The 230,686-nt window shown below is 51.0% G+C and carries 188 protein-coding genes, 3 tRNA genes, 5 pseudogenes and 3 riboswitches (2 of these 199 only partly in view); of the genes and pseudogenes, 105 read left to right on the forward strand and 91 right to left on the reverse strand.

What is annotated here, in order from left to right; translation table 11 throughout:
• Positions 1–74 carry the 3' end of a class II aldolase/adducin family protein gene (locus G3I67_RS08540; RefSeq protein WP_163654303.1) on the forward strand. It extends 718 nt beyond the left edge of the window, so only the last 74 of its 792 coding nucleotides appear in the window; its start codon lies off the left edge, out of view; its stop codon occupies positions 72–74.
• Positions 75–81: 7 nt separating this feature from the next.
• On the opposite strand, the gene G3I67_RS08545 is transcribed toward G3I67_RS08540, so the two are convergent.
• Positions 82–1,053 (reverse strand): Bug family tripartite tricarboxylate transporter substrate binding protein, encoded by a 972-nt coding sequence (locus tag G3I67_RS08545; RefSeq protein ID WP_163654306.1) that lies wholly within the window; start codon positions 1,051–1,053, stop codon positions 82–84.
• A 2-nt stretch (positions 1,054–1,055) separates the two neighbouring features.
• Entirely contained in the window at positions 1,056–1,493 is a 438-nt protein-coding gene (locus G3I67_RS08550) for a nuclear transport factor 2 family protein (RefSeq protein ID WP_163654309.1), read from the reverse strand.
• 210 nt (positions 1,494–1,703) lie between these two features.
• Here G3I67_RS08550 and G3I67_RS08555 point away from each other — a divergent pair, with 210 nt between their 5' ends.
• Positions 1,704–4,670, forward strand: coding sequence for a S8 family serine peptidase (locus G3I67_RS08555; RefSeq protein WP_163654312.1), 2,967 nt, complete (start codon positions 1,704–1,706; stop codon positions 4,668–4,670).
• A gap of 136 nt (positions 4,671–4,806) precedes the next feature.
• Positions 4,807–5,610 carry an alpha/beta fold hydrolase gene (locus G3I67_RS08560; protein WP_163654762.1) on the forward strand — a complete coding sequence of 268 codons (804 nt, stop codon included), beginning with the start codon at positions 4,807–4,809 and terminating at the stop codon, positions 5,608–5,610.
• A gap of 12 nt (positions 5,611–5,622) precedes the next feature.
• Here G3I67_RS08560 and ychF read toward each other — a convergent pair whose 3' ends face one another.
• The 9 genes from ychF to G3I67_RS08605 form a co-directional block, all read right to left on the reverse strand.
• Positions 5,623–6,714: a redox-regulated ATPase YchF gene (gene ychF / locus G3I67_RS08565; protein WP_163654315.1), complete on the reverse strand. Its 1,092-nt coding sequence runs from the start codon at positions 6,712–6,714 to the stop codon at positions 5,623–5,625.
• 100 nt (positions 6,715–6,814) lie between these two features.
• The gene (locus G3I67_RS08570) at positions 6,815–7,558 is read right to left on the reverse strand and encodes a CPBP family glutamic-type intramembrane protease (RefSeq protein ID WP_163654318.1); all 744 of its coding nucleotides are present in this window, start codon (positions 7,556–7,558) and stop codon (positions 6,815–6,817) included.
• Positions 7,555–8,157, reverse strand: coding sequence for an aminoacyl-tRNA hydrolase (gene pth, locus G3I67_RS08575; RefSeq protein WP_163654321.1), 603 nt, complete (start codon positions 8,155–8,157; stop codon positions 7,555–7,557). Before pth ends, G3I67_RS08570 begins: the two co-directional genes overlap by 4 nt.
• 100 nt (positions 8,158–8,257) lie before the next feature.
• Complete coding sequence (locus G3I67_RS08580; RefSeq protein WP_163654323.1) at positions 8,258–8,863, reverse strand: 50S ribosomal protein L25/general stress protein Ctc; 606 nt, start codon at positions 8,861–8,863, stop codon at positions 8,258–8,260.
• A 143-nt stretch (positions 8,864–9,006) separates the two neighbouring features.
• Positions 9,007–9,957 carry a ribose-phosphate pyrophosphokinase gene (locus tag G3I67_RS08585; RefSeq protein ID WP_163654325.1) on the reverse strand — a complete coding sequence of 317 codons (951 nt, stop codon included), beginning with the start codon at positions 9,955–9,957 and terminating at the stop codon, positions 9,007–9,009.
• 86 nt (positions 9,958–10,043) lie between these two features.
• Positions 10,044–10,117: transfer RNA gene (locus G3I67_RS08590), tRNA-Gln, on the reverse strand.
• A 7-nt stretch (positions 10,118–10,124) separates the two neighbouring features.
• Positions 10,125–11,048 carry a 4-(cytidine 5'-diphospho)-2-C-methyl-D-erythritol kinase gene (gene ispE, locus G3I67_RS08595; protein WP_163654764.1) on the reverse strand — a complete coding sequence of 308 codons (924 nt, stop codon included), beginning with the start codon at positions 11,046–11,048 and terminating at the stop codon, positions 10,125–10,127.
• Positions 11,048–11,605, reverse strand: a complete 558-nt coding sequence (locus G3I67_RS08600; protein ID WP_163654327.1) for an outer membrane lipoprotein LolB — start codon at positions 11,603–11,605, stop codon at positions 11,048–11,050. Before G3I67_RS08600 ends, ispE begins: the two co-directional genes overlap by 1 nt.
• A 20-nt stretch (positions 11,606–11,625) precedes the next feature.
• Complete coding sequence (locus G3I67_RS08605; protein WP_163654329.1) at positions 11,626–13,473, reverse strand: tetratricopeptide repeat protein; 1,848 nt, start codon at positions 13,471–13,473, stop codon at positions 11,626–11,628.
• 61 nt (positions 13,474–13,534) lie between these two features.
• Between G3I67_RS08605 and mutM the strand changes: the two genes are divergently transcribed.
• Positions 13,535–14,362: a bifunctional DNA-formamidopyrimidine glycosylase/DNA-(apurinic or apyrimidinic site) lyase gene (gene mutM, locus G3I67_RS08610; protein ID WP_163654331.1), complete on the forward strand. Its 828-nt coding sequence runs from the start codon at positions 13,535–13,537 to the stop codon at positions 14,360–14,362.
• A 28-nt stretch (positions 14,363–14,390) separates the two neighbouring features.
• Here the strand turns inward: mutM and G3I67_RS08615 are convergent, their stop codons facing one another.
• Positions 14,391–16,292 carry an LTA synthase family protein gene (locus G3I67_RS08615; RefSeq protein ID WP_163654333.1) on the reverse strand — a complete coding sequence of 634 codons (1,902 nt, stop codon included), beginning with the start codon at positions 16,290–16,292 and terminating at the stop codon, positions 14,391–14,393.
• 16 nt (positions 16,293–16,308) lie between these two features.
• A complete protein-coding gene (locus G3I67_RS08620) occupies positions 16,309–17,724 on the reverse strand; it encodes an FAD-binding oxidoreductase (protein WP_163654335.1) in 1,416 nt (471 codons plus the stop codon).
• A 213-nt stretch (positions 17,725–17,937) separates the two neighbouring features.
• Here G3I67_RS08620 and G3I67_RS08625 point away from each other — a divergent pair, with 213 nt between their 5' ends.
• Both G3I67_RS08625 and pgi read left to right on the forward strand, forming a co-directional pair.
• On the forward strand, positions 17,938–19,326 hold the full coding sequence (locus G3I67_RS08625) for a phosphomannomutase/phosphoglucomutase (RefSeq protein ID WP_163654337.1): 1,389 nt from the start codon (positions 17,938–17,940) through the stop codon (positions 19,324–19,326).
• A gap of 22 nt (positions 19,327–19,348) precedes the next feature.
• Positions 19,349–20,914 carry a glucose-6-phosphate isomerase gene (gene pgi / locus G3I67_RS08630; RefSeq protein ID WP_163654339.1) on the forward strand — a complete coding sequence of 522 codons (1,566 nt, stop codon included), beginning with the start codon at positions 19,349–19,351 and terminating at the stop codon, positions 20,912–20,914.
• Positions 20,915–20,924: 10 nt separating this feature from the next.
• Here the strand turns inward: pgi and G3I67_RS08635 are convergent, their stop codons facing one another.
• The 3 genes from G3I67_RS08635 to coq7 form a co-directional block, all read right to left on the reverse strand.
• A complete protein-coding gene (locus G3I67_RS08635; protein ID WP_163654342.1) occupies positions 20,925–21,950 on the reverse strand; it encodes an NAD-dependent epimerase/dehydratase family protein in 1,026 nt (341 codons plus the stop codon).
• A gap of 14 nt (positions 21,951–21,964) precedes the next feature.
• Entirely contained in the window at positions 21,965–23,239 is a 1,275-nt protein-coding gene (gene tviB / locus G3I67_RS08640; protein WP_163654344.1) for a Vi polysaccharide biosynthesis UDP-N-acetylglucosamine C-6 dehydrogenase TviB, read from the reverse strand.
• A 366-nt stretch (positions 23,240–23,605) separates the two neighbouring features.
• Positions 23,606–24,277 carry a 2-polyprenyl-3-methyl-6-methoxy-1,4-benzoquinone monooxygenase gene (coq7, locus tag G3I67_RS08645; RefSeq protein WP_203583602.1) on the reverse strand — a complete coding sequence of 224 codons (672 nt, stop codon included), beginning with the start codon at positions 24,275–24,277 and terminating at the stop codon, positions 23,606–23,608.
• A gap of 159 nt (positions 24,278–24,436) precedes the next feature.
• Here coq7 and G3I67_RS08650 point away from each other — a divergent pair, with 159 nt between their 5' ends.
• Genes G3I67_RS08650 through G3I67_RS08665 form a run of 4 tightly spaced genes read left to right on the forward strand, consistent with a single transcriptional unit; the run spans position 24,437 to position 28,134 of the window.
• The gene (locus G3I67_RS08650) at positions 24,437–24,883 is read left to right on the forward strand and encodes an OsmC family protein (RefSeq protein ID WP_163654347.1); all 447 of its coding nucleotides are present in this window, start codon (positions 24,437–24,439) and stop codon (positions 24,881–24,883) included.
• A gap of 13 nt (positions 24,884–24,896) precedes the next feature.
• Positions 24,897–25,691 (forward strand): thymidylate synthase, encoded by a 795-nt coding sequence (locus G3I67_RS08655; RefSeq protein WP_163654349.1) that lies wholly within the window; start codon positions 24,897–24,899, stop codon positions 25,689–25,691.
• 22 nt (positions 25,692–25,713) lie between these two features.
• Positions 25,714–26,223, forward strand: a complete 510-nt coding sequence (locus G3I67_RS08660) for a dihydrofolate reductase (protein ID WP_163654351.1) — start codon at positions 25,714–25,716, stop codon at positions 26,221–26,223.
• 21 nt (positions 26,224–26,244) lie between these two features.
• Positions 26,245–28,134 (forward strand): DUF945 family protein, encoded by a 1,890-nt coding sequence (locus G3I67_RS08665; protein WP_163654353.1) that lies wholly within the window; start codon positions 26,245–26,247, stop codon positions 28,132–28,134.
• 97 nt (positions 28,135–28,231) lie between these two features.
• Here G3I67_RS08665 and gcvP read toward each other — a convergent pair whose 3' ends face one another.
• The 7 genes from gcvP to apbC all read right to left on the reverse strand — a co-directional run bounded on the left by gcvP (position 28,232) and on the right by apbC (position 38,366).
• Entirely contained in the window at positions 28,232–31,135 is a 2,904-nt protein-coding gene (gcvP, locus tag G3I67_RS08670; RefSeq protein ID WP_163654766.1) for an aminomethyl-transferring glycine dehydrogenase, read from the reverse strand.
• A 10-nt stretch (positions 31,136–31,145) separates the two neighbouring features.
• Positions 31,146–31,526 (reverse strand): glycine cleavage system protein GcvH, encoded by a 381-nt coding sequence (gcvH, locus tag G3I67_RS08675; RefSeq protein WP_163654355.1) that lies wholly within the window; start codon positions 31,524–31,526, stop codon positions 31,146–31,148.
• 42 nt (positions 31,527–31,568) lie between these two features.
• Positions 31,569–32,666 (reverse strand): glycine cleavage system aminomethyltransferase GcvT, encoded by a 1,098-nt coding sequence (gene gcvT / locus G3I67_RS08680; protein ID WP_163654357.1) that lies wholly within the window; start codon positions 32,664–32,666, stop codon positions 31,569–31,571.
• 73 nt (positions 32,667–32,739) lie between these two features.
• A riboswitch (glycine riboswitch) is annotated at positions 32,740–32,849 on the reverse strand.
• 23 nt (positions 32,850–32,872) lie between these two features.
• Positions 32,873–32,967: riboswitch (glycine riboswitch) on the reverse strand.
• A gap of 112 nt (positions 32,968–33,079) precedes the next feature.
• Positions 33,080–34,276, reverse strand: a complete 1,197-nt coding sequence (locus G3I67_RS08685) for a BaiN/RdsA family NAD(P)/FAD-dependent oxidoreductase (RefSeq protein WP_163654359.1) — start codon at positions 34,274–34,276, stop codon at positions 33,080–33,082.
• 34 nt (positions 34,277–34,310) lie between these two features.
• Positions 34,311–36,572, reverse strand: coding sequence for an arginine/lysine/ornithine decarboxylase (locus tag G3I67_RS08690; protein ID WP_163654361.1), 2,262 nt, complete (start codon positions 36,570–36,572; stop codon positions 34,311–34,313).
• Between the two features lie 83 nt (positions 36,573–36,655).
• Complete coding sequence (gene dcd / locus G3I67_RS08695; protein ID WP_163654363.1) at positions 36,656–37,222, reverse strand: dCTP deaminase; 567 nt, start codon at positions 37,220–37,222, stop codon at positions 36,656–36,658.
• A gap of 58 nt (positions 37,223–37,280) precedes the next feature.
• On the reverse strand, positions 37,281–38,366 hold the full coding sequence (gene apbC / locus G3I67_RS08700) for an iron-sulfur cluster carrier protein ApbC (protein WP_163654365.1): 1,086 nt from the start codon (positions 38,364–38,366) through the stop codon (positions 37,281–37,283).
• A 53-nt stretch (positions 38,367–38,419) separates the two neighbouring features.
• Here apbC and G3I67_RS08705 point away from each other — a divergent pair, with 53 nt between their 5' ends.
• Genes G3I67_RS08705 through metG form a run of 4 tightly spaced genes read left to right on the forward strand, consistent with a single transcriptional unit; the run spans position 38,420 to position 41,980 of the window.
• A complete protein-coding gene (locus G3I67_RS08705; RefSeq protein ID WP_163654367.1) occupies positions 38,420–38,710 on the forward strand; it encodes a hypothetical protein in 291 nt (96 codons plus the stop codon).
• 35 nt (positions 38,711–38,745) lie between these two features.
• A complete protein-coding gene (locus tag G3I67_RS08710; protein WP_163654369.1) occupies positions 38,746–39,312 on the forward strand; it encodes a chromate transporter in 567 nt (188 codons plus the stop codon).
• A complete protein-coding gene (locus tag G3I67_RS08715) occupies positions 39,309–39,863 on the forward strand; it encodes a chromate transporter (protein WP_163654371.1) in 555 nt (184 codons plus the stop codon). The genes G3I67_RS08710 and G3I67_RS08715 overlap by 4 nt, the downstream gene beginning before the upstream one ends.
• A gap of 35 nt (positions 39,864–39,898) precedes the next feature.
• Complete coding sequence (gene metG / locus G3I67_RS08720; RefSeq protein WP_163654373.1) at positions 39,899–41,980, forward strand: methionine--tRNA ligase; 2,082 nt, start codon at positions 39,899–39,901, stop codon at positions 41,978–41,980.
• Here the strand turns inward: metG and G3I67_RS08725 are convergent.
• Positions 41,977–42,732 (reverse strand): sulfurtransferase, encoded by a 756-nt coding sequence (locus G3I67_RS08725; protein WP_163654376.1) that lies wholly within the window; start codon positions 42,730–42,732, stop codon positions 41,977–41,979. The genes metG and G3I67_RS08725 overlap by 4 nt on opposite strands.
• Positions 42,733–42,772: 40 nt before the next feature.
• Positions 42,773–42,846, reverse strand: a tRNA-Gly gene (locus tag G3I67_RS08730).
• Between the two features lie 78 nt (positions 42,847–42,924).
• Here G3I67_RS08730 and thiS point away from each other — a divergent pair.
• Both thiS and trmB read left to right on the forward strand, forming a co-directional pair.
• Positions 42,925–43,125, forward strand: coding sequence for a sulfur carrier protein ThiS (gene thiS, locus G3I67_RS08735; RefSeq protein WP_163654378.1), 201 nt, complete (start codon positions 42,925–42,927; stop codon positions 43,123–43,125).
• A complete protein-coding gene (gene trmB / locus G3I67_RS08740) occupies positions 43,125–43,838 on the forward strand; it encodes a tRNA (guanosine(46)-N7)-methyltransferase TrmB (RefSeq protein WP_163654380.1) in 714 nt (237 codons plus the stop codon). The genes thiS and trmB overlap by 1 nt, the downstream gene beginning before the upstream one ends.
• A gap of 33 nt (positions 43,839–43,871) precedes the next feature.
• Here the strand turns inward: trmB and ffh are convergent, their stop codons facing one another.
• Positions 43,872–45,284, reverse strand: coding sequence for a signal recognition particle protein (gene ffh, locus G3I67_RS08745; RefSeq protein ID WP_163654381.1), 1,413 nt, complete (start codon positions 45,282–45,284; stop codon positions 43,872–43,874).
• Between the two features lie 26 nt (positions 45,285–45,310).
• Here ffh and G3I67_RS08750 point away from each other — a divergent pair, with 26 nt between their 5' ends.
• From G3I67_RS08750 to ampD, 3 genes are read left to right on the forward strand one after another with little or no spacing between them, the layout of a single operon-like run.
• Positions 45,311–46,165, forward strand: a complete 855-nt coding sequence (locus G3I67_RS08750; protein ID WP_163654383.1) for a cytochrome C assembly family protein — start codon at positions 45,311–45,313, stop codon at positions 46,163–46,165.
• Position 46,166: 1 nt separating this feature from the next.
• Positions 46,167–46,424: a PP0621 family protein gene (locus tag G3I67_RS08755; protein ID WP_163654385.1), complete on the forward strand. Its 258-nt coding sequence runs from the start codon at positions 46,167–46,169 to the stop codon at positions 46,422–46,424.
• The gene (gene ampD / locus G3I67_RS08760; protein WP_163654387.1) at positions 46,424–47,005 is read left to right on the forward strand and encodes a 1,6-anhydro-N-acetylmuramyl-L-alanine amidase AmpD; all 582 of its coding nucleotides are present in this window, start codon (positions 46,424–46,426) and stop codon (positions 47,003–47,005) included. Before G3I67_RS08755 ends, ampD begins: the two co-directional genes overlap by 1 nt.
• Here the strand turns inward: ampD and htpG are convergent.
• The gene (htpG, locus tag G3I67_RS08765; RefSeq protein WP_163654768.1) at positions 46,987–48,891 is read right to left on the reverse strand and encodes a molecular chaperone HtpG; all 1,905 of its coding nucleotides are present in this window, start codon (positions 48,889–48,891) and stop codon (positions 46,987–46,989) included. The two genes, ampD and htpG, sit on opposite strands and share 19 nt — an antisense overlap.
• Positions 48,892–49,062: 171 nt before the next feature.
• Here htpG and G3I67_RS08770 point away from each other — a divergent pair, with 171 nt between their 5' ends.
• The 7 genes from G3I67_RS08770 to G3I67_RS08800 all read left to right on the forward strand — a co-directional run bounded on the left by G3I67_RS08770 (position 49,063) and on the right by G3I67_RS08800 (position 52,048).
• Positions 49,063–49,425 (forward strand): DUF1622 domain-containing protein, encoded by a 363-nt coding sequence (locus G3I67_RS08770; protein WP_163654388.1) that lies wholly within the window; start codon positions 49,063–49,065, stop codon positions 49,423–49,425.
• Positions 49,426–49,514: 89 nt separating this feature from the next.
• Positions 49,515–49,599 (forward strand) — tRNA-Leu (locus G3I67_RS08775).
• Positions 49,600–49,627: 28 nt separating this feature from the next.
• Positions 49,628–50,158, forward strand: coding sequence for an ATPase (locus G3I67_RS08780; RefSeq protein WP_163654390.1), 531 nt, complete (start codon positions 49,628–49,630; stop codon positions 50,156–50,158).
• Complete coding sequence (locus tag G3I67_RS08785; protein WP_163654392.1) at positions 50,151–50,312, forward strand: hypothetical protein; 162 nt, start codon at positions 50,151–50,153, stop codon at positions 50,310–50,312. The genes G3I67_RS08780 and G3I67_RS08785 overlap by 8 nt, the downstream gene beginning before the upstream one ends.
• A 125-nt stretch (positions 50,313–50,437) precedes the next feature.
• Positions 50,438–51,010: a chromate transporter gene (locus G3I67_RS08790; RefSeq protein WP_163654394.1), complete on the forward strand. Its 573-nt coding sequence runs from the start codon at positions 50,438–50,440 to the stop codon at positions 51,008–51,010.
• Positions 51,007–51,597: a chromate transporter gene (locus G3I67_RS08795; RefSeq protein WP_235931817.1), complete on the forward strand. Its 591-nt coding sequence runs from the start codon at positions 51,007–51,009 to the stop codon at positions 51,595–51,597. The genes G3I67_RS08790 and G3I67_RS08795 overlap by 4 nt, the downstream gene beginning before the upstream one ends.
• 31 nt (positions 51,598–51,628) lie before the next feature.
• Positions 51,629–52,048 (forward strand): GNAT family acetyltransferase, encoded by a 420-nt coding sequence (locus G3I67_RS08800; protein WP_163654772.1) that lies wholly within the window; start codon positions 51,629–51,631, stop codon positions 52,046–52,048.
• Between the two features lie 7 nt (positions 52,049–52,055).
• Here the strand turns inward: G3I67_RS08800 and G3I67_RS14995 are convergent.
• A pseudogene (locus G3I67_RS14995) lies at positions 52,056–52,161 on the reverse strand (tripartite tricarboxylate transporter substrate binding protein); the annotation flags it as partial.
• A gap of 130 nt (positions 52,162–52,291) precedes the next feature.
• Positions 52,292–52,906 carry a glutathione S-transferase gene (locus G3I67_RS08810; RefSeq protein WP_235931819.1) on the reverse strand — a complete coding sequence of 205 codons (615 nt, stop codon included), beginning with the start codon at positions 52,904–52,906 and terminating at the stop codon, positions 52,292–52,294.
• 255 nt (positions 52,907–53,161) lie between these two features.
• Here G3I67_RS08810 and G3I67_RS08815 point away from each other — a divergent pair, with 255 nt between their 5' ends.
• Entirely contained in the window at positions 53,162–54,454 is a 1,293-nt protein-coding gene (locus tag G3I67_RS08815) for a hypothetical protein (RefSeq protein ID WP_163654396.1), read from the forward strand.
• A 134-nt stretch (positions 54,455–54,588) separates the two neighbouring features.
• Here G3I67_RS08815 and G3I67_RS08820 read toward each other — a convergent pair whose 3' ends face one another.
• From G3I67_RS08820 to G3I67_RS08865, 10 genes are all read right to left on the reverse strand, one after another.
• Positions 54,589–54,813, reverse strand: a complete 225-nt coding sequence (locus tag G3I67_RS08820) for a hypothetical protein (protein WP_163654398.1) — start codon at positions 54,811–54,813, stop codon at positions 54,589–54,591.
• Between the two features lie 61 nt (positions 54,814–54,874).
• Positions 54,875–55,870, reverse strand: coding sequence for a prohibitin family protein (locus tag G3I67_RS08825; protein ID WP_163654400.1), 996 nt, complete (start codon positions 55,868–55,870; stop codon positions 54,875–54,877).
• On the reverse strand, positions 55,867–57,510 hold the full coding sequence (locus G3I67_RS08830; RefSeq protein ID WP_163654402.1) for a cyclic peptide export ABC transporter: 1,644 nt from the start codon (positions 57,508–57,510) through the stop codon (positions 55,867–55,869). The genes G3I67_RS08825 and G3I67_RS08830 overlap by 4 nt, the downstream gene beginning before the upstream one ends.
• Before the next feature lie 43 nt (positions 57,511–57,553).
• Positions 57,554–58,405, reverse strand: a complete 852-nt coding sequence (locus G3I67_RS08835) for a YcjF family protein (protein ID WP_163654405.1) — start codon at positions 58,403–58,405, stop codon at positions 57,554–57,556.
• A 13-nt stretch (positions 58,406–58,418) separates the two neighbouring features.
• Entirely contained in the window at positions 58,419–59,180 is a 762-nt protein-coding gene (locus tag G3I67_RS08840) for a ParA family protein (RefSeq protein WP_163654406.1), read from the reverse strand.
• 105 nt (positions 59,181–59,285) lie between these two features.
• Positions 59,286–59,783 (reverse strand): YcjF family protein, encoded by a 498-nt coding sequence (locus G3I67_RS08845; protein WP_163654408.1) that lies wholly within the window; start codon positions 59,781–59,783, stop codon positions 59,286–59,288.
• 288 nt (positions 59,784–60,071) lie between these two features.
• Positions 60,072–60,698 carry a hypothetical protein gene (locus tag G3I67_RS08850; protein WP_163654410.1) on the reverse strand — a complete coding sequence of 209 codons (627 nt, stop codon included), beginning with the start codon at positions 60,696–60,698 and terminating at the stop codon, positions 60,072–60,074.
• Positions 60,685–62,334, reverse strand: a complete 1,650-nt coding sequence (locus G3I67_RS08855; protein WP_163654411.1) for a transporter substrate-binding domain-containing protein — start codon at positions 62,332–62,334, stop codon at positions 60,685–60,687. The genes G3I67_RS08850 and G3I67_RS08855 overlap by 14 nt, the downstream gene beginning before the upstream one ends.
• Positions 62,335–62,362: 28 nt before the next feature.
• Positions 62,363–63,055 (reverse strand): 50S ribosomal protein L11 methyltransferase, encoded by a 693-nt coding sequence (locus G3I67_RS08860; protein ID WP_163654413.1) that lies wholly within the window; start codon positions 63,053–63,055, stop codon positions 62,363–62,365.
• A 51-nt stretch (positions 63,056–63,106) separates the two neighbouring features.
• The gene (locus G3I67_RS08865; protein WP_163654415.1) at positions 63,107–63,916 is read right to left on the reverse strand and encodes a substrate-binding periplasmic protein; all 810 of its coding nucleotides are present in this window, start codon (positions 63,914–63,916) and stop codon (positions 63,107–63,109) included.
• A 263-nt stretch (positions 63,917–64,179) separates the two neighbouring features.
• Between G3I67_RS08865 and G3I67_RS08870 the strand changes: the two genes are divergently transcribed.
• The 10 genes from G3I67_RS08870 to G3I67_RS08915 all read left to right on the forward strand — a co-directional run bounded on the left by G3I67_RS08870 (position 64,180) and on the right by G3I67_RS08915 (position 108,745).
• Positions 64,180–64,998, forward strand: a complete 819-nt coding sequence (locus G3I67_RS08870; protein WP_163654417.1) for a hypothetical protein — start codon at positions 64,180–64,182, stop codon at positions 64,996–64,998.
• 215 nt (positions 64,999–65,213) lie between these two features.
• Complete coding sequence (locus G3I67_RS08875) at positions 65,214–72,776, forward strand: type I polyketide synthase (RefSeq protein WP_163654419.1); 7,563 nt, start codon at positions 65,214–65,216, stop codon at positions 72,774–72,776.
• 5 nt (positions 72,777–72,781) lie between these two features.
• Positions 72,782–73,558 carry a thioesterase II family protein gene (locus tag G3I67_RS08880; protein WP_163654421.1) on the forward strand — a complete coding sequence of 259 codons (777 nt, stop codon included), beginning with the start codon at positions 72,782–72,784 and terminating at the stop codon, positions 73,556–73,558.
• The gene (locus G3I67_RS08885; RefSeq protein WP_163654423.1) at positions 73,551–76,064 is read left to right on the forward strand and encodes a type I polyketide synthase; all 2,514 of its coding nucleotides are present in this window, start codon (positions 73,551–73,553) and stop codon (positions 76,062–76,064) included. The genes G3I67_RS08880 and G3I67_RS08885 overlap by 8 nt, the downstream gene beginning before the upstream one ends.
• A gap of 16 nt (positions 76,065–76,080) precedes the next feature.
• The gene (locus G3I67_RS08890) at positions 76,081–82,566 is read left to right on the forward strand and encodes a non-ribosomal peptide synthetase (protein WP_163654425.1); all 6,486 of its coding nucleotides are present in this window, start codon (positions 76,081–76,083) and stop codon (positions 82,564–82,566) included.
• A 22-nt stretch (positions 82,567–82,588) separates the two neighbouring features.
• Positions 82,589–87,085 carry a type I polyketide synthase gene (locus G3I67_RS08895; RefSeq protein WP_163654427.1) on the forward strand — a complete coding sequence of 1,499 codons (4,497 nt, stop codon included), beginning with the start codon at positions 82,589–82,591 and terminating at the stop codon, positions 87,083–87,085.
• Positions 87,086–87,126: 41 nt separating this feature from the next.
• The gene (locus G3I67_RS08900) at positions 87,127–87,330 is read left to right on the forward strand and encodes an MbtH family protein (protein WP_163654429.1); all 204 of its coding nucleotides are present in this window, start codon (positions 87,127–87,129) and stop codon (positions 87,328–87,330) included.
• Positions 87,331–87,368: 38 nt separating this feature from the next.
• Positions 87,369–87,656, forward strand: a complete 288-nt coding sequence (locus G3I67_RS08905; protein WP_163654431.1) for an NHLP leader peptide family RiPP precursor — start codon at positions 87,369–87,371, stop codon at positions 87,654–87,656.
• A 60-nt stretch (positions 87,657–87,716) separates the two neighbouring features.
• Positions 87,717–100,076 (forward strand): non-ribosomal peptide synthetase, encoded by a 12,360-nt coding sequence (locus G3I67_RS08910; RefSeq protein WP_163654434.1) that lies wholly within the window; start codon positions 87,717–87,719, stop codon positions 100,074–100,076.
• Complete coding sequence (locus G3I67_RS08915) at positions 100,073–108,745, forward strand: non-ribosomal peptide synthetase/type I polyketide synthase (RefSeq protein ID WP_163654435.1); 8,673 nt, start codon at positions 100,073–100,075, stop codon at positions 108,743–108,745. The genes G3I67_RS08910 and G3I67_RS08915 overlap by 4 nt, the downstream gene beginning before the upstream one ends.
• Before the next feature lie 9 nt (positions 108,746–108,754).
• Here G3I67_RS08915 and G3I67_RS08920 read toward each other — a convergent pair whose 3' ends face one another.
• The 3 genes and pseudogenes from G3I67_RS08920 to G3I67_RS08930 form a co-directional block, all read right to left on the reverse strand.
• Entirely contained in the window at positions 108,755–109,732 is a 978-nt protein-coding gene (locus G3I67_RS08920) for a Bug family tripartite tricarboxylate transporter substrate binding protein (RefSeq protein ID WP_163654438.1), read from the reverse strand.
• On the reverse strand, positions 109,732–109,944 hold the full coding sequence (locus G3I67_RS08925; protein WP_163654439.1) for an acyl-CoA carboxylase biotin carboxyl carrier protein subunit: 213 nt from the start codon (positions 109,942–109,944) through the stop codon (positions 109,732–109,734). The genes G3I67_RS08920 and G3I67_RS08925 overlap by 1 nt, the downstream gene beginning before the upstream one ends.
• 26 nt (positions 109,945–109,970) lie before the next feature.
• Positions 109,971–110,216 (reverse strand): annotated as a pseudogene (locus G3I67_RS08930) (methylmalonyl-CoA carboxyltransferase); the annotation flags it as partial.
• On the opposite strand from G3I67_RS08930, the pseudogene G3I67_RS08935 reads away from it, so the two are divergent.
• Positions 110,217–110,726: pseudogene (locus G3I67_RS08935) on the forward strand (SPASM domain-containing protein); the annotation flags it as partial.
• Here G3I67_RS08935 and G3I67_RS08940 read toward each other — a convergent pair.
• The 3 genes from G3I67_RS08940 to G3I67_RS08950 are packed head-to-tail and all read right to left on the reverse strand — an operon-like array spanning position 110,717 to position 114,233.
• A complete protein-coding gene (locus G3I67_RS08940; protein WP_163654441.1) occupies positions 110,717–112,243 on the reverse strand; it encodes an AMP-binding protein in 1,527 nt (508 codons plus the stop codon). The pseudogene G3I67_RS08935 and the gene G3I67_RS08940 sit on opposite strands and share 10 nt — an antisense overlap.
• Positions 112,240–113,238 carry an NAD(P)H-dependent flavin oxidoreductase gene (locus G3I67_RS08945; RefSeq protein ID WP_163654443.1) on the reverse strand — a complete coding sequence of 333 codons (999 nt, stop codon included), beginning with the start codon at positions 113,236–113,238 and terminating at the stop codon, positions 112,240–112,242. Before G3I67_RS08945 ends, G3I67_RS08940 begins: the two co-directional genes overlap by 4 nt.
• Positions 113,235–114,233, reverse strand: a complete 999-nt coding sequence (locus tag G3I67_RS08950; protein WP_163654445.1) for a Bug family tripartite tricarboxylate transporter substrate binding protein — start codon at positions 114,231–114,233, stop codon at positions 113,235–113,237. The genes G3I67_RS08945 and G3I67_RS08950 overlap by 4 nt, the downstream gene beginning before the upstream one ends.
• Before the next feature lie 206 nt (positions 114,234–114,439).
• Here G3I67_RS08950 and G3I67_RS08955 point away from each other — a divergent pair, with 206 nt between their 5' ends.
• The 6 genes from G3I67_RS08955 (at position 114,440) to can (ending at position 120,622) form a co-directional block, all read left to right on the forward strand.
• Positions 114,440–115,435: a helix-turn-helix domain-containing protein gene (locus tag G3I67_RS08955; RefSeq protein WP_163654447.1), complete on the forward strand. Its 996-nt coding sequence runs from the start codon at positions 114,440–114,442 to the stop codon at positions 115,433–115,435.
• On the forward strand, positions 115,432–117,570 hold the full coding sequence (locus G3I67_RS08960; RefSeq protein ID WP_163654449.1) for an ATP-binding protein: 2,139 nt from the start codon (positions 115,432–115,434) through the stop codon (positions 117,568–117,570). Before G3I67_RS08955 ends, G3I67_RS08960 begins: the two co-directional genes overlap by 4 nt.
• Positions 117,571–117,686: 116 nt before the next feature.
• Positions 117,687–118,262 (forward strand): Spy/CpxP family protein refolding chaperone, encoded by a 576-nt coding sequence (locus tag G3I67_RS08965; protein WP_163654451.1) that lies wholly within the window; start codon positions 117,687–117,689, stop codon positions 118,260–118,262.
• A 97-nt stretch (positions 118,263–118,359) separates the two neighbouring features.
• On the forward strand, positions 118,360–119,466 hold the full coding sequence (locus G3I67_RS08970) for an alkene reductase (RefSeq protein WP_163654453.1): 1,107 nt from the start codon (positions 118,360–118,362) through the stop codon (positions 119,464–119,466).
• Between the two features lie 2 nt (positions 119,467–119,468).
• Positions 119,469–119,951 carry a hypothetical protein gene (locus G3I67_RS08975; RefSeq protein ID WP_163654455.1) on the forward strand — a complete coding sequence of 161 codons (483 nt, stop codon included), beginning with the start codon at positions 119,469–119,471 and terminating at the stop codon, positions 119,949–119,951.
• Between the two features lie 2 nt (positions 119,952–119,953).
• Positions 119,954–120,622, forward strand: coding sequence for a carbonate dehydratase (gene can / locus G3I67_RS08980; RefSeq protein WP_163654457.1), 669 nt, complete (start codon positions 119,954–119,956; stop codon positions 120,620–120,622).
• Positions 120,623–120,639: 17 nt separating this feature from the next.
• On the opposite strand, the pseudogene G3I67_RS08985 reads toward can, so the two are convergent.
• Together G3I67_RS08985 and G3I67_RS08990 are read right to left on the reverse strand one after the other, a co-directional pair.
• Positions 120,640–122,052 (reverse strand): annotated as a pseudogene (locus G3I67_RS08985) (high affinity choline transporter 1).
• A gap of 43 nt (positions 122,053–122,095) precedes the next feature.
• Complete coding sequence (locus tag G3I67_RS08990) at positions 122,096–123,328, reverse strand: MFS transporter (RefSeq protein ID WP_163654459.1); 1,233 nt, start codon at positions 123,326–123,328, stop codon at positions 122,096–122,098.
• Between the two features lie 82 nt (positions 123,329–123,410).
• Between G3I67_RS08990 and G3I67_RS08995 the strand changes: the two genes are divergently transcribed.
• Both G3I67_RS08995 and G3I67_RS09000 read left to right on the forward strand, forming a co-directional pair.
• On the forward strand, positions 123,411–124,307 hold the full coding sequence (locus G3I67_RS08995) for a DMT family transporter (RefSeq protein WP_163654461.1): 897 nt from the start codon (positions 123,411–123,413) through the stop codon (positions 124,305–124,307).
• Positions 124,294–125,019: a queuosine precursor transporter gene (locus tag G3I67_RS09000; RefSeq protein WP_163654463.1), complete on the forward strand. Its 726-nt coding sequence runs from the start codon at positions 124,294–124,296 to the stop codon at positions 125,017–125,019. Before G3I67_RS08995 ends, G3I67_RS09000 begins: the two co-directional genes overlap by 14 nt.
• On the opposite strand, the gene G3I67_RS09005 is transcribed toward G3I67_RS09000, so the two are convergent.
• Positions 125,009–126,244, reverse strand: coding sequence for a glutamate carboxypeptidase (locus tag G3I67_RS09005; protein ID WP_163654465.1), 1,236 nt, complete (start codon positions 126,242–126,244; stop codon positions 125,009–125,011). The genes G3I67_RS09000 and G3I67_RS09005 overlap by 11 nt on opposite strands.
• A 185-nt stretch (positions 126,245–126,429) precedes the next feature.
• Here G3I67_RS09005 and G3I67_RS09010 point away from each other — a divergent pair, with 185 nt between their 5' ends.
• The 6 genes from G3I67_RS09010 to G3I67_RS09035 all read left to right on the forward strand — a co-directional run bounded on the left by G3I67_RS09010 (position 126,430) and on the right by G3I67_RS09035 (position 132,395).
• A complete protein-coding gene (locus tag G3I67_RS09010; protein WP_203583595.1) occupies positions 126,430–127,704 on the forward strand; it encodes a serine hydrolase domain-containing protein in 1,275 nt (424 codons plus the stop codon).
• A gap of 74 nt (positions 127,705–127,778) precedes the next feature.
• Positions 127,779–128,933, forward strand: coding sequence for an alpha-hydroxy acid oxidase (locus G3I67_RS09015; RefSeq protein WP_163654467.1), 1,155 nt, complete (start codon positions 127,779–127,781; stop codon positions 128,931–128,933).
• 48 nt (positions 128,934–128,981) lie between these two features.
• Positions 128,982–129,521, forward strand: a complete 540-nt coding sequence (locus tag G3I67_RS09020) for a TIGR00645 family protein (RefSeq protein WP_163654469.1) — start codon at positions 128,982–128,984, stop codon at positions 129,519–129,521.
• 23 nt (positions 129,522–129,544) lie between these two features.
• Positions 129,545–130,090 (forward strand): DUF4337 domain-containing protein, encoded by a 546-nt coding sequence (locus tag G3I67_RS09025; protein WP_163654471.1) that lies wholly within the window; start codon positions 129,545–129,547, stop codon positions 130,088–130,090.
• A gap of 2 nt (positions 130,091–130,092) precedes the next feature.
• Positions 130,093–131,661, forward strand: coding sequence for an alkaline phosphatase D family protein (locus tag G3I67_RS09030; protein ID WP_235931820.1), 1,569 nt, complete (start codon positions 130,093–130,095; stop codon positions 131,659–131,661).
• 101 nt (positions 131,662–131,762) lie between these two features.
• A complete protein-coding gene (locus G3I67_RS09035) occupies positions 131,763–132,395 on the forward strand; it encodes a response regulator transcription factor (protein ID WP_163654475.1) in 633 nt (210 codons plus the stop codon).
• A gap of 3 nt (positions 132,396–132,398) precedes the next feature.
• On the opposite strand, the gene G3I67_RS09040 is transcribed toward G3I67_RS09035, so the two are convergent.
• The 6 genes from G3I67_RS09040 to apaG are packed head-to-tail and all read right to left on the reverse strand — an operon-like array spanning position 132,399 to position 138,128.
• On the reverse strand, positions 132,399–133,481 hold the full coding sequence (locus tag G3I67_RS09040; RefSeq protein WP_163654477.1) for an AI-2E family transporter: 1,083 nt from the start codon (positions 133,479–133,481) through the stop codon (positions 132,399–132,401).
• Positions 133,481–134,428 carry a D-2-hydroxyacid dehydrogenase family protein gene (locus G3I67_RS09045; protein ID WP_163654479.1) on the reverse strand — a complete coding sequence of 316 codons (948 nt, stop codon included), beginning with the start codon at positions 134,426–134,428 and terminating at the stop codon, positions 133,481–133,483. The genes G3I67_RS09040 and G3I67_RS09045 overlap by 1 nt, the downstream gene beginning before the upstream one ends.
• Positions 134,429–134,458: 30 nt before the next feature.
• Positions 134,459–135,202 (reverse strand): DsbC family protein, encoded by a 744-nt coding sequence (locus G3I67_RS09050; RefSeq protein ID WP_163654480.1) that lies wholly within the window; start codon positions 135,200–135,202, stop codon positions 134,459–134,461.
• An 8-nt stretch (positions 135,203–135,210) separates the two neighbouring features.
• A complete protein-coding gene (locus G3I67_RS09055; RefSeq protein WP_163654781.1) occupies positions 135,211–136,377 on the reverse strand; it encodes a UbiH/UbiF family hydroxylase in 1,167 nt (388 codons plus the stop codon).
• A gap of 24 nt (positions 136,378–136,401) precedes the next feature.
• A complete protein-coding gene (mltA, locus tag G3I67_RS09060) occupies positions 136,402–137,736 on the reverse strand; it encodes a murein transglycosylase A (RefSeq protein ID WP_235931822.1) in 1,335 nt (444 codons plus the stop codon).
• A 17-nt stretch (positions 137,737–137,753) separates the two neighbouring features.
• A complete protein-coding gene (gene apaG, locus G3I67_RS09065) occupies positions 137,754–138,128 on the reverse strand; it encodes a Co2+/Mg2+ efflux facilitator ApaG/CorD (protein WP_163654482.1) in 375 nt (124 codons plus the stop codon).
• Between the two features lie 108 nt (positions 138,129–138,236).
• Here apaG and rpe point away from each other — a divergent pair, with 108 nt between their 5' ends.
• The 13 genes from rpe to G3I67_RS09130 all read left to right on the forward strand — a co-directional run bounded on the left by rpe (position 138,237) and on the right by G3I67_RS09130 (position 151,856).
• Entirely contained in the window at positions 138,237–138,938 is a 702-nt protein-coding gene (gene rpe, locus G3I67_RS09070) for a ribulose-phosphate 3-epimerase (protein ID WP_163654484.1), read from the forward strand.
• A gap of 27 nt (positions 138,939–138,965) precedes the next feature.
• A complete protein-coding gene (locus tag G3I67_RS09075; protein ID WP_163654486.1) occupies positions 138,966–139,658 on the forward strand; it encodes a phosphoglycolate phosphatase in 693 nt (230 codons plus the stop codon).
• 219 nt (positions 139,659–139,877) lie between these two features.
• Positions 139,878–141,407, forward strand: a complete 1,530-nt coding sequence (gene trpE, locus G3I67_RS09080; RefSeq protein ID WP_163654488.1) for an anthranilate synthase component I — start codon at positions 139,878–139,880, stop codon at positions 141,405–141,407.
• 20 nt (positions 141,408–141,427) lie between these two features.
• Positions 141,428–142,015 carry an anthranilate synthase component II gene (locus tag G3I67_RS09085; RefSeq protein WP_163654490.1) on the forward strand — a complete coding sequence of 196 codons (588 nt, stop codon included), beginning with the start codon at positions 141,428–141,430 and terminating at the stop codon, positions 142,013–142,015.
• Positions 142,012–143,040: an anthranilate phosphoribosyltransferase gene (gene trpD, locus G3I67_RS09090; protein ID WP_163654492.1), complete on the forward strand. Its 1,029-nt coding sequence runs from the start codon at positions 142,012–142,014 to the stop codon at positions 143,038–143,040. The genes G3I67_RS09085 and trpD overlap by 4 nt, the downstream gene beginning before the upstream one ends.
• Positions 143,037–143,825, forward strand: coding sequence for an indole-3-glycerol phosphate synthase TrpC (trpC, locus tag G3I67_RS09095; RefSeq protein ID WP_163654494.1), 789 nt, complete (start codon positions 143,037–143,039; stop codon positions 143,823–143,825). Before trpD ends, trpC begins: the two co-directional genes overlap by 4 nt.
• A gap of 56 nt (positions 143,826–143,881) precedes the next feature.
• Positions 143,882–145,354 carry a polyphosphate:AMP phosphotransferase gene (pap, locus tag G3I67_RS09100; protein WP_163654496.1) on the forward strand — a complete coding sequence of 491 codons (1,473 nt, stop codon included), beginning with the start codon at positions 143,882–143,884 and terminating at the stop codon, positions 145,352–145,354.
• Positions 145,347–145,793 (forward strand): HIT family protein, encoded by a 447-nt coding sequence (locus G3I67_RS09105; RefSeq protein ID WP_163654498.1) that lies wholly within the window; start codon positions 145,347–145,349, stop codon positions 145,791–145,793. Before pap ends, G3I67_RS09105 begins: the two co-directional genes overlap by 8 nt.
• A gap of 72 nt (positions 145,794–145,865) precedes the next feature.
• Positions 145,866–146,873: a Bug family tripartite tricarboxylate transporter substrate binding protein gene (locus G3I67_RS09110; protein WP_163654500.1), complete on the forward strand. Its 1,008-nt coding sequence runs from the start codon at positions 145,866–145,868 to the stop codon at positions 146,871–146,873.
• A 37-nt stretch (positions 146,874–146,910) separates the two neighbouring features.
• Positions 146,911–147,822: an HpcH/HpaI aldolase/citrate lyase family protein gene (locus G3I67_RS09115; RefSeq protein ID WP_163654502.1), complete on the forward strand. Its 912-nt coding sequence runs from the start codon at positions 146,911–146,913 to the stop codon at positions 147,820–147,822.
• A gap of 16 nt (positions 147,823–147,838) precedes the next feature.
• The gene (locus G3I67_RS09120) at positions 147,839–148,564 is read left to right on the forward strand and encodes a uracil-DNA glycosylase (RefSeq protein ID WP_163654504.1); all 726 of its coding nucleotides are present in this window, start codon (positions 147,839–147,841) and stop codon (positions 148,562–148,564) included.
• Positions 148,565–148,892: 328 nt separating this feature from the next.
• Positions 148,893–150,647: a DEAD/DEAH box helicase gene (locus G3I67_RS09125; RefSeq protein WP_163654506.1), complete on the forward strand. Its 1,755-nt coding sequence runs from the start codon at positions 148,893–148,895 to the stop codon at positions 150,645–150,647.
• Positions 150,648–150,662: 15 nt separating this feature from the next.
• Positions 150,663–151,856: a class I SAM-dependent methyltransferase gene (locus tag G3I67_RS09130; RefSeq protein WP_163654508.1), complete on the forward strand. Its 1,194-nt coding sequence runs from the start codon at positions 150,663–150,665 to the stop codon at positions 151,854–151,856.
• Here the strand turns inward: G3I67_RS09130 and G3I67_RS09135 are convergent.
• Positions 151,827–152,453, reverse strand: a complete 627-nt coding sequence (locus G3I67_RS09135; protein WP_163654510.1) for a 5-formyltetrahydrofolate cyclo-ligase — start codon at positions 152,451–152,453, stop codon at positions 151,827–151,829. The two genes, G3I67_RS09130 and G3I67_RS09135, sit on opposite strands and share 30 nt — an antisense overlap.
• Positions 152,454–152,490: 37 nt before the next feature.
• Here G3I67_RS09135 and G3I67_RS09140 point away from each other — a divergent pair, with 37 nt between their 5' ends.
• From G3I67_RS09140 to G3I67_RS09150, 3 genes are all read left to right on the forward strand, one after another.
• A complete protein-coding gene (locus tag G3I67_RS09140; protein ID WP_375539308.1) occupies positions 152,491–154,695 on the forward strand; it encodes a lytic transglycosylase domain-containing protein in 2,205 nt (734 codons plus the stop codon).
• A gap of 10 nt (positions 154,696–154,705) precedes the next feature.
• Positions 154,706–155,845, forward strand: a complete 1,140-nt coding sequence (locus G3I67_RS09145; RefSeq protein ID WP_163654512.1) for a tRNA nucleotidyltransferase/poly(A) polymerase-related protein — start codon at positions 154,706–154,708, stop codon at positions 155,843–155,845.
• A gap of 71 nt (positions 155,846–155,916) precedes the next feature.
• Complete coding sequence (locus G3I67_RS09150; RefSeq protein ID WP_163654514.1) at positions 155,917–156,906, forward strand: tripartite tricarboxylate transporter substrate-binding protein; 990 nt, start codon at positions 155,917–155,919, stop codon at positions 156,904–156,906.
• Between the two features lie 71 nt (positions 156,907–156,977).
• Here the strand turns inward: G3I67_RS09150 and metF are convergent, their stop codons facing one another.
• The 4 genes from metF to G3I67_RS09170 all read right to left on the reverse strand — a co-directional run bounded on the left by metF (position 156,978) and on the right by G3I67_RS09170 (position 160,663).
• Complete coding sequence (gene metF / locus G3I67_RS09155; protein ID WP_163654516.1) at positions 156,978–157,823, reverse strand: methylenetetrahydrofolate reductase [NAD(P)H]; 846 nt, start codon at positions 157,821–157,823, stop codon at positions 156,978–156,980.
• A gap of 14 nt (positions 157,824–157,837) precedes the next feature.
• Positions 157,838–158,176: a phage holin family protein gene (locus G3I67_RS09160; protein ID WP_375539309.1), complete on the reverse strand. Its 339-nt coding sequence runs from the start codon at positions 158,174–158,176 to the stop codon at positions 157,838–157,840.
• 68 nt (positions 158,177–158,244) lie between these two features.
• Entirely contained in the window at positions 158,245–159,660 is a 1,416-nt protein-coding gene (gene ahcY, locus G3I67_RS09165; protein ID WP_163654520.1) for an adenosylhomocysteinase, read from the reverse strand.
• Positions 159,661–159,752: 92 nt separating this feature from the next.
• A riboswitch (S-adenosyl-L-homocysteine riboswitch) is annotated at positions 159,753–159,851 on the reverse strand.
• 14 nt (positions 159,852–159,865) lie between these two features.
• The gene (locus G3I67_RS09170; RefSeq protein WP_163654522.1) at positions 159,866–160,663 is read right to left on the reverse strand and encodes an N-acyl homoserine lactonase family protein; all 798 of its coding nucleotides are present in this window, start codon (positions 160,661–160,663) and stop codon (positions 159,866–159,868) included.
• 151 nt (positions 160,664–160,814) lie between these two features.
• On the opposite strand from G3I67_RS09170, the pseudogene G3I67_RS09175 reads away from it, so the two are divergent.
• The 3 genes and pseudogenes from G3I67_RS09175 to G3I67_RS09185 form a co-directional block, all read left to right on the forward strand.
• Positions 160,815–161,213, forward strand: a pseudogene (locus tag G3I67_RS09175) (carboxymuconolactone decarboxylase family protein); the annotation flags it as partial.
• A gap of 92 nt (positions 161,214–161,305) precedes the next feature.
• Positions 161,306–162,211, forward strand: a complete 906-nt coding sequence (locus G3I67_RS09180) for an NAD(P)-dependent oxidoreductase (protein ID WP_163654527.1) — start codon at positions 161,306–161,308, stop codon at positions 162,209–162,211.
• A gap of 80 nt (positions 162,212–162,291) precedes the next feature.
• Positions 162,292–163,254, forward strand: a complete 963-nt coding sequence (locus G3I67_RS09185; protein WP_235931823.1) for a Bug family tripartite tricarboxylate transporter substrate binding protein — start codon at positions 162,292–162,294, stop codon at positions 163,252–163,254.
• A 36-nt stretch (positions 163,255–163,290) separates the two neighbouring features.
• Here the strand turns inward: G3I67_RS09185 and G3I67_RS09190 are convergent, their stop codons facing one another.
• Together G3I67_RS09190 and metK are read right to left on the reverse strand one after the other, a co-directional pair.
• Positions 163,291–163,497 carry a DUF1289 domain-containing protein gene (locus tag G3I67_RS09190; RefSeq protein ID WP_163654529.1) on the reverse strand — a complete coding sequence of 69 codons (207 nt, stop codon included), beginning with the start codon at positions 163,495–163,497 and terminating at the stop codon, positions 163,291–163,293.
• A complete protein-coding gene (gene metK, locus G3I67_RS09195; protein WP_163654531.1) occupies positions 163,497–164,663 on the reverse strand; it encodes a methionine adenosyltransferase in 1,167 nt (388 codons plus the stop codon). The genes G3I67_RS09190 and metK overlap by 1 nt, the downstream gene beginning before the upstream one ends.
• Positions 164,664–165,025: 362 nt before the next feature.
• Between metK and G3I67_RS09200 the strand changes: the two genes are divergently transcribed.
• The 15 genes from G3I67_RS09200 to G3I67_RS09270 all read left to right on the forward strand — a co-directional run bounded on the left by G3I67_RS09200 (position 165,026) and on the right by G3I67_RS09270 (position 178,804).
• Positions 165,026–165,940 (forward strand): lysophospholipid acyltransferase family protein, encoded by a 915-nt coding sequence (locus tag G3I67_RS09200; protein ID WP_163654789.1) that lies wholly within the window; start codon positions 165,026–165,028, stop codon positions 165,938–165,940.
• 55 nt (positions 165,941–165,995) lie between these two features.
• Complete coding sequence (gene dapF / locus G3I67_RS09205; protein ID WP_163654533.1) at positions 165,996–166,868, forward strand: diaminopimelate epimerase; 873 nt, start codon at positions 165,996–165,998, stop codon at positions 166,866–166,868.
• A 13-nt stretch (positions 166,869–166,881) separates the two neighbouring features.
• Positions 166,882–167,541: a DUF484 family protein gene (locus tag G3I67_RS09210; protein ID WP_163654535.1), complete on the forward strand. Its 660-nt coding sequence runs from the start codon at positions 166,882–166,884 to the stop codon at positions 167,539–167,541.
• 51 nt (positions 167,542–167,592) lie between these two features.
• A complete protein-coding gene (xerC, locus tag G3I67_RS09215; protein WP_163654537.1) occupies positions 167,593–168,555 on the forward strand; it encodes a tyrosine recombinase XerC in 963 nt (320 codons plus the stop codon).
• A 300-nt stretch (positions 168,556–168,855) separates the two neighbouring features.
• Entirely contained in the window at positions 168,856–170,019 is a 1,164-nt protein-coding gene (locus G3I67_RS09220; protein ID WP_163654539.1) for a CobW family GTP-binding protein, read from the forward strand.
• Between the two features lie 43 nt (positions 170,020–170,062).
• Entirely contained in the window at positions 170,063–170,527 is a 465-nt protein-coding gene (gene dksA / locus G3I67_RS09225; protein WP_163654541.1) for an RNA polymerase-binding protein DksA, read from the forward strand.
• A gap of 168 nt (positions 170,528–170,695) precedes the next feature.
• Positions 170,696–171,232 (forward strand): ATP-dependent protease subunit HslV, encoded by a 537-nt coding sequence (gene hslV, locus G3I67_RS09230; RefSeq protein ID WP_163654543.1) that lies wholly within the window; start codon positions 170,696–170,698, stop codon positions 171,230–171,232.
• A gap of 4 nt (positions 171,233–171,236) precedes the next feature.
• Positions 171,237–172,568, forward strand: coding sequence for an ATP-dependent protease ATPase subunit HslU (hslU, locus tag G3I67_RS09235; RefSeq protein WP_163654545.1), 1,332 nt, complete (start codon positions 171,237–171,239; stop codon positions 172,566–172,568).
• A 29-nt stretch (positions 172,569–172,597) separates the two neighbouring features.
• On the forward strand, positions 172,598–173,140 hold the full coding sequence (locus G3I67_RS09240) for a cob(I)yrinic acid a,c-diamide adenosyltransferase (RefSeq protein ID WP_163654546.1): 543 nt from the start codon (positions 172,598–172,600) through the stop codon (positions 173,138–173,140).
• Positions 173,141–173,355: 215 nt separating this feature from the next.
• On the forward strand, positions 173,356–174,450 hold the full coding sequence (locus G3I67_RS09245; RefSeq protein WP_375539310.1) for a branched-chain amino acid ABC transporter substrate-binding protein: 1,095 nt from the start codon (positions 173,356–173,358) through the stop codon (positions 174,448–174,450).
• A gap of 70 nt (positions 174,451–174,520) precedes the next feature.
• On the forward strand, positions 174,521–175,456 hold the full coding sequence (locus G3I67_RS09250; RefSeq protein ID WP_163654548.1) for a branched-chain amino acid ABC transporter permease: 936 nt from the start codon (positions 174,521–174,523) through the stop codon (positions 175,454–175,456).
• 69 nt (positions 175,457–175,525) lie between these two features.
• The gene (locus tag G3I67_RS09255) at positions 175,526–176,617 is read left to right on the forward strand and encodes an ABC transporter permease subunit (protein ID WP_375539311.1); all 1,092 of its coding nucleotides are present in this window, start codon (positions 175,526–175,528) and stop codon (positions 176,615–176,617) included.
• Between the two features lie 13 nt (positions 176,618–176,630).
• Complete coding sequence (locus tag G3I67_RS09260) at positions 176,631–177,407, forward strand: ABC transporter ATP-binding protein (protein ID WP_163654552.1); 777 nt, start codon at positions 176,631–176,633, stop codon at positions 177,405–177,407.
• A gap of 16 nt (positions 177,408–177,423) precedes the next feature.
• Positions 177,424–178,140, forward strand: a complete 717-nt coding sequence (locus G3I67_RS09265) for an ABC transporter ATP-binding protein (RefSeq protein ID WP_163654554.1) — start codon at positions 177,424–177,426, stop codon at positions 178,138–178,140.
• Complete coding sequence (locus G3I67_RS09270; protein ID WP_163654556.1) at positions 178,133–178,804, forward strand: outer membrane protein; 672 nt, start codon at positions 178,133–178,135, stop codon at positions 178,802–178,804. Before G3I67_RS09265 ends, G3I67_RS09270 begins: the two co-directional genes overlap by 8 nt.
• A 93-nt stretch (positions 178,805–178,897) precedes the next feature.
• Here the strand turns inward: G3I67_RS09270 and lipA are convergent, their stop codons facing one another.
• From lipA to G3I67_RS09320, 10 genes are all read right to left on the reverse strand, one after another.
• The gene (gene lipA / locus G3I67_RS09275; protein ID WP_163654558.1) at positions 178,898–179,884 is read right to left on the reverse strand and encodes a lipoyl synthase; all 987 of its coding nucleotides are present in this window, start codon (positions 179,882–179,884) and stop codon (positions 178,898–178,900) included.
• A 120-nt stretch (positions 179,885–180,004) separates the two neighbouring features.
• Entirely contained in the window at positions 180,005–180,631 is a 627-nt protein-coding gene (gene lipB, locus G3I67_RS09280) for a lipoyl(octanoyl) transferase LipB (RefSeq protein WP_163654560.1), read from the reverse strand.
• The gene (locus G3I67_RS09285) at positions 180,631–180,906 is read right to left on the reverse strand and encodes a DUF493 family protein (RefSeq protein ID WP_163654562.1); all 276 of its coding nucleotides are present in this window, start codon (positions 180,904–180,906) and stop codon (positions 180,631–180,633) included. Before G3I67_RS09285 ends, lipB begins: the two co-directional genes overlap by 1 nt.
• A 21-nt stretch (positions 180,907–180,927) precedes the next feature.
• Positions 180,928–181,812 carry a D-amino acid aminotransferase gene (locus tag G3I67_RS09290; protein ID WP_235931828.1) on the reverse strand — a complete coding sequence of 295 codons (885 nt, stop codon included), beginning with the start codon at positions 181,810–181,812 and terminating at the stop codon, positions 180,928–180,930.
• Between the two features lie 70 nt (positions 181,813–181,882).
• A complete protein-coding gene (locus G3I67_RS09295; RefSeq protein WP_235931829.1) occupies positions 181,883–183,223 on the reverse strand; it encodes a D-alanyl-D-alanine carboxypeptidase family protein in 1,341 nt (446 codons plus the stop codon).
• Positions 183,224–183,295: 72 nt separating this feature from the next.
• On the reverse strand, positions 183,296–183,949 hold the full coding sequence (locus tag G3I67_RS09300; RefSeq protein ID WP_163654564.1) for an alpha/beta hydrolase: 654 nt from the start codon (positions 183,947–183,949) through the stop codon (positions 183,296–183,298).
• Positions 183,950–183,995: 46 nt separating this feature from the next.
• The gene (locus tag G3I67_RS09305) at positions 183,996–184,667 is read right to left on the reverse strand and encodes an ABC-type transport auxiliary lipoprotein family protein (protein ID WP_163654566.1); all 672 of its coding nucleotides are present in this window, start codon (positions 184,665–184,667) and stop codon (positions 183,996–183,998) included.
• A gap of 81 nt (positions 184,668–184,748) precedes the next feature.
• Positions 184,749–185,714, reverse strand: a complete 966-nt coding sequence (locus G3I67_RS09310) for an MlaD family protein (protein WP_163654568.1) — start codon at positions 185,712–185,714, stop codon at positions 184,749–184,751.
• Positions 185,701–186,498, reverse strand: coding sequence for an ABC transporter ATP-binding protein (locus G3I67_RS09315; RefSeq protein ID WP_163654570.1), 798 nt, complete (start codon positions 186,496–186,498; stop codon positions 185,701–185,703). Before G3I67_RS09315 ends, G3I67_RS09310 begins: the two co-directional genes overlap by 14 nt.
• Positions 186,498–187,643 carry an MlaE family ABC transporter permease gene (locus G3I67_RS09320; protein WP_375539312.1) on the reverse strand — a complete coding sequence of 382 codons (1,146 nt, stop codon included), beginning with the start codon at positions 187,641–187,643 and terminating at the stop codon, positions 186,498–186,500. Before G3I67_RS09320 ends, G3I67_RS09315 begins: the two co-directional genes overlap by 1 nt.
• A 108-nt stretch (positions 187,644–187,751) precedes the next feature.
• Here G3I67_RS09320 and G3I67_RS09325 point away from each other — a divergent pair, with 108 nt between their 5' ends.
• The 3 genes from G3I67_RS09325 to G3I67_RS09335 are packed head-to-tail and all read left to right on the forward strand — an operon-like array spanning position 187,752 to position 189,661.
• Positions 187,752–188,654 carry a biotin--[acetyl-CoA-carboxylase] ligase gene (locus tag G3I67_RS09325; RefSeq protein ID WP_163654575.1) on the forward strand — a complete coding sequence of 301 codons (903 nt, stop codon included), beginning with the start codon at positions 187,752–187,754 and terminating at the stop codon, positions 188,652–188,654.
• 26 nt (positions 188,655–188,680) lie between these two features.
• Positions 188,681–189,463 carry a type III pantothenate kinase gene (locus G3I67_RS09330; protein ID WP_163654577.1) on the forward strand — a complete coding sequence of 261 codons (783 nt, stop codon included), beginning with the start codon at positions 188,681–188,683 and terminating at the stop codon, positions 189,461–189,463.
• A gap of 24 nt (positions 189,464–189,487) precedes the next feature.
• Positions 189,488–189,661 carry a hypothetical protein gene (locus G3I67_RS09335; protein ID WP_163654579.1) on the forward strand — a complete coding sequence of 58 codons (174 nt, stop codon included), beginning with the start codon at positions 189,488–189,490 and terminating at the stop codon, positions 189,659–189,661.
• Here G3I67_RS09335 and G3I67_RS09340 read toward each other — a convergent pair.
• From G3I67_RS09340 to G3I67_RS09380, 9 genes are all read right to left on the reverse strand, one after another.
• Entirely contained in the window at positions 189,627–190,961 is a 1,335-nt protein-coding gene (locus tag G3I67_RS09340; RefSeq protein ID WP_163654581.1) for a 3-deoxy-D-manno-octulosonic acid transferase, read from the reverse strand. The two genes, G3I67_RS09335 and G3I67_RS09340, sit on opposite strands and share 35 nt — an antisense overlap.
• A 12-nt stretch (positions 190,962–190,973) precedes the next feature.
• The gene (gene waaC / locus G3I67_RS09345; protein ID WP_163654583.1) at positions 190,974–191,945 is read right to left on the reverse strand and encodes a lipopolysaccharide heptosyltransferase I; all 972 of its coding nucleotides are present in this window, start codon (positions 191,943–191,945) and stop codon (positions 190,974–190,976) included.
• A gap of 6 nt (positions 191,946–191,951) precedes the next feature.
• Complete coding sequence (rfbD, locus tag G3I67_RS09350; protein ID WP_163654585.1) at positions 191,952–192,878, reverse strand: dTDP-4-dehydrorhamnose reductase; 927 nt, start codon at positions 192,876–192,878, stop codon at positions 191,952–191,954.
• A gap of 24 nt (positions 192,879–192,902) precedes the next feature.
• The gene (locus G3I67_RS09355; protein WP_163654587.1) at positions 192,903–193,679 is read right to left on the reverse strand and encodes a sulfite exporter TauE/SafE family protein; all 777 of its coding nucleotides are present in this window, start codon (positions 193,677–193,679) and stop codon (positions 192,903–192,905) included.
• Positions 193,679–194,659 carry a Bug family tripartite tricarboxylate transporter substrate binding protein gene (locus G3I67_RS09360; RefSeq protein WP_163654589.1) on the reverse strand — a complete coding sequence of 327 codons (981 nt, stop codon included), beginning with the start codon at positions 194,657–194,659 and terminating at the stop codon, positions 193,679–193,681. The genes G3I67_RS09355 and G3I67_RS09360 overlap by 1 nt, the downstream gene beginning before the upstream one ends.
• Positions 194,660–194,707: 48 nt before the next feature.
• Positions 194,708–195,523 (reverse strand): enoyl-CoA hydratase, encoded by an 816-nt coding sequence (locus G3I67_RS09365; RefSeq protein ID WP_163654591.1) that lies wholly within the window; start codon positions 195,521–195,523, stop codon positions 194,708–194,710.
• A 2-nt stretch (positions 195,524–195,525) separates the two neighbouring features.
• On the reverse strand, positions 195,526–196,353 hold the full coding sequence (locus tag G3I67_RS09370; protein ID WP_235931830.1) for a FadR/GntR family transcriptional regulator: 828 nt from the start codon (positions 196,351–196,353) through the stop codon (positions 195,526–195,528).
• Positions 196,354–196,562: 209 nt separating this feature from the next.
• Positions 196,563–197,591, reverse strand: a complete 1,029-nt coding sequence (locus G3I67_RS09375; protein ID WP_163654593.1) for a Bug family tripartite tricarboxylate transporter substrate binding protein — start codon at positions 197,589–197,591, stop codon at positions 196,563–196,565.
• 6 nt (positions 197,592–197,597) lie between these two features.
• Entirely contained in the window at positions 197,598–198,635 is a 1,038-nt protein-coding gene (locus G3I67_RS09380) for a Bug family tripartite tricarboxylate transporter substrate binding protein (RefSeq protein ID WP_163654595.1), read from the reverse strand.
• Between the two features lie 183 nt (positions 198,636–198,818).
• On the opposite strand from G3I67_RS09380, the gene G3I67_RS09385 reads away from it, so the two are divergent.
• Both G3I67_RS09385 and G3I67_RS09390 read left to right on the forward strand, forming a co-directional pair.
• Positions 198,819–199,595 carry an enoyl-CoA hydratase/isomerase family protein gene (locus tag G3I67_RS09385; protein ID WP_163654598.1) on the forward strand — a complete coding sequence of 259 codons (777 nt, stop codon included), beginning with the start codon at positions 198,819–198,821 and terminating at the stop codon, positions 199,593–199,595.
• Between the two features lie 27 nt (positions 199,596–199,622).
• Positions 199,623–200,201, forward strand: a complete 579-nt coding sequence (locus G3I67_RS09390) for a carboxymuconolactone decarboxylase family protein (protein ID WP_163654600.1) — start codon at positions 199,623–199,625, stop codon at positions 200,199–200,201.
• Here the strand turns inward: G3I67_RS09390 and G3I67_RS09395 are convergent.
• Positions 200,198–200,977: an IclR family transcriptional regulator gene (locus G3I67_RS09395; protein WP_163654602.1), complete on the reverse strand. Its 780-nt coding sequence runs from the start codon at positions 200,975–200,977 to the stop codon at positions 200,198–200,200. The genes G3I67_RS09390 and G3I67_RS09395 overlap by 4 nt on opposite strands.
• A 301-nt stretch (positions 200,978–201,278) precedes the next feature.
• On the opposite strand from G3I67_RS09395, the gene G3I67_RS09400 reads away from it, so the two are divergent.
• Positions 201,279–202,208, forward strand: coding sequence for a tripartite tricarboxylate transporter substrate binding protein (locus G3I67_RS09400; protein ID WP_163654604.1), 930 nt, complete (start codon positions 201,279–201,281; stop codon positions 202,206–202,208).
• Here G3I67_RS09400 and G3I67_RS09405 read toward each other — a convergent pair.
• The gene (locus G3I67_RS09405; protein ID WP_163654606.1) at positions 202,164–203,543 is read right to left on the reverse strand and encodes a leucine-rich repeat-containing protein kinase family protein; all 1,380 of its coding nucleotides are present in this window, start codon (positions 203,541–203,543) and stop codon (positions 202,164–202,166) included. The two genes, G3I67_RS09400 and G3I67_RS09405, sit on opposite strands and share 45 nt — an antisense overlap.
• A gap of 158 nt (positions 203,544–203,701) precedes the next feature.
• Between G3I67_RS09405 and rfbB the strand changes: the two genes are divergently transcribed.
• Positions 203,702–204,769, forward strand: coding sequence for a dTDP-glucose 4,6-dehydratase (gene rfbB / locus G3I67_RS09410; RefSeq protein WP_163654608.1), 1,068 nt, complete (start codon positions 203,702–203,704; stop codon positions 204,767–204,769).
• A 2-nt stretch (positions 204,770–204,771) separates the two neighbouring features.
• Here rfbB and G3I67_RS09415 read toward each other — a convergent pair whose 3' ends face one another.
• The gene (locus G3I67_RS09415; protein ID WP_163654610.1) at positions 204,772–206,097 is read right to left on the reverse strand and encodes a lipopolysaccharide biosynthesis protein; all 1,326 of its coding nucleotides are present in this window, start codon (positions 206,095–206,097) and stop codon (positions 204,772–204,774) included.
• 116 nt (positions 206,098–206,213) lie between these two features.
• Here G3I67_RS09415 and G3I67_RS09420 point away from each other — a divergent pair, with 116 nt between their 5' ends.
• Complete coding sequence (locus G3I67_RS09420) at positions 206,214–207,431, forward strand: glycosyltransferase family 1 protein (protein ID WP_163654612.1); 1,218 nt, start codon at positions 206,214–206,216, stop codon at positions 207,429–207,431.
• A 41-nt stretch (positions 207,432–207,472) separates the two neighbouring features.
• Complete coding sequence (locus G3I67_RS09425) at positions 207,473–208,756, forward strand: NRAMP family divalent metal transporter (RefSeq protein WP_163654614.1); 1,284 nt, start codon at positions 207,473–207,475, stop codon at positions 208,754–208,756.
• A 7-nt stretch (positions 208,757–208,763) separates the two neighbouring features.
• Here G3I67_RS09425 and G3I67_RS09430 read toward each other — a convergent pair whose 3' ends face one another.
• The 3 genes from G3I67_RS09430 to G3I67_RS09440 are packed head-to-tail and all read right to left on the reverse strand — an operon-like array spanning position 208,764 to position 211,066.
• Positions 208,764–209,204: a nucleoside deaminase gene (locus G3I67_RS09430; RefSeq protein WP_163654616.1), complete on the reverse strand. Its 441-nt coding sequence runs from the start codon at positions 209,202–209,204 to the stop codon at positions 208,764–208,766.
• 15 nt (positions 209,205–209,219) lie between these two features.
• On the reverse strand, positions 209,220–210,224 hold the full coding sequence (locus tag G3I67_RS09435; RefSeq protein WP_163654618.1) for a Bug family tripartite tricarboxylate transporter substrate binding protein: 1,005 nt from the start codon (positions 210,222–210,224) through the stop codon (positions 209,220–209,222).
• A 59-nt stretch (positions 210,225–210,283) separates the two neighbouring features.
• Positions 210,284–211,066 (reverse strand): glutaredoxin domain-containing protein, encoded by a 783-nt coding sequence (locus tag G3I67_RS09440; RefSeq protein ID WP_163654620.1) that lies wholly within the window; start codon positions 211,064–211,066, stop codon positions 210,284–210,286.
• A gap of 166 nt (positions 211,067–211,232) precedes the next feature.
• On the opposite strand from G3I67_RS09440, the gene G3I67_RS09445 reads away from it, so the two are divergent.
• Together G3I67_RS09445 and wecB are read left to right on the forward strand one after the other, a co-directional pair.
• On the forward strand, positions 211,233–212,129 hold the full coding sequence (locus G3I67_RS09445; RefSeq protein WP_163654622.1) for a LysR family transcriptional regulator: 897 nt from the start codon (positions 211,233–211,235) through the stop codon (positions 212,127–212,129).
• A gap of 32 nt (positions 212,130–212,161) precedes the next feature.
• Positions 212,162–213,289: a non-hydrolyzing UDP-N-acetylglucosamine 2-epimerase gene (gene wecB, locus G3I67_RS09450; protein ID WP_163654625.1), complete on the forward strand. Its 1,128-nt coding sequence runs from the start codon at positions 212,162–212,164 to the stop codon at positions 213,287–213,289.
• A 308-nt stretch (positions 213,290–213,597) separates the two neighbouring features.
• Here wecB and G3I67_RS09455 read toward each other — a convergent pair whose 3' ends face one another.
• Positions 213,598–214,551: an IS30 family transposase gene (locus G3I67_RS09455; RefSeq protein WP_163654627.1), complete on the reverse strand. Its 954-nt coding sequence runs from the start codon at positions 214,549–214,551 to the stop codon at positions 213,598–213,600.
• Between the two features lie 151 nt (positions 214,552–214,702).
• On the opposite strand from G3I67_RS09455, the gene G3I67_RS09460 reads away from it, so the two are divergent.
• A complete protein-coding gene (locus G3I67_RS09460; protein WP_163654629.1) occupies positions 214,703–216,769 on the forward strand; it encodes an acyltransferase family protein in 2,067 nt (688 codons plus the stop codon).
• A gap of 22 nt (positions 216,770–216,791) precedes the next feature.
• Positions 216,792–217,961, forward strand: a complete 1,170-nt coding sequence (locus tag G3I67_RS09465) for an acyltransferase family protein (RefSeq protein WP_163654631.1) — start codon at positions 216,792–216,794, stop codon at positions 217,959–217,961.
• A 19-nt stretch (positions 217,962–217,980) separates the two neighbouring features.
• Here G3I67_RS09465 and G3I67_RS09470 read toward each other — a convergent pair whose 3' ends face one another.
• Genes G3I67_RS09470 through G3I67_RS09480 form a run of 4 tightly spaced genes read right to left on the reverse strand, consistent with a single transcriptional unit; the run spans position 217,981 to position 221,856 of the window.
• The gene (locus G3I67_RS09470; protein WP_163654633.1) at positions 217,981–219,417 is read right to left on the reverse strand and encodes a glycosyltransferase family 39 protein; all 1,437 of its coding nucleotides are present in this window, start codon (positions 219,415–219,417) and stop codon (positions 217,981–217,983) included.
• A 32-nt stretch (positions 219,418–219,449) separates the two neighbouring features.
• Positions 219,450–221,285, reverse strand: coding sequence for a carbamoyltransferase family protein (locus G3I67_RS09475; protein ID WP_163654635.1), 1,836 nt, complete (start codon positions 221,283–221,285; stop codon positions 219,450–219,452).
• Positions 221,286–221,288: 3 nt separating this feature from the next.
• On the reverse strand, positions 221,289–221,438 hold the full coding sequence (locus G3I67_RS15090; protein WP_311197078.1) for a DUF5989 family protein: 150 nt from the start codon (positions 221,436–221,438) through the stop codon (positions 221,289–221,291).
• A 10-nt stretch (positions 221,439–221,448) separates the two neighbouring features.
• Complete coding sequence (locus G3I67_RS09480; protein WP_163654637.1) at positions 221,449–221,856, reverse strand: SxtJ family membrane protein; 408 nt, start codon at positions 221,854–221,856, stop codon at positions 221,449–221,451.
• A gap of 92 nt (positions 221,857–221,948) precedes the next feature.
• Here G3I67_RS09480 and G3I67_RS09485 point away from each other — a divergent pair, with 92 nt between their 5' ends.
• The 6 genes from G3I67_RS09485 to G3I67_RS09510 all read left to right on the forward strand — a co-directional run.
• Positions 221,949–223,343: a glycosyltransferase family protein gene (locus tag G3I67_RS09485; protein ID WP_163654639.1), complete on the forward strand. Its 1,395-nt coding sequence runs from the start codon at positions 221,949–221,951 to the stop codon at positions 223,341–223,343.
• 117 nt (positions 223,344–223,460) lie between these two features.
• Positions 223,461–224,519 carry an NAD-dependent epimerase/dehydratase family protein gene (locus tag G3I67_RS09490; RefSeq protein ID WP_163654641.1) on the forward strand — a complete coding sequence of 353 codons (1,059 nt, stop codon included), beginning with the start codon at positions 223,461–223,463 and terminating at the stop codon, positions 224,517–224,519.
• Positions 224,516–226,690 carry a bi-domain-containing oxidoreductase gene (locus G3I67_RS09495; RefSeq protein ID WP_163654643.1) on the forward strand — a complete coding sequence of 725 codons (2,175 nt, stop codon included), beginning with the start codon at positions 224,516–224,518 and terminating at the stop codon, positions 226,688–226,690. The genes G3I67_RS09490 and G3I67_RS09495 overlap by 4 nt, the downstream gene beginning before the upstream one ends.
• Entirely contained in the window at positions 226,687–227,910 is a 1,224-nt protein-coding gene (locus G3I67_RS09500; protein WP_163654645.1) for a glycosyltransferase family 4 protein, read from the forward strand. The genes G3I67_RS09495 and G3I67_RS09500 overlap by 4 nt, the downstream gene beginning before the upstream one ends.
• A 9-nt stretch (positions 227,911–227,919) precedes the next feature.
• Positions 227,920–229,029: an SGNH/GDSL hydrolase family protein gene (locus tag G3I67_RS09505; protein WP_163654648.1), complete on the forward strand. Its 1,110-nt coding sequence runs from the start codon at positions 227,920–227,922 to the stop codon at positions 229,027–229,029.
• An 18-nt stretch (positions 229,030–229,047) separates the two neighbouring features.
• Positions 229,048–230,686 carry the 5' portion of an acyltransferase family protein gene (locus G3I67_RS09510; RefSeq protein ID WP_163654650.1) on the forward strand. The gene runs 374 nt beyond the window's last position, so 1,639 of the gene's 2,013 nt are visible here — the first part of the coding sequence; the start codon lies at positions 229,048–229,050; its stop codon lies off the right edge, out of view.

Raw genomic sequence — 230,686 nt, forward strand, 5'->3', positions numbered from 1 at the left:
GGCCTTTTGGCGTCATGGAATGGCCGGCCCTGCTTCGCAAGCTGGATCGCACCGACCCTTCATACAAGAATTAGCCCGGCGTTAATTCAGGTCGATCTTCATTGTCTTGCTCAAGGCTGTCACGCGTCGGATCTCGCTTTCGATGTGGGCAGCAAATTCAGCAGGCGTACTGCCAACGATGATAGCGGCCTGATCATCGAATGTTTTACGTACATCCGGATCCTTCAGGATTTTTGCCACTTCACGATAAAGTTTTTCTATAACAGGCTTGGGTGTGCCTGCCGGAGCGAACAACCCATTCCAGGTCGCCAACTCGAGATTGTTTAGGCCGGCTTCATCCATGGTGGGGATCGCTGGCAGTTGTGGCAAACGCTGCACAGACGTCACCGCCAAGGGGCGCACTTTACCGGATTGAATATGCGGAATCGCAGTCAATGCCGTCATAAAGAATATGTCTACCTGGCCACCCAGCAAATCATTTAACGCTAAACCACCGCCCTTATACGGAACATGCAGCAATTGAACTTGCGCACGAGTCTGAAACAACTCTGCCGAAATATGAGGCACACTCGCACTTCCGGTCGAGGCGAAACTTAACTGTCCTGGCTTGCTTTTAGCCAGACGGATCAACTCATCGACAGTCTTGACCTGCAAGCTTGGCCCGACCACCAGAACCGCGGGGGATGTCATGATTTCGGTAATCGGTTCGAAACTTTTTTGAGCATCAAATTTGATATCTTTAAAAAACACGCTGCTTGATATCAATTGCGATGCCGCAACCATTAAGGTGTAACCATCCGGAGGGCTTGCGGCGACAATTTCCGAGGCCCGATTCGAGCTAGCACCGGGTTTATTATCGACAATGAAAGCTTGACCCATCGCAGATTGGAGTTTGGATGCAATCAAGCGTGCAGTCAGATCCGTCGGGCCACCAGCCTGATAACCCACCACGATTCGAACTGTCTTGTTAGGATAATTATTTGCCGAGTCTTGCGCCGAAGCACTATTGGCAACACAGACCAGGACGGCGGTCAGCCATGCGATTAATTTCATTTTCAGAGTTTATATGCCTGGCGGGCTATCAACTTCCATTCGCCGGCAAGATATCGCCAGACATAAACCACATCGATCTCTACATGAACGATCGTGCCCTTTGCTCCCGGATCTGTATCGGCCGACACATGATTCCTGACAACTGCAGTATCGCCCTGCATATGGATGGTCTGTTTGGAAATATCCAGCGTTTTGAATACCGACTTCTTTTGCACTAACGCATCGATAAATTGAGTCTTTGTCTCGAGTCGCCCATTCGAATGGCCGTAGGTCAATTCAGGAATGGTTAGCTTATCCAGCTGCTGGGCATTTGCCGCTTTGATCGCAGCATTCAGTGCTTCTTGCGCTTTGACTACGCCGGCTTCATTCTGCTGGGCATAAGCATTTGCACCCAATCCCAGCAAAAATACCAAACAACACAATCTGATCATGCGAATCATTGAAGTCTCCAGGCGATTATTGTTATTTAAGATGCTTTTCACAAGACTAATGCGAACTGGTCTTAGCGACTAATGGTAGTTCAAAACAACCCTTTGCACTACAACACATTGAGAGGTGTACGCATTCATTTCAGCTGTTGACTCATATCAAATTATTCTTTACCTCTTTACTGGATAATTATCGAAGTGAAGACTTAAATTCAGGCAAAGATGACCATCGGCAAAATCTTACAGTCCGAAAAAAACATTCAGGCTAGTCGTTCCATTCGGGTACCGTCGCTCCTGATCGGTGCATTCTTAGCTTTCGCCATACACAATCTTTCTCAAGCGCAATTCATCTACAGCACCGATTACTCGAATCAGCCCGCTCTTGCCACGATCAACGCCTTGCCAGCCTATCAGCAAGGCATAACCGGCTCAAAGATACTGATCGGCATCATCGACTCGGGCATCACCCCAAATCATGCTTCATTTAATGGGTCAATCATGTCGGGCATAGGTTGGCGAAGAACGGATAGCCAACTTGATGTCGATAATTGGACGCCCTACTACGTGTCGCGTTCCGCAAACAACCTGAACTTGTTGACCGACCTGAAAACGGACTACTCTGCAACCGAAGGTCACGGGACATTTGTTTCCAGCATCGCCGCCGGTCGACCCACTGGCACACGCGACATGATCGGCGTGGCGTACAACGCTAACATCGCCTTGGGAACCGTCTATTTTCACAAAGAAGTCAATGGCGTGATCACGCAGCAAGGACTGTCGGACGAACAGTTTGCCCAAGCAATCCGTTTCGTTGCCGATCAGCGCCCCAAAGTCATTAACAATAGCTGGGGAGAAAGTGCCTCATGGAACATATCGATGGAGGCAAGAGCTCAAAAAAATATCGCTGATGGACCAAACACGATCAATGCACTGAAGTATGCTCAAGATAAAGGTGCGGTGATTGTTTTTGCGGCCGGCAACGATAGTGTCGGCTGGCCCGGGCCACCTGCAACATTGCCCAGCGTTGATGAAAGTGTCCGTCAAAAAGGGGGTTGGATTGTGGTTGCGGCTACAACAGTCAGAGGCGTCAACCCAAGCACAAATCAAATCGAAATGGCGCAGACACGTCCTGACTTGACGGCTCCGGCCGATGATGGCGATTACTACACCAACTACTGCGGTGCGGCTAAGCTGTACTGCATTAGCGCCCCGGGTGGGCTAAATGGCGTTCCTGACGATATCGCCATCAAAGATAAAGGAATCAAGGGCGCAACTGCACCAACAACCGATGGATATAGTTTCGGCAATGGAACGTCATATGCCTCTCCGCTTGTGGCGGGCGCGGTAGCTTTGGTTTCCGAAGTGTTCCCGTGGATGACAAACAAGAATCTGGCCACAACAATTTTGACAACCGGCACCACTGCGGAAAATCCCAGCGAGATCTGGGGACGCGGACTACTCGATGTCGGTCGCGCGATCAAAGGTCCCGGAATTTTCGAAGAAACCTTCGATGCGAATGTCACGGCAGAATTCAGCTCGACGTTCGGCAACAACATTTCCGGCACAGCCGGACTGGATAAACGCGGCGCCGGCCGACTGATCATGAGCGGTGCAAGCACCTACACTGGCGCAACAGGCATTTACGCCGGAACGCTCCAGGTAACCGGATCCATCTCTTCATCAACCGTAACGGTTTTTCGCGAAGGAACATTAACCGGATCGGGCACGGTGGGGCCGACAACAGTAGCCGGAACAATCGCACCGGGCAATTCCCCCGGAACACTCACGATCGCGGGTAATTATCTGCAACAGGCCGGTGGGATTTATGAGTACGAAATCGATGGACAGGGCAAGACTGATTTGATCAGCGTGCAAGGCAACGCGACGATCGAATCAGGTTCCATACTGCGCATGATGAATCCACTTAGAATGCGACTCAACACCGGCTATTCGTTATTGACCGCAACAGACGGAATTGTTGGTCAAAATAATTTTTCGACTCCGAACTACATACTATTGAATCAAAACTTTTCGATTACAACAAACGGCTCAACTTCCGATCTGCAATATCTGCTGACCCGCAACGACAAGCCCATGAGGTCATTCGGCACGCTCAGCAATCAACACAATATGGCCGATGCACTGGATCAACTTCAATCAAGTCATCCGCTTTTTACGCAAGTGATGCTGACTACCGATCGCTACGATCTGCGTAATACGCTGAATCGATTAAATGGAGAAATTTATGCAAGTACACTTTCGACATTAATCAATCAAAGCAACCTGGTTCTGCAGCCGGTCACAAACAGATTGCAAAATGCGTTTCATCGCACGGGATTATCCGATGGGGCGCAAACCCTCCGGGAATACGGTCCGGACAAAGCGGTTTGGGGTCAGGCGCTTGGCGGCTGGGGCAAACTATCGGGCGGCACAGTCGCTCAGGGTGTGAATAGCGGCATGGGTGGTCTGCTCATCGGTTCGGATGTAGCCTTGACACCCAATAGTCGACTCGGATTATCCGGTGGCGTCACATCCACCCGCGTCAGCAATGACGATGCCTCCTCATATACAACCGGTTATCACCTGCTAGCCTACGGTGGAATCCAGGGAAATCGTTTCGGTCTGCGTGGTGGAGTTGGTCAGTCATGGTATACAACTAGCGCCAACAGAAATTTGCCATTTGAATATGACCGTGTGTCAGGCAACACCAATTCGAATTCCACTCAACTGTTTGTGGAAACAGATATCAGCTACAGCATCGGTGCGACAAACTTCAGACCCTTCATCGGTCTGACTCAACTCTGGATGCGATCGAATGCCTTTTCAGAAGCGCAGACTAATTTTGTCCGGCTCAATGCCAATGCATCGCAAAACAATGTGACATTCTCGACAGTTGGCCTACGCGCCGATCGGACTTTCGAAACCAAAACCAATCAGATCAGTATTAACGGCATGCTCGGGTGGCGCAATGCCTCGGGAGCCGTGTCTCCATCGACAACCATGCAGCTTGATTTTTCGAATCCATACAGCGTGGCAGGTGCCCCCATCGCCAAAAATGCGCTGGTACTCGAATTAAGCATCGGCGCCGAAGTCGCACAGAATACAACGGTGAATCTAAGCTACGGCGGTCAATTCGGATCAGGGGCACAAAGCAACACCCTACAAGCGGGCTTGGTTTATCGATTTTAGAAAAATCATCACACAATGAATGTGTAACAGGCAGGTCCATACGTATTGCACATGCCCTCATCCCTGCATATCATGCCGATATATCCCTAGATTGAAAAATGGTACGCATACTGCATGGAAACACGTGTCACAACCTATGAACTCAAGCACTGAAACTTCCGACATCCATGACAGTTGGATAACAGGCCAACACGGCCGTTTATTTGTACGCACCTGGACGCCATCAGGCTCTCTCAGTCTTGCGCCCATAGTGTTGATGCATGACTCGCTTGGCAGCGTGGAGCTTTGGCGGAATTTTCCCGCAATCCTATCGCAAGCCACCGGCAGAAAAGTCGTCGCCTATGATCGCCTCGGATTCGGTAAATCCGACCCACACCCCTCAAATGTAGGACGGGATTTTGTAGAAAGCGAAGCCAAAAACGATTTTGCCTCTGTTATCGGACACTTGGGCATCGAACGTTTTATTGTCTTTGGTCACAGCGTGGGTGGAGGAATGGCAGTTCATTGTGCTGCGCATTTTTCTCATGCTTGCGTTGCGCTCATCACTGAATCTGCTCAAGCGTTTGTCGAGGACAGAACGATTGCAGGTATTGAGCAAGCCAAGGAGCAATTCGAAGACGAGGCCCAGGTTAATCGCCTGGCTAAATACCATGACGATAAAGCTCGCTGGGTGCTGGATGCGTGGATAGGTTCATGGCTACATCCGGATTTTTCGGATTGGTCACTCAAAGCCGTATTGCCGCAAGTCAAATCGCCAGCACTAGTGATTCATGGCAGTAACGATGAATACGGCTCGACAAAGCACCCCGCAATGATTGCCGAACTGTCCGGAGCTGCAGCACAACTGGCCATTATGGAGGACACAAAACATGTCCCTCACAAAGAGAAAGAGGCTGAGGTCGTTGGACTGGTCAGAAACCTCCTGACCTCATTGCCTTGATTGATTTCCTAGTTAGACGTTAAACAGGAAATTCATGACATCCCCATCGTGCACGACATATTCCTTACCTTCGGCACGCATCTTGCCTGCCTCTTTGGCACCGGCTTCGCCTTTGTAGGTAATGAAATCCTGATAAGCGATGGTCTGAGCTCGAATAAATCCGCGTTCGAAATCGGTATGAATCACACCGGCAGCCTGTGGGCCGGTCGCACCGATCGGGATAGTCCATGCACGGACTTCCTTAACGCCGGCTGTGAAATAAGTCTGCAATCCGAGAAGCTTGAATGCGGCACGAATCAAGCGATTCAGGCCAGGCTCTTCCATGCCCATATCGGCAAGAAATTCTTTTTTATCTTCGTCCGGCAATTCGGCGATTTCGGATTCGATCGACGCGCAGATCGCTACAACAGGGGCATTGCGTGCGCTGGCATACTCGGTCAAACGATCAAGCAAGGGATTATCTTTAAATCCGTGGTCGCTGACGTTGCCGACATACATCGCGGGCTTGGCTGTAATAAAGCACAAAGGCTGAACCAGTGCCATATCCTCGGACGATAAATCCAGGGCGCGAATCGGCTTAGCTTCATTCAGTTGGGCGATGCACTTTTCAAGAACGGCTACAACCTTTTGCGCATCCTTGTCACCGGATCTTGCCGTCTTCTGATAGCGCAGCAAAGCCTTTTCGGCTGTCTGCAAATCTGCCAGAGCCAATTCGGTTTCGATCACTTCAATATCTGCAATCGGATCCACACGACCGGAGACATGCACGACATTGTCATCCTCAAAACAGCGCACCACATTCACGATCGCATTCGTCTCGCGAATATGCGATAAAAATTGGTTGCCCAGACCTTCACCTTTACTTGCGCCTGCAACCAATCCGGCGATATCGACGAATTCGACGGTGGCGTGAAGGATGCGTTCGGGCTTGACGATTTCTGCTAACGCATCGAGACGAGGGTCGGGCACTTCCACCACACCGACATTGGGTTCGATCGTGCAAAACGGATAATTTTCGGCAGCGATGCCGGCCTTGGTGAGCGCGTTGAAGAGGGTCGATTTGCCGACGTTGGGCAAACCAACGATGCCGCATTGCAGAGCCATGAGAATCCCGAAATACAAGTAAAGTGGAGTGCCGAACCCAGAATAAAATAAAATTCGGCGTGTTAATTGTCCATTTTAACGGACTATGCGATCAGATCGCTCACCCTTTGCCCGTCAAGGTTAATGCAAGCCAGGCTACCGTCAACGGCCCTGCGTTGAACATGCCATGCAACAACATGGCAGATCCGATATTACGCGTCACCCGCATCCAGCCCAATACCAAACCGGTCACCCATTGAGGCAAAACCAGCACTACCATCATCCATCCTTCAATTTCGGTAAAAATGAAGTTTTTAAGATGAATCGCGGCAAACGCGATCGCAACAAGATGAAAAAAATGGCTAAACACTGAGCGGTAATGTCGCAATACGACCCAGGCTCTCAACCCGACTCCCTTAGATTGCACATTTACCCAAAAACTGAGCAATACCGTCAGAACAAGCAAAGAGCTCGCCCACCAGCTTGTACCACTTAGCAAAACGATCACTAACATGGGCACCATCCAGATCGCCTGAATCGGATGCCTGAGTCCATACCTGAACAATAATTCTTCAACGATCGGCGCCCAAACGATAGCCTGTATCCAGGGCAAATTATGCACATCGATCCGATGTTTGGCGCCACTGAGCTCAAACACTGCCAACACCAAAGGCCCCAGAGCTGCGATATTGATCAGCCAAAGCATGGCGGCCCAGGCGAATAACCTCTTCAGGTCGATTGCCGGAACCCAGTCCGCCGCCCATCCGGAAATCGGTGACGGATGCGGTAGCGTTCGCTTCAGAACAGGTTGACGAATGAATCTCAGGCAATCCTTAAGCTCATCCCCAAAACGCATAGGTTTCATGCAGGATTATCGCGATGTAATTGAGCTGTTGCCTTGGCAATATCGCCTGCGATAAACAATGGCATCACCGCCCTGCATCTTGTGATCGCTGCGTCAATTTGCGTCTGCTCTTCGCGGCGAGGTTGATGCAACACAAAATCCGCAACCTCTTGCTGCAAACCCAGAGTACGTGGATGGCCGATGCCAATCCTTAGACGCCAGAAGTTCGGGCTTCCCAAGGCGGATTGAATATCACGCAAGCCATTATGACCCGCGTGGCCACCGCCTTGCTTGACCTTGACAAGTCCCGGCATCAAATCGAGCTCATCATGCAACACCAGAATCGACTCCGGCGCCAACTTATAAAACCGAGCCAAAGCGCCTACGCACTGACCCGATCTATTCATGTAAGTTTGCGGCTTAGCCATTACGATCTGCTCAGACCCGACTCGCGCTTTAGCGACACTACCGAAAAATGCTTTCTCTTGGGCGAAGGTCGCTCGAAAATCGTTCGCAACCTCATCCACCAACCAAAAGCCGGCGTTATGACGCGTACGCTCATAGTCGTTGCCCGGATTCCCCAGACCCACGATCATTTTGATTGGAGTGTTGGATGACATGGTGTGATTAGAAAGCAAAAGCCCCACCAGCGCAAAGCAAGGTGGGGCTATAGTGCGAATCGAACGCTAATCGGCGAACAAGTCACCGATCGCAATCAACTTAAGCTGCAGGAGTTTCTGCTGCGGCCTCATCGTCCTTGGCACCGCCCTTAACAATGGCTGTAACCAATGCAGGGTTAGCATCGCCACCGTGCGAAACATATGTCACGCCCTTGGGCAAAGTGATGTCGGCCAGGTGAATCGAAGCACCGCCAACCAGTTTGGACAAATCGACTTCGATGAACTGGGGCAAGTTCGCAGGCAAGCAAGCGATTTCGAGTTCGTTATGAACATGCGAAATGATGGCTGCGCTCAGTTTCACAGCAGGTGAAATCTCGGCATTCACGAAGTGCAGCGGCACCTTGGTGTGCAATGCTTTGTTTGCATCAACGCGCTGGAAATCAACGTGCATGACGATTTGCTTGTATGGGTGCCACTGCACCGAACGAAGCAGAACTTGATGGCTTTTACCGTCGAGTTGCATATCGAGAATGGATGAGTGGAACTCTTCCTTGCGCAGGGCATGGTAGATTTCGTTGTGATCGAGCTCGATATTGACGGGCTTGTCTTGACCACCGTAAACGATGGCAGGAATCAGGCTCGCACGGCGCAGGCGGCGGCTCGCACTCGATCCCTGAACGCTACGTGAAGTTGCATTGAATTTCATGGAACTACTCCAAAATGGGTTGTTAAACCCGAGTTAAACACCAGTCGAAAACCGACTAGTGGTTTTGCAGGCCACCGCGACCAGTACCCCGCAAATTAGTAACACCGAACCGGCATATGCCGATCCGTCAAAGCATTCATTATTTAATCGACGAACAGAGAGCTGACTGATTCTGCGTTTGAAATACGCAAAATGGTTTCACCCAATAACGCCGCGCACGACAACTGACGAATCTTGCTGCTTGCACGACCGGATTCGGACAGCGGGATCGTATCGGTCACAACAAGCTCATCAAGCTCGGAGCCTTCGATACGCTCTACTGCGCCGCCCGACAAAACGGGATGTGTACAGTAGGCATAGACGGCTCCGGCGCCACGCTCTTTCAACGCTTGCGCCGCCTTGCAAAGTGTTCCGGCTGTATCGACCATGTCATCCATAATCAGACAAGTGCGACCATCCACATCACCAATGATGTTCATGACTTCGGAAACATTGGCGCGAGGACGACGCTTGTCGATAATGGCCAGATCGGCCTCGAGCTGCTTTGCAAGAGCACGGGCTCGTACCACTCCACCGATATCGGGGGACACCACTACCAGGTTGCTCAGATTACGGCGCCAAATATCGCCCAGCAAAATGGGACCTGCATAGATGTTATCAACGGGAATATCGAAAAAGCCCTGAATCTGGTCTGCATGCAAATCCATGGTCAGAACACGGTTAACTCCCGCGACCTGCAACATGTTTGCAACCACCTTGGCTGTGATCGCCACACGCGCCGAGCGTGGACGACGGTCCTGACGGGCATAACCAAAGTAAGGAATAGCAGCGGTGATGCGACCGGCAGACGCTCGGCGCAGCGCATCAACCATCACCATGATTTCCATCAAGTTATCGTTGGTGGGTGCACAGGTCGGCTGCAGAACGAAGACGTCTTTACCGCGAACGTTTTCGTTGATTTCAACCGAAACCTCACCATCCGAAAAACGTCCTACGGACATCTTGCCCAGGGACATATCGAGATGGTTCACCACATCGACGGCCAGCCGGGTATTGGCTGTACCGGTAAAGATCATGAAACTATCGTTGGCCATGGTAGGGGCTTTCGCAGACAGTAGAACCAGATGTGGAACAAAAAAGCTGCTGAACCTCAGTTGTTCAACAGCTTCTACATATTGGGCTGGGGAGGAAGGATTCGAACCTTCGCATGCCGGAATCAAAATCCGGTGCCTTAACCAGCTTGGCGACTCCCCAACTAGCTTTACAACCAATTACGCAACGGGTGTTCCGACAATCCATCGCAGATAAACAACTGCTTGATGGGTGACTGCGCACCTGCCGCTAAATCCTCAGAAAACTCTGAACGCATTTTAGCGAGCGTTTTCTCGTAAGCCAAGGCGGCCTGGTCTTGTTGCAAAAAAACGGCAAACAAACAAGAGCCCGATCCCGTCATACGAACATTCAATCCCGACCGTTGACACCAGTCGAAAGCCTGCCGAACGACAGGGTAGTGTTTGAGAACAACAGGTTGCAGATCGTTATGACCAAACAAACCTTTGCTTCCATCAGCACTACCGATCCCTGAACCTCTGGAAAAGTCCATAATTCTGACGGATTTCGTATCCCTTGTCAAATCAGGATCCTGGAAAATGCCTTGCGTCGGAACCTGCTGCGCAGGCTGAACGACCACAAAATACTGGGATTCAAGATCAATTGCCTGCAAGGCTTCGCCAACCCCTTCAGCAAACGCATTTTGTCCGAAAATGAAAAAAGGGACATCGGCACCAAGTTTCAAACCAATCTGCATCAGCTCGGTTCTGTTCAATTGCGTCTTCCAGAGTTTATTTAACGCAATCAATACGGTCGCAGCATCGCTTGATCCCCCGCCGAGTCCACCGCCGGCGGGTATGCGTTTGCGCACATGAATCTGCGCCCCGAAATGACTTCCCGTTGACTGCTGCAAAAGACGGGCTGCACGCACGACCAGATCATCATCATGTGCCACCCCGGGCATATCGGTCTCTCGTCCGATCACGCCATCGTGCCGCAAATCGATATCTAGGCTATCCGCAAGACTGATCAAGCGGAATGCGGATTGCAGCAGATGATAGCCATCTCCACGTCGACCAATGACATGCAAAAAGAGGTTCAATTTAGCCGGGGCGGGAAGATCGTAAAGCATGATTAGGGATTGTCGATGACCAGACGGATACTGATCGTCTTACTTTGATCCTGGCGATTCATCACCAGCAACAGCGGGCCAAGAGCATCGAAGCGCGATCGCTGCACGCGCCAGCCATGATGTTCAAAGCTTTGCACACGACCTTCGGAATCGCGCGATATCTGTGACATTGCGGCAAGTGACTGCTCATTCATACTCAAGCGAAGCCAATCCCGCAACCCTTGCACGGGGACAGACTGCCCCAACACCAATTCAACCAACGCATCCGGCGTGGCGGCTTGAAGCACCTCTCCATTCGAGCGCGTCAATGTCGCCCCATTCCGATCGACCACTACTCTTGCCAAAACCGACCCGAAGGGGTTGGTTAAATCAAGACTTAACCGCATACCGTTGTCATTCCAGGTAAAACCACCCTGAATCGCCTCGGGATCCTTGCCGAACTGTTCTGCCTTAAGCGCAAAACGTCCCGCCCTGGACAAGTCGGGTCCGGCTATCGTCGTTGAAACCGGCGGCTGCGTGGCGCAACCGGCCACAATGATCGACAGGGCAATCCATAGCAAAAAACGCCAAGCCGGAAACCTCAAATCTTGACTCCCAGCCTTTTGAGCGTTTCAATCAGGGTCGGGTTTTTAGGATCCTTGGAGCTGGCTTCCTTGAAATATTTCAACGCCTGTTCACGATCACCCTGAACCCAATAGACTTCACCGAGATGCGCGCCGATATCGGCTTCAGGTCGAATAGCATACGCCTTGGTCAGATACTCTATGGCGGCTTTCCTGTCGCCCATTCGAAACTTCACCCATCCCAGGCTATCCATGATGAAGGGATCTTTCGGCAAAATCTCATGCGCACGCTGGATCAACTTCAATGCTTCGGGCAAACGCTGATTACGATCGGCTAGTGAATAACCCAACGCATTGTGGGCGTGCGCATGACCGGGATCTAGCGCAATAATTTCGCGCAACAATCGTTCGGCATCCTTAATTTTATTTTGCCGCTCATAGAGCATTGCCAACTCGTACTTGATCTCCACCGAGTCCGGCTGCTTGTTGTCCGCGACACGCAACCGTCTGATCGCCTCGTCAATCCGATTGGCATCGCGCAACACTTGCGCGGCACTCAACACATTAGCCTGGTATTCCTCATCGGTTTCCGGACCGGCGCTATCAATAATAGCTAGCGCATCATCGAATCGATTCTGTTTGAGACGTATAAATGCCTGTCTGATCCTGGCGGGATGTCTTGCCGCGGGATCCTCGATCTGGGATAAATATTTGAATGCATCGTCCAGACGCCCTTGATCCTGAGCGATACGCGCCAACAACGAATAGGCCTCGGCCAACGCAGCGGCAGCATCCGTCGCCCCAGCCGGATTGGCGTTCATTCTCTGCGTCTGAACGCTCACGAATTGCTCAAGCATAGCCTGGGCCTGATCCAATCGCTTGGCTCGATACAGCACCTGGGCTTGCATGTACATCAAATCAAAATCTTCAGGAAACCGTTTGAGCATCGATGCCAGCTCGGCAAGAGCTGCATCGAACTGCTGCTTGTCAGCCAAATAACCTGTCAGCAAAAGGCGTACGCGACGTGCGCCCGGATGTGCGGAAATGAAGTTTCTGGCATCACGTACTGCCTGATCCGCATCCACGCCCAATCCGTATTCAAAAACACGCATGGCGGCATCCTCGGAACGAGGAGAAACTGCAAGGCCAGCCTTGGCTTCAGCCACCGCTCGCTTTTCATCCCCTGCCCCTTGTGCCACATCGGCCAGTGCCAAATGCGCGGCGAGCATGTTTTTAGCCGTGCTTTCATTGATTGCTTGATCAAGAATCACGAGCGCTTCGCGTCGATCGGGCATCCGGCTCAGCACACTCAGCGCATTGGCAATTGCGCCCTTTTTGTCCTGCGCCGCATCGATCTGCTTGCGCAGGGCAGTAGCTAGACCGCTGGTCTGGCCGGCAGCCGCAGCCAAGGCCATTTCGGTCGATGCCGCCTCGGCGTTATCAGGTGCCAGGCGCACCCAAACTCGCGACGCATCTAGCGCGCCGGCCAGATTACCGCCTGCCAGATAAAACTCGAGCGATCGCTTGGCCAGTCGGACATCGCCCACTTCACGCGCCAAATCCAGCATGGTTTTACCGGCCGGCAGAAAAACGCCACGCTGGGCAGAGAATTCTGATGCCAATATCCTGAACATCACACTCGAGGTCATCGTCACTTCAGGAAGCTCGCCCGCCCGAAGATAAATCTCCTCGGACTCCGGAGTTCGAGGCTTGACCTGCAAAGGCGCGTTCTGACTCACGCCCCCGGAAGGACGAATCGAAGGTGCCGTCTGCGCAATACTGGCAGAGGCCCAGAGGCTCGAAATTGCAATCGAACAACTCGCTGCAAATGTTAAAAACAAACCGGATTTTGACAAAGACTTCACGCGACCCGCCTAGTTGGTGGCACAATCAGCTCACTTAGTGTCAGGATGTTAGCACTCACCCATGCCGGAACTACCCGAAGTTGAAACAACTCGCCGTGGAATTGACGCGATTACCACAGGTCACACCCTAAAAAGAATGGTAATCCATGAATTCCGTATGCGCTGGCCTATTCCGACCGACCTTCCCGACCGGGTCAACGGACAAGTGATACGAGCTTGCCGTAGACGGGGTAAGTATCTGTTGATCGACTTCGATCAGGGTACCCAACTGATACACCTGGGAATGTCAGGCTCGCTGCGCAGCGTTGCGCCAGGTTCGTTGTTGCGCAATCATGACCACGTGGAATGGCAATTCGACCACGTCACCCTCAGGCTGCACGACCCCAGACGGTTCGGATCGGTACTGTGGCACGACAATCGAGATGGACCGGTCGAAAAGCATCCCCTGCTCCAAAAGCTTGGCATCGAACCATTCGACCCCAAATTCGATGCCCAATGGCTTCATCGTGGCCTGGCTGGCCGAACAATGTCGATTAAACAGGCATTACTGGCTGGCGATATTGTTGTAGGCGCGGGCAATATCTACGCTTCAGAGAGCTTGTTTCGAGCCAGAATCCACCCAAAAACAAAGGCGGGGCGCATCTCAATCGCACGCTGCGAACGACTGGTTCAAGCTATTCGCAGCACGTTGAACGACGCACTGACATCCGGTGGCAGTACGCTGAGAGACTATGTCGACGCAACCGGTCAACCGGGAGCCTATTTCACGCTGCATGCAGCGGTTTATGAGCGAGACGGCCAGCCCTGCCGCGTCTGCCAGACCTCGATCAAGCGCATTGTGCAGGGACAACGAGCCACATATTTTTGCCCGCACTGCCAAAAAGTCTAATCTTCGATCGATTCCGCCTCGGTCGACGCTACTTTTTTAGTGCCGGCAGCCCATAACGTTGTTCTCTGTAGGCCCAGCTTGGCCACAACACATGCGCGAGTGCCTCTTTCTCTTGTTCGCGATCCGGTTCGATTTGGGTATAAGTATCCGGAGCACGATAGCGACTCGTTCTGCCGGGCTTGCCTGGTTCCAGGACGACTAGCGTTTCTTCATTGCCGTCGCCGCTTTTGAGATAGCCGTAGTTATCGCCAAACTGCATCATGGCGCGTCCGCTAGCATGTCGGGTCAGATCGCGACCGATCATCGGGTGCACAGCATCTACCCCAATCAACGACAACAAAGTCGGCGCCAGATCGATCTGGCTGATAATCTGAGCATCCTTTTTGACCGGAACACCCGGCCCCAAAATCAGGGCGGGAATATGGAAGTGCTTAACCGGAACCAGATTGCCGGATACGCGTGCATCATGATCGGCAACCACCATGAAAATCGTATTGTTCCAGTACGGAGCCTGGCGCGCCTTTTTGAAAAAATCTCCAATTGCCCAATCCGCATAGCGGACCGTGTTGGTAACGGAGGCCGGATCCCCAACCGGCTCAATTCGGCCTTTCGGGTACTCCCACGGCGAATGGTTCGATACTGAAAAGGCCAATGTCAATGTCGGACGATCCCCATCAGAACGCAATAAGCGATCGATCTCGTTAAACATATCTTCATCCGATGCCCCCCAGGATCCGACAAATTTAGGCGACACGAATTTGGGTAAATCGATCACCTCATTAAACCCGTTACCCAGAAAAAAACCTCGCATATTGTCGAAATGCGCTTCACCGCCATAGATAAATCGCGAGACATAGCCCTGGCGCCCAAGTAATTCGGCAAGCGTAAAAAAGCCGGTCTCAGCACGCGGCAACGCCAAGACTGCTTGGGCGGGCGTTGGCAGAAAGCCCGTACTGATGGCTTCAAGTCCGCGTATGGATCGCGTTCCGGTCGCATAGGCGCGTTCGAACCACCAGCCATGCTGACCCAGCGCATCAAGCTCGGGAGTCAACCCTGCCCCACCCAATGCCTTCGAATATTGCGCACCAAGACTTTCCTGCAAGATGATCACAAGATTCAAAGGCTTGTCCCGCCTGATCGTAGCGGTTTGTTCGTGTAGCGTCGGAAAATATGGATCCATCATCTTGTCGGACAATCCGGCTGCCTGACGCACAACATGATTCATCTCTTCGACCGACATCTTGCCGTACATATCGAAGGAAGATTTTTCATTTGTCATCAGATAGGCCGCATTGGTGACGTTCCAAAAACTGTTGACCGCAAGCGTATTGACCATGGCATCGTTGCCAAATGCGACTGTCGAGGCATTGATGGGACGGTGATCTAGTGTGCCGCGTATCGACATCACGCAAAAAGCAATCAACGCCAGGCTAAGTAAAGGGCGCAACCACCAACGCATGGGGCGATCCGCAGGGCCCGCGGCAAACAGCTTGAAACCTACCCACATGCCGATGGCGATCAAAATGATCGCCCCTAAAATGACAAACTTATATCCTTCCCACAACATGCCGAACACTTCTTTCGGATGCCCAAGATACTCGAAATAAAGGCGATTCGGCCTCGAGTCGTATTCAGTGATGAACTGAGGTGTCGAAGCCTCCAGAAGCAAGAGGAGAAACCAGCAGGCTCTGAACCACCAGGCAGTGATCCTTTGCGCAATACCGAAATGTCCAAACCATGGTGAAAGCGCCGCGGGTAAAGCGATCATCATGCCAAGCATGACCAAATCCATGCGCAAACCACCGAACATCACCGGCCATATGCCATCGACAGCTGCTACACGCGGCCACTGCCATGCGACCAAAGCGATGCGCGACAAAGTCAGCAACAACAGCGCAGACCACCAGAACCTCCAGGTTAATCGCCGCACTCGCCCTCCCTGATTTTTAAGCCTGCAAAACCTTGCCTGGATTCATCAATCCCTTTGGATCCAACGCATCTTTGATTCGTTTCATCAACTTAAGTTCAAGCTCGGTCTTGTATCGAGGCAGTTGATCGCGCTTAAGTTGACCGACACCATGCTCGGCGCTAATCGATCCGCCAAAAGCATGCACGCTATCATGAACGAGCTCATAGACTTCATATTGCTTATCCATCAGCCCTTGCTCGGTCATATTGTCCGCCCGGACAACGTTGTAATGCAGATTGCCGTCACCGAGATGTCCGAAAACGACATGATGCACGCCCGGAAACTTGACTTGCAGTGCCGCATTAGTGGTTTCGACAAATTTGGCGATCAATGAAATCGGTATCGACACATCGTGTTTCACGCTCTTACCGATCTCGGCCTCGGCCAGCGGAATGCTTTCTCGCAGATGCCACATTGCCTTGCTTTGGGCAATATTTTCTGCAATTGCGGCATCCATGACCAAACCATCCTCGATCGCTTTACCCAACACTTCTTCAAAGCGTTGCTGTGCATGATCCGCACTTTCACTATCGGACAATTCGAGCAAAGCAAACCAGGCCGAATTTGCCGACTCGCCTTCAAAAGGAAGACGTTGCTGTGGAAACAATCGCACCACGGCCTGAAGCACACTGCCACCCATCACTTCGAACCCTGTCAATGACGCACCGAACCCCGCACGCGCGCGCGAAAGAACCTCGATCGCGTCCTCAAGGGAATTCAGAGCCAGCATGGCGGTACGTTGCGCAACGGGCAAAGGATATAACTTCATCGTTGCGGCGGTAATAATGCCCAGCGTGCCTTCGCTGCCGATATACAGGTCACGCAAGTCGTACCCGGTATTGTCCTTGCGCAGCCCGCGCAATCCATGCCAGATTTCGCCCTCTGCCGTCACCACCTCCAGACCCAAAGTCAGATCGCGCGTGTTGCCGTACCGTAACACTTGAGTGCCACCGGCATTGGTCGACAAATTACCACCGATCGTGCAACTGCCTTCCGCTGCCAAACTAAGCGGAAACAAGCGCCCGGCTTCTCGTGCAGCTTCCTGCAGCGACTGGAGTACGCAGCCGGCCTCGACTGTCATCGTATCGTTGTCGGTATCGATCGAGCGCACTTTATTCATGCGCTGCAAACTCATCACAATCGACTTTCCCGACTCATCGGGCGTGGCTGCGCCACACAAGCTTGTATTTCCACCCTGGGGAACCAAAGGGACATTATGTTGAACACAGAGTCGGACGACTCCGGCAACTTCCTCGGTTGAGCCGGGGCGCACCACGGCCAGCGCACTGCCCTGATAGCGATTTCGCCAATCCACCAGAAATGGGGCTGCCGCCTCCCCGGTCAGCACCTGACCGGCTCCGAGAAAACCCTCTAACTCTTTGATAATACTCATATTTATCCCCGAATATTGAATTGGCTCCGCATCATCGCATCAAAACGCCATCAATCGTATTGACTCTAACGCACAAAAATTGCGGAATTTAATGGGTCAAATTGTAGGATAGAACGTCGGCGCAGGCTTTCCGCAATTCGATTTGGCGAGGATAAGGGTCGGTTTCTGGGATAATGAGGGGAGATTAAAAACATTCTGCCGGAGCCATTCATCTTGACCACGACGCACCCGTTTCCCCATTCTTCGTTCAAGGCCTACGATATCCGGGGCATTGTGCCGACAGCGCTCAATCCGGAATTCGCGCGCGAGCTCGGACGAGGTCTTGCCGCGCGTGCCCGCGCAGCTGGCGTGAGCGCTCTGGTAGTGGGTCGAGACGGACGACTCAGCAGTCCCTCGCTATCTGCATCTCTTCAACAAGGCATTCGAGATGGCGGAGTCGATACGATCGATATTGGTCAAGTGCCCACTCCCCTTGTTTATTTTGCCGCTTACACTCTTAAGACCGGATCCGGAGTCGCCGTCACCGGTAGCCACAATCCTCCCGATTACAACGGGTTCAAAATGATGATGGGCGGTAGCGCTCTATATGGTGATGACATTCTGAAGCTGCGCGATGAAGTCGCAGCCGGAGTCGCTGTCGCAAAAGCACCCGGCCAGGGCAAAGAAGTCGACATCATGACGCCCTATCTGGCAAAAGTTCTGGGTGACATCAAATTAGCTCGTCCAATGAAAATTGCAATCGACTGCGGCAATGGAGTTGCCGGCGCGGTTGCCCCAAAACTTTTCCGTGGCCTGGGCTGCGAGGTGACAGAGTTGTTCTGTGAAGTGGATGGCACATTCCCGAACCACCACCCGGATCCCGCCGAGCCGCACAATCTGGAAGATTTGATTCACTGCGTTCAAACCACCGATTGTGAAATAGGCCTGGCCTTTGATGGTGATGGCGACCGTCTCGGTGTAGTGACCAAATCCGGTCAGATCATATGGCCGGATCGCCAACTGATTCTGTATGCGCGTGACGTGCTTGAGCGCTGCCCGGGCGAAACCATTATCTATGACGTCAAATGCAGTCGGCATGTCGCGGTCGAAATCCGCAAAGCCGGCGGTCAGGCATTGATGTGCCAGACCGGTCATTCCCTGGTCAAAGCCAAGCTTGCCGAAACAGGTGCCCCTCTTGCCGGAGAAATGAGTGGACACATTTTCTTTAAAGAGCGCTGGTTCGGCTTCGATGATGGCTTGTACACGGGCGCACGATTGCTTGAGATTCTCTCCAAGCAACGTGACCCTTCCGCTATTTTGGAGGCCTTGCCTCAGGGTGTCTCGACACCAGAACTCAAACTCGAAATGAAAGAAGGCGAACCGCATGCGCTGATCAAGCGCCTGCAATCGGAAGGCAAATTCGAAGGCGCAACCGAAATCATCAAAATCGATGGCTTGCGTGCCGACTATCCGGATGGGTTTGGCCTGGCTCGCGCATCGAACACGACTCCTGTCGTCGTGCTGCGTTTTGAGGGCGACTCGGATGCAGCTCTTGAACGTATCAAGCAATCGTTCCGAACCCAATTACTTGAGCTCGCGCCGCACGTCACACTTCCCTTCTAACACACGATCGACGAGCCGCAAGATGACCGCATTATCCAATCGCCCCGTATGGAAAACATTTTGCGAAGCGGCTCGGTCCAGCCCGCTGTCATCGGTTGATGTTCGCGTGATCCATGCTGCAGACATCGACGTCGACCTGAGTACGCAAAGACATTCGCCCGCACTCACGGATGCATCGACGGAGTTGCTTGCCCAACAAGGCTTTGAGCAGGCGCGTCGGGATCTGTTTGAAGGCGGCATCGTCAATTGGACGGAGAATCGCCCCGCCTGGCACACTGCTCTACGCGCAAAATCACCACCCGCGGCAGTTGCACAGGACATCCAGCTTGAACAAGCGAGGCTCGCGAGCTTTATCGAAAAAGCAAATTCCCATAATCTCTACCGTTATGTTGTGCACATTGGGATTGGCGGAAGCGACTGGGGTCCGCGACTTGCGGTGGAATCGCTTAAAGGCAGATCCAGCCGACGCACTATTCGATTTGCCTCGAACGTGGATGCGCATGCCATTACCGCGGCCCTGGAGGGGCTCGATCCTCACGACACATTAATCATCGTCTCATCCAAGTCTTTCACCACTACCGAATCCCTTGCCAATGCCGCCTGTGCGATCGACTGGCTACGCGCAAACAAGATCAAGAATCCACTCGATCAATTTGTGGCCGTAACCGCAAACCCCAAAGCCGCCCGTGACTTCGGCATCAGTGATGATCATATTTTCCGTTTCTGGGATTGGGTCGGCGGTCGCTACTCGATATGGTCTTCGATCGGCTTGCCCATCGCCCTCGGACTGGGGCAGGATGCATTGAACGATATGTTGGCCGGCGCTGCGGCCATGGATGAACATTTTCTGACGGCCCCCATCGAGCTCAATGCGCCGGTTCAAATGGCATTAAGTGCAGTTGTGAACTGTAGCGTTCTGGGATACGCGTCACTCGCATTGTGTCCCTATGATGCGCGCTTGCAAAATCTCGTGCCGTGGTTGCAACAACTCGAAATGGAGTCGCTAGGCAAGTCCACCATGCTTGACGGCAACAAACTGGATGTTCCGAGCAGCCCGGTGGTTTGGGGAATGCCCGGGACGGATGGCCAGCATACTTTCTTCCAGTGGCTGCATCAGGAAAGCAAAGGCGCCCCTGTCGATTTTGTTCTGTGTGCCAAACCGGATCACCGGCATAACCGTCACCATCGATTACTAATCGCCAACTGTTTGGCGCAAAGATCGGCACTGCTCGAAGGTAAATCGTTTGAGGAAGCATTGGCTGAAGTTCGGCGCACCGAATCGGATCCGCAACGAGCAGCCATACTGGCAAAACATCGCGTTCACCCCGGCGGGCGTCCTACGACACTGATCGTTCTGCCGCAGTTAAACGCGCGCCATCTTGGCGAGCTTCTTGCTCTTTATGAGCACAAAGTTTTTACCGAAGCGGTCCTTTGGGGCATCAACCCGTTTGATCAATGGGGCGTTGAATTCGGTAAAAAACTTGCCGGCGATATCGAACGCCGGCTCGATGCGTTGGGAAGCGACCCGGATGTCAGCCCATACGATGCATCAACTGCATACTGGGTCAAAAAACTGGCAAGCGGTTGATGCAGGAAAGTTAACGCAAAAACTGCGTATACCAAGGCATGGCAACCTCAAGTCCCTGCACGATGGTGTACAGTGGCTCGTAACCTAATAAGGTTTTCGCCTTGGTAATATCGGCTTGCGAATGCCTGACATCCCCTTCCCTGAAATCCCTATACCGTGGCTCTTTGGCATATTGCACGCCATGTTTGCCGAGCGTGACCGTTAAATACTTATACAGTTCATTCAAGCTGGTACGTGCATTCACGGCCACATTAAAGATCTGGCTTTCGCCATCGGGGTGAGACATTGCGGCCAGAATATTGGCTTGCACAGCATTCTCGACAAAACAGAAATCACGGCTGGTTTCGCCATCGCCATTGACATGAACGTCCTCGTTGCGAATCATCGCCGCAATCCACTTAGGAATCACCGCCGCATACGCACCTTCGGGATCCTGGCGCTTGCCGAACACATTGAAATATCTCAAGCCTACACTTCCGAAACCGTATGTGCGGGCAAAGACATCAGCATAAACCTCGTTCACATACTTGGTGACAGCATAGGGCGACAACGGCTTGCCGATTCGGTCTTCGACCTTTGGCAAACCAGGGTGATCACCATAAGTGGAACTTGAAGCCGCATAAACGAATGAAGCTACTTGCGCATCGCGTGCTGCTGTCAACACATTCAAAAAGCCGGAGATGTTCACTGCATTGGTAGTAATCGGATCCTTAATCGATCGCGGCACCGAACCAAGAGCTGCTTGGTGTAATACAAAATCCACACCGGTTACCGCTTTTTCGCATGTCGCAAGGTCGCGTATATCGCCTTCAATAAACTTGAATCGTTGCCATTGATCCTGAGAAACCGACTCCCGTACCTCATCAAGATTATGCTGATATCCGGTCGAAAAATTATCAAGTCCGATCACGTTCTGCTCAAGCTTGAGCAAGGTCTCGAGAATATTTGATCCGATGAAACCGGCGCAGCCCGTCACCAGCCATGTGCGTGGATTCTTGCGCAATTCGTTTTGTACTTGCTGATAGCGACTGGTCATGTTGCTTCTCCCGACTACAGCCTCAAATCCGATTGTTCGGCAGGCAGGATGTACTTCAAGTCATACAGTACATGCGCAGGCTTACCCAAAGCGCGAATCCCCGCTGCCCCCAGATCCGTAAACTGATGGTGCGCCACCGCCAACACTACCGCATCGTAAATCCCATTCTCGAGGATTTGCACAGGTGTCAGTCCATATTCGAGCTGCGCCTCTTTCAAATCCACCCACGGATCGTAAACATCTACGTCCATATCGTACTCTTTTAATTCGCTGACGATATCGACTACGCGCGTGTTGCGTAAATCCGGGCAGTTTTCCTTGAAGGTCAACCCCATGACTAAAACACGCGCTCCTTTGACGTTAATGCTTTTGCGCGTCATGGCTTTAACGAGTTGAGACACGACATACGACCCCATCGCATCATTCAGGCGTCGACCCGCCAATATGATCTCGGGGTGATAACCGATCGATTGCGCTTTATGCGTCAGGTAATAGGGATCCACTCCGATGCAATGCCCTCCAACCAGGCCGGGGCGAAACGGCAGAAAATTCCATTTGGTGCCAGCCGCCACAAGAACCGCTTCAGTATCGATATTCATCTTGTTGAATATCAAAGCCAACTCATTGATCAGCGCGATGTTGACATCGCGTTGCGTGTTCTCAATAACTTTGGCAGCTTCGGCTACGCGGATACTCGGGGCACGATGCGTGCCGGCGACAATGATCTGCTTATACAAATCATCAATCAACGCGGCAACTTCAGCAGTGGAGCCCGATGTTACTTTTTTAATCGTGCTGACCCGATGCGCCTTGTCCCCCGGATTGATACGCTCCGGACTGTAACCAGCATAAAAATCCCGATTAAAGACAAGCCCGGACATTCGCTCAAGCACCGGTACGCAATCCTCTTCAGTTGCACCGGGATACACCGTGGATTCGTAAATAACAATATCGCCCTTCTTAAGCACCCGGCCAATTGTCTCGCTCGCCTTGATCAATGGAGTCAAATCCGGTTGCTTATAGCGATCAATGGGCGTAGGCACCGTCACGATAAAGACATTCGCTTCACCTAATCTCTCAAGAGATGTTGTGAACTGCAAACCGGTGGCGGACTTCAATTCATCGTCATCCACTTCGAGGGTGTGGTCGTGTCCTTGCTTTAACTCCGCTATACGAGCTTCGTTGATATCAAAACCGATGACGCTGCGTTTCTTGCCGAATTCAACCGCAAGAGGCAGGCCGACGTAGCCCAAGCCGACAATTGCAAGTTTGATGTCGTTTATCTGCAAAATTTTCTCCGACTGCCTGATGCCTATTTGTACCACTAAAAAAAAAAGCCCAAGACTTTGCAGTCTTGGGCTAAATCCACCAAAGGAGGAGGGTGGAGGAGACAACCTTGGCAAGTTAAGGAATGTTTTACAACACTCAGTGTTTGAGTATTTGCTTGATTTCTCAGTTATTAGGGTTTTAACTAACCCAGCAACTGATTAAGCACTTACATTCAAAACACTATTGACTTAACTTCCATAAACGAATCATAGAACAAATTTTGAAGTGAAGCAAGAACTTTGTATCACTTTAAAAATAATCGATTAAATGTTGTTTTTGTGCAATGCACAATCGATGGGTATTGCGTGTTTCATCTCAAAAAATCCTTAAATTCGATAAGCTGTGGTTGTCATCACTTTCGACATGATTTTCATCAGTCCTTTAACAGGCACAGGCAAATCCGAGGCGCCGTTTCTCTCGGCTGTGAGCCGGTGTCCGATTTCATCCTGCTTCATTTGCTCCACGATTTTGCGGGATCTGACATCCTCGACAGGCAACCGTTTCAGATGATCATCCAAATGTGCTTCGACTTGACGCTCGGTCTCTGCCATGAATCCCAAATTACGGGCAGTACCGGCACGCCCCGCCAGCAACCCCAAACTGAATGAGCCGGCGTACCAAAGCGGATTCAAGAGACTTGGACGGCTACTAAGCTCGGACAATCTTTGCGAGCACCAAGCCAGATGATCAACCTCTTCGGCTGCAGCCTGATAGAGCAGCGAAGCGGTATCAGCGCGTTTGCAAACGGCAGCCTGCCCCCGATACAAGGCCTGCGCACAAACTTCACCGACATGATTGACCCGCATCAGCCCTGCGGCATGGCTCTTTTGTTCGCGATTCAGCTCATCCGGTTCTGCCTTGCGCGATCCGGCCGGATTGGGTCGAGTTCCAACAACCACCCCCGACAATACTTGCAGCGCGACGTCCACCTCTTCGATTAAAGGCTCGAACCAGCTGCGGCGACGTGCAAACGAAGAATGTCGTGCAGAACTGTGCATATGCTTCATCGATACGCTCCAACGGGCTTTAAATTTGATCAGTGTGTGAGCCTTGCATTTTAATACCGGCGCGCGTTTTCATCCTGCAGATTCAGGCAAAAACCCGACTAAAAGGGTTAAGATTCCTTGTTTACAGTCTGTGTTTAGCAAGGATTGATCATGGAAGTCAAAATCGACTGGGGCGGCCCCGAGGGCATGCTTTTTATCGGCAAAACCGGCACGGGACACATTGCAGCCATGGACGGTGCTCCCGAGGGTGGCGGTCACAATCTTGCACCGCGTCCAATGGAGATGGTGCTTGTCGGCACAGGCGGATGCACAGCCTACGATGTCGTTCTCATACTAAAGCGCGGCCGGCACCAGGTCACAGGTTGTTCGGTGGTGTTGCAAGCCGAGCGCGCGGACGTGGACCCGAAGGTCTTCACCAAGATCAATTTCGCATTCACCGTAACGGGTAAAAATCTGACTCGAGCCGCAGTCGAACGAGCAATCAGTCTGTCGCACGAAAAGTACTGCTCAGCTTCCGCCATGCTTGCCCACACCGCAGCCATCACATGGACAGCGGAAATTCGCGACGATGCCGCCGACCAGCCGGCCACCGCCTAACAGGACGATCAGAATGGATCAGTACGAAACCCTCATGCGCCATGTATACGAGCATGGCGTGAATAAAACCGATCGCACCGGCACAGGGACACGTTCGGTGTTCGGCTACCAGATGCGTTTCGATCTTTCGAAAGGGTTTCCGATGGTCACGACAAAGAAACTGCATACACGCAGCATCTTTGTCGAACTGCTCTGGTTTTTGCGTGGCGATTCCAACGTGAAATGGCTGCAGGAAAACGGCTGCACAATCTGGGACGAATGGGCCAGCCCCACCGGCGACCTGGGCCCCGTTTACGGCGTGCAGTGGCGCTCATGGCCAACGCCAGATGGTCAGCACATCGACCAGATCAGTCAGGTTGTCCAACAGATCAAACAAAACCCGGATTCGCGCCGTCTGATCGTATCAGCATGGAACGTCGGAGAAATCAAAAACATGGCGCTACCCCCTTGCCATGCTTTTTTTCAATTCTATGTAGCCGAAGGCAAACTTTCTTGCCAACTTTACCAACGAAGCGCGGATATTTTTTTAGGCGTCCCGTTCAACATCGCGAGTTATGCCTTGCTCACCCACATGGTTGCCCAGCAATGCAATCTGGAAGTTGGCGACTTCATTTGGACGGGTGGTGATTGCCACATATACAGCAATCACTTTGAGCAAGTCGAGTTGCAATTGTCGCGAACACCCTACCCTTATCCGAAACTCAAGATTGCACGTAAGCCCGATTCATTATTCGATTACCAGTACGAAGACTTTGTAATCGAGAATTATGAGCATCATCCTCACATCAAAGCACCCGTAGCGGTTTAGAAAATACCGGAAAAACCAACGCATGCAACTTAACCTGATTGTTGCCTACGCCAGAAACCGGACGATCGGGCGCAACAATACATTGCCCTGGAAATTGTCCGGAGATCTGGCTCACTTCAAGCGCACCACCACGGGTTGTCCAATCATCATGGGTCGCAAAACATGGGACTCGCTTGGACGCCCCCTACCCGGAAGACGCAATATTGTCATTACCCGCGATCCCGATTTATCGCACGACGGAGCCGAATTCGTCTCCAGTCTGCAATCGGCATTGGAATTGGTCCGTGATGCCGAGCAAGCGTTTGTGATTGGAGGCGCGCAAATTTATCGCGAAGCGCTACCCATCGCCGACTGCGTCATCGCAACCGAGATTCAGGCCGAAGTCGAAGGCGATGCTTTTTTTGCCGAACTTGATCCCGGAGTCTGGATTGAACGATCCAGAGCACCCCAGCCACCGGAAAATGGTTTGCCTTATGACATCGTTGTTTACCAACGCAGCAAATCGCAATCCGTCAATACGAATACAGATTAAATCAGATAGGAATCATCCCCGATGAAGCGTAAATTAGTCATTAGTGCCGGCGCACTTGCTGTCGTTTTTGCCGGCTATGCCGCAAGCAGTTGGTTATCGGGCTCACGAATCCAGTCGGAAACAGAAACCATCATCGATGCCGCAAACAGCTATCTGACCAAACAGTGGCCGGATCAAGTTCTGCTCACTCAGACAAATTATGAACGCGGCATTTTTACAAGCCGGGTGACCCTCTCATTGTCATTTCCGACTGCAGAAAACACCAACCCAAAGCCCGAAATTATCTTTGTTAATGACATCAAACATGGCCCCTTGCCGATTTCGGAGTTGATGAAAGGGCATTTCAATGTCATTGGTGCGTCGATTCAAACGACCATGGTGCGCAACCCCTTTACGGAAGAGCTGTTTAAATCTCTAAATGGCCAATCCCTGATCCAGGGACATACGATTGTTGATCGCACTGGCCGTGCCAGACTTGACTGGACTGCCCGCCCGGTGGACTTAAACCAAAACAATGTTCGCTCGAGCTTTGGCGGAGCAAGCCTGAAAACCGAACTTGGCGCCAGATTGTCCTCGACACGTGGAGAGCTCGTACTCAACAACCTGAAAATATCCGATGACCAATCCAGCCTCGAAATCCGGGATAGCCGAATCCATACCGATACAAAAAATGGGTCTTTCGATCTCAAACTAGGTTCGCACGGCGCCGATATTGGTAGCCTGACGGTCTCTTTACCTAAAGGCCTAAATCTCAAGGCCGAAAAAATCCAAAGCCGCTTTGAACTGAAAGAAAATGGTGCACTGGTCGATGGTTCGGCTCAGTACGAGGTCGGCGCGCTGTCGGTAAATAAAGTCGATCTTGGCGAACTCAAGTTCGCCGCTACATACGGCAATCTGGACGGAAAGGGATTAAAGTCGCTGATCGATTTATACGCCAACCTGATTTCGCGATCAATGAACAACCCGCAGGAGGCGGATCTCGTCAATGCATCGGATGTAAAACAATTCTGGCAGAGCTTGCATATCCTGTCCCAAGCGGCGCCAACCATACGCATCGCTCCAGTCTCATGGAAAACCAAGGATGGCACCAGTCAATTCGAGCTCAATGCCGCTTTCGGTCCTGCAAATGTCAAATCCAACGGTATCGGCTTGGCAAGCAACCCATTAACAAGCCTAGAAAGCACGCTTACGCTTTCACGTCCGATGATCTCCGCCCTCTTGATGCAATACATGCGAGCGACGGGATTGAGTGCCACACAAGCCAAATCGCGCTCGGATACGGAAATAAAAACCATGATGGATGCGGTTGCCCAATTTAAAGTCGGAAAGTTCGAGGGTGACAAGCTAACCGTTCACTTCGACTTCACGAAAGACAAATTCAAAATCAACGGACAGCAGATGTCTATTGATAAGATGTTCCAGTTTCTAGCGTCCGCGATTCCGTCCGCCTGGGTTGATGAAGAATCGACCAGACAGGAAAAACCGGATGAAACCGCCGAAATCAAACATCTCGATCCTTCTGTCCTAGCCTCGATATTGACAACATCGGATTACAACTTCGAGGAAACGAAAGACGATCAAGGCGATCCGGTACTCAAGATTCGTCCGGGCAGCACGGGTGCCGAAAAAATCGAATTTATCTTCATCGGATGCGCCACCGACCCAACCTGCGAAGATGTATTGTTGCGCGCCACATTCCTTCCAAACCGTCCGATCGCATTAAAAATTGTCAACAACTGGAACTTGCGTAATCGATGGGCTCGCGCCTACGTCAACGACCAGCGCGAGGCAGTGATTGAAATGGATATCAGCGCCTACGGTGGGATAGGACGAGATGCAGTCGAAGCCATGGTAAACATGTTCTTCAAAATCGTTGGAGATTTTTCTAAAGATTTAAGCGATTCAAAATAGTCGATAGCTAAGCAAAAAAAGCCGCTAAATAAATTAATTTATTTAGCGGCTTTTTAGTAAGGCCTTTATGCCGATCGGTTAATCAGTCAATTGATTATCAGACGTAAGCCTCGATCGGCAAACACGCGCACACCAGATTTCGGTCACCCCAGGCATTGTCCACACGACCAACCGGTGGCCAATACTTGTTGTCGCGCAAACCGGCAACCGGATAGGCGGCTTGTTGGCGCGGATAATCATGATGCCATTCTTCGGCCAACAACATCTGCGCGGTATGGGGCGCATTCTTCAGGACATTGTCTGTTTTATCGCGCTCACCACGCTCGATTTGCGCAATTTCCTGACGGATCGAAATCATGGCGTCGATGAAACGATCGAGCTCCACGAGACTTTCCGATTCTGTAGGTTCGACCATCAAAGTACCCGCAACCGGAAAGCTCATGGTTGGCGCATGAAAACCATAATCCATCAGACGCTTGGCGATATCTTCGGCTGTGACGCCGGAGCTTTCTTTAATGTCATGAATATCGAGAATGCATTCATGGGCTACACGACCTTGGGTACCGGTATATAGCACGGGATAATGTGACTCGAGCCTGCGCGCAACGTAGTTTGCATTCAGGATCGCGATCTCGGTTGCGCGACGCAACCCATCGGCACCCATCAAGGCGATGTAAACCATCGAGATCGGCAAAATACTGGCTGACCCGAAGGGTGCGGCTGAAACAGGGCCCACGGGAACTTCTTCCGACAGGAAACCTTGCTCACCAACCACGCCCGGCAAATACGGAGCCAAATGCGATCTCACTGCAACGGGGCCCACACCCGGACCACCACCACCATGGGGAATACAGAAAGTCTTGTGCAAATTCAAATGTGATACGTCCGAACCGAACTTGCCCGGCTGCGCCACGCCAACCATTGCGTTCATGTTGGCACCGTCCATATACACTTGACCACCTGCCTGATGAATCATGTCGCAAATGGTCGTGACGGTTTCTTCGAACACGCCGTGTGTTGAAGGATAGGTAATCATCAACGCGGCAAGGCGATCGCCGACCTTTTCGATTTTGGCTTTCAGGTCGACCACATCGACGTTTCCTTTCGCGTCGGAAGCAACAACGACAACCTCCATGCCGACCATATTGGCCGATGCGGGGTTGGTACCATGAGCCGAAGAGGGAATCAGGCAAACATCGCGTTGCGACTGACCGTTCGCACGGTGATAGGCACGAATTGCGAGCAGGCCCGCATACTCACCCTGCGCTCCGGAATTGGGCTGCAAACTGACGGCATCGTAACCGGTGATTTCACAAAGTGCCTTGGACAGGCGATCGATCATGGCCTGATAGCCTCGCGTCTGATCCGAAGGTGCAAAAGGATGAATCAGCGCGAATTCCGGCCAAGTGACCGGGATCATTTCCGCAGTCGCATTGAGTTTCATGGTGCACGATCCCAGCGGAATCATCGTGCGGTCAAGTGCCAAATCCTTATCGGACAACTTACGCAGATAGCGCAACATATCCGTCTCGGATTGAATGCTTGAAAATATCGGGTGCGACAAGATTGGGGACTTGCGCAACACCGAAGCGGGAACGCCCGGCAGGGCCGTACTTTGATTGGCCGTCAGATTCACCGCGGGAACGGGTTTAGCCATCACGTTTGCAAAGAGCCCGACAAGCTCGGATAAATCCTGCACGGTGACGGTTTCATCCAGAGACAACGCCACCTGGGTACCACCAACGATACGCAGGTTAATTTGCGCATGACGCGCTGCTTGCAGCAGTTGCGTGGTAAGCGCACCGGTGTCGAGCAATAACGTATCGAAGTATGTGTCGTTGACTACGTTCACACCCACCGATTTCAAAGCGTCGCGCAACGCAGCCGTCGATAAATGAACGCGACGGGCAATCGCGACAATACCCTTGGGGCCATGCCATAGCGCGTACATGCTGGCCATGACCGCAAGCAGTACCTGCGCCGTGCAGATATTCGAGGTGGCCTTTTCGCGGCGAATGTGTTGCTCGCGCGTTTGCAACGCAAGTCGCAATGCCGTATTGCCTTGGGCATCTTTCGACACCCCGACCAAGCGACCGGGCATGTTGCGCTTGAAACTGTCTTTACAGGACATGAAACCCGCATGCGGGCCACCGAAGCCGAACGGAACGCCAAATCGTTGCGCCGATCCGATCGCGATATCGGCACCCCAGTGTCCGGGAGGTTCGAGCAAAGCAAGCGCAAGCAGATCTGTCGCGCAAGCCACCACGCCACCCTTAGCATGGATCTCTTCGGTCAATGCGCGGTAATCGACAACACCGCCCAGGGAATGCGGATATTGAACCAGCAGTCCGAAACAATCCGGCACGCCTTGTGCCTCATCACCAACCACCACGTCGATATCCAGGCCATCCGCACGCGTGCGAATCACCTCAATCGTCTGGGGATGGCAATGGCTTGAGACAAAAAACACTTTGCTTTTCGATTGCGAGGCGCGTCTAGCCAGCGTCATCGCCTCTGCCGCGGCCGTTCCCTCATCCAGGAGGGAGGCATTGGCAATATCCAGTCCGGTCAAGTCGGCCACCATGGTCTGATAGTTCAGTATGGCTTCGAGACGACCTTGCGAAATCTCGGGCTGGTAGGGCGTGTAGGCGGTATACCAGGCAGGGTTTTCAAGGATGTTGCGCAAAATCACATTCGGTGTGTGCGTACCGTAATAACCTTGACCGATGTAATTGCGAAACACCTTGTTCTGGCTCGCAATTTCACGCAGCTCATTCAACACATCCGCTTCATCGCGTGGACCGGGCAGATTCAACGGGCCCGACATACGGATGTTGGCCGGAACGACCTCTTGCATCAGCGTCTCGATACTGCTTGCGCCAACCGCTTTAAGCATTTTCTGTTGATCCTGGAGTCCGGGACCGATGTGGCGAGGGATAAACGCTTCGGACGTATCGAAAGCCGAACCGCGGGGTGCTTGAGGAATGGAAGAATGAGACATCATGACCGCCTTAACCTGCATCCGCAACGCGCTGGTAGCCATCGGCATCCAGCAAGCCATTGATATCCGCTGCGTTAACAGGTTTGATCTTGAAAATCCAGGTACCGTAAGGATCGCTATTGATCTGATCCGGCGCATCGTTCAGGGATTCATTGAATGCGACGATTTCGCCGGCAACAGGGGCATAGATGTCGGACGCGGCTTTTACCGATTCGACCACGCCAGCGGTTTCGGCGGCTGCAAGATTTGCGCCGACGCGCACATCACCCACAAATACCAGATCACCGAGTTGTTCCTGCGCCGGGCCGGTGATGCCAACTTGCATGACATCGCCATCAGCCTTGATCCATTCGTGGCTGCTGACATACTTACGATCGTTAGGAATGCTCATGTTAAGTCTCCAGAAAATTCATTGCTATTGAAAATGATGGTGTCAACCGTGTTGAACAGGCTGTCCATTGCGAACAAAAGGCAGTTTGCAAACCCGGGCTGGAACCCACTTGCCCCGAATATCGATTTCGACTGTATCGCCTACCGTCACGCCTTGAGGCAAACGGGCAAATCCGATTGAATATCCCAGTGTCGGCGACATCGTGCCGCTGGTGACTTCGCCCATGCCCTGCGCGCAACGTACGGCCATGTGCGCACGCATCACGCCACGCTCAAGCAACTGTAGGCCGATAAATACCTTGGGATCGGCAAACTGCTCGATGGCATCGCGACCGATAAAGCGACGATCTGTATCCTTGAGCGAAACAGTCCAGGTCAAACCGGCCTGATTTGGATGAATCAACTCATCCATGTCCTGACCATACAAATTCATGCCGGCTTCCAGACGCAGCGTATCGCGCGCACCAAGGCCACAGGGCTGAACGGACTGCGCAACCAAGTCATGCCAGAGCTTGGCAACCTGATCTGCCGGCACAACGATTTCAAAACCATCCTCACCCGTATATCCCGTACGAGCCACCATGGCATCAGGCAGAATCGCCGCGCTAAATGGAATCAGGGATTCGGTCGATGCACGCCAAGCCGGACGCGCGGCCCAAACTTTCTCTCGCGCCTGGGGGCCCTGCACGGCAACCATCGCCAGATCACGACGGGGCGTCACCTTGACATCGAATTTTTTAGAGGTCGCCACACGCTGCATCCAGGCAATGTCTTTATCAGCCGTGCCTGCATTCACAACCAACCGCCACTGGGTAGACGTGAAGAAATAAATAATCAGATCGTCAATCACCCCACCCTGCGGATTGAGCATGCAGGAATACAAGGCGCGGCCGGGACTCGTCAGCCTGGAGACATCATTGGCAACCAGCAAACGTAAAAAGGCAGTTGCATCCGGTCCTTCAACATCGACGTTCAGCATGTGCGAGACATCGAAAATACCTGCTGCGCGTCGCACAGCATGATGCTCCTCGATCTGGGAGCCGTAATTGACAGGCATATCCCATCCGCCAAAGTCGACCATGCGCGCACCGGCGGCAACATGGACATCGGCAAGGGGGGTACGTTTGAGAGCATCAGACATCAGGCGACTCCAGCAAGGACAATGGGATAAGGGCAAAAGACAAGCAGCTCATGCATTGCATGCGCAACCAGCTATGCGCCCCTCTGTCCTTTTGCCTGAGAGTTGCCCCGCAAAACTTTGCGGGTGTGCACCTTCGGCGCCCGTGGTGACCTAAAGGTCGCGGGTCTCTCCAGAGTGCCATGCCGGTGTATGCGGGAGATAAACCGGTACGTATTGCGGTATAGGGGGCCTGAGCGATTCCGGGCGAATTGCGCCTTCGGCGGCAAACCTTTAAAGGTATGCACTCTCCCGCAACATGTATTCACAGCAATGCCAGCATAACGCGAAACCGCCTTTTATATCAACCTGTTATTCGTTTCGTGCCGGATAAGATCAAACTGTCTCGACCGCTAGCGGGGTGTAAGGCAAAGATTTTAAAGACTTCGCCCGCAGGCTACACCTGACGACCAGGCCCACTGAAAGTTATAGCCGCCAAGCCAGCCTGTGACATCCACCACTTCACCAATGAAATAAAGCCCCTGAACAGATTTTGCCTGCATAGAACGCTGATCCAGCCCTTTCGTGTCGACACCACCTCGCATCACCTCGGCTTTCTTGTAACCTGCTGTACCGTTCGGAATAATCGACCACGCTTGTATGCGCTGTCCCAGGTCCTTCAAAAATCGATCCGGTGCATCGGCCAGCCTCTTTGCAGCATCTTCGCCCAGCCATTGCTCAGCCAGGCGCTTGGGCCACAAGGTTCCGAGAAAAGTGCCCAACTGCTGGCGACTGCCGGACTTGGCCTCAATTAGCATGGCTGCCATCTCCTGACCGGGAGCCAAATCAAGCACAATTGGCTCGCCAGGCTGCCAATAACTGGAAATCTGCAAAATCCCCGGACCGGATAGGCCACGATGAGTGAACAAGACATCCTCTAAAAATGATTGAGTCTTTTTCCCTACTCCTGTCGAAATGCCGGCCTCGATCGCCAAGCCGGAAAGTTCGGCAAATGGCAACCATGTCGAGGTCTCGAATGTCAGCGGTACAAGCGCTGGTCGAGGTTCGATGACCTTCAAGCCAAACTGGCGGGCGACTTTCAAGCCAAAATCCGTCGCTCCCAGCTGAGGAATCGCCAATCCTCCCGTTGCAATGACGAGATTGGATGCATGAATAGGCCCTTGATCGGTTGCCAGTCTGTACTCTACGCCTTGGTTCGTTTCAGCACGCACAATTTCAGTAACTGCGCATGGCATGCACCAGTCCACGCCACCTTGATCACATTCGCGACGAAGCATCTCGATGATGTCCTCGCTACTGTGATCACAAAACAATTGACCCCGGTGTTTTTCATGCCAGGCAATGCCGTGACGCTTAATCAGCGCAAGAAAATCATCCGGTCCGTATCCCGCCAGTGCGGATCTGGCAAAGTGCGGATTAGCGGAGATGAAATTTTCCTGGGTGACGCGTCGATTTGTGAAATTGCATCGACCGCCTCCGGAAATTCTGATCTTTTCGGCGAGTTTCTCCGCGTGATCGATCAGAACAACCTTACGTCCTCGCTGCGCAGCCACTGCTGCGCACATCATGCCTGCGGCACCGGCTCCGATCACCACGACATCGACATGCCGCATGATCAATGACACCTCATGCAGAGCGTGGCCACCCTCATTCTTCGATCAGGCAGTCGACGTAGTAGCGCTTTTCGCCATTGGGCAACTCATCGATCGCCAAACCATGGATGTAGGTTTCGAAAGCCGGAAACTTCTCGTTGAACGAACGTGCAAACTGAAGGTACTGAACGATTGTCTTGTTAAATCGCTCTCCGGGAATCAGCAGAGGAATGCCGGGTGGATACGGGGTCAGCAAAACACCCGTGACACGACCTTCAAGCTGATCAATCGATACACGCTCGACCTGGCGGTGCGCCATTTTGGCAAAAGCATCCGATGGTTTCAGGGCAGGAACCATATCGCTGAGATACATCTCAGTCGTCAATTTAGCGACATCGTGCTGCCGATATTCCTCATGAATCATTTGGCAAAGATCGCGCAATCCCATCTTTTCATACCGGCGATGATCTTTGCAGAAATCAGGCAGGATTCTCCAGAGTGGCTGGTTGCGATCGTAATCATCCTTGAACTGCTGCAATGCGGTCAGAAGCGTATTCCAGCGCCCTTTAGTGATGCCAATCGTGAACATGATGAAAAACGAGTACAGGCCGGTTTTTTCGACCACCACGCCATGCTCAGTCAAAAACTTCGATACGAGTGCGGCAGGGATACCGGTTTCGCTAAACGTTCCGGACATATCCAGTCCAGGCGTCACGATGGTCGCCTTGATCGGATCCAGCATATTGAATCCTTCGGCCAGATCCCCGAAACCGTGCCAGTGATCGTTCGCTTCAAGAATCCAGTCCGACTGCTGGCCAATGCCTTCAGTCACCAGATGGTCCGGTCCCCAGACGGAGAACCACCAGTCGTCGTCACCATATTCGAGATCGACCTTGCGCATCGCGCGACGGAAGTCCATGGCTTCGCGAATACTTTCTTCAACCAGCGCCGTTCCGCCCGGCGCTTCCATCATCGCTGCAGCCACATCGCACGATGCAATGATCGAATACTGCGGCGACGTTGATGTATGCATCAAATACGCCTCATTGAAGATATTGCGATCCAGTTTACGGGTTTCGGGTTCTTGCACAATGATTTGCGAAGCCTGCGAAATTCCGGCAAGCAGCTTGTGAGTCGAATGCGTTGCAAACACCATCGATGTACGGCTACGGGGACGATTCTGTCCAATCGCATGCATGTCCTGATAGAACTCATGAAATGCAGCATGCGGCAACCAGGCTTCATCAAAATGCAAAGTGTCGATCGCGTCACCGAGCTTTTCTTTGATCATCTCGACGTTGTAAATCACTCCGTCGTAGGTGCTTTGAGTCAAAGTCAAAATACGAAGCTTCTTGTCTTTGATGTTGCGCGCAAATGGGTTGGCTTCAATTTTTTTCTTGATGTTTTCAAGATCGAATTCGCTTAGCGGAATCGGGCCGATGATCCCCATATGATTACGCGTTGGGCGCAAAAATACAGGAATAGCGCCCGTCATTGTGATCGCATGCAGAATCGACTTGTGGCAGTTGCGATCCACCACAACGATATCGTCGGCGGCAACGTTCGCATGCCAGACAACCTTGTTGGAAGTGGATGTGCCGTTGGTCACGAAAAAGCAATGATCGGCATGGAAAATACGCGCAGCATTCAACTCGGATTCAGCCACAGGGCCGGTGTGATCGAGCAGTTGTCCCAATTCTTCCACGGCGTTACACACATCCGCGCGGAGCATGTTTTCACCAAAAAACTGATGAAACATCTGACCGATCGGACTCTTCAAGAAGGCAACGCCGCCCGAGTGGCCCGGACAGTGCCAGGAATAGGAGCCGTCCTGGGCGTACTTGACCAATTCTCGGAAGAACGGTGGTGGCAAGCTATCCACATAGCTTTTGGCCTCGCGAATGATGTGACGCGCAACGAACTCCGGCGTATCTTCGAACATATGGATAAAACCATGCAATTCGCGCAGGATGTCATTAGGGATATGTTCAGAAGTCCGCGTTTCGCCATAAAGATAAATCGGAATGTCCGCGTTGCGAAACCTTAGCTCACCGATGAATGTGCGCAAGTTCTGAATCGCGCTTGCAACATCTTCTGGTGAATCGACATCAAACTCCTCATCATCGATCGAGAGAATGAATGCACTGGCTCGACTTTGCTGCTGTGCAAACGAACTCAGGTCGCCATAGCTGGTGACACCGATCACCTCCATGCCTTCGGCCTCGATCGCGGATGCCAGCGCTCGAACACCTAAACCTGAAGCGTTCTCGGAACGGTAGTCTTCGTCGATGATGAATATGGGGAAACGAAATTTCACGGCAATGGCTCCGCAAATGGGCTATGAGTGGAATCGGTCGAGTATAGGAGCCGATTGCGCAAATTTGATGACTGTTATGGGAATCAGGTACGCGGCAGCGTCACGCCCTGTTGCCCCTGATACTTGCCGCCACGATCCTTGTAGGATGTCGCGCAGACTTCATCGCTTTCGAAAAACAGCATCTGCGCGCAACCTTCGCCGGCATAGATTTTGGCCGGCAACGGTGTCGTATTCGAGAATTCTAGCGTCACATGTCCTTCCCACTCGGGCTCAAGTGGGGTCACATTGACGATGATGCCGCAGCGGGCATAGGTGCTTTTACCCAGGCAAACCGTCAAGACGCTTCGGGGGATGCGGAAATATTCGACCGTACGCGCCAGCGCGAACGAATTGGGCGGAATGATGCAGATATCGCCTTGGAAATCGACAAAAGATTTTTCGTCAAAATTCTTGGGGTCGACGATGGTCGAATTGATGTTGGTGAAAATCTTGAACTCGTTAGCGCAACGGACATCGTAGCCATAGCTGCTCGTGCCATAACTGACGATTTTTCCGTTTTCGTTCGACCGAACCTGGCCCGGCTCGAAGGGCTCGATCATGCCTGCGGTTTGTGCCTGACGGCGGATCCAGTGGTCGCTTTTAATGCTCATGGCTCAAGGTTCTCAATTCGTAAGTCAAGAGCGCGAATTTTACCCCCTGTCAGGAGGATTAGGTCCGTTTGACGGCAACGACACCGAATTTATCGCTGAGATCCTTGGGCAACAGAGAGATTTTGGCCGCCAGCTTGCGTGCGATGTCCCGATAAATCATTGCGGCTTGCCCCTGAGGATCCGAAACAACGATTGGCTGCCCGGCATCGGATTGCTCCCGGATGGATAAGGCTAGCGGCAAACTCCCCAGCCAATCCACCTGATAATCATCGGCCATTCGCTGCCCCCCACCTTCGCCGAAAATGTGTTCGGTATGCCCACACTTTGTACAGACATGCACCGCCATGTTTTCGACAATCCCCAGTAGGGGCACGCTCACTTTTTCGAACATTTTCAAACCCTTACGGGCATCAAGCAAAGCAATATCCTGCGGGGTGGTGACAATGACGGCGCCAACGACCGGCACTTTTTGCGACAACGTCAATGCGATATCGCCTGTGCCAGGGGGCATGTCGACAATCAAATAATCCAAATCGTTCCAGTTGGTTTGCCTGAGCAACTGCTCCAGGGCTTGTGTCACCATGGGGCCGCGCCAGATCGCCGGCGAATCTTCACTAATCAGATATCCGATCGAATTGGACTGGATTCCATGCCCGACGACCGGCGACATGGTTTTACCGTCAGCACTCTCGGGGCGCTGCTGAACGCCAAGCAACATCGGGATGCTAGGTCCATAAATATCGGCATCCAGAATACCGACCCGTGCGCCTTCAGCCTGTAAAGCCAGCGCCAGATTCACGGTGGTTGTGCTTTTGCCCACACCACCTTTGCCTGAAGCAACCGCAATAATGTTTCTGACGCCTGCAACCAGTTGCTGTCCGGGCTGAACAGCATGGGCGATGACTTTAAAGGTCACGGACACCTCAGGGGACGCCGCGCCGGCATCCACCAAAGCAGCCTGGATTCTGTTTCGCCATGCATCCAGCTGATTGCGGGCCGGGTAGCCGAGCACAACCTGCACACTGACGCGCACTCCAGCAACTTGAATCTGTGAATCCTTCACAATCGAACCTATTGATCGGCCGGTGTTTTCATCGATCAATCCATTCAGTACAGTCCGCACATCCGCTAGCGTTAAGCTCATTTTTGTTCCTGTTGTGACTTACAATCTTCCTTCATATTCACCAGTTTGACCGGATGAAAGAATTGATTCAACGCATATTTCGCGCTATTTTCCTTGCCTTGCTGGCCATGCTCGGGCTGATCATGGCGTTCGTGTTCACGATATCGACAGTGATCGCGATACTGATCTTGTCGATCGTTTCCGCAATTCGCGGAAAACCCTTCGCTGCCAAAGAATACTGGAGCAACCGCCAAGAGCGTAACAAATCCCTTCTCAACAAGGGCCCTTTGAGCCGAGGCGGCAATGCCGACATCACCGATGTCGAAGTCCGGGACATTCCCGGAGATTCACGCAAGACCCGTTAGGCTGGGCTTCATTAAAACTTTCCCGTCCATCACCCATGCTCCCAGAAGTCGCCACAGAATCCAAGCGCACAATCAGTCTGGGTGAGCTATTTCGCGGATTCGCCACGATTGGCGTACTCGGGTTCGGAGGCGTCGCGGTCATGGCCAGACACGTCATCGTCGAGAAATACAAATGGCTGTCCGAAAAAGAGTACGCCACCATTCTGGGCATGGGACAGGTGCTACCCGGCGCGAACGTTGTTAATGCATCGGTGATCATCGGCGATCGGTTCCAGGGTGTCAAAGGATCGATAGTCTGCGTACTGGCCATCATGACGCTACCCATCCTGATTCTGCTGGGGCTAGCCATGCTGTACAACCAGTTTGCCTACTTACCCGCAGTCAAAGTCGCCCTTTCGGGCGCCGGAGCGGCCGCTGCCGGCATGGTGATTGCAACCGGCCTGAAGATGGCGATCAAGGTCAAGCCCGGATTAGCGGGCTATCTGATCATTGGCATGGCAATCGTCGCCATCCTGTTTTACAGATTACCTTTGGTCTACAGCGTACTGGCCCTGCTACCAGTGGCTTTCATTCTGACGCTTCTGCTGAAAAAGAAAAAATGACCGATACAAGCGCACTCGGCCAACTCGCCAGGTCATTCGCAATGATTTCCCTGATCGCCATTGGCGGAATCAACGCCATTTTGCCTGCGATCCGTCACGAAGTCGTTGATGTCTTGAACTGGATGGATGATGCGACATTCATGCAACTTTTTGCAGTGACGCAAATCACCCCCGGACCGAATGTCGTCATTGTCAGCTTGGTTGGTTGGCAAGTCGCCGGCTTTTGGGGTTTATTAGTCGCCACTATAGCTATGCTATTGCCAGCCTGTCTGCTTGCCTATGCAGTGGGTCGACTGGCCAACAATCTTGCAGGCACGCCCGGTTTCAAACTTGCACAAAACGCATTGGTTCCGGTCGCGATCGGTTTGATCATTGCCGGAGGTCTCGACCTGGCTCAGGCGGCGTATCAAGGATGGTTCACTCCGATCCTCATCATCGGCAGTACCTGCTTTATTCTTTTTACGACCGCCAACCCGGTCTGGGCACTCGTAGCGAGCGCTCTGCTCGCACTCGGTGCGCATTACAGCGGGATTTTCACGGTCGTCAGCTAAAATAACCGGCTTGATTCAACCGTCCGGCACCGCTCATGTCCAGAACTCTGTTTGTCACCACCGCCCTGCCCTATGCCAATGGTTCTTTCCACATCGGCCATATCATGGAATACATTCAGGCCGATATTTGGGTGCGCTCCATGCGCATGGCGGGCCACACGGTTCACTTTGTCGGCGCCGATGATACCCACGGCGCACCGATCATGCTCAAGGCCGAAGCCGAAGGCATCACACCCCAGCAGCTCGTGGCGCGGATTGCTGCCGAACGCCCTCAATACCTGAACGGCTTTAAGATCCAATTCGATCACTGGCACTCGACCGACTCACCTGAAAACGTCGAACTGTCACAGGACATCTACCGCCAGTTGCGTAGCGCCGGCTTAATCGAAACACGATCGATCGAACAGTTTTACGATCCGGTCAAAGGCATGTTTTTGCCCGACCGATACATTAAGGGCGAATGCCCGAAGTGTCACGCCAAAGACCAGTACGGAGATTCGTGCGAAGTATGCGGCGCAGTCTACGCACCAACAGAGCTCATCGAACCCTACTCGACACTCACCAATGCCAAGCCGCTGTTAAAAACTTCCGAGCATTTTTTCTTCAAACTGTCCGACCCGCGTTGCGTCGAATTTTTGCAAAACTGGACAACAGGCGAAAACACCCGCGGCAACAAACGGCTTCAATCCGAGGTGCTCGCCAAGACCCGCGAATGGCTGGGCCATGGAGATGGCGAAGCCAACCTGGGTGACTGGGATATTTCACGCGATGCACCTTACTTCGGCATCGAAATACCTGATGCTCCGGGTAAATATTTTTATGTCTGGCTTGATGCCCCGGTCGGTTATCTCGCATCGCTTAAAGCCTATTGCAACAAGGTCGGCATCGATTTCAACACGCTGCTGGACCCGAACGGCTCAACCGAACAAGTGCATTTTATCGGCAAAGACATCGTTTATTTCCATGCGCTGTTCTGGCCCGCCATGCTTAAATTCGCTGGTCGCAAAACCCCGGACCAACTGAATGTCCATGGCTTTATCACCGTCAGCGGCGAAAAAATGTCCAAGAGTCGTGGCACTGGGATATCGCCTTTGCGCTATCTCGAAATCGGCATGAACGCCGAATGGCTTCGCTACTACATCGCAGCAAAACTGAATTCCCATGTTGAAGATATCGACTTCAATCCGGAAGACTTTATCGCACGCGTCAACAGCGATCTGGTCGGCAAATACATCAATATTGCCAGTCGTGCGGCCAACTTCATCAGCAAATACTTTGACGGCGAGTTGCGTTACCAGGGGGATACATCGGCGGTTCAGGCCAACTGGGCAGAGGCCGCAGAACGCATTCGCAACGATCTTGAAGCGCGCGAATATGGTCGCGCTATTCGCGACATCATGGCTCAGGCCGACTTGATCAATCAGGCTTTCGACACGGCGCAGCCGTGGATTGTCGCTAAAGGCCTCACCGATGCGGACACTGAAAAACGTACCCTCTTGCAAGACATTTGCTCAAAAGCTCTGGCTGGTTTTAAAGCACTGACTGTGATGCTGGCTCCGATTCTTCCGGCATTGTCCCATCGTGTGGCGACCGAACTGTTTGGCATGAATCGCGATTTCGTCTGGAGTGATGCAGCGGTTGCTCCCACCCGAATCAACGCATTCAAGCACTTGATGCAGCGTGTCGAACCTTCAATGCTCGACGCCTTATTTGAACCCCCCACAGTGGCCACCCCCGAACCGCAATCACATATCCCAGGTGGAGAACCCATTGCCGAAACCATCACGATCGATGATTTTGTCAAAATTGATTTGCGCGTCGCTCGCATCGTAAATTGCGAGCATGTTGAAGGCTCCACCAAGTTGCTGCGCCTGACTCTGGATGCAGGTGAAGGTCGCCATCGCAACGTGTTTTCAGGCATCAAATCGGCATACCAACCTGAAGCGCTGAATGGGCGACTGACTGTGCTGGTCGCCAATCTGGCACCACGCAAAATGAAGTTCGGCGTATCCGAGGGTATGGTGCTTGCGGCCAGTCACGCCGACGATAAAGTGGATGCGGGTATTTATCTTCTTGATCCGGCATCCGGGGCGCAGCCCGGAATGCGCGTTCGTTAAGCTGGCGTATACGAATCAACTGGCTGGGGAGCCAGTTGAGGGTCTAAGGTCTCGCGCTCATCAAAGACAAAGCAGTTACCGTCGTAATGGGGGCCACCGGTCAACTCGAAGTATTTCAGAATTCCGCCTTCAAGTTGATAAACGTTTTCAACGCCGGCTTCTTCCATGAAAATGGCGGCTTTTTCGCAGCGGATACCTCCGGTGCAAAAGCTCACAATCGTTTTACCTTCGAGCTCGGCCTTGTGCTCCAGCACCGCTGCGGGAAACTCGGTGAACTTGGTGATATGCCAGTTGATCGCGCCGCGGAATGTCCCGGCCTGGACTTCGAACTCATTGCGGGTATCCAGGGTGACAACCGGTCGGCCATTGTCATCCACGCCGTTTTCAAGCCAGCGCACCAGCGTATGCGCATCGACTGAAGGCGCACGACCGTCTTCGGGTCGGATCGTCGGATGATTCATCCTGATAATTTCATTCTTGATCTTGACCAGCATGCGCTTGAAAGGCACATCATCCGATACGCTGAATTTCACCTCAATATTGGTGAACGCGGGATCCTCGCGCAACCACTTCAAAAAGGCATCGATGCTAAGTTGCGTTCCAGCCAGGAAAATATTGATACCCTCGGGTGTCAGGATGATTTTGCCTTTGAGGGCGCACGCTTCGCAGCGGGCAAGCATCTGCTCGCGGCGCTCTTCCAGCCGGTCAAGCGAAATGAATTTGTAGGCGGCGATATTGATAATCTGGGTCATGATCTAAGTATCCGGCACCGCTGCAAACGGCACAGGCAAATGGAGCGGGTGATGGGAATCGAACCCACGCTTGAGGCTTGGGAAGCCGCCGTTCTACCATTGAACTACACCCGCGGACTAATCTTTAATACCCATTATACGAGATGGGGGTTTTGAAACTCCACTGACTCTCAAACCACTACAATAACGCTCATGGAAATCGTACTCAATGGCCAGCCTAAGACGCTCGCCGATCAAATCACTCTTGCGCAACTCGTTGAAGAACTGGGCTTTACGGGCAAACGCATCGCTGTCGAACGCAATGGCGATATCGTGCCTAAAAGTCTATACGCATCCGTCAATCTCGCCGCTGCGGATCGTCTCGAAATCGTTGTCGCAGTCGGAGGTGGTTAATGCAACCCGAACAAGCCCTGACCGGATCCGTCGACAAGCCGGACTTCCAATCCCAACACATTAAAAGCTTCGTCAACAGACGCAGCCACATAACACAAGGTCAGCAGGAAGCCATCGATGCCTGGTTGCCAAAATGGTCCAAACCCTACGCACCGAAATTGCTCGATCTGCAGGACACATTCGGACGCAACGCACCAACCATTCTGGAAATCGGTTTTGGCATGGGCGAAACAACCGAAAAAATTGCTCTCGCCCGACCGGATGATAATTTTCTGGGAGTTGAGGTCTTCAATGCGGGCGTGGGTGCTTTGCTCAAACGCATCGAAGGCTCCGGGCTGACCAACATTCGCATCATTCAACACGATGCAGTGGAAGTACTGCGCGATATGATCGCGCCGGGAACACTTGCGGGCGTTCACATTTACTTTCCGGATCCCTGGCCCAAAAAGCGCCATCACAAACGTCGCCTGATTCAGCCACCGTTAATCGCGTTGCTGGCTAGTCGCATGGCCTCAGGCGCATACATCCATTGTGCAACGGATTGGGAACACTATGCCTTGCAGATGCTAGAAGTGCTGGGTGGTGAGCCGACGTTGCAAAACACATGCGAGGGGTTCGCCCCGCGCCCGGATTACCGCCCCCTGACCAAATTCGAAAATCGCGGGTTACGACTTGGTCACGGCGTATGGGATTTGATTTTCAAGAAACGCTAGAAGAAGGTCGCTTTGTGAATTCGGCTGTTGGTCTTATCGACCAAAGCCGCCCAGTTTGCCTAGCCCTTTCAATCCGCCCATGGCTCGCATCATTTTCGCCATGCCGCCCTTTTTCATCTGCTTCATCATGCCCTGCATTTGCTCAAACTGGTTCAGCATACGGTTGACCTCTTGCACCGGCACGCCCGCACCGGCAGCGATACGACGCTTACGCGATGCCTTTAACAGCTCAGGCTTGCTTCTTTCGAGCGGCGTCATCGAATTGATGATGCCTTCAGTGCGACGCAATTGCTTTTCAGCTTGACCGCCCTGCAACTGGCCGGCAGCTTGCGCAAATTGAGCAGGCAGTTTTTCGAGCAGTGATCCCATGTCGCCCATTTTCTTGACCTGCATAAGCTGATCCTTGAAGTCATTGAGATCAAACTTATCGCCGGACTTGATTTTGGCAGCAAGCTTTTCAGCCTCTGCCATATCGATATTTTTCTGCGCCTGCTCGACCAGGGAAACAATATCGCCCATGCCCAGAACACGCTGAGCCATCCGTTCAGGATGAAAGGCCTCCAGGCCATCGAGCTTTTCGGACACACCAACAAATTTCAAAGGCTTGCCGGTGACATGGCGCACGGATAATGCGGCACCACCACGCGCATCGCCATCGATTTTGGTGAGCACCACGCCGGTCAGCGGCAAAGCTTCACCGAAGGCCTTCGCTGTATTGACCGCATCCTGGCCTTGCATGGCATCGACAACAAACAAAGTCTCGATCGGTTTAATCAGGTCATGCAGTGCGCGGATTTCACGCATCATGGCCTCATCAATACCCAAACGACCCGCCGTATCGACGATCAGGACATCAAAGTGTTGTTTACGGGCGAAATCCACCGCGTTTCGCGCGATATCCTCCGGCTTCTGGCTTGGATCAGAAGGAATCCATTCGACGCCAACCTGCGCGGCCACGGTTTTAAGCTGTTCGATCGCAGCGGGACGATAAACGTCGGCACTGACCACTGCAACCTTTTTTTTGCCGGTCTTTCGACCGTATTGGACGTGATTTCCCTCGGACAACCACTTGGCCAATTTACCTGTCGTAGTCGTTTTACCCGCACCTTGCAAACCCGCCATCAAAATAATCGCCGGGGGTTGCATCGCCAGGGACAATTCGCTTGCCTCCGGCCCAAGATCGCCCCCCATCAACGCCGTCAGTTCTTTATGCACGACACCGACAAGGGCTTGACCCGGCGACAAGCTGCCGACCACTTCCTCACCGAGGGCTTTTTCTTTTACCTGAGCGATGAAGTCACGAACCACAGGCAGGGAAACGTCCGCCTCGAGCAAGGCCAACCGGACCTCGCGAAGCATTTCCTGGGTATTGGATTCGGTCAGGCGGGCCTCCCCGCGCATTGTCTTGACGACTCGGGATAGGCGTTGAGTTAGATTTTCAAGCATGATCAGTTTCGCTTTACACTACACATATGTCTACAGGCATTGTATTTCACTCGCTGGCCGCTCTGTCATATGCCGTTTTGGCATTGATTCTCTGGCGTGCACTATCACTGGGCCAACCCGTCCTGCAGGTTGGCCGTTCCGTTCGCCTAGGCGTTCTGATTGCGTTGATTTTGCACGGAATCGGCCTGCATCAGTCGATTTTGCTTGAAAATCACCTGCACCTGAGCTGGGCACTCGCTTTTTCAGCCGCCGTCTGGCTGGGCATGATCGTTTTCTGGCTCGAAAGCCTGCTGATCCGCATTGACGGACTTTTACTGCTGCTTTTACCCGTCGGTGCCCTTTCGTGCCTGATGGCGGCGGTTTTTCCGAAGGCTCAGCTGATCGCCCATGCGGGTGAAACCGCTTTGCGCTTCCATTTGCTGATCGCACTGTGTGCATACGGCCTGATCACAATCGCAGCAGCCCAGGCCATGCTGATGTCGGCACTGGATCATCGACTGCGCTCACCCAGTGAAAACGCACGACAGTCCCGAGGACTGCTTGCGCAGGCCGGCAAGCTTCTGGATGCGCAACCACCTTTACTCGCGCAAGAGCAATTGCTTTTCAGATTGATCTGGGTGGCATTCGGAGCGCTGACGCTTGCGGTCATTTCGGGCTCGATGATCTCACTGGCCGCAACCGGCAAAGTATTGCCTCTGGACCATAAAACCGTCTTTACGCTGCTGTCCTGGCTGACCTTCGGTCTGCTTTTGCTCGGGCGCCACCTGCGCGGATGGCGCGGACGTATCGCCTTAAGGTATACGCTGACCGGATTTGCTTTTATTGTGCTGGCATATACCGGTAGCCGCTTCGTCGTCGAAGTCATTTTGCAGAGAAACTGAAATGGGTAAATATCTCTTCTGGGGTGTGGTCGCTCTCGGACTGTTGGTGGGCACCCGGATATTGGCGCGCAAGGCCGCAGGACAAGGCCCAAAACGATCAGCCTTCAAATTCAAAACTGCGCAAGATGATCAAAAAGCCGAATCAATGGTGCGATGCGCACATTGCGGAGTGCATCTACCCAGATCGGAGGCAACCTTGATCGGCGGCAACACATGGTGCAGCGACGATCATGCCAAACTGGGTGTTAAAAATTCGTGATGCAAATCGATTCTGAAGGCTGGCTCAAGCCGGAAGATTCCGTCAGACTATTGCCATCACCTAATTTCAATGATCGGCCCGATCCGGCAGATATCAGCCTGCTCGTTATACACAACATCAGTCTGCCACCCGGCAAGTTCGGCACACCCTACATCGCCGATTTATTTTTGAATCAACTCGATCTTGAGGCCGATCCATGGTTCGCCTGCCTGGATGGATTGAAGGTGTCCGCCCATTTTCTGATTGATCGCACAGGTTTCATTACTCAATTCGTATCCTGCAATATGCGCGCCTGGCATGCTGGCGTTTCGAATTTTGAAGGGCGCGAACAATGCAATGACTTTTCGCTTGGCATCGAGCTTGAAGGGACTGATACGCAGGCATATACAGAAGAGCAATACCAGGCGCTGGACTGCTTGACTGAAGCACTCAAGGCGCGCTATCCACTGCGAGCAGTCCAGGGGCACTGCCATATCGCCCCGATCAGGAAAACCGACCCTGGCCCATACTTTGACTGGGCCAGGTATACCGGCAAAACGGCTTGGGCGGTTAAGCCAACGGATCAACCCAAAAGCAGCTGATTGACACGACGAACAAACGCGGCCGGATCCTGCAACTGCGAGCCATCTGCCAACATAGCCTGCTCAAGCAACAAGGACGCCCAATCGGCAAACGCGTCATCCGATGCGGATTGAACACGTGCAACCAAAGGATGCTCGGGATTTATTTCCAGAACAGGCAAGACATTCGGCGCTTCCTGACCAGCCGCTTTAAGCATGCGCAACAAGTGCGGACTTAAATCGTTTTGCCCGACTACCACGCATGATGGCGAATCCACCAAACGAGCAGTCACGCGCACCTCCTTCACGCGGTCTTTGAGAGAATCTTGCAAACGCTCAACCAAGGGCTTGAACTGCTCAGCCACTTCGGATTGATGCTTTTTCTCCTGCTCGTCTGCAAGCGCTTCCAAGTCGAGGCCACCTTTAGCAACCGATATCAATTGCTTGCCATCAAACTCGCGCATGTGCGACAACATCCACTCATCGACGCGGTCCCACATGACCAGCACTTCAATCCCTTTTTTACGGAAGATTTCCAGGTGGGGACTGTTTTTGCCCGCAAGATAGCTATCAGCCGTGACGTAGTAAATCTTGTCCTGACCTTCTTTCATGCGCGACACATAATCAGTCAGGCTGACCACTTGCGCATCCGAATCGTCCTTGGTCGAAGCAAATCGCAACAACTTGGCGATGCGCTCGCGATTGGCTGGGTCCTCTCCGGTACCTTCCTTCAAAACCTGACCGAATTCGGTCCAGAACAAGGCGTAATCATCCTTGCGATCCTCAGCCATGGACTCAAGCAAGCTCAGCACGCGCTTGGCTGAGCCATCGGAAATCACTTTCACATCGCGACTTTCCTGCAGGATTTCACGCGAAACATTCAAGGGCAAATCGGCAGAGTCGATCACACCGCGCACAAAGCGCAGGTACGAGGGCAACAACTGTTCGGCATCGTCCATGATGAAAACGCGCTTGACGTACAACTTCACTCCGCGACGCGCATCCCTATCCCACATATCAAAAGGAGCATGCTTTGGGATGAACAATAGCTGCGTGTATTCGCTGCGACCCTCGACGCGATTGTGCGTCCATGCGAGCGGATCGTCGAAATCATGCGAGACGTGCTTATAAAACTCTTTGTACTGCTCGTCGGTGATGTCGGACTTATTGCGTGTCCACAAAGCGTTAGCCTGGTTGACAGCTTCCCACTCATCCGTCTTGACCTGCTCGGACTTATCTTTATCCCATTGCTCTTTACGCATCTCGACCGGAAGCGAAATGTGATCGGAATAACGGCGCAATACTTCACGCAACTTATGCCCGTTCAGGAACTCTTCGGAGTCTTCGCGCAAATGAAGGACAACTTCAGTACCGCGACCCGCTTTGTCGATCGAGGCGATCGTGAATTCGCCCTGGCCGTCGGAAACCCACTCAATGGCCTGCTCGGCGGGAGCACCGGCGCGACGGCTTCTTACGGTCACTTTGTCGGCGACGATGAACGATGAATAAAAACCGACACCGAATTGACCGATCAATTGCGCATCTTTTTGCTTGTCGCCAGTCAGTTTCGAAAAGAACTCTTTGGTACCCGACCGCGCGATCGTGCCAAGATTTGAAATCGCCTCTTCACGCGACATGCCAACGCCATTATCAGAGATCGTGATGGTACGCGCCTCTTTATCGTAGTCCACACGAACACGCAGTTCGGCATCCCCCTCAAAAAGAGCGGGCTGATCGATCGCTTCGAATCTGAGCTTGTCGCATGCATCAGACGCGTTCGATACCAGTTCTCGTAAAAAAATCTCTTTATTGCTGTATAGCGAATGGATCATCAAATGAAGCATCTGCTTGACTTCTGTTTGAAATCCGAGTGTTTCTGCACCAGTCGATTGATTTGTTTGACTCATCATGCTCACTTAAATCGGTTAGAGAGGCCAAATTAAGGCCGTTTTTGACGCAAAAAGATAAAGTGAAAGTTATTTGGAGGCAAAAATCGGGTTTTCAAGAGATGACGAAAATCAAGTTTTGCTTTAGATTGGCATATTGAGCCACCAACTCTCTACCATCAGGTCACCGCCATGCAATTTCAATCTTTTATCAATCTAGTCGGAGAAACAGGCGACATAATCGGAGTTGTGATTATTGCCACAGGATTCGTGTGGGGGTTGGCTAAATTCGTTCTGGCCACGCTCAAGGGACAAGGCAGTCAGGGGTACGACGCATTCAGGGTCCAGCTTGTCCGCGCCCTGCTCCTAGGCTTGGAAGTGCTCGTCGCGTCCGACATCATCCGAACGGTAGCCATCAGCCCATCACTGCAAAGCGTCAGCATTCTGGCCGCCATTGTTCTGATCAGAACGTTCTTAAGCTGGTCATTGATACTGGAAAGCGAAGGTCGTTGGCCATGGCAACCGGCAAAAAACGACGGCAGTAAAAAGGTTTAATCAAATTGAAACTTGGCTTAAAGCAAAATTTTTCAAACGCTTTATAATGTCGTTCTTCCTGCTTGAGTCATTGGCTCATGTCCCCCTTAGCCCGGGTGGTGAAATTGGTAGACGCAGGGGACTCAAAATCCCCCGCCGCAAGGCGTGCCGGTTCGATTCCGGCCCCGGGCACCAGCAATTGTACTTTTGAGATCCTCAGCTCTTGGCAGATAGTCCAAAAATCCTCATTCTTGCAGGTCCAAATGGTGCTGGCAAAACAACTTTTGCCAGAGAGATTGTTCGCAAAGAGTTAGGTTTCAAACATTTCATCAACGCAGATCTAATCGCAGCGGGAATGTCACCTTTTGAACCAGAGCTCGCCGCAATTGCCGCTGGACGGGTGATGCTGGATCAAATCAATCACCTGACTAAAGCCCGCGAAAATTTTGTACTTGAAACAACCCTGTCTGGATTAAGTTATGCCAGACACATCATCAAATGGAAAAAACTCGGTTACCAGGTTTCGCTAATTTTTCTTTCCTTGCCATCCGCCACTGTTGCGATTAGCAGGGTTAAAAATAGAGTGAAGCAGGGGGGGCACAGCATTCCTACGGAAGTAATCAAACGTAGATTTATGGCAGGGCGTAAAAATTTCAATACAATTTACAAACAGTTAGTTGATCACTGGATTCTTTTTGATAACGCTGATGACACTCCAGTAATTCTGGATCGCAAAGGTGGAATGAATGGTTAAGAAAAAGTTTGCGCAGCCCGATGATATTGATGCAATGATCAAAGCCTTAAAGCGCGCCCGTAAACTTGCACGAAAAGTATCTTTTGTGACGGGCACACCTTTCATACATGTCAAGAATGGCAAAATCATTAAAGAAATGGTCACTAAACCCTAAGTGATACTCCCCGCCGCACGGCGTACCGGTTCGATTGCGGCTCGAGCACCACTAAAAGTCAAGTTCGCCGATATATATACTAGGTATCTTTCTGAAACCTTTTAGATTTCACGTTTAGATACCAGATGACCCCCCTGTCAACATCTCGGCCAGCGTCGCTAAGTGATTTATTTTTTTCATTCAGCAGACTCGCAACACAAGGTTTCGGTGGCGTTCTAGCCTACATGGAGCGCGAACTCGTCGAACGTAAAAGATGGCTGACCCGTGAAGAGTTTCTAGGCGAATGGGCAGTGGCGCGCACCATGCCGGGGCCCGCCGCCCTGAATCTGACCATCATGGTGGGCGCACGTTACTTTGGGTTAATGGGAGCCATTGCTGCCATAGCAGGCATGTTCGCCATTCCAACCGTTCTGATCATAATCTTGGCAATCGGTTATGCAAATTTTGGTGAACATCCCCGAATTATCGGCGCATTGCATGGCATGGGATCTGTTGCTGCGGCATTATTTATCGCAACCGGTCTGAAACTCTTAACTGCGCTAAAAACAAATCCCCTTGGCCTGATCATTTGCGCAGCAATCTGCATCGTGACGTTCACAGGCATTGCCCTGCTTCACTGGAATGTCATTCATGGCATGCTGGGACTTGGTGGCTTAAGTTGCGTGATGGCCTATTTCAAGCTTAAGGCTAAAGCATGATGACCGCGCATAGTATCGCCATGTCAATGTCGGATTGGTTCGATCTTTTCAGACAGTATTTATATTACTCATTCGTGTCAATCAGCGGCCCTTTGGTTTTGTTACCCGAAATGAGAAATTTTCTGGTCAACGAACATCATTGGCTAACGGATGCCCAATTCAGCGCCTCGATAGTTCTAGCGCAAGCCGCTCCCGGACCAAACATCTTGTTTGTCGCTTTGATGGGATGGAACATTGGCTTGAATACCGGCAGTATTTTTGCTGCACTTGGCGGAGGCTTACTTTGTCTCGTTGGGATGTTGCTTCCCAGTTCGGCCATGGTGTTTGTCACGGCAAATTGGGTTCAGCGCAATAGTCACCTTCTTGCCATTAGAGCTTTCAAGCAAGGTATGGGACCGGTCGTGATCGCCCTGCTGATCGCTTCGGGATATTCGCTGGCCACAACCAACACCAGTGCGCAACATGATTGGCCATTGTGGCTTGTGACGGCTATTTCAACAATTCTTGTTTGGCGGACAAAGATACCAATGCTCTGGCTGTTGGCGGCTGGAGGCGTATTTGGCGCATTAGGAATACTGCATGTCTGATCTTAGAACCCCGACTCGAGAAGTCCCAAACATGCAAATCAGAACATTCAAACAAAGCGACACAGAAGATGTCGTTAAACTTTGGACCACCTGTGGTCTGACGCGACCATGGAATAACCCCTACCTCGACATCCAACGCAAACTTGAAGTTGATCCGCAATGGTTCGTTGTAGGTGAAGTCGATGGGAAAACCATGGCTAGTGCCATGTTTGGTTATGAAGGTCATCGTGGATGGGTGAATTATCTAGCGGTTTCACCCGAGTATCAACGTCGCGGTTATGCAAAGCAGTTGATGCAATATGGGGAAAATCTTTTGCTAGCGGTCGGTTGCCCGAAATTGAACCTTCAAGTTCGGGACACCAATACAGAAGCATTGGGGTTTTATGCCGCGCTAGGTTATAAAATCGACGCGGCAGTAAGCTTGGGAAAGCGACTGATCGCCGATGAGTGAAAAATTCGAAAACTCGTCAACACTTTCAATCTGCCTTGTTGCTGCATGCTGTCGAAGCTGGATTGATACGGCAGGATGGTAAAGTCAACGGACCCACCCGCCAAGACCTGCAACCAAGTATCCACCATCTTCGCCCAAACCATTTCCGAGTCTCACATACGAACCGTGACGGTGTTCGAGCATGTAGGCAAAATGCTCGCTGCACACTGCATCACATCAATACCATGGTGCGGCATCACTCCGCTATTTCGATATTGCCATCACTTTAGTAAACAACTCTGATTGCGTCCAATACTTTAACCACAACCTTGTCTTGCTCCACCGGCTTTGCTCAAACCAAGCCGAATCGACTGCGGCAAACTGCCTGATAAATGGAAATATCGCCACATCGGCAACGAAGGGCTGATCGCCACCTAAGAACAATCCTTTGGTCAGTTGCGCTTCAAGCTGGCTGATAAAGGCTTGCTCTGCCTGTTCGCGATACTGATTCTGAGACAACTCGGGATATCGTTCAAAATATTTATAGCGATCAAGCCAATGCTTGAAAGGGCCATCATTTGCTGAAATCAGTTGTTTAGAGTAATCCGATTCGTAGCCGAACAACCAATTTTCAGGATCGTTTTTCTCAAGTGCCCACACCATGATTTCCAGACTTTCTTCAATCACCTTGCCATCCGCGCAATGCAAAACTGGCACAGTCCCCTTTGGCGACAAAGCAAGCATAGTTTCAGGTTTATTTTTGAGGCTGACCTCATGAATTTGAACCGGGATACCGGAACAGGCAAGAGCCATGCGCGCCCTGATGGCATAGGGGCAACGTCTGAATGAGAAAAGTACTGTCGATGAGGATGCGTTCAAGAGTTGACCCGGCAAACAGAAAAATTTGCCTCAAAGCGTACCTGTGAATTGAATAAAAGGGAATGAACGGACTTAATGGTCAAAATTCCATTCTCTGCCATGCACCTCTGTAAATTAAATAAAGTTTAATTTTTTAATCGGTCTAGGTTTTTTATGCATTCCGTATGCTAAATTTGACCAATAAATCTACTCCAATAGGCATACGCCACTTTGTGTCATTAACGTCAATATTGTTTGGCCCTTACTGAGGTTTCTATGAAACGAATATTAAAAATAACTGCCTTAACCTCTATCGCGCTTTTGACAGGATGCTCCGGCATGGTCGGCACGACCAGCTTTAGCAATATGTCCTCGGCATATCGTGACGTACTTGAAAAATATGGTAATGACAATATTCTCTTAAACGTTGCGCGCGCATCAAAATCGATGCCAGTCAGCTTCCTGGATATGCCATCTGTGATGGGCACAGGCAATGTACAAAGTAGTGTTGGCTTGAGCGCATCCATATATGGTGTGAACCCGGGAAGCTCAATTGGTGGATTCTTTACGCCCGCTGCCGGGTCAAGTTATGCGCCAATGGCAACCATGTCAGTTGGCAATAGTTTTAACTTCACGCAATCCTCGCTAGACAATTCGAGTTTCATGGTTTCATTTCTCAGCGACATGAAGCCTGAAGTGATCGCAAGCTTAAGCAACAGCCAAACAGCAGCGAAAACAGTTCTGTACTCACTTGCCATCGAATCCCTTGAAGCTCAGGACGAGCAAGGCAAGACCCTCGTCAAGTTGGACAACAACCCATACTCTCCTGATTTTCCCGAGTTCCAGCGCGTGCTGTACACGCTGATCCGCGGTGGTATCAGTGTTGAGCAAATCACGTCCCCGATGCCACTTTCGGCACCTATGAATGCTGACGAAGTGAATAAAAACATGCTGGCGATCGCGACCGCATCAAACCAGCCCGGCACCGGACTGATGCCAGTCAAGCTTTCAAATGGCCAGCCTGGATATCAACTCGTCAAAATGCTTCCGCAGGCGCGAATCTGTCTGATTGAAAAAATGGCAGACAACACCTTGACATTCCGAGTGGATCAGTCGGCATACTGTAAAACAACCGCACCTGCGACTGCGGTAAAAGCCGATCCGAAGAGCTCAGCCGGAAAACCTGTCGCACAGACAGACAATCGGCCTTCTCGCATTCTGGTAATCAAGCTGCGCTCCGTCAGAAACGTGTTTGACTTCCTTGGCGCACTCGTCAATATGCAAAGTGAGCCGACACCAAAATATGTCTATGTGGTTGATCCAAGATCACTGCCACCAGATGCAACCGAAGCACAAGTAAAAGAAGCTGCATTGCCACTTTTCGTTGTCAAAAAAGGCGCCCCGATTAGCGACCCATTAATGACAGTGAGATACCAGGGTGACAATTATTCCATCCCTGCGGATTCAAACAGCTTTACCAGACAAGTTCTCGTGCTGGTTTCACAGATGTTGACCTTAACCAAGGTGCCTGGATCGATTCCGGTTTCACCAGCTGTTTTGATCAAGTAATCTGGATAGCATTCGGCAATAAGACTGAATGCAAAACCCCGGTAGATCAGCAGATCTCCGGGGTTTTAATTTATTCATACACAACCAACATACCATCGAGACATCATATCTATCTCTAGGTCATTAGGATGAACTCAGGTTTTTAATCCAGGCCAGAATGAACGACGCTTGGCTGCGTTGTTTAGTTCTTTATCTTTGTGTGTTTTGGCAGGGCGCAAGCCGAGGATTCCATAAAACACCACTACCGGCGTCACAATAGCCGAGAACAATAAGACGCCCCAGAATCCGATTCGGGATTTGCGTCCAAACAAGGCGACAGCAACACACAAAACAGCATAAGCAACAATTCCGGCTTCCATAGCGACTCCTTGGCATTCAACCTAGGCAATAAGATTCATCAAAAATTCAATTTATTCGTGTTTATTTTTTCTGTTTAGGATCATTCAAGATATTTTTCATACCATCTGATGACCCCACATCTCCCAACACCAAGGGAAGACCACCAGGTGACGAACCGAAAATGACAACCTTTGAATTGTTAGACTCGGACAGCTTCAAAGTCGCTTCAATGCCGCGTAACTTCAGGTAATTATCCGTCAATCCCGCATTCACAATATCTTGAAATTCCTTGATGCCTCTTGCTTCCAAAACTTTGCGTTCAGCTTCTTTCTTGGCGGCCTCAAGTTTGTATACATAACTTTCCGCAATTTGAGCCTCAACAAGCTTGTCTCGGATCGCCGCTTCGATTTGAGGAGGAAAAGACATCGATTCAAGCTGAACCGCGCTAATCCTAACCATTCTGACATTATCCAATCCGGGCGGACTCATTTTTTCAAGAATCACATCATTGGAGCCAATTTGGATTTCATTCACAACATTACCAAGTCTTTTGGTAAATGCCTCACCTGAAGTGACTCCTGCGAACATCACGCGAGATTTTCCCGTGACTTCGGGCAGAACAATTTTGTCGTAATAATCAGGGCCGACAAATTTATGCAAGAGCGGCAAGGCATTTTTACTGATTTGATACTGAAAGGTGACGATGACATTTGATGTGAGCTGATCTTGCGTCAACACTTCCATCTTGATTTTTTCAGCCTTCGTACGAGCGTCATACATCGTGACTGTATTCAGGGGAAACATCAGGTTGATGCCCTCGCCCAATACTTGGTCCATGACCACACCGCCTCCAAGTGGCCGGTATATCACGCCAACAAAACCTGCAGGAATGGTCACAACCACGCGATGCCACAAGACAACCACGGTACAAACCAGAAGTATCGAAACAAACAGGAGCGACAAAAGGTTGACAGCAAACCAATGTGCGATGAAAGCATAGATCAATCTGAAAGGTAATGCGATCAAACGCAAAACATAAACGATAAATTGCCAGATCTTTTGAAATATCTTGGTCATGCTGATTCTCTTACTGTGACCGGCTTGCCATTCGACATGTAAATCAACTGATCAGCCATACCGTAGTACTGATCATCATGTGTAATCGCAATGACTGTTTTACCCATCTCTTTAAGTTTGGGAATGATATGCTCATAAAACACTTGCCTAAATTCAGGATCCTGATCAGCAGCCCACTCGTCAAGAATAATGAATTGCTTCTTTTCAAGCAATGCCACCAAAAGAGCGAGTCTTTTTCTTTGGCCAGTCGAAAAATTCAAATCACTAAACACCCCATCCTCGATGGAAACTTTATCTTCCATCTTGAACAACTTCAGTAGATCTAGCGCTTCCTTTTCATCAAACGGAGGGATGCCATACATACGCTTGAATAGGTAAAAGTCGGTGAATACAACAGAAAATAAATTTCGATAATTCGCTGTGACCGGCTCGGCAACTTCCTTTCCGTTAACGAGTATCCTTCCGCTATTGGCCTGATACAAACCAATTAAAATACGCACCAAGGTTGTTTTGCCAGAGCCATTATCCCCGCGGATAAAATAAACCTGACCGGCCTCAAAGGTGTAATTGATCGGCCCGAGTACAAAAGTCCTCTTCCCATCCGATCCGCCGTGAGAGTAAGAAACATTGTCCAATGTGATTGACTGGATTTCCGAGAACTCGGTTTCACCGGGCTCCACGCGATCAGTTTCGTGAGAAGCCAGCTGCCTGGACAACTCCATAAGTGTTCTAGCAGAGACGTTAGCAAGGGAAAGCGTCGGAATATTCATAATCACGGCGCTAAGCGAACTGGCTAAAAACAGCGCTGTGGTCGCTGCAGTGGTCACGTGCGCAGCAAAAGAGGATGAAACCACCGGGACAATAAAAATGATCAGTCCCACTACCAGATACAACAAAATCTGCAGATAATTAAAGAAATTAGTGATTTTTAGAATCAGAAATGTTCTTGAATCATTGTTGCGTTTTGATTCAGCAACCATTTCGCGCGTAATATCCAAAGCGCGCTTGGAGTTCATTTTTATTTCTTTGTAACCACTTAGGAACGAAGTATAGATTCCGTTGACTTCTGCCTCTTTCTTAGACTCCTGCTGCAGCATATCGGTCAATTTAAACAGCTCGATCAATCCAACTGTAAATACGATGATGGCAGTAGCAAGAATAATTAAACAAGCAGCCAACGAAACCGTGCCCATGTAAATGGTCAAAAACAATAACGTGGAACAAGATTGAAATGCGGATACAAGAGCAGTCACCGAGTTTGTCACAAACTGCGTATCCCTGGTCATGACCTCCATAATGTAGTCACGGCCAATTCGATCTATTTTGAGCAAATTCGATTTGAACGCATTGTTCATTACTCGAATCTTAAAACGGTAAATCAAATTATTAGCACTACGAATATTGGCCTGATTCGCACGCTTGGTCACGATCAAAAATATGATCAACAACAAGGCAAATCCGAAAAACTGAATGGTGACTCCATCACCAGCCGATACATCTTTTGCCGCACCGTTGATCAATCCGATGAGCAATGTATTCACGATGCCGACAAAAACGGAAAGCGCGCCCAAGCGCTTAAGCTCTTTCGGCCCTTCACTTGAAAGAAATTCTAAAAGTTCGGATTTAAAATGAATACGCATCGAAAACTTATAATTAAGAAATATGAATCGCTAGAAATCGCGATTAAATAGCCGCCGTCTTCTTTTGTTTAAAAAAAGCTTTGCCTTTGTTTAGTTGCTCGGCAAAATAGTCTTTCATCGTCTCAGGATCGAAGTTGTGTAATGTTCCGCTCTTTTCAAAATGGCTGACAAAAGCCGTACCAATTGCATAGGTTGTACCATAGGCTAAAGCCGGCTCAAAGACCACAGTCATGATCGCTCCAACACCTGGCAAGTTTCGCGCAACGGCAAGCGTCGCATTCGAAGCGACGGTTTTAGTCAAGGTTCCGCTTGCCAATCCGGTTGCAACCGCCAATGCGATCTTGTGCTCGAAATCCACGTTATATAACTTGCACAAGTCGTGAATCATTTTGACTTGAGCACTAGACATAGCAAGCACACCCACTAGCGGCAAAGGCACCAAGCTTGCCACAACCGACCACTGCGACCATCTTTTAACGCATTTGATCGCGGCATCATTGAATACAGATCGCACACAGACTGGTTGACTCTGTTCTATGGTCAGCTCTTTTTCGAATATTGCTTCCGCAGTCACATACTCGACTTCTTGAGGTTGATTCTCAGGGTTATCACCCGGAAGCGAAATATTCTTGAGTGCCGCAGCGCTATCACCAATGGCTTCATTCATGACAGTTTCGGCATCGATTTCACGTTCGACCCGAGTGGAATGAACCGCTTTTGATTTCTGAGTCGGCGCTTTTTTTTCTTTTTTCAGTGATGGCGACTTTTCGCTTATTTTTTGTTTGACTTCAGGTGTTCTTTTTCTGACCGTTTTTTTAACCACAGGCTCCTCTTTAGCCGGACCAATATCATCCAGAGGATTCGACATCATTGTTTTACGTGCTCGGGTTGCCATAGCAATACCTGTATTAATGGGCCAAATTAATCACTTCTTGTGCAAGCATTCGAAAATCTTCTGCCGCACTAGATTTCGGTCTGTAATCAAAAATACTTTGCTTGAATGAAGGGGCCTCTGCTATGCGAACATTTTCGTGAATATGCGATTTCAGAACCTGATCGCCAAAACGCTCTGTCAATGCATCAAGAATGTCCTGCGAATGTCGCGTCCTCAAATCTACGCGGCACGGCAACAAACCTAATATTTTCAATTGGGGATTCAATACCTCTCGAACTTCTTCAAGGGTTTGAATTAACTGGGCCACTCCGGAGAGGGTCATCACATGCGTAGTAACCGGGATCAATACGCTATCGGCGGCCGACAACGCATTCAAAGTAATAAGACTGAGTGTTGGAGGCGTATCGATAATGACATAGTCATACTGATTCAGATCCATGCTTTTGAGTCTGCGTTTCAGCCGAGACTCGACAGCCAACTCGCCCGCTAGAGCTTTTTCCAAATTGGAAAGTTCACGAGCGCCTCTGATGATGGAAAGACCTTCAATGCCGGTCGTCTGAACAAGCGCCTGAACGTCGCTTTTTTCCGTGAGCAACTCAAAAACGCCACCCACATGATTATTCGCACCGATCCATTGACTGGTATTGGCCTGTGGATCCAAATCGATTAACAATACATTTTTTCCCGAGGCGACCAGGCCCGCAGACAAATTAACCGCCGTGGTCGTCTTGGCACATCCACCCTTCTGATTAGCTATCGCAATTGTTATCGTCATGATGGATCTTGAAGGTGATATAAAACGAACACGTCACAATGTGACGTGTTCGTTTGAGTCCAAACCTAAAACCAATAGGCCGGAATAACTTTCACGAGTTTACTATCAAGCGCGGCCGGCTTCTGAAGCGCTTGCAAATTCTTTTTTCAGGTCTGCTTGCACTTTTTCTGTAGAAAATGTCGAGAACGAACCGCCATTCTCAAAATGACGCACAAACACCTTGCCGATTGCGTAAGTGGCTGCCGAACCAAAGGCGGCCATGGAAGCCGCACCAATCACGGTGCCTGCGCCAGGGAACATTTTCACACCGCTGCTGACAACAGCACCCGTCACATTCTGTGGCACCAGCACACCCAATAGCACCGCAATTGCGCCGGAAACCGCTTGTTTTGATGGCTGCTGGCCATACAGCTTCGAGATATCGAGAATCAGCGATGTTTGAACAGCCGCCAATCCGGCCATATCAAGATAGGGAACAGGAATCAGCGTTGCAGCAACACTCCAGCGAGCAGCGCTGGAAATCAGTGCGCCAGCTTCGTCAAGGCGCGCCATTTTTGCATCTTCCGCAGCGTTCAATTCAGTTGCTTCATTCATGGTGGACATTATATTTTCCTTAGTAAGTTCAGGTTAAACACTAGACACCTGCAATCGAAATACGCTTGAATGCTAACACATGGAATGAAAAATAAAATGTATTTTTTAATTTTTCAATCTTCATGATGCATTGATTTATATGGATTTTCTTTATGAAAAATTATTTTGAACCACAAAGTGTTGATTTTTGATCGTCACATTCACCATTGTGAAGCAAGCGTTACTAAATGTGAAAAATTATCGTTTTTATGTATGGCGATTGGCGTATGCGGCATGATTTTTTTTAAGTTTTATGATCTATCCTCGGTGCACTTTTTTATTTGTCATTCTGTTAACTACCTGGTTTAGAAGTCCCTTACACATCATCAAAAAAACAACATAAAAAAGACAAACAGTTACAAGTAGCAGTATTTTTTGTGATCGATCCTCAATCAAATCCATTTCATGAATTGAAAAAGCGACCGAATCCTGCAGGCCAATTGCGGCACCGATACTGGATGCCAGGATCAAAATGGTGAAAATACGAAAACAATTTGGAATAAAAAGCATCGCCAAATGTAAATCACCGCTATCGAGTTTTTTCCAGCTATCGAGCATCGCATCCGAAACTGCAGTGACCGAATACGCGCTAAGCGCCAGAATCACAATGACCAGCTCCAAAAAATCAATGCCAAATGCATTCGTTATGAATTGATAACTCGATGCGTTGAAAAGAACATAAAGCAAAACAAAAACCGGAAATGCCCTGAAAAATGCAATCACTACTTCCGCAAGCGTGGCATACACACCCCGAATCCGGCGAACATACGTCAATGGAAGCGCGATCACTAATCCCAAAAGCAACGAACCAATCGCAGCCTCAAGATTAACGACGAAGGCGCTAAGAAATTCCTTGACAAAAATCATTGCCTCAAACTTTGACATTCTGAAGCCTTGAAGATATTCGATTGATGAAAATCACAACAGCCTGAACGATCAAAATATAAAAAATGGAAAGTATCAGATAGGTAGTGATGCGTTCGCCTGTAAAGGATGTCACATCCGTTAGTACGGACAACAATTCAGGTGCACCAATAATCGCCGCAACAGGACTCGTTTTTGCCGCATTAATTAAACTGGCGCGAATCGGTATAAACGTGTGCCGCACAATGCTCTGGACAGACGTATCGGGCGAAAGTCTCTTCGATGTGTCGAACATGGCTAATCCCGCATTACTTCCGTTGCTAAGTCCGATGACGACAGTCGCAACAAATATCGACAAGAATGGTGAATACGACACAAACAAGGAAGAAATCAAATACCCCAACACCAGTAGTAAAACGATCGGACTATTTATACAAAATTCACTGACAATCCGGCCAATAATCATGTACAGCAAGTTCTGGGATCTAAGCAAAAACTGGATACATAGGCCAGTCAAAAGCGTCATCACCAATGCACTGATCACTAAGAGAATCGATACCATCATCCCTTTTATAAACATGCTGCTGGCGACCTGGCCCGTAAGCATCGGGAATGAAAGTGTCCAACCTGTGTTTTTATTGAGCCAGCCTTGAAAAGTTAAAACATTTTTTGAAATGAGCGTTGGCTCGTCCTCGAGCGTGACCCCTTTAAGCATGCAATCTTCATTCAAGCCTGCATCCGCAACTAAACACTCCGACTGACCCCACATTTTCTTTTGTTGCAGCAAAAATTCATTTTGAACATTGAATTTTTTGGCAAGCGCTTCGATTGTTCCGTCTTGATGTAAATCCGCGATAATTTCAGATATCACTTTCCCCAAACTGGATGCATCCGCTTTTCTCACGCCTATGCCCCAGGGAACCTCCGTAGTGGTGAGCTTCTCTTCAAATTGGGACGACAATTCCCATGGTGCATCCGGCCCTGTCACTGTCGTGATCAATAAAGATCTGTCATGTGACAAGACTCGGCACGCACCTAAGCGCAAGGCGGTAATCATTCTGTCCGGACGATCGTAAATCATCAATCTGGCAGAGTGCTGGGAAAATACGACGTTGGAATAACTTCCTAACGGTACACAAATCGATACATTCTTTAAATCATCCAGACTCTGAATATTTGTCTTTTTTGGAGCAATCACAGCAGTCGGTGACGAATAGTAATGCGGCCGCACAAAGTCAATCGTTTTTTCGCGCTGAGCCGTGTGCGCCATCGTAGCCAAAACGATATCGACTTTAGAGTCCAGCAGTTTCTGAATGCGATCAGTGCTGGTCACAGTCTCCAAAATGACCTTGACGCCAAGCGCCTTGCCAATGAGACGAGCTAATTCAATTTCAAAGCCGTTGTACTCGCCTTGAGAGCTGTCATTTTCTTTGGAGCTAAAACCAAAGCCTTTGTAATTGTCGCGTACACCAATCCGTATTGATCCATCACATATTATTTTAGTCAGCTGATTTCCACCATCTGCACAGCCAAACTGACTCGCTTGCTCCAATTGCTGCTTGATTAAAGCCTGGTAGTTATTGGAGTAGGCGTTCGCCTGTAAGAAAAATGAAGCGCCAATCAGAATGAGAAAGGCAAATATCTTATTAACCGGCATTTTCACTCATGATCGTGAAGTTTATTTTTTATTTCTGTTTGGTTACTTTGACGATTTTGGCTTCTACAAAAACATAGCCACCATAGGCATATAAGTCCTGACTATCAAGTGTAAGGTACTTTTCTTCAACTGCTGCCATACGCTCCGGAGGTTCAAAAGCAGTCCATTGCTCGACAACCTGCCACGCCAACCCATTACGCTCAATCAATTCTTTGCTGTGCGCCCAACCGATCAGATCCTGATGCGAAAAATAGGCACAACCACCATCATTAAGGTGCGGGGCTAAGCCATTTATCCATTTATCCATGATTTCCCGGCCGTTGCCGCCCCCCCAACCACTAGGTCTTGTCGGGTCTTTAAAGTTACCCGGGAAGTGGGGAAGATTCGCCACCATGACATCAAACTTGTCTTGAGCCTGAAAAGGAGTCCACATGTCACTTTGATACAAGTTACATTTCAAGTTGGGATGTAATTGTTTCAAAAGAGCGGTCGTTGCTTCAATTGCCTGCGGATCGATATCCACTCCATACAACTCAGTCGCACCCAAGCCGGCAAGACAAGCTAAAAACAAGCCGCTTCCAGTACCGACATCCAAAACTTTGTGAATAGATTTCTGACTTAATTCCCGCCTTAAAACCCTTATCAGCGCACAGGTGTAGGGACTGGGCCTGAATTGCTGAAAATAAACATTTTCAGGATTGAAAAATCGATGATGACCCATGCTGCCCTATCTCATTTATGGATAAATAAATTCGAAACAATTACAAACGGTTTACTTCCCTTTAGTTTTTTCCAACTCACTTTCGTCAGCAATGATTCGGTATTTTTTCATTAATTGAAAGTAACTATATTCTCTAGACGCTTTCACCACCTCGGCGGCAAAAGCTTTAGCGATCGCCTCGTAACATTTGGATCGCTTCGAAAAAGCAAAATAGGTTTCAGCTTCATAGGGAAAGGTCGATATATATTCAACCTTGCTCGCTAAATTGCTCGAAAACACTTTGCTAGTAACCGTGTTTTCATATCCGAACGCAAAGTCAATTTTTCCTTCCAACAACATGTCAAATAATTCGTCCAGAGAGTTTGCTCTGGTCAAATTCAGATTCTTCTCGACATATTGGCCAAACTTGCTGTCGCCATATGCTTCGCCCTTGACCGCAGCACCCTTTTTACTTGCCAAATCTTCATATTTCAGAAGTGGAAATGTATGACCCTTTCTAACGACGACGTACAAAAACTGTGATGCGTAAGGCGGTTGTATATAGTTGAGATATCGTGCCCGATCAATTGACCAGGCCGCCGAAAAAATTAAATCCGTTTCGCCGCGATAAGTTGCTTCCAGAGCGTCATTCCAGGTCGGATATATTTTTGTTTCGACCTTTTTCACTCCAGCGCCATTTGCTACCCGCGTCACCAAATCTACAGACGCACCAACCATCTTTCCGTTCATCAGCCATGATGACGGTGGCGAGTTGGGAGGACCTGTCACAATCAACTTTTCACAAGTTTGTGCATGCGCATTCACCTGTGCGAGTGCCCCAAGCATCGTAAGTGCAATTAGAAATAACTTTAGATTTCTCATTAATTTCCTATTACCATCTATTCGTAATACGATTCACCAACTTGAACGGTTTAGCATTAAATTATTTCAATTGGCATTCGCCAATCGGCTTAGAATACTCTACTGTGACGTTTATAACTTGCATTCTCCTATTTTCATTCATCCAAACCTCTAATAACGTTAAATCTACTTATCTGAACTAAATTTGAATGATAATAAGGCTATCTAAAATTAAATTTCAGTACTTCATCCACAATTAAGTTAAAAATTATTTAGTCTAAATAATGAAAAAGCTACTCTCTTGCACATTGCTATGCTTGACGATTTTGACGACTAATAATTCGTTTGCATCCAATTCAGCACCTCCCGCAGCGACCAACACTCCACAGCAGCCAACGGCAACAACCAATAAGAAGGAACCTCCTCACTCTGATTATCGAGTCGATCCGAATGCTGCTATCTGTCAGATATACACGGGCGAACTCGACTTGTTAAGACTGCAATATTTGATCCGTATCTACTCGACTTTTAAAGTTGAGCCAAGTTGCGATGTCGCAAGCTACACAAAAATGACGATTGCGTCCTATTTTGCTCAGATTAAAACCGTACATAATGCCAGCGTGATTACCCGAGGTGGATACCATTACCTACTCATGTCGGTCAATTTATCTTCAATTTCAAATCCTTACTACGAATTAGGCAATCTGAAATTTAGTGAAGTTGCCTATATCCGCCTAAGTTTGATCGACGTGCTGCGAGGCAAAGTTCCCAACGTAAAAGCGGCGATGTCAGCGACCTATACCCCTTTTACCATCAACACCGACATGTACTACATCTGGAACATCGGTGACTTAGTGCATAGGTTGGTTTCCCCCACCGGGGAACAATATCTGATGCACAGCTACACCAACGAGGTAGCCGGATGGCTGACGCGCGACAGACTCGTTGAACTCGGAAATACCTTGAATCTACCGCCAAATTGGAAATATGAAAGCATTCTTCTCAATAAGACGATTACGGTCAGAACCAAAATAGAAGATAACTTTAGGGCAACATCTCTGGTTGACGAACTAAATAATTTTTATGTTAACTACGTCGACTGATCAATAGTTCGAGTCGACTTTTGAAGCAAAAGCGCACCAATTTGGTGCGCTTTTGCTTTTGTCATTAAGAATTTATTGACACACCCCCAACACATTTCGTAAAAATACCAATCCCGTACACCAATTAGCATATTTTTTTATGTATTACAGAAAAAATACGCTATCCAAGTGCTACATTGGGCTATCCCTGTTTTGCCACATATTGATCATCATTCATGAATCAAACACTTGCCATCCAGCACGGACAAAACCTTCCCGACCGTGTAGCCGAACTTGGAAATCTTCCAAATGCTTTACTCAAAGCAAACCCAAAGACAGCCATCGTTTTTATCGATAGCCAGGGAAAACAAGTTGACCAGAATTATGAATGGTTGATCAATCAGGCAAAGAAAATTGCGACGGGTTTTACAACCCTGGGCTTAAAGCCGAAAGACAAAATCTTGCTTCAGCTGATTCAGTCCGAGGATATTCTTCCTGCGTATTGGGGCGCACTATTTGCCGGCGTCGAACCTATTATCGTTCCAATGCCGGTCAGTTATGACATTCAGAGCCGACCGACAGAGCAGCTTGAGCATATCTGGAACACGCTGGATCGCCCCGTGATTTGCACGGTCGAAGCACAACTATCAACAATCAAAAACTCGTCCGCCATTCCGGCGTTTGAACAATGCCGACTGATCTCGATCGAGAATCTGAAAGAACATCAGGCGTGTAAACGAATCCACCAAGCCGAACCGGATGATGTCGCCTTTTACACCTTGTCCTCAGGTAGCACCGGACTGTCCAAAATCGTGCCGCTTACGCATAAAAACATGTTGTCCCGAGGAATCGGCACCAACTTGCTTTGTCGTAACAGTCAAGAAGATGTGATTCTGAGTTGGTTGCCATTCGACCATATCGGGAACATCTCGGCTTATCACATCAGCCCTGTGATTGAAGGCAGCAAGCTTGTTTACGCACAAAAAGAATACATCCTGCCCCATCCTCTGCGCTGGATGGAACTGATCGAAGAGCATCAAGTCACCCACAGTTGGGCGCCAAATTTTGCATTTGCCCTTGTAAGCAAGGCAATGAAGACATACACAGGTCGGCCATTTAACCTATCCAGCCTAAAAGGGCTGTTAAGTGCCGCCGAACTGATTGCTCAATCGACAACACACGAATTTCTTGAGGCCTTGCGCCCTCATAACATGCGACCGGAAGCGCTGATATCGGCCTTCGGCATGGCTGAAGTATGTTCAGGCATTACTTATCACTTGCCTGAACCAGGCAAATCGATCGGCTTTGCCCATATCGATCGAAACCACATGACTGGAAAGATACATCATGTCAGTCCAGACGATCCCACCTGCATTTCATTTGCAAAACTAGGCCCCGTCATTGCCGGCGTTTCCATCAGAATCGTGGATGAGCAGAATCAGCTCGTTCCTGAAGAAACAGTTGGGCGATTTCAAATTAAAGGCGCGGCTCTCATGCCGGGCTACTACCGCAATCCGGTCGCAAATGAAGCATTTGTGGGGGACGGATGGTTTGATACAGGCGATGCCGCTTTTATTACTCAAGGTGAGCTGGTCCTATTAGGCCGAGCAGGTCTAGGCATTATTGTGAATGGCGCCAACCTCTCAAACTCAGAAATTGAAGCTGCGGCGGAACAGATCACGGATCTTTCACCGTCTTTTACTGCAGCTTGCGCTGCCTTTGCGCCCGGATCCGACAAATTAAGCCTTGTTCTTTTTTTCCATTCGGAAATCAAAGAGGATCAAGCGTTATTGGATCTGCTAAAGCGTATTCAATCCACGTTGACCCAAACAGTAGGCATCAAGGCCGACTATCTGATCCCCCTGGATCGACAGTCCATTCCAAAAACAGAAATTGGAAAAATCCAGCATAAACGTCTCATTCAGATGTTTCAAAAGGGTGAGTACAACGACATCATTACTCGAATTGAACAATTGCGCCAAAACGAAGCAGCGTCTCGGCAAGTTCAGTCCGCATCCAGCCCATCATCCGAAATCGAACAACAAATTGCAGCCATTTGGCGCGATGTCCTTGATCTCGAATTTATAGATCTCAAGGACAATTTTTTCGAACTAGGGGGAGACTCTCTGTCGCTGGTTCAAGCGCACGAAAGACTGATGGAAGCGTTTGGATCCGATCTGACACTGGTCGATTTGTTTACTTCGCCAACTGTCGAATCGCTTGCCAAAAAAATCGCAGGCGACAAATCCCAGGCATCGCCGTTCACACAAGGCCAAGCGCGTGCACAAGCTCGCAATCAATCGCACGCTTCAGGCCGCTCCACTGACGTCGCAGTCATTGGCATGTCTTGCAGATTTCCCGGTGCGGACGATATTGACGCCTTCTGGAAAAACCTTGTTGATGGGGTTGAATCCATCACCTTTTTTGACGAAAAGGATCTGATCAACAATGGCTTTAGCAAATCATTAGTTGAAAAGCCGGACTATGTAAAAGCAAGTCCATTGCTCAATGACGCACGAGGTTTCGATGCGGAGTTCTTCGGTTATTCGGCGCGTGACGCTGAGCTCATGGATCCCCAGCATCGTCAGTTTCTGGAGTGTGCATGGGAAGCGTTCGAGAATGCCGGATACGATCCAACGACCTACCCGGGAGTAACTGGCGTATACGCAGGCGCCGCCATGAACACCTATCTGATGAACAATATCCTTCCCAACAAAAAGGATCTTGACCCGCAAGACGACTTTAATGTCGCAACGCTCGATTCAATGGGCGGGTTCATGATGATGGTTGCAAATGACAAAGACTATCTGACAACCCGAGTCTCTTACAAGCTGAATCTTTCCGGTCCAAGCGTCAACGTTCAAACGGCCTGTTCCACTGGCCTTGTCACTGTCCACATGGCATGTCAGTCGCTGCTTTCGGGCGAAACAGATTTATTCCTGACCGGTGGCGCCTCTATTCAGTCACCTGAACACGCGGGACATCTCTATCAGCCCGGATTGATTGTTTCGCCAGACGGTCACGTCAGATCATTTGATGCCCAGGCCCGTGGGACTATTTTCGGCAGCGGCGTGGGAGCCGTATTACTGAAGCGGCTCGATGATGCCATTCGTGATGGCGATCACATCTATGCAATTGTTAAAGGCTCCGCAGTGAATAATGATGCGGGCATGAAAGTCGGATACATGGCACCGAGTTCTGATGGTCAGGCAATTGCCGTGGCCGAGGCTATTTCGGTTGCAGGCATTGATCCTGACACCATCGGTTTTGTGGAGGCACACGGCACCGGCACGGAAATCGGCGATCCGATCGAGCTTGATGGCTTAACACAAGTGTTCCGCACGCAAACTCAAGAAACCCAATTTTGCGCACTGGGCTCGGTCAAAACGAACGTCGGGCATTTACAAATCACCTCCGGTACAGCGGGCTTCATCAAGACCGCATTGACTTTGCATCACAAAGTTATTCCGCCGCTGTTGAACTTCAATACCCCCAATCCCGGATTGCACATTGATCAAAGTCCGTTTTTTATCAATACGGAAGCAATCGAGTGGAAAAAGGGCAACCATCCTCGTCGAGCTGGCGTAAACTCGTTAGGTATAGGGGGAACGAATGCCCATGCCATTCTTGAAGAAGCTCCAGAACTTCCTCCCTTGATTAACCCACAGGAACGTCCTCTGCACATGCTTTTTTTGAGCGCGAGGACTGAGCCCGCACTCAAGCAACTGGCCGGACGCTACGCTAGACATTTTGAAGCGCACCCGGACATTGATCTGGCCAATGCTTGTCATACCGCTAATACCGGTCGCAAAACTTTTGATTATCGAGTCGCATTGACCGGTGCCACCGCGGCAGAAATGATTGCTCAGCTGCGATTGATTGAAAGTGATGGCTCAACATCAGGCTCTATCGAGGTTTATTCAGCAAGCAAGGCTCGACATCAGGTCGGATTTTTGTTTACTGGACAAGGATCGCAATACATCAACATGGGACGCGATCTCTACCAATCTCAAACGGTTTTTAAACAGCATGTTGATGATTGCGCGTCTTTGTTCGAGTCTTTAATCGGATCGAATTTGATCGATATTATTTATCCGACAGATGAGCAATCAGCACTGATTCATCAGACGGGTCTGGCTCAGCCGGCATTATTTACGATCGAATATGCCTTGGCCAAACTGTGGCAATCTTGGGGAGTGAATCCTGACTATGTCATGGGGCACAGTCTGGGGGAATACGCGGCTGCATGTATTGCCGGTGTATTTAGCCTTGAAGAGGCGATAAAACTCGTGGCAGCTAGGGCAACCCTGATGCAGTCATTGGAACAAACCGGAGAAATGTGGGCAGTCTCGGCACCAGTCGCTGTCGTTCGTTCATTATTGACTACCGGTAATTTAACGAAAGAAATTTCCATCGCTGCAGATAATGGCCCCGAAAGTGTGGTCGTTTCAGGTGAAACCGGCGCAATCAGTGCATTAATTAAGCAATTGACTGCGCAAGGCATTCGCACACAAAAGCTCAATACATCTCATGCATTCCATTCCAGCCTGATGGAACCGATGCTCGATGATTTCGAGCGTGTGGCGCAGACCATCACATATCGGCTTCCAAATATCAAGCTGGTTTCAAATTTGACAGGCACTGTCGCCTCCGACGAAATCACAATGCCTCAATATTGGCGGCAACATATTCGTCAGTCCGTCAAATTCCGCAGTGGCATTGAAAACATGGCCGAACAGGGATGCAATATCTTTATTGAGATCGGCCCTCGTCCCACGCTGATCGGCCTCGGATCACAATGCGTGACGGGCGAGCACCTCTGGTTGACCAGTATCAAGCCCGCACAGAACAATTGGCTCACTGCGCTACAAAGCATGGCTAAAGTTGCAGTCCGTATCAATCCAAATCTGAAAGGACTTGATCACGGATATCAACGGCGAAAAGTGGCACTTCCAACCTATCCGTTTCAGCACAAACCCTATTGGATGAAAGCGCCGAAACAGGCATCTGTCCAAGCCATGCTTCCAATGGGTTCGGATATGTTACTGGGAAAGAAGCTGCGACTACCCGGATTAACTGCCTCGATATTCGAAAATCAATTCAATACTGAAGCATTCCCGTTTCTGAATGATCATCTCATTGCATCAACCACAGTGGCATCTGGGGCATGTCATGTTGCAATGATGCTTGATGCGGTCGCTCAGCTTTTCAAGTCGCAGCCGATGAGTGTCTCGAACATTCATTTTCCTGCGCCATTGATCATTGACGGGGATCAAACAAGAACGGTGCAGCTCATCGTTGAACAAAATGGCGACGCGGGGCAATCAGCGCAAATCATTAGCTTTAATGCCGACGAGTCCCAGAACGACGTCTGGACATCACAACACGCTCAAGCCGATTTTGTGCCGTTCAAAGAAAGCTCAAGCAATCCGATCGATCTGAGCGCGATCGAAAAACGCTGTCAACAAAAGATTAACGTTGACGAGTTCTTTTCAATGCTGGCCACAAGAAAGATCAACCTGGGGCCCAGCTATAGATGGATCACATCCATCATGCGTGGCGACAAAGAAGCGCTCGGAATGTTAGGTGAGCCGGTGTCGCGAAGCGGGTTGCGCGCAGATCAATTGCACCCTGGCCTGCTGGATGCTGGATTTTCTCTGCTGCTTGCGATGGATATGCATAAAGCGGATGAAGTCTGGCTACCGTTTGCAATTGAAACTGCGAGACAAGTCGTCAGAAGTGAAAATACGCCGGCTGCCGTTTACATGAAATTGCGCGATGACAGCAGTGATGAGCATGCTATTGCCGACGTCACTTTCTGCGACACAAAAGGCAATGCGATCATTGAATTGCAAGGACTACAAGCTCGACGAGCCGATGTATCCAAATTCAATTCCGATCGATCCGGCAATATTTCAAAGCTGCTCTACGAAGAGAATTGGATTGAATTACCTGTAGTAGAGTTGGCAGCGAAAGAATCAAACCCTGCTCCATGGCTCATTTTTACAGACCAGGGCGAAACAGGATCCAATCTTGTCGATCACATCAAGCACCAAGGACAAACTTGTTTGTTGGTTCGCATTGGCGAAAGCACTTCAAGGCTTGGTGCTGATCAACTTGCAATTTCGCTCAACGACATCTCCGACACGCAACACCTAATCGATTTCGTCAAGCTTGCCACCGATGGAGCCGATACATTACAAGGAATCATTCATCTCTGTGCGCTTGATGAAAAGAACATGGATGATGAATCATCCATGCATCAAGCCCATTCGAGCGCATCCCTTCTCGGCTTGATTCAAGCCTGCCTGAAAGGCGAATGGACGATTAAGAATCGTATGGCGATTATTACGCGCGGCGTTCACGTACTACATGACGACACGCATTTGCCTAATATTCAACAAGCCACTGCGTGGGGAATCGGATTAACGATCAATTTAGAGCATCCCGAACTTAACGCAACTTGCATCGATCTTGCGCAATCCGGGGAAATTAGCGAAACGAAAGAATTGTTCGATTCGCTCAACATCAAGGACGATGAATACCGGATTGCGATTCGACATGGTCATCGATTCGGCGCTCGCCTGAAACCCGCAAAATCACTCGCTGCTGAACCGGTCGCTATTAACGACGAAAGTACATACTTGATTACCGGTGGCACAGGAGGCCTCGGTTTACTGACAGCAGCATGGCTCATTGTTCAAGGCGCACGGCATATTGCCTTGCTCAGTCGCAGTGCACCCTCTCCTCAGGTGATGGAAACCATTGGTACACTGAAAACACTGAATGTCGAAATTCGGCACATGGTTGTTGACATTGCCAACAAATCACAATTGGAGGAATGCCTCTCGACCATCGAAAAAGATATGCCTCCATTGAAAGGGGTATTGCATTGCGCGGGCGTCCTGGATGATCACTTGCTAATTGATCAAACCTGGAAAAACTTCACCAATGTGTATTCGGCCAAGATTGATGGCAGCTGGAATCTGCACCAACTGACCGATAGGCTTGCGCTGGATTTCTTTGTGCTATTTTCGTCGGCGGCCTCTTTGCTAGGCAATCAGGGACAGGCCAATTATGCCGCGGCAAATATGTTCATGGATGCGCTTGCAACATATCGAAAAATCCTTGGCCAAAAAGCCATCAGCATCCATTGGGGACCTTGGGCCGAAGTCGGGATGGCTCAATCGGATCAGCAAATTACGCGACATCTGTCCAGTCTGGGATTCACCGCTATTACTCCCGATACGGGACTGGCCGCGCTTTCCCTGTGTCTGAATAATCAAAATTCCAACATTGGAGTGATTGATTGCGTTTGGCAAAAATATGTTCAATTCGCAGCGTCTTGCGCCAAATATCTCTCTTCTCTCACTTCTTCTACAGATCAGACAAATCGACGCAAACAGTCGGGCAATCAATCGGACTTCATCAAAAAACTGCACGAATCCGATCGCACGCAAAAGACGGATCTGATCAAGCAAATTGTGATCGAGATCGTTCAGGATATTCTCGGTGTGGATGCGCATACGGACATTCCTCTTGAGGTCCCTATGACTGATCAGGGCTTTGACTCCTTAATGGCCGTTCAACTGACAAACGCGATTGGCAGGCGACTTGAACAGCGCTTGCCTGTCAGTTTGATATTCAATGCCCCTACAGTGAATGCCATGAGCGAGGCTCTCGCCGGCATGATTGAGGATGTAAAGGCCGAATCCGAAAAAACCTCATTGAATCAACCACAGGATACGGTTCAAAGTGCGCAATCCTTGCTTGATGAACTAGATAAACTGCTTGGATAGTACACATGACTAAATTCAATAATTGGATCACCTGCCCGCATCCCGAACCCAATGCTCAAGTCAGGCTATTTTGCTTGCCTTTTGCTGGAGGCGGCGCCTCAATATATCGCCCTTGGGGAAAGTTACTTGGCAGCGAGATCGAAGTCTGCCCTATTCAGCTCCCGGGGCGTGAAAATCGTTTCAGCGAGACACCGATCAAACAGGCTCAAGCGATGGCACAATCGCTCGCCAATCAAATTCAGCTTTACTCGAATAAACCATTTTTCATTTATGGCCACAGTATGGGAGCGCTTCTTGCGTTCGAACTTGCTCGCGCCCTGCAGGAAAATGGCATGGACATGCCTCAAGGCATCTTTTTAGCTGCCCACCGCGCCGCCCATCTGCCCAGAAAGCGCGAAGCGCTTTATGCCCTGCCTGACGATCAGTTCATTGATCGCCTGAAACGGTTTGGCGGTTTTCCCCAGGAGGTGCTTGATAGCAAGGAATTGCTGGCTTTCTTGATGCCAACGCTAAAGGCTGACTTCACACTTTGCGACACTTATCAGTTTCAATCCGGCACAGTATTACAGTGTCCGTTGCATCTTCTCGCCGGCAACGATGATATCGAAGCGTCTCCCGATGTCGTTGAGCCCTGGAGCCAACATACTGCTGACGTGGCAAAACTGCATGTACTTTCAGCAGGGCATTTTTTCCTTCGCACCCATCAGGACGAGCTGATTCAGATTTTGAAAAAAGTCATCTTGCCTGCAACCGAGAATGAATTAGCCAACATTCATGCCTGATCAGGACCTTTTTTCTTCCGAGTCCCAATCTGATAAAGAGATTGCGCTCAAGCAAGCACTGCGAAAGGCGGGGGACACTATTCGTCAGTTGCTGCAAGAGAATGCCGCCCTGAAGAAAAAAGAACGCATTGCCATAATCGGCATGGCATGTCGATTTCCAGGTGGAGCGAATAGCATTGAAGAATACTGGTCATTGCTCGAGTCCGGCAAAGATGCCATCAGTGAATTCCCTTTCGACCGGCGGAATAAAAATTCATTGTTTTCCTCCGATGATCATGGCACCGAAAAATTGCATTCAGCCAAAGGCGGCTTTCTCAACACATCCATAGACCAATTCGATGCGGCATTTTTTGGGATTTCACCCGATGAAGCGAAAAGCCTTGATCCGCAACAGCGACTTTTGCTTGAACTAGGCTGGGAAGCTCTTGAGCATGCAAGACTCATTCCTGAGCATTTGAAATCCACCCGGACAGCCGTATACATCGGCAGTTCCAACGCCACCGCCGGAATAATCTCACGCACCTTCGGATTCACCGGCCCTTCACTCGCATTGGATACGGCTTGCTCATCCTCACTCGTGGCATTACATCTGGCGACTAGAAGCTTGCATGCTCTAGAGTCGGACATGGCTATGGTTGGAGGAGTCAATTTAATTATCGATCCGGACAAGCTTATCGCCCATTCAAAGCCGAATACCATATCACCCGATGGTGCTTGCAGGGTATTTTCTGCTGATGCAAATGGATATGTGAGAAGTGAAGGTTGCGCCGTCATTATTTTGAAACGGGAATCCGACGCGAAGCGCGATGGTGACAATATCTTGGCCTATGTTTGCGGCACCGCAATCAACCAGGATGGAAAAACGGATGAGGTTGACGCACCAAATGGCCAATCACAACAAGCCGTCATTCATGCTGCATTGAACGATGCGGGTATTGAATCCTCGCAGTTAGACTATATAGAAGCGCATGGCATTGGCACATTGCTTGGTGATCCCATCGAACTTGAGGCCATCGGCAATGTGATGCACAACAGGAGTCAATCTGTTCTGAATGTAGGATCCTCCAAATCAAATATTGGTCATATGGAATCCGTAGCAGGCTTGGGAGGATTGATCAAAATCGTTCTATCTCTCCAGCATCAAAAAATCCCTGCCAACCTACATTTCAATACACCCAATACGCAACTGGACTGGGACAATCTGCCCATGAAAGTTGTTGCCACGCATACAGACTGGCCGCTCAAAAGCAATCCAAATGCATCTCGATATGCGGGGTTAAGCTCTTTCGGATTTGGTGGAACCAATGCTCATATTGTGATATCCGGCAATGATGTCACGCCAGTTGAGGTGATTGAAAAACCTGAACGCCCGATGCATGTGCTGACACTTTCAGCGCGCTCCGAACAAAGTCTTATCGAGCTTGCGCATCGTTACGCGCATCGAATAAAAAATACTTCATCATCCGAATTGGCTGACGTCTGCTTCTCATCCAATACGACAAGATCCCAATTTGAATTTCGGTTTGCCGTAAACGGCGCAAATTCAAATGCAATGGTTAAAAAACTCAATAATCTCAAGTCCGTATCAAAAGTAACCGGACAAACAAAGACGGCGTGGCTATTCTCAGGCCAAGGTTCGGAATACCCCGGAATGGGGCTAGAGCTTTATCAATCACTGCCAATATTCAAACAAACGATTGATCAATGCGCGGTCATTCTTGATCGTACCCTCCCACTGTCTTTGATTGAGATTCTATTTGATCCGGATAAAAACCATCTTCTGGAGACTCAATTTGCCCATCCAGCAATATTCGCGTTGGAATATTCACTGGCTAAAACCTGGCTTTCCTGGGGCGTTCGTCCGGACTACGTTGCCGGCAATGACATCGGTGAATATGTAGCGGCATGTATTGCAGAGATCTTTTCTTTAGAAGACGGATTGCTCATGCTTGCAGCACGGGCGAAAGTCTTGCAGAATCCACCCGACCATGTAGTCATGGCAGAACTCGAAACCTTTTTGAATAGCATCAGGTTTTCGTCGCCATCGATTCCTTTCATTTCGGGCTCCTCTGCAGACAACTCCGAACAGGAATTTACCCAATCGACCTATTGGATGCAGCATATTGGCAAGCATGCCAATCTGATCGAAAACATCAATCGATTAACCGACTTATCGGTTCGCACCTTTCTTGAAATCGGTCCTGATCAGTCCATCAGCGAATACATACGTTCTCATTCGTCAATGACGAATGATCTGACCTTGTGCAGTAGTTTGCATAGAAATTCTCCTCCTTGGGAAGTATTGACCAGCACGGTCGCACAACTTTATATGCACGGCATTCAGATCGACTGGAACGCTTTTGATGCTCCATACAAGCATCGGAAAGTAGATTTACCGACTTACGCATTTGATCGCAAGCGATATTGGATTGATGAATCACATCTAAAAGCAAAAAAAGTCCGAACCAATTTTCAATCCAATCATTCCACACAATATTCAACTTAATAAGCAGGATGAAAGCATGACGCGTCATCAACAAGTACTCAATAAATTGTGCGAATTATTCTCATCGCTTTTACGTATTTCCGTAGAAGAGATTGACGTGCATGCTCAATTAGTCGAAATGGGTGCGGACTCGCTCGTTCTTGTTTCTGGCGTAAGCGTGATCGAAGATCATTTCGGCGTCAAAATTGAAATACGACAATTTTTCGAAGAAATCACCAGTCTGGATGCCATTGCAACCTATCTTGAATCCAGATCGAACGCATTATTGGATGGCTCCGTAAACCACTCGGAAACACAAACCACCACACCAATACCCGCACCGGTAGTTTTAACTAATACAGCCACACTTTCGGCTCCAGCCAACTCTATACCACCGACCGCACCGATACAGCTGCCGGTCATACCGACCGGTATATCGTCTGATCCGGAACAAATGGATGCCATCGGTCAACTCATCTTTGCTCAGACTCAACTCATGGCCCAGCAACTGGCTATGCTCAGTGGTGCTCAGGTCACTCAACACATACCGGTTCAACCATCCCCGCCGGTCGAGAGTAATATTTCGCCCTCCCCGCGTCAAAGCCCGATCGCACCAAAACCACCCGAACAAGAGGACCGCTCCTCTCCATTACGCGCATTAAATGCCCCCATCAATCCCAATGCAAATAGTGGCCTATCTGAACAGCAAAGCAAGCATCTAGCGAATTTAATCGAGAGATTTCAAGCACGTACTGCCAAATCCAAAGAGTTGGCACAAGCGTGTCGTCCAACTTTGGCCGACAGCCGGGCCAGCATAGGATTCCGCTTTTCGACAAAAGAAATTCTGTATCCCATTACCGGTGTGGAATCAACCGGCTCGCGTCTTCGTGACATCGATGGTAATGAATACGTTGACCTGACGATGGGCTTTGGTGTTTTATTGTTCGGCAGTCGCCCCGAACATATGAAAGGCGTTCTGGAAGCTGAAATCAACCAGGGGTTTCAGCTTGGCCCCCGTTCCGAACATATGCTTGAAATCTCGAAACTATTCACCGAGATGACGGGCCACGAACGTGTTGCCTTTACCAATTCCGGTACCGAGGCCATCATGATTGCCCTTCGATTGGCTCGCGCCGCCACAGGCCGAGACAAAATCGTCATTTTTGATCGTGCCTACAATGGCCATTCCGATGGCACGTTGGCGAAAACAACGCGCGGAGCCCAGGGCGAGCTGATATCCGAACCAATTGCACCCGGCGTACCTGCCAATGTCGCCAAAGATGTCATCGTTCTGGATTATGGCGATCCGGAAGCACTCAACACAATTCGCAATCATGCTCATGAACTTGCAGCTGTTCTGGTTGAACCAGTTCAAAGCCGAAGACTGGATTTGCAACCCGTTGAATTTTTACGTGAATTGCGCAAAATCACAGAGCAAACAGATGTCGCACTGATTTTCGATGAAATGGTGAGTGGTTTCCGTGCCCATCCTGCGGGCGTTCAGGGATTATGGGACATTAAAGCCGACATTGCCACCTACGGAAAAATCGTCGGCGGCGGCACACCTGTTGGTGCAGTGGCCGGCAGCGCCAGGTATCTCGACGGAATTGATGGAGGAATGTGGCAATACGGTGATGCCTCGTATCCTTCCGCTAAACGCACGTATTTTGGCGGAACTTTTTGCCAGCATCCATTCTCGATGGCGGCCTGCCTTGCAACCTTGCGCCACATGAAAGCACAAGGACCAGCTCTTCAAGCAAATCTGAATGCAAGAACTGCGGCATTCGCCAAAAGAATGAATGACTACTTCGAAGAAGAAGGCCTCAGCATTCGAGTCGTTTATTTCGCTTCCACATTTGGCTTCAAATTTTCCGGAAATATTGAACTCTTTTTCTATCACCTTCTGTTGAAGGGTGTCTATATTTGGGAATGGCGCGCATGCTTCCTTTCCACGGCACATACGGACGCAGATATCGACTTCGTTGTCCAGGCAATCAAAGAAACCATTGAAGAAATGAGGGAAGGCGGTTTCTTGCCTGCGCGCGGCAATAAATCTACTCATCCAAGTCACGTAAGCAATAACAATACAACCACAACGGTCAGTCCGGCTGGTTCCAACAAAAGCGTCGCAGTTGCTGCCAAGTCGGCAATGACTTCCTTACCCGCGCGTGTATTTTCAAACAAGCCGGTTGCACTCCAATTCGGCATTTATTTTTTCGGCAATTACGATGCTGCTTTTTCGCAAGACAAGTATGACTTGCTCATGCAGGGCAGCTTGTATGCAGATAAAAATGGCTTTAACGCAATCTGGTTGCCGGAACGTCACTTTGATAAGTTTGGCGGTTTTTCACCAAATCCTGCAGTCCTTGCTGCCGCGCTCGCTCGCGAAACCGAAAATATCCAGTTGAGGGCAGGAAGTGTAGTGATGCCGTTACATCATCCACTTCGCGTCGCTGAGGAATGGTCTGTCGTGGATAATTTATCAAACGGTCGGGCCGGCGTGAGCTTTGCTGCCGGTTGGCACCCGAATGATTTTGCGCTTGCGCCGGATAACTTCAATAACAATCGCGAAATCACGTTTGACGGCATTGATAAAGTCAAGCGACTTTGGCGCGGAGAAAGCGTTGCATTCAGAGCCGGCAATAATAAACAGATACCGCTCAATATTTTCCCTCGTCCAAAACAGAATCATTTGCCGGCCTGGCTAACGGTTGTTGCAAATCCCGACACCTATCGCAAAGCGGGTGAAATGGGATTGGGCATTTTGACGAATCTTCTTGGTCAATCACTCGAAGAGTTGGAACAAAACATTGCGATCTATCGCCAGGCGCTGAAAGATCACGGTCACTCGCCTGATGTCGCCAGCGTTGCCATCTTGTTGCACACATACATTTGTGAAGACAATGAAACGGCGGTTGAGCAAGCTAGAAAACCTATGAGTGCCTACTTGCTTTCAAGTCTATCCTTGTTTCAGAAAATGGCAGAGAGCATGCCGCCTCATTTGCGTGATATCGATCGGGCGAGTGAAGAAGATAAAGCATTTATTATCGGCAAGGCGTATGAAAGATACATTGCCACGCGCGCACTGATCGGTTCGCCGGACCATTGCCGTCCAATTGTCGAACGCTTGATTGCAATGGGTGTCACTGAAATTTCCTGTTTCGTCGATTTTGGCATTGACGCTCATCTGGTTATTCAAAATCTTCCTCAAATCAAGGCATTCAAGGACTCGTTTCTGACAAAACAAGTCAGTTCAGATTCTTTCCCTCTTAGTGAAGCTCAGCAACAACTTTGGTTGATCGCAAAATTGCATGCCGATGGAAATCGCGCATATAACGATCCTGGCTGTATTGTGATCGAAGGGGACCTGAATCAATCCCTGCTTAAAGCCGCTGTGCAGCAAGTCATTGATCGTCATGAGTCGTTGCGAACCCGCATCGCAGATGATGGGCAGTCTCAAACCGTCATGCCCGCGTTCGAAATAGGGCTTGAATGCATCGATTTGACTCGTGAAGACAATCCTGAAGATGCCGCCCAGCAGTGGATGGTCAAGCAGTCGTCTATCACCCGCGACTTGGCGTTTGATGCATTATTTGAACCAACACTTCTCAAAATCGCCCCTCAACGACACATCCTCTTCGTTTACGGCCACCATATCATTAGTGACGGCCCGTCCATGGGAACAGTCATTCAGGAAATTTGTAGGCTATACGAGGCAGCGAAAACCGGCCGTCAGGATAAATTACCGCCGGTGGTTCAATATAGAGACTTCATCAGATGGCATGCGCAACATAAGAACTCGCCATCAATGCTTGCTCATGAAGCCTACTGGCTCAAGCAATTCGAAACGTCTATTCCCGCGCTAGAGTTGCCCACTGACCGGACAAGGCCGGAAATCAAAACATATCGAGGAAACCGCATTAGAAAGGTCATGCCGCAAAATCTTGCGCAAAGACTAAGGAACACTGCAAAAGAGCAAGGGTCAACGATGTTCATGCTGCTCTTTGCGGCATATTCTGCTTTACTGCACAGAATAAGCGGACAAGAACGCCTAGTAATCGGCGCACCCTACTCTGGCCGTGGAATTGATGGTGCTCAGGGACTTGTCGGTTATGGCATTCATCTATTGCCCGTCATCAGCACAATTCATGATGGTTCCTTTGCCGATCATCTTTCGCAAATTAAAAACACGTTATTAAATGCGTATTCGCATCAGGACTACCCTTTTTCACGATTGATCGACAAAATTGTTGTTCAGAGAGACCCTGGTAGATCACCGCTAGTGTCAACCATATTCAATCTGGAAAGGCTTCCGCAAGCTCAACCGGTCGCAGATTTGCTGGTCTCCCCTTATCAGCAACCTATTACGTATACGCGCGTTGAGCTGACTTTCACAGTCAATCTTCTTGGCAATGAAATCATTCTTGAGTGCGACTACAACACGGATCTATTCGATCAGGATCGCATGCATAAGGTGCTGGATAGCTATGAAAGTATTCTTGATGCGATCTGCACTGACATCCACGCCAATGTCATTCGACTTCCATTAGTCAATCAAGCTGAAAGTGAACGACAACTTAAGAATTGGAGCGCCGGGTCCGCTGCACTTTCACCCACATGCTTTCACAGTGCATTTGAAGACCAGGTACGACTTCAACCTGATCGGCCGGCACTGATCGAATACAACCAGAAGGGCAACACACTTACCTACGATCAACTGAATCGTCGCGCAAATCAACTGGCCAGAAGGCTTCGCGAAATGGGTATTCGGCCTGAAGACCGGGTCGGAGTCTGTTTGCCTCGCTCAAATGACATGGTCATTTCGATGCTGGCCATCCTAAAGGCTGGTGCTGCTTATGTGCCGATGGATCCATCCTACCCTTCGGCAAGGCTGGATTTTCTGGTGCGAGACGCACAAGTTTCGCTACTGATCGGCAACAAAGACTCTCTGAATCAAATCGGCACAACCGCCATTGCCACTTTTGACATTGAGAAAGAGCAGGCAAAAACCCTAGTCGAGGCCGAGGACAATCTTGATAACCTCGCAGTACCTGCAAACCTCGCTTACGTGATTTACACCTCGGGTTCGACTGGTACACCGAAGGGTGCCATGATTACCCACGAAGGCTTTATGAATTACCTCACTTGGGCTGTTCAAGAATACGAGGCCAAATCAGGTGATGGTTCACCCGTGCTTGGATCGATTGGGTTCGATGCCACAATCACTAGTATTTTCGTTCCTCTTCTAGCTGGCAATCAGGTCGTTCTTCTTCCTGAAGGCGCGGAACTCGAGGCGATTCAAGCGTTGACCAATTCACTCTATAAATATAGCTTCATCAAACTGACACCCGCTCATCTTGAAGCGCTCAACACATTAAGGGCCCAAAATCCCGAGGCTGATCCTGAACTGGCTAAATATCTCATTCTGGGTGGTGAAGCCCTATCCGGCGCATCTCTTGATCCATGGTTCGACCATACTCAAACGCTTGGCATTAATGAATATGGACCGACAGAAACCGTTGTGGGATGTTGCACTTTCACGGCCAGAGATCGTCTGACAGGTTCCGTTCCTATTGGCAAACCCATTCAAGGCACTCAACTTTATGTTCTTGATTCACATATGAATCAAGTTCCGCCGGGAGTCGATGGCGAACTATATATTGGCGGTGCGGGTGTCGCACGTGGTTACCTTGACCGTCCAGGCCAAACCGCAGCTGTTTTCGTACCCAATCCATTCGGCTCGCAAATGGGTACGCCGGGAGATCGGCTCTACAAAACCGGGGATCGCGTTCGTTATCTCGCTGATGGGTCACTCGTATTTCTGGGCAGGATGGATAACCAGATCAAACTCAATGGATTCCGAATCGAGCCCGGCGAGATTGAAGCGGCGATTGTCGATCAGCAAGATGTACGAGAAGCGGTCGTCATGTTGATTAAAGATGCCAACAATCAATCCAGATTAATTGCCTATCTCACGGCTGATGATCAGAAATCAATTGATATTTTGAACTTGAAAGAAGCATTACGCCGGGAACTTCCTGCACATATGATTCCATCCATGTTTACCGTTGTAGATGAAATGCCTTTGACCACACACGGCAAAGTGGATCGTAGTGCGCTGCCTGCTCCTGACTTCTCCACTTTTGAATCGAGTCAGCTCGATCATGCTCCATCTTCGGATATCGAGGAAAAGATCGCAGCCGCCTGGCGCAATACGCTATCGATGAACAAAGTCGGTATTCACCAGAACTTTTTTGATATTGGCGGCAATTCAATTCTTCTGCTTCAGGTATTCAAGCAACTTGAACCAATCCTGCCTGCCGGCTTCCTTGTGGTTGATCTCTTTCGTTTTCCCACAATTGCCAGCCTGGCCGAACGATTGGCGCACCCACCCGAAAAGCGAAATCAGGAATCGGCTGACATTGGCTCACGCGCAAGTCTGCAACGCGCCGCAGCCATGAATCAAGCCAATCGTCAGCGTGCATTAAAAACAGCGGCTAAACCACGTCGGAAAACCACATAGTCATTTTCAGGAAATCGAAATCGTGAATCAGGAACAAGATAATCAAGATCTCGTGGATTACATCGCGATTATCGGCATGTCGACCCGACTGCCTGGGGCGCCCAATTTGAAGGCCTATTGGGAATTGCTGCGTGATGGGCGAGAAGCCATCATCTCATCGACTAAGGAGGAGCTGGCTGCAAACGGCTATCCGGAAGACTTGATCAACAATCCAAACATGATTTCCGCCAGAGGCTTTCTTGCGGATGCGGATATGTTCGATGCTTCTTTTTTTGGCATATCGCCTCGCGAAGCTGAACTGGTGGATCCGCAGCATAGAGTCATGCTGGAATGCGCCTGGGAAGCCATGGAGCATGCCGGTTATGAACCGTCCTCCTATCCTGGTCGCGTCGCCATCCTGACCAGCGCCGGAATGAACACCTATCTGGCGTTCAACATCATGACTCACCCCGGCTTGATTGAAGAGATTGGTGGATTTCAACTGTCAATTTATAACGACAAGGATTTTGTTCCGACGCGTATCGCATACAGCATGAATACGCATGGTCCGGCCATTGATATAGGCACAGCATGTTCATCATCGCTTGTCGGGGTCCACATGGCATGCCAGCAACTGCTCACATATCAAGCAGACATGGTGCTAGTCGGCGGCGTGACCGTGCATTTTCCGCAACATAACGCCTACCTTCACGAAGGTGGGTCCGCATATTCACCGGATGGCCATTGCCGTCCCTTTGACGCCACGCCAAGCGGCCTGGTGGATGGCAATGGTGCGGCATGCGTCGTTTTGAAACGACTGAGCGAGGCGATTGAGGATGGCGACCATATTCACGCCATTATTCGCGGTTCAGCCATCAACAACGATGGATCCGACAAAATTGGATATTCAGCTCCATCGATTGAAGGTCAATCAGAGGTGATTCTTCAGGCGCAGGCTGCTGCAGGAGTGCAAGGTGCAGATATTACCTATATCGAAGCACATGGCACAGCCACGCCTCTCGGTGATCCGATTGAAGTTGCCGCATTGACACAAGCTTTTCGCGACTCGACTGATGCAAAGTCATATTGCGGAATTGGTTCGGTCAAGTCGAATATCGGACACGTGGACAAGGCAGCAGGGCTCGCGGGCCTGATTAAAACTGTCCTTTCTCTTGAAAACGAGCAATTAGCTCCTAATCTTCACTGGAAGGCGCCCAATCCCAAACTCGATCTACCAAATACCCCGTTCTATGTCGTCGATAAGCTTAAAGAATGGAAACGCGTCGAGAATAAACCCAGATTTGCCGGCATCAGCTCATTCGGAGTCGGTGGAACGAACTCTCACGCCATACTTGAAGAGGCTCCAATTCGTCCTGACGGCTCGCCATCCAGGCCGTCAAAATTAATCCTTTTATCTGCACGAACAGAAACCGCACTCGCGACATATGCTAAAAATCTTGAACAATATTTGTCTCAAGAACCAAGCATCGATTTGGCCGATGTCGCATACACATTACAGGTAGGTCGTAAGAAATTCGCCCATAGATTGGCCATTTCCTGCTCAACACCAGCTGAGGCCAGTGAAAAACTTCAATACGCAGCCTCCAGCTTTGTCGAACAAGACGCAACACATACGACCTTCATGTTCACCGGCCAGGGCAGTCAGTATGCCGGAATGGCAGAAGGTCTATATGCGAATGAACCCGCATTCAAAGAGACCGTTGATATCTGCGCTGATATCCTCAAGCCGATGATTGGACGCGATGTCCGTGAATTTATTCTGACCGACATCAAGACTAAAGATCAGTGCCAGGAAGATCTTCGCAATACTTGCTTTGCGCAGCCCGCTTTATTTGTCGTTGAATACGCCATCGCAAAGCTCTGGATAAGCTGGGGAGTAAAGCCCTCCGCAATGATCGGCCATAGTCTTGGCGAATATGTTGCTGCGTGCATTTCAGGTGTTATCGGCCTTGAAGATGCATTGAAAATAGTCAGCGCAAGAAGTCGCCTGATGCAGAGCATGCCGACCGGCTCAATGATGGCGGTTTCACTGCCAGAAACTGAAGTTCAACAGTTACTCAAAGCCGAGGGCATTGAACTTGATATCGCGGCAGTGAATGCAACTTCACTTTGCGTCGTATCCGGTGCGGATGACAAGATCAATGCATTGCGCGGCATTCTGGAAGGCCAATCCCGACAGTGCCGGTTGCTGCACACTTCGCATGCTTTCCATTCTTCCATGATGGAGCCGATGCTTTCCGACTTTGCTCAAGTCCTCGCCTCCGCTAAGCTCAATGCACCCGGCATTCCATATGTTTCGAACCTCACGGGAACTTGGATCACATCGCAGCAAGCCACAAGTCAACAATACTGGCTTGATCACCTTAGACACGCAGTGCGATTTGCAGATGGATTGAAAACCATCCTATCTAAAGACCCGCAATCAGTATTGCTTGAAGTCGGTCCGGGCAGAACGCTGACCTCACTTGCAAAAATGATTCAAGCCTCCCAAGATGGCGGGGCGACCTATATTTCCAGCCTCCCCCCGGCCGAAGCAACCACTTCCGCAGAGGCTTTCCTGACTCAAAGTCTGGGGCAGCTGTGGATGTCAGGCATATCAATTGACTGGGATGCTTATTATGCCGGGCAACGCAGATTGCGCCAGGCATTACCGACTTACCCATTTGAAAAATCTAAATTCTGGATCGAGCCACTCAGTCCGGGCAAGTCCATAAACCATGCCTTAGATCCATCAAGGCGGAAGAATCCTGAGGAATGGTTCTACACCCCGGCACTTGTGACCAGCCAGCTCACCCTTGCCCAAGAAGAAAGTCCCAAATCGATTGCAGTCATTTCCAATGAGCGTTTGCTTGCAACCGAATTGCAAAAATTATTAGCTGATCGAGGAAATTGTGTTTCGCTCATATCCCCTCAGTTGATCGGTGATGACACGTTTATAGAGTCATCAGATAAATTAATTTACATACCGGAACATACAGACGACGACCAGAGCATAGAATTACTGAACTTCATCCAGGCCATCAGGAAGGTTCGCTCAGACGATGAAATAGATTTAACCATCATTGTCAGCCATGCATTGGCCCACGGACCTGAATCGAAGATCAATCCGCACATGGCCGCCTTTTATGGTGCATTTAACGCAATACGCTTTGAATGCCCCGACCTGACGGTCAGAATGATTGACTGCGCCTTGCCGGATAACGCAAAGTCAACACAACGTTTGGCAAAAAAGGTTTGCAACGAATTGCGCAATCAGCTGTTGGAGCCTGTCGTTGTTTTGCGTGCCAATGGAAGATGGATTCCGGAATTGCAATCCATTCCGATGACCAAAAATAGCAAAACTCCTGGCTTGCTTCGCGAGCATGGCACATACGTAATCATTGGCGGAGTATCTGACATTGGCATACTGTTCGGCATACAACTGGCAAAAATTTGTCAGGCAAATATTATCCTGACAACAAGCGATTCCGGGTTTGAGCTGGATAAATCGACTTTCAAGGATCGTATCGATCAAATTAGTGCATCAGGCGGCAAAGTCGTCACTAGGATCACTTCGGACCTCACCCCTGATGGATTCAAAAAAATCATTGAAGAGGGAGTTGCGTTGTTTGGAAATGTCAATGGCGTGATCGATGCAACTGACATGCATGCAATTAAGCCTATTCAATCGATTCAAAACTTTGACTCAGACGCAGGAAAATCGTTTCTCAAAAGTACGGAATCGCATCTCAGCATGCTAAAAACCGCCATCGATGGACAAGATCTCGATTTTTGCTTGATCATGTCATCTTTGACTGCACAGATTGGTGGAGTCGGACAATTCATCTCATCATCTGCAGCGGCTTATGTGCAAGCATTCTCGCATCAGGCCAATCAAACATCCGAAACGCCCTGGATGGTTGCTCAATGGGATGCTTGGAAAGAAACCGACGAACCCGTTTCTGCTCGCACTCAGGACTACTCATTATCGCCAAGTGATGGCGCGCAAGCATTTTCGCTACTGACGCTTCAGATCATTGCACCTTGTGTTGTCATTGCAACTAATCCACCGCAGTTGCGGGTGGGAACGCAGCAACGAGCCACAGATGAAGCCATCGGGCAGTCAACAAAATCTGAGCGCAGGTATGACAGGCCTCATCTCGCAAATCCATATGTCGCTCCACGCAATGAGCATGAGCAGGCCATATCGGAGATTTGGCAAAGCACACTGGCAATTAATCAGATCGGGGTTGACGACAACTTCTTCGATCTGGGTGGGCATTCACTACTTGGAGCTCAACTCACTGCCGAAATTCAACAAAAATTTAAAACGCCTGTCGACATGAGCATGCTCTTTTCGCATCCGACTGTCGCGGCCCTTAGCAAGGCATTGCTTCAGAATCAAGTAAGCGACAGCGACGAAGATTTACTTGCGCAACAACTTGATCAGCTCGAACAAATGTCAGATGAAGAGGTACAGGCGCTTCTTGAGCGTAAAGACCTGCCTGCGGCCCTCGCCAAAGCGCTTGGTTTAGCGTAACTTAAATTAATTGAATTCATATTCTCTGGGAGTCAAGCATCATGTCTAACGAAAACACTGAGGTTCAGTACATCGTCGTGATCAATCACGAAGAGCAATACTCTATCTGGCCCGACTTCAAAGCGATACCGAATGGTTGGCGCGATGCAGGATTTAGAGGTCTTAAGCAGGCCTGTTTGGATCACATCAACACTGTATGGACTGATATGCGTCCATTGAGCTTAAGACAAAAAATGAACGCCTGATTGCCCGTATTTTTCAACTTAAATTAACAGGACTCGAAATGAACAGTACAAAACCATATGAAGCACTAGTTAGAAAATGCTGGGATGATCCGGAATTTAAAGCCCGCTTGCTGAAAGACCCCCAAGCCGTTTTGCTTGAAGCTGGCTTGCCTATCCCTGCCGGCATCAAATCAATTACAGCCATTGAAAATAGTCCTCAACAATTAACCATTGTCATCCCTCCAAATCCGGCCGATATGCCTGATGAAAAGGAATTGATCGCCGGCGGATTTTTCGTTTTCACACGAGGCGGCTTTTCTTGCGACTTTATTGTCCATAATCGTTAATTATTTACCGATGAATTCTGACATTACTTCAATCTCGGCGAGATAACAGGATCAAGTTTCATGAAGTCAGTTGCCGATAGGCTCGCCCATCTTTCCCCTGCTAAAAGAGCTTTGCTTCAACGTTTGCAGGCGCAAGAGCATTCGAATGATTTATCCGAAGTCATCACTCGCCATGAAGGTCAGAAGACTGGGTTGCCTCTTTCCTCATCCCAGCAACGATTATGGTTTCTTGATCAACTTGAAGGAGCAAATGCGACATACAACATGCCGGTTGCTGTCCGCCTTGAGGGACATCTTGACGTCGAAAAGCTTGAACGCGTTTTCAAGGAAATTCTGAAACGGCATGAATCGATACGAACAAACTTCACCTCCATCAATGGGGAGCCTGTTCAGTCCGTTTCAGATCATGCGGGCTGGGAACTTGGAAAAATTGACATCTCGGATACCCCCGTTGATGACCAGCAAGCCCGCATATCGAGAATATCCGCAGCCGAAGCTCAGCTTCCTTTTAATCTTGCCAAAGATTGTCTATTGCGCGCCACGCTGATCAAAGTAGCCATAGATGTTCATATTATTTTGATCACGATGCATCATATCGTCTCTGACGGATGGTCCATCGGCAATGTTTTATTGCGCGAATTAATCACGCTTTACTCGGATTTCACACAGGGTAAAGAATCTTCCCTTGAAGAACTACCAATTCAATACAGCGACTTCGCAATTTGGCAGCGAGAGTGGCTCAAAGGGGAAAATGTTTCCTCTCAATTGAATTACTGGACTAAACAGCTTGCGGGCATACCTGCTTTATTGGAATTTCCGACGGACCTGCCCCGGCCACCTGTTCAAAGCTTTAAGGGACAAGTCTATAACTTCACACTGGATAAGTCGCTCCTCGCAAAGCTCAAAGGATTAAGTCAAAAGTCAGGCGTCACTCTATTCATGACTCTCTTGGCTGGATTTTCCGCATTGCTTTCTCGATACAGCGGTCAGGATGATGTGCTGGTTGGATCGCCGATTGCGGGTCGAAATAGAAAGGAACTCGAACCTCTCATCGGTTTTTTTATTAACTCGCTTGTTTTCCGAACGACTTTTCATCCGGAACTAACTGGAACAGAATTATTGCTGAACACCCGTCAGACATGCCTTGATGCGTTCAAGCATCAGGATGTGCCATTTGATCGCGTGGTCGAGACGATCAAGCCTGAGCGAAACCCCAGCTTTTCTCCCCTGTTTCAGGTGATGTTCATTCTTCAGACACAGAATGCTGAACGAAGTGATCTGACTGCCGGCGATGTCAAATTGACTACATTGCCGATAGATGCCGGCACATCCATGTTTGATTTCACGCTCAAGCTGGAAGAGCAAGGCGGTACACTTGAAGGCGAGTTTGAATACAACACGTCACTTTTTAAGCACGACACAATAAAACGCTTTGTTAATCATTACATCTGTTTGCTTGAAAATTTATCAAACAATCCAGACCAGATTCTTTCCCAAATTCCGCTGATGCTCGATGATGAGCGTCAGCAAATTCTGGATGTTGTGAATCAAACCAACAGATCATTCAACTTTTCCGAAAACGTTCCGTCACTTTTTGCCAAACAGGCCGATCTTCGCCCCAATAGCATTGCCGTTCAGTGTGGCGATGAAGCACTGACATATTTTGAGTTGAATCGTCGAGCCACTCAGCTTGCCTTGCATCTGAAATCCCTTGGCGCCGGTACAGAGACACTCGTTGGTTTGTGCACCGAGCGCGGCATTCCGATGTTGGTCGGTTTACTTGGCATTCTTAAAGCTGGTGCAGCTTATGTACCGCTGGATCCAAGTTATCCGAAAGATCGAATTGGCACAATGATAGAAAGCTCAGGCCTCAGATTACTGATCACCGAGGATGCCTGCCTGAATGCATTGCCTGACAGCACCTGTACGAACATACTGATTGACCAGCATTGGCCACTCATCGAGCAGGCATCCGGAGTGCTATCCGATGCGTTTTTGCCTGATACCCTGGCCTATGTTATCTACACATCAGGTTCGACAGGAAAGCCCAAAGGGGTCCAGATCACTCATCGTGCATTGACAAACTTCTTGCTGACTATGCAAGAGCGTCCGGGCCTGACACATCAGGACGTATTACTGGCAGTGACAACCATATCTTTCGATATCGCCGGGCTTGAACTGTATTTGCCTCTCATTTCGGGGGCAAAAATCATATTGGCAAGTCGGGAAACCGCCATGGATGGTTTTGCTTTATTGGCAGCCATGCGGAATTCGAATGCGACTGTCATGCAGGCCACGCCTGCAACTTGGCGAATGTTGATGCTGACGAATCCGAAAAATCTGGGAGTCAAGCGAATATTCTGCGGTGGTGAAGCTCTCGATGCGGAGCTTGCCTCTTTATTGCAGGAAATGAATGCCGAAATATGGAATCTGTATGGGCCAACCGAAACAACAATCTGGTCAACGGCTTATCACGTCAACGCCAAATCGAACGATTCACTGGCATCAAGAAAATCGGCGGCGTCGATTGGTTCCCCCATCGGAAACACACGAGTCTATGTTCTGGATGAATTTCTGGAGCCTACGCCAATTGGCGTGCCGGGTGAACTCTATATAGGTGGGGCCGGGGTCAGTCGAGGTTATTTCAATCAAGCCGGATTAACCGCCGAACGGTTCATTCCAGATCCTTTTGGGAAAGGTGACAGCACCAGGCTCTATCGGACAGGGGATCGTTGTTATTTCAACGCTGAAGGTCAATTAATCTACTCAGGAAGAATCGACTTTCAAGTCAAGGTTCGAGGCTTTCGTATAGAGCTCGGTGAAATTGAATCGACACTTCTTCAACATGAAGCAGTTCAAAATGCTGTTGCCATAGTTAAAACCGATCAGGTGGATCAGGCCCAAATTGTCGCCTATGTTCAATTAGAACCAAACTGGACTCCTTCTAACGATCAGCATGAAGTGAACGATCGTCAAATCGATAAGTGGCAAACCGTTTGGAATGAAACATACAAAGCCAATCCTAAAAAGATCGAAGATGACCTGAGCGGCTGGTTGAGTACATACACCGGAAAATCCATTGAAAGAGCAGAAATGCTTCGATGGACTCAGGATACTGTTGATCGGATTCAAAAGCTCAAACCAACCAAAATCCTTGAGATTGGCTGCGGGACTGGTCTATTACTGACTCGATTGGCGCCTCATGTCGAACACTACACAGGCGTCGACTTTTCGGCCAACGTTTTAGGAAATCTTGCTGCCCGCCTTGATCAGATGGGAATCGGCAATGTCAATCTGGAGTGTCGTCAAGCAAATGCGCTTCCAGAAGAGTTCAATAGAAAATATGACACCGTCATTATTAACTCTGTTGCACAGTATTTTCCAAATATAGAATACTTGATCGATGTCCTGACCAAAGCCATAGATTCGATTTCGGATGGTGGACATTTATTTCTTGGTGACTTGCGGACCCAAGGCTTGCAAAGAATTCAACATCTTTCTGTTGCTCAATTCCAGCACCCTGAAGAAACATCAAATCAAGAACTGCGCAGAATTGCGGATGCATCCGTTCAGCGTGAAGAAGAGCTTGTGATTGATTTGGAATTACTTGCGCTATTGAAATCAAGAATAAACCGCATCAAGAATATTGAAAGCATCATTAAATACAACTCCGATGACAATGAAATGAGCAAATTCCGCTCGGACGTTATCATTCACATCGGAAATGCTGAATCTAATCACGCTTCGACATCCGTAGAAATTCTGGACTATTTGAGTCTGGACATGGATGAAGTTGGTCTGAAAGATTTATTATGCAATCGAAAGAGCAGTGTGATCATTCGCAACATGCCAAATACCAGGTTGCAAGATGATGCAATGTTGTTGGATCGAGTTTATCCATCGCCTCAGCCACATCCAGATTCGACACGAGCAAGTCAGTCGAATCTAAATTCCATTTCGATTTCACGCCTCCTCGAAATCGGAACAGCTTGCGATTTTGAGGTTTTTATTGCCTTTTCATCGACAGACCCGGAACATCGGTTGGATGTGTATTTTGATTTTGAATCAAAACATTCCAGATTTGGCGTACCGATTGAAATCAGCTACCCCGATTTCAGTCCCGCAGGCAAAGTGATATCACGGTTGGCAAATCACCCCGATCAAGTGATACACAATAGAATATTAGTAAGCTCATTACGCACATTACTTCAGGAACATTTACCCGCGTACATGATCCCCTCGGCCATCGTGTGCGTGGATCAGATGCCCATGACACCGAATGGAAAAATCGATCGCAAGGCCCTGCCTTCGCCCGATACGTTCGAACGCCAAGAAACCTACGTCGCGCCGCAGACTGAAGATGAGATTAAATTATGCGAAATCTGGTCCCAATTATTGGGCGCGCCCAAAGTAGGCGTGCATGACAACTTCTTCATGCTTGGCGGGCACTCGCTACTGGCGGTTCAAGTCATTTCGAAAATCAGGGATGTTTTTTCGATTGAGCTTTCAATACAAGCGCTGTTTGACTCACCTACGATTGCACAACTGGCAAAACTGATCGAATCGAACTCTCATCAAGCGCAATCGACAGCATCACCAATCACGCCAAGAGACACCTCTGATAGACGCTTTGCACCACTATCATTCTCGCAACAACGATTGTGGTTCCTGAGTCAACTTGAGGGACTGGCATCGACTTATCTTATCTCCGGCGCAGTTCGCGTAAGAGGAAATCTCAATATTGAGATTTTGGAAGCCGTATTTACTGAAATCGTTCGGCGTCACGAATCGCTGAGAACACGTTTTGTAGAAATCAACGGACATCCTCAAGCAGAAATACGACTGGCAAGTCCTTTTAAACTGACTCGGATTGACATCAGTCATCTTGAGGAAGCTTTAAAAATTCAACAAGAAAGTTTTCTCATCGCCCAAGAATCCAATCGACCTTTTGATCTAGCGGATGATCTGTTGTTCCGCGTCACTGTCATCAAAACCTCTAGTGATCTGCATACGATGGTGATGTCTTTACATCACATAATTTCCGATGAGTGGTCGATGGCACTACTTCAGCAGGAAATTGCCGACCTATATCGCGCTTACAGCCAGCACCAGCAATCACCTCTGACTGACCTAGCGATCCAATACGGAGACTTCGCGCATTGGCAAAGAGAATGGCTATCCAGTGATCAAATCGAGCATCAGCTCGGTTACTGGTCTAACCATCTCGCGAATGCACCAGCGCTGCTCGAGCTGCCTACAGACTTTCCCAGACCCGCAGTTGCGCGGCATATCGGCAAAACGCATACTTTTTCAATAAACCGAAATTCCGCAAACAGAATTCGACATCTTGCTCAAACGACCGGCTCAACCCTATTCATGACCATGCTGGCCGGTTGGGCATACCTACTAAGCAGACACGCCGGAACGAACGATATCGTCATTGGTTCACCCATGAGTAATCGTAATCGCTCCGAACTTGAAAAACTCATCGGATTTTTTGTCAATACTATTCCTTTACGCTTTAACTTAGGCGGGAATCCTAGCGCTCGCACACTTTTGGAGCATGCACGCCATGTCTCTTTAGGAGCCTTTGCAAATCAGGATGTTCCTTTCGACTCTATCGTCGAAACAGTTAAGCCCGAGCGCAATTTGAGTTACACGCCGATATTTCAAGCCATGTTCGTGATGCAAAACGCGCCGACTGCCGAACTTGCATTCAACGAGCTTGTTCTGGAGCCCATCAGGACAGAAACACTCGTCTCAAAATTTGATTTGACGCTGTCGGTTGAAGAAATCGATCACAATTTAATTTGCACTATCGAATACAGCACTGATCTTTTCAAGGATACGACGATTCAAAATCTGAGTGATCAGTATGCACACCTGCTGGACGAAATGACCGTTCATACAGACGCATCTCTTGCAAGCCTGTCGCTCATTTCACAATCAGCATGGAAAAAGCAGCAAGTTGAACTCTATCAGCCCGAGTCGGCATGGCTCGCTGATTGGGGCACCTCTTCTGTTCTTGAACTGTTCAATGAAGTCGTCAAAAGAGATCCGGAAAAAGTTGCGCTGACACATCTGGGCCGAGAACTGCGCTATAGCGAGCTAGACCATCTTTCGAATAGACTGGCTCACGCACTCAAACAACGCATAAGTTGCGATCAACCGGTCATTGGCCTGCATGCCGAACCCGATTTCAACATGATTATCGGAATGCTAGGGATTCTTAAGGCTGGAGCAGCCTACCTACCCCTTCTACCTGAAACGCCCGCTGAACGCATTCGGATGATGATCAACGAGACAAATGCACAATATGTCTTGAACGCAAATGCCGATCTGAATCTGGACAATCCAGGCTGTACTCAATTACTAATCGATGAATTAATCGAAAATCAGGAAAACTCAAGCAAAGGTGCATGGAACATACATCCTTCGAGCCTTGCTTATGTTATCTATACCTCCGGATCTACCGGTCAACCTAAAGGCGTGATGGTCAGCCATCAAAATCTTGCATGCTCGACAAGTGCAAGATTGCGATACTACAAAATGAACTTCACAAGCCTGATCCTGTTGCAGCCCTTTTCTTTTGATGTGGCTACCGGAAATATTTTCTGGACATTGTGTTCGGGCGCGAACCTTCACCTCGAACCTAGATCACTTGCTCAGGATCCGCATCTCTTATTACAAAAGATTCAAGAATATAAAAACTCGCATTTAGTGCTATTGCCTCTTTTGTACGGCCCGCTACTCGATTTAGCCAGCGCAGATGCTTTGTCATCCTTGCGCAATGTGATTGTGGGTGGCGAAAAGATGCCCATCGATTTAATTCAGAAACATTTTAAAATGTGTCCTGAATCTTCGCTGCATAATGAATACGGCCCTACTGAAGCAACCGTCATGTGCTGTGCGTATGATGCAAATCAACCGGACAATCTGGACAAGATCGTTCCTATTGGCAAGCCCATCGCCGCAAGCAGAATCTATCTGCTTGATCCTTACCTGAATCCTGTGCCTACAGGCATGCCCGGCGAACTTTGTATTGGCGGCCCGCAAGTTTCGCTAGGATATTTATCCCATCCTTCACTGAGTGCCGATAAATTTATTCCAGACCCATTTGATGCTCAGCCTGGAAGCAGACTTTATCGCTCGGGTGATATTGCCCGAATGTTGCCGGATGGGAACATTGAATTTGTCGGACGTGAAGATCAACAAGTCAAAATTCGCGGTTTCCGCGTTGAGCTTGGGGAAATTCAGGCAAAAATCAAATCATTTCCTTCCATCAAAGATTGTGTCGTTCTTGCCCTTGAGTTGGGCTCGAGCAAACGTCTGGTTACCTATGTCATTCCTGAGTCAAGCACATCATTTTCCGAAAAGGATTTAATCGCCTTCCTTTCGACTGAATTGCCCGAATACATGATACCCACCTCGTGTATTGCGCTTGAAGAGTTCCCCCTCACCAGCAACGGAAAGCTAGATCACCGGGCATTACCTTCTCCCGATCAAACGATTCAAGCTCAAAACCTTGCCGCACCTGTTAACAGGATAGAAAGTGAACTGCTGGATATCTGGATGACGGTTCTAGGCACCAAGCAGATCAGTGTTGAAGATAATTTCTTCACTCTGGGAGGTGATTCGATTTTAAGCATTCAGATCATCAGTCGGGCTAATCAGGCCGGATTCAGTCTCACCGTTAAACAACTGTTTCAGCATCAAACAATCAGAAAGCTTGCAACGTGCGTGAGAATGGGTCAAAGCGTTGCCGCAGACCAACAGCCGTACTTTGGATCGTTTGATACAAGTCCGATTCAAAAGTGGTTTCTGGACGAGAATCCAGCTCACCCGGATCACTTTAACCAATCGCTATTTCTCGAAATCAATCCATCCATCACGGATGATCAGCTCAAATCATCCATTCGAGCATTAGTGCATCATCACGATATGCTACGCGCCCGGTTTAATCGCGAATCAGATCTTGAATGGCAAGCTCGAATTTCGGATTCGATAGATGAGGACGCATTCACATCAGTCACAATGACTGCCCTGTCACAACAGGAGTGGTCCGCTGCGATTGACGATATAGCTAATCAGGCTCAACAAAGCCTGAGTCTGTCGAATGGCCCCATTTGGCGCGTCATTCGATTCAAGATGCCGGCAGGAACATCCGATAAGCTGCTCTGGATTATCCATCACCTTGCCGTTGACGGTATTTCATGGCGCATTCTGCTCGAAGACCTTGAGGCTTGCCTGAGCCAGTCAGTCAACGCACAACAAATAGCATTGCCGTTTAAAACAAGCTCTTTTCCACTCTGGAGCAAAAAACTTCAGACTTATGCAGCTGACGACAAGAATGTTTCCGTCTTAAATTACTGGTTGAAAATGGGCTCAAGCCAGGCGCCTGAATTAAATCGGGATTTCGAAATTACCCATACAAACCAAAACGATCTGTCGACATTACAAACATTGACGACTGCCTTACCCGCTGATCTCAGCCAAACAATCCTGACTGATGGGCTTAAAGCATTCCGGGCGCAAATCAACGATTTGCTACTCACCGCTCTGGCAAATACTTTTGAACAATGGACAGGGCACTCAAAGCTATTACTCACCCTGGAGGGCCATGGTAGAGAAGATCTGTTCAATGATGTTGATATTTCGAGAACTGTTGGATGGTTTACAAGCGGATTCCCTGTTCTTCTGGATCTGACCTCTACGCCATATACCGGTGATCATCAAATAGGCTCGAGGATTAATCAGGTTAAAAATACTCTGAGATCCATACCCGATCACGGTGTGGGATTTGGCATTTTCAGACGACTGCATCCAGATCCTGAAATCCGCAAGCAACTTGCATATGGCGACATGCCTGAGCTTAGTTTTAACTATCTGGGACAGTTTAATAAACCACCCTCAAATCGCTATGTATTGGGTGAAGCCACAGAATCAGCCGGTCGCGAACAAGCCTTGACCGGAAAGAGAACTGCGCTCATAGAAGTGAACGGAATCTTCCGTGGTGACGCACTGGAATTCACCTGGGGCTACAGCGATCAAATCCATCGATCCGAAACGGTTCAACATCTAGCCCAGTCTTTCATTGCTGAGTTAACCAAGCTAAGCAAGTTAAGTCAGCACGGTGCAGATGGCTACCATGATTACGCCGCTGTCGACTTTCCATTAGCTCACCTGGATCAAGAGTCGCTGGAAGTCATCACCCGTGAAACACCGGACCCCATTGAAGATATTTATCCTCTGTCACCCATGCAGCAGGGCATGCTCTTTCATAGTGAACTGGAAGAACATGCGGGAAATTACATCATTCAATTTACCTGCACACTGCGTGGAAACCTGAATGTCGAGCAGTTTGTTCGCGCCTGGCAAATGGTTCTGAATCGACACTCAAGCTTACGAGCCAAGATCTTTACCCTCCCCGGACGCGATCCTTTGCAAGTCGTTCTGCAAAATGTGGAACTACCCTGGATTTTTCACGACTGGCGTGGTCAACCTTTGCAGCAGCAATCTCTGAGCTGGACTGAAGCGATCAGTCATGATCGCACCCTCGGATTTAACCCGCAATCAGCGCCGATGATGCGCTGTACTCTTGCGCGAACCAGGGAAAATGAGTGGAAATTCCTCTGGAGCCATCACCATTTATTAACTGATGGTTGGTGTTTACCAATACTGTTGAATGATGCAATCTCAATCTATGAGTCCGAAAACTCGGGCTTAGCATACTCTCAACCGAAACCGAGGCCTTACCGAGACTATATTGAATGGCTTTCTGCGCGTGACCTTGATCAGGCTAGGCAATACTGGCGCAAAAATCTGGCCGGCTTTGACACACCTACGACGATCGGGACGTTACCAACACGCACGGACCTTGCGGAAACTTCATATCAAGATTATGCAGTCGAGTTAGATGAGAATACGAGCAATGAATTACGCACACTCTCAAAGCAGCACAGCCTGACACTCAGCATACTTATACAAGGCGCATGGTCGCTTGTCTTAAGCCGCTATAGTGGATCAGATGATGTGGTGTTCGGCGCAACCGTATCGGGACGCCCTCCCGAAATTGCCGAAGTGGACGGCATGGTTGGCTTATTCATCAATACGTTGCCTGTGAGGATAGCCGTTCATTCAAGCCAGACTCTGATCGACTTTCTAATTGACATCCGGGAACAACAATTAACCCGCGACGAATACGCTTATACCCCTCTGGTTGAAATTCATGCCTGTACCGATGTACCTGTGCGTCAGGCATTATTTGAATCGATTGTCATATTTGAAAATTATCCAGTTGACGAAATGCTGGATCAAAAGGCGGATGCCTTGCAGTTCGATGATGTCAAAGTGATGGAGCAAACCAGCTTCCCATTCACGATAACGGCCTCGCCTGGCAATAGAATACCCATTAAGCTGACTTGCGATACTTCACGGCTGGACAACGCTCAGGCTCAGCGACTTTTGAAGCACTTCACGAATCTGCTAAGTTCGATCTCAAACAAGATCAACGACACAGTCGAATCATGGCGTCGCACCATGCTTGGTTCGAGCGAACTGCTGGCCTTGATTCAAGATGAAAACCAAACCATCTGTCATACGGAACACCACGATCTGACTTTCCCAAGGCTCTTTGAGATTCAAGCCCAAAGGAATCCGGATCGAATTGCAGTGATGTTTGAAGATCAAAAACTGACCTATGCCGAGCTGAACTCCCTAGCCAACAAGGTGGCGAATCAGCTTCAATTACTCGGTATCGGTGAAGGTCAATCAGTTGCCATTTATATGCATCGCAGCGCAAACTTGCTTGCGGCTTTAATTGGAGTTCAGAAATCGGGAGCAACCTACATTCCCCTGGATCCATCCTATCCAGCCGACAGAATCGCCTATATGATTCAGGATAGCAAGGCAGGCATTGTTCTCACCGATGAAGATACATTCGATCAAATTCAGGCCGATCACGCAAAAACACTCAAACTGAATGATCTGCTTCAAAATACCGAATTGACTTCAATCAATCCGATGACATCGATTGATTCGAATGCATTGGCATATATCATCTATACATCCGGTTCGACAGGAAAGCCTAAAGGAGTTGAACTGTCGCATCGCGGTCTGACAAACTTCCTGCTGTCCATGGCGCACACGCCTGGATTGAGCGATACCGATACCCTTCTCGCGGTGACGACCATTTCTTTCGATATCGCAGCATTGGAGCTCTATCTACCCTTGCTGGTCGGAGCAAAGGTCGTGATAGCCAGTCGGGAAACAGCCGTTGATTCCACAAAGCTTCTGGAAGAAATCACAACCCGGAACATCTCCGTCATGCAGGCTACGCCGACGACTTGGCGCATGCTGATCGAAGCGGGTTGGCACGGCGTCTCTTCTCTAACGCGAGGATTTTGTGGTGGTGAAGGCTTTCCGCATGACTTGGCACAGGCCATGCTTTCCAACGGGCTGAATGTCTGGAATCTGTATGGTCCGACTGAAACAACCATCTGGTCCAGCGCCTATCAAGTTCCCGTCGATGATCAAGCGAAAGCCTATGAGGATATCGGACAACCTATCGACAATACCACCATGTATGTGGTTGATCAGTCGATGGATTTGTGTCCGAATGGCGTGGCGGGGGAACTTTTGATCGGAGGCGAAGGACTTGCGGTTGGGTATCGCGGCTTACCCGCCATGACAGCTGAAAAATTCATTCCCGATCCATTTGGTTCGAAACCAGGGGCTAGACTTTACCGAACCGGAGATCGAGCATTACGCCAATCCAATGGAATTTTGACTTGCCTTGGACGGATTGATCATCAAATCAAGGTCCGCGGCTTTAGAATCGAGCCCGGTGAAATTGAAGTCATCATCCAGCAACATCCTGCTGTCAGTCAGGCGGTCATTAGCGTGTGGGAGCCTGCGGTCGGAGACAAGCGAATCGCAGCCTACATGACTCGTCTGGATGATGCAGTCCAAGTTGAAACCATCCGAGACTGGGCACGCCAGCAACTACCACCGCATATGGTGCCGACCGAATGGATATTTGTAGAACAGTTTCCTTTGACTCCAAACGGAAAACTGGATCGCAAGTCTCTGCCCGACCCATCAGGATCGCAACAACACGATTTCTTACCTCCGGTCGGTTTAACTGAAACAACATTGGCCCAGTTAATGGCGGAAGTGCTCAATACCGTTCAAATAGGCCGTGACAATGATTTCTTCGACCTCGGAGGACATTCTCTGCTTGCCGGTCGACTTGTCACACAGATTGCGCAGGTCATGGAAATTCGCATTCCGTTGGCAACCCTGTTTGAGCGCCCCACGGTCAAACTTCTCGCGCAATACATCGAAACACAACGCTGGGCCGCACAACAGTCGGAGCGTCCTGAAGACTTATCGGATGATGAAGAGGAGTTCAAGCTGTGAACCCCATCGACAGCCTGATGGCCCGCCTCAGGGAGCTAGATGTCAAAATCAGATTGGAAGACGGTCAACTGAATGTCCGAGCTCCAAAAGGCGTCATGACCCAGGAGCTCGCAAGTGAGCTCAAGGCAAACAAGGAAGCAATCATCGAGTTCCTGAAGTTTGCACAATCACAAGTCGAAAAAAAATCTGCGCAAGAAATCACGCCGGTAAATAGAAATCAGCCTCTTGCACTTTCTTTCGGTCAGCAACGCCTATGGTTTCTTGATCGCTTGGAAGGTCCGTCAGCGACATACAACATGCCGCTGGCGATCAGGTTGCATGGCGAATTAAATATTGATGCTGCGCAATTTGCCGTTAACGCCATCGTAGCAAGACATGAAGGCTTAAGAGCAAATTTCCAACTTCAGGACCAAGCACCTCAAGTCACGATCCGAGCGGATGCGACTTGTCCCATACTGATTGTCCACGCTGACCACAATCAACCTCTGGAACAACAAATCAGAGAGCAAGTCCGATCTGCGGCAAATCATTGCTTTGACCTGACAAATGACTTACTCGTTCGAGCAATCATTGTCAGATTAAGTGATCAGTCTTCGCTTCTTCTTGTAACGATGCATCACATCGTCTCCGATGGCTGGTCGCTGGGCATATTTATTGATGAATTTACCCGGCTTTATCAGGACAGAGTCAATCATGTCGAATCGGTACTGACTCCTTTCAAGATCCAATATGCCGACTATGCCCAATGGCAAAGAAACAAATTACAAGGAGATTCGTTAGACGAGCTTCAGAACTACTGGAAAAAAAACCTCAATAATGCGCCTGAGCGTCTCAGCCTGCCGACAGATAGGCCCAGGCCTGCAGTCATGTCCTACCGCGGCGAAAGCAAACAATTTGAAATACCCCGCGCATTGATGACCTCGTTAAGCGAGCTCAGTCAAAAAAACGGTGGCACACTATTCATGACACTTCTGACGGGCTTCACCGTTCTGATGCGTCGACTCAGTGGTCAACTCGATCTTATGATCGGCACAACTGTCGCCAATCGCACTCACGCCGACATCGAATCACTTATTGGCTTGTTTATCAACACGCTTGTCTTAAGAATCAACGTAGAAGACACATCAAGTGTTGAACAACTGATCGGACACATTAAAACAGTTTGCTTAAATGCATTCGAGCACCAGGATCTTCCGTTTGAACAGCTGGTTGAGGTCATCAATCCACCAAGAAGCCTGAGTTATTCGCCATTAGTGCAGGTTTCATTTGACGTTCAAAATACCCCTGCCAGTCAACTTAAGATGGCGGGACTTACACTCGAACCGGTAAGCATTCCGGTCACATCATCGAAATTTGATCTCAGTCTTTCTATTGAAGCGGATGAGGGCAAGGACGTCGCTGTCTGGACTTGGAATCCCGACCTTTTTGCACAAGAGACTATTGATCGTTTAATGGGTCACTTTACCGCCCTGCTTCAAGGTATTGCGCGTGATCAGAAGCAATCCATCTACGATCTTTCACTGGACGATCAAGATGTACTTAACCGGATCCAATCCGCGTATAGCAATAACCAGCCAAAGCCACCAATCGAGACATGGCTGGAGTTATTCGATGAGCAAGTAAACAGTACGCCCGAAAAAGTCGCTGTCCGCTTTGGGGAAGATCATCTAACGTTCAAATCACTGCAGGAAAAAGTATCCAAACTGGCATCGGGGCTGCGAGGCTTAGGCGTCGTTTCGGAATCAAAGGTTGCGGTGTACGTTGAGCGATCTTTGGAAATGGTCATTGGCCTGCTCGCCATCATGCGCGCAGGCGGTACTTATATACCGCTGGACCCGAACTATCCGGAAGAAAGATTGAAGTGGGTGTTGGAAGATTCGCAACCACTTGTCATCCTGACCGAAGATTCATTGCGCCATAAAATCAATGCATCTGATGCTCAGATCTATTGCCTGGATCGACAACAAGATCTCCTTTTGCTGGATGAGGCGGCTAATCGATCCTATACGTTGCCCACCATCAAGATATTTGATCAGAATGCGGCATATGTCATCTTTACGTCAGGTTCAACCGGACGCCCCAAGGGTGTTCAAGTCACGCATGCCGGGTTGCTGAATTTTCTGCTCTCGATGCAAAAGGAGCCTGGACTTTCGCCTGACGATACGCTTCTGGCTGTCACGACCATTTCTTTTGATATTGCCGCACTGGAAATTTATTTACCTCTTATTACGGGTGCCGAGCTAGTGATTGCACCCCGGGAGGTCGCGCTCAACGCAGAAGCATTACAGGCTTTGATTAATCTGAGGGGCGTGACTCATATGCAGTCTACGCCAACCGCCTGGCGTCTTCTTTTGGATACGCATTGGACGCCGCCTGATGATTTTACGGTTCTGTGTGGCGGCGAAGCTTTACCCGTGGATTTGTCGCAACAATTATTGGCTCTGAACATCACGCTTTGGAATCTATACGGGCCGACAGAAACCACAATATGGTCTGCAGTCAGAAAAATCGATCAATCCACTCAAAACCTGACTGAAGGATCAGAACCAGTAGGCCTTCCTATACGCAATACCCAGATCTTCGCACTGGATGATCGGCTTAATTGCCAGCCAATCGGATTTGCGGGAGAGCTTGTTATTGGCGGTGATGGGCTTGCGCGTGGTTATTTGAATCGACCGGATCTGACTGCCGATCAATATCGGCCCGACCCCTTTTCACCGACTCCGGGAGCCCGCATTTACCGCACAGGCGACCTTGCACGCGCAAGACCGGACAATACGTTTGAATTTCTAGGTCGCATTGACGCCCAGGTCAAAATCCGAGGCTATCGGATTGAGCTTGGCGATATTGAAACAAGCCTCAGGCAAGTCGCCTCGCTAGTCGAGGCAATAGTCATTGCACGTGAAGACACGCCGGGTGACAAAAGGCTGGTCGCCTATGTATTGCCTCAAGCCGGTACTTCCATTAACGAACAAGCGATTAGAAGCGCATTAAAGCAACGCATCCCGGATTATATGGTGCCATCCCATATCATCGCGCTTGATCATTTACCGCAAACGCCAAATGGCAAGATCGATCGCAAGGCATTGCCTAAACCTGTAATCAAGCTTGAATCAGCCTCAAAGCGTTCGGCCACGGATCTTCAAACGAGCAATCAGACCGAAACGGCTGTATTGGAAATCTGGAGCGAAATACTTGGTCGCGATGAAATTGGACTGGACGAAAACTTCTTCGATATTGGCGGCCACTCGCTGTTATTGACCCGTGTATACGAAGCACTGAAAGGACAATACGGAAACCAGCTTTCACTCATTACCTTATTTCAATTCCCGACGATTCGCAGCTTATCATCCGCGCTATCCAGCCTGAGTGCTCCCCGAGACAATCACTCACGCAAGCAATCATTTCAGCATTCTGCTACGCAAGATATTGCTGTCATTGGCTTAAGCGGCCGCTACCCTGGAAGTCATAACCTTGATACGTTCTGGGATAATTTGCTTGAAGGTCGGGAATCTATCAGGTTTTATACGATTGATGAATTAATAGCGGCAGGCATCGATCCAGCGGAAGCTCAATCACCGAATTACGTTCCCGCACACGGTCAGTTAGACGGCATTGAGTATTTTGATGCGGAATTTTTCGGTTATACCCCGCTTGAAGCAAAAATCATCGATCCACAACAAAGGTTATTTCTCGAAACAGCTTGGCACACGTTAGAGCATGCGGGCTATGCGAAACACGATCCGTCATTATCGATCGGTGTATTTGCCGGATGCAGTCAAAATGACTATCTGATCAATCAAATTCTTCCGCATACTGAATCCAATACAGATGTGACTGCCTATCAGGCCATCCTTGGCAATGATAAGGACTTCATTTCCACTCGCGTTTCTTATACGTTAAACCTCACAGGCCCAAGTCTGAATATTCAAACAGCCTGTTCCACTTCGCTTGTTGCGGTTCATGCTGCATGCAGGAGCATTCTGGATGGAGAGTGCGATCTTGCCATTGCAGGCGGTGCGGGAATTCGCGTGCCTCAAATCAGCGGCCACACCTATGAAGATGGCATGATCACATCTCCCGATGGCCACTGCAGGGCTTTTGATGCGAATGCACAAGGTACGGTTTGGGGAAGTGGCGTAGGCGCGGTGTTGCTCAAGCGGCTGGATCAAGCGATTGCCGATCAAGATACGATTCATGCCGTCATCAAGGCAACGGCCATCAACAATGACGGGGCGATGAAGGTTGGCTTTACTGCGCCAAGCGTACAGGGGCAAACCGATGTGATTCGTCATGCCCAAACTCGCGCGGGGATTTCCCCCGGCAAAATCAGCTACATTGAAGCGCATGGCACCGGAACCGCCTTGGGTGATCTGATTGAAATTGGTGCACTGACCAATGTATTTAGTGAACAGCCTTTGCCCCACTCTTCCTGTGCTATTGGTTCAGTCAAAACAAACATTGGTCATTTGAATAGCGCCGCCGGTATTGCAGGCCTTACTAAAACCATTCTCGCGGTTAAATACGGAAAGATCCCTCCGACACTTCACTTCACCGCTCCAAATCCAAAATTAAATCTTCAAGCAACTCCGTTTTATGTCAGCGACAAAGTAATCGACTGGTCCAGTCATCATGACCCTCGCATTGCGGGGGTGAGTTCTTTTGGCATTGGCGGAACGAATGCACATGCCATCGTCGCTCAAGCTCCGGCTATGAAGCTGCCAACTGCGCACGATCATGCACGCGTGCTTGTCTTGTCGGCTAAATCCGCTGATTCGCTGGATATCATGCGCCAACAGCTTGCTGATCATCTTCGCATTCAACCGGATATTGAAATAGCTGATGTCGCCTGGACGCTGGCGCAAGGCAGAAAGTCGTTTCCGCATCGTTTGGCATTTTCTTGTAACTCTGTAAAACAGGCGATAGAAAAACTTGACGGCAAAGTCGGGCTATTCACAGGCAGTTTGGATAAAAGCCAACAATCCAAACCTCGTGTGATATTCATGTTCCCGGGGCAAGGAAGCCAGTTTATCGGCATGGCTGAACATCTTTTCAAATACGAACCGATCTTCAAACAAGCGATAGACACATGCGCTGAAACTCTGTTGCCGATCCTGGATGTCGATATCAGAACAGTTTTGTTTAGCGAGCATCGAATCCAGGAGGATACTCGCTTCGACATCAACGAAACCTGGCTCACGCAGCCAATCCTATTCGCAATTGAATATTCTCTTTCGAAGTTATGGATGTCCTACGGCATCGCTCCAGACGCCATGATCGGACATAGTCTAGGCGAATATGTCGCCGCGACCCTTGCCGGCATATTTGATCTCGAAAGCGCACTCAAACTTGTCAGCATGAGGGGCCAGTTAATCTGGAAGCTTGAACGAGGCTCCATGATTGCTCTTGCAGCAACTGAAGAACGATCTGCCAAGTATTTGACAAATACGTTATCACTTGCGGCGGTCAATTCCAACGACGCGTGTGTCATAGCGGGCCCGACTCCAGCGATTGACGAGTTATCGATCAAGCTTGAGCAAAACGGCATTACAGCCAAGAAGCTCATGACATCCCATGCGTTTCACTCATCCATGCTGGACCCAGTATTGGTTGAATTCGAGTCTCTTTTACAAAATATCCATATTCATGCGCCCACTTTGCCGATTGCATCCAATCTGACAGGCACATGGATCAGTAAAGAACAAGCCATGAGCCCTCAATACTGGGTTCAACACATGCGCAATACCGTTTTATTCAATCAAGGATTAGAAACCATTCTTGAACAAAAGGACGTCTTGCTCATTGAGGTTGGTCCAGGGGCAATTTTGAGTTCATTGGCCCGTAAACATGTTCGCTCTAAAAATATTCGGGCCATTGTCAATTCTGTACCTTTTGTCGGGCCAGCTGAAGATGATCGCGATGCTTTATTGTGGTCGGACAATCTTGCGAAAGTATGGTGTGCCGGCTTTGATCTGGATTGGGCATCGTTTTGGCCTGAAGAAAGACGCGCAAGAATACCACTTCCTGTCTACCCGTTTAAAAAGGTACGCCACTGGATTGATGTCAATCCTCGAAGTGTTCGAACTAATGATCCGGGTGCATTGGTTAAAAATCCAATGGACAAGTGGTTTTACTTACAAGACTGGGACCAAACGCCATGGCCGGCACCCGTTTCCCTTAGTTCGACAACGGCTACGAATCAGATCGCCCTCTTTTTTGCGAACGAAGGGTTACTTTCCGATCGCTTGATCTCAAAGTTGTCCGAAGAGGGCTATCGTGTTGTGAAGGTCGTTGCCGGAGAATCTTTCAGCAAGATTTCACCTGATGCATTCAAAATTAATCCAGAATCCTATTCCGACTACAAATTGCTTTTTGAGGAGTTGGACAAAACACAATTCAATCTGGTGGTGCACGCATGGCTATTAACTGACTCGTCAATTCCATATGCTCTAGGATTTCGATCACTTCAGCAAATTTCCACCAGAATTCGTACATCGCCGGACTCACCCATCAAGTTCTCGTTGATCAGCCTGGCCACCCAAAATGTAACCGGACAAGATCGAGTTGATCCGTTGCGCGCTGCTGCTAAAGGCATGGCAAAAGTCATTTCGCAAGAAATTCCGGACATACACATGCAATGTATCGACATTGATCATGTCGGCATAACTCAGGCATCGGAGCGACTTTCTCAAGCGTTATTTGCGGATATCACCCGATCGAAACTCGAGCCTTCAATCAATTACCGCAATCTACGCCGATACGTCGAAACGTTCAGGCCAATCACCCTTCCCGAATCCAAGAGCGCTGTGCCGCTGAATTTGAAAATGAACGGGGTGTACTGGATAACCGGCGGACTTGGACGATTGGGGCTAAAACTTGCCGCCTATCTTGCGCGGCAGGTTAGCGCAAGATTAGTATTGATAGGACGTCGGGCTGCAACGCCAGAGCAGGAAAAGGAAATAGATGCGCTCAAAAAACTTGGCGCAGATGTCATCGTCGTTGTGGCCGATGTTTCAAACCCTCAGGAAATGAGTTCCGTCTTAAATACGACAATGGATCGCTATTGCACTTTGAATGGCGTCATACATGCAGCTGGATCACCTTCCGCCGTTGCCTTTCTGGATAAGGACCAACCGGAAAACGATCTGCCCCATTATCAGAGCAAGATCGAAGGCACTCTTGTACTGCATCAAACAATCAAAGATCTCAAACTTGATTTCGTTGTGCTGATGTCATCTACTTCAGCCATTCTGGGTGGTCTTGGTTTTGCCGGGTATAGCGCAAGTAATATTTTCATGGATGCTTTCGCCGATCAAATAACGCTTCAAACTGCCCAGCCTTGGCTATCAATCAATTGGGATGCGCTGGACTTCGGGGATCAACTTGAAATTCCACAACAATCCGCGGCATTTTGGTTGAATTCCGACGAAACGATCGAGGTCTTTGCGAGAATCATGGATCAGCCTCTGGCAAGTCAAGTGATTGTCGCGACCGCAGACATTTCTCAAAGATATACGCTATGGCTCACCCCTAAAGACATCACTTCAAATTCGGACATAAATGAAGAGCGCCCGGAATTGGATGCTGAATACTCGGATGCCAGTAGCACTGAACGTTTATTGGCTGCAGTATGGTGCGACCTGCTCGGTTACAACCGGATAGGCTTGCATGATGATTTTTTCGAGTTAGGCGGCGACTCCATGCTGGGCATTCGTCTTGTAACGGCAATATCCCATCGACTGGGAAGCAAATTACCTCCGACGCTGCCACTCGAATATCCCACCATTCACAAAATGGCGCTTGCCATAGACAAAAAGCAGCAAGGCGAAAATTTCAATCCCCTAGTTGCCCTTCAAGTGAAAGGTCAAAAATCTTCATTCTTCTGCGTACCCGGAACCGGCGGTAGTGTTTTATATCTGAACGAATTGGCCCGACAGCTTGAAAAATTCGATCTTTCCTTCTATGGGCTGCAAGCACTTGGGTTGGATGGCGCTGCCACGCCGCTTGATCGCATCGAAGATATCGCCAGAATCAATATTCAAGCCCTGCTTGCCCAGCAACCACAGGGCCCATACTATTTAGGAGGCCACTCCTTTGGCAGCTGGGTAGCGCTCGAAATGGCCCGACAACTAGAGCAACAAGGCCATCAAGTTGCTCGTCTAATCATTCTTGATACCGGTGTCCCTTCATCTCGCAATCTCGATCATATGGGAGGGTGGGATAATACACGCTGGCTTCTGAATGTTGCGCAAACAATCGGTCAAATGTATGGAAAGGATTTGAACTTGGCAGAGGATTTGCTGACAGGTTTAGCCTGGGAAGATCAGGTTGCACTACTTGCCCAAGAACTGATTCATCATGAGTTGATCGCCCCGACTGATGATATTTCTCTGATTCGCGGCCTTGTCGAAGTGTTTAAAACTCAGGCTCAGATTAAATACATTCCACCCAACGACCAAAAATTCCCGATCGCCTTGATTCGAGCCGAAGAGCCAATGGAAATTTTTCTTGAAGGCATGCCTGAATCGATGCGCAGCGATCCGGCATGGGGTTGGAATGATTACGCATCACACAAAATTGCTGTCGAAATCACGCCGGGCAATCACTTGACAATGATTGCACAACCTCATGTTCAACAGCTTGCCGAATTGATTTCGAAATACTTTTAGGCGGTGTTATCAAAGTGGCTTCAATTTTGCAGTTTGCACCACCTTATTCCACTTTTCGATTTCATTGCGTATAAATGCCGCAAACTGGGCTGGAGTCTCCGGGGTAGGAATAGCTCCCTGTGCCTCAATTTGCTGCTGAACATCAGGCGTCTTCAAAATTTCAACGATTGCCTGGTTAAGTTTGTCGATAATCGGCTTGGGAGTATTGGCCGGCGCCAACAAACCAAACCAGGACATCACGTCATAACCGGGAACACCCGCTTCGACCATGGTAGGTACATTGGGCAGTTGTGGCACGCGCTGACTGGATGTTACCGCCAGTGCCTTGAGTTTTCCGGCTTTAATGTGAGGCAACGCCGAAGGTAAATTATCAAAAATCATTGAAATCTGGCTACCGAGCAGGTCGGCAATCGCCGGCGAACTTCCCTTGTAGGGAACATGCACAAGATCGACTTGAGAAATCACTTTCAATAGCTCACCGGACATTTGTAGTGTTGTTCCATGTCCGGAAGAACCAAATGTTAATTTGCCCGGATTCGCCTTTGCGTACGCGATCAGCTCTTTGACCGAGTTAAATGGCGCAGTCGCATTCACGACAAGAACATTGGGCACCATCGCTGCTCTTGTGATTGGCGAAAAGTCTTTCACCACATCGTACCGCATATTGGAATACATGCTTGGATTGATCGCATGCGTACCAATTGTGCCCATGACAAGGGTATAGCCATCCGGCTCGCTTCGCGCAACTTGAGCAGAACCGATATTCCCTCCCGCACCAGGCTTATTGTCCACAACAACCGGCACCTTCCAGCGATCGGACAATCGTTGACCGATCAAGCGAGCCAGAATGTCGGTCGTACCACCAGAGGTAAACGGAACGACAATCGTAATTGGCTTACTTGGATATTGAGCGGCACTTTCAGCTTGTACGGCTTGAACGCCAAACAACATCATGAAAAAAACATATACCGCTCTTAATATCTTCATTAAATCAACTCCACAATGGGTTGGCCTTCCTCAACGTTTTCACCTTCCTGAACCAGGATTCTGGCAACACTACCGTGCACTTCGCTTTCAACCGGAATTTCCATCTTCATGGACTCAATCTTAAGCACCTCGTCACCAGGACCAATCTGATCCCCTTCCGAAATCGTGCACTCAATCACACGCCCGGATACTGTTGCACAAATTTTTTTCATTTTCGACTCCAATATTTAAATTCAACCTAGGGGCGATAGCCGACCTTTGTTTCACCAGGCATTCTGAGTGGCGCAGCGAGCCGCACAAACTCCTCTAGCCGCGCGCGGGTTTGCGCCGGATCGATAATGTCTTCGATCACAAATGCTTCCGCACTTCTGAATGGTGACGTCAGGCCTCTCACGCGCGCTTCAATTTCCGCCGTTTTTGCCTCTGGATCATCCGCTGCTTCGATTTCGGCACGATACGCGACCTCCAATCCACCCTCGTACGGGCCGAGGACGTAGTCAATGCGTATCGCGAAAAAATCGGTAAGCGCTGCAAACTGTTATTCGTAGTGCCCGACTATTTTGAAGAACGGCCCAAGGCTTGCATGAACGGCTGGGGATCCATATTTCTGGATATTGCCCCGGATGGCGCAGCACTGCCCTGTCACAATGCGAGAGAACTTCCCGGGCTGAATATTCCGAACGTTAAAAATCATTCGATTCGCGAAATCTGGTATGAAAGCCAGGCGTTCAATTTCTTTCGTGGCGATGAATGGATGCAAGAACCTTGCAAATCATGTCCCGATAAAGAAAAAGACTTTGGTGGATGCCGCTGTCAGGCCTATATGCTGACAGGCGATGCGTCGGCTGCGGATCCTGTTTGCTCCAAATCTCCGGACCATGCCCTGATCAAACAGGCAATTCATGAATCGACTGGTGCGAGAGCATCACGAGGCGAATCCATTCCTGAGTTTCCCCTCATATTTCGCACCGACAAAAATTCGCATCAACTTTGAGCCCTTAACGCCTTTTTATCGACCTTGCCAAGCGGAGTCACAGGCAAAGTGTCGACAAATCGAACGGATTTCGGCGCAAGCACCGGCCCTTTTCTCTGCCTGACCAGTTGCATCAACTCATCAGCCGTCGCGACAGCTTCGGATTTGAGCACAACAACGGCTTGCACAGCCTCTCCCCATTTAGGGTCGGCCACCCCGATGACCGCGGCACTTGATACAGCGGGATGGGAAGTCAACACATCCTCAACTTCACGGGGATATACATTGAATCCGCCGCTAATGATCATGTCCTTTTTGCGGTCGACAATATAAAGACGGCCTTGCTCGTCTGATCGCGCGACGTCGCCGGTGTGTAGCCAGCCACCGGCAAAGGCGTCTCGTGTTTGCTCCGGTTGCTGCCAATATTGCTGCATCGCATGTGGTGCCCTGACGCAAATCTCGCCAGGCTCGCCCATCGCAACTTCGTTCCCATCTTGATCCAGTAAAACAACATTGGAAGTCGTGGTTGGATAACCGCAAGCAGACAATAACTCTGGACGCTTTACATCATGATCCGCCTTCGGCAATACGGCGATCGGATAGCATTCTGACTGGCCATAAAGTTGCGAAAATACAGAACCAATTCTTTCGATTCCTTCCGCCAGCCGACTCGGAGACATCGGCGATGCGCCATACAAGAGCAACTCTATGGAGGACAAGTCGAACCGGCTAAATGCGGGATGATCCATCAATGTATAAATCATTGTTGGCACAAGCAGGGAAAAATTAATCCGCTCTTTTTCAATCGTATGCATCAATTGTTCCGGATCAAATTTACCGAGCAGGTGAACCGATCCGCCACGCAATAACGTTGGCAGGACGTTGGTCCCGGAAACATGACTGATGGGTGCCGAAGCCAAATAACGCGGTTGGGTCGGCAACTCGAAATCGGCCAGAATCGAAAAGGTCGTGTGAGCCCCCGCGGCATTGGTTCGAACAACCCCTTTGGGCCGCCCCGTCGTACCTCCGGTGTAATTTAACGTACCAATCTCGTGTCCAATAGACAGGTCAACCGGACTCACGCTTCCAATTTTGTTTGCAAGATCAAACAGACTCTTGCCGTAGCCCGCCGCCCCCAAAGTCAGCACTGCAAGCTTGTCACTCATGGCGGCAAGCTCAGCACCCCTATCAAGGAACACATCCGCATCCACGATCAATAAAGCCGCCCCGGAATCCCCGAGCTGATAAAGATGCGAATCCAGTGAAGCCATGGGATGCAAATACGTGACGCCCGCACCCAATGCCTGAACGGCTACGCCGGCACACCAGGTTTCCCAGCGGTTGGCGCTGAGCAAGGCAACAATATCGCCTCGACCGATGCCACACGCCGACAATACGCCCTGCATGCGTCCCATCATGTCGGCCACACCCGAATACGTCACACTGCCTGAGGCGGACCTAAAGGCGGTTTTCTGCGGATACCTTGCGAACGCCCGAAGAGCCAAAGCGCTAAATGTCGGCCCGATATGCAAAGTCACTTCGAAACTCCTCTGTTCGAAAACGGCGGGATATGCGCAAACGCATCAAGCGCCGCCTTTTCGTATTCTTGCTTGATCGACGCGACAAGGGAAGCGACATCAGTTAACTGCGTCACACCAGATACGGTGTGACCCGCGCTCCAGATGTCCCGCCACCGCGTCGGTCCCTGAGCGCCAGCGCCGTACAAGGCTTTGGCGCGATCTTGGGACATATCCGTCGGCAATTGCGCCGGATCCAAGCCGGCGGCAACAATCGAAGGCCTGAGCATATTTGTTTCCAGACCGGTAAACGCCTTGGAAAGCAAAATATCGTCAAACTCGGCATCGACCACCATCTGCTTGTAAGCCGGGCTAGCCATGCTTTCGACCGTTGCGATGAAACGCGTACCCATATATCCAAGGTCACATCCCAGAACTTGGGCGGCAAGCAATGCGGCGCCATCAGAAATACCTCCGGCCAGTACAAGCGGGCCGTCAAAAAATTTTCTAACGGCCCGTGCAAACGACAAACCGTTCGCCCAACCTGTTTGTCCACCCGCACCTGCAGTCAACAGAATCAATCCATCCACTCCGGCATCAAGCGCTTTGTGCGCATGCGCAAGTGTTGCCACATCGGCCAACACAAGACAGCCAATATCATGCAAAGGCTTGACAGCAGGTTTTGGCGAGCCAACGCTTGTAATCACGACCTCCACGCCATGACGAATCAGACACGCAAGCTCCTCTTGCATCGTGTCTCGCTTCATGATGAGGTTGGGACAATATGGCGCAGCATCGGGAACAAGCGCAGCTTTAATTCGTTCAAGCCATGCATTCAGCTCATCGACGCTTCTGCAATTCGCAGTGGGAAAACTACCCATCACGCCCGCTAGACAGGCCTCGATCACCAAATCCGGGCCGGATACCCTGAACATGGGTGCCGCGATGAGCGGAACGCTTAAACGTGAGGCCAGGCTCGCCGGCAACCCCCGATGAACCTCACCTTCGCTATTCATTGTTCAAGCTTAATATTGCCCGATTTGATTACCTTGCCCCAAATGTCGTAATCCCTTAGCACGGTCTTCTGAAACTGCTCACCGATCATGCCGGACGGTTGAACGCCCAGGTCTTCGATTTTGGTCATATTGGCTGGCGTATGGATGATACGCGCCACCTCTTTACCTAATTTATCCACGATGGGTTGTGGGGTTCCTTTAGGTAAATACAGTGCGAAAAAAGGATAAGGCTCGAAATCCTTGAAACCCATTTCAGTCAGTGTGCGCACGTTTGGCAATATCTTCAGGCGTTCTTCGCCGGTGACCGCTATCAGCTTGATTTTGTCGGACTGAAGGGATGACCTTACGTTACCGATGTCGATAAACGCGGCGTCCAATTGACCACCCAACATATCCGTCATAAGTGGCGCACCTCCTTTGTAAGGCACGTGTGTCATGTCCAATCCGGCCTGACTCTTGAGTGTTTCGCCATGGATATGCGCAGTCGTGCCGGCTCCATATGATCCATAACTATATTTACCTGGATTGGCCTTGACGACTTTAACGAACTCTTCGAAATTATTCGCCGGGAATCGTGCGGGAATCACCAGAACGTTGGATGACTTCGCCACCAATGCCAGCGGTATGAAATCGCGCTTGAAGTCATATGGAATGGACGTAAACATATGCGGTCCTTGCAAAAGGGTCGCAATACCCATCAAGAGGGTATATCCATCGGGAGCGGCTTTAGCGACCAAATCGTTGCCGATCATTCCGCTCGCTCCGGATTTGTTTTCGACAATGACGCTTGTTTTCCAGGCAACTCCCAGATCGTTGCCAATCATCCTGGCCAACACATCAGTTGTCCCGCCCGCAGGATAAGGCACGATAATTCTGATGGGCTTGCTTGGATATGGCGCATTGCCAGCACTTGTCGTTTGTGCTTGCGTCACACCGGCAAAAACACTCACAATGGCGAGTGATGCGAAAAAAGTCCGAAACCCAAACCCTCTCATTCGATTATCTCCATAGCGCATGTCAGGTCACCCAGTATGCGTAGATCAGACGATATTGGTATTGGTGTTGTTACCTAGTTGTGAAAATAGTTACAACAGATAGCAAAGCGGGCCAACAGAAAAATCACATAACCCGTTGATTTAAAATATCTTTATTTTTAGACGGTTAATATACTTATTTTTTGAAGCCCCAAGGTAAAACCGAAGTGCAAAACAAGATCAATCTTAAAGCTTACCTGAGCGCTGCGGACAAATTCTGGATAGGCGGGCAGCTAAGAAGCCTGAGACAAGCTCAAGGCTTGGGGGTACCTGAAGTGGCGCGCCTTGCCAACTGTCCGCAGTCACAGATCTTGGCAATCGAATCCGGTAGCCAGGGACCGTTCGGAAACACAGAAAATTACGTCATGGGCATATTGAACTATGCCGATAAGATTGAAATTGCCCCAGATTCGGCACTCGGCGTCAAATTGGCCGAACTTGCAAATATCACTGACGGGGCTCTCAAGGATGAAACATCCGCTTCGGGAATCAATTCGCTCATGCAATCAAGCTTGACGAACGGATCAGCAGCATCTCAGCTGCGTGGAGTTGACGTCAAACGAGTCGCTCTAGTTGCAGCGGGACTTTGCGCGATTTTGCTTGCGGTGCTTCTGGCACTCGACATATTGCCGGGTGCGCAGCATATCAAATCAGCCATGGGCTTATCCCCGAAACTCAAGGACACCACCGAACATCAGACTGCAATTACCGAAAATACGACTACCGCGGCAACGCAAACCAAGCCCCAAAACCAAACGACTCTTTCTACACCACCGGAACCATCGACTGAAAAGCCAAACGTCAGTGCTACCCAAAAGACTGAAACGGCGACAAAATCTCAGGCAACAGATCAATCATTGCCAAAAATCCAAGAACAGGCCACTCGTTCAACAGCATCACTCAGCTTCAAATTCAGTGGATCCTGCTGGGTTCAGATCACCGGACTGGATGGCAAAGTTTCCGAAAAAGTTTACGGCAACTCCGATCAGCTTGAATTAGATCCTTCCAAAGTCAAATCGCTTGTCATTGGAAACGTCGAAGCAGTGACTGTGACCAACAGCTTGGGTAAACAAGTCAACCTCAAACCCTTTGCCAACCAGATCAGCAAAGTCGCTCGGTTCAAGGAGCAAGATCTTGGCACACTCATTCGAGATCGCAATTGATTATTTTCGATCCGGTTCGAGGCAAGAACCAAAGCAACAATACCTGGCTATCAGCCCATAAAACCCTCGATGTCGTTTTATTGGTCATAACCACCCTTCATGCGTCTTGGTTCTTCAAGCAATTGCCCTGGGGCAATTATTTGACATTGTTGATGTTGCCTCTTTTTGTTTTGGTTTCTGTCGATCTTGTCAGCCTGTATCGGCACAAACGCTTTTGGGTGAATTCCGTCATCGTCCCTATCGTGTTGATTCTGACGATCGCCGCCATAAATTGGACGCTTGAACCGTCAGTACCCGGTTGGCTCATGGGCACTGTATTCGTCACAATGATGCGAATGCCGCAACGCAATGCCATCGTTCTTTTGATCCTCTTTCTATTATCGTCATTAGCCGCAATGCGTTTTCATTGGGGGATTAGCCCCCTGACGATTATGCGGACCGTTGCGCCATCAATCCTGACGCTCCTGTTGATTCGAATTTTCTTTGCCGTGAATCTGCACTCACTGGAAAAGCTCGATCAAACATCGGAGTTATTGACAAACGCCCTGCAAACAATATCTCAAGGCATATGCGTCATCAATAAAGACGGGCGCTTTAAACTTTTCAACGAACGCGCTTGCGATTTGCTGGACCTACCGACGGAATTTCTCGAGTCAAATCCGCTTTTGTCCGAGGTCGTTCAGTTTCAGGCCAATCGGGGGGACTTCGGGCCCGACTTCTCTCACGTCGAACCTGATGCGCGCGACTATGTTGCTACGCTCGGTGTTCATGTCAACCAGTCGATCCCATCGCAATATCTTCGCAGGGACAAAAAAGGTCGATACATTGAGGTGCAATCCCATGTCATGCCGTCGGGAGATATCGTTCGCACTTACTCCGATGTCACGCAATATCAAACCATCAATAACGAATTGCAGAGATTATTAACAGAAGAAAAAGAGCACGTCGAACGACTCAAACAAATCACATCCGATCTGAAGCAGGCAAATATCCGGTTCAACACGACAGCCAATTCGCTTCCGGGGGCCATCTACGAAGCCAGGCAACATACTGACGGTACAACCGAGTTCATATATTTCAGCGATCAGATGTGCGAGATTTTCGAGCTCGACCGTGAACAACTTATCAAGAACCCTTCATTAGTCTTGACTTGCATTCATCCAGAAGAGCAGGAGAGACTTACTCTTGCAAACAAGATCGCATACGATCACGGTGGCCCTCTTTTTATTGAGCTTAGAATCCGCACACCATCCGGCAAAACAAAATGGATTCAACTCAGTTCTGCGCCACAGGACTTCGAGGACCCCGCCCATACAGTCTGGAGCGGATATGCCGTCGATATCACCGAACGAATCAGTCTTGAAGCCAAAGCGACAGAACTTAAAATCGCGAATGAACAAAATCAAATCATCAAAAACTTGCTCAGGGACAAAGAAGAGCTGATCCAATCGCTTTTGATCGCCAATCGTACTGCCGAAACCGGCGCATTATCCGCAGCATTGGCGCATGAACTCAATCAACCACTTTGCGCAATCGGTTTGCACACGGAAGTGTTGCAACAGAAACTGGGTGAAACCGCTGATCCGGAAACAAATGAAATCCTTGCATTTATCGCAGATGACAATAAGCGCGCATCGGGCATCATTAATTCTTTACGCAGGATTTTCCGGCAAGAAGCAACTCATTCTCAGAAGATCGATTTAAATGAGCTGATCAAATCCTTGCAGCCGTTGTATCAACCTCATGTAGTCGCAAAGAACATCGCCATCGATTACGAATTATGCAAAGACGGAATCGTTGAAATCGATTCAAACGAGTTCCAGCAAGTAGTCATTAACTTGATGAATAACGCCATTACTTCGTTTGACGGAATCGACGGCAAGATCAAAAAGGAAATCAAAGTCCAGACAAGACGAACGGAACGTACGCTCTCGTTCATTGTGTCGGACAATGGATGCGGCATTCCAACCGATATCGAACCCAAAATATTCACTCTGCTAAAAGTTTCAAGCAAATCCGGCATGGGACTGGGTCTATGGTTAAGCAAACACATCGTCGAACAGCACCGTGGAACCATACGTTTCGAACATATACCGACAGGTGGAACACGATTTATCGTGGAGCTCCCTGTATAAACGTATTTTTACTCTTCATTGAAATCATCTGAAACATTTCCCGGCCATCATGAAATCGGTTTGAAATGGTCAGGGTGAGAAGATATCCCTGCGTTAAACAAACAGGAGATAGCGCCATGAAACAGTCTTTAATCCGTGCTCTCGCTACAGCGGCAGGCCTGACTTTGGTCGCCTCAACCTGGGCACAGTCCTCCACCGCAACGACTCAGGCTCCCGCGACACAAGCGGCACCCGCACAACGACCTGCACAAGGTCCCGGAAATGGTCCGCAATCAGGCGCGGGCAAACATATGCAGCAAGGCCAACATCAAGGTGGCGAGTTTGGCATGGGTCAGTTGCCGCAACAGGTGATTGATCAGCTGGCCCTGTTGCCGGCGCAAAAATCACAACTCGATGCCGCCCAACAAGCCCGAAAGGACATGCATGCAGCGCGTAAATCAGCCATGGCTAACCAGCGAAAGGTCATGCAGGATCAATTGGCCAAGGATCAGTTGGATCCCCGGGCAATCATGACGCAAAGCAACCAGATGCATTCGGCCATGTCGGCTCAGCGAGAGGCCGTCCAACAGAAATGGCTTTCGTTCTGGGATGGCCTGTCTGCCGAACAGCGCAAAACAATGACAACTTACATGAAATCACGCATGGCAGGATCGGGCGACCGGCCGATGCAGCATGGACGTCATCACGGTTAATTGAACCGCCTACCGGCATTACACACACAGGCCTCGGGGAAACCCGGGGCTTTTTTGTCTAAAGTACTAAAATGGGGGACTATTCAAGGAGTCACCCATGTCTATAAACAGTCCCCTCGCTGGTCCGGTCAAACTTGGCGCAATTGAACTGAAGAATCGCGTGGTCATGGCACCGCTGACGCGCATGCGCGCCATTGCCGGCGAAGTTTCGAACCCCTTGGCAAAAACCTATTACAGCCAACGTGCTGGTGCAGGGTTGATTATTACGGAAGCAACTCAAATTTCGCGACTTGGGCAAGGCTACCCCGCAACACCCGGCATTTATAGCGACAATCAAACGCAAGCTTGGAAAGAAATTGTCGAGGCCGTCCATGCAAAGGGCGGCAAAATCGTCGCTCAACTCTGGCATGTCGGACGCATCTCGCACTCGTCCTTGCATCCCGACGAAGGACTCCCGATTGCGCCATCGGCCATTGCGCCAAGTGGTAAAACACTGGGAGCCGACTGGAAGATGCATGCCTATGAGGTGCCCGCTGCGATGACAGCCGGCGATATCGCAAACTTGAAAACCGAGTTTTTACAAGCTGCTCAAAACGCTAAAAAAGCCGGTTTCGACGGTATTGAAATTCATGCGGCAAATGGCTATTTACTGGATCAATTTTTACAAGACCATAGCAACAAGCGAACGGATGCCTACGGCGGATCTTTCGAAAACCGCGCCCGATTGCTTGTGGAAGTTCTGCAAACGGTCTCGACAGTGTTCCCTTTCGACAGGATAGGCGTTCGACTGTCTCCCTATGGCACATTCAATGACATGAAAGACAGCGATCCGATCGCACTATTCACTTCTGTCATTGAAAAATTGAACGAATTAGGCCTCGCCTATCTGCACATGATCGAGCCGCGCTCAACTACAGCCGGAGGCAATGAGGATATCAATACCGAAGCCCCCGTGACTGCGGACATATTCCGCAAAATATTCAAAGGCGCCTTCTTGAGCGCCGGAGGATTTACACGCGAACTGGGTGAACAAGCCATTTCGAATGGATCCGCCGATGCGATCGCGTATGGTCGTCTCTATATTTCTAACCCGGATCTGGCTGAGCGACTCGTGCAGCATGCGCCTTTAAACCCGTACGATCGCGCTACCTTTTATGGTGGGGCCGAAAAGGGCTACACGGACTATCCTTTCCTGAAGGCCTGACCATGCACCACTCATTGAAACTTGCAGCCACTTCGCTTGTGGCGATGATGCTTGTCGGTTGCGGCACCAAGGAGTCGTCTCAACCCGTCAAACAGGAGCCTGCCAAAATCGTCGAAGCGGTATTCAAGTCCACGACGATTTCTCAAGCGAAAAATATGCTGTTAGGCGCCTGCTCGAACAACAAGCTCGCCATTAAATCTGAAAGCAAGGTTGTGACGTGCGAAACCAGAAACCTGATCAGCAGGCGCGAACGCGAACTCACTTTGGCTATCGATGACGCATACGCATCCGACATCCGCGAGGTTTTCGAATTCACGCTAACCGAACAAGGCCCTGACGTTCAGGTGAAAGCCAATAGTTTCGCAAAATATCAAGCACCGATCAGCGTCATGAGCGCTAATCAAACCAGACAACGCAATCTGCTTGATGAAACAGCCGACGCAACTTTGAAAAAACTTCTCACCCAGGCTGGGGCCAAATATTGACCATGTATCAAGATAAAAATCCACACTCGCTTGACGTGCTTTTTGCGAATAATCGCGAATGGGTCGCTTCCGTAACCGATCAGGATCCCGATTTCTTTAAGCGACTAGCCAATCAGCAATCGCCCGAGTACATGTGGATCGGTTGCTCTGACTCGCGCGTGCCAGCCAATCAAATCACGGGACTGGCCCCCGGCGAGGTATTCGTTCACCGCAACATCGCAAACGTGGTGGTGCATACCGACTTGAATGCCTTATCGGTCATCCAGTTCGCGATCGACATGCTGAAAGTCAAACACATCATCGTTGTCGGACACTACGGATGCGTAGGCGTGCGTGCGGCGATGGAAAATTTCCGCGTCGGACTTGCCGACAACTGGATTCGCCATGTCAAGGACGTCAACGAAAAACACCAATCCTATTTGGGCAGCCTGGTCAATCGCAACGAACGCCTCGATCGTCTTTGTGAACTCAATGTGATCGAGCAAGTCGTCAACGTTTGCCAGACAACTAGCGTGCAGGATGCCTGGTCAAAAAATCAACCGGTCACCGTTCATGGCTGGGTTTATGGCGTTCACGATGGCATCGCGCGCGACATGGGCGTGAGCATCGCATGCAGCGAAGATCTGGAGCATCATTACCGCTCCGTGATTTCCAAAAGATTCACCGCCTGACAGTTTGGCGTGATGCGTCACGCCTTACGTAACTGCCCTCGCGGGACCAGGCCACCAAGCAGCATTCCGGACAGACTGGCGATCAACCCTGCGAGCTGGGGCGGAAGCGTGGCTTGTGGCGCCAGAATCTCGCAACTTATCCAAACGACCAGTCCGCAAATAATTGCAAGCAGGCCACCAAGCGAATTGGATCTGGACCAGTAAATGCCGAATGTAAGCGGAACAAATGCCGTTACCAACGTGATCTTGTAGGCACTTTCAACCATCTTGAAGATCGAGAGCTCGGAGTTGACCGCAAAAAAAGTGACGACCACGGTAAAGCTCAATACCGTGATTCGCATCACTTTAAGCAATTGCTTGTCACTCAAATGCTTGAACATGCCTTTGACAATGTTTTCCGCGAATGTGACCGACGGAGCGAGCAAGGTCGCACTGGCACAACTCTTGATCGCAGAAAGCAACGCGCCAAAAAACATCACCTGGGCAATTAAGGGTGCGTGGCCTAGGATCAACTTGGGCAAAATCATTTACGAATCTGTTTCAAGATATTGCTCGACCAAAGCCGGGTTGATCAACGTCGCCGAATAGGCAAGAAACAGTGGGATGAAGGCAAAGATGAAATACAGCACGCCTCCAAGAATAGCGGCTTGAACTGCGATATTGACGTTTTTAGAGGACGTGATCCGTTGAAAAACATCCTGCTGGGGAATGGAGCCCAACATCATTGTGAACAGCGCCGCCGTAAAACCCAGAATTGCCGTCAGATTCATTTCAGGCCAAAAATTCAGCTTACCCGCATCGGCCGCATGCTGGATCACCGCGACGACGCCTCCGCTTTGGGTGCTCATTTCACCACCGATATAAATCATGCCGATCACAATGATGATCATCTGAATGAAATCAGTCACGGCAACAGACCACATCCCACCGAACAGCGTATAGATCAGCACGCTTGCCGCACCGATCATCATGCCGACAGTTTGGGAAATCGATCCGTCCGACACCACGTTAAATACCAAACCAAGGGCTTTAATCTGCGCGGCGACCCAGCCGAGATAAGACGCCACGATACACAACGTAATCATGACCTCGACTGTGCGGCCGTATTTTTCGCGGAAAAAATCACCAATCGTAAGCATCTTTCGGTTGTACAAATGCTTGGCGAAAAACAACCCCACCAGAATCAGGCAGAGAGACGAGCCGAAGGGATCGGAAACAATTCCACCCAGCCCCTCTTTTAAAAATGTCGCCGGTATACCCAGCACCGTCTCAGAGCCGAACCAGGTCGCGAACACCGTGGCCGTGACGATAGGCAAAGGCAAACTATGGCCGGCAGCCGCGAAGTCGGCGGTATTTTTGACCCGCATCGCGGCCCACAAACCAATACCAACGGATATCACCCAATACGCAATCACGAAGCCAAGCAGCATGGCTCAACCCTCTAGTAAAAATTTTCGGGAATTATAGGGGTTTCTACTTCAAGGATTCCTGTTTTTTCACTCTGACAAACAACCAGGTGGCGATCGCCAGATTGAGCAGGTTCCAGACGACGCCGTTGATCATGGCGGCCTGATAGGATCCGGTCAAGTCGAAAAACTTGCCCGACATCCAGCCACCCAGCGCCATACCGAGCATCGTGGACATCATCACGGCGCCCACCCGCCTGCCGGCTTGGCTGGGAGGGAAGTATTCACGCACAACAATTGCGTATGAAGGCACAAGGCCTCCTTGAAACAAGCCGAAAAGCGCCGAAATCACATAAAGCGACACCAGGCCATCGAAAGGCAAAAAAAGCACCAGCGCAATACCTTGCAAGGCCGAGCCCAGCAAAAGCGTGCGCACACCTCCGATACGATCGCAGATCATTCCCGAAATCAAGCGGCTAGCGATCCCGCAGGCCAGCATCAAGGAAAGCATCTCCGCGCCCCGTGCGGGTCCATAACCCAGATCAGCGCAATAAGCGACGATATGCACTTGAGGCATCGCCATCGCAACACAGCATGCCAACCCTGCGACGCAAAGCAAAAACTGCGCGCGCCCGATCGAAACACCAAAGGGACGATCAGCCTGCTGCCCACCTCCGGCTTTGGGCACAGAAGCAGTAACCATGGGAGGCCGCGGGCGCATCAGCATCGCAAGTGCCGCCATCGACAGGCCGCACACGACACCCATCCAGATATATGTTTGGCGCCAGCCGATCGTGGACACGCCATATTGCGCAATGGAAGGCCAGATCGATCCGGCCAGATAGTTTCCGCTGGCGCAAACAGCAACCGCGATACCGCGTCGCTTATTCCACCAGAGGGATGTATCGGCAACCAGGGGGCTAAACGTTGCCGAAATCCCCAGAAAACCCAAAAAAATTCCATTGGCCAGAGTAAAGCCAAGAATGCCACCCGACATCCCTGCCCAAATAAAGCCAATCATTAAGCCGGCCGAACCGATCAACAAAACAGAATAGATTCCCCAGCGATCGGCCAATCGCCCCATATAGATCCCACCCACCCCGAAACCAATCGCCAGTACGGTATAGGGCAAGGAGGCATCCGATCTGGATACGCCGAATTCGGCCTGCACTTCCGGCAGAACAACGGCCACGACATATAAACAGCCGCTGCCCATCGTCATGATGGCCAGAGTGATCAATAGTCGTCTGAAAGCGTAGCTGGAATCGATTAAGTCGCTGGAGGAATAAGGAATCGTCATGAACGGATCGTAACTCGAATTACACTGTTGCCTTGAAATTCACCGACATCTCGGTTGAACTCGCACACATAAAACAACAATCATGAAGACAAGCAACTGGTTCGCTCCCATTTTCATCGTTCTCTGGAGCACCGGCTTTATCATCGCCCGCTACGGCATGCCCTACTCGGAGCCGATGACCTTCCTGTTCATCCGCTTTTCCGGCGTGGTCATCTGTTTGATTCCGGTCCTGCTCTGGCTCAAGCCTGTCTGGCCATCCGGCAAACAAGGCATGCATATAGTCGTTGCAGGCGCATTGATTCAATTCGGATACCTTGGCGGCGTCTGGGCGGCAGTCAAACTAGGCATGCCGGCCGGCCTGGCCGCCCTCATCGTCGGATTGCAACCCATTCTCACGGCCTTGCTCGCATCCACCGTATCCGAACGGGTGACTTCGCGCCAGTGGCTGGGCTTAGCGCTTGGGCTTGCCGGCGTCGCCTTGGTTCTGTTCGCGAAAATCCATCTTGAAGGCATTACATTTGCCAGCGTTTGCTTTGCGTTTGCCGGCATGTTTTCGATTACGTTCGGCACCCTTTATCAAAAACGGTTTTGCCCGAGTTTTGATTTACGCACCGGTTCAGTCATTCAATTCAGTATCAGCGCGTTTTTATGCCTGATTGCCATGATGATGTTCGAAACTCGTGAAATTCAATGGACCATGCCCATGATCGGGGCGCTTTTGTGGGGAATCATTCCAATTTCACTTGGGGCGATGAGTCTTTGGTTCATCCTTTTGCAAAGAGGCGACGCAACCAAAGTCAGCAGTGTGATGTACCTGACACCACCAACTACCGCCCTGATGGCATGGTTACTATTCGACGAAAAGCTCACCACTTCCATTATCCTAGGCACCTTGATTACGATGGTCGGGGTTTTGATCGTGAATCAAACCTCTTTTAAAGGCTGGTTCAAAACGAGAGACAACAATGCCCACAACTGAACAACCGTCACGCCGCCACACGCATCGATACTACGACCTGATATTGGTGGCTTTTGTCACCGTCCTCTTATGTTCGAATCTGATTGGCGCCGGCAAAGCCACTCAAATTGATCTTCCCGTTTTAGGATCGGTGGTTTTTAGCGCAGGGGTTATCTTTTTCCCGATCTCCTACATGTTCGGAGATATCCTGACCGAAGTTTACGGATACGCCTACGATAGAAGGGCCGTGTGGTGCGGTTTTGGCGCAATACTGTTCGCCGCAATCATGTCCCTGGCCGTTATCAGTATGCCCACCGCTCCCGGTGACTACAACACCAGTTTGCAAAAAGGATTGGAAACAGTCTTCGGCAATACCTGGCGGATTGTGGCAGGCTCGGTCATTGCATTCTGGAGCGGTGGCCTGGTCAATAGTTTCGTCATGGCCAAAATGAAGATCATGACCTCGGGCAAGCATCTCTGGGCTCGCATGCTCGGCTCGACCGCGGCAGGCGAGCTCATCGACTCTTCGCTGTTTTACTTTATCGCCTTCTATGGCATCTGGCCCACAGAGCAAGTCATCTCGGTCGCCATTGCCCAATACATACTCAAGTCAAGCTGGGAATTGGTCGCCATGCCATTTTCCTATCGCTTCATCCACTTCCTGAAGCGAAAGGAAAACCAGGACTACTACGACTACCACACCAACTTTTCTCCTTTCAAGCTCAAGGTTTAAAAGACTGGATCATCCGCGTCGTCATATACAGGCGCGGTTGAATCGACGATACCAACACATATTCGGCGTTGTCCGAGTGCGCACCGAACCCCTGCAAGCCAAAGCTTTCGATCACAGCACCTTTGGACTTGAGCGCAGCATAGGCGGCATCCGTACCTCCGCCGGTCGCCTTTTCCAGAACATCGATCTTCCAGCCTATTTCGCTGGCGATCTCGCGCGCCTGCATCGCCGCCGCTCGTCCTTTATCAGTCGGATTCAAGGCGGGTCGCCCTCTTGTCAAAACAAGACTGACTTCGGTATCCGGGATCAGCTTGTTTTTAATCCGTTCGTGCATAGTTTGTTCGACCGCATCAAAATCACTCATCTTTTCTGCCCTGACGTCGGCCGTGGCTACAGCTTCGGACGGAATCATGTTCGGTACCGTACCGGCGCGCGCCTGAGTCCAATTCAGTTTCAGGCCTTTATCGGGATTGGATAAATCGCGCATCTGCAAAATCTGGTGCGCCATTTCATACAAAGCATTGCGACCGAAATCAGGATTCGAGCCCGAATGCGATGCCCGTCCCTTTACGGTCAGTTGCGCGCGTGCAATGCTTGATGTGGCAAGCCGGACATAATCATTTTTAATGCCACTCCCTTCAAACGAAATGACCAGATCGTTTTGTTCGCCTAACTGAATAATGCGATCGCGTGAACCGGGCGAACCAATTTCCTCGTCACCATTGATCAGAATTGTGATTTCGCCGAATGAATCGATCTTCAAAGCCTGAAGCATCGCGATCGTATTCAGAATCACCGCGATGCCAGCTTTGTCGTCCGCAATGGCCAACCCGTACGCACGGTCTCCATCCACCCTGAATGGTTGCTTGGCCAGATCGCCCTTCTGGTAAACCGTGTCCATGTGCGCGATCAAAGCGATTTTCGACGTGCCGCGACCCTTTAGTTTGGCCTGGACCATCGATCCAGTTTTATCAGGGGCGGACGATGGGATCACTTCGGGAGTCAAGCCAAGTTTCTTCAGATCGTTTTCGATCAGATTTCTGATTTTCTCCAGACCTGCCAAATCTCGGCTACCCGATTCGATTTCAACCAGGCTTTGAAGCGTTTTAAGAGTCGGCGCAACAGTTTTGCCGGCAAGATCCCGTATAGTGGCATGGTCAGGGCTCTGTGCATAGGCAAACGACAAGCACGCCGATAATAAACCTGCGATCAAATAACGCTTCATGTTTTTATTCCACTCCCTTGAAAGTCTCTTTCGCGACATTCGATTCAAACAACGGCGAATCAAACCGAGCGGCAAGCATACCCCGCCAAAGACAAACGATTCAATGTCTTTAACAAGTCATGTTTTAGCTGTAATCTCTGGTAGACCATCAAACGCAGTCCAATAAAACAAAAAACGGAGACATCATGCAAAAACTCTCGGCAATCATCGCTTCAATGTTCATATCGACCGTCGCGGCGGCCCAAAGCACGACGCCGACCTCGACTCCGCTGCCTGCCGCCAGCCCCGATGCGGCGGGTTTCAGCAAAGAGGGCCTCGCCCGGATTGATGATTTTTTTGCACGAGAAATTCAGGCAAATCGCGTCCCCGGCGCGGTTCTCGCCATCGCTCGAGATGGCAAGATCGTCCATTACCAGGCCTATGGTTATCTGGATAAACCCAAAAACATTCCTATGCCCAAAGATGCCATCTTTGCATTGGCATCCATGACTAAAATCTTCACGACTGTGGGTGCGCTCAAGTTGACTGAAGAAGGCAAACTACCCCTGCAGTCGGCCTTGTCGACTTACTTTCCGACGTTTGCGAGCATGAAGGTGGGCGTCCCTCAGGCCGATGGGAGTTTGCGCCTTGACGATCAAAAACGGGCGATCACCATTCACGATTTGATGCGCCACACATCAGGCTTGACCTATGGCGGCCGCGGAGACCATCCGATCGCCAAACTTTATCCTGCCGGCGACGCTCCTCCCATCGACGGGAGCATCAGCGACTTCATCGAAAAAATCACGAAACTTCCCTTGGCACATCAACCCGGAACCGTATTCGAATACAGCTTCTCTTCGGACGTACTTGGCGCCGTAGTCGAAAAAGTTTCGGGCCAACGGCTTGGCCAGCACCTCGAAAAAACAGTCTGGCAGCCTCTAGGCATGAATGACACAACATTCAAGGTGCCGGACGACAAAAAATCGCGCGTCGCGCAGCCTTTCGCAAACAACCCGCTGAACAATCAACCGCAACGCGTACGATATCTGACCGAATCGCAAAAATTCGATTGCGGCGGCGCGTGTTCTTTCGGCACCGTGGGGGATTATTTGCGCTTTGGCCAAATGCTCATGAACGGAGGCGCACTGGATGGCAAACGCATTTTGAGCCCTCAAATCGTATCCTGGATGACATCGAACCATCTCGGCCCCGAAATTTTGAATCGTGTCGCGGTGGTCGAGCCTCACCGTGCCGGTTATGGATTCGGTCTTGGCGTGGCAGTCCGTATGCAACCCGGCCTGGCAGCCGTCCCCGGTAATGTAGGCGAATACTCCTGGAACGGAGCCTACGGCACGGCGTTTTTTGCAGACCCGAAAGAAAAACTCGTTGTGGTGCTAGGCACATCCGCGCCCGGCGATCTGCGTAAATATTATCGGGAGCAAGTGCAGGATCTGGTCTATGGCGCAATGTCTAAATAATCATTAGCCAACCTATTCTGCAAAAACGGTCTACTACCTTTAAACTTGGCGACCTTCAACCGGAGATTTCACCCATGACTGTCATTACCAACGTCGAAGATCTGCGCGTTATCGCAAAAAAACGCGTGCCACGCATGTTTTACGACTATGCTGATTCCGGTTCATGGACTGAAAGCACCTACCGTGCCAATGAAAGCGACTTTCAAAAGATCAAGCTGCGCCAGCGGATTTTGGTCAACATGGAAAATCGTTCCACTCGCACGACCATGATCGGCCAACCCGTAGCCATGCCGGTGGCCATTGCGCCTACGGGCCTGACAGGCATGCAGCATGCGGATGGAGAAATCCTTGCGGCGCGTGCCGCCAAGGAATTCGGCATTCCCTTCACGCTGTCCACTATGAGCATCTGCTCAATCGAAGACGTATCCAAAGGTACTGGTGGTCACCCGTTCTGGTTCCAGCTCTATGTAATGAAGGATCGCGACTTCATCAAACGGTTGATCGACCGCGCCAAGGCGGCGAACTGCTCGGCACTCGTACTGACACTGGATTTGCAGATTCTGGGACAACGTCACAAGGACCTGAAAAACGGCCTGTCCGCCCCCCCCAAGATGACCCTGGCAAACCTGATCGACATTGCCACCAAGCCCCGCTGGGCGCTCGGGATGCTGGGAACGCCTCGCCGCCAATTCGGCAACATCGTCGGGCATGTCAAAGGCGTCACGGACATGAGCAAACTTAGCGAATGGACAAGTTCGCAATTCGACCCGGCCCTGAACTGGGGTGACGTCGAATGGATCAAGAAGCGCTGGGGCGGCAAACTGATCCTCAAAGGGATTCAAGATGTCGAAGATGCCCGCATGGCACTGAACAGCGGCGCTGATGCCATCATCGTCAGCAACCACGGCGGACGTCAGCTTGACGGTGCCGAGTCCAGTATTCAATCACTGCCAGCCGTGGTCGATGCGGTTGGCAAACAAATCGAAATTCACATGGATGGCGGTGTACGCAGCGGCCAGGATGTCCTCAAAGCGCGCGCACTGGGCGCGCAAGGCTGCTACATCGGTCGCGCGTTTTTGTACGGCTTGGGCGCAATGGGTGGTCCAGGCGTCTCCAAGGTACTTGAAATTCTGCACAAAGAACTCGATTTAACAATGGCGTTCTGTGGACGCACGGATGTGGAAACCGTGGATAAAAGCATTCTGCTCCCCGGAACCTATCCGACTTGATTACATTCAAAACAACATATTGAAAACCTGATTAACGGATCACCTTACATGGCAAAAGTAAGTACACGCCAACCCGGAGAGCTACGCGCACTGCCGCGCTGGATATTCATGAGTCGCTGGTTACAGGCACCTTTGTATCTGGGCCTGATCGTGGCGCAAGGCATTTATGTCTGGCAGTTCTGGAAAGAACTCATCCATCTCATAGACATGATGTGGATGGCAAAAACCATTACCGAAACCGAACTGATGCTCATCGTTCTCGGTCTGATCGACGTGGTCATGATCTCCAACCTGCTGGTCATGGTGATTGTCGGGGGGTGGGAAACCTTCGTATCCCGACTTGACCTTGAGGACCATCCCGATCAACCTGAATGGTTATCCCATGTCAATGCCGGGGTGCTCAAAGTAAAACTCGCAACCGCGATTGTTGGCATCTCGTCGATTCATCTGCTTAAAACATTCATCAACGCGCCCAGCACAAGCGAGCCGACGCTGATGTGGCAAACAGTGATTCATCTAAGTTTTGTCATTTCGGCGCTTGCCATCGCGTACACCGAAAAAATCCTCAATCAAACTCATCAACACTAACTTTTTAATCCAACAGGTGCCTCATGTCCGGACACGGAGCTCACGCCGATCCTTCAAATAAAAAAATCGCTCTTCTGATTGCGATTCTTGCTCTATTTCTTGCCATAAGTGAAACACTCAGCAAAGCCTATCAAACCGAGGTCATCACCAAACAAGTTGAAGCGTCGAACCTGTGGGCTTTCTTCCAGGCTAAATCCATGCGTAAAACAACCACTGAAGTTGCAATGGACGCATTAAAAGCCTCCCCTCATGCCGACGACGCGAAATCCAAGGCTTTGATGGATAAGTGGGCCGCCGCCTCCAAGCGCTACGACTCGGAGCCCGAAACGGGAGAAGGCCGCAAAGAACTATCGGCCCGCGCCATACAAGCCCAGAAAAAAGCCGACCAAGCGAACCACAAATATCACAATCTTGAAATTTCATCGGGCATGCTTCAAGTCGCCATTGTTCTGGCTTCCTCGAGCATTATCACCAACGTCATGTTGCTCGGATGGGTAGCAGGCCTGCTTGGTGCGGTTGCCGTCGGTTTCGGTTTCTTCGCCATGTTCGGTGCGACCGCCCTGTTTTAAATATGCAACGCAGGCAGCTTCTTCAACTGGCCGCGAGCTCGGCGGCCCTGCTTGCTTTGCCGAAAACCGGCTGGGCGAAGCAAAAATGGTTTCATGATCCGTTTAGTTTAGGCATTGCCAGTGGTTCGCCAACAAGCGATTCCGTGGTTCTCTGGACCCGCCTGGGTCCGCAAGCCATCGAAGCAGCCAACTTGACGCATCGGGCCACCCCCGTCGTCTGGCAAGTCGCACATGATGAATCCTTTTCCAAAGTCGTGGCAAAGGGTACTGTTCAAGCCGAACCGTCTCTTGCCCATTCGGTTCATGCCGAAGTAACGGGCCTGGCTGCTGACAGACACTACTTTTACCGGTTTATCGCAGGCGATGCTGTGAGCCAAACTGGACGCACTCGCACATTTCCCCGGTCCGACTCGACACCGGGACGCTTGAGGCTCGCCTACGCCTCATGCCAGCAATGGGGTAACGGCTATTACAGCGCCTACAGACACATGCTTGGCGAAGATCTAGATGTTGTCATGTTTCTGGGCGACTACATGTACGAATATCCCTCATCGCGTCCGGTGGATATTAGACCAACAACGGGCGGATGGATCACAACACTCGAAGGCTATCGCAGCCGCTACGCACTGCATAAGTCGGATCGTGACCTGCAGGCGATTCATGCCGCATTTCCCTGGATAATGACTTGGGACGATCATGAGGTGCAGAACGACTATGCAGGCACGCGGCAAGGGGAGTCGGGGCCACCGGTCGCGGACTTCATGGCTAGACGCGCTGCTGCCTATCAAGCCTACTATGAACACATGCCGGTCAGGCGTGCCGACTTTGCACAGATCATAGGTAAATCAGGCGAAAACACCCGCATCTTCGGTGCGACCTCTTACGGGCGGCTGGCTAATCTTTATCTGCTCGATGATCGCCAGTTCCGGGATCCGCAGGTTTGCACCAACGGCAACCGTCCGGGCGCATCCCGAATCAACCCGAAGGACTGCGAACAACTTAATCAACCTTGGCGCACTCTGCTTGGGCAAGAACAAGAGGGGTGGCTCAAGCGACAGTTTGAGCACTCGCAAGCTCAGTGGAATATTTTGGGCCAGCAAACCCTACTCGGGCGTCGCAACTTCAACACCGATGGTGGAGTGCGGCTTTGGAATGACGGCTGGGATGGCTATCCCGCGGCGCGTCAACGCCTGATCGACTCGATGCAATCCACGCGCCTGTCCAATCCGGTCGTATTTGGTGGCGACGTGCACGAAAACTGGGTAGGCCACATTCTGAAGGACTACGAAGACCAGAACAGTGCCAAAATCGGCGTCGAATTCTGCGGAACCAGCATCACTTCGCTATCGCACACCAGCCAGAATAAAATTGAGCAAATACGGGCCGTTAATCCTCATTTCATCTTTGCAAACGCCGAATACAGAGGATATGGCGTTGCCGAATTCACGGCAAAATCGCTGACAACCACTCTTAAGGCGGTAAAAGACGCGACCGACCCAGGTTCCGACTCTTTCACTCTGGCCCAATTCACTGTTCAGGCCGGGCAGCCGGAAATCCTAAAAATTACCTAACTACTTTGGCGTACGCTATTGGGGTTATTGAACTATTGGCTTATAGTGTTCATCATTCGTCTTTAGTTTCAACTTAATTCCAGCCCGTAAGCACTTAATCAATGTCTGCAAATAATCCTACCCTCGGTCATATTTATCTTGTTGATGATGACCCCTCGATTCGTCGTGCGCTTTCAGGAACTCTCGAGCGCCTGGGTTACAGCGTCAATGCATACGAAAGTCGGGATGATTTCTTAACAAATGCCGTCCCGGTATCGCCCTCCGCAATTTTGATGGATATGCGGATGCCCGGTAAAAGCGGAGTCGAAATTCAAGCTGAAATGCTTGAGCACAAATGGATGACACCGATTATTTTCATCAGTGGCGAAAGTTTGCCGACGCAAATTATTCAGGCCATGAAGCAAGGCGCCGTTGATTTTCTGCTCAAACCATTCTCGATGGAAGCACTGCTTCGCGCAATCAACGCCGCCTTAAAGAAAGACACCGAAATTCACGCAGCGCTTCAACAAAAAATGAGCGTGCAGGAGCGTTTTTCATTGTTGACCCCGAGAGAAAAGGTCATTTGCGCCGAAATGGTATCGGGCAGATCCAACAAGGAAATCGCCACTGCAAGCGGATCTGCAGCCGCAACAGTCAAACTGCACCGCGCGCGCGTCCTAGCCAAAATGCAGGCCAAGTCGCTAAGCGACCTCATCGAACTCTTCGAATCGATCGATATCGCCGATTTGAATTAATCACTAATACGACGAACCCGAATGATGGTGCGACGTCGCTTTGACGTCCACTAGCCATTCGCGCCAGAGTGCGACAATCAATGCCATCAGTACAGGGCCGATAAAAAGGCCGATGAACCCCATTGTCTTGACCCCGCCGACCAAGCCGAAAAAGGTTGGCAGAAAGGGAAGTTTCACGGGGCCACCCACCAGCCTTGGACGCAAGGTCTTGTCCACGATAAAGAGCTCAATCGAGCCCCAGGCGAACAAACCCAACCCCGCGATGTGATGCCCGGATCCCACCAGATATAGCGAGACAAGCGTAAAGGACAAGGGTGCCCCACCCGGAATCATTGCCATGAAAGCGGTAATGACCCCTAACAGCACATGATTGGGAACGCCGGCAACCCAATACGCCACGCCCAGTACAACGCCCTCGCCGATCGCGATTAAACCCATTCCGGTCACTGTCGCACTGATGGTGGCCGGCACGACACGCGAAAATCTGTGCCACCGCAAGGGGAGAATCCGCTCGCCGAGAATATCCAGTTGACCGATCATTCGGTGCCCGTCCTTGTAGACAAACAACAAAGTAATCAACATGAATAGCACCGTCAGCATGATGTGAAACGCATTCCCGGTTGCTGACAAAACAACGCGATAGATGTTGCCCAAATGCTGGCCGCTGATCGCTTCTATCCAGGCCCCGAGCGCATGGGGTTGGCCGAGTAGCTCGACCCAATAACCGCCTATTTTTTCACCGACAACGGGCAAAGCGATCACCCATGCAGGCGCTTCGACGCCCGTGCGGTTTGCGGCCAATAACCATGCCCCCAGATTGCTCGCTTCTTGGAACGAGTACGACATCGCCACCGAAAGCGGCACCACCAGCACCAGGATAATAAAGACAAGTGCAAGGCTAGCGGCAAGCGTGTTGCGCCCGGAGCATACTTTCAGCCAGCGCGTGTAAAGCGGCCAGCTCGCGCAACCAATGATGAGAGCCGCAAGCACAGGAACGACAAAGTCGCTGAAAAAATAGACTCCTGCCGCCAGCAACAATATCAATAAAAATCTGGCGACAAGATGAACAGGCAAAATGGGATGCATCAGGTTAGCGTCCGAATTGGATTTCCGCGTCGATAGGCATCAATGGCCGCGACAACATTGGTGTAAAAAACCGCGAAATTTTCCGGAGTGGCGTAGCCCAGATGCGGGGTCAAAATTGTGCGCGGCACATTGCGCCAGCCATCATGCGCGGGCAACGGCTCGGTATCGAACACGTCAAGCCCGGCGCCACCGATCGTACCCTGCTCTAGTGCCTGCTTTAGCGCAACCTGATCCAACAACCCCGCGCGCGACGTATTGACGAGAAACGCAGTCGGCTTCATGGACCGGATGCTTGCGGCATCGACAATCCCCCTTGAGCGATCGCTTAACACCAGATGCACACTCACGGCATCCGACGAGGAAAACAATTCCTGCTTGGTCACCAGCTTGACTCCGGCTTGCTCGGCACGCTCTTGTGTCAAATTGGGACTCCACGCGACGACTTCCATGCCGAACGCATGCGCGACGCGCGCCACGCGCTGACCTAAGTGACCCGCTCCCAACAAGCCCAAACGTTTGCCTTCAATTGTTGGCGGCATGGCGGTTTGCCATAAACCTTGCTTCATATTCTGCGCCTCCAGCGGAATTCGCTTGAATAAGGCCAGCAATAAAGACCAGGTCAACTCGGCGGTTGCTCCGGTACTCTTGGGGTCGCCGGGGGCGCCGCAAACCAACACACCTTTGTCCCGGCAAGCTTGCAGATCGATCGAATTGTTGCGCATCCCCGTGGTGACAAGTAAGCGCAACTTGGGCAATGCCTGGATGACGCTCGCCGGAAAAGCCGAACGCTCGCGCATTGCGCAAATGACATCGAAATCGGCGAGGGTGTTCGCCAACTTGGCCGGCTCGATATACTCGGAAAAAAACACCACTTCAGACTCAAGCGACTTCCAATCGGCCATGCCGGCTGCCACTTTAAGATAATCATCCAACACCGCGATCCGCATTTTGGTCTCCATTTTTATTTATATGATTTATCAGTTCGATTTCGCCTGCTGCAAACGCTTTTCGATTTCTTCTTTTGGTATGGCGCCGCCTACTCGACTGCCGTCATAGAAGAATAAAGCGGGCGTTCCGCGCACCATTAATTTTTGACCGAGCTCCACCATCTTCTCAGTTGGCGCATCGCATTCGATCGTCGGGGGCACTTTGCCTTGCAGCATCCAGGCATCCCAGGTTGCGCCCTTATCGGCGGCGCACCAGATATTGCGAACCTTGATCGTCGAGTCCGGCGACAAGATCGGATAGGGGAACGTATAAAGGGTTACGTTATCGATTCCTTTCAAAGATTGCCTGAGCTGTTTGCAATAGCCACAGTTCGGATCCTCGAAAATCGCCAGCTTGCGCGAACCGTCCCCACGCACTTGCTTGAACGCCAGCTCGAACGGTAGTTGGTCGAAAGGCACCTTAGCCAACGCATCCTGACGTTCGCGCGTCACATCTCGCCGCGTTTTGGCATCGATCAGCGTCCCGTCCAGGACAAAAGTGACATTTTCATCGGTATAGACCAAATCCATTCCAAGCTGCACCTCATACAACCCATAAGGCGTCGGACGCACTGCGGTAATGGGCGGATTATTGAATCGCTCGGCAAACAGTTTTTGCACGGCTTGCGCTTTGGCATCCGAGGCTTCTGTCTGCGCAGATGCGCCAAACGAGGCGACACACAACACACACGATACGACTAAACCAACTGCGCCTTTCAATACTGATTTCAACATCAAAACTCCTAGCGGGATGCACCCTGAATGAGTTGCCTTTTGACGAACGGCAATTTTTCCACGAGATTCATTCCCATGTTTCTCAACCACGCCACCGGCGCGGATTCTGTAGCAAAAAGTTTGTGCAATCCGTCCGTGACTAAGCGCATCGCCAACACGGGCTCGGCTCGCGCGCGCCGGTAACGTCTTAACAACATCGGATCGCCGGGACTTCGAAAAGTTTCACGTCGGATCAGTGTCTCCACAAGCGACTGAACATCGCCCAAACCCAAATTCAAGCCTTGACCAGCCAGCGGATGCAGTCGATGCGCCGCATCCCCAACTAGCGCGACACCCTCTCCGATCATGGGCGTCAGATTCAGCGAAAGAGGAAATCCATGTACCGAACTACGCAAAGTCAACCGACCAAGCCGTCCAGCAGTCGCCTCATTCAGACGCGCTTCAAGATCACGATTTCTTTGCTCCACGGGCAATGCCAGCAAATCCTTTCCGATCGGATCGTTGAGCGACCAAACCATCGAGACTTGCGCTCCGGCTTGCGTATCGGGCATCGGCAACAAAGCCAGCACGCCGTCCCGACCAAACCACTGAACAGCCACGCCTTGATGAGGCAATTCGCAATTGAAGTGAGCCACCAATGCCGTCACGCCGTATGGTTTTTCATCGACGTCAATGCCTGCGGCCTTGCGCAGAGCTGATTGCGCACCATCGGCCGCTACGAAGAGCTCGGCCTGCATCACGCGGCCATGATCCGTAGTGATACAACCGGGAGCATAGGCAGCAAATTTTTCGGTCACCCAAGGCAAACCGAACACCTGGACTGCCTGAGAAAGCACACGCTCAATTTCATTGGACTCGACAATCCAAGCAAGCTCGGCGATAGCGCCCTGCCACGCATTCAGATTGACCAGTCCGTCCCCATCGCCATGAATCTCCATGGCCTCGACACGCGTCAGACGATCGGCAGGCAACATATCCCAAACACCAAGCGAGGCCAAAAACTGTTGCGTTGCAGGTGAAATCGCGTAAACACGCGGGTAGAACGCCTCGGGATCCGCAGGGGAAAACGTCGATTTGGGCCCCAATAAAGCAACGGACTGCCCGCCGCGCGCCAAAGCCAGGGCCGTAGCCAGGCCGACAATCCCGCCACCACAAACCACTATCGGTGCACTCACGCCCTGATCAGTCATCATGTCTCATTATCTCGCGGTGGGTGCGCCCGCCTGTTTTGGCCAAAGCGCCCACATCTGACCACTTTGTTTCATTCGACCCGCCATCGAACCGGCCGCCTCGCCAAAGCCCCAGTAAAAGTCAGCACGTGCAGCGCCTTTGATCGCCGTGCCGGTATCCTGGGCAAACACCAGACGATTCAAGGGCTGGGTAGACGCAGGTTGAGTGGTGGCAAGAAACACCGGTGTGCCCAGCGGCACAAACGACGTATCGATCGCAATAGACCGCTGCGCCATCAAAGGCACGCCATATGCACCTTTGGGGCCAATCTCGGGATCTGTGATCGGCTCTTCCTTGAAAAAGACTAGCGCCGGATTCGCGTTCAACATCTCTTGCACACGCGAAGGATTATTCTTCGCCCAGCCGCGAATGTTTTGCATCGAAGTCTGCGCCAGCGGCAACTCACCCTTATCCGCCAGCCACTTGCCGATGGATACATAGGGATGACCATTGTGATCTGCATAAGCGACACGAATCGTTTTGCCGGAGTCAGGGCCGTCGACTAATTGAACCCGGCCCGACCCCTGGACCTGCAAAAAGAAGTTATCGACCGGATCGTTCACATACACAACGGCAGGAGGGGTGCGACCTGACGCCTCCAGACTGGCACGACTGTCATAAGGAACAACTCGATTACCCTCAAGCTTGCCACGCACCCGTTTTCCGGCAAGCTCCGGATACACCTTGCCCAGATCGATGGTCAGCAAGTCTGAAGGCACCGTGTAAAGAGGCCATTGATGGGGGCCGCCCTTTTTGCGAGAACCCATGACCAGAGGTTCGTAGTAGCCTGTCACGATACTGCTTGCCTGCCTGCCATCGGCAGTTGTCAGGCGCCAAGGCGTCAGCCAAGTTTGAAGAAACTTGCGAACCGCTTCCGGACTTTGAGGATTAGGCGCACGCGCGGGGTCGACCGCAGCCGCACACACCGGCTGCCAGACACGGGGATTGGCACGGGCGGGTCCGGCAAGATTGGTTGCGATCGGTCTCATCAGGCCACGGCAGTTGCGGATAAATGTTGCCCAGACATTGCGCAAATCATCCCCACTCCAGCCCGGCAGCTCATTCCAGTCAGCCTGGACAAACTTACCGGCCAAGGGTCTGGCAGTTGTTTCAGGCAAAGCGGACAATGCCGGAACGGTCAATGGACCCTCTGGCGCGGTCACGCCTGCGCTACTGACTGCTCCCGTGTCCGTCACTTGACGCGATGGGCCGGAGCAGGCCGCGATGAGCGCAAGGGCACTCAACGCGATCACGCGTCTGACACGCATACGACCGATTACCGCCTGAAAAGAAATGCTATGCATAAACTCGACCTACTTGTTCAATGAAGCGTGCGTGGCATGGCCAGCACGAATTCGGAGATTTCAACATCAAAAGGCACGCCGTTTTCTCCGACACACAGAAATGTGCCCTTCATCGTACCGACCGGAGTGCCAAGCGGGCACCCACTGGTGTATTCGAAAGTTTCGCCGGGCGCCAGCAACGGCTGCTGACCCACCACCCCAAGGCCTCGCACTTCGTGCACTTTTTGATTGCCATCGGTAATGATCCAGTGTCGACTGATCACCTGCGCGGGCTTTTCGCCCGAATTCGTAATGCGCACTGTATAGGCGAACACAAATTGCTGCTTGCCCGGATCGGACTGATCCGGCACAAATTGCGGCGTGACCGCAACATTCATCTCATATGGTTTCAAAGCGTATCCATTCCAGGAAAAACAGGTAAACCGGGGGCCAACTGCGCAAGCGCGGCAAATCACTGCGATAATGCAATACTTCACGACTGACTTGGCCGTTTGCACATCATGCCAGAAACTCGCGCTTTGCCAACCGCTCGAATCGCTCCCAGCATTTTATCCGCCGACTTCGCCTGTTTAGGGCAGGAAGTTCGGGATGTCGCTGCAGCGGGGGCCGATTGGATCCACTTTGACGTCATGGACAACCATTATGTTCCCAATTTGACGATCGGTCCGATGGTTTGTGAAGCGATCAGGCCTCATGTTGACCTACCGATTGATGTGCATTTAATGGTCGAGCCAGTCGATTCGCTGGTTCCCATGTTCGCCAAGGCTGGCGCCAATATCATTACATTCCACCCCGAAGCGTCGCGCCACGTCGATCGCACGCTCGCTTTGATCAGGGACCAGGGTTGCCAGGCCGGACTGGTATTCAATCCGGCCACCCCGCTCGAATGGCTTAACCATGTGATGGACAAGGTCGATGTGATTCTGCTGATGTCGGTCAACCCCGGTTATGGGGGGCAAAGCTTCATCCCGGCCACCCTGGCCAAACTGCGCCAGGCGCGCACCCTGATTGACCGACATGTCCAGAGCGGTGGCCAGCCCATCGCCCTTGAAGTGGATGGCGGAGTCAAAATCGACAATATTCGCGAGATATATGCAGCCGGAGCCGACACATTTGTCGCCGGGTCGGCTATTTTTGGTCAACCCGATTACACAGACGTGATTCGCCGCATGCGCGAACAAATTGCCCTTGTTCAGGCTTGAACAGGCGACACGACTTCAGTTTTGACTATGGCTTCTCAAACAACGAAACGATCCTTCGATGCAGTCTTATTGGATCTGGACGGCACATTGATGGATACGATTCCGGATCTGGCCCATGCCACCAATGCAATGCGCATCGACCTGGCTTTACCCCCCCTTCCAGAGGCGCAAGTTGCCACTTACGTGGGAAAGGGGGTCGACAACCTGATTCACCGGGCGCTGTCGGCCGATCTGAATGGAACCGCGCCTTCGCAAGAATTGTTCGATCTTGGCCGGAAATCCTTTCACCGGCACTATCACCTTGTCAACGGCACCAAAAGCGTCGTTTTCGAGGGCGTCATTTCCGGCTTGCAAGCCATGCGCGACATGGGTTTACGCCTTGCGATCGTCACCAATAAGCCAACCGAATTTACGCTCCCTTTGCTCGAGCGCACGGGCATGGCGCAATACATGCAGGCCATTGTGTGCGGTGACACGCTTGAGCAAAGAAAACCGCATCCTGCCCCCATGCTACATGCCTGCGCGCTGCTCGATTGCCTCCCGGCCCGCAGTGTCGCGATCGGGGATTCGATTAATGACGCTCTATCGGCCCGTGCGGCCGGCTGCACCGTATTGGCGGTCCCTTATGGTTATAACGAAGGGCAAAGTGTGCAAACGCTCGATGTCGATGATATAGTAGACACCATTGAAGCGGCGGCCCATTGGGTCGCCACGCACTAAACCGGATTCGAAATGATGTCTCTGACCCGTATTCAACCCCTGACTGGCGCCTGGTGGCGCTGGTGGCGTTTGTCTTCCGGGTGAGGGTTCGTCGTGTTTCGGCTGCAAGGTAATACCAAAGCAGCCATGCTGTAAAAGTAAAAACCCAGCCCGCCCACACCATGGCCGGGCTTTTTTATTGATCAACCCGGTCTGCATATAGCGAGAACCGAGAAAAATATGACTGAAATCGAATTTAAAGCCCTCGCGGCACAAGGCTACAACCGAATCCCCTTGGTCGCGGAAACATATGCCGACCTGGATACGCCGTTGGCCATTTACATGAAACTTGCCCACCAGGGACCTCAAGGCGGCAAAAACACCTGCCTGCTGGAGTCTGTCGTCGGCGGTGAGCGATTCGGTCGATATTCCTTTATCGGCTTGCCGGCGCGTAACGTGATCCGGGTGCGCGGCACCACAACCGAAGTGCTGCGCGATGATAAGGTGGTCGAAACCCATCAAGGCGATCCGCTCACGTTCATCGAAAACTATCAAAAAAGATTCAAAGTCGCGATACGCCCCGGCATACCGCGCTTTGCGGGCGGCCTGGCCGGCTACTTCGGTTATGACACCGTGCGCCATATCGAACCCACGCTTGGACCGGCAACCAAACCCTATCCGGCGGGCATGGGTGAAGGACCGCCTGATATTCTGTTGCTTCAAACCGACGAAGTGGTGATCGTCGACAATCTGGCCGGACGTATCTACCTGATGGTGTATGCCGATCCGGCTGAGCCCGAAGCCTTCTCACGCGCGCAACAGCGCATCAAGGATTTGCGCATCAAATTGCGCAAGCCCGTCGATATCCCCTACAGCCACGCAAGCGTGGTCACCAAAGAAGAGCGCAACTTCGCCAAAGCGGATTACCTGGCCGCGGTCAGACGCGCCAAGGAATACATCGCCGCAGGCGACCTGATGCAGGTTCAAATCGGGCAGGTCATTAAAAAGCCCTTCAGCGACTCACCCCTATCGCTATACCGCTCGCTTCGCTCGCTGAACCCTTCGCCCTATATGTACTTCTGGAACTTCGGAGACTTTCACGTAGTTGGAGCATCCCCCGAAATTCTGGTGCGCCAGGAGGTGCTTCCCCTTGCCGAAGGACAAGCCAGCCCCGAAACCCGCATCACGATTCGTCCGCTGGCAGGCACGCGCAAGCGCGGCGGCACTCCCGAAGAAGACGCGGCGCTGGCCCAAGAGTTGCTGGCCGATCCCAAAGAGCGCGCCGAACACGTCATGCTGATCGATCTGGCACGCAACGACGTAGGCCGTGTAGCCAAAATCGGAACGGTCGAAGTCACCGACACCATGGTCATCGAACGCTATTCGCACGTCATGCATTTGGTATCCAACGTGGCCGCGACGTTAAATGACGGCATGAGCAACATGGATGTTTTACGAGCGTCGTTCCCGGCTGGCACCTTGACCGGAGCCCCTAAAGTGCGTGCGATGGAAATGATCGATGAGCTTGAGCCTGTTCGCCGCGGTATCTATGGCGGCGCAGCCGGCTACTTGAGTTATGGCGGCGAAATGGATGTCGCGATCGCGATTCGCACGGGCATCATCAAAGACGGCATGTTGTATGTGCAGGCCGCCGCCGGCATCGTAGCCGACTCTGATCCGGAAAAAGAATGGCTGGAAACCGAAGCCAAGGCCCGAGCTGTGTTGCGGGCGGCCGAACAAGTGCAAAACGGCCTGGACGAGCCGTTCTGAAAACAAACAGGATAGATGCCATGCTTTTAATGATCGACAACTACGACTCTTTTACCTATAACCTGGTTCAGTACTTCGGCGAACTTGGCGAGGATGTGCGCGTATTTCGCAACGACCAGATCACGCTTGAACAAATCGACGCACTCAAGCCCGATCACATCTGCATTTCACCCGGCCCGCGCTCACCCGCCGAAGCCGGCTTGTCCATCGATGTGATCAAACGCTACGCAGGCAAAATCCCGATTTTGGGCGTATGTCTCGGGCATCAGGCGATCGGCGCCGCTTTTGGCGGCGACATCATCCGCGCCAAAGAAATCATGCACGGCAAAACATCGGAAATCACCCACAAAGGCACCGACATTTTCAAAGGACTGCCTTCGCCCTATACCGTGATCCGTTACCACTCCTTAGCGATTGATCGCAACACGCTGCCGGATTGCCTTGAAATCACAGCCGAAACCGCCGACGGCGAGATCATGGGCGTACGTCACAAAACACTGCCTATTTATGGAGTACAGTTCCATCCCGAATCCGTACTGAGCGAGCACGGCCACGCACTGCTACGCAATTTTCTCGAGTTGGACGCAAGCAAAAAGGATGCGGCATGATCACCCCGGTCGAAGCATTGAATCGATGCATTGAGCATCGCGAAATTTTCCACGATGAGATGCTGCACCTGATGCGCATGCTCATGCGCAACGAGCTGTCGCCGACAATCGCCTCCGCCTTGCTCATGGGACTACGCGTCAAAAAAGAAACCGTCGGAGAGATCACCGCAGCAGCGCAAGTCATGCGTGAATTCGCCACCCCTGTCAATGTCGCTAATCCGCAAGATATGGTGGACATGTGTGGCACGGGGGGCGATGGCAGCAACACCTTTAATATCTCGACCACCGCCATGTTCGTAGCCGCTGCGGCGGGTGTACCGATCGCCAAACACGGCGGTCGCAGTTCATCCTCATCCTCCGGCAGCGCGGATGTGCTTGAAGCACTCGGTGCCAATCTGAATCTCACGCCCGATCAAGTGGCCCAATGCATACAGGAAGTCGGCATTGGATTCATGTTTGCCCCCGCGCACCATGGCGCCATGAAAAACATCGCTCCGATCCGCAAAGAACTCGGCGTGCGCACCATATTCAACATTCTGGGGCCGCTGACTAACCCGGCCGGTGCGGGCAACCAGTTGATGGGGGTGTTCCACCCGGATCTGGTCGGCATTCTCGTGCGGGTATTACAGCAGCTTGGTTCGCGTCACGTCATGATCGTTCACGGAAAAGATGGCATGGACGAGGCCTCGCTCGGCGCAGGCACATTGGTCGGTGAACTGAAAGACGGCGTGATCAGCGAGTATGAAATACATCCAGAAGACTTCGGTCTCACCATGATGTCCAATCGCACCATCAAAGTCGACGGCAAAGAGGAGTCGCGCGAACGCGTCCTCGAAGCGCTGAACAATCAACCCGGCACGGCTCGCGATATCGTCGCATTGAATGCGGGCCTCGCCATTTATGTCGGCAACAAGGCCGGAACGATCAAACAAGGTATCGACATGGCATTCGAAGCACTTGCCAGCGGTGCCGCGCGCCAGAAGCTCGATGCCTTTTGCGCGCTTACACGGAAGTTTGCAGCATGAGCGATATTCTCAAGAAAATTCTCGCAGTCAAAGCGGAAGAAGTAGCCGCCGCACGTAAATTGCGCAGCCAAGCCGATCTGCTGCGTGAAGCATTGGCTCGCAAGGATTTGCGAGGCTTTGCGCAAGCCATCGAAAACAAGATCTCACAGGGGCGTGCCGGCGTCATTGCCGAAATCAAAAAGGCATCGCCATCCAAAGGCATTCTGCGCGAAAACTTTCACCCCGCAGACATCGCAGTGACGTATGCCAAACACGGCGCAGCTTGCCTGTCGGTGTTGACCGATGTGCAGTTTTTCCATGGATCGCACGACTATCTGCGTCAGGCGCGGGCAGCTTGCGACCTGCCCGTGATTCGCAAAGATTTTATCGTCGATCCCTACCAGATCATTTCGGCACGCGCGATGGGAGCGGATTGCATTTTGTTGATCGTCTCGGCGCTCACGCGCGATCAACTGCTCGATTTCGAAGCGCTGGCGATCGAGCTGGGCATGGACGTACTCGTGGAAGTGCACGATGCCGACGAGCTCGCAATCGCACTCGACATGAAAACTACTCTTCTTGGCATCAACAACCGCAATTTGCGCACTTTTGAAACGTCACTTAAAAACACGCTTGATTTGCTGCCTCGCATCCCGGCAAACAAACGGGTTGTCACCGAGAGCGGCATCCTTCACCCCGAAGACGTCAAGCTCATGCGCGATCATGGTGTGCACGCCTTTCTGGTGGGCGAAGCCTTCATGCGCGCGGCGGACCCCGGCGTGGAGCTCGAAAGATTGTTCGCATAGCGATCCCGCCTTTTTAGATCTATGCTTGACTGATACTCAATCAAATCCGAGGCATCATGTTTCAGGAAGCGGAAGCGGATCCAAGTCTGTCTCAAGTCGAATTCAAGCGCCTTGAAGAGCAACTCAGGGTCAAACTCGTCAACGAGCAATATCGACATCTGAAACAGCGTGATCGGGCTTTGTTGATCATGGTGGCCGGTATCGATGGCGCAGGCAAGGGCGAAACCATCAACTTGCTCAACGAATGGATGGATCCCCGTCACATCCACACTATTGCGTTTCCCGAGCCGACAGAACATGACAACATGTATCCGGCCGCGAGGCGCTTCTGGATGAGGCTGCCGCAAAAAGGTGAAATCGCCATCGCATTCGGATCCGGCTACACCAGGCTTTTTCATCAAGCCGCAAAAAAGGATCTCGATCACGATCAGCTCGAGAAAAATATCCTCTTCATGCGCAGATTCGAATCGAATCTAGTGGCAAATGGCGTTCAAGTCATCAAGCTCTGGTTCCATCTTTCGCGCGATGCGCAACACGAACGATTCAAAACGCTGCTGGCTAACCCGTCAACGGCCTGGCAGGTCGATAAGCTGGATTTAAAAGCGCATAAAAAATTCAAGTCGATCCGCCGTGCTGGACAACTGATCATCGAATCGACCGATGCGCCGCACTCTCCCTGGATTATCATTCCCAGCGCCGACCCCAAAATACGCGCAGTACGCACTGCGCAAACCATCCTGCGCGCACTCAAAACGCCATCCGTCAAAGTCCCGCCATTTCACGATCCGGGCGCGCTTGCTCCGCTTAACAACCCTCGCAATCCGCTTGATCATTTGCCCGAAAGCGCAACCATTTCCAAGCCGGAATACGATACCGAAATCCTGCAATGGCAAAATCGGCTGGCACAAGCAGTTCGGAGCAAACGATTCAAAAACAAAGCGCTTGCTGTTGTCTTTGAGGGCATGGATGCAGCCGGCAAAGGCGGAGCGATCCGCCGCATCACCAGAGCAATCGATGCACGGCAATTCAACATCATGCCTGTATCCGCGCCCAATCCGACCGAGCATGCGCTGCCCTATCTGTGGCGATTCTGGAAGAATGTGCCCGGCCATGGGCGCATCTCCATTTTCGATCGATCATGGTATGGTCGTGTTCTGGTCGAAAGGGTTGAGAAGCTCATCCCTCGCCGCGACTGGACTCGCGCGTATGCTGAAATCAACGACTTCGAAACGCAATTGACGGATCATGGCATTCTCGTTTTGAAATTCTGGCTAGCCATTACGCCCGAAGAACAACTCAAGCGGTTCAAAGAGCGCGAACACTCGGAATACAAGCAATTTAAAATCACAAGCGAAGACTGGCGCAATCGACGCAAATGGAAATCCTACGAGCAAGCGGCACGAGACATGTTCACCCACACCGATACACCGACCGCACCCTGGCATGTCCTGGATGCCAATGACAAACGGCATGCCCGCGTTCAAGTGCTCAAGAAAATAGTGCAGGCATTAGAGAACGATCATGACTGACTGCGTGCTCTGCAATAGCGATGGTGGAACACTGCTCTGGCATAACGATACCTTGCGCGTGATCGACGCCTGCGATGCGGCATATCCGGCATTCACCCGCGTCATCTGGAAAGCGCATGTCGCCGAGATGACCGACCTGACCGTGCAACAGCAGCAAGAGTTGATGGCCATCGTTTTGCTTGTCGAAAAAACGCAGCGCGATGTCCTTCGACCCGATAAAATCAATCTCGCCGCATTCGGCAACATGGTGCCGCACCTGCACTGGCATATCATTCCGAGATGGCGGGACGACCTCCATTTCCCGCAGCCGGTCTGGGCCGAACCGCCCGCAGCAAATATCGCAAACAAGCAGGCCCAAGCGCAGCGGCTAGCGAGCACAACCGAACGGATGCACACATATCATCGAACGCTGATAGAAGCTTTAAACCAAAAAATCTAATCGCAAAAATTAATCACACAAATTAATCCGCATAATTAATCGCATAATTTCACGAATCAAACGGGAGTCCACATGAAACGTCGCATCTTCGCAAAGCAATGCTTGCAGACAGCCATCACTTTAGGCCTGTCTCTGTCAGGCGCGGTAGCATTGTCACCGATAGCCGTCGCACAAACTGCCGCCAAATTTCCAAATCAAGCCATTACCATGGTTGTCCCGCAAGCACCTGGCGGCACCAATGACATCGTTGCCAGACTCATCGCTGCGGAGCTTGCCGAAGAACTCAAGCAGCCTGTCATCGTGGCCAACAAGACTGGCGCCGGCGGCAATATCGGCACCGAACAAACCAAACGCGCGACCCCGGATGGATACACGCTGCTTATGACCGTCAACAGCGCGCAAGCGATTAACCCTTCGCTCTACAAATCGGTCGGTTTCGATCCAGTCAAAGACTTCGCACCGATCACGACAATCGGTTCGGTTCCGAATGTGCTTTTGGTCAATCCCAACTTTCCGGCCAAAACGCTGGATGAGTTCATCGCGTTGATCAAGGCCAACCCGGGCAAGTATCAATATGCCTCAGCAGGCAATGGCACGCTTAACCATCTTTTGGGCGCCATGCTTGATCAGCGCGCAGGCCTGAAGATGGAGCACATCCCTTACAAAGGTGTTGGCCCGGCGATGGTCGATGTACTCGGCGGCCAAGTGCCAATCGTCTTTGCCAGCCTGCCCTCATCGCTAGCCAACATTCGTGATGGCAAATTGCGTGCCCTTGGGGTCAGCACCGAAAAACGCAATCCTGCCCTGCCCGACGTGCCTGCCATTGGTGAAAAAATCCCCGGCTTCGGTGGCGATTTGTGGATTGCCTTGTTTGGCGTAGCCGGCACGTCGCCCGAGGTGATCAATACGCTGTATCAGGCTACTGCTCGCGTGATGCAAAAGCCTTCGGTGCAAAAGAAGCTTTCGGATCAAGGCGTCGAACTGGCTTTCGACACACCTGACCAACTGAAAGCTCGTCTCGAAAAAGACATCGTCAAATGGCGCGAAATCGTGAATGCTTCCGGCGCGCGTGTCGATTAACATTTTTAACAACAATTAAATTGGACCTATTTACGTAATGACTACTGCAACTCCCTTTAGCTGGCGTTCAATGCTGTTTGTGCCTGCAAGCAGCGATCGTTTTCTCGAAAGCGCTTTGCGCCGTCCAACCGACGCCATTCAACTCGATCTGGAAGACAGCGTTGCGCCCGACCTGAAAGATGGCGCGCGTGCCCGCATCGGCGAACTTGCCGATCGCGCCTCAGCCGCAGGCTATGACGTCATCGTCCGCATCAATCGCCCCTGGCGCATGATGGTGCGCGATATCGAAGCATGCGTTCGCCAGTCGGTTAAAGCCCTGACCCTGCCTAAAGTGCCTGACGGCTCTTTTATTCGCGCCGTATCTGAAATTCTGGACGAGTGCGAACTCGAAGCAGGTTTGCCGATTGGCCACACCCGCCTGATCGCCATGGTCGAAGATGCCGAAGGTCTGCACAACATGGACAATATCGCTCAGTCGCACCCACGGCTCTGCGCCATGATTGTCGGAGCCGAAGATCTGGCTGTATCGCTACGCATGGCGGTCGACAATGACGGACTGTATGTACCCAACGTGATGGCTGTCGCCGCCTGCCGTCGTGCCGGCATTGCGCCGATTGGTTTTGTCGGTTCCGTTGCGGATTTCGCAGACAAGGAAAAATTCCGTGCCACCGTGCAACGTGCCGCCAAGCTGGGATTCGAAGGCGCTTTTTGCATCCATCCATCACAAGTTGAGGCCGCTAACGAAGCCTTTAGTCCCCCTGCCGCAAGCGTCGAACGCGCCCGCGCCTTGCTTGAGGTATACGAGGCAGAATGCAAAGCCGGACGAGCAGCGTGCACGTTTGAAGGTCGCATGGTCGACGCCCCAGTCGCCATGCAGGCCAGACTGATTCTCCAGCGTCATTCGGCGCTCGAGGCAATGTTGGCGCGCAGACAATCGGTCAAATCTTAAACGACTCTTTGCCGATATGCCCGCCAATCAGTTGCTTGATCCTGACCTGCAGGCACAATGCATGACTCTTTGCGCCACATGGCGCAAAGTGCTTGCCGTCCCCACAGTCACTCAGGCTATTTCCGATCTCTGCCGGATGTTGAAATCCCGCTGCGAGGCCGGCGCCACGATCTATCCGCAAGATCCATTTCGCGCGTTACGCACCTTGAATCCTTCGGATATCAAGGTGGTGATCCTCGGGCAAGACCCTTACCACGGCCCCGGGCAAGCACAAGGGCTGGCGTTTTCGGTTCCGGATGACATGGCTCGTCCCCCGAGTCTTAGAAACATATTCCTCGAAATCGACCGCGAGTTTTCCGACACGATCCTAGCGGCGCCGGCACGCAATGACCTCACGCGCTGGGCTACACAAGGTGTTTTACTGTTAAACACAGTCCTGACAGTAGAAGACGGCAAACCGGCATCCCATGCCAAGATGGGCTGGGAGGTCGTGACCGATGCGCTCATCGAGGCGGTCGCAACCGACTCTGCGCCGAAAGTCTTCATGCTGTGGGGAAATCATGCGCAAGCTAAACGCAGTTTGATCGAAAACCGGGGACAACATCTGATTCTGATGGCCAACCATCCCTCGCCACTCTCAGCCAGGCGCCCCCCCGTCCCCTTCCTAGGTTGTGATCATTTCATGCAGGCAAATGAATGGCTTTTGCAACAAAATCGCCAACCCATTGACTGGAAAGAATAAATATTTTTACCAAAGGGTTTACCCCAATAAAAAAAGCAGGTATAGTTCGGGCACTGCAATTTTGTATTTGGCACCCGCGCAACCCTAGTTTGAAATTTTCAGCGCACCGCAGCTCTGATGGGCTTGACCCAATCAGGTGCCTTTCATCATCGATTCCTGACCTCCTTTCCTTTCGTGGGCAGCTTTTAATGATCCAGTCATCCTGGATCCACTAGCCCAGACGTTCGGTTGATTCGGTCGGCACGATGCTCGATTCAACCGACTACCGCCGGTCAACCAAAATCCCGGGCTGCGTCATGTAAGGCCATTTATGGCCCAAAGGAAAGTCATGTCCTTCAAATCGTTGGGGCTCGCCCCCGCTTTGTTATCTTCTATCGAAAAAACCGGTTTTACAACCCCGACACCTGTTCAGAAAGAAGCCATTCCCGCCGCATTAGCCGGTGCCGACCTGATGGTGTCCTCGCAAACCGGTAGCGGCAAAACGGCGGCTTTCATGCTGCCGGCCCTGAACCGCATCGCCGGCAAGCCAGCCAATAAGGGCCGTGGCGTGCAAGTGCTGGTTCTGTGCCCGACGCGCGAACTGGCGCTTCAGGTCAGTGAAGCCACCGCAATGTACGGCAGCAACCTCGAAGACCTGCGCATCGCAACCGTTGTAGGCGGCATGCCCTACGGTGCCCAGCTCAAGGCCCTGTCACGTCGCGTTGACGTGTTGGTGGCCACACCCGGTCGTCTGCTCGATCATCTCCAGGCGCGTCGTGTCGATCTGTCGACCGTTCACACCCTGGTCCTGGACGAAGCCGATCGCATGCTCGACATGGGATTTATCGACGACATCAACACGATCGTGGATCGTTGCCCGGAGTCGCGCCAGACATTGCTGTTCTCTGCGACGCTTGACGGCACTGTCGGCAAACTCGCCGCACGCATGATGCGCGACCCCAAGACCATCGAAATGGTGGCTCAAAGCGATCGCCATGCCAACATCACACAGACATTGCTGTATGCGGACAACGCCGGTCACAAACTGCAGCTGCTTGATCACCTGTTGCGCGATGCAAGTCTGGATCAGGCGATTGTCTTTACCGCCACCAAGCGCGGTGCCGATGATCTGGCCGAACATCTGCACGACCAGGGCTTCAAAGCCATGGCGCTGCACGGCGACATGAACCAGCGCCAGCGTTCGCGCACCTTGTCCAATGTTCAGGATGGACGCATCCGCATTTTGGTCGCAACCGACGTGGCCGCCCGCGGTATCGACGTCCCCACCATCAGCCATGCGATCAACTACGATCTGCCGATGCAGCCTGAAGATTATGTTCATCGCATCGGTCGTACAGGTCGTGCCGGTCGCGATGGCCTGGCGTTCACGCTGGCAGTCCACAGCGAAAGACACAAAGTGCGTCGTATCGAACATTTTGTCGGTTACACGATTGCCTCGGATGTGATCCCCGGACTCGAACCTCAAATTACTCCACGCGCACGCCCCGAGGGCGGCTCGTCGCGCAGCGGCAGTGGTCGCGGCGGTCGCTGGGGCAACAGCCGCAGCAGCGACCGTTTTGGTGAACGTCCTGCACCCCGTGGTGAAAAATCCTATGGTTCGCGTGGCGACAAACCGTCTTATGGCGACAGAAGCGATCGCAGTGATCGCGGATATGCGCCTCGTGCAGATAAGCCGTCCTACGCTGACCGCAGTGATCGCGGAGATCGCGGGTTTGCCGGTCGCGGCGACAAGCCGTCTTACGGTGGCCGCAGCGACAAAGCAGATCGTGGCTTCGCTCCACGCGGTGATCGTGGTGATCGTCCAGCGCGTAGCGACAATCCTTTCGCCGGCGATCGAGGCGAATCACGTCCTCCCTACGAGCAACGTGCAACACGCGCGCCGTCGGATCGACCCGCTTATGCCGGCAAGCCGGCCGGTAAATCCTCCGCGCCTCGCGGCGGCGCATCGACACGCTCGGGAGCACCCGCTCGCTCCGGCGCTCCAGCACGTTCGGGCGCGCCAGCCCGACCCGGCACTGCACCTCGTGCAGCCAAAAGCGGTGCACCTCGCCGTGGTGGCTTTAGCTTTGGCGGCGGTCGTTAATCTCTAGCCAAACCGATGGCAAGCGAAACGTCCATCAAAATCAGCGCTGACGCACTGGCTCACAGCCAGCGCGTCAGCGCTTTTTTGCTGCAGGAAATCGAGCGCGCCGGTGGTTGGGTTCCATTCAGTCAATGGATGGGCTCGGTACTTTACGCACCCGGACTGGGGTATTACTCGGCAGGCAGCATCAAGCTTGCAGGTTCGTCTGGTGATGATTCGCAACAAAATCCCAGGCAATTAAGCGGTGATTTCGTTACCGCCCCGCAACTGACGCCGCTATTTGGCTTCACATTGGCCAACCAAGTTGCCCAGATTCTGCATCAAAGCGAATCACTGAATATTCTCGAATTCGGTGCCGGCAGCGGTGCGCTAGCTGATGACATCCTCACTGCGCTCAGCGAGCAAGGTATCAACGCACGCTACAGCATTCTTGAAGTTTCGGGCGATCTAAAGCTACGTCAACAACAACGTCTCGCAAAATGGAACAATCGCGTAAATTGGCTTGACACCATCCCGACCGAATTTACGGGTTGCGTGGTCGCCAATGAAGTGCTGGACGCAATGCCTGCGGAGCTATTTGCCTGGTCTGCGGATGGTCAATTAATGCAGCGTGGCGTAATCTGGAACGGCCAACATTTTCAGTTTGAAGATCGTCCCGCCCCTGCGACACTTGCGGATCAAATTAAACACCGCATGCCCACCCTGCCCGACTATCGCTCGGAATTCAATCCACAAGCCGAAAGCTGGGTGCAAGGCATAGGAACATGGCTTACGCGCGGTGCCGCTTTGTTGGTCGACTACGGATTTCCACAGCACGAGTACTACCATCCGCAGCGCCATCGCGGCACATTAATGTGCCATATTCAGCATCTAGCGCATGATGACGCATTCATGGCACCCGGGCTGCAGGACATCACTGCGCACGTCGACTTCACCGCTATGGCCGATGCCGCTCTTGCCGGTGGCCTGGATGTGCTGGGATATACCTCGCAGGCGCGCTTTCTGCTCAACGCCGGCTTGCTCGATCACTTTGGACAACAAGCCCGAGATGCCGCCTCGCCGCGCGACCGGGCAAACTTTCAAACAGCCATTCAAAAACTCACTTCCGAGGCCGAGATGGGTGAACTGTTTAAAGTGCTTGCCGTAGGGCGGAATATCGATGGCGGCTTGATCGGATTTTCAAGTGGTGATCGCCGTCACAGGCTTTAACCATCCCTGCGCATTTAATATGCCATCCAGAGTGATGTCGTGCGGCTCCGGCTGGTAACCACCATGATCAAGGTTGATGCGACCTTCAAGCCAACCCACGCCAATGGTCAATAACCGCCCCGATTCGCGAAGCTGCGCAAGAGTGCGATCATAGTAGCCGCCGCCATAGCCCATGCGATCCCCATGACTGGTGTAACCAAGCGTGGGCACAAGAACGACGTTAGGACGCAGCACGATTTTGCTGGAAGGCTCTTTGACACCAAATACCCCGGAAACCATCTCCATCCCCGGCAGCCATTGATGGAATTCAAGCGGCGCATCCCGCTTCACCACAACAGGTAGCACCGTTGCGAAACCTTTTTCATGCACCTTTGTCATAAAAGGGATCAGATCCGGTTCGCCCTTTAACGGCCAGAAGGCGGCAAAGACTAAATCGGTTCGCGCATGATTTATACGTAACTGTGACACCGCTTGATCCAACCAATCTTCGAGATGAAGACAGATTTGCAAGCTTTGTTGTTGCTGCTGCGCGCCAGAAATCTCTTTGCGCGAAGCCAAAAGACGTTGACGGAGCTGGTCTGCGTTATTCTTTAGCATATGTAACGATGCGGACGAATAGAGGTGAGGCGTTTTTATGCGCTCAAGAGCAAAGTATCAGAATTCCAAGCTTAGTCGAAATCTTCTTGCAATACTCGGTGCGGCTGCGATGTCGGCATGGGTGCCTGCGGCTTGCTCTCAAGCGCAAGGTGATGGCCCGGCGCGTTTCATCATGCAACCTGATGGCACCCTTGTGCAACAAAATGCAACAAGTACAACAAATGCAACGAACTTAGCCAACCCTTCGGTTACACCCAGACTTGCCGATGGCATGCCGGATGTTGCGACACCCATTGTGTCATCCAGGACGGGTTCTTCGACTATACAACCCAACACCTCGGTTCGTCCGGGCCCCTCTATCGCCGCCCCCGACTCCACGCCTGCAGCCCAAGCTGTCGTACTTGCCCGACAGGCCATGAACAACAAGCAGTGGACTCAGCTTTCAAACCAGATCGGACCCGCTAGCGGCGATATCCTAGGCATCTATCCCGAGTACTGGTATCTGCGTACACAGATCGCAGCGGCAAACATGCCCGATACGCATCAGGCATTGATGCGCTTTCTGAAAAAAAACGAAGGCTCTTTTCTGGCTGATAAGTTGCGAGGCGAATGGCTTTTGCATGCCGCACGTTCCGGAGACTTCATCACTGTTCTCGAACTCAGTCCGGTTCTGAATGGCAACAGCCAAATCAGCTGCGCACAACTCGAAGCCAGGCATATGACAGCGCAACGGGCGACTGTAGCCGAAGCCACCAAGGTCTTTGCCCCCGTTGGCGCTTGCTGGAAACTATTCGATCAACTCGTTGCAGACAAAGTCCTCACGGGCAATGAGTTGCTCCCTTATCTGCAGGACTTTATCGAAAACAATAAAGTTACCGAAGCGCGTCGCTTTGCCGCCTATCTGTTCGACTCAAACGATCTGGCCACCTATGATGCCATGATGCGTGACCCGCAAAAATGGCTTGCAGCGCAGTCGGGGGATCGCTCAACGGCAGTCAATGACATCGTTGCCATTGCCCTGGCTCGTGTTGCACGCACCGATCTGAATAAAGCCGAAGAGCTCGTTCGCACCACTTGGGCCAACAAATTACCCAGATTGAATCTGCAGTGGGTCTACGGACAATTCGCTTCGCTGGCTGTGTTTAGTTTCGACCCACGCGCCTACGGCTGGTATCGCGAAACTTTTGGCATCAGACTATCGGATACAAACCACGCCTGGCGCGTTCGCGCATCGTTGCGCCAAGCCAAAGTGGACTGGGGTTGGGTACAGCGATCCATCGATCAGATGGGACTGCCGCAGCGCAATGATCCTACATGGGTGTACTGGAAAGCCCGGGCGCTTGCCGCACAAGGTAAAGAAAAAGATGCCCGGCAACTTTACGAATCGATTGCCCATCATTTTAATTTCTACGGACAACTCGCGTCCGAAGAACTGGGGCGCACAATTGTCGCACCCGAAAAACCTTCCCCCGTCACAGCAGAAGAAATCGAACAAGCACGCCAACACCTAGGCTTGCGGCGTGCGGTCACCTTGTTCAAACGAGGCTGGCGCGGTGATGCCGTGCCCGAATGGAACTTCGCACTGCGCGGCATGACAGATCGTCAATTGATGGCCGCCGCCGAGCTTGCCCGTCACGAACATATCTACGATCGTGTCGTGAACACCTCGGACAGAACATCCAAAGAATTCGATTTTTCGCAAAGATATATCGCCCCGTTCGAAGGACGTGTCACCGCGCAAGCACGAGAGATCGATGTCGATCCGGCATGGGTATACGGACTCATCAGACAAGAGTCGCGATTCATCATGGACGCACGATCCGTGGTGGGGGCATCGGGATTGATGCAACTCATGCCTGCGACAGCTAAATGGGTTGCCAAAAAAATCGGCATGACGGACTTCACGCCCCAAAAAGTCAATGATTTCGACACCAACACCAAGCTAGGTACAAACTATCTGAGCATGGTGTTGGCGGACCTTGGCGGCTCTCAGGTTCTGGCCAGTGCCGGCTACAATGCCGGCCCCGGTCGTCCGATGCTTTGGCGATCGAAACTTGACTCAACAGTTGAAGGCGCCATTTTTGCCGAAACCATCCCGTTTAACGAAACACGTGATTACGTCAAGAACGTACTTTCCAATGCAACCTATTACGCTGCGTTATTTACCGGGCAACCTCAATCATTAAAAGAGCGGCTCGGTCAGATCGCGCCTCAACCATACGGTCGCGCAAACGCGCAGTAATGGCACTTTGATGTCTCAAACGACCACGCAACCGGATCCTTACCTCAAGGGCCTCCAAGCCTACATCGTGGGTGGAGCCGTGCGCGATGGCCTACTTGGACTGCCCCACGGGGATCGTGACTGGGTTGTCGTCGCCTCCACGCCGGAAGATATGGTGCATAGGGGATTCATACCGGTAGGTGGTGACTTTCCGGTTTTTTTACACCCGATCACAAAAGAAGAATTCGCACTGGCCCGCACCGAGCGCAAATCCGGCCGTGGCTATAAGGGCTTCACTTTTTATACAGGTGCCGATGTCACGCTTGAAGATGATCTGAAACGACGTGATTTAACAGTCAATGCCATTGCCCAGAGCATTTCGGGCGAACTGATCGACCCATTGCACGGGGCGCAAGACGTGCGGGACAAAATCCTGCGCCATGTCGGCCCCGCATTTGAAGAGGATCCGGTGCGGATTTTGCGACTCGCCCGGTTTGCCGCTCGCTTTACGGACTTTCGCATCGCCCCGGAAACGCTCGAACTATGTCGCAAAATGGTTCGTCTGGGCGAAGTCGATCACCTCGTCCCCGAGCGCGTCTGGCAAGAGATCGCTCGCGGACTCATGAGTGAACAGCCCTCTCGCATGCTCAACATTTTGGCCGATACGGGTGCTGCAGCTCGGGTACTGGTCGACTGGGTAGATAGCAAGCGCGTCCGCACAGCCGTCGATTCCGCTTCCGAACTAGGCCTTGCCCTATCCTCGCGATACGCCTTGTTATGTGTCGAAACCATTGACTTGGCATCCCTTTCGAAACAGTTGCGGGCCCCAGCCGATTGCGGCGACATGGCACGGCTGTTGCAATTGGTATTGTCGAAACTGGATGCAATAGAAACCGCTCAAGACGAGGTTCATCCCGAAAAAAACGAAAACGTCGAACGCGTCCTGTCTCTTATGGAATCTTGCGACGCTTTGCGTAAACCCGATCGTTTCATCGGTTTGATTCATACTGTTAATGTGTTACGACCGTTACAAGTCCGTGACTGGCAAAGGTGGCTAAGTGCGATCCTATCCCTGGATGCCGGTGCCGCAGCCAAACTCGCCCCAACACCTCAGACAATCAGGGAAACCGTCCGTGAAGCTAGACGCCAAGCCTTGCTGGCGGACTTTTAGCAGTAAAATGACCGTTGGAAGTCATTTCTTTTTTTAAGCAGTAGTAACAAGTTCGTACTTGGAGAGTCCCTATGCAAATCGCAAAAACCGTTCGCGGCCTCGTTGCCGCCCTGGGTCTTGCCACAACCGTTCTAGCCACGTCAGCATCGGCTCAAACGTACCCGAGCAAGCCGATTTCCCTGATTGTTCCGTTTGCCGCAGGCGGTCCAACCGATGTACTGGCCCGTACACTGGCCGCATCCATGACCAAGAACCTGGGTCAGACCGTCGTGGTTGAAAACCGTGTTGGCGCTGGCGGTACTGTTGCCGCTGGAGCTGTTTCTAAAGCCGCCCCCGATGGTTATACGTTCCTGATCCATCACAATGGCATGGCGACCGCACCGACGCTCTATCGCAAGCTGCCTTACAACGTCGAGAAAGATTTCTCGTACGTCAGCCTGATCGCAGACGTCCCCATGACTCTGCTGGGCAGCAAAAACTTCCCTCCTAACAACATGGGCGAATTCATCGCTTATGCCAAAAAGGAAGGCGACAAGATCAACTTGGCGAACGCCGGTTTAGGCGCTGTTTCGCAATTGTGTGGCACCTTGTTGCAGCAATCACTGGGCACCAAGTTCACCGCGATTCCCTATTCGGGTACAGGTCCGGCCATGACAGCCTTGCTGGGCGGTCAGCTTGACGTACTGTGCGATCAGACAACCCAAACCTTGCCACAGATCAAGGCTGACAAGGTCAAGCTCTATGGTGTGACCACCAAGGATCGCCTGTCATACTTGCCTGATGCGCCCACGCTCAACGAAAGCGGCCTCAAAGGATTCGAGATCGTTGTCTGGCATGGTATCTATGGCCCCAAAGGCGTCCCACCCGAGGCAATCGCTCGCTTTAACGAAGCACTGAAAGCCGCTCTGAAAGATCCCGCCGTCATCCAGAAGATTAACGATCTGGGCGCCGTGATTGTTCCTGAATCCCAGCAGAATCCGGCCGCTCTTCAGGCTTGGTTGAGCTCAGAGATCAACAAGTGGGCTCCTCTGCTCAAAGCTGCGGGTCAGTACGCTGATTAAGCACAATTCATTAGCCTAAAAAAAAAGGAACTCATTTTGAGTTCCTTTTTTTTGCTCTTTATTTTCTGTTGTTAGTTCGACAATCCCTTCCAAATCGCCAACGTCGCCTCTGCATTATTCAACGTATAAAAATGCAACCCAGGCACATCATTATCCAGCAGTGTCTGGCACAAATCCGTCACCACTTCCGTACCGAACGCGCGAATCGATTCGCGATCGTCGCCCATTTCGGCTAAACGCAAACGCACCCAACGCGGGACTTCAGCACCACACATCTCTGAAAACCGCATCAATTGCGTGTAATTGGTGATCGGCATGATCCCCGGAATGATCGGGATATCGATACCCTGCGACTGCACCCGATCGACGAAATCGAAATACGCATCCGCATTGAAGAAGTATTGCGTGATTGCGCTGTTGGCGCCGGCGCGCACCTTTTGCACAAAATGCTGCAAATCCTTTTCCGGACCGGAGGCCTGGGGGTGCATTTCAGGATAAGCCGCGACTTCAATATGAAACCAGTCGCCCGTCTCGGCCCGAATCAATTCGACCAGGTCGCTTGCATGTCGCAAAGCGCCAGCCGACTCGATGCCCATGCCCGATGGCATATCGCCACGCAACGCAACAATGCGACGCACGCCCTCGTCGCGATAAGTCTGTAACAAGGCGCGCAAATCTTCGCGCGATGATCCAATGCACGACAGATGCGGTGCAGCGTCCCAGCCCATGCCGCGCATGGTACGCACGGTATCAAGCGTACCCTCACGCGTGGTGCCGCCCGCACCAAACGTCACGCTAACGTAATGCGGATTAATCACCGACATTTGTCGCGCACCATCGACCAGTCGAGCCTGGGCGGCCGCATCACGCGGAGGAAAAAACTCCAGGCTGAAAGCCGGGCGAGTAGAAGATGTCATTTAAACAACCTTGGTCATGCCCCGATCAAATTCATCAGAAGACCGGAAATCAATGTATACAGAATCGCGCCACCTACCGCCCACCAGAAACCGTCGACACGGAACCCGGAAAGCATTGAGCCAACCATCCAGAACAGCAGGCCGTTGATGACAAACAGAAACAAGCCCATTGTCACGATCGTGATCGGCAAGGTTAGCAACTGAAATACCGGCTTGACGATCGTGTTCACCAACCCTAGGATCAGAGCCGCCCACATCGCCGAGCCGAAGCCATTGATATGGATGCCGGACGACAACAGGTAACTCACCCCCAGTAAAGCAACCGCATTTAGTAACCAGACGAGAAGCAACATGCCCATGATGGACTCCGATCAAGTGAGGAAAGAAACCCGCCAGTCAAACTGGCGGGGCGTACAACACATCAATAACGATAGTGATCCGACTTGAATGGGCCTTCTTGCTTGACGCTGATGTAGGCAGCTTGCTGCGGAGTCAGTGTCGACAAGTTGGCGCCGATCTTCTTCAGGTGCAGACGTGCGACTTTCTCGTCCAAATGCTTGGGAAGGATATAAACCTGACCAGCTTTGTATTCGTCATTACGCGAGAACAATTCGATCTGCGCCATAGTCTGGTTGGTGAAGGAGGACGACATCACAAACGATGGGTGACCCGTTCCGCAACCAAGGTTCACCAGGCGACCCTTAGCCAACAGGATAATACGCTTGCCATCTGGGAAGATCACGTGATCAACCTGAGGCTTGATCTCTTCCCACTTCAAGTCCTCAATCCCGGCGACATCAATTTCATTATCGAAGTGACCGATGTTGCAAACGATGGCCTGATCTTTCATGCGCTCCATGTGGGCGCGCGTGATCACATTGAAGTTGCCGGTCGCGGTCACAAAGATGTCTGCCTTGTCGCAAGCCTCTTCCATGGTGACAACCTTGTAGCCTTCCATCGCGGCCTGCAGTGCGCAAATCGGATCGATTTCGGTGACCCAGACCTGGGCACGCAACGCTGCCATCGCCTGAGCCGAGCCTTTGCCCACATCGCCATAACCTGCGATCACGGCAATCTTGCCGGCAACCATCACGTCGGTTGCGCGCTTGACTGCGTCAACCAGCGATTCGCGGCAACCGTACAGGTTGTCGAACTTGGACTTGGTGACCGAGTCGTTGACGTTGATCGCGGCAAAAGCGAGCTCGCCTTTCTTGGACATGTTGTACAAGCGCAGCACGCCCGTGGTTGTTTCTTCGGTCACGCCCTTGATTTGTGCCAAGCGGGTCGAATACCACTTCGGATGATGCTTCAGTGTCTTTTTGATCGACGCGAAAAGGATTTCCTCTTCTTCGGACGATGGCTTGTCCAGAACAGACAGATCGGATTCGGCCTTGGTGCCCAGATGCAACAGCAATGTCGCATCGCCACCGTCATCCAGAATCATGTTGGCCTGATGCTCGCCCGGCCACTCGAAGATCTTGTGGGTATAGTCCCAGTATTCGACCAGCGATTCACCTTTTTTGGCGAACACCGGCGTGCCCGAGGCCGCAATCGCGGCGGCAGCGTGATCCTGGGTCGAAAAAATATTGCACGATGCCCAGCGAACGTCTGCGCCAAGCGCCTTTAGCGTCTCGATCAGGACAGCGGTCTGAATAGTCATGTGCAAACTACCCGCAATGCGGGCTCCCTTGAGGGGTTGCGTCATGACAAATTCTTCGCGCGTGGCCATCAAGCCAGGCATTTCGGTTTCGGCGATCTGGATTTCACGGCGACCCCAGTCGGCAAGGCTCATATCGGCGATCGCGTAGTCGTGGAATTTTTCTTTATGTGCATTCATGGCTTTGTAGGCTCCGGTAGGCCCGCAAAGCAGCAATAGGGGGGAAAGTGTATAGAACCACATATGCACCACCGCAACCGCTGCCTGGCAGGATTGGGTGAGCGCCGTTAAGGCCGGAATGATCCGGCGGTAACGAGAAGAAGCTTTTGAGCCTGGCAAGTCAGTCGCTTGTCGCAGCGCTCCTCAAAAGCTTTGCAATTATAACTCAGGCTTTCGGCGGCATGTGCAGCGCGATGATATCGTTGGCTGGGTCACCCCAGAACGGGTATTTGACGCGCACAAGCGGGTCATGCCCAGGCACGATATGGTCCTCTGAGTCGGCTAGGCTGCGCAGCTTGTCATATCCCGCAAGCATATCCCCCACATGAAACACGATCGGAAACGGCGATGGCTTGAGCATATTCTCGTAATAATGACTGGCATCCGACGCAAGCACGACCCAGCCACGCGCGGTGTGAACGCGCACGGATTGCAGGCCTTTTGTATGTCCGCCGATCTTCATCAGCTCGATTCCCGGCGCCAGCGTATGCGCACCATCATGAAACGACACGCGATCCGCATAGACCCGTCGCACCAGATCCACCACATTCTCGACATCGTACGCGTGCCTGAACAGGCCGTGGCACATATGTCGACCGCATGCGTAATCAACCTCGTCGTCCTGAATATGAAACTGCGCGCGCGGGATCAGATCGATATTTCCGGCGTGGTCATAATGCAAATGCGTGATGATGACATCATCGATTTGTTCGGGCGCAATGCCCAGCAATGACAGAGACTTCACCGGGCACCGTAGCAATGTGCGGCCACGCTCCGTTGCCTGCCTCTGGTTAAATCCGGTGTCCACCAAAATCACACGATCGGCATTGCGGATCACCCAAACGAAGTAATCCATCGGCATGTTCTCCTCGTGCGGATCATGCGCGATGAAATTTTCTCCACGCGGGCGCACTGCCATCGTGGCGTAGCGCAAAGCAAATATCTCGTAGTTCGGCAAAGTCATGCTGTCTCCCTGTTTTTGTTTGTCGTACCTATGGGGAACTATACTTGACACGAGGATTGCCGAACAGACACAATCGACGGATGGGGCGTCGATCACTGATCGATCATTCAACAATTCTCAATACTATTCATTACAAATACGGGAGCAAGACATGTCAGCAAAATCAGAAACCGCAAAACTGTTCAAAGAAGGCCTCGAGGTGCGTCGCGCTGTTCTCGGACCTGAATATGTAGACGGATCGATCGCCAAGGCAAACGACTTCACCATGGCGTTCCAGCACATCACCACCGAATGGTGCTGGGGCTATGCCTGGACCCGTGACGGCCTGTCGCGCAAAACACGCAGCATGCTGAATCTGGCCATGCTGACTGCCTTGAACCGCTCGGCTGAAATCAAGCTGCACGTCAAGGGCGCTCTGGCCAACGGCGTTTCCGTTGAAGAAATCAAGGAAGTCCTGTTGCACGCCACCGTGTATTGCGGCATTCCGGCAGGCCTGGACGCCTTCAAGGCTGCCAACGAAGTATTGACCGCCGAAGGCGCCTACGAAAAAGCTGCAAAAAAGGCTGCCAAGAAAGCCCCAGCCAAAAAAGCCGCAGCCAAAAAAGCGCCCGCCAAGAAAGCAGCTAAAAAGGCAGCTAAATAATGAGCGCCAAACAAACCATTGGTTTCATCGGCCTGGGTAGCATGGGTTGGCCGATGGCCTCCCTGCTGCACAAAGCCGGCTACCCTTTGCAAGTGATTGATGCCTCGGCCGAACGCACACAGGCTTTCGCAAAAGAAATCGGCGGCACCGCCGCCGCTTCAAACCGCGCCTTGGCTCAGGCATCCGACATCATTATCACCATCCTGCCCACCAGCGCGATCGTCGAAACCGTTCTGAATGGCCCGGATGGTGTCTTGGCCGGCCTGCGCCCCGGCACCATCGTGGTGGATATGACTTCAGGCGTGCCAACCATTACGCGCACACTGGCTGAGCAAGTCGCAAAAGCACAGGGTCATTTTGTCGATGCCCCGGTTTCGGGTGGCGTGCCCCGCGCCAAAACAGGCGAGCTCGCCATCATGTTCGGCGGCAGCGCCGACCTGCTTGAGCGCGTTCGTCCCGTGTTGTCGTGCATGGGAACCTCAATCACACATACTGGCGATGTGGGTTCGGCTCACGCCATGAAGGCACTGAACAATCTCGTTTCGGCAGGTGGTTTTCTGATCGGCGTCGAAGCGCTGCTGATCGGCAAGCGCTTCGGGCTGGACCCGGCAGCGATGGTGGATGTCCTGAATTCATCGACCGGCATGAACAATTCGACTCAGAAGAAATTCAAGCAATTCGTATTGTCGGGCAAGTACAACGCCGGCTTCGGCCTGGATCTGATGGTCAAGGATCTGAGCATCGCCTTGGGCATCGGCAAGGACACCAACACCCCCACGCCTTTCGCGTCACTATGCCGTGAGATGTGGGCCGCGTCGGCTGCCATGCTAGGACCGGGCCAGGATCATACGGCAATAGCAAAGCTGTCCGAAAAACTGGCGGGCACGACTCTGTCCGAAGAGTAATTAGTAAAAGTAAACACAAAAATGTCCGGGCTTCGTAGATACGCGGCTCCGACACACTAGAGACAATGATGAAAAAAATTATGACCGCCGCACTCTGCGCGGCCGCCCTCGCAGGCACAACCGCTCAGGCACAAAACTACCCGACCCGCCCCATTTCGATGGTCGTTGCCTACGCACCGGGCGGATCGACTGACGGCTTGGCTCGCATCGTCGCAGCCGCCATGTCCAAAGACCTCGGTCAGCAGATCGTTGTCGAAAACGTGGGTGGTGGCGGCGGCACAATCGGCACGCAAAAAGTCCTGAAGTCCAATCCGGACGGCTACACCATCACGTTCGGCAATATGGGTTCGCTTGCGATTGCCGCTCCGCTCTACCCCAACATCAAGTTTGACCCTGTCAAAGACCTGGCACCAATCGGTTTGGTCGCCGACGTACCGATGGTCATTTCGGTGAGCAAAAAGAGCGGCATACAGTCGCTCAACGAATTGCTCGCTAGACTGCGTAAAAACGATGGCTCAATCAACTTCGGCACCGCCGGCCCGGGCTCGACCGGACATATCGCCGCAGCCATGTTTCTCTACGTGACTAAAACCAACGGCACACTCATCTCGTATCGCGGAGCAGGTCCCGCGATTGCGGACCTGATGGCCGGCACCGTTGATGCCGTGATTGATCAGACCGTCACTATGATTCCGATCCATAAGGGCGATCGCGTCAAGTCCGTCGCGGTATCTGCAAAACAGCGTCTGCCCCAAATTCCGGACGTGCCAACCTTTGCCGAAGCCGGTGCGGCCGAGTTCGATTTAAGTGTATGGAATGGCATCGCGGCACCTGCAGGCACACCACCAGCCGTGGTCGAGCGTCTGGCCAAAGCGCTTTCGAATGCACTGAAAGATCCGGAAGTCATCGAAAAGTTCGACAAGATGGCAGCGGTCATTCCGCCCCCATCCGAGCAAGGTCCCAAAGCTTTCGCTGCTTTGATCGCAAGGGACGTGCCTCGCTTCACCAACTTGATCAAAGAAGCCAAGATCAAAGCTGAATAAGATCGAGCTTTCAGGAAGCGACCGGAGTCAAAAAACTCAGGGTCTGCGCGGATAACCTTCCGCGCGGATTCTGACCCAGACTTCCTTTTTTTCTTCTTCGGTCATGAACACCCAGTTCGAGACCTCCATCACCGTGCGACCGCAGCCACGGCAAACATCATCGAATAGAGTCGAACACACTGCCACGCACGGCGAATCGGCGTTCGCCCATTCATCGTCCGTGGCTGTGGTTTGATCGGTCATCAGACCGACTTTTTGAGTGCAGCAGCCTTGTCGGTTGCTTCCCAAGAGAACTCGGGCTCCGAGCGACCGAAGTGGCCATAGGCGGCCGTCTTGCTATAGATCGGACGCAGCAGGTCCAGCATGTTGACGATGCCTTTCGGACGCAAGTCGAAATGCTCGCGCACCAACTTGGCCAATTGCTCATCAGGAACCACGCCCGTGCCTTCGGTGTAAACGGTGATGTTGATCGGCTCGGCTACGCCGATTGCATAGCTGACCTGCACCTGGCACTGCTTGGCCAAACCTGCGGCAACGATGTTCTTGGCAACGTAACGGGCAGCATACGCGGCCGAGCGGTCAACCTTCGAAGGATCCTTGCCCGAGAACGCGCCACCACCATGCGGGCATGCGCCGCCATAGGTGTCGACAATAATCTTGCGGCCAGTCAGGCCACAATCACCCTGCGGGCCACCGATCACGAAACGACCGGTCGGGTTGATCAGGAACTTGGTCTTTGGGGTCAGCAACCCTTCGGGGAAGCTGGGGCGAATGATGTCTTCGATCACGGCTTCGTGAATTGTCGACTGCGAAATTTCCGGAGCGTGCTGGGTCGACAACACAACCGTATCGACTTCGACAGGCTTACCGTTGACGTAGCGGAAGGTCACCTGAGACTTGGCATCGGGACGCAACCATGGCAGACGACCGTCTTTGCGCAGCTCGCTCTGGCGCTGCACCAGGCGATGCGCGTACCAGATGGCCGCGGGCATCAAATCGGGAGTCTCGTCGCAAGCGTAGCCAAACATCAAACCCTGGTCGCCCGCACCCTGATTCAGATAATCTTCCGAAGAACGATCGACGCCTTGCGCAATGTCGGGCGACTGCTTGTCATAGGCGACCAGCACGGCGCAACCTTTATAGTCGATACCGTAGTCGGTGTTGTCGTAACCAATGCGCTTGATGGTGTCGCGAGCGACCTGGATGTAGTCCACGTTGGCAGTGGTGGTGATTTCACCTGCCAGCACGACCAGACCGGTATTGCACAGCGTTTCGGCGGCAACACGCGCATTGGGATCCTGGGTGAAGATCGCGTCCAGAATCGCATCAGAAACCTGGTCGGCTACTTTATCGGGATGGCCTTCGGAAACAGATTCCGAAGTGAAGAGATAGTCGGTTGACTTTGACATGATCACGTCCTTTTCCGGCAAAGCCGGGGATGGTTGAAGGAGGTGCGTTGCACCCCGAACCATCACCTGTATGAAATTGCCTGTCAGACGCTGGATTGGGCGCGACGCTTTAGCGGAATTATTTTTTGGTCGCCCCGCAAGTTGTCGCTTAACTCAGCGACTTTCATTATTTTAAGCGAAAATGATGCCTCTTGACCAGTGATTTCCAATTGACAAGCAGACTGGCCCCATCCCAAGATCTCATTTCACGCATGAATCAACAAGTAACCGCGGAACAAAAATCTGGCACAGACGTGCCCGACCTGAACACCACGACAGAGTGGGCAGAGACGATCGCGGCACTCAAAAAACGTTCATTCAAAATGCGCTTGCTGATCGGCTTGTTCCAGTGGCTGGCAAACCTCGGCACCCCGGCGCGTTTGCGCGTGGGGGCCTTTTTGACTCATGTCACGACCTTATTGGCGCGACGACGCGTCAAAATCGCAAAGCGCAATATCGACCTGTGCTTTCCAGAATTATCGGAACAAGCGCGCGCGCAAATCGTGCGCGACCATCTGCGCGCCTTCACACAGAGTTTTATCGACCGCAGTGTGTTTTGGTTCGGTACGGCAGACCAGGTCTGCGAACTTATTGTTTGCAAAGGTCATGAGCGCATGCCCGATTTACTTGCCAAACACGGGTCAATTATGCTGCTTGCGCCGCATTTCATCGGCCTGGATGCTGCAGCCACACGCCTGACTTACTTCAGTCCCGAAGGCGCCACGATATACAGTCCTCAGCGGGATCCGGATATTGATGCGCTCGTCAGGCTGGGCAGAGCGCGCTTTCATGCAGTTCATCTGGTCAGCCGCAAGGAAGGCTTTAGGGCATTGCTGCGCTATATCAATCAAGGCGTGCCGATTTATTACCTGCCGGACATGGACTTCGGCCGAACTGGCTCAGTATTTGTGCCTTTTTTCGGTGTTCAAGCGGCCACTCAAACCGCCACGGCGCAGATCGCACGGAAATGGAAATTGCCGGTGCTGCCGGTGTACTCCCAATGGGACCCCAAAACAGGGCGATATGACGTCGAAGTCGGTGCGCCATTAGAAGACTTCCCCAACTTACCAAAATCGAATGCTCCAGACACCAGTCAGGAACTGGACGACAGCATCGAAGCCGCCACTGCTCGCCTCAATCAGCACATCGAATCCTGGGTGCGACGCTGTCCCAGCCAGTATTACTGGGTACATCGTCGTTTTAAAACACGTCCTGAAGGCGAACCCAAGTTTTATTGATGCAAGTTTGATAGGTTTTGCACTGATCGATCCACAATTTGGCGATAATGTCGGCATGATTTGGAACTTCACAAAAATGCATGGGGCAGGCAACGACTTTGTCGTGCTGGATGGCGTTCGCGCCGCCATCGAAATGACCCCCGAGCGTGCGCGCGCGATTGCCCACCGACACTTCGGCATCGGTTGCGACCAGATATTGCTGGTCGACACACCGAGCCACCCCGAGGCCGATTTTCGCTACCGGATTTTCAATGCCGATGGCAGCGAAGTCGAGCATTGCGGCAATGGCGCCCGCTGCTTCGTCAAATTCGTCCATGAGCAAAAGCTGTCTGCCCGCAACCCACTGCGCGCCGAGATCGCAACGGGGCTCATCACCCTTGAAGCAAAACAAAATGGCGAGGTAGAGGTCGAAATGGGTCAAACCCGGTTCGACCCTGAAGCGCTGCCATTCGACCCCGACGGACTCGAAACCCGCTCGCTCAATAACGATACCCTGTATGGACTGCCGATCGGCGAGCAGACGGTCTGGCTATCGCTTGTCGCCATCTCCAATCCGCACGCAGTTCAAGTCGTGGACGACGTCGATCACGCGCCTGTCGCCACGATCGGCCCGGCCATCGAATCGCATCCCCGCTTTGCGAGACGCGTGAATGCCGGTTTTATGCAGATCATCGACCGCCATACCATTCACTTGCGCGTTTACGAGCGCGGCGCGGGTGAGACGCTTGCATGCGGCACCGGGGCTTGCGCTGCCGTTGCCGCCGGCATCCGTCGAGGCCTGCTCGACTCGCCTGTGCGCGTACGCACTCACGGCGGATGGCTCAGCATTGCCTGGGACGGCAAAGCGCTTCGCATGACCGGTCCGGCCGTCACCGTTTTTTCCGGCAGCATCGATATCGACAAGCTGCTTGCATCCATTCCAACCTGAAGAGCTTCCTGACATGCCCAATTCGCTGACCGCGCAGAACGTGGCCAAATTCCTGCAAGAAAATCCCGACTTTTTTGCGCGTCACGCAGAGCTTTTCTCCACGCTGGAAGTTCCCCACCCGCATCAGACCCATGCGATCTCGCTTGGCGAAAGACAAATTCTGATCCTGCGCGAGCGCGTGCGCGAATTCGAATTTCGTCTGGCGGATCTCGTGCGTAACGCATCATTTAATGACGCAACCGCACGCAACCTGAACGACTGGTGCGCCCGTATGCTGGCCGAGCAATCCCCTATTCGCCTGCCCGGCGAGGTGGCACTTGGCCTGGCCGAACAATTCAACCTCCAGGAAGTTGCCTTGCGCGTCTGGGGGCTGGACTTGCCGCCTGAAGGGGTCGGCGCACCCGTTGATGAGTCGGTGCACGCATATGCGAATGAATTGCGCACCCCTTACTGTGGCACCGATACCGAACAGGCTCCGGCAGCATGGTTAAACGCCAAGCCGGCTTCGCTTGCCATTATCCCTTTGCGCTCAGCTCGAGGCGAGTCGGCATTTGGATTGCTGGTGCTCGGATCCGATGATGCCGAACGCTTTTCACCGGACATGGGCACCGATTTTCTTGAAACAGTCGGTCGCCTGGCCAGTGCCGCTTTATCGCGACTCAAGCCGGTCTAAGCGCAAGCACCCTGCAGCCTCAAGTCTGATCTTCAGCCTACCGAGCGCACCATGTCACTCAAGGATGTCGATATCCCCGAACCGGTTGAGCAGTGGATTCAACACCTTGAGACGAACAGGCGCTATAGCGGCCATACACTGGCGGCCTATCGTCGCGACCTGCAACAGCTCGTGTTGCTTGCGGACGGCAAACAGCTGAATCAATTGGTCAATGGCAACATACGGCATTTTCTGGGACGACTGCATGCGCAGGGTCATGAACCTCGCAGTCTCGCGCGCATGCTGGCTGCCTGGCGAGGCTTTTACAAATGGTGGGCTCCTCAAATCAACATGGCGACCAATCCCGCCGCGGATGTGCGCGCACCGAAAGTAGCCCGCGCCTTGCCCAAAGCGCTATCGGTCGATCAAACACAAGCCCTACTCGATGCACCCGTCATGACTGCGCAAAATACACCGGCAGCATTACGCGACCGTGCCATGTTCGAGCTCTTTTATTCAAGCGGCTTGCGCTTATCCGAACTAGTCAGCCTTGATCTGGCCTATACCCAAACCAAAGATCACACCTCACAAAGCTGGATCAATCTGACGGACAAAGAGGTGCATGTTCTCGGTAAAGGTGGCAAGCGTCGCGCCGTACCCATTGGCACTCAGGCGCTGGAGGCTATCGGCCGCTGGCTTGAATTGCGACCGCAATTAGCCCTGCCTCACGGATCCGACTCGGACCAGGCGGCTTTATTTTTAGGGGCGCGTGGACGCAGAATCAGTCCGCGCATTGTGCAAATCCAACTAGGGCGCCTCGCTCAATTGGCAGGACTGCCGACTCATGTTCATCCCCACGTCCTCAGGCACAGTTTTGCCAGCCATGTACTGCAATCAGCTCAGGACTTGAGGGCGGTTCAGGAAATGCTTGGGCATGCCAACATTTCAACCACTCAGCTCTATACGCGGCTGGATTTTCAGCATCTTGCTAAAGCCTACGACTCGGCCCACCCCAGATCAAGACGAAAATCCTAAGTCATTTTGGCAATTATTTTTCCCTGGCACTTAAGAGATTGGTTGAGAAAATATTACAAAATCGTTACATAACAATAGGTTATGACGTTTTGGCTTGTTGAACTATTTCAATCACCCCTCTTGAATTACGGACGATCATCCCTATATAGTGGGAGGTTACTCACAGCACCCCACTCTGGTAAACCCATAGTTCACTAGTTTGCCGGATAAAGAGGGCTGTGCTGTAATCCGGCGTTCGTCTTAAGTCAGAACATTACCCGGTGCATGGCACCTTGACCCGTTTCAGAAGTTGATTGGCACATGAATTCCCCTAGCAGTCTGGACTCAATGGTCCCCGTCACCGTCCTCACCGGTTTTCTCGGTGCCGGTAAAACCACCCTGCTCAAGCGCATCCTGAGTGAGTATCACGGCAAACGAATCGCCGTGATCGAGAACGAATTCGGGCCCGAAAGCATCGACAACGATTTGCTGGTGACAGACCAGGAAGAAGAGATCATCGAGCTCTCCAATGGATGCGTCTGCTGTACCGTGCGTGGCGACCTGATGCGTACCCTGAATGATTTACGCACCCGTCGCCAGGCCGGCGAATTGAATTTCGAGCGCGTCATCATAGAAACCACCGGCATGGCTAACCCCGGCCCCGTCTGTCAGACGTTTTTCATGGATGACGACATCGCCGACTACTACCGCCTGGATGCGGTCGTCACCGTTGTGGATGCAAAGCACGGCATGCAAACACTGGACAAACAGGAAGAAGCCCAAAAGCAGGTGGGTTTTGCCGATCGCATTCTGGTATCCAAAAAAGATCTGGTGACAGATGCAGAATACGCCAACCTACGCCGCCGTCTGATTCACATCAACCCGCGCGCTGCAATCGAGGCCGTGCATTTCGGCGAAACTGACCTGAAAAAACTGATCGATATCAGTGGCTTCAATCTGAACACGATTCTGGACATTGATCCCCAGTTTCTGGCCGACGATCACCCCGATGCGCATGATCATTCGCATTGCGATCACGACCATGGCCACTGCGAGCATGACCACGGGCACGATCATGATCACGCCACCTGCGGCCACGATCACAGTCACGACCATGACCATGATCATGCTACTTGCACCGACCCAACGCACCATCATCACCATCATCATGCGCCCGCGCACAATGATGAGATTGGCGCGTTCGTATTCAAATCGGACAAAGCCTTCGACCCCGAGCGTCTTGAGGAATTTCTCGGCGGCGTGGTTCAAGTCTATGGTCCGGATCTGCTGCGCTACAAGGGCATTCTCTACATGAAAGGCATCAACCGACGCATGCTTTTTCAGGGAGTGCATCAAATGATGGGAGCCGAACCCGGCAAGCCCTGGCAAGCGAACGAAAAGAAATCGACAAAGATGGTTTTTATCGGACGCAAACTGCCACAAGAGATTTTTACAAAAGGTCTCGAACAGTGTCTGACTAAGTAAGTGTTTCGCGCACATGCGCGGAATTTAAATTTTTGGAGTATTTATGGCTACCAAGGCAGCAAAGAAAAATACCGAAGCGGCAGGCGATCTGTCCGAAAACAATCTGCCCACCGAAGCTGAGTTGTTGAAGATGCCCGAGTCGGACTACATGAACGAACGTCAACTGGGCTTCTTTCGTGACCGCCTGCGCCAACTGGAAACAGAGCTTCTGAGCAACGCCGGCGAGACCACCGAACACTTGCGCGAAACTCAGTTCGTACCCGATCCGGCCGATCGCGCCACCATCGAAGAAGAGCACGCACTTGAGTTGCGCACGCGGGATCGCGAACGCAAGCTGCTCAAAAAAGTTCAACAATCGATCGTGCGTATCGACTCGGGCGAATACGGCTGGTGTGAAGAGACCGGTGAGCCGATCGGCCTGCGCCGACTACTCGCTCGTCCAACCGCAACGCTATCGCTCGAAGCGCAAGAACGTCGCGAAATGCGCCAGAAAATGTTCGGCGACTGAGCATAAAAGGCAACACAGAATACGGACACGGAATACGAGCGAGATTGCCGCGCAAGTCGCGAACAGTCGCACCTCGACACCACGTCCACAAAATGATTGGAGGCACACTTTTTGCAAACGGCTTGCAGACAGTGTGCTTTCTTGTTTTTGAGTAAAGGCAACACAACAATGGAACAATTTCACGGCACAACGATCATCAGTGTGCGCCGAGGCGACCAAGTCGCGCTAGGTGGCGATGGTCAAGTCACGCTAGGCAATATCATCATCAAAGGTACGGCCCGCAAGATCCGTCGCCTGTATCACGACAAAATCCTGGCCGGATTCGCCGGTGCAACGGCCGACGCATTCACGCTGCAGGAAAGATTCGAGGGCAAACTCGAAAAGCATCAAGGCCATCTGATGCGCGCGGCCGTCGAGCTGACGCGTGACTGGCGCACCGATCGCGTACTGCGTCGTCTCGAAGCCATGCTGATTGTGGCTGATCGCGAACACACCTTGGTTTTAACGGGCAATGGCGACGTGCTTGAACCCGAAAACGGTATCGCCGCGATCGGATCGGGCGGTGCCTACGCTCAATCCGCCGCGCTTGCCCTCATGCGTCATACAGAATTGTCACCGGAAGCCATCGTCAAGCAATCGCTTGAAATCGCCGGCGACCTTTGCATCTACACCAACCAGCAACACCTGATCGAAACTCTACCGTAAGCCTATGTCCGCATCATCCATGACACCCGCAGAGATCGTTTCCGAACTCGACAAATTCATCGTCGGCCAACAAAAGGCCAAACGCTCGGTCGCCGTCGCGCTGCGCAATCGTTGGCGTCGCCAGCAGGTTGCCGAGCCGCTTCGCAGCGAGATTCACCCCAAAAACATTCTGATGATCGGCCCGACCGGTGTCGGCAAAACAGAAATCGCGCGACGCCTGGCCAAGCTTGCCGATGCACCTTTCATCAAAATCGAAGCGACCAAATTCACCGAAGTCGGCTATGTCGGTCGCGATGTCGACACCATCATCCGCGATCTGGCCGAAATCGCGGTCAAACAAACGCGTGAACTCGAAATGAAGCGTTGGCGCTCTCAAGCCGAAGATGCGGCCGAAGATCGCATCCTCGACGTCCTGATTGCACCCCCACGCGCCGCAGACGGCTCGCCCATTCGTGAAGAGACTGCCACACGCCAAACGTTTCGCAAGCGTTTGCGCGAAGGGCATCTGGACGCAACCGAAATCGAAATCGAAGTCGCGCAACCTGCTCCGCAAATGGACATTATGGGTCCACCCGGTATGGAAGACATGACCGAGCAACTCAAAGGCATGTTCGCCGGCATCGCCCGCGACAAAAAGAAATCGCGCAAGATGACCGTGAAAGAGGCCTTCAAGCTGCTGACTGACGAAGAAGCCGCCAAGCGCATCAACGAAGAAGATCTTCGCACGTTGGCTATCTCCAAAGTCGAACAGCATGGCATCGTGTTTCTGGATGAAATCGACAAGATCGCCGCACGCCAGGAATCCGGCGGCGCCGATGTGTCGCGTCAAGGTGTGCAGCGCGACTTGCTGCCACTGGTTGAAGGTACAACCGTGACAACCAAATATGGCATGGTTCGCACAGATCACATCCTGTTCATCGCGTCCGGTGCGTTCCATCTGTCGCGACCGTCCGACCTGATCCCCGAGCTGCAAGGTCGTTTTCCGATTCGTGTCGAACTCGATTCGTTAACAGCCAAAGACTTTGTACGCATTCTTTGCGACACTGACGCCTCGCTGACCAAGCAATACACGGCACTGCTCGCGACTGAAAACGTTCAATTGGACTTTACCGAAGACGGGATCGCCCGACTGGCCGAACTGGCGTACGAAGTCAACGAACGCACCGAGAATATCGGTGCGCGACGCCTATACACCGTGATGGAAAAACTGCTTGAAGACTTGTCGTTCGACGCGCAAGCCAGCAGTGGCCAAACCATCAGGCTCGATGCGAACTATGTGAACGACAAGCTTGCCGAAGCGGCAGGCAGTCAGGATCTGGCGCGCTACGTTCTTTAACCGCACCGTTACATCACCCGGAATACATCATGGGCTACCGACTCTCTGCAATTACGACACGCACTGGTGACGATGGCTCGACCGGTCTGGGTGATGGAACGCGCGTGGCAAAAGACAGCGCCCGCGTTCAAGCCATGGGTGATGTGGACGAACTCAATAGCTGCCTTGGCGTCTTGCTTGCCGAGCAGTTGCCTGAATCCATATCCACACCACTGCTTCGGGTACAAAATGTACTGTTCGATTTGGGCAGTGAACTGGCTGTGCCGGGGTATTCAGTCATGAAGCCCGAGCAAGTCGCTTACCTGGACGAACAAATCGCCGGCTTCAATGCAAACCTTCCTCCATTGAAAGAATTTATTCTTCCTGGCGGATCGCGTGGCGCATCGCTTGCTCACGTCGCTCGAAGCGTATGCCGCAGGGCCGAGCGGGCCATCGTCGCCCTGCACCATCAATCAGCAATGGGGCAGTTACCGCAGCAATATCTCAATCGGCTGTCCGATTTGCTGTTCATTCTGGCAAGAACCATCAACCGGGCAAACAATGTGCCCGACACCTTGTGGAAGCGCGACTAACCGCTTTTTAAATTTCCGGTTTAGCCTGCGCACCTTTTTTGTGCAGCAATAAGATTTCCCTATTAGGGGAATCCCTGTTTTTAGGGTAAAACTGATTCAATACTCGCAGCCCTGCGAGTACTATCACGCTTGCGATAATCGCTTCCTGCTTTCAACGGAGATCCATGATGTTGAACACATTCCATAAAGCCCTGCCTTTTGCCGCTGCACTGGCCATGCTCGCCGCCGGCAATGCCGCAACCGCCCAAGAGGTTGTCAAAATCGGTCACGCCGGCCCCCTGACGGGCGCCATTGCTCACCTCGGTAAAGACAACGAAAACGGCGCGCGCCTGGCTGTCGAAGAAATCAACAAAGCCGGTCTGACCATCAACGGTAAGGCAGTCAAGCTTGAACTGGTCGGTGAAGACGATGCGGGCGACCCCAAAACCGGGACGGCCGTCGCACAGAAGCTGGTCGATGCCAAAGTTGTCGGCGTAGTCGGCCACCTGAACTCAGGCGTGTCCATTCCGGCCGCGAAAATTTACAGCGATGCGGGTATCGTCCAGATTTCGCCGTCCTCAACCAATCCCGCCTACACACAGCAAGGCTTTAAAACCACATACCGCGTAGTCGCAACTGATGCGCAACAAGGTCCTGCCCTGGCCAACTACGCAGCCAAGTCGCTTAAAGCCAAAAACGTCGCCATCATCGATGATGCGACCGCCTACGGTAAAGGCCTGGCCGACGAATTCGAAAAAACCGCCAAAGCAAACGGCATGACGGTTGTATCGCGCGAAGCCACCAACGACAAGGCAACGGATTTCAAAGCGATTCTGACCAAAGTCAAAGGCAAGAAACCTGACGTCATCATGTACGGTGGCATGGATGCCACCGGTGGCCCCTTGGCCAAACAGGCCCGCGAACTTGGCATCACCGCCAAGATCGTCGGGGGTGACGGCATGTGTACCGACAAGGTGGCTGAGTTGTCCGGCCCCGCAGTCGGCAACATCATCTGCTCAGAAGCCGGCTTGGCATTGTCCAAGATGGCAAAAGGCGCCGACTTCTCCAAAAACTACCAGGCTCGTTTCAACACACCCGTGCAAATCTACGCACCTTTCACCTATGACTCTGTCTATGTGATCGTTGATGCCATGAAGCGCGCCAACTCGACAGACAAGGCCGCCATTCTGGCTCAAATCCCCAAGACCAACCTCAATGGCCTGATCGGCACCATCGCCTTTACCGATAAGGGCGACATGAAGGAAGGCATCATCACGCTGTATAACTTCCAGGACAAGAAGAAATCCGTACTTGATGTTGTCAAGATGTAATTCAGTCAAGATCGACTGACCAAACGGCACCGCAGCAATATCGCGGTGCCGTGTTTTTTAGAGAGTATTCATGGATATCTTCATCCAGCAGGTGATGAACGGCCTCGTGCTCGGCAGCATTTACGCACTGATCGCGCTTGGCTACACAATGGTTTACGGAATTCTGGGCATCATCAACTTTGCCCACGGAGAAGTCCTGATGGTTGGCGCCCTATCCGCCTTATCGACCATCGCCGGGCTCAAGGCCCTCGCTCCAGGGATGCCCGACTGGCTGACGCTTGTCATCGCAACGCTAGTCGGCATGACAATCTGCGGCGCACTGTCGTATTCAATCGAGCGCATCGCATACCGGCCGCTTCGCAATGCGCCAAGACTCGCCCCATTGATCACGGCGATCGGGGTGTCGATTATTCTTCAGACGCTGGCCATGATCATATGGTCGCGCAATCCGTTGATTTTTCCTGAGCTGCTCCCCTCGGATCCAATTGATGTGTTCAACACAGGCGCCACCATCACAGGTAAAGAAATCGTGATCATCATCATGGCGATTCTCGTCATGATCGGCCTGTTGATTCTAGTGAATCGGACCAAGCTTGGTCGCGCCATGCGCGCCACCGCCGAAAACCCCAAAGTAGCGGGCCTGATGGGCGTCAATCCCAACTTCGTCATCTCGGCAACCTTCGTGATCGGCGGCGCGCTAGCTGCCGTTGCAGGCGTCATGATGGCGACCAATTACGGCAATGCCCACTTTTACATGGGCTTCATCCCCGGACTGAAAGCGTTTACCGCAGCTGTACTCGGGGGCATCGGCAATCTCAAGGGCGCGATGGTAGGCGGCATTCTGCTGGGCCTGATCGAAGCCTTGGGCGCGGGTTATATCGGCGATCTGACCAACGATATTTTCGGATCGAACTACCAGGACGTTTTCGCCTTTATTGTGCTGATCACCGTACTTGTTTTCCGACCATCCGGAATCATGGGCGAACGCGTCGCGGATCGCGCGTAAGGACGGACACACATGAATATGACAACCAATACCTCCGCAGCTGCGCAAGCCGCCAGAACCAAAAACTCGATGCTTTCGCTCTTCGGGTTTCTGGCTATCGCATTGATCGCACCCGTGGTCGCTCAAACACTGGGCGGCAATTACTGGGTGCGTGTTCTGGACTTTGCCTTGCTGTACATCATGCTGGCCCTTGGCCTGAACATCGTGGTGGGCTTTGCAGGGCTACTTGATCTGGGTTATATCGCCTTTTACGCAGTGGGCGCCTATTTAATGGCGCTATTGAGCTCTCCGCACCTGACCTCACAGTTTGCGGCGCTAGCCCAGCTATTTCCCAATGGATTGCATCTAGGCTACTGGTGGATCGTGCTACTCGCAGCGCCTGTCGCAGCCTTATTTGGTGCGCTTCTCGGTGCGCCAACCTTGAAATTGCGCGGGGATTATCTGGCCATTGTCACTCTGGGTTTTGGCGAGATCATCCGGATTTTCATGAACAACCTGGATCGCCCGGTCAACATCACCAACGGTCCCAAAGGCATCACAGCAGTGGATTCGGTCAAGCTCTTTGGCGTGGATTTCGCAAAATCAATCGAGTTGTTTGGCTACACCGTGACGCCTGTCATGATGTATTACTACCTGATGATCGTTCTGGTGATTCTTGTCGTCATCGTCAGCTTGAGATTGCAGAATTCGCGCATCGGTCGAGCCTGGGTTGCCATCCGCGAAGACGAGATCGCAGCCAAAGCGATGGGCATCAACACTCGCAACGTCAAGCTACTTGCCTTCGCCATGGGTGCGGCGTTCGGTGGCGTATCGGGCGCGACCTTCGGCGCGTTTCAGGGGTTCGTATCACCCGAGTCCTTCGTGCTGTGGGAATCGATCTACGTTCTCGCCATCGTCGTACTCGGCGGCATGGGACATATTCCGGGAGTGATTCTGGGCGGTATTTTGCTGGTCGGATTCCAGGAGCTATTGCGCGAACTGGCCACGCCAGTTCAGAAGATGATATTCGGCCACGTGCTGATTGATGCCGAGGTTCTGCGCTCACTTCTCTTTGGCTTAGCGCTTGTTGTTGTCATGCTTTATCGTCCATCCGGTCTGTGGCCCGCTCCCAAGCGCGAAGACCGCCCCGTCACCGCCGACGCCCCCGGCGTCAACGCTTAATACGGAGGCAGACATGAGCGATCCGAAAATTCTTTTGTCCGTCCAGGGTGTCAACAAGCGTTTTGGCGGCCTGCAAGCCTTATCCGATGTCGGCCTGCATATCAATGCCGGCGAAATCTACGGACTGATCGGTCCCAACGGCGCCGGTAAAACGACCTTTTTCAACGTCATCACCGGACTTTACACGCCCGACTCGGGCAAATTCGTTTTTGGCGGCGCAGCCTATCAACCGACCGCCGTGCATGAAGTTGCCAAAGCCGGCATTGCGCGCACCTTCCAGAATATTCGCCTCTTTGGCGAAATGACCGCACTTGAAAACGTGATGGTCGGACGCCATGTGCGCACCCATGCAGGCATCTTCGGTGCGATCTTTCGTCCACAATCGGTACGGCAGGAAGAAGCCGAGGTCGTTGAGGTCGCACAAGGCCTGCTCGACTACGTCGGCATCGGTCGTTACGCAAACTTCACGGCACGCAATCTTTCCTACGGCCATCAACGACGGCTTGAAATCGCGCGCGCGCTGGCAACTGAACCCAAACTGCTGGCGTTGGACGAACCCGCCGCCGGCATGAACGCCACTGAAAAAGTCGAACTGCGCGCATTGCTCGACAAGATTCGTCAGGATGGAAAAACCATTTTGCTGATCGAGCACGACGTCAAACTGGTGATGGGCCTGTGCAATCGCCTGACCGTGCTGGATTACGGCAAAGTCATTGCGCAAGGCTTGCCACAGGATGTTCAAAAAAATCCCGCCGTGATCGAGGCCTACCTCGGCACACCCGCACACTGAGTATCGAGCAAGCGACATGAAAGACATTCTTCTCAAAATCTCGAACCTCAAAGTCGCCTATGGCGGCATCCACGCCATTAAAGGCATTGATCTCGAAATCCGCGACGGCGAACTCGTCACGCTGATTGGCGCAAACGGTGCCGGCAAAACAACCACCATGAAAGCGATCACCGGCCTGCAAAATTGGGCGGGCGGCGAGATCGAATATCTGGGCAAATCCATTAAAGGCGTACCCAGCCATGTCCTGCTGCAACAAGGGCTGGCGATGGTTCCAGAAGGGCGTGGCGTGTTCTCGCGCATGACCATCACAGAGAACCTGCAAATGGGAGCCTATTCGCGTAATGACAACGCAGGCATTGCGGATGACATCGAGCGCATGTTCCAAATATTTCCTCGCCTCAAGGAGCGTGCCGCCCAATTGGCCGGCACCATGTCTGGCGGCGAGCAGCAAATGCTGGCCATGGCGCGTGCACTGATGAGTCAACCGCGCCTGTTGCTGCTTGACGAGCCTTCGATGGGCCTGTCACCAATCATGGTGCAAAAGATCTTTGAAGTCGTACGCGACATTTCCGCTCAGGGCGTGACGGTATTGCTGGTCGAACAAAATGCCAGCCTAGCTTTGCAGGCAGCAGATCGCGCCTATGTGATGGACTCCGGGCTGATTACGATGAGTGGCGACGCAAAACAGATGCTTGATGATCCAAAAGTCAAAGAGGCCTATTTGGGTGAGTAAATCAGTTCGACTGCCATTGCCGATCCTTGCTTTAAACGGACTATTGTGCGGCCTAATATCAAGCGTGTCGAACGGACAGACACAAGTGCCTGCTCAAGCATCGGATCGACCTGAAATTCAATCTGCGGCAGCTAGTTTTGAAGGCTTCACCCTTCAGGCATCCGTTGGCTATCAACCGCATGTTGCGAACGTAACCAATGTCGGCGTTCGCAATACCAATCGACAACTGAGTGGCAGAACCATTTACAACCAGTCCGTCCCCTTTATCGTGAGCGCCGGATATACCTGGTCTATCGGCGAATCCGCGACAATCGGCACCCAGATCGAATTCAACCCGATCAATCAGCAAGTCGGCATAACTATTCTGCCGGGCTACGCATTTACGACCGAACTGCAAGGATATTTAAAACTAGGTGGCGTGGTCTCCAGAGTCTCCATCGATCAGGGGCCAAATCGGGACGACACCTCAGCCTCAATTAACGGCACAATGGTTGGACTTGGCATCAAACAGATGTGGACACAGAATCTGTATGGTTTTGCTGAAATGAACTACCTAAGATTCGGCAGCTTCGGATTCACCAGTTGGCGCGGCAATGTACCGATCCACGGCACATCGAATATCAGCGCTTATAACGCAATGGTGGGTGTGGGGTATAGGTTTTGAACTTGAATTAACCCACTGTTCTTTTCACAGACTGATTTCGCAGAGTTTCAATGAAATCGTCAGCGAAAAGAACTGTTAGGAGCAAAATGCAAATTAAACCCCGGCCGCATGCGCCTGCTGATCCGCATGGTACGAAGACCGCACCATTGCGCCCACCGCCGCATGACTAAACCCCATCTCGTAGGCTTTCTCTTCGAACATCTTGAACGTATCGGGATGCACGTAGCGCAGCACGGGCAAATGATGCGGTGAAGGCTGCAAATACTGACCGATCGTCAACATATCAATATCATGCGCACGCATGTCGCGCATGACTTCAAGAATCTCTTCGTCCGTTTCACCCAGCCCAACCATCAAGCCGGATTTGGTCGGCACTTTAGGCTGACGCTTTTTGAATTCTTGCAGCAATTTGAGTGAATGCATGTAATCCGCACCGGGTCTAGCCTGTTTATACAAGCGCGGCACGGTTTCAAGATTGTGATTCATCACATCAGGTGGAAAGGTATCCATAATATCTAGCGCGCGATCCAGACGGCCCCTGAAGTCAGGCACCAGGACTTCGATCTGTGTCTTGGGCGACAACTCGCGCGTCTTTTGAATGCATTCGATGTAATGTTTCGCACCGCCATCCAGCAAGTCGTCGCGATCGACTGACGTGATCACCACATAATTCAATTTCATGGCCGCGATCGTACGCGCCAGATTCATCGGCTCATCCACATCCAGCGGATCCGGCCGGCCGTGACCCACATCGCAAAACGGACAGCGACGCGTGCACTTGTCGCCCATGATCATGAAGGTGGCCGTACCTTTGCCGAAGCATTCGCCAATATTGGGGCAAGACGCCTCTTCGCAAACCGTATACAAATTGTGTTCGCGCAAAATCTTTTTGATTTCATAAAACCGCGAACCGGCAGGTGCTGTCTTGACGCGAATCCATTCCGGTTTTTTTAGTCGCTCGGCTGCGACCACCTTGATCGGTATGCGTGAAGTCTTGGCTTGCGACTTCTGCTTGGCAGTCGGATCATAAGCAGCTTCGCTTGCGGTTGTTTTACCGGGTTCTATGGGTGTCGAGGACATGTTTTCTCTGAAATCGAATAACTGCGGGCAAAATCACCGCAACAGGGGGCATTTTACTCTTTGCACCTTCGGATCCGGACACAAACCCTACTGGCAATAAGTCCGTCTAACCACACCCCTTCAATCGAGCTGCAGCCCGCAATGCCGGGTGATTTGCTCCGACAAGGTCTGTGCGACCTCTTCCCAGCTAGCCGTCACGCCATAATCGGCCATGCATACCGTCTGTAACCCTGCGTACCCGCAGGGATTTATGCCATTAAATGGGGACAACTCCATTGCCACATTCAGCGCCATACCGTGATAGGTGCAGCCGTTACGCACCTTGATCCCCAGCGCGGCAATTTTGGCCAGATCGTGCCCACTAGGCACATAAACCCCCGGGGCACCCTCCTTACGGCAAGCTTTTTTCAAGCCATAGACAGCCAAGGTGTCGATCGTGGCTTGCTCCAGCTGATTGACCATTGCTTTAATAAACCGATTGGCGCGTTTCAAATCCATCAGCACATAGGCCATGATCTGACCCGGACCGTGATAAGTCACCTGCCCGCCCCGATCTGTCTGCACCACCGGGATATTGCCTGGGTTCAACAAGTGCTCGGGCTTGCCTGCCTGACCCAATGTGTAGACTGGAGGGTGCTCGACCAACCAGATTTCGTCCGCAGTGTTCTCGTCACGCTCGGCGGTAAAACGCTGCATCGCCTCCCAGACCGTACGATAATCGCTGGGACGCGGCCAGTGCCTGATCACTAGAGCACCACGGATACCAGCTCATGACCGTGCAGGGCACGGTAAAGCGAGTCGAGTTGCTCGCGTGAGTTCACGCGCACGGTAAAAGTCAGTCCCATGTAGTTGCCCGCTTTACTCGGGCGCATTTCAACTGTCGCCGGATCAAAGCCGGGATCGAATTCGCGTACCAAATCCGATAGAACCTGCGCCATGTCCGGCACCTGTTTACCCATCACCTTGATCGGAAAATCGCACGGATATTTGATCAATGATTCGGATTCGGGGATATCACGCATTTTCGATCCTTGCTTCAATGATTACGCCAACGCCGCGATACGCGCATCGTACTGCGCCGCCAAACGACGGTACACATTGCCGGGCTTACCATCGGCGACAGGTTTACCGTCCACCTCGACAATCGGCAAAATCTCCCGCGTGGCGGATGACAGCATCAGTTCGTCGGCTGACTCGACCTCGGCACGCGTCACATTGCGCAATTCAAACGGGATGCCAGCCTCTTTAGCCAGCTCTTCCAGCAATCCGTAGCGAATACCCTCAAGAACCAGATTATTCTTAAGCGGCGCAATCAACTTGCCGCCCTTCACCACCCAGATATTGCACGAGGCGGCTTCTGTCAGATTACCGTCACGGTATTGAATGACTTCATCCACGCCTGCATCAACAGCCGCTTGCTTGGCCAGCACGTTGCCCAGCAACGAAACCGACTTGATATCGCAATGCAACCAACGCTCATCGGGGATGCTGACCACGCGCAGACCATGTTCCCGCGCAGCCGCACTCGGACGCGACATCGGTGCCACCATCGCAAATACGGTAGGTGTCACAGCAGGTACCGGATAAGCATGATCGCGCTTGGCCACGCCACGCGTCACCTGCAGATAGACCATGCAAGTTTCATCACCCGAACGCTTGATCAAATCCTGCACCAACGCTTCCCACTGCTCGCGCGTGTGGGGCGCGGCGATCTGGATTTTGGCCAGACTACGATCCAAACGGGTCAAATGCTGCGTCATGCGAAATGGTTTGCGATGATAAACAGGCACCACTTCATAAATACCATCGCCAAAAATAAAGCCGCGATCAAGCACGGAAATCTTGGCCTGCGACAGCGGACCGAATTCACCATTCAAATAAACGATGGGATCGCCCGAAACGCCTTGAATCAACATGTTCTGAACCATTTCACTTCTCTTATCGAAAGATTGATGACAACTATCGAATGAATTCGCATGAAAAAATCACGCGCCCCCATCAGTTAAACCAAAGCTTGACTGCATCCCAGCTACGGCCGAAGAACCCGGCGCGCTCAACCGGCGTCAATACCTCAAGCGGCGTCGTGCGCAACAGTTTGTTATCCAGCATCAAGGACAACGTGCCGACCTTCTGGCCTTCCGTCAAAGGGGCCAGCAAGGGGTCAGGGCGCTTGATCATCGGCTTGACGTCGGCGGCCTTGCCGCGCGGAACCGTCAACCATAATGGTTCGTTAACGCCCAGTTTGGCCATATTGGATTTACCCTGCCAGACGCGAGCTTCGACAGCAGGCGTACTCTTGTCAAACACCTTGACCGTTTCGAAGTTCTGAAAGCTCCAGTTCAACAACTTCAGACTTTCTTCGGCGCGCGTAGCCGAGCTATCGGCACCCACCAACACCGTAATCACGCGACGGTCACCACGCTTGGCGGTAGCAACCAGGCAATAACCAGCCGCATCCGTATGACCGGTCTTCATGCCATCGACCGAGGGGTCGGCCCACAGCAAACGATTGCGATTGGGTTGTTTGATTTTGTTGTAGGTGAATTCACGCATCGAATAGTAGGGAAAGTATTCCGCGTGATCGACAATCATGTGACGCGCAAGCGTTGCCAAGTCCCGCACGGTTGTCGTGTGCATCGGATCAGGCAGACCTGTCGCATTCAGAAAATTGGTATTGGTCATGCCAAGGCGCTTGGCCTCTTCGTTCATCTTGGCGACAAAAGCGTCTTCCGTACCAGAAACGGCTTCAGCCAAAGCGACTGAACCATCGTTACCCGACTGAATAATCACGCCCTTGAACAACTCGTCGATCGTCACTGGCTTGCGCGGCTCGATAAACATCCGCGAACCGCGCGTCTTCCAGGCGGTTTGCGACACATTTGCCTGCTGATCCATGGACAAGCGCTTATCCTTCACCGCACTAAACGCCACATACGCCGTCATGATCTTGGTCAGCGACGCGGGTTCGATCTTTAAATCAGGGTTGGATGCGGCAATCACCTGACCACTATTCACATCCAGCGTAATCCATGCCTTAGCCGCAATCGTCGGCGCGGGCACTGCACTCAACTCGCCAACCAAAACAGGACCGGTCGATGGCGGGGTGGTCGCTGCCACTGCGGCAGGTGAAGGTTGCTCTTCTTTAGCCGCCTTGTCCTTCTCGGCTTTTTCTGCTTTTTCCTTGTCGGCTTTGGTGTTTTTTGACGACTTTGTCGACTGGCTCTGCGCCATCACTGGCTCGACCGATGCGACCTGCACAACCAACAACGATACGGCCAGCGTACAGGCCAAGGGAAACGAACGCAAAAGTTGAGTAGTACTGCGCTTAAATTGATCCATCTTGAACTATCCAACTTAAAGAAACGATTATAGGCAAACCTGAAAGTGCACCCACACCAGACAGCACAAATATCAGGCAGCCGGCAACGCCTTCAGACGCGTTTGCACCAGATGGCGCAAGACCAGCAGTTTGCCATGGAAGAAATGCCCCGCCTCCGGCACGACGACTACCGGCATGCCGATGGGTCTGGCCCACTCCATCACCTCTGACAACGGCACCACCTCGTCATCCTCGCCATGAATCACCATGGCATCCTCAGGCGCCTTGGCATCGCCATGACGGAACCGTAATGCTGCCGAGCCGGTCAGAATCACGATATTGGGAAGATTCTTCCCGGCCGCTTGCCATTGCGCATACAACTGGACCGCAATGGATGTGCCAAATGAAAACCCACCCATCACCCATGGTTTGGAGGCGATCTCCGGGTAACGCACACGAAACTGCTCGACCAATGCGGCCATATCCAGCAACTCACCCTTACCATGATCGAATCCGCCTTCCGACTGCCCGATACCGCGAAAGTTCGGCCGCACTGCCAATAATCCGTGCTGAACGCATGCACGCGCCAAGGTCGTCACCACCTTGTTGTCACGCGACCCACCTTGAGAAGGGTTGGGGTGCAGGATCAACGCCCAGCCCGAGGGCGCATGCGCAGGCCAGTCCAGCGCGACATCAATCCGTCCGGCCACGCCGTCAAATGTGGTTACTTCGGTATGTGCTGACATGACGATCAATCACTCTATGACTATATGTTCAAATTGAAATTCAAGCTTAATTTGCAGCAGGCTTTTTAAGCTCGGCGGTCAGCCATTGTGCCACTTGATCGACCGTCTGATCGGTCGCTTCACGCAGAGCCTGCGCCCCGCCCAAAGCATCCTGGGACTTGGCCGGCACACTGACATCAATCATCAACTGATTCACGACTTTCGAACCCTTAACCAGTACAACCTGCATGGTCAAATGACCACGACTGGTTGAGCCATCCAGTGAAAAAGTTTGCTCGAATCGCTGCAAATTCGTTCTTAACTGGGGCAAATCGCCACCTACGTTTTGCGGCAAAACTGCCCCCTGTAACGACAAGCGATCCATCAACCTTTGCGTCACGAGCTTTGCCGGGGGCGCAATCCACTGAAAGGTCGAATAAGCCTGAGGCTGACCATGATCACCAACACGCCACACCACCATCGTTTCAGTCAATAATGATGCGGAACTTGCTGCAGGCACCGTAATTGGCGGATTAGATGGCAGATTTACAGTCGTGCGCTGTTGCGCCGCGCCAAGATCAAGCTGTGTTGGACTTTGAGTCGAGCGACCTGTGCCGCAGGCGCTCAATACCCCTGCCAGAGTAACGGCAGCCAGGACTCGCCAGGCGACTCCCCGACTCCGGCCGAATAAAAAATGCTTTGATGTCATTGCACTTGTAATCATTGCAGTTGTAATCATTCTTATTCCTTTTGCGCTGATCTGCGCATTTTTTGATCAGATCAGTCTGGATGAGCTTGAGCGAATCCGTGAATCAGCGAATTAACGAACTGGTGAACCGTTGCCGTTAAAACCGGCAAAACCGGGCTCTCCCGGTCCAGGGGCTTGACGCGGCAGACCAAAAATCAATGACTGCGGCGACTGTCCGATTTCGCGCGACGTCTTGTTAAAGGATCGGGCCGCATCGGTCAGACTCATAGACAACACCGAAACATCCGGCAGCGTCGAAGCACGTAATTGAATCGCCACCTCCTGCAAGCCGGTCAGACTTTTCGCGGCGGTTTGCATCGGGCCGTTCGGCGCATTGAGCAAGGTCACAGTGTCCTGTGCTGCCACCGCCAATTTGCCGATTTCAAGCGCAGCCGAATCAACCCGCTTACCCGTTGCCAACAATGTGTCCATCACGGCAGGTAATTTCTTCAGGCCAGGTTCCATGGCTTGCACAGACTTATTCAGTGATTCTGTCATTTGCGCCGAATGCTTGATCGCTGCATTGATTGCACTCAAATTGTCATCGGAAGCAATTTTTTCAACCTGGGTCAAGACACGTTCAAGCGATGCCAGCATGCCACCGCCTTGCGATTGCAGACGCTCGAAAAAACTGGGCCTGATCGGAATCTCGGCAAGATGCTGGGCCGAAGATTCCAGGCGATCATGGGTCTCGCCCTTGTCGCGCAGTTCGATGTTCGAAATACCGGTCACACCTGCAGTCACAATCTCCGCCCACGTCGCTGTCGTTATCGGTGTATTCGGAGCCACCCCAATCAAAATCCGCACCTGGCCCGGCTTGTCCTGAATAAAGCGCAAGGCATCGACCCGACCGACAGGCACCCCTTGATAGCGTACCTGCGACTGCACCGATAAGCCCGTCACGGGAGAGGTGGCGACCAGTTCGAAAGGCTTAAGCGGCACGTTCTTCTTGCTGATCCAGATCGCGGCAATCGCTGCGCCAATCAGCAGGATGATCATGAACAGCCCGGCCATCATGGCATGGCTACGATTTTCCATTTTTCACGTCCTTCACTTCGTTCTGCCCCAGAGCACGCTCTCCGCGCTCGCCATTAAAAAACGCCTCGATAAACGGATGCTTAGTTTGCCTGACTTGCTCAAGCGACCCTTCAACCAGCACCTTTTTTTCCGCCAATACCGCGACCCGGGTCGCCAGCGCACCAATCGTATCCAGATCGTGCGTCACCATCACAACGGTAAATCCCAGCTCTCTGTGCAGGGTTCGGATCAGGTCGCAAAATTCATCCGATCGCTGCGGATCCAGCCCGGCAGTCGGCTCATCCAGAAACAGCAACTCAGGATCCAATGCCAGAGCGCGCGCCAACGCGACACGCTTAATCATGCCGCCCGACAAATCTGAAGGCATCAGCGCGGCATCGCGCGACGACAACCCCATCCAGCTCAAGCGCATTAAGACCACATCCCGAATCAAGTCCTCGGGCAAGTGATGCAATTCACGCAATGGCAAAGCCACATTATCAAACACCGGCAAAGCCGAAAACAACGCGCCCGCCTGAAACAGCATGCCCCAACGATGCGTCAACGCAATGCGATCCGCACCCAGATAATCATGCACTGGCCGTCCAAACACCTTGACCTCACCCGCCTTGGGTTCATCCAGGCCCAGAATCTGGCGCAGCAGCGTAGTCTTGCCGGACCCTGACCCACCCACCAGAGCGAGAATCTCTTTGGGATAAACCTGCAAATTCAAATGCTGATGCACGACGTGGGTTCCGAACGCCGTGGTCAAGTCCTGCACATCGATAATCGGGGCGGCATCCATCAGATATTCATCTCGTTGAAAATGATGGCGTAAATAGCATCGATCAGAATGACTCCCGTGATCGCGGTCACCACCGATGCAGTCGTTCCCTTGCCCAGACTTTCCGTATTAGGTTCGATGCGCAAACCGAAATGACAAGCCACCAGGGCAATCCAAGCGCCGAATGTGACACCCTTGATGATGCCGATCCAATAATTCTTGATGCCGATCGCGTCGGGCAAGCGCTCGGCGAACCATACTACCGATAAACCGAGTTCGAACTTGGCTGCAAGCATGCCGCCGAGCAGCGCCATCGTATCGGTCCACAACACCAGCATGGGCATGGTCAACCCCAGCGCGATCACCCTGGGCAAAATCAAACGTTGACCTTCTGATATCCCCATCACCTGCATTGCATCCAGCTCTTGCGTGACCCGCATCACACCGATTTGTGCGGTAATGGATGAACCCGATCGACCCGCCACCAGTATCGCAGCCAGCACGGGACCCAGTTCGCGCACAATGGACACGCCAAGCAACTTGACGATGAACTGTCCGGCGCCGAATACGGCGAGCTGTTGAGCAGAAAGATACGACAAAACAATACCGATCAAAAATCCCACCAGCGCCGTGATACCAAGTGCCTGCGCACCGGTTCTGAACACTTGCGCAGAGATTTCCCGCCACGGGCCATGGATGGGGCGCTTGAGCATCCCCCAGAAATTCAGTAACAAGCCGCCAAGCAGGATCAGCAAACCGCGACCGTGATCCAGCGCAATGTAGAAACCCTTGCCTAAAGTCGCCACCCAACCAAACCAGTCGATCGGAGGGGGTGGCACAACGGGCTCGATGGGATGTTCGGCCAAAACCTTGAACAATGCCTGCTGACTATCCGTCAGTTGCAAACCATCCGGAAACTTTTGTCCCCAAAACTGCCAGAGAAGCTGAGCGCCAACAGCATCCAACCGTGTTATGCCGGTCAAATCCCAACCTTTGACTCCCCCGGCAGCACCAGTGGCGGCTGACATGGCTTGCCGTCGATGCTCAACCTCCGTACGCGCGGACAGGATCTGAACACCCCAATCCCCCACCAGACGGCACACCCCTGCCGCAAACACAACAGTTTGGGCGACATTTTGTCGACTTGTCTGGACTGGTACCGGCAACGCCATAAATAGCAAAAATTACTTAAATTTTCGATTGTTACATCATAAAGCACTGTGACAAACAATTGATTGTCGGAATTGAAGGAATTCGCTTTTAGAATGCGAAATATGCCATTTAAATCCCATTCTTATTCCCACTCTCAAACAGAGTTACCTGCGTCTTCATCCGAATCGGTATCTGCAGCCTTTGCCAACTCGCTGCGCACTCGCTTGTCCGGTTTTGGGACGATCGAGTGGGCTGATTCAACGCCATCGACCAACCAGGATCTCATTTTGCGCGCCCGCCAAGGGGTGACTGAATCAAATCCATTACCCTGGCTGCGTGGGGCAAGACAGCAGACCGCGGGCAAGGGACGGGCCGGTCGCCCCTGGAAAAACACTACGGACGCCACGCTGATGTTTTCTTGCGCGTTCGCACCGGACATTCCCCTGGCTCAACTACCCGGGCTCTCACCCGCACTGGGGGTCGCCGCCTGCGAAGCGCTTCGCCAGCTTGCTGGCACTCAAATCGATGACCGCGAGACATTGAAGCTGGGGTTGAAATGGCCCAATGATCTTCAATGGGGCAAACACAGCAAATTGGCCGGGATTCTTGTCGAGACCGCACCAACTGCCGGTCACAAACACCCCGTCATCGTTGCAGGCATTGGCATCAATCTGCGCGGCGCACGCCAACTCTCCCACGACCTTGACCGGCCGATTGCCGATTGGTCAGATGTCACGCGATCCGATGTGAGCGTCGATACTGCGTTAAATATCGTCAGCGCAATCGCGCAAGCCTGGCAACAAGCTATTCTCGTCTATGCAAAAGAAGGATTTGCCGCTTTCGTAGAACACTATGCACAGGTTGATGACTTGCAACATGTCGAGGTCAATCTGCTCGATCAGGGCAAAGTATTGCTTTCAGGCACGGCATGCGGCACTGACGTCACAGGTCGATTACAGGTTCGGACCGCCAAAGGACTCATTCCGGTCATGACCGGCGACATATCGGTTCGTCCGGTGTCATAATCCATAAAAACACCACAAAGGATGCCATGATCGTACTGATGGATGTGGGAAACAGTCGACTCAAGTTAGGCTGGCAACACCCGACGCTCGGACGCGAACCCGCCGTGCATGCGATCGCACTTAACCCATTGGCACAGGTACCGGACCTGTTGCGCAAATGGCTCAATACCCTGCCCATGCAACCGACCGAGGCACGCGGCGTCAATGTCGCCGGTACCGTCGTGGCGGAACTGCTCGAAAAGTCGTTCCAATTGATCGGTTGCTCAGTGCAGTGGCTCAGACCAACCGCAGAAAAACTCGGCATTCAAAACCGCTACAACCAGCCGGAACAACTTGGAGCAGATCGCTGGGCGGCGCTATTGGGCCTGGCTGGCCATTTTGCAAAACAAGCCACGGACAAGCCATCTCCGCTCGTGCTTGCCACCTTTGGGACCGCGACAACCATCGACACGCTCGGACCCGATCTGGTTTTCGAAGGTGGCCTGATTTTGCCCGGCCCAGCGCTGATGCGCCAATCGCTGGCACAGGGTACTGCGAACTTGCCTCTGGCCAGTGGCGCGGGCAATGACTTTCCCAAACACACGCTGCAAGCGATTTCGACCGGTGTTGTAGCCGCACAGGCGGGAGCAGTCTGGCGCCAATGCGCGGTTGTGGAAAGGCATTATGGACAGCCTCCGATACTTTGCGTGAGCGGCGGCGGCTGGCCCGAAGTCGAAGGCGAAGTCCGCAAAGTACTTGCGCATCTCGATATCCGGTTCTTTGCCAACCCTGTTCTGGACGGACTCGTGAGATCAAAGCTGGACGGCTGAAGCCCCGGCAACTAAGATAAAGCCATGCGCACCCTATTCTTCATCCTGATTGTGATCAACGTTGCTGTGTTCGCCACGGCGCAAGGCGTGTTTGGCGAGCCGCGTAGCCAAAAAGGCAAAACCGCCGCCACGCAAATCAAGCCCCAGATTCAGCCCGATGCAGTCAAGGTATCGCGCGCTCGTCTTGAAAATCGTTGATTTGTTGCAGCATTCTTGACGCCGCACCTGTGTGCTGCGACACCCAGTTTTTAGCGGCATGGGATCGTTGCTCAAGAGTGTGCTCGTCATTCAACCATTCAAGCGCAGTCGACACTGCACCCACGGCAGGGTCGACGAGATCTGATTCAGTCAACTGAATCGCCGCACCTGCTTGAACGGCGCCTTGCACAGCATCCTTGAAGTTACGGGTAAACGGTCCAACGATCACGGGCGTACCAACTGCACAAGCCTCGATCAGATTCTGTCCACCCAAGGGCGCAAAGCTGCCGCCCACAATCGCCACATCGCTAGCGGCATAAAAGAATGGCATTTCACCCAGCGTGTCGCACAAGACAACCTGAATTCGGTCCAGTGTTTCTTTTGCCTGAACATCATGACGGATGACAGACCATCGCACGAAATCGATTCCGGCCTGCTCAAGCAGGGCTGCCGCTTCATCAAAGCGTTGCGGATGACGTGGGATCAATAAAAACAACACGCCGGATCCGAAAGCGTCTTGCCGTGAAGTCAATGCAGGCACAAACATTGCATCCTCACCCTCGCGCGTACTTGCAATGGCGATGATGGGACGATTCAGTTTCACCCGCCAGGCACGGCCAGCCTCGACCGCTACGACGGGCAATTGCGCATCGAACTTCAAATTGCCCGAAACATTTACGTTGATCGCACCCGCTTCGAACAATCGGCCTGCGTCTTCTTGCGTCTGAGCAAGCGTCAAAGACAGGCCGGCATAAGCGCTCTTCATTAACGAGCCGAACAAGCGATCAATCTGACGCACATGCTTTAAAGCATTGGCGCTAAACCGGGCACTGACCAACATGGTCAGCACACCGGCCAGTCGACCCTGGGCGATTAGATTGGGCCAAACCTCGCGCTCGATCAGCAAACCCAAGCGGGGACGATAATGTGCAAAAAACTTTTTTGTCGCACCGGCAAAATCGTAAGGCAACCATTCCTGCCGCAGACGACCTGCCGCAATATCCGCCGCGAACAAGCGTGCGCCTTCGGCACGCCCTGTTGCCGTCATATGCGTCAACAGAACACGATCACCTCTGGCGATCAACCCTGCGATCAAGCTCTGCGCCGCACGCGTTTCGCCAAGGCTCACCGCATGCACCCAAACAGGAGGATCCCCATCCCAGGGTTGCGCATAGACACCAAAACGTTCGGACGCAAAGATCTGCCATTCACCACCCGCGCGACGCGCACGCCACCCCAGCCACAGCCAGATCAAGGGGGCAAATATGCGCAAAAGAATCGAATAAAAATTGAGTGCCATATCGTTTATCTTTTATCCGGTCGCCAGCGCCTGAGCCACTGCGGCCAACACAACATCACGCGAAGGCGATTGACCGCGATCACCCAAACTTGCAGTAAAGCCTGAACCCACCAAGGGAGTTCTGACAGGCGTCGATGCTTTATAAATCCCAACCGTCGGTCGACCCAAGGCCGCGCACAAATGCGTCAGGCCACTATCCAGACCCACCATCAGTCTGGCTGCCGCCAAACAACGCGCGACCTCGGTCAGATCCATACGCGGCAACACTATTGCATTGGAGCGATGGGCAATCAATGCCTCGGCGCGTGCGACTTCGCCTTTATTGCCGGCCAACAATTTCAATTGCAAACCTTGTTCGGTCAGCACATCGAATACGGCTTGCCAATCTTGCTCAGGCCACAACTTATCATCACGACTTGCCGAGGGCATGATGACGGCATAAGGATCCTCGTGCATACGCAACACGCGTGCCTCAGTCTCGAAGGCCTGCAACCCAAAGTCCGGATCGCCCCCATATTGATATCCGAACGTTGCACCGGCCAGTAAACGTTGACGCGTGACAGCGGGCTGCCAAAACTCGACGCGATGCTTTACATCGTAAAAAAGTGAGGCGAGAGGTTCGCGCGCCGATTTCCAATCCAGGCCATGCTTGACTCCTGTGGCCATCCTCACCAGCCAGACAGACTTCATCAAGGCCTGCATATCCAGCACGATATCGTACTGACGCGCGCGCAAATCCTGCTCAAGCGCGTTTCTTTCCCGGCGCACCTCTGTTGACCACCAGTTACGACGCCAACGGCGATGCGCGACACGGATCACTTCGTTGACCGCAGGATGCCAGGACGGAATTTGCGCAAACGAATCTTCGGCCAACCAATCGATACGGGCATCGGGCACATGACGCGCGATATCCGAAATCGCAGGCAACATATGGACTAGATCACCCAGGGACGATGTGCGAACGATCAGTATTTTTTTGGTCATATGCAATCAGTCTTTTAAAGCCGCTAGCACATCATCCACCCCGACCTGCCAAGACGGCAAAGCGATTCCGAACGTCTCGCGCAGCTTCGCAGTATTCAGCCTTGAGTTCAAAGGGCGCTTGGCCGCCACTGGATAATCTGCGGTTGCAATCGGCGTAATTGATTGCGGCGTCACTTTTAACTTCCAACCCATTTGATCGGCTTTTTCAAATACATAACGCGCATAATCGAACCAGCTTGTTTCTCCGGCGGCAACCAGATGACATGTGCCCCAACGCGTATCTTTCGCATCGATTTGCTGATCGAGCATAATCGCCAGCACCTTGGCAGTAACTCTGGCAATCAACTCTGCGCTCGTCGGCGCACCGATCTGATCGGAAACGATACGCAACGCATCGCGCTCCTGGCCAAGCTTGAGCATGGTCTTCAAAAAGTTACCGCCATGCGCACCGAATACCCAACTGGTCCTGAAAATCAGATGACGGTCGCAGGATGCGGCAACCGCCAATTCACCTTGCAGCTTGGTTGCGCCGTAAACGGACTGCGGGTTTGTCGAATCTGTCTCGACATAAGTGCCCTGCTTTGTTCCATCAAACACATAATCGGTCGAGTAATGCACCAGACAGGCACCCGTCTCTTGCGCAAGCTTGGCCAACCAGCCGGGAACTGAAGCATTCAGAAGCTCAGCTTGCACAGCGTCCGATTCGGCGCGATCAACTGCAGTGTAAGCCGCTGCATTGACAATGACGTCGGGCTGCACTGAGTGAACCAAATCTTTTAACGCAACCGGAATCGCGTCACCCACAGGCAAGCAAGACAAATCAAGTTGCGCACGCGTCAAGCATACAACTTGCCCGAGAGGGGCAAGCGCAGTCTGCAGCGCATAGCCAACCTGACCATTTGCGCCAAACAGCAGAATTTTTCTATTACTCATGAAGCTGATTGTAAGCGTGTCCGCTTAAATCGCCAGTGTCACAAACCCGACCAATAATAAAAACCAGAGCGAAATTCGCTTGATCAGATCGGCGCTTTTCTTAAGTGCCTTGGTGAACAAATACGTTCCCAATACCGTCGAGACAATATAGACGGGCAAAAACGATGCTGTGTACAGAATCTGCGCACGATTAATCAAGTCGTTGTACATGAAATACGCAACCGTCACGATCTGCATCATCGTGAAATACATCATGAAAAACGATCTCAGCACCACCGGCGACAAATCCTTGGCATTGAGCAGATAAAGTACCAGAGGCGGCCCACCCACACCGGCAATCGACGTCAACACGCCACTGGATACACCCACGATCCAATCACCGATCGGACCGCGTTGCCCCTTATATCTCCAGCCATACAGCATGATGGCCGCCAGACCCGCCACCAGCACACCCAACATGCGGCGAATCATACTAGGATCCAGCCACTCGACCAGCCAGGTACCAATCGGCACACCGAACATGGCCGGTAACGTTAGAGAAAACACCAACTTCCAGTCAGTTGTTTTCCATGTTCCGGGCAAAGTCTGAAACGACACCGCAAAGTTCAGCAACAGCAACACCACCACCATGTCCGCGGGTGCCATGAACATACTCAGCACGGGCGCCAGCACCAGCCCGGCGCCAAAACCGGTGAATGACCGGATCGTCCCCGCAAGCAGCACGCCCACGCACATCAAAGCAAACTGGGGAATTGAAGGAAACAACTGATGCCACAACCCGATATCCAGAAAATCAAACATCAATCCGCCTTAATCGGTGTACGCGCCAGCACATTGGCCCACTTGGTCAACTCTGACCGGATGAACGCTTTCAGCTCATCCGGCGTACTGGTCACTGGCGTCGCACCTTCGCCCTCAAACCGTTTGACCAATGCCGGCATCTGCATAGCCTTGACCACGGCCGCATTCAGCGTCGCGACCACTTCGGGCGGAGTGCCCTTGGGCGCCAACAATGCATTCCATGTATTGATCTCGAAGCCTTTTAACACCGGCGTTTCCTGCATCGCAGGTGTGTCGGGCAACTGATTCGATCTTGCCGCAGTCGTGACGGCCAAAGCCTTTAACTTACCCGCTGCGACTTGCGGCATTGCAGCCGGCATTGTCGCGAAGGTGTATTGCGTATCGCCGCTCATGACAGATGTATTGGCCAACGCACCGCCGCGATAAGGAACATGCACTGGATCGATTTTGGCCATATCGGCGAACATCGCACCGGCCAAATGATTCGGGGCGCCATTACCGCTGGATGCATAGTTCAGCATACCGGGATGTTTGGCAGCATAGGCAATCAAATCCTCCACCGTCTTAACGGGCAAGGTCGGACTCGTCACCAACAGCATCGGTATGGACGCAACCATCGAGATGGGCTCGAATCCAGTTAACGGATCGTATCCCAGCGCCTTTTTATACAGAGCCGGATTAATGCCATGGCTTGCCACGGTGGCCATGAACAAGACATAGCCATCCGGCTTGGATGCAGATACATATGCCGCAGCCAGGTTACCGGCGGCACCGGCCTTGTTTTCGATGATGACGGTCTGATTCAGGATTTTCGACAACTGCTCGCCGACTGATCTGGCCAGAATATCGGTTGTCCCACCCGCCGCGTATCCGATCACAATCTTGATCGGTTGAGTCGGATACTGTTGAGCCTGAACGACCGAAGTCGCAATCAGCGCACATGTCACGGCTCGCAATACCCACTTCAAAAGATTAGCCATGACATGCACAACCCGAAACAAAACCGCAAGCTTTCACCGGATACGCCATTACTTGCCGCGGAACACCGGGGCGCGCTTCTCCGCAAAAGCCTTTTTACCTTCCTGGTAGTCTTCACTGGCAAAACAACCCAGCACAAGCTTGGTGATGCCCTCGATGTCCACATGGGGCGGCACCTTCTGAAACTCGCGAATCGCTTTCTTGCCGGCTTGCAAGGTCAAGGGCGCGTTACCAGCGATGACTTGCAGGTACTCGTTCAATCTTGCATCCAGTTCATCTTTGGGCACGACATACTGTACCAAGCCCTTGGCCTGTGCATCTTTGGCCTTGAAGCGCGCTGCAGACAGCATGATGTCCAAAGCCTGGGGCGCACCAACCGTGGTCACCAAATTACGAATCGCCGTCAAACGATATCCCAGCCCCAGCTTTCCTGCCGGTACGGCAAACGAGCTGTCATCCGATGCGAATCGGATATCGCAGCACAGCGAGATATTCAGACCGCCGCCAATGCAATAACCATTGATACGAGCAATAACAGGTTTGACAAAGTTATAGATCGCGTTCTGGGCGTTTTCGCCGACACGCTCATATTCAGCAACCGCATCGGCGGTGGTGCGCAGCTTTTCAAACTGCGAGATATTGGCTCCGCTAACAAATGACTTGTCACCTGCGCCCGTCAATACGACTGCACGGATCTCATCGTCCTTTTCGAACAGTTCGAGCGCCTTGGGCACGCCCACCCACATGTCGTATGACATCGCATTATGGCGACCCGGATCATTAAACGTAATCCAACCGATCGCGCCTTTCTTTTCGACAATCAGGCTATCGGTAATTTCGCCCTGCAACAATCTGGTGGTGGTCATGCTCAAAGGTCTCCAAGTAGTTTTCTGTAACGCGCCATCGCGTTTTCGAGGTGCGTGCGCATAGCATTGCGCGCAGCAAGCGAATCCTGACGCGCGATCGCATCGACGATCAGCAAATGCTCATCGCCCAGCTCTTCAACACGTTCCGTACCCGTGATTCTAAAGCGGAATGTACGCACAGCATTATGAATCACATGGCTGAGGTGCCCCATGATTCGCACAAAGTAAGGATTATTCGCCGCATGCGCAACGGCAAGGTGGAAGTCTACTCCCGAATGCGCAGCCACTTCCCAGTCCTTGGAGTTCTGGTCAACGCGCTTGAGCGCCATCTGCAGATTCTCGAGCTGTGCCTTGGTGCGATGCGTCGCCGCCAGGCCTGCAGCACCCGATTCGATTTCCACGCGCAGTTGATGCACATGAATCAGTTGCGCCAAGTCCAGCAAATCATCATGCGACACCTCAAACGGCCGCATCGCGATGTCCGAACACACGAAGGTACCCACGCCATGACGCGTTTCGACCAGACCCGTCAGCTTGAGCCGCGCAATCGCCTCGCGCACCACATTTCGGCTCACACCGAATTGGGCGCCTAACTCCTGCTCGGTTGGCAGTCGCTGGCCCGGGGCCAGGCTTTCATTCAGGATTCTCGCGCGCAACTGCTGCGCGATTTCGTCCGGAAGATTTTCCGGGCGGCCCAGACTATCAAAAGCCGTCTTGGGCTTGGTTGAATTCAGAGATAGGGACGTTCGGCCGGACGCTGCCCCTCTGCTCGCCAACGGCTGCCTGCGCGCAGTGTAAACGGTAGAGGTCATAAAACTATTAGGGGGCATGGGATGTCTCCAACACAAAGAAGAGCAAATTCTGATTGTGATTATTTTCCAGAATTTGGGAATTAAACTTCGATGTTGGACATCTTACAAGAAAATGACAAAGCGGTTTGAATGACCATTTTATGGGTGTGGTTTAAGACGGGATTTCGGTTCAGACCCGCTCTGGCAGCGGGTCTGGGGGATGTAGATCGGGACTGACTATTCAGGTTTTAGTCAGGTTTTGCACCCGAATCCTGAATCACTTTTTTCCATTTGACTTGTTCGGCCTTGACTTCCTGTGCCATCTCTTGAGGCGTACTGGTCTTGGGGATCATTCCCATGGTAATCATGCGCTCTTGCAATGCCGGATCGGCCATCACAGCTACAACCGCTTTATTCAGCTTGTCGATGACTCCTGCAGGCGTGCCTGAAGGCGCGGTCAAATAATTCACCGCTGTCGCATCAAACCCTTTCAATGTATCCGACACAGGCGGCACATCCGGCAACAAAGGCGATCGTTGAGGCATGGCAATCGCCAATACACGCACCTGGCCGGACTTGATGTACGGCAGATATACCGACAGGCTGTCGATCACCATCTGCAGATTTCCTGCGACCAAATCCTGCACCGCCTGTCCCGTACCCTTGTATGGCACATGCGTGATATCGACTTTGGCGGCGGACTTGAACAGCTCGCCGGCTAGGTGACTGCTAGCTCCAATTCCCGCGCTACCGAAATTGACCTTACCCGGATTCTTGCGAGCGTACTCGATCAATTCGGCGACGTTATTCACCGGCAACTTCGGATTGACCACCAAAACATTCGGAAACCATGACAACCGCGTCACCGGGACTAAATCCTTGTCCGGATCGTAGGGCAGTTTGCTCATCAGATACGGATTGGTGATCTGAGGCCCCGGCGTGGTGTAAAGCAAGGTATAGCCATCGGCCGGCGAATTCGCCACGTAACTTGCACCAATCGTTGCGCCACCGCCCGGCTTGTTCTCGACAATCACAGGCTGACCCAGTTGCTTGGCCAGAGGCTCGCTCAATAACCGGGCTGTCGTATCCGCCGCACCGCCCGGAGCGAACGGAACAACAATCTTGATGGACTTATTCGGATAATCGCTTTGAGCCAGAGCGACGCTCGACGTTGTTGCCAACGCCAATAAAGCGATGGCATTGGCGGCAGCTGCTTTCAACAGCCTCATACCCACCGAAATGCCCTTATTCATGGGATGCGAGATTTGCAAACGCATATTCATCTATTCCACCTTGATATTCTGAGCTTTGATGACGGCACCCCAACGCGCAGCCTCTGCGTCCATGAACTTTTTGTATTCATCGGGTCCCAAGCCCGCAGGAATCAAACCAAACGATTTAAGCTTGTCCTGCACTTCTTTTTCGGACGAAAGTTTCATCAAAGCATCGGCAATTTGTTTGCGTCGCTCTGCAGGGGTGCTAGATGGAACAAAATAGCCAAACCAGCTGCTCGAAATCACGCCTGGCGCCACGCCAGATTCCTCAATCGTCGGCAAATCGGGAGCATCCGCCAAACGCTTTTCGGACGTCACACCCAACGCGCGCAATTTGCCTTCTTTCGCGTAATGAATCGACTGCATGGTGTCAAAAAAGATATTGACCTGACCACCCAGAAAGTCAGTCATCGCAGCACTCGTGCCCTTGTATGGCACATGCAACAACTTGATGCCTGCACTCGTCGCAAACAATTCAGCCGCCAAATGAGGACTTGATCCAAACCCCGTTGAAGCAAACGTCACCTTGCCTGGATTCTTCTTTGCATATTCGACCAATTCTTTCACGGTCTTGACCGGCAAACTATTGTTCACATAAAGAACGTTGGGAGCCAAGGCCACCAGCATCAAAGGACTCAAGTCGGTCGGCTTGTAGGGCAATTCCTTGAATAAAAACGGATTGGTCGCCATGCCTACACTGCCCACCAGCATGGTGTAACCATCCGGCGCAGCCTTGGCGACAATCCCCGCCCCAAGCGTTGCACTGGCACCCGGCTTGTTCTCAACCACAACAGGCTGCGACCAGACATCTTTAAGCTTGGCGGAAAAATAACGCGCAATGTTGTCAGTCAAGCCGCCCGGACCATATGGCACGATGACTTGTACAGGCTTGTCCGGATAGCTTTGTGCCGAAGCATTAGAAGCAAAGGTCGCAAACGTTGCGGATGCAATGACCGCCGCGCCAAGCACGATTGTGTTCAAAGCGCAGTTTGATGTTGTCATATGCTGCCATGCGCGCAGCAATGACCAGGTAGGCTTTTTAGCCATGTTTTGTCTCCCGTTCCACCCGATTGTGATTTTTTGGATATTCTATGTGTGTGAGTATTCAATGCGAACCTTGATCAGACGTCAAGTCTTATTAGGGAAAACGCATAGCATCGCAATCAAATCACCACTACAAACAACAAAAACAAACAGATCACAATTCAATTTTCTAGAGAAACCTGCAGCATGGACAATCTGACACAACTTAAATACGAACTCATCGGACACGTTGCCGTTTTGAGCATGAATAACGCTCCGGTCAACGCGCTATCCAAGACACTCAGCGACGAACTCACTGCCACTCTCGACTACATTTCCGAAATCGATGAAGTGCGCGCAGTCGTGCTGACCGGTGAAGGCAAAGTGTTCTGCGCAGGCGCGGATCTTAAAGGTCGTTCATCTGTCATTAAGGGCCCGGGCGATTTGCCAGCACACTCTCGTCGCACACGAGAATGTTTTCATGCAATCCGCGAATGCGCCAAGCCTGTCATCGTCGCCATCAACGGGCCTGCCCTGGGCGCGGGTCTTGCGATCGCAGCATCTGCGGACATCATCATCACATCGGACAAAGGCTCATTGGCGTTGCCCGAAATCGATGTAGGACTGCTGGGTGGCGGCAGTCATGCAGGACGCTTGTTTCCGCACTCGACAATTCGCCAGATGATGTTTACAGGTGTGCGAATCGGTGCCGATGAGCTGTATCGGCTTGGCGTAGTGACTCAAGTGACAACACCCGAAGAATTGCTGCCAGCCGCAATCGCACTGGCAACCAATATCGCTAGCAAAAGCCCGTTATCGATTCGTCTGGCCAAACAGACACTGAACGCCATCGAAGACATGAGCCTGCGTGACGGCTATCGCTACGAGCAGGACATGACTGCCGCGATCGCCAAAACAGAGGATGCCAAAGAAGCGCAACGCGCTTTTATAGAAAAGCGCGCACCGGTGTTTACGGGCAAGTAACGCGGGTAAGTGACGAAGGAGCTTAACTTGAACCCACCTAAGAATCCCCCAACTCCCCTCCGCTTTCCCGTCATCCCTCCCGAGCAGATGACACCACGCCAGAAGGAAGTTGCCGATACCATTGCGGGCGGTCCACGCGGAGGGTTGCGTGGGCCCTATCTTGCCTTGATTCATCATCCTGAACTGGCCGACAAGCTGCAAGCACTGGGTGGACATCTTCGCTATGGTGCCGCAATTTCGCCAACCAATATCGAAATGGTTATCCTGATCGTGGCGCGACACATGAACTGTCAATATGAATGGTTCGCACATGAGCGAATTGCACGCGATACGACCGACTTGTCGGACTCGATCATCAAATCATTGCAAATCGGTGTGGTGCCGTCCGAAATGAATGATGAGCAAACTACGCTTTATCGTTTTTGCAAAGAGATCATTGCTAAAGGGCAACCTACAGACAGCACATACGAACAAGCCATCAGACACTTCGGACGGGATGGTGTGCTCGACATCATCTCACTGGTTGGCTATTACAGTTTGATCGCTATGGTGTTGAACACTTCGCAAATCCCCTTGCCTCAAGGGGTCAACCCACCACTTTCTTAACCGATGGCCCTGGCCGGAAGTGCTACTACAGATTGATTCATTGCAATTCTCTGACTGACTTCCCGTGCGTTTTCGACCACTACAGGGGCAAAATCCTTAAATCGATCCGCACTGATTAATTTGTTGGAAGCGACCAGCGCAAGGCTACCCAAGACCTCGCCTTCAGCATTGAACAATGGGGAGGCAATGGAAATAATGCCCACGTTGTAATCGGCCACTGACATCGAATAGCCCGACTGTCTGATTTGCTTCAAAGAAGCCTTGAAAGCATCCCAGTCTCCTCCCAAACCGACAGATGCAATCGACTCAGCATGTTTGGCGTACAAAATGCGCAATTGATGCATGGGCAAATGTGCAAGGATCGCCTTGGCCGACGCACCCGCGACAAGCGGGCGTCGCTGACCGCGATTAAATAAGCCATCCGGCACATCCCGACCGCGCGCTTGTTGCACGCACATGATCGTGTCACTAAACAGAATACATAGCAAAGAACTGTGGCCGGTATCGTGAGTCATGCGTTGGCCAATCGGAGAACCAGCGATATAAACCGGGTCACTTTCGCGCGAAACCCGGTCAAGTTCCATGATCCGAGGCCCCAACACGTAGGAGCCATTCGCAACCCTCGCAAGATAACCCGCACTATGTAATACCTTTAGGTATCGGTAGCACGTTGATGCGGGCGCCCCAAGATTTTGTATCAAATCCTCAGAAGACCAAATCGGCTGTTCCGTCGTAAAGACATCCAGCAAGCCCAGCATTTTTTCAAGACTACTCATTTTTTGCGGCTACCCTACTCGCGGTCATTACAAAAGTCGACCATCATCGCAACCATCATAGCCTTATCGTGAAAAGTGGCAAATTTAGGCCGTTATTAGCCTAGGATCAAAATATAGCCATCCGAATATTAAAAAATTAATACTAAATTAATTATAGTTTCTCATAATAAGAGAGTTCTTATTACAGCAATCAAAAATTACAAACTATCCTCTCTGATGCTCAATAAAAATCATGACCGGAGCCCATGAGATGAGGTTTTTTCATTGGGGGAGAATACTTGTTGCCCTCAGCATGCTAGCAATGACGTCGAACATTGTTCACGCACTCACTCATGATGCCTGGCCATCCAAACCAATCCGGCTGATCGTTCCCTTCGCACTCGGCTCCTTTACCCACACAGCCGCTCGTAGTGTCGGAGCCGAGCTAACTGCCCTGCTAGGGCAGCCAGTACTTGTTGAAGCTAGGGCCGGCGCAGGTAGTTTCTTAGGAACCGATGTCGTTGCCAAGGCGGCTCCAGACGGATATACGTTTTTAGTGACAGACAACTCTTTTGCCGTCACTGCAATACTGCACGATCGACCTTCTTATTCACTGAAAGATTTTACTCAAGTATCACTGATAGCCGACGCACCGGCGGTCCTGGTTGCTCGCCCAACCCTGGCGGCCAGCACCCTGAGTGAAGTTGTCGAACTTGCTCGCAAGGAGCCGGGTCAATTGACGTTTGGATCTGGCGGAACGGGATCTTCAGCGCATTTGGCGATGGAAGCCTTTTTGTTGAAATACAAACTGGAAATGACGCATGTACCATTCAAAGGGGTTGCTGCGGCAATATTCGATGTATCGGCGGGTCGAGTTGACTTGGCCATTAGCAGTATCGGATCAACTGCAGGCTACATCAAAGACAGTCGTTTACGCGCTTTGGCCGTTACAGGTGCAAAACGTCTAGATGTTTTCCCCGACATCCCGACCTTTGCAGAAGCGGGTTTTCCAAACTACGACATGATGTACTGGTTTGGTCTGATGGCCCCGGCAGGCACTCCTGCCGAGATTGTTAATCGTATGCAAAAAGCAATTGCGAAAGCGATTGACTCAGAAAAAGTCAAAGAGATTTTTGTGGGCTCAGGCGTTCGTCCAATCGCGACAACGCCCGAGGCCTTTGCCCAAATAGTTCAAAACGAAACTAATCTATGGTCGGAAGTCATTCATCGAGGAAAGATTAAGGCGGAATAATTCTTGAACGATGTCCTCAAAAGTAGGACGTCGTTCAAGATTGATATCCAAACAGGCATCCCGCAAGAGGGACAAATCAGTTTCATGCGTCATGTCCGCGCACTTCATTCTTTGCAGCAGCTCCTCCAACAAACAACCAAACGCGCGCACTTCAATTTTTTCTAACACAAGTCGTTGCTTTTTATCCGTCGGCTTAAAGCATGCCGCACCAAAATCCCCTAATAACGCATGGCCATACTGACCAAGCAAAATATTGTGCGCATATAAATCGCCATGCATAATCCCGTTTGCGTGCAACTGCTTAGCGACTCTCGCCATACCCGAAGCGATATGCTTGACTTCAGACGGACTAAATTGAATATCAGCGGCATACACATCCCGGGTGCATGTTTCAAAACTGGGCGGCCCCGCCAAATTACGATAACTTGGATCAACCAAAGACATCACCAGACCGTTGGCATTTTCGGGATGCCCGTCAATTTTGCCTAATACTTCGATCAGATTTGGATGCACGCCTGCTTTCATGCAGGCTGCCATTTCGCTCACGGGCAAGCCATCACTCGTGATTTCGCCTTTAAAAAGTTTGACGGCCACCGGTATAGACTTGTCTATGCCCTGAGCATCTTTCGACAATTGCATTTGTGCGCGATAAATCACGCCGGAAGCACCCTCGCCAAGTTTTTGCTGCAGACTCAACAAAGACCAAGGGATGTGTTTGACAGGCGTTTCCTGCAAAGCAATTTGCTCATCCTGTGCGCAAAACGGGTTACCCGAATAACTTATCCATGACAGCCGTGGCAGGTTTAATAATTCAAAAGGGAATACCTCAAACCTATTGGCAGCAATACGAATCAATTCAAGATTCGTCGATGCGCTTAAGTCAGGCAAGGCTTTCAACCTGTTGCCTGCAATCATCAGCTTTTGCAAACGAGGCCGCTGGCCCAACTCTGCCGGCAAAGATTCAATCTGATTACCGGTCAAAATCAACCAGCGCAATAAAGGGGGTAATGACTGGCCAGGCACATGCGTGATTGGATTATTTCTAAATCCCACCATGCTCAATGATTTGCATTTTCCCAATACCGTGGGCAGCTCGGTGAATTGATTAAACGCGCAAAACAGGACTCTTAATTTGTGTAATTCTGGCAGTCGATCGGGCAGCTCTGTAAGTGCGTTACCCGACAAATCCAGAATCTCCAGCGTGTCAGCTAGCTCAAAGAGCTCTGAGGGAAATTCAGTCAGGCCACAAGACATTTGCAGACGGGTCGCCTGCGCCAACTGGCCGGATCGGATCTGTTCTTTTAACTGCTCTAGTGACTGTATGGTTGCATTCATAAGAGAAAGGTTAACAAATTCCCGAAATCCGATGATCTACCTGGATATCCTACAATTGAGACACTTAATAGAGCCATATACTCAAGGCTCATGCTAGATAGCCACATCGAATTATCTCTATAGCTGTTGAATACATTAATAATCACCGGATACGCAACATGATTCTCGTCACAGGATGCGCAGGTTTTATCGGCAGTAACTTCATCCACACTTGGCTGGCAAGTCAAGATGAACCTGTCGTCAATCTGGACAAGCTGACTTATGCCGGTAACCTGGAGAATTTGTCATCCCTTTCCGGCGACCCCCGCCACATCTTCGTTCAAGGCGATATTGGCGACAAAGATCTTGTATCCGGCCTGCTAGCCAAATACAAACCACGCTCCGTATTGAACTTTGCGGCTGAATCGCATGTGGATCGCTCGATCCTTGGCCCGGGTGAATTCATTCAAACCAATGTGGTTGGTACCTTTAACCTTCTCGAAGCCGTGCGAGCTTATTGGAATGAACTTCCTGCTGAAGGCGATAGCCTGACCAAATCAAACTTCCGCTTTCTGCATGTATCTACGGATGAAGTCTATGGCACGCTAGCACCCAATGATCCGCCCTTTGCGGAAACAAATCCTTACGAGCCCAATAGCCCTTATGCGGCAAGCAAAGCCTCATCAGATCACTTGGTACGTGCGTGGCACCACACATACGGGTTACCGGTTCTGACGACCAATTGCAGCAATAACTACGGCCCCTACCACTTCCCCGAAAAGCTGATCCCGCTGGTCATACTCAATGCATTAGATGGCAAACCCTTGCCTATTTATGGGGATGGGCAACAGGTTCGCGACTGGCTGTTTGTCCAAGACCATTGCCGCGCCATCATGCGCGTACTCGAAGCAGGTCGCGTGGGCGAGACCTACAACATCGGTGGCTGGAACGAAATGGCCAACATCGATGTGGTCAAAACAATCTGCAGCCGACTGGATGTTTTACGTCCCCGAACCGATGGACGCAAATACGCAGAACAAATCACTTTTGTGAAAGATCGCCCCGGCCATGATCGCCGCTACGCCATTGATGCACGCAAAATCGAAAAAGAACTTGGCTGGAAACCACAAGAGACCTTCGAATCCGGCATTCAAAAAACCGTTCAATGGTATCTGGATAACCCCGAGTGGGTTAAGGGAGTCACCAGCGGCGAATACCGTAAATGGCTCGGTAGGCAATATGGTTAAATTTATTGCTCCGCACAAAACTCATCTTTGAACGTCGCCCAAGTCCACACCGTAGCGGGCAGCACATAAATCAGCTGCACAAATAAAATCACGCCAATCACGCCGGGTGCAGCGTAGCGGTCTGCCGCCCATACCGCGAGAGGCACGATAACCGTGGCGCCCATCAACATGATGCGCATCAATGGCTCTTTCTGAAACGCCCTGAGCTGTGCGCCGAAAGTGCCTGTCAAATGATTCACAAAAGATATCGCCAGCAGTCCGACAAAGGGCCAAAACGGCAATAAACGCTGACCGAAACGTGTTGGCCAAAGTATGTGGTGGGCAAGAGAAAGCACCAATGCACAAGTAATAAAGAATGCGCAAGACCAAAGCAAATCATTTTTAAACAAACGATTCAACGCGAGCCAATTCTTCTCGCTAACCGCCTGAGCCATCTTGCCGACATGCCTGCTCGTCCATGAATTGGACAACACCGCCACCATATTGGCAATCGCAAACGAAATCCCCATCTGCCCCGCCACGACCGAACCGCTTAAATAAAACAAAATCGGCGTATAAATCTGCGTCAACATGTAGCTGGTGAACCAACCCACACCAAAACGCCACTGCAACGGCCAGACTTCTTTTGCCCAGCTGAGCGAGCTTTTGGTTGCGTGTCTGGCAACTTCTTTGGTGACGTCTCGCACTACACTAATTAAAACGGCAAATCTGACACGCAACCAAAGCCCCGTCACAATGGCACTCACCAAAGGAACCATGATCACAGCCCATAACCCCGCGCCCTGCCAAAGCAAAATCCAGCAGGCAACGGATCCCAATACACCTTGTGTCAGTTTAAGTACGGCAACCTCGGCAATGTTGCCCGCGCCTTCCAGCATTGAAAGAAAAGGCGTCAACATCATCACCACGCTGGTCACCAAAACCAGAGCGATCCACTGCCATAACCACTGATCGCGTGCTATCGGATCGACCTTGTTTCCCGACCAAAAGAACAAAACACCAGCCGGAATCATGATCAGAAAAAAGGTAGCAGCCAACCACCCATATTTACGCGCGGCCTGATACAGCAACGACTTGAACTGATCATTCGCAGGTAGTCCTCTGAACGATTGTTGCTCATCATCCGAATGATTCAACGATGATGAAACCGATACCAGCACCTGCGCCAACCCGAGATCGAAGAGCGAGTACAACATGACCATACCCATAAACGCGTAGTACCACCCCTGCAGTTGAGGCGTCAAGCAAAGCATCACCATGACTGTCGTTAACAGCCCTGACAAAGCTACCCATGATCGCTGGGCAAGTAAAGCGAATAGACTGCTCATACAATTTACGGATGAATCGGTGCTGAAATATACAGCGGTTGATCACGAAACTTAAGAAATGATGCGAATTAATTTGTTTTTTCGATTGCCAAATTGACTATATTTATCAAAAGCTTATGACTTTCGGTGTACGACTCTATCCACGCAAAAAACCACCGCACCTGCTGTTAGCCGTTTCATCGCATGGTTTTGGTCATTTATCGCAAGCAGCCCCAGTGGTTAATCAATTACGCAAACTGATTCCGGACCTGCGACTGACAGTCCGTGCCGCATTTCCTGAGTCGCAGATCAAAAAACGAATCTTCAATCCGGATGTCCTGCAACCGGTCGCCGACGATTTCGGCATGATCATGCGAGATGCGCTGACGATCGACCTGAGCGCCAGCCTGAAAGCTTATGAAACATTTCATGCATCAATGCCGGACAATATCAATCGCCTGGCACAGGATCTAATGAATCAGCAAGTCGATCTCGTTTTATCCGACATCCCCTACCTGACACTGGCTGCGGCGCAAAAGGCCGGTATCCCCTCGGTTGCACTGTGCTGCCTAAACTGGGCGGATATTCTTGAGTTCGCACTGACCCAGTTTCAACCCGATGACAACGGCATCCAAACCAACCAGGATTTCACTATCGAATCAGGTCTACGCATCGTCGATGCAATTCGCTCGATATACCGCAAGGCAGATCATTTTTTGCTGCCTGCTCCAAGTATGCCCATGACAACACTTGGCAATACTATTGAAATTGGTCCGATATGCGATCCCGGAATGAATCAACGAGTAACGCTAGCATCGCGAATCAACAATCAAATTCAACAAAATGATGAAAGTTGGCTGGTTTTAGTCGGCATGGGCGGCATGCCGTTCGAGCTGAACCCGAAAAACTGGCCCACTCACCTATCAGGTAAAACCATTCATTACATCGTTGCCAATCAAATTGCAGAGCAGTGTGCACGAGACCCGGCGCGACACCTCGGGCAATCACCATCTCTCTTCGCAGAAACCCAAACAGGGCTGAGCTACTCCGACCTGGTCGCATCCGTCGATCTCATCATCACCAAGCCAGGCTACGGCATGTTCGCCGAGGCCGCCGCCGCAGGCATGCCCGTCCTGTATGTCGAGCGCCTAAACTGGCCCGAGACCGAGGCGCTGACCGGATGGCTCAAATCGGTCGCGCATTGCTCAGAAATCTCTACTGAAACGCTACAACGTGGTGATTTCGGGCGACAGATGCAACATCTTTTGCAGCTTGGCCGATACACACCCGTACCGCCTTCTGGCAATCTGCAGGCAGCAACCCTTCTTGCCGGATATCTTCGAGTCACAAAATAACAGCTACACTTGGCGCAGATCGCTGTCAGACACCAAGGCCTATGCGCAACATCTCGACACTCTGGTCCCGTACGGTCAGCCGTATCAAACAACACCCTATCTCGCGCGTGGGGCCTGGATTGATCACGGGTGTCGCTGATGACGATCCAAGCGGCATCGTCACGTATTCTCAAGCCGGTGCACAATTTGGTCTGAACATGTTGTGGACCATGCCTCTGGCTTATCCGCTGATGTCGGCAATTCAATCCATCTGCGCACGCATCGGACGCGTCACGGGCCAAGGTCTTGCCGCCAACATCAAGCAAAGTTTCCACCCGGCGGTTTTATTCGGTGTCGTATTGTTATTGCTTGTGGCAAATACTTTGAACATCGCCGCAGATGTCGCCGCGATGGGCGAAGTTGCAGAACTTGTCACCGGCATCAATCGTTATGCGATGACAACCGTATTTGTATGCGGTTCAGTCCTGATGCAGATATTCATCCCTTATCACCGCTATGTTTTCTTTCTGAAGTGGTTGACGCTTTCATTGCTTGCGTATGCAGCCGTGCTTTTCACTGTGCAAGTGCCATGGGGTGAAGTGTTCGCTCGAACACTTTGGCCCAATCTAACCTTCGACGCCAGCGCCGCGGCTGTGGTGGTCGGGTTATTTGGCACCACCATCAGTCCTTATCTGTTTTTCTGGCAAGCCTCTGAAGAAGTTGAAGATATGCAAAATACAGATGCGACCGCGTTAATCCATGACGGCATGGTCGCCACCGAAGAGCTTCGTCGCATTTCCTGGGACACCTGGAGTGGGATGTTTTATTCAAACATCACGTCTTACTTCATCATCTTGGCTACCGCTGTCACCCTGCACAGCGCCGGCGTCACGGACATTCAAACCGCAGCTGACGCCGCTAACGCTCTTAGACCCATCGCAGGCGATTTTGCCTTCATGCTGTTCGCAATCGGCATTCTCGGTGTCGGACTGATCGGCGTGCCGGTGCTAGCCGGATCGGCCGCCTATGCATTAGCCGAAACGATGGGATGGGAGTGGGGCCTTGAGCGCGAATTTACGCAAGCCAAAGGATTCTATGGCGTCATCGCAATCAGCGTGATGTTGGCGCTCGTAATCCAGTTTTCGCCGATAAGTCCAATGAAAGCACTGTTCTGGAGTGCCGTCATCAACGGTATCGTCGCCGTCCCACTGATGGTTGTGATCCTGCTTTTGGTATCTAAAGAATCGGTGATGGGTAAATATGTCGCCCCGAGGTATTTGCGCGTACTGGGATGGATCGCAACGGGCGTGATGGCGTGCGCGGCAGGGTGGATGTTTGTACCGTAAGTCTTATTTACACTTCCCCAATATCCTCATTCCACAGCGTCGGCTTTTCACGAATAAATTCCTGCATCATCGCGATGCATGTTTCATCTTGCAATACGTCTAGCTTCACTCCCCGATCCCGAAGCAAAGCCTCTTCACCCATGAATGTCTTGTTTTCGCCGATGACAACCCTGGGGATACCGTACAACAAGATCGCACCCGAACACATGCTGCACGGCGAGAGGGTCGTATACAGAACGGACTCTTTATAGACTTGCGCAGGCAAACGCCCCGCATGCTCAAGCGCATCCATTTCACCATGCAAAACAGCGCTGCCTTTCTGAATCCGACGATTGTGGCCCCGACCGATGATTTTGCCTTGATGTACCAAAACAGAGCCGATCGGGATGCCGCCTTCGCGCAAACCCGCTTGAGCCTCATCGATAGCCGCCTGCATAAATGGATCCAAGTCGATCACCAATCCTTACTCAATCTTCACTCCCGCATCCTTCACCACCTGTCCCCACCTTTCATAATCTGCCTTCAACTGCTTGGCGAACTCTTCAGGCGGATTAGCCACCGGTTCAAACGATGCCTTCATATACTTTTCCCGGACCTCGGGTATCTTCATCACTTCAGCGATCTCACGCTGAAGCTTATCAACAATCGGCTTAGGCGTCTTGGCTGGAGCCAGCAACCCGTACCAGGATGACACATCAAAATCCTTCACGCCTGCCTCGGTAAACGTCTGCACATCCGGCAAGCTTTGAGCACGATGCGAGCCAGAAACCGCAATCGGCACTAATCTACCTTGGGTAATATGTGGCATCACCGTAGGCACTACCGTCAAAATCATGGGGATCTGCCCTGCCGCCACGTCCGTCACAGCCTGACCACCACCTTTGTAGGGAATATGCTGCAATTTCATCCCAGTTCGCATCGCCAACAACTCACCTGCCAGATGCGTACTTGACCCCTGCCCCGTTGAACCAAACTCCATTGGATTTGGCAGGGATTTAGCGTAGACAACAAGCTCCTGAAAATTCTTCGCAGGCACCTGCTTGTTCACTGCCATCACGATGGCGGCATCATTTAGCTTGGTAATCGGCGTAAAGTCGGTCAGCGTATTAAAAGGCGCCTTCAACAAGTGTGGTGCCACCGCAATCGTGCCGTCAAAGGCCATCAACAAGGTGTATCCATCAGGCGCAGCCGTCGCCACGATCTGGGCACCGATAAAACCAGACGCACCCGGACGATTATCCACAATGATTGGTTGCTTTAGACGTTCGGCGAGTTTATCGCTCATGTAACGCACTACAGCGTCACCGCCGCCACCAGGGGCGTAGGGCACCACGATTCTGATTGGCTTATTGGGATAATCCGTCTGCGCATGGGCCGAACCCACGCTCAGCGCTGAGGCAACCATACCGGCCAGTGCCAACGATTTTATTATGGAGGTCCTTAGTGCTTCTGACCATGTCACCTTCATGATTGTCTCCTCAACCGCTGCCGGCCTTTGCCGATCGTTTTACAACCCGGATTCTGTCTTTATCGATCCCACACTTCATCAGGTACCGGAAGTCCCGCCAAATCATCCATCGTCAATATTCCGTCCGGCTCAATGCCATAGGTCTGCAACATCAGGATCAACTGCCGGGTATGCTGGGCCGAATGCCAGGCTGTGCGCTCCAGCACGTCATGCATGGTGCGCTTGCCATAATAAGTCGGTACCAAGTACTGCAGAGTCTTGTCCTTTTCGCCGGCCCACCAGGCCAAGAACAGTTCGCGAATCCTCAGGCCCCAATCGGCAATATCCTTGCCCGCCCAATTATCCGGCGGTACGTCATTAAAGCCTTCGAATTCCAACGGGATCTGGTTGGCCGCTTGCATGCCCATTTCCACCACGCGAAATACATGAAAAGCCAAGCCGGCGGGTGTACGCTTGCGATCGCGAAACTCTTCGCGCAGGCTGTTCTCAGAAAACTGCTTCACGTAGCGCGCAGCGGCCTTTGTCACCACGTCGATTCGCGCCACTAGTCCCTCGGGTGGCAAGGGATCCATCAGCTTGGTCTTCAGATCCAGAAACTTCACCACATCGTTAAACGACTGGCAATACGTGAACTTTCCGCCCAACGCAACGATCGGCACGCTACGCGCACCCAGCGCCAGCAATTCCTCCATCCCGGCCGGATCGTTGTGGACGTCAATGGACTCGAACTCGATACCTTGCTTGGCCAGAAACTCTTTTGTTCTTAGACAAGAAGAACAGCCAGGCTGCCAAAACACTTTGATTCGTGCTGACTGGCCCGGCTCAATACGATCATGCTGCATTTGATCATCCTTTTATTGTTTTTCGACGTGAGCGACCTGCGTGGGTCTCTCTATCGTGCTCAATTATCTTTGCAAAATTTGTCCCGTCTGCAAATCATTCATTGATTAAGGCGCCATCGTAAAATACGATGACAGAAGATAAAGCTTCATTATCCATTAGGTAAATATGTCCCGACTCGATCCGACATCGTTAAAACTGTTCATCAGCGTCGTAGAGGAAAAAACCATCGGCGCCGCTGCCGCACGTGAACATATCGCAGCCGCTGCCGTCAGCAAACGCCTGAGCGATATCGAGCAAGCCTTGGGTACGCCTCTGTTAAGACGCACCAATCGTGGCGTTGAACCTACGGATGCCGGCCTGGCCCTGCTTGCCCTGGCACGCAACGCCCTACACGAACTGGATCAAATACCTGCACAAATGCAAAGCTACTCGTCCGGTACCCGTGGTCTTGTCAGGGTGTGTGCCAGCATGTCGTCCATCACACAGTTTTTACCAGGTGATATTCAAACCTTTTTAACCACGCATGAAGGGGTGCAGGTCAATCTGGATGAAAAAATCAGTAGCCTCGTGATCCAAAGCGTGCAGGAAAACGCCGCCGACATCGGTATCTACACCAACGTCCAAGATACAAAAGGGCTGGAAATTTATCCCTACCGTACCGATCACCTGGTTTTGATTATGCCAAAAGGACACCCATTGGGTACACGCAAAGCCTGGGCCTTTAACGACACGCTGCAACACGATTACGTGGGATGGCAAACCGGCAGCGCCATCAATCAACAACTTACCAACGCCGCTGCCGCCGCAAGGCAAGACTGGAGGTTAAAAATCCGCGTCAGCAGCTTTGACGCTCTATGCATGATGGTCTCGTCAGGGCTTGGTGTAGGCGTTCTACCTGAGGCAGTCGCACGTCGCAACGCCAACAACCTCAACATCGAAATCAGGCAACTCACCGACCCTTGGGCTACACGAGAATTCAAGATTTGCGTGCGATCCATCAGCGCACTGACTACTGCGGCGAAGATGATGGTTGATCACTTAACGCAAATCGGCTCAAGGTAAAATCAACGTCAGACTGACCACTTATATCCCCAATGAAAATCCTGATCGTTTTTGGTACACGGCCTGAAGCCATCAAAATGGCACCGCTTGTCCACGCATTCAAAGCCAACCCCAGGTTTGAGACCATCGTCTGCGTCACCGCCCAACATCGGCAAATGCTCGATCAGGTTTTGAATATTTTTGATATTCGGCCAGACATTGATTTGAACCTCATGAAAGCAGGTCAGGACTTGTACGATGTGACGAGTTTGGTTTTGCTCGGGATGCGCGATGTGCTCAAAACACATCAACCCGATGCCGTCCTCGTGCATGGCGACACCACCACAGCCTACGCTACTGCCATGGCTGCGTTTTATGCCGGCATACCTGTGGGACACATTGAGGCTGGGCTGCGCACGCACGATATCCGGTCACCGTTTCCAGAAGAATTCAATCGCCAAGTCGTCACTAAAGTTTCACACTGGCACTTTGCACCGACTGAATCCAGTAAACAGAATTTGCTTGATGAAGGTGTTGCGGCCAACACCATTACCGTCACTGGCAATACCGTGATTGATGCTTTGTTCTGGGTGCTAAAACGAATCGACTCTGAGCCAGTCAGACGAAACCAAATTACAAGTTTTTTGAATGATCGACTACCTTTTGTATGGCAAAGTCAGAAGTTTGTCTTGATTACTGGGCATCGTCGTGAGAATTTTGGTGCGGGATTTTTAGAAATTTGTGAGGCGATTAAACAACTGGCGATCAAATATCCCAAGGTGCATTTTGTTTACCCAGTGCATCTGAATCCGAATGTGCAAAAACCTGTGTTCGAATTGATCGACGGGATTTCAAATATTCATCTGATTGATCCGCTTGAATATGAGCCCTTCGTTTATCTGCTTAAGCACGCCTATCTTGTGTTGACTGATAGTGGCGGTATTCAGGAAGAAGCGCCAAGCCTTGGCAAGCCTGTGCTTGTTATGCGCGGTGTCACCGAACGCCCCGAAGCTGTTCAGGCTGGGACGGTTCGGTTGGTTGGGGCGGATACGGATAAGATCACTAGGAACGTATCGGAACTGCTTGATAATGAACAGAGTTATTTGATGATGTCGAAGGCACACAATCCTTATGGGGATGGCATCTCGTCGGAGAGGATTGTGGGGGTGTTTGGTGAGTAATGATTTGCCCTGAATGCGGCGGCTAGTTCATCTGGGGCGATACGGTACTCTCGTATATCCCGAACAATCGAATCAATTTCGATCTGACGTCTCTTGTTTTTTAGAAATAATGCTTGTTTTTTAAGTTTTTCTATCTCTTTACTAAGTTTTGCCTGCTTTGCCTTGTAATTCTCAAACGTCATGGATTTTTACCCTTTGAATCATTTCATCCTAGTGGAAAGAAGACGAAAGATTACGCCGGGTAAGAACCTATATAAACCTAAGTAGGATGTTTTAATCGCATATGATTATTTTGATCATTGGCGGTTTCAAGTACGAAGTGCAACACGGTCTAAGGACTGGTGAAACACTTGGTACGGAGTTTTAAAACCTAATCGTTTTCGTGGTCGATGATTAATACGATCTTGAATCATTTTAAGTTCATCCGAGGTCACGGTCGATAAGGGTCGTTTTTTAGGTATGTACTGGCGCAGTAAACCATTAAAGTTTTCATTCGTACCTCGTTGCCAACTGGCAAACGGATCTGCAAAGTAAGCCGTCGAGTTCAACGCCTCATCCACAACAGCATGATCAGCAAACTCTTTCCCGTTGTCGTAAGTCAATGTCTTGACGCAATGCGCCAGAGGTGCGAGACCCCTGATGATTGCTTGACTGACCATGCCAGACGTTTTGCGAGTGACATGGGCCAGAACGGCAAACCCACTTTTACGTTCAACCAGCGTCACGATAGCTTGCTTATGACCTGCGCCTATAACCGTATCTCCCTCCCAGTGACCGACCTGACTGCGGGTTTCAACCGAGGCAGGACGTTGGGCAATGGGGCGCCTGCCAATGATTTGGCCACGACGGCTTTTGCCACTGGCATAGCGCTTACGCCGTTTCTTCTGGCAACGAAGGTGTTTCCAAAGAGAACCGCCTTGAGCCTTGTCAGCATAAACATGCCGGTAAATCGTTTCGTGGCTGACAGGCAAGAAAGCTGCAATCTGCTCAGGGCTCCATTGGAGCTTAAGGTGCTCAGCGACCTGGTCTCTCGTCGTTTGATCAATTTGAAAGGCATTACGGCTCGATTGAGCGCGTTCCTGACAAAGCAGATCAGCTTGTCGGGGTCGATAACCCCGCAAACCAGAGTTACGCAAAACCTCCCGACTGATCGTCGACTTATGTCGACCCAGCATCTGAGCAATCGCTTGGAGGTTCTTTCCTGCTTTCATAAGCACGTAAATCTGATAACGTTCAGTTTGGCTGAGATGTTTATAGCTCATAAGGTAACTTTGACTTGCCGGTCTAGGAGCCTGAGATGCTAGAACATTCTCAGCCACCCACCTAATTAATCAAAGTTGCACTTCGTACTTGAAACCGCCATTTTTAATGTGCGGCAAATTCAGAATAATTTAAAAACTTAATTAGTTCTAAATGAAGACATCTCCACTCACTTCATCTTTGACTACTGAAAACCAACATAACAATCATAAATATCGTTCGGATATTGATGGTCTGCGTGCCATAGCAGTTCTTAGTGTTGTGGCGTTTCATGCCTTTCCTGAAAAAATCAAAGGAGGCTTCATTGGCGTTGATATCTTTTTTGTCATTTCCGGCTTTTTGATAACGAGCATCATTTTTCAAAGTCTGCAAGACGATAAATTTAGTTTTCTTGATTTTTACGCACGCCGCATTCGCAGAATATTTCCTGCTCTTATTCTTGTTCTAACGTTTTGTTATGCCGTTGGTTGGTTTGTCTTATTGCAAGACGAGTTCCAACAATTAGGTAAGCACATCGCCTCTGGGGCACTATTCATTTCGAACCTCACCCTTTGGAATGAAGTTGGCTATTTTGATCATGCCGCTGATACCAAGGTGCTTTTGCATTTGTGGAGCCTGGGCATCGAAGAACAATTCTATTTAGTTTGGCCGTTTCTCGCATATTTTGCATATAAGCGAAAATTTAATCTTTTAACAATTACGGTTTTAGTTTGTCTCATCTCATTCGTGAGCAATATTGCATTTTCAAGCACAAATAAAACACTCGACTTCTTTTCGCCTCAAACAAGATTTTGGGAGTTATTTGCAGGCTCAATTCTGGCATGGCTTGCGATATATCGTCCCTCCTCAAGTCAAAAATTTAAATACCATTTGAATGATTGGCTAAACAAAATCATCTTTAACGAAAAGGCCCAAAATTGCGAAAACACACTTAGCAACGTTTGTTCAATCATCGGAGCAGTTCTAATCATTACGGGAATTTTATGCATTAATAAAAATCTGATCTTCCCCGGATGGTGGGCGACACTACCTGTTCTAGGAGCTACTCTGATTATTATTGCAAGCCCTTTAGGATTCATAAACAAATCCATTCTATCCAACCCTGTTCTAGTATGGTTCGGCCTGATTAGCTACCCCCTGTATCTGTGGCATTGGCCATTATTATCATTTGGTCGAATTATCTTTAGTGATGCTCCTCCGCCTCTAGTCCGAGGAGCTTTAATTATTATTTCGTTCCTTTTGGCCTGGTTGACCTTTCAACTAATTGAAAAACCAATCAGATTTGGTACAAATAAAAATATCAAGGCATTCATCCTTGTAGGATTATTAGCACTCATCGGATACGTTGGCCTCAATACAGACTTACGGCAAGGACTACCTTTTAGAACTGTCGTTCTTGATCAAAAAGTTAATAGCGATTTATTGCAATGGGACAGTTTCAAATCATCAGGATGCACCAAGGAATTGGGAGTTGAATCAAATTTTTGCATCAAATTCGGTAATGAATCTAATATAAAAGTTGCAGTCATCGGCGACAGTACCGGAAACTCTATCGCACCAGGACTCGCCGATGCGCTTGCCCCCAAGGGTATCGGACTGATCAATATTGGGGGATGGACCTGCCCCCCCATTCGTGGGCTTGTTGAAACAGCTCACTGGGGAAGAATAAACAAGTGCCCTGAAATCATCAATAAGACCTATCAGTATCTGGCCTTACACAAAAATATCGAAACAGTTATTTTCGCTATCTTCGCTTCTGATTTGAAATATTGGGATATCCCTGGCACCTCCTTCAATGCAACGATTGAGGAAAAATTTACGGCGATCAAGCCATTTATTACCCAATCGATTAAAGAGCTACAAAGCCTCGGAAAGAAGGTCATTGTTACTTACGATGCCCCTTACTCAAACATCTCTGCTCGCGACTGCATCCCTAGGCCTGGACTAAACAAAACATCGCATGCTTGCAATATTCCAATTCAAGAGCTGCCCGATCGGGAACCAAATATTCATCTTTTTGACGTGCTGTTTAAAAACATAAAGGATATTTGTATTTTCAGTCAATCCCCAGTATTGCTGAATAATGGACATTTGAACTTTATCGATCAGACTGGACAGCTATTGTTGAGAGACACACATCACTTAAGTTATCGAGGTTCGCAAAAAATTGCAGAAAATTTAATATCATCCGATTGCCTTCCAAACTTTAAGACTAATTAGCTCTATTTCTAAAATCTAATAAATGGAAAAAAGAAGTGCAATTCCAATCTTGGACTTAACTGAGTCGAGTCACCTGAATTCTCTGGATGGATTTCGTGCATGCCTCGCATTATGGGTATATTTTGGACACCTTGCTGATGCATCCGGGTTTCAAACCCGCCTTTTATCTTTGCATCCCTTAGCTGTCGATCTTTTTATGGTGCTATCAGGCTTTTTAATGGTGCACACATGGAAACAAGATTTACAACAGACCAAGTTTTTAAGCCAATCGACTCTGAATTTCTATCTCATGAGATTTTTTAGAATCGCGCCCCTATATTATTTATTGTTGCTCATTTGTTATGCGTTTGGCCCCTCTCTGGCCATGATGCACGATTTTATTCTCAAGACATTGCCTCCACCTTGGGCACAGAACATTGAAAATTTTGATCCTCGGACCGATTGGAGCTTTATTAGTTTTCGCTGGATTTACTTTCATATCAGCTTTCTCTTTGGTCTGGTTCCAGGCATGGAAAACAGCACTCCCTTGCCGGACTGGAGTCTTTCTCTGGAGATGCAGTTTTATTTCGTGTTTCCTTTGTTACTGGTCTTATGGCGAAAAATTCCGACACTCCTGATTGCCATAGGATTGGCCGTATTAGCGTTTTGGGCACCTAAACTTTGGGGCAATTATTTGGATGCAGGCATACTCAGCCACTTTGGACAGCCTAGTTTTCTGCCATATCGACTGAACGCATTTTTCGCTGGAATGCTAGTCGCGCTTTGGTTACGTCAACGCAATACAGCACAGCCAATCAAGCGCTTGTCCAACATCCTTTTCCCATTAGCAGCTTGCATTTGCATCTTGCCGCTTTCAAAACCGGTCATTTTGGGATATTTATTTTTTGTAGCGATCTCATTTGAAAAGATGCCGCTTGTTTCACCTTTGTTGAGCTTGAAGCCTCTCCGTTTTTTAGGTGACATTTCTTATTCAATCTACTTATGTCATATCCTGATCGTCTATCCGATCGTGTATGTCTTGACACAAACCGCTGACTTTCTTCAACGATCTCCTATTGAGCGTTTTTCTATCAGCCTTTTTCTGACATTACCTCTGGTTATCTTGAGTTCTTATATTCTTTACCGCTTTGTCGAGCTGCCATCGATTCGCTTTGGAAAGAAAATATCTCGAGGTCCTCGTCAATCACCTTAATATCAATTCATCACCAAAATTACCTATAAATTTTGGTTTCATTGATTGTCTTCCATTCTTTCACTTGTCGCTTCGTCAGCTGATCAATGCTGCGCGAAGGCGGAACGACATAATACGTTCTACCAACTTCCTCATGCTCGCCATAACTGTAACTTGGCGCATTGAAGTACCAAAGATAGAAAAATAGAGTGAAGTTTTCTGGATCTGTCGCAACCATTCCATCCCCGGACTTCATCGTTGTTACGAGCGCTTTGGCAACCTCAGCAGAATCACCAAAAATTCCCGTATCGTTATATTTTGATATTGAGTCATTGAGCACGAGCCTGAAAGGGATTGTTAACGCACTTAAACACAGCACTACAGCAATCACATTCGCGACCTGCTTTGAATAGCTTTCCAAAATATCCGTGACGCCTTTATCGGTAAGGACTGCAAAGATAGGAATGAAATAGATCCATGTTCTTTCAAAGGGGATGCTGTGCTGTGCAAAAAACACGATGCCACCACCTAGCACGAGAGCACACAGCAGTGAAATTAGCCAATTCCCCTTTTCTTTTTTGCTTGCATAAAAACCGCGTAATACAGCGACGATACAAATCAGCAGAAAAAATAACGGCACATCACGAATAAAATGAAAAAGAGTATCCTCAAAATGCCAACGGATACCTTTTAGAAATACACCATATACCTGCGGTATGACCCAATCATTTGCAATGATTGCCTTCAGTCCAGACAGATAAACCACTGGCGCATAGATCAGAGTAGTGAGAAAGGCAATCTTTAATCCGCAGAGTAGATTAGATTGAATTAAATCAATCCGTCTGACATCTGCAGAGCGAAATCCTACGTAAGCAATCCAAAGCAAAAGTCCAAACAATGGAAATACCATGGTTGGTATAGCAAAAATTCCTAACGCAGATAGAATAGCAACGGCGGTGCCGGCGCCTTTGCTTGGACTTCGTGAATATAACGATCCCAAAATGACCAATGCAAGAAATACGCATACCAACAATGAATAACCGCGGGCATTTGTAGAAAACAAAATCATGTAGGGATTGGTCGCAACAACTGCGGCGGCAAACAAACCTCTGCCGCCAAAGTGGCGCGTCACACAAAAGACCAATACGATTGAAACCACACCAAACATGAATGCAGGCACTCGAATTGCCCACGGATCAGCACCGAATATCGAGGTCGATAGCTTGACGAAGATCGAGTGCAATACATGATTATTGGGGGTGGCATACGTTAGAACGCTCTTCCAGCCATCTTTGACCGAAGCCATGAACGTCCACGACTCATCCACACGCATGGGTTGATCCATAAAGTAGAGGCGAATAAATGCGCCTACCAAAACGATGGCAATTAACCAATTACGATCGCTTTGACTCTTGAAACAATCTTTAAAAAAAGGAAATAACTCAAGTTTCAAAAATTGAGTCATATTCTTATTCATACTGACTGCTTATCAAGAGCCGCATTGGGCCATCAATCCAGTTCGTATGCGTTTTTATAATCTTTGATCAGAGCTGGATTCTGATCTTCTTTACGCATAATCGAATTTCCAACGGCAAGGAATTCTATTTCCGTTCCCATTAAGCAATTAAAGGCGTCCTCTGGTGTGCAAACGATCGGTTCGCCACGTACATTGAAAGAGGTATTGACTAAGACAGGGCATCCAGTCAAAGACTTAAACCTTGAGATCAATTGATAATAGCGAGGATTGGTTTTCTCATGAACGGTCTGAACACGTGCGGAGTAATCAACATGTGTAATTGCCGGAATTTCAGACCGTGGCACGTTTAGCTTATCGATACCAAACAGTTTTTCCTGCTCCGCTGTCATTGGAAGCTGCTTATTCTTAGCCACTTCCGTTACAAGCAGCATATAGGGACTGTCTGTTTCAATATCAAACCACTCCGTGACGTCTTCACGCAATACGCTGGGAGCAAAGGGTCGAAATGACTCGCGATATTTAACTTTCAGATTCAATTGTTTTTGTAATGTTGGCGAACGGGGATCGGCAATAATCGATCGACCACCCAACGCGCGTGGTCCAAACTCCATGCGCCCCTGATGCCACCCCACCGCCTTGCCATCGGCCAGAGCCTGTGCGGTTTGTTCAATCAGTTCGTCGTCTGATACCGTGGTAAATACTGCACCTGCGGCACGCAAACGTGAATCAATATCACTTTGCTTATAACTTGGTCCCAGATAGGAGCCTTGCATTGCATCGGTTGGTTCGACAACACGCGGCTGATTCAACATCAGATGACACGCAGCCAAGGCGGCACCGACTGCACCGCCGGCATCACCCGCTGCCGGCTGAATCCAGATATTGTCAAAGATCTTTTCTTTGAGCAGCTTACCGTTCGCAACGCAGTTCAGTGCAACGCCACCTGCCAAGCATAAATTTCTTTGTCCGTTCGACTGACGAATACCTCGCGCCAGCTTGATCACAATCTCTTCAGTGACCGCTTGAACCGATGCCGCCAAATCCATCTCTTTCTGAGTCAAGGGGCTTTCGGCTTTTCTAGGTGGACCACCAAAAAGCTGATCAAACCGCTCGTTGGTCATTGTTAAACCAGTGCAATAGTTGAAGTAGCGCATATCCAGGTGGAATGTGCCATCTTCTTTAATATCGATCAGGTGTGTTTTAATTAAATCTGCATAGCGTGGCACACCATAAGGCGCCAAACCCATCACCTTGTACTCACCCGAATTCACTTTAAACCCGGTGTAATAAGTAATCGCTGAATAGAGCAAACCCAAGGAATGCGGAAAGTGTATTTCTTTTTGAACAGTGAGCTGATTTCCTTGGCCTATTGCCAAAGAAGTCGTCGTCCATTCGCCCACGCCATCCATAGTCAGGACGGCCGCCTCTTCAAAAGGCGACGGAAAAAATGCCGAGGCCGCATGACTCAAATGATGCTCTGAAAACAGCAACCTTTCAGCCCAGTTCACCTGGTCTCCAAACTGTTCTTTCAGCGCATCACTGATCATTCGCTTTTGAAATAGCTTGTCTTTCAACCAAACCGGCAAAGATGCGACAAAACTTTTAAACCCTCTTGGTGCAAACGCCAAATATGTTTCAAGCAATCGCTCAAATTTCAGGAAAGGCTTATCGTAAAAAACGACATAATCAATATTCTCAGGTTTGAGTCCTGCCTCAGCCAAACAATATTTCACTGCCTGTGCTGGAAATTCCGAATCATGTTTTTTGCGCGTAAAGCGTTCTTCTTGCGCAGCGGCAATGATTTTTCCATCGACAACCAGACAAGCTGCTGAGTCGTGATAGTAAGCAGAAAAACCTAAAATATTCATCTGTTAAAACAATGTGTAAATGAAAGGCGCAACAATCGAGCCTTGAGCAAAAATCAGCATAGCTCCTAAGATGACCATCAAAATAATGATCGGAGCTAACCACAATTTTTTGCGCGAACGCAGAAATGACCAGAGTTCTTTTAAGAATGACACGGTAGATCGCTCAAAATTGATTTTTAAAAGTTTCAGCAGGTGAGTGTTCGTTTGTTCGATCGATCCAGTACGAAGTGACCGGTTTACGTTTGAGTCGCAACTCGTCTCTTCCGAATAAGCGAGTCACTAAAGCGACAGGAGTCAGGATCAGAAAAAAAATCGCACCTAGAACGATTGGACTCACGATTCGACCCATTAACTGCCCAAGTTCAAACCATAGCCGGTTAAATGGCGCCAGCAGTTTGGGCGCGCTCAAGGTGATTAACGCGATAAAACCTGACAGACTGGCCAGGCTAAAGACCGCCGTTTGGCCCCATCCTTTTAGATGTGCATAAATTCCCACCACAGCAAAGACTGCAGTAAAGAGCAAACCAAAGCGTCTTTCTGATGGCAGTTGTTGGGGTTGGTTTTGACTCATGTGTTTAAGTTTTTTTGCCCAAAATTGATGCATAAACTTTAACATAGAGGCTATTTTTAAAATCTTCGATTTTTAACCCTTCACGATACTGAATGGATCTTGCCCTGAATCAGCTTAAGCAGTCTATCTTCAAGCAAGATTTTTTCTCGCTTGCGGGCAATCGTAAAACCATTGTCCTTTACAACCCCCTGTCTGGTAAGGGGCATTTTGATTCCTGGTGCGCACTCTTTACTCGAAGCTTGGTTGTTAAGGGTTGGTCCGTCTGTGTTTTGACACCCGATGCGAGTCGGATCCTTTCCGAGCTGCAAGACCTGAGCGAAGAGCGACGTCAACAGGTCTTGATACTTGACCCCCAAACCTGTTTACCCCTTTCGCCGCTAGCGCAGTATCTCACCAAAAACAAACTATCCCTTAATCTTCAACACTATCTCGTTACTACCCTGAGGAACAGAACGGATGTCCGTAGGGGTTTTGTGGACCGTCTTCATCGGATGGTTTGCAGAAAATTGCATGGATTCTTTCTGCGAAAACTAAACCCATCTTTCAAAGTCAGCCCTCACTCACCTATTGATTTTTATGATGATATTCAATTAGTTAGACAATTGATGTCTTCGCAACCTCAAATTATTTTGAATATGTATTTGGATATTTATTCAAACGTACAAACTGACTGGGAACCCTTTTATCGAAAAGTCGATTGGCATTGGACTGGCATTCATATCGATATCAACAATACGCTCCCAGCTATTTACAAAAGTAAGCTTAAAGGCCTGAAAAGTATTTTTTATATTAATGAAGACCTTGATCTTTCGAAACTCAAACAAATTGGACATATCGATCATCATTGGCTGCCAGACGTTGCCAGCACTGCCTTACCTGACCAACCCACGCCCCTCACTTTAAAAGCAACTAGCCTGGCCAAGGGACGAAAAATTATCTTTTTGGGAGGAGCGATCGGCGGAACTAAAAATATCGCAGCCTGGTGCGCTGTGATCCGCTTACTTGATCCTAGGGAATGGTTCTTTATTCAGGCGGGCGTGGTGGATCGGACGACGCTATCCATAAATGACTTAACCGCCTTGCAAGACATCGAATCTAATCCTCCAGAAAACCTGCTGACTTTTGATCATTATCTTAAAAATGATAGCGAATTCAATGAGTTAATTTCGATTTCAGATTTAATCTGGGGTATTTATCGTGATTTTGACCGTAGCAGCAACATTCTCGGAAAATCCGCCATGTTTCATAAGCCAATTTTAGTAAGCAACAAATTCCTGATGGGGCAACGTGTCAAAGAATATGGAATTGGTTTGGCTGTCGACGAAAACAGCGCCAAGCAGATTGCGGAATCCATCGCCTTTTTAATTTCTCACCCAGTTGATTCAAAGCATTTTGACCGTTATAGCCTTGAACATGGTCCTGAAGCTCTTTCAGACAAATTGGATCAGTCTTTAACCAAATATTGCCAAACTGAAAAACTCGATTAATTACCTCGAGTTAGCAGTTATTCATCCGTACTTGATTCAAAGCGATTCGCTGTAGGAATCGCTTTAACACCGTTACAATCACCCAAAAGCATAGTTTCAAACATCGAGGTGTTTCGCGTGTCCATTTCTCAGGCTTATAAAGACAAAACCATCCTGATCACAGGCGGCGCAGGTGCAATTGGTAGCAATCTTACCCGTGCACTCGCACAAGCAGGTGCAGCGAAGGTTGTCATTTTGGATGACTTGTCTGCATCCTACGAATGGAGCATCCCGAACTTACCCAATGTCCTGTTCGTTAAAGGCAGCATTACGAGCGATATCGATTTAAAGCGTGTTTTTCACGAAAAACCCGACTACATCTTTCATCTAGCCGCTTTCTTCGCGAATCAAAACTCCGTCGATTATCCTGAAAAAGATCTGATGGTCAGTCAGCTCGGCACCATCAAGATGCTAGAACACGCCGTACTGCAAAGCGGCATTAAACGCTTTGTTTATGCTGGGTCAGGTTGCGCCATTTACGGTGCACAGGCACCTCTTCCTCTCAAAGAAGAGTTTATGTCCATGCATCTGACAACCCCTTACCAAATTTCAAAAATGGCGGGCGAGTTGTATTGCAACTTCTACTGGCATCACTATGGTTTGCCAGTTGTCAAAACACGTTTCTTCAATTCCTATGGCCCTGGCGAAGTCCCCGGTCAATACCGTAACGTGATCCCAAATTTCATTTATTGGGCAATGAAAGGACAGCCTCTCCCTATCACGGGCGACGGAAAAATGACCCGCGACTTTACGTATGTCATGGATATCGTTGACGCGTTACTCAGAGCAGGCATTGTTGAAGAAGCCATTGGTGCCGAAATGAACATCGCATCAGCCCGTGAAATTGAAATCGTTCAAATGGCGGAAATGGTCAACGAACTCACTGGTAACAAGGCTGGTCTGCTCTACACCGATCGTCGAAAGTGGGATACCAAGTCACGTCTGCTTGCCAGCATCGACAAAGCAAAAGATCTACTCGGTTACGACCCTAAAACGACCTTTGAAGACGGTCTGCGCACGACAATCGACTGGTTCAAGAACAATTGGGACGATATCCGCCGCGATGCTGAGTTCCCCCCCGGAATGTCTTCAGCCGTCAAAAACTATGTGCTGCGCCAAGACTCTGAGAAGAAATGAAGCAAGTTGTTCAAAGCTATAAAACAGGTGATGTCACCCTGCGTGACGTTCCTGTGCCTCAGTGTGGCGGAAAACGTATTCTGGTCCGCAACACTTGTTCGCTGATCAGTTTAGGCACCGAGCGCTCAACGATTGAGTTGGGTCGAAAATCCTTAATGGGTAAAGCGGCTTCCAGACCCGATCTGGTACGCAGGGCTTGGGACAAAGCTAAAAAAGAAGGCTTTCTCAAAACATGGCAAGAAGCCATGGGCCGTCTTGATACACCGACCCCTTTAGGCTACAGCAGTGCTGGCATTGTTGAACAATGCGGTACGGCTGCGACAGAGTTTTCGCCTGGTGATCGCGTAGCTTGTATCGGACAAGGATTCGCCTCCCATGCAGATTTTGTCTCCATTCCTGTCAACCTGGCTTGTCGGGTTCCTGAGGGTGTCAGTGCAGAAGAAGCATCATTTGGCATGCTTGGAATTATTGCGCTGCACGGAATTCGCAGCGCGAATCTGACCTTTGGGTCTCGCGTAGTGGTGATGGGTCTCGGTCTTTTGGGCCTTCTCACCATCCAAATGTTGCGAGCGTATGGTTGCGAAGTGATCGCACTTGATCCTTCGCTCGACAAAATTGAACTCGCCAAAAAGTATGGCTTTCAGCAGGTCACGACAGACACTGAAGAGCTCACCCGCTTGTCCGACACTTTCACTGGCGGCTATGGTGCCGATGCAGTCATCATTACGGCAGCAAGCAAAGACCGCGGTCCGGTGGATCTGGCGGTACAGCTTTGTCGCCCCAAAGGCAGAATTGTGGTCGTCGGCACTGCAGACATCCATCCTGATCGTAATGAACTTTGGCTCAAAGAAATCGATCTGGTTGTCTCCAAAGCCGCTGGTCCTGGATCTCTTGATCCGCTTTACGAACTGGAAGGTCTCGAACTACCGATTGGTGAAGTTCGCTGGACACAAAAGCGTAACCTGCAAGAATTCCTGCGCTTGCTTGCCGATAAAAAAGTGGATGTTCAACCGCTGATTACACATCGCTTCATCATCGGCGAGGCTGAAAGCGTGTACGCTCAATTCATCGCGGGCAAACTGATTCAGCCCATTGGTGTCTTGCTTGAGTACCCGAGCAACACCATCATTGAGCGTTCGTTACCCTTGCCAGCGAGTCAGGCAAAGTCCAACACGTCAAAGGGTCACATACAAATCGGTGTCATCGGTGCGGGCCTGTTTGGCAAGGCCTTGTTATTACCCGCCTTACAAAAGCAGTCTGGGGTCTCTTTACACACCCTGGTTACTGGCTCAGGTGCAAGTGTTGAACACAGCGCACGCAAGTTTGGTTTCGCCAACCAAGCAACAGATAGTGCATCCCTTTGGTCTAACCCCGACGTTGATGGAATTGTTGGCATCACACCTCACAGTCAGCATGCCAGACTCGTTAGCGATGCGATTCAATATGGCAAAGCGCTGTTTATCGAAAAGCCGTTGTGTACAACCGAAGAGGAATTTAACGCTCTAAAAGCTCTTGCCACTCAAGCAACCAGCCTACCGATTCTGTTCGTTGGACACAACCGACGCTTTTCACCGCATGCTGTGCAGATGCGTCAATGGCTAGCGAGCCGTCAGTCCCCCTTAGTCATGCAGATGCGTATCAATACTGGATTTGTCCCTGCATCGCATTGGGTTCATTCTGACGATGAAGGTCGCAGCCGTGTCGTGGGTGAAATGTCTCATTTTATTGATCTGATCCAGTCGCTGGCTGGTGCCCTTATCGTTCGTGTATCTGCAGAACGCATTTCAGGCGATAACCGGACAAGCGTAAATAATGACAATATCGCCATCAGTTTCAAACTCTCAGACGGCTCTGTTGGCGCGCTGATTTACTCGGCTTCCGGGGATAAGGCGTTTTCGCGAGAAGCATTGGAAATTTTCTTTGACGGCAAAACCATCACCTCAAAAGATTTCCGCCTGAGCGAATTCCATCACAACGGAAAGACCGATACCTTTAAAACACGCAATCAAGAGATGGGTTACCTCGAAGAATTAAAACACTTCACCGACTGCGTTTCCGGTAAAGACTCCATCGCCGTCCCTCCAACTGAAGTATTTGCGACCATGGCGGTCATTTTCGGTATCGAGCGCGCCTTGGCGACTGCTCAGGTCATCAGTTTGGATATGCCGTGAACATTCTTCTCGTTACTGACTCATACCCGCCCGAGATTCGCTCAGCTTCACACTTGATGCTTGAGCTTGCCCAAGAGCTCAAATGCAGAGATCATCGGGTGACGGTTATCACCACCTGGCCTGAATACAATCTGGATCAGGATCAGGCTCTCCGGGATTTCAAAGAATTCGAAACGGAGGATGGCATTAACGTCATCCGTGTCAAAACGCTTCCGCACCACAATGTGAATTACCTTGTGCGAGGTCTGTCACAACTTTTAATGCCTGTGCAATTTTTGCTGAAGCTGCGCAAGTACAAGATCAAGCCCGACGCTGTGGTTGTCTATAGTCCACCCTTACCGCTCGCCTTAGTCGGTAGTTGGTTGCGCCGAAAAGGCGTGCGCAACTTGTTGAATGTGCAGGACTTGTTTCCACAGAATGCGATTGATCTGGGTATTTTGACCAGCAAAATGCAAATCAAGTTTTTTCAAGCAATTGAACGTTACGCTTATCGCACCGCAGACGTTGTGACCGTGCACTCAGACGGCAACAGAAAGATGGTTCTGCAACAACATCCCGAATTAGGATCCAAGTTACGGTTACTCCACAACTGGGTCGATATCGATCACCATAGCCATGAGGATGAATCGTCTTCGCGAACGCAAGTCGACTTTCGGCAGAAGTGGGGAATTAAACAAAAACATGTTGCGGTTTTTGCTGGGGTGATGGGACCATCGCAATATTTGGAATTGATTCTTGGCGTTGCTGAACGTTTGCAAGACCAGAACGATTTGCTGTTTTTACTCGTTGGTGACGGCAAAGAAAAAGAGAAGTTACAGGCCTTAGCCAAAGATAAAAATCTAAATAACATTCAATTCGAAGGCTTTATTTCAAGGGATGTTTATCCCGATTTGCTAAAGGCCTGCAGTATTGGTCTGGTTTGCCTCAGTCCGCAAAATAAAACACCTGTCGTCCCGGGAAAAATTCTTGGACACATGGCTTCCGGATTACCTGTGGTTGCTTTCCTGCATACCGCAAGCGATGGCCACGCAATGATCGCTGATGCCAAGTGCGGCGTCTCTGCCAATTCAGCCGACTGGGAGGACTGCGCTGAAGTTTTGCGGGCACTCATGCAGCGCAGTGATGAGTTCGAGTCCATCGGCCTTTCTGGCAAAAAATACGCCACCGAGCACTTCTCAAAAGAAGTTTGCGTGTCTCAATTAGAGGCCATGATTCTCTAAAAGGGACTTATGAGTACTCTTAAAAAAGTCATTTTCCTATTTATCGGCCTGTCCATCAGCCTAGTCATTGGCATTACTTTTTTAGAGCTCTTTTTTGGCAACTGGTGGAATAAAGACGATTGGCGCGACACGCGGTCTCTAAACATCGTTAGAAGTTTTACTCACGACTATCGCATCGATCGAATTTATGACGGCTGGGGACCAACCTCAACCTACACTCGGGATCACTACGGTTTACGCGGGCCGTGTACAGAAATAGACAAAATCAATATTCTGACGATTGGTGGTTCAACGACTGATCAGCGTTTTATTTCTGACGGCCTGACTTGGCAAGACTCTCTACAAAAAAATTTAAGAACCCTGAATCACCCCCACACCTGCATTGCGAACGCAGGCGTGGATGGTCACAGTACGTTTGGCCATATCGAAGCCTTCAATATCTGGTTTCCAAAAATTCAATCCCTCAAACCACAACTGATTCTTTTATATGTTGGGGTGAACGATGCCGGCTTTAGACTTGAACCTTTTGCAGGTTTTGATACTAAAGCAGGTGAAGAGGAATCGCGCTTAAAGATCTGGCTTAGAGAAAAATCTGCTCTATATGCCCTGCTCAGATTCATCCGCAATGCATTGACGCCTAAACCTAAAGCATCTTATGCAGAGCACACAAAACATCCATTCTCTCTGGATGAATATATACGTTCTGAAAATTCAACAGGTGCTTTAACTCTTGCTGAAGAAAACAAGCGAGCGTTCTCAAAGAGACTGAGTATTGTTTTGCAAACAATCAAAAAAATGGGTGCTTTACCTGTCTGCATTTCCCAACCACACCTTTATGTGAACTCGTCAACCGGCGTCAAAAAGGGGGTCCCTTTTGCCTTTGAATATAAAGGTGTTGTCTATAACGGACTAGATTACGATGCTTCAATCAATTTGTTAAATCAAGAGATGGCCTCGCTCTGTCCCTCCCAAGGCGGTTTTTATATCGATGCGGCAAGTAATACTTTTGCACCTGAAGATTTTTATGATCTTGTTCACATGACTCCTGTGGGTGCAAAAAAACTTGGCAATCTTATTGCTCAAGAAATGGTTAGGCAAAAAATTCCAATGGCTTTTTAATTAAAAACAAAAGAGAGCATGTCATTGCCCCCTGATCAACGCGCATCAAATACTGAGCACTTTGCCTATCGTCCCGATATCGATGGTTTGCGGGCTATCGCTGTACTGTCTGTACTTGGCTTTCACGCCTTTCCCCAGTGGGTGAAGGGAGGCTTTATTGGTGTCGATATTTTCTTCGTTATTTCAGGCTTTTTGATCACCACTATTCTGTATAAAAATCTCCAGACTGAGCGTTTCAGTCTTCTGGATTTCTATAGTCGTCGTATCAGAAGGATTTTCCCCGCCTTAATTCTTGTTCTGACGTGCTGTTTAATTTTTGGATGGTTTTCATTGCTCGCCGATGAGTTCGCGCTGCTTGGTAAACACATCGCGAGTGGAGCCGCCTTTGTTTCCAATTTAGTGCTTTGGCAAGAGAGCGGTTATTTTGACGTGGCCGCCGAAACAAAACCGTTGCTCCATCTATGGAGCCTCGGCATTGAAGAGCAGTTCTATATTTTTTGGCCACTTATTCTCTGGTTAAGTTGGCACAAAAAAATCAATCTTTTAAAAGTAACCCTCTACCTGCTCTTTCTATCGTTTGCACTCAATATCTGGTTGCATACGGATTCACGCATCGCCGATTTTTACTCGCCCTTGACCCGCGCTTGGGAACTGTTGGCTGGGGGTGCGTTGGCGCTCTACCGATCTAAGCAGCCGCCCTCACATTTTGATGATTTCGCTTCAAAATCCAAAGCCTTTCTTTCTGTTTTAGGACTTGTCTTATTAGTCTCTGGTTTTTTACTCATCACCAAGGAGCGTGATTTCCCCGGATATTGGGCCATCTTTCCTACTGCAGGTGCTTTATTACTTCTTTATGCAGGTGAGCATTCACTGATTAATAAATACCTCTTATCCAATCGAGTGCTAGTTTGGTTTGGGCTGATCAGCTTTCCACTTTATTTGTGGCACTGGCCTTTACTTTCCTTTGCACGGATTTTTTCCGATGGCGATGATCCTCCCCGTCACATCCGTATCGGTGCCTTAGTACTTTCTATTTTGCTAGCTTGGCTAACAAAAATTATTGTCGAGCAACACTTACGCTTTGGGCGACAGGCAAAGCTTAAATCAATCGTTCTGGCTGTCTTAATGCTACTCATAGGTGCGCTTGGTTATCTAACATATGCTAAAGACGGTTTTCCAGCTCGTCTCAAAAATATTCCTAACTCGATTGAAGTCGTAAAACTTGAAATACCTGCAGGATTCAAATCAGTCTTTGTAGATGGTTGGCCTTTTTATCAAAAAAATTCTGACAAAAAACAAACGAGTCTTTTTATTGGAGACAGTAACGCCCTGCATCTGTCGCCTCGAATTGACGAATTAATTAATCGCGCACCCAAAGAAACTAATTCTGCAATTTTTTCAATTGCAGTCGGTTGCCTCCCAATGCCGGAGACAAACTACACGGATGCCTCACGTGGCTGTAGTGCTCTCATGCCACGGTCTTTAAAGTTTGTCGAAGATCACCCTGAAATTCAAAAAGTCATTTTGTCAGGTAACTGGTATGAGCATCTTAGTGGTAATGGACATTACTTTGACAATGGCATTTCGCGTTATCCAATAACCTTGCAATCTACAGGCTACAAACTTGCCCTTGATGCTCTAGGACGATATATCAAAA

This window comes from Sheuella amnicola (assembly GCF_010499255.1).
Classification (GTDB): Bacteria; Pseudomonadota; Gammaproteobacteria; order Burkholderiales; family Burkholderiaceae_B; genus Zwartia; species Zwartia amnicola.

Excerpts from the sequence above, each read along its gene's own strand:
- G3I67_RS08545 (WP_163654306.1), bottom strand. The coding sequence starts at position 1,053 with ATGAAATTAATCGCATGGCTGACCGCCGTCCTGGTCTGTGTTGCCAAT.
- G3I67_RS08550 (WP_163654309.1), bottom strand. The coding sequence starts at position 1,493 with ATGATTCGCATGATCAGATTGTGTTGTTTGGTATTTTTGCTGGGATTG.
- G3I67_RS08555 (WP_163654312.1), top strand. The coding sequence starts at position 1,704 with ATGACCATCGGCAAAATCTTACAGTCCGAAAAAAACATTCAGGCTAGT.
- G3I67_RS08560 (WP_163654762.1), top strand. The coding sequence starts at position 4,807 with ATGAACTCAAGCACTGAAACTTCCGACATCCATGACAGTTGGATAACA.
- ychF (WP_163654315.1), bottom strand. The coding sequence starts at position 6,714 with ATGGCTCTGCAATGCGGCATCGTTGGTTTGCCCAACGTCGGCAAATCG.
- G3I67_RS08570 (WP_163654318.1), bottom strand. The coding sequence starts at position 7,558 with ATGAAACCTATGCGTTTTGGGGATGAGCTTAAGGATTGCCTGAGATTC.
- pth (WP_163654321.1), bottom strand. The coding sequence starts at position 8,157 with ATGTCATCCAACACTCCAATCAAAATGATCGTGGGTCTGGGGAATCCG.
- G3I67_RS08580 (WP_163654323.1), bottom strand. The coding sequence starts at position 8,863 with ATGAAATTCAATGCAACTTCACGTAGCGTTCAGGGATCGAGTGCGAGC.
- G3I67_RS08585 (WP_163654325.1), bottom strand. The coding sequence starts at position 9,957 with ATGGCCAACGATAGTTTCATGATCTTTACCGGTACAGCCAATACCCGG.
- mutM (WP_163654331.1), top strand. The coding sequence starts at position 13,535 with ATGCCGGAACTACCCGAAGTTGAAACAACTCGCCGTGGAATTGACGCG.
- G3I67_RS08620 (WP_163654335.1), bottom strand. The coding sequence starts at position 17,724 with ATGAGTATTATCAAAGAGTTAGAGGGTTTTCTCGGAGCCGGTCAGGTG.
- pgi (WP_163654339.1), top strand. The coding sequence starts at position 19,349 with ATGACCGCATTATCCAATCGCCCCGTATGGAAAACATTTTGCGAAGCG.
- G3I67_RS08635 (WP_163654342.1), bottom strand. The coding sequence starts at position 21,950 with ATGACCAGTCGCTATCAGCAAGTACAAAACGAATTGCGCAAGAATCCA.
- coq7 (WP_203583602.1), bottom strand. The coding sequence starts at position 24,277 with ATGCACAGTTCTGCACGACATTCTTCGTTTGCACGTCGCCGCAGCTGG.
- G3I67_RS08650 (WP_163654347.1), top strand. The coding sequence starts at position 24,437 with ATGGAAGTCAAAATCGACTGGGGCGGCCCCGAGGGCATGCTTTTTATC.
- G3I67_RS08655 (WP_163654349.1), top strand. The coding sequence starts at position 24,897 with ATGGATCAGTACGAAACCCTCATGCGCCATGTATACGAGCATGGCGTG.
- G3I67_RS08660 (WP_163654351.1), top strand. The coding sequence starts at position 25,714 with ATGCAACTTAACCTGATTGTTGCCTACGCCAGAAACCGGACGATCGGG.
- G3I67_RS08665 (WP_163654353.1), top strand. The coding sequence starts at position 26,245 with ATGAAGCGTAAATTAGTCATTAGTGCCGGCGCACTTGCTGTCGTTTTT.
- gcvP (WP_163654766.1), bottom strand. The coding sequence starts at position 31,135 with ATGTCTCATTCTTCCATTCCTCAAGCACCCCGCGGTTCGGCTTTCGAT.
- gcvH (WP_163654355.1), bottom strand. The coding sequence starts at position 31,526 with ATGAGCATTCCTAACGATCGTAAGTATGTCAGCAGCCACGAATGGATC.
- gcvT (WP_163654357.1), bottom strand. The coding sequence starts at position 32,666 with ATGTCTGATGCTCTCAAACGTACCCCCCTTGCCGATGTCCATGTTGCC.
- G3I67_RS08685 (WP_163654359.1), bottom strand. The coding sequence starts at position 34,276 with ATGCGGCATGTCGATGTCGTGGTGATCGGAGCCGGTGCCGCAGGCATG.
- dcd (WP_163654363.1), bottom strand. The coding sequence starts at position 37,222 with ATGAGCATTAAAAGCGACCACTGGATCCGCCGTCAGGCACAAACCGCA.
- apbC (WP_163654365.1), bottom strand. The coding sequence starts at position 38,366 with ATGAGCTTAACGCTAGCGGATGTGCGGACTGTACTGAATGGATTGATC.
- G3I67_RS08705 (WP_163654367.1), top strand. The coding sequence starts at position 38,420 with ATGAAAGAATTGATTCAACGCATATTTCGCGCTATTTTCCTTGCCTTG.
- G3I67_RS08710 (WP_163654369.1), top strand. The coding sequence starts at position 38,746 with ATGCTCCCAGAAGTCGCCACAGAATCCAAGCGCACAATCAGTCTGGGT.
- G3I67_RS08715 (WP_163654371.1), top strand. The coding sequence starts at position 39,309 with ATGACCGATACAAGCGCACTCGGCCAACTCGCCAGGTCATTCGCAATG.
- metG (WP_163654373.1), top strand. The coding sequence starts at position 39,899 with ATGTCCAGAACTCTGTTTGTCACCACCGCCCTGCCCTATGCCAATGGT.
- G3I67_RS08725 (WP_163654376.1), bottom strand. The coding sequence starts at position 42,732 with ATGACCCAGATTATCAATATCGCCGCCTACAAATTCATTTCGCTTGAC.
- thiS (WP_163654378.1), top strand. The coding sequence starts at position 42,925 with ATGGAAATCGTACTCAATGGCCAGCCTAAGACGCTCGCCGATCAAATC.
- trmB (WP_163654380.1), top strand. The coding sequence starts at position 43,125 with ATGCAACCCGAACAAGCCCTGACCGGATCCGTCGACAAGCCGGACTTC.
- ffh (WP_163654381.1), bottom strand. The coding sequence starts at position 45,284 with ATGCTTGAAAATCTAACTCAACGCCTATCCCGAGTCGTCAAGACAATG.
- G3I67_RS08750 (WP_163654383.1), top strand. The coding sequence starts at position 45,311 with ATGTCTACAGGCATTGTATTTCACTCGCTGGCCGCTCTGTCATATGCC.
- G3I67_RS08755 (WP_163654385.1), top strand. The coding sequence starts at position 46,167 with ATGGGTAAATATCTCTTCTGGGGTGTGGTCGCTCTCGGACTGTTGGTG.
- ampD (WP_163654387.1), top strand. The coding sequence starts at position 46,424 with ATGCAAATCGATTCTGAAGGCTGGCTCAAGCCGGAAGATTCCGTCAGA.
- htpG (WP_163654768.1), bottom strand. The coding sequence starts at position 48,891 with ATGAGTCAAACAAATCAATCGACTGGTGCAGAAACACTCGGATTTCAA.
- G3I67_RS08770 (WP_163654388.1), top strand. The coding sequence starts at position 49,063 with ATGCAATTTCAATCTTTTATCAATCTAGTCGGAGAAACAGGCGACATA.
- G3I67_RS08785 (WP_163654392.1), top strand. The coding sequence starts at position 50,151 with ATGGTTAAGAAAAAGTTTGCGCAGCCCGATGATATTGATGCAATGATC.
- G3I67_RS08790 (WP_163654394.1), top strand. The coding sequence starts at position 50,438 with ATGACCCCCCTGTCAACATCTCGGCCAGCGTCGCTAAGTGATTTATTT.
- G3I67_RS08795 (WP_235931817.1), top strand. The coding sequence starts at position 51,007 with ATGATGACCGCGCATAGTATCGCCATGTCAATGTCGGATTGGTTCGAT.
- G3I67_RS08800 (WP_163654772.1), top strand. The coding sequence starts at position 51,629 with ATGCAAATCAGAACATTCAAACAAAGCGACACAGAAGATGTCGTTAAA.
- G3I67_RS08815 (WP_163654396.1), top strand. The coding sequence starts at position 53,162 with ATGAAACGAATATTAAAAATAACTGCCTTAACCTCTATCGCGCTTTTG.
- G3I67_RS08820 (WP_163654398.1), bottom strand. The coding sequence starts at position 54,813 with ATGGAAGCCGGAATTGTTGCTTATGCTGTTTTGTGTGTTGCTGTCGCC.
- G3I67_RS08825 (WP_163654400.1), bottom strand. The coding sequence starts at position 55,870 with ATGACCAAGATATTTCAAAAGATCTGGCAATTTATCGTTTATGTTTTG.
- G3I67_RS08830 (WP_163654402.1), bottom strand. The coding sequence starts at position 57,510 with ATGCGTATTCATTTTAAATCCGAACTTTTAGAATTTCTTTCAAGTGAA.
- G3I67_RS08835 (WP_163654405.1), bottom strand. The coding sequence starts at position 58,405 with ATGGCAACCCGAGCACGTAAAACAATGATGTCGAATCCTCTGGATGAT.
- G3I67_RS08840 (WP_163654406.1), bottom strand. The coding sequence starts at position 59,180 with ATGACGATAACAATTGCGATAGCTAATCAGAAGGGTGGATGTGCCAAG.
- G3I67_RS08845 (WP_163654408.1), bottom strand. The coding sequence starts at position 59,783 with ATGTCCACCATGAATGAAGCAACTGAATTGAACGCTGCGGAAGATGCA.
- G3I67_RS08850 (WP_163654410.1), bottom strand. The coding sequence starts at position 60,698 with ATGTCAAAGTTTGAGGCAATGATTTTTGTCAAGGAATTTCTTAGCGCC.
- G3I67_RS08855 (WP_163654411.1), bottom strand. The coding sequence starts at position 62,334 with ATGCCGGTTAATAAGATATTTGCCTTTCTCATTCTGATTGGCGCTTCA.
- G3I67_RS08860 (WP_163654413.1), bottom strand. The coding sequence starts at position 63,055 with ATGGGTCATCATCGATTTTTCAATCCTGAAAATGTTTATTTTCAGCAA.
- G3I67_RS08865 (WP_163654415.1), bottom strand. The coding sequence starts at position 63,916 with ATGAGAAATCTAAAGTTATTTCTAATTGCACTTACGATGCTTGGGGCA.
- G3I67_RS08870 (WP_163654417.1), top strand. The coding sequence starts at position 64,180 with ATGAAAAAGCTACTCTCTTGCACATTGCTATGCTTGACGATTTTGACG.
- G3I67_RS08875 (WP_163654419.1), top strand. The coding sequence starts at position 65,214 with ATGAATCAAACACTTGCCATCCAGCACGGACAAAACCTTCCCGACCGT.
- G3I67_RS08880 (WP_163654421.1), top strand. The coding sequence starts at position 72,782 with ATGACTAAATTCAATAATTGGATCACCTGCCCGCATCCCGAACCCAAT.
- G3I67_RS08885 (WP_163654423.1), top strand. The coding sequence starts at position 73,551 with ATGCCTGATCAGGACCTTTTTTCTTCCGAGTCCCAATCTGATAAAGAG.
- G3I67_RS08890 (WP_163654425.1), top strand. The coding sequence starts at position 76,081 with ATGACGCGTCATCAACAAGTACTCAATAAATTGTGCGAATTATTCTCA.
- G3I67_RS08900 (WP_163654429.1), top strand. The coding sequence starts at position 87,127 with ATGTCTAACGAAAACACTGAGGTTCAGTACATCGTCGTGATCAATCAC.
- G3I67_RS08905 (WP_163654431.1), top strand. The coding sequence starts at position 87,369 with ATGAACAGTACAAAACCATATGAAGCACTAGTTAGAAAATGCTGGGAT.
- G3I67_RS08910 (WP_163654434.1), top strand. The coding sequence starts at position 87,717 with ATGAAGTCAGTTGCCGATAGGCTCGCCCATCTTTCCCCTGCTAAAAGA.
- G3I67_RS08920 (WP_163654438.1), bottom strand. The coding sequence starts at position 109,732 with ATGAAGATATTAAGAGCGGTATATGTTTTTTTCATGATGTTGTTTGGC.
- G3I67_RS08925 (WP_163654439.1), bottom strand. The coding sequence starts at position 109,944 with ATGAAAAAAATTTGTGCAACAGTATCCGGGCGTGTGATTGAGTGCACG.
- G3I67_RS08945 (WP_163654443.1), bottom strand. The coding sequence starts at position 113,238 with ATGAATAGCGAAGGTGAGGTTCATCGGGGGTTGCCGGCGAGCCTGGCC.
- G3I67_RS08950 (WP_163654445.1), bottom strand. The coding sequence starts at position 114,233 with ATGAGAGGGTTTGGGTTTCGGACTTTTTTCGCATCACTCGCCATTGTG.
- G3I67_RS08965 (WP_163654451.1), top strand. The coding sequence starts at position 117,687 with ATGAAACAGTCTTTAATCCGTGCTCTCGCTACAGCGGCAGGCCTGACT.
- G3I67_RS08970 (WP_163654453.1), top strand. The coding sequence starts at position 118,360 with ATGTCTATAAACAGTCCCCTCGCTGGTCCGGTCAAACTTGGCGCAATT.
- G3I67_RS08975 (WP_163654455.1), top strand. The coding sequence starts at position 119,469 with ATGCACCACTCATTGAAACTTGCAGCCACTTCGCTTGTGGCGATGATG.
- can (WP_163654457.1), top strand. The coding sequence starts at position 119,954 with ATGTATCAAGATAAAAATCCACACTCGCTTGACGTGCTTTTTGCGAAT.
- G3I67_RS08990 (WP_163654459.1), bottom strand. The coding sequence starts at position 123,328 with ATGACGATTCCTTATTCCTCCAGCGACTTAATCGATTCCAGCTACGCT.
- G3I67_RS08995 (WP_163654461.1), top strand. The coding sequence starts at position 123,411 with ATGAAGACAAGCAACTGGTTCGCTCCCATTTTCATCGTTCTCTGGAGC.
- G3I67_RS09000 (WP_163654463.1), top strand. The coding sequence starts at position 124,294 with ATGCCCACAACTGAACAACCGTCACGCCGCCACACGCATCGATACTAC.
- G3I67_RS09005 (WP_163654465.1), bottom strand. The coding sequence starts at position 126,244 with ATGAAGCGTTATTTGATCGCAGGTTTATTATCGGCGTGCTTGTCGTTT.
- G3I67_RS09010 (WP_203583595.1), top strand. The coding sequence starts at position 126,430 with ATGCAAAAACTCTCGGCAATCATCGCTTCAATGTTCATATCGACCGTC.
- G3I67_RS09015 (WP_163654467.1), top strand. The coding sequence starts at position 127,779 with ATGACTGTCATTACCAACGTCGAAGATCTGCGCGTTATCGCAAAAAAA.
- G3I67_RS09020 (WP_163654469.1), top strand. The coding sequence starts at position 128,982 with ATGGCAAAAGTAAGTACACGCCAACCCGGAGAGCTACGCGCACTGCCG.
- G3I67_RS09025 (WP_163654471.1), top strand. The coding sequence starts at position 129,545 with ATGTCCGGACACGGAGCTCACGCCGATCCTTCAAATAAAAAAATCGCT.
- G3I67_RS09030 (WP_235931820.1), top strand. The coding sequence starts at position 130,093 with ATGCAACGCAGGCAGCTTCTTCAACTGGCCGCGAGCTCGGCGGCCCTG.
- G3I67_RS09035 (WP_163654475.1), top strand. The coding sequence starts at position 131,763 with ATGTCTGCAAATAATCCTACCCTCGGTCATATTTATCTTGTTGATGAT.
- G3I67_RS09040 (WP_163654477.1), bottom strand. The coding sequence starts at position 133,481 with ATGCATCCCATTTTGCCTGTTCATCTTGTCGCCAGATTTTTATTGATA.
- G3I67_RS09045 (WP_163654479.1), bottom strand. The coding sequence starts at position 134,428 with ATGCGGATCGCGGTGTTGGATGATTATCTTAAAGTGGCAGCCGGCATG.
- G3I67_RS09050 (WP_163654480.1), bottom strand. The coding sequence starts at position 135,202 with ATGTTGAAATCAGTATTGAAAGGCGCAGTTGGTTTAGTCGTATCGTGT.
- mltA (WP_235931822.1), bottom strand. The coding sequence starts at position 137,736 with ATGCATAGCATTTCTTTTCAGGCGGTAATCGGTCGTATGCGTGTCAGA.
- rpe (WP_163654484.1), top strand. The coding sequence starts at position 138,237 with ATGCCAGAAACTCGCGCTTTGCCAACCGCTCGAATCGCTCCCAGCATT.
- G3I67_RS09075 (WP_163654486.1), top strand. The coding sequence starts at position 138,966 with ATGGCTTCTCAAACAACGAAACGATCCTTCGATGCAGTCTTATTGGAT.
- trpE (WP_163654488.1), top strand. The coding sequence starts at position 139,878 with ATGACTGAAATCGAATTTAAAGCCCTCGCGGCACAAGGCTACAACCGA.
- G3I67_RS09085 (WP_163654490.1), top strand. The coding sequence starts at position 141,428 with ATGCTTTTAATGATCGACAACTACGACTCTTTTACCTATAACCTGGTT.
- trpD (WP_163654492.1), top strand. The coding sequence starts at position 142,012 with ATGATCACCCCGGTCGAAGCATTGAATCGATGCATTGAGCATCGCGAA.
- trpC (WP_163654494.1), top strand. The coding sequence starts at position 143,037 with ATGAGCGATATTCTCAAGAAAATTCTCGCAGTCAAAGCGGAAGAAGTA.
- pap (WP_163654496.1), top strand. The coding sequence starts at position 143,882 with ATGTTTCAGGAAGCGGAAGCGGATCCAAGTCTGTCTCAAGTCGAATTC.
- G3I67_RS09105 (WP_163654498.1), top strand. The coding sequence starts at position 145,347 with ATGACTGACTGCGTGCTCTGCAATAGCGATGGTGGAACACTGCTCTGG.
- G3I67_RS09110 (WP_163654500.1), top strand. The coding sequence starts at position 145,866 with ATGAAACGTCGCATCTTCGCAAAGCAATGCTTGCAGACAGCCATCACT.
- G3I67_RS09115 (WP_163654502.1), top strand. The coding sequence starts at position 146,911 with ATGACTACTGCAACTCCCTTTAGCTGGCGTTCAATGCTGTTTGTGCCT.
- G3I67_RS09120 (WP_163654504.1), top strand. The coding sequence starts at position 147,839 with ATGCCCGCCAATCAGTTGCTTGATCCTGACCTGCAGGCACAATGCATG.
- G3I67_RS09125 (WP_163654506.1), top strand. The coding sequence starts at position 148,893 with ATGTCCTTCAAATCGTTGGGGCTCGCCCCCGCTTTGTTATCTTCTATC.
- G3I67_RS09130 (WP_163654508.1), top strand. The coding sequence starts at position 150,663 with ATGGCAAGCGAAACGTCCATCAAAATCAGCGCTGACGCACTGGCTCAC.
- G3I67_RS09135 (WP_163654510.1), bottom strand. The coding sequence starts at position 152,453 with ATGCTAAAGAATAACGCAGACCAGCTCCGTCAACGTCTTTTGGCTTCG.
- G3I67_RS09140 (WP_375539308.1), top strand. The coding sequence starts at position 152,491 with ATGCGCTCAAGAGCAAAGTATCAGAATTCCAAGCTTAGTCGAAATCTT.
- G3I67_RS09145 (WP_163654512.1), top strand. The coding sequence starts at position 154,706 with ATGTCTCAAACGACCACGCAACCGGATCCTTACCTCAAGGGCCTCCAA.
- G3I67_RS09150 (WP_163654514.1), top strand. The coding sequence starts at position 155,917 with ATGCAAATCGCAAAAACCGTTCGCGGCCTCGTTGCCGCCCTGGGTCTT.
- metF (WP_163654516.1), bottom strand. The coding sequence starts at position 157,823 with ATGACATCTTCTACTCGCCCGGCTTTCAGCCTGGAGTTTTTTCCTCCG.
- G3I67_RS09160 (WP_375539309.1), bottom strand. The coding sequence starts at position 158,176 with ATGTTGCTTCTCGTCTGGTTACTAAATGCGGTTGCTTTACTGGGGGTG.
- ahcY (WP_163654520.1), bottom strand. The coding sequence starts at position 159,660 with ATGAATGCACATAAAGAAAAATTCCACGACTACGCGATCGCCGATATG.
- G3I67_RS09170 (WP_163654522.1), bottom strand. The coding sequence starts at position 160,663 with ATGACTTTGCCGAACTACGAGATATTTGCTTTGCGCTACGCCACGATG.
- G3I67_RS09180 (WP_163654527.1), top strand. The coding sequence starts at position 161,306 with ATGAGCGCCAAACAAACCATTGGTTTCATCGGCCTGGGTAGCATGGGT.
- G3I67_RS09185 (WP_235931823.1), top strand. The coding sequence starts at position 162,292 with ATGACCGCCGCACTCTGCGCGGCCGCCCTCGCAGGCACAACCGCTCAG.
- G3I67_RS09190 (WP_163654529.1), bottom strand. The coding sequence starts at position 163,497 with ATGACCGATCAAACCACAGCCACGGACGATGAATGGGCGAACGCCGAT.
- metK (WP_163654531.1), bottom strand. The coding sequence starts at position 164,663 with ATGTCAAAGTCAACCGACTATCTCTTCACTTCGGAATCTGTTTCCGAA.
- G3I67_RS09200 (WP_163654789.1), top strand. The coding sequence starts at position 165,026 with ATGCGCTTGCTGATCGGCTTGTTCCAGTGGCTGGCAAACCTCGGCACC.
- dapF (WP_163654533.1), top strand. The coding sequence starts at position 165,996 with ATGATTTGGAACTTCACAAAAATGCATGGGGCAGGCAACGACTTTGTC.
- G3I67_RS09210 (WP_163654535.1), top strand. The coding sequence starts at position 166,882 with ATGCCCAATTCGCTGACCGCGCAGAACGTGGCCAAATTCCTGCAAGAA.
- xerC (WP_163654537.1), top strand. The coding sequence starts at position 167,593 with ATGTCACTCAAGGATGTCGATATCCCCGAACCGGTTGAGCAGTGGATT.
- G3I67_RS09220 (WP_163654539.1), top strand. The coding sequence starts at position 168,856 with ATGAATTCCCCTAGCAGTCTGGACTCAATGGTCCCCGTCACCGTCCTC.
- dksA (WP_163654541.1), top strand. The coding sequence starts at position 170,063 with ATGGCTACCAAGGCAGCAAAGAAAAATACCGAAGCGGCAGGCGATCTG.
- hslV (WP_163654543.1), top strand. The coding sequence starts at position 170,696 with ATGGAACAATTTCACGGCACAACGATCATCAGTGTGCGCCGAGGCGAC.
- hslU (WP_163654545.1), top strand. The coding sequence starts at position 171,237 with ATGTCCGCATCATCCATGACACCCGCAGAGATCGTTTCCGAACTCGAC.
- G3I67_RS09240 (WP_163654546.1), top strand. The coding sequence starts at position 172,598 with ATGGGCTACCGACTCTCTGCAATTACGACACGCACTGGTGACGATGGC.
- G3I67_RS09245 (WP_375539310.1), top strand. The coding sequence starts at position 173,356 with ATGCTCGCCGCCGGCAATGCCGCAACCGCCCAAGAGGTTGTCAAAATC.
- G3I67_RS09250 (WP_163654548.1), top strand. The coding sequence starts at position 174,521 with ATGGATATCTTCATCCAGCAGGTGATGAACGGCCTCGTGCTCGGCAGC.
- G3I67_RS09255 (WP_375539311.1), top strand. The coding sequence starts at position 175,526 with ATGCTTTCGCTCTTCGGGTTTCTGGCTATCGCATTGATCGCACCCGTG.
- G3I67_RS09260 (WP_163654552.1), top strand. The coding sequence starts at position 176,631 with ATGAGCGATCCGAAAATTCTTTTGTCCGTCCAGGGTGTCAACAAGCGT.
- G3I67_RS09265 (WP_163654554.1), top strand. The coding sequence starts at position 177,424 with ATGAAAGACATTCTTCTCAAAATCTCGAACCTCAAAGTCGCCTATGGC.
- lipA (WP_163654558.1), bottom strand. The coding sequence starts at position 179,884 with ATGTCCTCGACACCCATAGAACCCGGTAAAACAACCGCAAGCGAAGCT.
- G3I67_RS09285 (WP_163654562.1), bottom strand. The coding sequence starts at position 180,906 with ATGCGTGATATCCCCGAATCCGAATCATTGATCAAATATCCGTGCGAT.
- G3I67_RS09290 (WP_235931828.1), bottom strand. The coding sequence starts at position 181,812 with ATGGTTCAGAACATGTTGATTCAAGGCGTTTCGGGCGATCCCATCGTT.
- G3I67_RS09295 (WP_235931829.1), bottom strand. The coding sequence starts at position 183,223 with ATGGATCAATTTAAGCGCAGTACTACTCAACTTTTGCGTTCGTTTCCC.
- G3I67_RS09300 (WP_163654564.1), bottom strand. The coding sequence starts at position 183,949 with ATGTCAGCACATACCGAAGTAACCACATTTGACGGCGTGGCCGGACGG.
- G3I67_RS09305 (WP_163654566.1), bottom strand. The coding sequence starts at position 184,667 with ATGATTACAACTGCAATGATTACAAGTGCAATGACATCAAAGCATTTT.
- G3I67_RS09310 (WP_163654568.1), bottom strand. The coding sequence starts at position 185,714 with ATGGAAAATCGTAGCCATGCCATGATGGCCGGGCTGTTCATGATCATC.
- G3I67_RS09315 (WP_163654570.1), bottom strand. The coding sequence starts at position 186,498 with ATGGATGCCGCCCCGATTATCGATGTGCAGGACTTGACCACGGCGTTC.
- G3I67_RS09325 (WP_163654575.1), top strand. The coding sequence starts at position 187,752 with ATGCCATTTAAATCCCATTCTTATTCCCACTCTCAAACAGAGTTACCT.
- G3I67_RS09330 (WP_163654577.1), top strand. The coding sequence starts at position 188,681 with ATGATCGTACTGATGGATGTGGGAAACAGTCGACTCAAGTTAGGCTGG.
- G3I67_RS09335 (WP_163654579.1), top strand. The coding sequence starts at position 189,488 with ATGCGCACCCTATTCTTCATCCTGATTGTGATCAACGTTGCTGTGTTC.
- G3I67_RS09340 (WP_163654581.1), bottom strand. The coding sequence starts at position 190,961 with ATGGCACTCAATTTTTATTCGATTCTTTTGCGCATATTTGCCCCCTTG.
- waaC (WP_163654583.1), bottom strand. The coding sequence starts at position 191,945 with ATGACCAAAAAAATACTGATCGTTCGCACATCGTCCCTGGGTGATCTA.
- rfbD (WP_163654585.1), bottom strand. The coding sequence starts at position 192,878 with ATGAGTAATAGAAAAATTCTGCTGTTTGGCGCAAATGGTCAGGTTGGC.
- G3I67_RS09355 (WP_163654587.1), bottom strand. The coding sequence starts at position 193,679 with ATGTTTGATTTTCTGGATATCGGGTTGTGGCATCAGTTGTTTCCTTCA.
- G3I67_RS09360 (WP_163654589.1), bottom strand. The coding sequence starts at position 194,659 with ATGGCTAATCTTTTGAAGTGGGTATTGCGAGCCGTGACATGTGCGCTG.
- G3I67_RS09365 (WP_163654591.1), bottom strand. The coding sequence starts at position 195,523 with ATGACCACCACCAGATTGTTGCAGGGCGAAATTACCGATAGCCTGATT.
- G3I67_RS09370 (WP_235931830.1), bottom strand. The coding sequence starts at position 196,353 with ATGCCCCCTAATAGTTTTATGACCTCTACCGTTTACACTGCGCGCAGG.
- G3I67_RS09375 (WP_163654593.1), bottom strand. The coding sequence starts at position 197,591 with ATGCGTTTGCAAATCTCGCATCCCATGAATAAGGGCATTTCGGTGGGT.
- G3I67_RS09380 (WP_163654595.1), bottom strand. The coding sequence starts at position 198,635 with ATGGCTAAAAAGCCTACCTGGTCATTGCTGCGCGCATGGCAGCATATG.
- G3I67_RS09385 (WP_163654598.1), top strand. The coding sequence starts at position 198,819 with ATGGACAATCTGACACAACTTAAATACGAACTCATCGGACACGTTGCC.
- G3I67_RS09395 (WP_163654602.1), bottom strand. The coding sequence starts at position 200,977 with ATGAGTAGTCTTGAAAAAATGCTGGGCTTGCTGGATGTCTTTACGACG.
- G3I67_RS09400 (WP_163654604.1), top strand. The coding sequence starts at position 201,279 with ATGACGTCGAACATTGTTCACGCACTCACTCATGATGCCTGGCCATCC.
- G3I67_RS09405 (WP_163654606.1), bottom strand. The coding sequence starts at position 203,543 with ATGAATGCAACCATACAGTCACTAGAGCAGTTAAAAGAACAGATCCGA.
- rfbB (WP_163654608.1), top strand. The coding sequence starts at position 203,702 with ATGATTCTCGTCACAGGATGCGCAGGTTTTATCGGCAGTAACTTCATC.
- G3I67_RS09415 (WP_163654610.1), bottom strand. The coding sequence starts at position 206,097 with ATGAGCAGTCTATTCGCTTTACTTGCCCAGCGATCATGGGTAGCTTTG.
- G3I67_RS09420 (WP_163654612.1), top strand. The coding sequence starts at position 206,214 with ATGACTTTCGGTGTACGACTCTATCCACGCAAAAAACCACCGCACCTG.
- G3I67_RS09425 (WP_163654614.1), top strand. The coding sequence starts at position 207,473 with ATGCGCAACATCTCGACACTCTGGTCCCGTACGGTCAGCCGTATCAAA.
- G3I67_RS09435 (WP_163654618.1), bottom strand. The coding sequence starts at position 210,224 with ATGAAGGTGACATGGTCAGAAGCACTAAGGACCTCCATAATAAAATCG.
- G3I67_RS09440 (WP_163654620.1), bottom strand. The coding sequence starts at position 211,066 with ATGCAGCATGATCGTATTGAGCCGGGCCAGTCAGCACGAATCAAAGTG.
- G3I67_RS09445 (WP_163654622.1), top strand. The coding sequence starts at position 211,233 with ATGTCCCGACTCGATCCGACATCGTTAAAACTGTTCATCAGCGTCGTA.
- wecB (WP_163654625.1), top strand. The coding sequence starts at position 212,162 with ATGAAAATCCTGATCGTTTTTGGTACACGGCCTGAAGCCATCAAAATG.
- G3I67_RS09455 (WP_163654627.1), bottom strand. The coding sequence starts at position 214,551 with ATGAGCTATAAACATCTCAGCCAAACTGAACGTTATCAGATTTACGTG.
- G3I67_RS09460 (WP_163654629.1), top strand. The coding sequence starts at position 214,703 with ATGAAGACATCTCCACTCACTTCATCTTTGACTACTGAAAACCAACAT.
- G3I67_RS09465 (WP_163654631.1), top strand. The coding sequence starts at position 216,792 with ATGGAAAAAAGAAGTGCAATTCCAATCTTGGACTTAACTGAGTCGAGT.
- G3I67_RS09470 (WP_163654633.1), bottom strand. The coding sequence starts at position 219,417 with ATGAATAAGAATATGACTCAATTTTTGAAACTTGAGTTATTTCCTTTT.
- G3I67_RS09475 (WP_163654635.1), bottom strand. The coding sequence starts at position 221,285 with ATGAATATTTTAGGTTTTTCTGCTTACTATCACGACTCAGCAGCTTGT.
- G3I67_RS09480 (WP_163654637.1), bottom strand. The coding sequence starts at position 221,856 with ATGAGTCAAAACCAACCCCAACAACTGCCATCAGAAAGACGCTTTGGT.
- G3I67_RS09485 (WP_163654639.1), top strand. The coding sequence starts at position 221,949 with ATGGATCTTGCCCTGAATCAGCTTAAGCAGTCTATCTTCAAGCAAGAT.
- G3I67_RS09495 (WP_163654643.1), top strand. The coding sequence starts at position 224,516 with ATGAAGCAAGTTGTTCAAAGCTATAAAACAGGTGATGTCACCCTGCGT.
- G3I67_RS09505 (WP_163654648.1), top strand. The coding sequence starts at position 227,920 with ATGAGTACTCTTAAAAAAGTCATTTTCCTATTTATCGGCCTGTCCATC.